This window comes from Porphyromonas somerae (genome assembly GCF_022845615.1).
Lineage (GTDB): Bacteria > Bacteroidota > Bacteroidia > Bacteroidales > Porphyromonadaceae > Porphyromonas_A > Porphyromonas_A somerae.
On the sequence record NZ_AP025559.1, the window covers coordinates 864,205 to 1,094,890 of the forward strand.

At 42.3% G+C, this 230,686-nt stretch carries 228 protein-coding genes and 5 tRNA genes (2 of these 233 running past the window's edge); 85 read left to right on the top strand and 148 right to left on the bottom strand.

The features are described from left to right. On the bottom strand, positions 1 to 1,044 hold the 5' portion of the coding sequence (locus MWL85_RS03600; protein ID WP_244401451.1) for a pseudouridine synthase. 258 nt of this gene lie to the left of the window's left edge; the window shows 1,044 of its 1,302 coding nt (coding positions 1–1,044); its start codon is at positions 1,042 to 1,044; the stop codon falls past the left edge of the window. 256 nt (positions 1,045 to 1,300) lie between these two features. Between MWL85_RS03600 and MWL85_RS03605 the strand changes: the two genes are divergently transcribed. The 19 genes from MWL85_RS03605 to MWL85_RS03695 all read left to right on the top strand — a co-directional run bounded on the left by MWL85_RS03605 (position 1,301) and on the right by MWL85_RS03695 (position 21,201). Continuing rightward, entirely contained in the window at positions 1,301 to 1,867 is a 567-nt protein-coding gene (locus MWL85_RS03605; protein ID WP_018028062.1) for a type IV toxin-antitoxin system AbiEi family antitoxin domain-containing protein, read from the top strand. After that, on the top strand, positions 1,864 to 2,607 hold the full coding sequence (locus MWL85_RS03610) for a nucleotidyl transferase AbiEii/AbiGii toxin family protein (protein WP_021903325.1): 744 nt from the start codon (positions 1,864 to 1,866) through the stop codon (positions 2,605 to 2,607). The genes MWL85_RS03605 and MWL85_RS03610 overlap by 4 nt, the downstream gene beginning before the upstream one ends. 389 nt (positions 2,608 to 2,996) lie before the next feature. Then, on the top strand, positions 2,997 to 3,614 hold the full coding sequence (locus MWL85_RS03615; protein WP_244401452.1) for a type IV toxin-antitoxin system AbiEi family antitoxin domain-containing protein: 618 nt from the start codon (positions 2,997 to 2,999) through the stop codon (positions 3,612 to 3,614). 38 nt (positions 3,615 to 3,652) lie between these two features. After that, positions 3,653 to 4,441 carry a nucleotidyl transferase AbiEii/AbiGii toxin family protein gene (locus tag MWL85_RS03620; RefSeq protein ID WP_244401453.1) on the top strand — a complete coding sequence of 263 codons (789 nt, stop codon included), beginning with the start codon at positions 3,653 to 3,655 and terminating at the stop codon, positions 4,439 to 4,441. A 74-nt stretch (positions 4,442 to 4,515) separates the two neighbouring features. Further along, entirely contained in the window at positions 4,516 to 4,716 is a 201-nt protein-coding gene (locus MWL85_RS03625) for a hypothetical protein (protein WP_244401454.1), read from the top strand. A 293-nt stretch (positions 4,717 to 5,009) separates the two neighbouring features. Continuing rightward, the gene (locus MWL85_RS03630) at positions 5,010 to 6,041 is read left to right on the top strand and encodes a nucleotide-binding protein (RefSeq protein WP_244401455.1); all 1,032 of its coding nucleotides are present in this window, start codon (positions 5,010 to 5,012) and stop codon (positions 6,039 to 6,041) included. Between the two features lie 251 nt (positions 6,042 to 6,292). Then, positions 6,293 to 8,266: a threonine--tRNA ligase gene (thrS, locus tag MWL85_RS03635; RefSeq protein WP_244401456.1), complete on the top strand. Its 1,974-nt coding sequence runs from the start codon at positions 6,293 to 6,295 to the stop codon at positions 8,264 to 8,266. A 54-nt stretch (positions 8,267 to 8,320) separates the two neighbouring features. Beyond that, complete coding sequence (gene infC / locus MWL85_RS03640) at positions 8,321 to 8,893, top strand: translation initiation factor IF-3 (RefSeq protein WP_018028055.1); 573 nt, start codon at positions 8,321 to 8,323, stop codon at positions 8,891 to 8,893. A gap of 90 nt (positions 8,894 to 8,983) precedes the next feature. Then, the gene (gene rpmI / locus MWL85_RS03645) at positions 8,984 to 9,181 is read left to right on the top strand and encodes a 50S ribosomal protein L35 (protein ID WP_070707230.1); all 198 of its coding nucleotides are present in this window, start codon (positions 8,984 to 8,986) and stop codon (positions 9,179 to 9,181) included. A 109-nt stretch (positions 9,182 to 9,290) separates the two neighbouring features. Further along, entirely contained in the window at positions 9,291 to 9,638 is a 348-nt protein-coding gene (rplT, locus tag MWL85_RS03650; protein ID WP_018028053.1) for a 50S ribosomal protein L20, read from the top strand. 119 nt (positions 9,639 to 9,757) lie between these two features. After that, complete coding sequence (locus MWL85_RS03655; RefSeq protein ID WP_244401457.1) at positions 9,758 to 10,993, top strand: S-adenosylmethionine:tRNA ribosyltransferase-isomerase; 1,236 nt, start codon at positions 9,758 to 9,760, stop codon at positions 10,991 to 10,993. Continuing rightward, positions 10,986 to 12,689, top strand: a complete 1,704-nt coding sequence (locus MWL85_RS03660; RefSeq protein ID WP_244401458.1) for an MATE family efflux transporter — start codon at positions 10,986 to 10,988, stop codon at positions 12,687 to 12,689. Before MWL85_RS03655 ends, MWL85_RS03660 begins: the two co-directional genes overlap by 8 nt. Next, positions 12,670 to 12,936 (top strand): hypothetical protein, encoded by a 267-nt coding sequence (locus MWL85_RS03665; RefSeq protein ID WP_244401459.1) that lies wholly within the window; start codon positions 12,670 to 12,672, stop codon positions 12,934 to 12,936. Before MWL85_RS03660 ends, MWL85_RS03665 begins: the two co-directional genes overlap by 20 nt. Positions 12,937 to 12,979: 43 nt before the next feature. Continuing rightward, a complete protein-coding gene (gene mtaB, locus MWL85_RS03670; protein ID WP_244401460.1) occupies positions 12,980 to 14,341 on the top strand; it encodes a tRNA (N(6)-L-threonylcarbamoyladenosine(37)-C(2))-methylthiotransferase MtaB in 1,362 nt (453 codons plus the stop codon). After that, complete coding sequence (locus MWL85_RS03675) at positions 14,325 to 15,257, top strand: lysophospholipid acyltransferase family protein (protein ID WP_244401461.1); 933 nt, start codon at positions 14,325 to 14,327, stop codon at positions 15,255 to 15,257. The genes mtaB and MWL85_RS03675 overlap by 17 nt, the downstream gene beginning before the upstream one ends. Next, on the top strand, positions 15,254 to 16,258 hold the full coding sequence (locus MWL85_RS03680) for a glycosyltransferase family 2 protein (protein WP_244401462.1): 1,005 nt from the start codon (positions 15,254 to 15,256) through the stop codon (positions 16,256 to 16,258). Before MWL85_RS03675 ends, MWL85_RS03680 begins: the two co-directional genes overlap by 4 nt. After that, positions 16,255 to 17,121, top strand: a complete 867-nt coding sequence (locus tag MWL85_RS03685; RefSeq protein WP_244401463.1) for a hypothetical protein — start codon at positions 16,255 to 16,257, stop codon at positions 17,119 to 17,121. The genes MWL85_RS03680 and MWL85_RS03685 overlap by 4 nt, the downstream gene beginning before the upstream one ends. Positions 17,122 to 17,156: 35 nt before the next feature. Further along, positions 17,157 to 19,787 carry a valine--tRNA ligase gene (locus MWL85_RS03690; protein WP_244401464.1) on the top strand — a complete coding sequence of 877 codons (2,631 nt, stop codon included), beginning with the start codon at positions 17,157 to 17,159 and terminating at the stop codon, positions 19,785 to 19,787. Between the two features lie 79 nt (positions 19,788 to 19,866). Continuing rightward, positions 19,867 to 21,201, top strand: coding sequence for an MATE family efflux transporter (locus MWL85_RS03695; RefSeq protein WP_244401465.1), 1,335 nt, complete (start codon positions 19,867 to 19,869; stop codon positions 21,199 to 21,201). 710 nt (positions 21,202 to 21,911) lie between these two features. Here the strand turns inward: MWL85_RS03695 and MWL85_RS03700 are convergent. Then, positions 21,912 to 22,430 (bottom strand): helix-turn-helix domain-containing protein, encoded by a 519-nt coding sequence (locus MWL85_RS03700; protein ID WP_244401466.1) that lies wholly within the window; start codon positions 22,428 to 22,430, stop codon positions 21,912 to 21,914. 621 nt (positions 22,431 to 23,051) lie between these two features. Here MWL85_RS03700 and pepE point away from each other — a divergent pair. From pepE to tpiA, 4 genes are read left to right on the top strand one after another with little or no spacing between them, the layout of a single operon-like run. Beyond that, a complete protein-coding gene (gene pepE, locus MWL85_RS03705) occupies positions 23,052 to 23,762 on the top strand; it encodes a dipeptidase PepE (RefSeq protein WP_018028042.1) in 711 nt (236 codons plus the stop codon). A gap of 1 nt (position 23,763) precedes the next feature. Continuing rightward, entirely contained in the window at positions 23,764 to 24,327 is a 564-nt protein-coding gene (locus tag MWL85_RS03710) for a DUF1599 domain-containing protein (protein ID WP_018028041.1), read from the top strand. Further along, a complete protein-coding gene (locus tag MWL85_RS03715; protein WP_244401852.1) occupies positions 24,314 to 25,573 on the top strand; it encodes a BT_3928 family protein in 1,260 nt (419 codons plus the stop codon). The genes MWL85_RS03710 and MWL85_RS03715 overlap by 14 nt, the downstream gene beginning before the upstream one ends. Positions 25,574 to 25,575: 2 nt before the next feature. Continuing rightward, the gene (gene tpiA, locus MWL85_RS03720) at positions 25,576 to 26,331 is read left to right on the top strand and encodes a triose-phosphate isomerase (protein WP_244401467.1); all 756 of its coding nucleotides are present in this window, start codon (positions 25,576 to 25,578) and stop codon (positions 26,329 to 26,331) included. Between the two features lie 704 nt (positions 26,332 to 27,035). Here tpiA and purB read toward each other — a convergent pair. The 3 genes from purB to MWL85_RS03735 form a co-directional block, all read right to left on the bottom strand. Then, positions 27,036 to 28,382, bottom strand: a complete 1,347-nt coding sequence (purB, locus tag MWL85_RS03725; RefSeq protein ID WP_244401468.1) for an adenylosuccinate lyase — start codon at positions 28,380 to 28,382, stop codon at positions 27,036 to 27,038. Positions 28,383 to 28,409: 27 nt separating this feature from the next. After that, positions 28,410 to 29,582: a MalY/PatB family protein gene (locus MWL85_RS03730; protein ID WP_244401469.1), complete on the bottom strand. Its 1,173-nt coding sequence runs from the start codon at positions 29,580 to 29,582 to the stop codon at positions 28,410 to 28,412. A gap of 371 nt (positions 29,583 to 29,953) precedes the next feature. Further along, positions 29,954 to 30,136, bottom strand: coding sequence for a hypothetical protein (locus MWL85_RS03735; protein ID WP_244401470.1), 183 nt, complete (start codon positions 30,134 to 30,136; stop codon positions 29,954 to 29,956). 299 nt (positions 30,137 to 30,435) lie between these two features. Between MWL85_RS03735 and MWL85_RS03740 the strand changes: the two genes are divergently transcribed. Genes MWL85_RS03740 through MWL85_RS03760 form a run of 5 tightly spaced genes read left to right on the top strand, consistent with a single transcriptional unit; the run spans position 30,436 to position 35,939 of the window. Beyond that, positions 30,436 to 31,437, top strand: coding sequence for a glycosyltransferase family 2 protein (locus tag MWL85_RS03740; protein ID WP_244401471.1), 1,002 nt, complete (start codon positions 30,436 to 30,438; stop codon positions 31,435 to 31,437). A 14-nt stretch (positions 31,438 to 31,451) separates the two neighbouring features. Beyond that, positions 31,452 to 32,726 (top strand): hypothetical protein, encoded by a 1,275-nt coding sequence (locus MWL85_RS03745; RefSeq protein ID WP_244401472.1) that lies wholly within the window; start codon positions 31,452 to 31,454, stop codon positions 32,724 to 32,726. 6 nt (positions 32,727 to 32,732) lie between these two features. Beyond that, positions 32,733 to 33,881: a glycosyltransferase family 4 protein gene (locus MWL85_RS03750; RefSeq protein WP_244401473.1), complete on the top strand. Its 1,149-nt coding sequence runs from the start codon at positions 32,733 to 32,735 to the stop codon at positions 33,879 to 33,881. Beyond that, positions 33,874 to 34,980, top strand: a complete 1,107-nt coding sequence (locus tag MWL85_RS03755) for a glycosyltransferase family 4 protein (protein WP_244401474.1) — start codon at positions 33,874 to 33,876, stop codon at positions 34,978 to 34,980. The genes MWL85_RS03750 and MWL85_RS03755 overlap by 8 nt, the downstream gene beginning before the upstream one ends. Then, positions 34,977 to 35,939, top strand: a complete 963-nt coding sequence (locus tag MWL85_RS03760) for a glycosyltransferase family 8 protein (protein ID WP_244401475.1) — start codon at positions 34,977 to 34,979, stop codon at positions 35,937 to 35,939. The genes MWL85_RS03755 and MWL85_RS03760 overlap by 4 nt, the downstream gene beginning before the upstream one ends. Positions 35,940 to 35,969: 30 nt before the next feature. Here the strand turns inward: MWL85_RS03760 and MWL85_RS03765 are convergent, their stop codons facing one another. From MWL85_RS03765 to MWL85_RS03825, 13 genes are all read right to left on the bottom strand, one after another. Further along, positions 35,970 to 36,986, bottom strand: a complete 1,017-nt coding sequence (locus MWL85_RS03765; RefSeq protein WP_244401476.1) for a glycosyltransferase family 2 protein — start codon at positions 36,984 to 36,986, stop codon at positions 35,970 to 35,972. Beyond that, positions 36,973 to 38,640 (bottom strand): ABC transporter ATP-binding protein, encoded by a 1,668-nt coding sequence (locus tag MWL85_RS03770; RefSeq protein WP_244401477.1) that lies wholly within the window; start codon positions 38,638 to 38,640, stop codon positions 36,973 to 36,975. The genes MWL85_RS03765 and MWL85_RS03770 overlap by 14 nt, the downstream gene beginning before the upstream one ends. Next, positions 38,637 to 39,761, bottom strand: coding sequence for a nucleotidyltransferase domain-containing protein (locus MWL85_RS03775; protein ID WP_244401478.1), 1,125 nt, complete (start codon positions 39,759 to 39,761; stop codon positions 38,637 to 38,639). The genes MWL85_RS03770 and MWL85_RS03775 overlap by 4 nt, the downstream gene beginning before the upstream one ends. A gap of 3 nt (positions 39,762 to 39,764) precedes the next feature. Further along, positions 39,765 to 40,193 (bottom strand): S24/S26 family peptidase, encoded by a 429-nt coding sequence (locus MWL85_RS03780; protein ID WP_244401479.1) that lies wholly within the window; start codon positions 40,191 to 40,193, stop codon positions 39,765 to 39,767. 22 nt (positions 40,194 to 40,215) lie between these two features. Further along, complete coding sequence (locus tag MWL85_RS03785; protein WP_244401480.1) at positions 40,216 to 40,494, bottom strand: PqqD family protein; 279 nt, start codon at positions 40,492 to 40,494, stop codon at positions 40,216 to 40,218. Positions 40,495 to 40,501: 7 nt separating this feature from the next. Next, positions 40,502 to 41,389, bottom strand: coding sequence for a hypothetical protein (locus MWL85_RS03790; protein WP_244401481.1), 888 nt, complete (start codon positions 41,387 to 41,389; stop codon positions 40,502 to 40,504). 43 nt (positions 41,390 to 41,432) lie between these two features. Beyond that, entirely contained in the window at positions 41,433 to 42,383 is a 951-nt protein-coding gene (locus MWL85_RS03795) for a glycosyltransferase family 2 protein (protein WP_244401482.1), read from the bottom strand. Positions 42,384 to 42,387: 4 nt separating this feature from the next. Beyond that, complete coding sequence (locus tag MWL85_RS03800) at positions 42,388 to 44,049, bottom strand: glycosyltransferase (RefSeq protein WP_244401483.1); 1,662 nt, start codon at positions 44,047 to 44,049, stop codon at positions 42,388 to 42,390. An 82-nt stretch (positions 44,050 to 44,131) separates the two neighbouring features. Continuing rightward, positions 44,132 to 44,202 (bottom strand) — tRNA-Gln (locus MWL85_RS03805). Positions 44,203 to 44,394: 192 nt separating this feature from the next. Beyond that, entirely contained in the window at positions 44,395 to 45,951 is a 1,557-nt protein-coding gene (locus MWL85_RS03810; RefSeq protein WP_244401484.1) for an L-lactate permease, read from the bottom strand. A 34-nt stretch (positions 45,952 to 45,985) separates the two neighbouring features. Further along, a complete protein-coding gene (locus MWL85_RS03815; protein WP_244401485.1) occupies positions 45,986 to 46,570 on the bottom strand; it encodes a LutC/YkgG family protein in 585 nt (194 codons plus the stop codon). A gap of 9 nt (positions 46,571 to 46,579) precedes the next feature. Then, positions 46,580 to 47,947 (bottom strand): lactate utilization protein B, encoded by a 1,368-nt coding sequence (locus MWL85_RS03820; protein WP_244401486.1) that lies wholly within the window; start codon positions 47,945 to 47,947, stop codon positions 46,580 to 46,582. A 14-nt stretch (positions 47,948 to 47,961) separates the two neighbouring features. Beyond that, positions 47,962 to 48,723 carry a (Fe-S)-binding protein gene (locus MWL85_RS03825; protein ID WP_018028570.1) on the bottom strand — a complete coding sequence of 254 codons (762 nt, stop codon included), beginning with the start codon at positions 48,721 to 48,723 and terminating at the stop codon, positions 47,962 to 47,964. A gap of 574 nt (positions 48,724 to 49,297) precedes the next feature. On the opposite strand from MWL85_RS03825, the gene MWL85_RS03830 reads away from it, so the two are divergent. The 4 genes from MWL85_RS03830 (at position 49,298) to MWL85_RS03845 (ending at position 53,754) form a co-directional block, all read left to right on the top strand. Next, on the top strand, positions 49,298 to 49,654 hold the full coding sequence (locus tag MWL85_RS03830) for a hypothetical protein (protein ID WP_244401487.1): 357 nt from the start codon (positions 49,298 to 49,300) through the stop codon (positions 49,652 to 49,654). A gap of 109 nt (positions 49,655 to 49,763) precedes the next feature. Beyond that, on the top strand, positions 49,764 to 52,100 hold the full coding sequence (locus MWL85_RS03835; RefSeq protein WP_244401488.1) for a TonB-dependent receptor: 2,337 nt from the start codon (positions 49,764 to 49,766) through the stop codon (positions 52,098 to 52,100). Positions 52,101 to 52,113: 13 nt separating this feature from the next. Next, entirely contained in the window at positions 52,114 to 52,788 is a 675-nt protein-coding gene (locus MWL85_RS03840; RefSeq protein ID WP_244401489.1) for a hypothetical protein, read from the top strand. Positions 52,789 to 52,797: 9 nt separating this feature from the next. After that, the gene (locus MWL85_RS03845; RefSeq protein ID WP_244401490.1) at positions 52,798 to 53,754 is read left to right on the top strand and encodes a hypothetical protein; all 957 of its coding nucleotides are present in this window, start codon (positions 52,798 to 52,800) and stop codon (positions 53,752 to 53,754) included. Positions 53,755 to 53,881: 127 nt separating this feature from the next. Here the strand turns inward: MWL85_RS03845 and MWL85_RS11590 are convergent, their stop codons facing one another. The 10 genes from MWL85_RS11590 to serB form a co-directional block, all read right to left on the bottom strand. Continuing rightward, positions 53,882 to 54,730, bottom strand: a complete 849-nt coding sequence (locus MWL85_RS11590) for an FKBP-type peptidyl-prolyl cis-trans isomerase (RefSeq protein WP_288764385.1) — start codon at positions 54,728 to 54,730, stop codon at positions 53,882 to 53,884. 29 nt (positions 54,731 to 54,759) lie between these two features. Further along, complete coding sequence (locus MWL85_RS03860; protein WP_021903368.1) at positions 54,760 to 55,350, bottom strand: BamJ family beta-barrel-assembly machinery protein; 591 nt, start codon at positions 55,348 to 55,350, stop codon at positions 54,760 to 54,762. A gap of 128 nt (positions 55,351 to 55,478) precedes the next feature. Further along, positions 55,479 to 56,957 carry an NADPH-dependent glutamate synthase gene (gene gltA / locus MWL85_RS03865; RefSeq protein WP_244401491.1) on the bottom strand — a complete coding sequence of 493 codons (1,479 nt, stop codon included), beginning with the start codon at positions 56,955 to 56,957 and terminating at the stop codon, positions 55,479 to 55,481. A gap of 6 nt (positions 56,958 to 56,963) precedes the next feature. After that, the gene (locus MWL85_RS03870; protein WP_018028561.1) at positions 56,964 to 57,767 is read right to left on the bottom strand and encodes a sulfide/dihydroorotate dehydrogenase-like FAD/NAD-binding protein; all 804 of its coding nucleotides are present in this window, start codon (positions 57,765 to 57,767) and stop codon (positions 56,964 to 56,966) included. A gap of 54 nt (positions 57,768 to 57,821) precedes the next feature. Next, a complete protein-coding gene (locus MWL85_RS03875) occupies positions 57,822 to 59,552 on the bottom strand; it encodes a membrane dipeptidase (protein WP_244401492.1) in 1,731 nt (576 codons plus the stop codon). A 92-nt stretch (positions 59,553 to 59,644) separates the two neighbouring features. After that, the gene (gyrB, locus tag MWL85_RS03880; protein ID WP_394802110.1) at positions 59,645 to 61,621 is read right to left on the bottom strand and encodes a DNA topoisomerase (ATP-hydrolyzing) subunit B; all 1,977 of its coding nucleotides are present in this window, start codon (positions 61,619 to 61,621) and stop codon (positions 59,645 to 59,647) included. Between the two features lie 181 nt (positions 61,622 to 61,802). Continuing rightward, the gene (locus MWL85_RS03885) at positions 61,803 to 62,192 is read right to left on the bottom strand and encodes a YraN family protein (protein ID WP_244401493.1); all 390 of its coding nucleotides are present in this window, start codon (positions 62,190 to 62,192) and stop codon (positions 61,803 to 61,805) included. Further along, positions 62,167 to 62,640 carry a methylated-DNA--[protein]-cysteine S-methyltransferase gene (locus MWL85_RS11625; RefSeq protein WP_394802111.1) on the bottom strand — a complete coding sequence of 158 codons (474 nt, stop codon included), beginning with the start codon at positions 62,638 to 62,640 and terminating at the stop codon, positions 62,167 to 62,169. The genes MWL85_RS03885 and MWL85_RS11625 overlap by 26 nt, the downstream gene beginning before the upstream one ends. Continuing rightward, positions 62,640 to 62,942 (bottom strand): Dabb family protein, encoded by a 303-nt coding sequence (locus MWL85_RS03890; protein WP_018028557.1) that lies wholly within the window; start codon positions 62,940 to 62,942, stop codon positions 62,640 to 62,642. The genes MWL85_RS11625 and MWL85_RS03890 overlap by 1 nt, the downstream gene beginning before the upstream one ends. 21 nt (positions 62,943 to 62,963) lie before the next feature. Then, complete coding sequence (gene serB / locus MWL85_RS03895) at positions 62,964 to 64,214, bottom strand: phosphoserine phosphatase SerB (RefSeq protein ID WP_394802112.1); 1,251 nt, start codon at positions 64,212 to 64,214, stop codon at positions 62,964 to 62,966. Positions 64,215 to 64,841: 627 nt separating this feature from the next. Between serB and MWL85_RS03900 the strand changes: the two genes are divergently transcribed. From MWL85_RS03900 to MWL85_RS03920, 5 genes are all read left to right on the top strand, one after another. Beyond that, positions 64,842 to 65,480 (top strand): 50S ribosomal protein L25/general stress protein Ctc, encoded by a 639-nt coding sequence (locus MWL85_RS03900; RefSeq protein ID WP_244401495.1) that lies wholly within the window; start codon positions 64,842 to 64,844, stop codon positions 65,478 to 65,480. Between the two features lie 86 nt (positions 65,481 to 65,566). Then, positions 65,567 to 66,175, top strand: coding sequence for a DUF3109 family protein (locus MWL85_RS03905; protein WP_244401496.1), 609 nt, complete (start codon positions 65,567 to 65,569; stop codon positions 66,173 to 66,175). Continuing rightward, positions 66,162 to 66,773, top strand: a complete 612-nt coding sequence (gene pth / locus MWL85_RS03910) for an aminoacyl-tRNA hydrolase (RefSeq protein WP_021903375.1) — start codon at positions 66,162 to 66,164, stop codon at positions 66,771 to 66,773. Before MWL85_RS03905 ends, pth begins: the two co-directional genes overlap by 14 nt. Continuing rightward, positions 66,751 to 67,206: an RNA-binding S4 domain-containing protein gene (locus tag MWL85_RS03915; protein ID WP_244401497.1), complete on the top strand. Its 456-nt coding sequence runs from the start codon at positions 66,751 to 66,753 to the stop codon at positions 67,204 to 67,206. Before pth ends, MWL85_RS03915 begins: the two co-directional genes overlap by 23 nt. 29 nt (positions 67,207 to 67,235) lie before the next feature. After that, on the top strand, positions 67,236 to 67,925 hold the full coding sequence (locus MWL85_RS03920) for a hypothetical protein (RefSeq protein WP_244401498.1): 690 nt from the start codon (positions 67,236 to 67,238) through the stop codon (positions 67,923 to 67,925). A 69-nt stretch (positions 67,926 to 67,994) separates the two neighbouring features. Here MWL85_RS03920 and MWL85_RS03925 read toward each other — a convergent pair whose 3' ends face one another. The 11 genes from MWL85_RS03925 to recQ all read right to left on the bottom strand — a co-directional run bounded on the left by MWL85_RS03925 (position 67,995) and on the right by recQ (position 83,042). Next, positions 67,995 to 69,506 (bottom strand): GH3 auxin-responsive promoter family protein, encoded by a 1,512-nt coding sequence (locus MWL85_RS03925; protein WP_244401499.1) that lies wholly within the window; start codon positions 69,504 to 69,506, stop codon positions 67,995 to 67,997. A 12-nt stretch (positions 69,507 to 69,518) separates the two neighbouring features. After that, a complete protein-coding gene (gene xseB / locus MWL85_RS03930) occupies positions 69,519 to 69,761 on the bottom strand; it encodes an exodeoxyribonuclease VII small subunit (RefSeq protein ID WP_070707419.1) in 243 nt (80 codons plus the stop codon). Beyond that, the gene (xseA, locus tag MWL85_RS03935; protein WP_244401500.1) at positions 69,754 to 71,187 is read right to left on the bottom strand and encodes an exodeoxyribonuclease VII large subunit; all 1,434 of its coding nucleotides are present in this window, start codon (positions 71,185 to 71,187) and stop codon (positions 69,754 to 69,756) included. Before xseA ends, xseB begins: the two co-directional genes overlap by 8 nt. A gap of 6 nt (positions 71,188 to 71,193) precedes the next feature. Next, entirely contained in the window at positions 71,194 to 71,784 is a 591-nt protein-coding gene (rdgB, locus tag MWL85_RS03940; RefSeq protein ID WP_244401501.1) for an RdgB/HAM1 family non-canonical purine NTP pyrophosphatase, read from the bottom strand. Continuing rightward, complete coding sequence (locus tag MWL85_RS03945) at positions 71,781 to 72,755, bottom strand: YitT family protein (RefSeq protein WP_244401502.1); 975 nt, start codon at positions 72,753 to 72,755, stop codon at positions 71,781 to 71,783. Before MWL85_RS03945 ends, rdgB begins: the two co-directional genes overlap by 4 nt. Before the next feature lie 26 nt (positions 72,756 to 72,781). Further along, positions 72,782 to 75,574 (bottom strand): leucine--tRNA ligase, encoded by a 2,793-nt coding sequence (gene leuS / locus MWL85_RS03950; RefSeq protein ID WP_244401503.1) that lies wholly within the window; start codon positions 75,572 to 75,574, stop codon positions 72,782 to 72,784. 182 nt (positions 75,575 to 75,756) lie between these two features. Beyond that, on the bottom strand, positions 75,757 to 78,606 hold the full coding sequence (gcvP, locus tag MWL85_RS03955; protein WP_244401504.1) for an aminomethyl-transferring glycine dehydrogenase: 2,850 nt from the start codon (positions 78,604 to 78,606) through the stop codon (positions 75,757 to 75,759). 75 nt (positions 78,607 to 78,681) lie between these two features. Continuing rightward, positions 78,682 to 79,305 carry an MBL fold metallo-hydrolase gene (locus tag MWL85_RS03960; RefSeq protein ID WP_244401505.1) on the bottom strand — a complete coding sequence of 208 codons (624 nt, stop codon included), beginning with the start codon at positions 79,303 to 79,305 and terminating at the stop codon, positions 78,682 to 78,684. An 8-nt stretch (positions 79,306 to 79,313) separates the two neighbouring features. Then, positions 79,314 to 79,985, bottom strand: a complete 672-nt coding sequence (gene rsmG, locus MWL85_RS03965; protein ID WP_244401506.1) for a 16S rRNA (guanine(527)-N(7))-methyltransferase RsmG — start codon at positions 79,983 to 79,985, stop codon at positions 79,314 to 79,316. After that, positions 79,951 to 80,829, bottom strand: a complete 879-nt coding sequence (locus MWL85_RS03970; protein ID WP_244401507.1) for a DUF3298 and DUF4163 domain-containing protein — start codon at positions 80,827 to 80,829, stop codon at positions 79,951 to 79,953. Before MWL85_RS03970 ends, rsmG begins: the two co-directional genes overlap by 35 nt. Before the next feature lie 5 nt (positions 80,830 to 80,834). Continuing rightward, complete coding sequence (gene recQ, locus MWL85_RS03975) at positions 80,835 to 83,042, bottom strand: DNA helicase RecQ (RefSeq protein ID WP_018028211.1); 2,208 nt, start codon at positions 83,040 to 83,042, stop codon at positions 80,835 to 80,837. A 519-nt stretch (positions 83,043 to 83,561) separates the two neighbouring features. Here recQ and MWL85_RS03980 point away from each other — a divergent pair. Continuing rightward, the gene (locus tag MWL85_RS03980; RefSeq protein ID WP_244400173.1) at positions 83,562 to 84,611 is read left to right on the top strand and encodes an IS110 family RNA-guided transposase; all 1,050 of its coding nucleotides are present in this window, start codon (positions 83,562 to 83,564) and stop codon (positions 84,609 to 84,611) included. 223 nt (positions 84,612 to 84,834) lie between these two features. Here the strand turns inward: MWL85_RS03980 and clpX are convergent, their stop codons facing one another. Both clpX and clpP read right to left on the bottom strand, forming a co-directional pair. Further along, entirely contained in the window at positions 84,835 to 86,130 is a 1,296-nt protein-coding gene (gene clpX, locus MWL85_RS03985; RefSeq protein ID WP_244401508.1) for an ATP-dependent Clp protease ATP-binding subunit ClpX, read from the bottom strand. Positions 86,131 to 86,147: 17 nt separating this feature from the next. Further along, on the bottom strand, positions 86,148 to 86,855 hold the full coding sequence (clpP, locus tag MWL85_RS03990) for an ATP-dependent Clp endopeptidase proteolytic subunit ClpP (protein WP_244401509.1): 708 nt from the start codon (positions 86,853 to 86,855) through the stop codon (positions 86,148 to 86,150). 666 nt (positions 86,856 to 87,521) lie between these two features. On the opposite strand from clpP, the gene MWL85_RS03995 reads away from it, so the two are divergent. Genes MWL85_RS03995 through MWL85_RS04010 form a run of 4 tightly spaced genes read left to right on the top strand, consistent with a single transcriptional unit; the run spans position 87,522 to position 93,553 of the window. Next, positions 87,522 to 88,229, top strand: coding sequence for a Crp/Fnr family transcriptional regulator (locus tag MWL85_RS03995; protein ID WP_244401854.1), 708 nt, complete (start codon positions 87,522 to 87,524; stop codon positions 88,227 to 88,229). A gap of 3 nt (positions 88,230 to 88,232) precedes the next feature. After that, positions 88,233 to 89,600, top strand: coding sequence for an MATE family efflux transporter (locus tag MWL85_RS04000; RefSeq protein ID WP_244401510.1), 1,368 nt, complete (start codon positions 88,233 to 88,235; stop codon positions 89,598 to 89,600). Next, positions 89,597 to 90,733 (top strand): metallophosphoesterase, encoded by a 1,137-nt coding sequence (locus MWL85_RS04005; protein WP_244401511.1) that lies wholly within the window; start codon positions 89,597 to 89,599, stop codon positions 90,731 to 90,733. The genes MWL85_RS04000 and MWL85_RS04005 overlap by 4 nt, the downstream gene beginning before the upstream one ends. A 6-nt stretch (positions 90,734 to 90,739) precedes the next feature. Beyond that, positions 90,740 to 93,553: a M16 family metallopeptidase gene (locus tag MWL85_RS04010; RefSeq protein ID WP_244401512.1), complete on the top strand. Its 2,814-nt coding sequence runs from the start codon at positions 90,740 to 90,742 to the stop codon at positions 93,551 to 93,553. A 111-nt stretch (positions 93,554 to 93,664) separates the two neighbouring features. Here MWL85_RS04010 and MWL85_RS04015 read toward each other — a convergent pair whose 3' ends face one another. From MWL85_RS04015 to xerA, 3 genes are all read right to left on the bottom strand, one after another. Continuing rightward, positions 93,665 to 94,249 carry a superoxide dismutase gene (locus MWL85_RS04015; protein ID WP_244401513.1) on the bottom strand — a complete coding sequence of 195 codons (585 nt, stop codon included), beginning with the start codon at positions 94,247 to 94,249 and terminating at the stop codon, positions 93,665 to 93,667. 248 nt (positions 94,250 to 94,497) lie between these two features. After that, positions 94,498 to 94,791: an HU family DNA-binding protein gene (locus MWL85_RS04020; RefSeq protein ID WP_288171408.1), complete on the bottom strand. Its 294-nt coding sequence runs from the start codon at positions 94,789 to 94,791 to the stop codon at positions 94,498 to 94,500. 224 nt (positions 94,792 to 95,015) lie between these two features. Then, on the bottom strand, positions 95,016 to 95,924 hold the full coding sequence (gene xerA, locus MWL85_RS04025) for a site-specific tyrosine recombinase/integron integrase (RefSeq protein WP_244401514.1): 909 nt from the start codon (positions 95,922 to 95,924) through the stop codon (positions 95,016 to 95,018). 132 nt (positions 95,925 to 96,056) lie between these two features. On the opposite strand from xerA, the gene dxs reads away from it, so the two are divergent. Genes dxs through pdxH form a run of 4 tightly spaced genes read left to right on the top strand, consistent with a single transcriptional unit; the run spans position 96,057 to position 101,495 of the window. Further along, a complete protein-coding gene (gene dxs / locus MWL85_RS04030; protein WP_244401515.1) occupies positions 96,057 to 97,958 on the top strand; it encodes a 1-deoxy-D-xylulose-5-phosphate synthase in 1,902 nt (633 codons plus the stop codon). Between the two features lie 6 nt (positions 97,959 to 97,964). Beyond that, on the top strand, positions 97,965 to 99,308 hold the full coding sequence (gene trkA / locus MWL85_RS04035; protein WP_018028198.1) for a Trk system potassium transporter TrkA: 1,344 nt from the start codon (positions 97,965 to 97,967) through the stop codon (positions 99,306 to 99,308). Positions 99,309 to 99,318: 10 nt separating this feature from the next. Next, complete coding sequence (locus MWL85_RS04040) at positions 99,319 to 100,815, top strand: TrkH family potassium uptake protein (RefSeq protein WP_018028197.1); 1,497 nt, start codon at positions 99,319 to 99,321, stop codon at positions 100,813 to 100,815. A 29-nt stretch (positions 100,816 to 100,844) separates the two neighbouring features. Further along, complete coding sequence (pdxH, locus tag MWL85_RS04045; protein ID WP_018028196.1) at positions 100,845 to 101,495, top strand: pyridoxamine 5'-phosphate oxidase; 651 nt, start codon at positions 100,845 to 100,847, stop codon at positions 101,493 to 101,495. A gap of 337 nt (positions 101,496 to 101,832) precedes the next feature. Here the strand turns inward: pdxH and MWL85_RS04050 are convergent, their stop codons facing one another. The 6 genes from MWL85_RS04050 to MWL85_RS04075 form a co-directional block, all read right to left on the bottom strand. Then, on the bottom strand, positions 101,833 to 102,453 hold the full coding sequence (locus MWL85_RS04050) for a metallophosphoesterase family protein (protein ID WP_244401516.1): 621 nt from the start codon (positions 102,451 to 102,453) through the stop codon (positions 101,833 to 101,835). Positions 102,454 to 102,774: 321 nt separating this feature from the next. After that, positions 102,775 to 104,508 carry an alpha-1,3-galactosidase-related protein gene (locus MWL85_RS04055; RefSeq protein WP_244401517.1) on the bottom strand — a complete coding sequence of 578 codons (1,734 nt, stop codon included), beginning with the start codon at positions 104,506 to 104,508 and terminating at the stop codon, positions 102,775 to 102,777. Continuing rightward, complete coding sequence (queG, locus tag MWL85_RS04060) at positions 104,505 to 105,425, bottom strand: tRNA epoxyqueuosine(34) reductase QueG (RefSeq protein WP_244401518.1); 921 nt, start codon at positions 105,423 to 105,425, stop codon at positions 104,505 to 104,507. The genes MWL85_RS04055 and queG overlap by 4 nt, the downstream gene beginning before the upstream one ends. A 6-nt stretch (positions 105,426 to 105,431) precedes the next feature. After that, entirely contained in the window at positions 105,432 to 106,202 is a 771-nt protein-coding gene (locus MWL85_RS04065; protein ID WP_244401519.1) for an MBL fold metallo-hydrolase, read from the bottom strand. Between the two features lies 1 nt (position 106,203). After that, positions 106,204 to 107,250, bottom strand: a complete 1,047-nt coding sequence (gene murB, locus MWL85_RS04070; protein WP_244401520.1) for a UDP-N-acetylmuramate dehydrogenase — start codon at positions 107,248 to 107,250, stop codon at positions 106,204 to 106,206. Between the two features lie 10 nt (positions 107,251 to 107,260). Further along, a complete protein-coding gene (locus tag MWL85_RS04075; RefSeq protein ID WP_244401521.1) occupies positions 107,261 to 108,550 on the bottom strand; it encodes a replication-associated recombination protein A in 1,290 nt (429 codons plus the stop codon). 319 nt (positions 108,551 to 108,869) lie between these two features. Here MWL85_RS04075 and MWL85_RS04080 point away from each other — a divergent pair. Beyond that, positions 108,870 to 108,942: transfer RNA gene (locus MWL85_RS04080), tRNA-Lys, on the top strand. A 143-nt stretch (positions 108,943 to 109,085) separates the two neighbouring features. Here the strand turns inward: MWL85_RS04080 and MWL85_RS04085 are convergent. From MWL85_RS04085 to MWL85_RS04160, 16 genes are all read right to left on the bottom strand, one after another. Continuing rightward, positions 109,086 to 109,526: a hypothetical protein gene (locus MWL85_RS04085; RefSeq protein ID WP_244401522.1), complete on the bottom strand. Its 441-nt coding sequence runs from the start codon at positions 109,524 to 109,526 to the stop codon at positions 109,086 to 109,088. Further along, the gene (locus MWL85_RS04090) at positions 109,456 to 109,887 is read right to left on the bottom strand and encodes a structural protein P5 (protein ID WP_244401888.1); all 432 of its coding nucleotides are present in this window, start codon (positions 109,885 to 109,887) and stop codon (positions 109,456 to 109,458) included. The genes MWL85_RS04085 and MWL85_RS04090 overlap by 71 nt, the downstream gene beginning before the upstream one ends. Continuing rightward, entirely contained in the window at positions 109,847 to 110,404 is a 558-nt protein-coding gene (locus tag MWL85_RS04095; RefSeq protein ID WP_244401523.1) for a phage holin family protein, read from the bottom strand. Before MWL85_RS04095 ends, MWL85_RS04090 begins: the two co-directional genes overlap by 41 nt. Positions 110,405 to 110,406: 2 nt before the next feature. Further along, the gene (locus MWL85_RS04100; RefSeq protein ID WP_244401524.1) at positions 110,407 to 113,994 is read right to left on the bottom strand and encodes a hypothetical protein; all 3,588 of its coding nucleotides are present in this window, start codon (positions 113,992 to 113,994) and stop codon (positions 110,407 to 110,409) included. Between the two features lie 6 nt (positions 113,995 to 114,000). Next, on the bottom strand, positions 114,001 to 115,737 hold the full coding sequence (locus tag MWL85_RS04105; RefSeq protein ID WP_244401525.1) for a terminase TerL endonuclease subunit: 1,737 nt from the start codon (positions 115,735 to 115,737) through the stop codon (positions 114,001 to 114,003). A 16-nt stretch (positions 115,738 to 115,753) separates the two neighbouring features. Further along, the gene (locus tag MWL85_RS04110) at positions 115,754 to 116,299 is read right to left on the bottom strand and encodes a phage tail tube protein (RefSeq protein WP_244401526.1); all 546 of its coding nucleotides are present in this window, start codon (positions 116,297 to 116,299) and stop codon (positions 115,754 to 115,756) included. A 19-nt stretch (positions 116,300 to 116,318) separates the two neighbouring features. Beyond that, positions 116,319 to 116,684: a hypothetical protein gene (locus MWL85_RS04115; RefSeq protein ID WP_244401527.1), complete on the bottom strand. Its 366-nt coding sequence runs from the start codon at positions 116,682 to 116,684 to the stop codon at positions 116,319 to 116,321. Continuing rightward, entirely contained in the window at positions 116,681 to 117,274 is a 594-nt protein-coding gene (locus MWL85_RS04120; protein WP_244401528.1) for an HK97 family phage prohead protease, read from the bottom strand. The genes MWL85_RS04115 and MWL85_RS04120 overlap by 4 nt, the downstream gene beginning before the upstream one ends. After that, on the bottom strand, positions 117,249 to 117,860 hold the full coding sequence (locus tag MWL85_RS04125; protein WP_244401529.1) for a hypothetical protein: 612 nt from the start codon (positions 117,858 to 117,860) through the stop codon (positions 117,249 to 117,251). Before MWL85_RS04125 ends, MWL85_RS04120 begins: the two co-directional genes overlap by 26 nt. After that, entirely contained in the window at positions 117,857 to 118,312 is a 456-nt protein-coding gene (locus MWL85_RS04130) for a hypothetical protein (protein ID WP_244401530.1), read from the bottom strand. The genes MWL85_RS04125 and MWL85_RS04130 overlap by 4 nt, the downstream gene beginning before the upstream one ends. Position 118,313: 1 nt before the next feature. Beyond that, positions 118,314 to 119,504, bottom strand: a complete 1,191-nt coding sequence (locus tag MWL85_RS04135) for a phage portal protein (protein ID WP_244401531.1) — start codon at positions 119,502 to 119,504, stop codon at positions 118,314 to 118,316. Positions 119,505 to 119,618: 114 nt separating this feature from the next. Beyond that, positions 119,619 to 120,737 carry a phage major capsid protein gene (locus MWL85_RS04140; protein WP_244401532.1) on the bottom strand — a complete coding sequence of 373 codons (1,119 nt, stop codon included), beginning with the start codon at positions 120,735 to 120,737 and terminating at the stop codon, positions 119,619 to 119,621. Between the two features lie 100 nt (positions 120,738 to 120,837). Beyond that, on the bottom strand, positions 120,838 to 121,182 hold the full coding sequence (locus MWL85_RS04145) for a P27 family phage terminase small subunit (protein ID WP_244401533.1): 345 nt from the start codon (positions 121,180 to 121,182) through the stop codon (positions 120,838 to 120,840). Continuing rightward, positions 121,179 to 125,135, bottom strand: a complete 3,957-nt coding sequence (locus tag MWL85_RS04150; protein WP_244401534.1) for a tape measure protein — start codon at positions 125,133 to 125,135, stop codon at positions 121,179 to 121,181. Before MWL85_RS04150 ends, MWL85_RS04145 begins: the two co-directional genes overlap by 4 nt. Positions 125,136 to 125,138: 3 nt before the next feature. Next, the gene (locus MWL85_RS04155; protein WP_244401535.1) at positions 125,139 to 125,471 is read right to left on the bottom strand and encodes a hypothetical protein; all 333 of its coding nucleotides are present in this window, start codon (positions 125,469 to 125,471) and stop codon (positions 125,139 to 125,141) included. Positions 125,472 to 125,487: 16 nt separating this feature from the next. Next, positions 125,488 to 126,552: a head-tail connector protein gene (locus MWL85_RS04160; RefSeq protein ID WP_244401536.1), complete on the bottom strand. Its 1,065-nt coding sequence runs from the start codon at positions 126,550 to 126,552 to the stop codon at positions 125,488 to 125,490. A gap of 976 nt (positions 126,553 to 127,528) precedes the next feature. On the opposite strand from MWL85_RS04160, the gene MWL85_RS04165 reads away from it, so the two are divergent. Beyond that, the gene (locus tag MWL85_RS04165; RefSeq protein WP_244401537.1) at positions 127,529 to 128,311 is read left to right on the top strand and encodes a hypothetical protein; all 783 of its coding nucleotides are present in this window, start codon (positions 127,529 to 127,531) and stop codon (positions 128,309 to 128,311) included. A gap of 420 nt (positions 128,312 to 128,731) precedes the next feature. On the opposite strand, the gene MWL85_RS11630 is transcribed toward MWL85_RS04165, so the two are convergent. From MWL85_RS11630 to MWL85_RS04290, 26 genes are all read right to left on the bottom strand, one after another. After that, positions 128,732 to 129,067, bottom strand: coding sequence for an HNH endonuclease signature motif containing protein (locus MWL85_RS11630; RefSeq protein ID WP_394802113.1), 336 nt, complete (start codon positions 129,065 to 129,067; stop codon positions 128,732 to 128,734). 575 nt (positions 129,068 to 129,642) lie between these two features. Then, a complete protein-coding gene (locus MWL85_RS04170) occupies positions 129,643 to 131,109 on the bottom strand; it encodes a DEAD/DEAH box helicase (protein ID WP_244401538.1) in 1,467 nt (488 codons plus the stop codon). A 7-nt stretch (positions 131,110 to 131,116) separates the two neighbouring features. Then, the gene (locus MWL85_RS04175) at positions 131,117 to 131,416 is read right to left on the bottom strand and encodes a VRR-NUC domain-containing protein (RefSeq protein ID WP_244401539.1); all 300 of its coding nucleotides are present in this window, start codon (positions 131,414 to 131,416) and stop codon (positions 131,117 to 131,119) included. 345 nt (positions 131,417 to 131,761) lie between these two features. Continuing rightward, on the bottom strand, positions 131,762 to 134,386 hold the full coding sequence (locus tag MWL85_RS04180; RefSeq protein ID WP_244401540.1) for a virulence-associated E family protein: 2,625 nt from the start codon (positions 134,384 to 134,386) through the stop codon (positions 131,762 to 131,764). Then, the gene (locus MWL85_RS04185; protein WP_244401541.1) at positions 134,379 to 134,765 is read right to left on the bottom strand and encodes an HU family DNA-binding protein; all 387 of its coding nucleotides are present in this window, start codon (positions 134,763 to 134,765) and stop codon (positions 134,379 to 134,381) included. The genes MWL85_RS04180 and MWL85_RS04185 overlap by 8 nt, the downstream gene beginning before the upstream one ends. A gap of 58 nt (positions 134,766 to 134,823) precedes the next feature. Further along, complete coding sequence (locus MWL85_RS04190) at positions 134,824 to 135,423, bottom strand: ssDNA-binding protein (protein ID WP_244401542.1); 600 nt, start codon at positions 135,421 to 135,423, stop codon at positions 134,824 to 134,826. Positions 135,424 to 135,437: 14 nt separating this feature from the next. Continuing rightward, entirely contained in the window at positions 135,438 to 136,565 is a 1,128-nt protein-coding gene (locus MWL85_RS04195) for a DUF2800 domain-containing protein (protein ID WP_244401543.1), read from the bottom strand. Continuing rightward, complete coding sequence (locus MWL85_RS04200; RefSeq protein WP_244401544.1) at positions 136,558 to 136,887, bottom strand: hypothetical protein; 330 nt, start codon at positions 136,885 to 136,887, stop codon at positions 136,558 to 136,560. Before MWL85_RS04200 ends, MWL85_RS04195 begins: the two co-directional genes overlap by 8 nt. Then, a complete protein-coding gene (locus tag MWL85_RS04205; RefSeq protein ID WP_244401545.1) occupies positions 136,884 to 137,108 on the bottom strand; it encodes a DUF3310 domain-containing protein in 225 nt (74 codons plus the stop codon). Before MWL85_RS04205 ends, MWL85_RS04200 begins: the two co-directional genes overlap by 4 nt. Continuing rightward, positions 137,105 to 137,590, bottom strand: a complete 486-nt coding sequence (locus MWL85_RS04210) for a hypothetical protein (RefSeq protein ID WP_244401546.1) — start codon at positions 137,588 to 137,590, stop codon at positions 137,105 to 137,107. The genes MWL85_RS04205 and MWL85_RS04210 overlap by 4 nt, the downstream gene beginning before the upstream one ends. A gap of 12 nt (positions 137,591 to 137,602) precedes the next feature. Then, complete coding sequence (locus MWL85_RS04215; protein ID WP_244401547.1) at positions 137,603 to 137,887, bottom strand: hypothetical protein; 285 nt, start codon at positions 137,885 to 137,887, stop codon at positions 137,603 to 137,605. Between the two features lie 45 nt (positions 137,888 to 137,932). Next, positions 137,933 to 138,865 (bottom strand): DNA adenine methylase, encoded by a 933-nt coding sequence (locus MWL85_RS04220; protein WP_244401548.1) that lies wholly within the window; start codon positions 138,863 to 138,865, stop codon positions 137,933 to 137,935. After that, positions 138,849 to 139,058 carry a hypothetical protein gene (locus tag MWL85_RS04225; RefSeq protein ID WP_244401549.1) on the bottom strand — a complete coding sequence of 70 codons (210 nt, stop codon included), beginning with the start codon at positions 139,056 to 139,058 and terminating at the stop codon, positions 138,849 to 138,851. The genes MWL85_RS04220 and MWL85_RS04225 overlap by 17 nt, the downstream gene beginning before the upstream one ends. Beyond that, entirely contained in the window at positions 139,055 to 139,384 is a 330-nt protein-coding gene (locus MWL85_RS04230) for a DUF4406 domain-containing protein (RefSeq protein WP_244401550.1), read from the bottom strand. The genes MWL85_RS04225 and MWL85_RS04230 overlap by 4 nt, the downstream gene beginning before the upstream one ends. Further along, complete coding sequence (locus tag MWL85_RS04235) at positions 139,381 to 140,139, bottom strand: LbetaH domain-containing protein (protein ID WP_244401551.1); 759 nt, start codon at positions 140,137 to 140,139, stop codon at positions 139,381 to 139,383. Before MWL85_RS04235 ends, MWL85_RS04230 begins: the two co-directional genes overlap by 4 nt. Before the next feature lie 33 nt (positions 140,140 to 140,172). Further along, on the bottom strand, positions 140,173 to 140,448 hold the full coding sequence (locus tag MWL85_RS04240) for a hypothetical protein (protein WP_244401552.1): 276 nt from the start codon (positions 140,446 to 140,448) through the stop codon (positions 140,173 to 140,175). Positions 140,449 to 140,475: 27 nt separating this feature from the next. Continuing rightward, positions 140,476 to 140,760 (bottom strand): hypothetical protein, encoded by a 285-nt coding sequence (locus tag MWL85_RS04245; RefSeq protein ID WP_244401553.1) that lies wholly within the window; start codon positions 140,758 to 140,760, stop codon positions 140,476 to 140,478. Beyond that, complete coding sequence (locus MWL85_RS04250) at positions 140,757 to 140,972, bottom strand: hypothetical protein (protein WP_244401554.1); 216 nt, start codon at positions 140,970 to 140,972, stop codon at positions 140,757 to 140,759. Before MWL85_RS04250 ends, MWL85_RS04245 begins: the two co-directional genes overlap by 4 nt. Then, positions 140,959 to 141,711 carry an LbetaH domain-containing protein gene (locus MWL85_RS04255; protein WP_244401555.1) on the bottom strand — a complete coding sequence of 251 codons (753 nt, stop codon included), beginning with the start codon at positions 141,709 to 141,711 and terminating at the stop codon, positions 140,959 to 140,961. Before MWL85_RS04255 ends, MWL85_RS04250 begins: the two co-directional genes overlap by 14 nt. Before the next feature lie 13 nt (positions 141,712 to 141,724). Further along, complete coding sequence (locus MWL85_RS04260) at positions 141,725 to 142,027, bottom strand: hypothetical protein (protein ID WP_244401556.1); 303 nt, start codon at positions 142,025 to 142,027, stop codon at positions 141,725 to 141,727. A gap of 16 nt (positions 142,028 to 142,043) precedes the next feature. Then, positions 142,044 to 142,364: a hypothetical protein gene (locus MWL85_RS04265; protein ID WP_244401557.1), complete on the bottom strand. Its 321-nt coding sequence runs from the start codon at positions 142,362 to 142,364 to the stop codon at positions 142,044 to 142,046. 18 nt (positions 142,365 to 142,382) lie between these two features. Further along, positions 142,383 to 142,658, bottom strand: coding sequence for a hypothetical protein (locus tag MWL85_RS04270; RefSeq protein ID WP_244401558.1), 276 nt, complete (start codon positions 142,656 to 142,658; stop codon positions 142,383 to 142,385). 118 nt (positions 142,659 to 142,776) lie between these two features. Continuing rightward, a complete protein-coding gene (locus MWL85_RS04275) occupies positions 142,777 to 142,995 on the bottom strand; it encodes a hypothetical protein (RefSeq protein WP_244401559.1) in 219 nt (72 codons plus the stop codon). A 10-nt stretch (positions 142,996 to 143,005) separates the two neighbouring features. After that, positions 143,006 to 143,320: a hypothetical protein gene (locus MWL85_RS04280; RefSeq protein ID WP_244401560.1), complete on the bottom strand. Its 315-nt coding sequence runs from the start codon at positions 143,318 to 143,320 to the stop codon at positions 143,006 to 143,008. Then, positions 143,313 to 143,603, bottom strand: coding sequence for a hypothetical protein (locus tag MWL85_RS04285; RefSeq protein ID WP_244401561.1), 291 nt, complete (start codon positions 143,601 to 143,603; stop codon positions 143,313 to 143,315). Before MWL85_RS04285 ends, MWL85_RS04280 begins: the two co-directional genes overlap by 8 nt. Positions 143,604 to 143,616: 13 nt before the next feature. Beyond that, on the bottom strand, positions 143,617 to 144,237 hold the full coding sequence (locus MWL85_RS04290; protein WP_244401562.1) for a hypothetical protein: 621 nt from the start codon (positions 144,235 to 144,237) through the stop codon (positions 143,617 to 143,619). 165 nt (positions 144,238 to 144,402) lie between these two features. Here MWL85_RS04290 and MWL85_RS04295 point away from each other — a divergent pair, with 165 nt between their 5' ends. The 9 genes from MWL85_RS04295 (at position 144,403) to MWL85_RS04335 (ending at position 154,069) form a co-directional block, all read left to right on the top strand. Next, on the top strand, positions 144,403 to 144,792 hold the full coding sequence (locus MWL85_RS04295) for a hypothetical protein (RefSeq protein ID WP_244401563.1): 390 nt from the start codon (positions 144,403 to 144,405) through the stop codon (positions 144,790 to 144,792). Between the two features lie 4 nt (positions 144,793 to 144,796). Next, on the top strand, positions 144,797 to 145,186 hold the full coding sequence (locus MWL85_RS04300; RefSeq protein WP_244401564.1) for a hypothetical protein: 390 nt from the start codon (positions 144,797 to 144,799) through the stop codon (positions 145,184 to 145,186). After that, positions 145,183 to 145,596 carry a hypothetical protein gene (locus MWL85_RS04305; protein ID WP_244401565.1) on the top strand — a complete coding sequence of 138 codons (414 nt, stop codon included), beginning with the start codon at positions 145,183 to 145,185 and terminating at the stop codon, positions 145,594 to 145,596. The genes MWL85_RS04300 and MWL85_RS04305 overlap by 4 nt, the downstream gene beginning before the upstream one ends. Then, positions 145,556 to 146,818 (top strand): site-specific integrase, encoded by a 1,263-nt coding sequence (locus MWL85_RS04310; protein ID WP_244401566.1) that lies wholly within the window; start codon positions 145,556 to 145,558, stop codon positions 146,816 to 146,818. The genes MWL85_RS04305 and MWL85_RS04310 overlap by 41 nt, the downstream gene beginning before the upstream one ends. A 1,314-nt stretch (positions 146,819 to 148,132) precedes the next feature. Further along, positions 148,133 to 149,434, top strand: coding sequence for an AAA family ATPase (locus MWL85_RS04315; RefSeq protein WP_244401567.1), 1,302 nt, complete (start codon positions 148,133 to 148,135; stop codon positions 149,432 to 149,434). A gap of 40 nt (positions 149,435 to 149,474) precedes the next feature. Then, a complete protein-coding gene (locus MWL85_RS04320) occupies positions 149,475 to 150,242 on the top strand; it encodes an RloB family protein (protein WP_244401568.1) in 768 nt (255 codons plus the stop codon). A gap of 989 nt (positions 150,243 to 151,231) precedes the next feature. After that, positions 151,232 to 151,702 carry a hypothetical protein gene (locus MWL85_RS04325; RefSeq protein WP_244401569.1) on the top strand — a complete coding sequence of 157 codons (471 nt, stop codon included), beginning with the start codon at positions 151,232 to 151,234 and terminating at the stop codon, positions 151,700 to 151,702. Continuing rightward, a complete protein-coding gene (locus MWL85_RS04330; protein ID WP_244401570.1) occupies positions 151,695 to 151,898 on the top strand; it encodes a helix-turn-helix domain-containing protein in 204 nt (67 codons plus the stop codon). The genes MWL85_RS04325 and MWL85_RS04330 overlap by 8 nt, the downstream gene beginning before the upstream one ends. Before the next feature lie 80 nt (positions 151,899 to 151,978). Continuing rightward, the gene (locus MWL85_RS04335) at positions 151,979 to 154,069 is read left to right on the top strand and encodes a hypothetical protein (RefSeq protein ID WP_244401571.1); all 2,091 of its coding nucleotides are present in this window, start codon (positions 151,979 to 151,981) and stop codon (positions 154,067 to 154,069) included. 8 nt (positions 154,070 to 154,077) lie between these two features. On the opposite strand, the gene MWL85_RS04340 is transcribed toward MWL85_RS04335, so the two are convergent. After that, complete coding sequence (locus tag MWL85_RS04340) at positions 154,078 to 154,722, bottom strand: hypothetical protein (protein WP_244401572.1); 645 nt, start codon at positions 154,720 to 154,722, stop codon at positions 154,078 to 154,080. A gap of 175 nt (positions 154,723 to 154,897) precedes the next feature. Between MWL85_RS04340 and MWL85_RS04345 the strand changes: the two genes are divergently transcribed. After that, positions 154,898 to 155,569 (top strand): hypothetical protein, encoded by a 672-nt coding sequence (locus MWL85_RS04345; RefSeq protein ID WP_244401573.1) that lies wholly within the window; start codon positions 154,898 to 154,900, stop codon positions 155,567 to 155,569. A gap of 106 nt (positions 155,570 to 155,675) precedes the next feature. Here the strand turns inward: MWL85_RS04345 and MWL85_RS04350 are convergent, their stop codons facing one another. The 22 genes from MWL85_RS04350 to MWL85_RS04455 form a co-directional block, all read right to left on the bottom strand. After that, positions 155,676 to 156,893: a hypothetical protein gene (locus tag MWL85_RS04350; protein ID WP_244401574.1), complete on the bottom strand. Its 1,218-nt coding sequence runs from the start codon at positions 156,891 to 156,893 to the stop codon at positions 155,676 to 155,678. 135 nt (positions 156,894 to 157,028) lie between these two features. Further along, complete coding sequence (locus tag MWL85_RS04355; protein WP_244401575.1) at positions 157,029 to 158,558, bottom strand: fimbrillin family protein; 1,530 nt, start codon at positions 158,556 to 158,558, stop codon at positions 157,029 to 157,031. A 284-nt stretch (positions 158,559 to 158,842) separates the two neighbouring features. Continuing rightward, entirely contained in the window at positions 158,843 to 160,048 is a 1,206-nt protein-coding gene (locus MWL85_RS04360) for a hypothetical protein (RefSeq protein ID WP_244401576.1), read from the bottom strand. Between the two features lie 69 nt (positions 160,049 to 160,117). Then, positions 160,118 to 160,597, bottom strand: coding sequence for a hypothetical protein (locus tag MWL85_RS04365; protein WP_244401577.1), 480 nt, complete (start codon positions 160,595 to 160,597; stop codon positions 160,118 to 160,120). Positions 160,598 to 160,832: 235 nt separating this feature from the next. Continuing rightward, the gene (locus tag MWL85_RS04370; protein ID WP_244401578.1) at positions 160,833 to 161,291 is read right to left on the bottom strand and encodes a hypothetical protein; all 459 of its coding nucleotides are present in this window, start codon (positions 161,289 to 161,291) and stop codon (positions 160,833 to 160,835) included. Positions 161,292 to 161,309: 18 nt separating this feature from the next. Next, on the bottom strand, positions 161,310 to 163,433 hold the full coding sequence (locus MWL85_RS04375) for an OmpA family protein (RefSeq protein WP_244401579.1): 2,124 nt from the start codon (positions 163,431 to 163,433) through the stop codon (positions 161,310 to 161,312). A 9-nt stretch (positions 163,434 to 163,442) separates the two neighbouring features. Continuing rightward, positions 163,443 to 163,985, bottom strand: a complete 543-nt coding sequence (locus MWL85_RS04380; protein ID WP_244401580.1) for a DUF3575 domain-containing protein — start codon at positions 163,983 to 163,985, stop codon at positions 163,443 to 163,445. A 13-nt stretch (positions 163,986 to 163,998) separates the two neighbouring features. Beyond that, positions 163,999 to 164,433, bottom strand: coding sequence for a single-stranded DNA-binding protein (locus MWL85_RS04385; protein ID WP_244401581.1), 435 nt, complete (start codon positions 164,431 to 164,433; stop codon positions 163,999 to 164,001). A 27-nt stretch (positions 164,434 to 164,460) separates the two neighbouring features. After that, positions 164,461 to 166,110 carry a TraQ conjugal transfer family protein gene (locus MWL85_RS04390; RefSeq protein WP_244401582.1) on the bottom strand — a complete coding sequence of 550 codons (1,650 nt, stop codon included), beginning with the start codon at positions 166,108 to 166,110 and terminating at the stop codon, positions 164,461 to 164,463. Between the two features lie 4 nt (positions 166,111 to 166,114). Further along, a complete protein-coding gene (locus MWL85_RS04395) occupies positions 166,115 to 166,711 on the bottom strand; it encodes a conjugal transfer protein TraO (RefSeq protein WP_244401583.1) in 597 nt (198 codons plus the stop codon). Between the two features lie 12 nt (positions 166,712 to 166,723). Beyond that, entirely contained in the window at positions 166,724 to 167,644 is a 921-nt protein-coding gene (gene traN / locus MWL85_RS04400; RefSeq protein ID WP_244401584.1) for a conjugative transposon protein TraN, read from the bottom strand. A 24-nt stretch (positions 167,645 to 167,668) separates the two neighbouring features. Next, on the bottom strand, positions 167,669 to 168,943 hold the full coding sequence (gene traM / locus MWL85_RS04405) for a conjugative transposon protein TraM (RefSeq protein ID WP_244401585.1): 1,275 nt from the start codon (positions 168,941 to 168,943) through the stop codon (positions 167,669 to 167,671). A 15-nt stretch (positions 168,944 to 168,958) separates the two neighbouring features. Next, positions 168,959 to 169,177: a hypothetical protein gene (locus MWL85_RS04410; RefSeq protein WP_244401586.1), complete on the bottom strand. Its 219-nt coding sequence runs from the start codon at positions 169,175 to 169,177 to the stop codon at positions 168,959 to 168,961. Next, on the bottom strand, positions 169,164 to 169,790 hold the full coding sequence (gene traK, locus MWL85_RS04415) for a conjugative transposon protein TraK (protein ID WP_244401587.1): 627 nt from the start codon (positions 169,788 to 169,790) through the stop codon (positions 169,164 to 169,166). Before traK ends, MWL85_RS04410 begins: the two co-directional genes overlap by 14 nt. A 13-nt stretch (positions 169,791 to 169,803) precedes the next feature. Continuing rightward, positions 169,804 to 170,919 carry a TraJ family protein gene (locus MWL85_RS04420; RefSeq protein WP_244401588.1) on the bottom strand — a complete coding sequence of 372 codons (1,116 nt, stop codon included), beginning with the start codon at positions 170,917 to 170,919 and terminating at the stop codon, positions 169,804 to 169,806. A 16-nt stretch (positions 170,920 to 170,935) separates the two neighbouring features. Further along, positions 170,936 to 171,520 carry a DUF4141 domain-containing protein gene (locus tag MWL85_RS04425; RefSeq protein ID WP_244401589.1) on the bottom strand — a complete coding sequence of 195 codons (585 nt, stop codon included), beginning with the start codon at positions 171,518 to 171,520 and terminating at the stop codon, positions 170,936 to 170,938. Between the two features lie 29 nt (positions 171,521 to 171,549). Then, complete coding sequence (locus MWL85_RS04430; protein WP_244401590.1) at positions 171,550 to 174,057, bottom strand: TraG family conjugative transposon ATPase; 2,508 nt, start codon at positions 174,055 to 174,057, stop codon at positions 171,550 to 171,552. After that, on the bottom strand, positions 174,054 to 174,374 hold the full coding sequence (locus MWL85_RS04435; protein WP_244401591.1) for a DUF4133 domain-containing protein: 321 nt from the start codon (positions 174,372 to 174,374) through the stop codon (positions 174,054 to 174,056). Before MWL85_RS04435 ends, MWL85_RS04430 begins: the two co-directional genes overlap by 4 nt. Further along, positions 174,375 to 174,710 (bottom strand): DUF4134 domain-containing protein, encoded by a 336-nt coding sequence (locus MWL85_RS04440; RefSeq protein ID WP_244401592.1) that lies wholly within the window; start codon positions 174,708 to 174,710, stop codon positions 174,375 to 174,377. Between the two features lie 2 nt (positions 174,711 to 174,712). Further along, positions 174,713 to 175,357 (bottom strand): hypothetical protein, encoded by a 645-nt coding sequence (locus MWL85_RS04445; protein WP_244401593.1) that lies wholly within the window; start codon positions 175,355 to 175,357, stop codon positions 174,713 to 174,715. Between the two features lie 14 nt (positions 175,358 to 175,371). Further along, positions 175,372 to 175,767 (bottom strand): DUF3408 domain-containing protein, encoded by a 396-nt coding sequence (locus tag MWL85_RS04450; RefSeq protein WP_244401594.1) that lies wholly within the window; start codon positions 175,765 to 175,767, stop codon positions 175,372 to 175,374. Between the two features lie 4 nt (positions 175,768 to 175,771). After that, positions 175,772 to 176,551: an AAA family ATPase gene (locus MWL85_RS04455; RefSeq protein ID WP_244401595.1), complete on the bottom strand. Its 780-nt coding sequence runs from the start codon at positions 176,549 to 176,551 to the stop codon at positions 175,772 to 175,774. Between the two features lie 700 nt (positions 176,552 to 177,251). On the opposite strand from MWL85_RS04455, the gene MWL85_RS04460 reads away from it, so the two are divergent. From MWL85_RS04460 to MWL85_RS04475, 4 genes are read left to right on the top strand one after another with little or no spacing between them, the layout of a single operon-like run. Continuing rightward, a complete protein-coding gene (locus MWL85_RS04460; RefSeq protein WP_244401596.1) occupies positions 177,252 to 177,677 on the top strand; it encodes a plasmid mobilization protein in 426 nt (141 codons plus the stop codon). Further along, on the top strand, positions 177,637 to 178,899 hold the full coding sequence (locus tag MWL85_RS04465) for a relaxase/mobilization nuclease domain-containing protein (protein WP_244401597.1): 1,263 nt from the start codon (positions 177,637 to 177,639) through the stop codon (positions 178,897 to 178,899). The genes MWL85_RS04460 and MWL85_RS04465 overlap by 41 nt, the downstream gene beginning before the upstream one ends. Before the next feature lie 11 nt (positions 178,900 to 178,910). Then, positions 178,911 to 180,998, top strand: a complete 2,088-nt coding sequence (gene mobC, locus MWL85_RS04470; protein WP_244401598.1) for a conjugal transfer protein MobC — start codon at positions 178,911 to 178,913, stop codon at positions 180,996 to 180,998. Positions 180,999 to 181,051: 53 nt separating this feature from the next. Then, positions 181,052 to 181,513 carry a hypothetical protein gene (locus tag MWL85_RS04475; protein ID WP_244401599.1) on the top strand — a complete coding sequence of 154 codons (462 nt, stop codon included), beginning with the start codon at positions 181,052 to 181,054 and terminating at the stop codon, positions 181,511 to 181,513. A 100-nt stretch (positions 181,514 to 181,613) separates the two neighbouring features. Here MWL85_RS04475 and MWL85_RS04480 read toward each other — a convergent pair whose 3' ends face one another. After that, positions 181,614 to 182,549 (bottom strand): DUF1896 domain-containing protein, encoded by a 936-nt coding sequence (locus MWL85_RS04480; protein ID WP_244401600.1) that lies wholly within the window; start codon positions 182,547 to 182,549, stop codon positions 181,614 to 181,616. A 702-nt stretch (positions 182,550 to 183,251) separates the two neighbouring features. Continuing rightward, positions 183,252 to 184,748 carry a helicase-related protein gene (locus tag MWL85_RS04485; protein ID WP_244401601.1) on the bottom strand — a complete coding sequence of 499 codons (1,497 nt, stop codon included), beginning with the start codon at positions 184,746 to 184,748 and terminating at the stop codon, positions 183,252 to 183,254. Positions 184,749 to 185,059: 311 nt separating this feature from the next. Between MWL85_RS04485 and MWL85_RS04490 the strand changes: the two genes are divergently transcribed. From MWL85_RS04490 to MWL85_RS04500, 3 genes are all read left to right on the top strand, one after another. After that, complete coding sequence (locus tag MWL85_RS04490; protein ID WP_244401602.1) at positions 185,060 to 186,280, top strand: site-specific integrase; 1,221 nt, start codon at positions 185,060 to 185,062, stop codon at positions 186,278 to 186,280. 4 nt (positions 186,281 to 186,284) lie between these two features. Then, a complete protein-coding gene (locus MWL85_RS04495) occupies positions 186,285 to 187,544 on the top strand; it encodes a site-specific integrase (RefSeq protein ID WP_244401603.1) in 1,260 nt (419 codons plus the stop codon). 61 nt (positions 187,545 to 187,605) lie between these two features. After that, positions 187,606 to 188,073 carry a DUF1896 domain-containing protein gene (locus MWL85_RS04500; protein ID WP_008450577.1) on the top strand — a complete coding sequence of 156 codons (468 nt, stop codon included), beginning with the start codon at positions 187,606 to 187,608 and terminating at the stop codon, positions 188,071 to 188,073. Positions 188,074 to 188,576: 503 nt separating this feature from the next. Here the strand turns inward: MWL85_RS04500 and MWL85_RS04505 are convergent. Beyond that, a complete protein-coding gene (locus MWL85_RS04505) occupies positions 188,577 to 188,939 on the bottom strand; it encodes a hypothetical protein (RefSeq protein WP_230586384.1) in 363 nt (120 codons plus the stop codon). On the opposite strand from MWL85_RS04505, the gene MWL85_RS04510 reads away from it, so the two are divergent. The 3 genes from MWL85_RS04510 (at position 188,832) to MWL85_RS04520 (ending at position 190,187) form a co-directional block, all read left to right on the top strand. Beyond that, entirely contained in the window at positions 188,832 to 189,083 is a 252-nt protein-coding gene (locus tag MWL85_RS04510; RefSeq protein WP_232724653.1) for a helix-turn-helix domain-containing protein, read from the top strand. The two genes, MWL85_RS04505 and MWL85_RS04510, sit on opposite strands and share 108 nt — an antisense overlap. 23 nt (positions 189,084 to 189,106) lie before the next feature. Further along, positions 189,107 to 189,418: a helix-turn-helix domain-containing protein gene (locus MWL85_RS04515; protein WP_004355529.1), complete on the top strand. Its 312-nt coding sequence runs from the start codon at positions 189,107 to 189,109 to the stop codon at positions 189,416 to 189,418. A gap of 349 nt (positions 189,419 to 189,767) precedes the next feature. Continuing rightward, on the top strand, positions 189,768 to 190,187 hold the full coding sequence (locus tag MWL85_RS04520; RefSeq protein ID WP_219404287.1) for a plasmid mobilization protein: 420 nt from the start codon (positions 189,768 to 189,770) through the stop codon (positions 190,185 to 190,187). 16 nt (positions 190,188 to 190,203) lie between these two features. Here MWL85_RS04520 and MWL85_RS04525 read toward each other — a convergent pair whose 3' ends face one another. The 29 genes from MWL85_RS04525 to MWL85_RS04665 form a co-directional block, all read right to left on the bottom strand. Further along, positions 190,204 to 190,683 carry a hypothetical protein gene (locus MWL85_RS04525; protein WP_004355260.1) on the bottom strand — a complete coding sequence of 160 codons (480 nt, stop codon included), beginning with the start codon at positions 190,681 to 190,683 and terminating at the stop codon, positions 190,204 to 190,206. Position 190,684: 1 nt separating this feature from the next. Next, positions 190,685 to 192,904 (bottom strand): peptidase domain-containing ABC transporter, encoded by a 2,220-nt coding sequence (locus MWL85_RS04530; protein ID WP_219404286.1) that lies wholly within the window; start codon positions 192,902 to 192,904, stop codon positions 190,685 to 190,687. A 32-nt stretch (positions 192,905 to 192,936) separates the two neighbouring features. Beyond that, a complete protein-coding gene (locus tag MWL85_RS04535) occupies positions 192,937 to 195,246 on the bottom strand; it encodes an outer membrane beta-barrel family protein (protein WP_231556693.1) in 2,310 nt (769 codons plus the stop codon). Positions 195,247 to 195,310: 64 nt separating this feature from the next. Continuing rightward, a complete protein-coding gene (locus MWL85_RS04540) occupies positions 195,311 to 196,780 on the bottom strand; it encodes a radical SAM/SPASM domain-containing protein (RefSeq protein WP_244401604.1) in 1,470 nt (489 codons plus the stop codon). A gap of 65 nt (positions 196,781 to 196,845) precedes the next feature. Beyond that, positions 196,846 to 197,037, bottom strand: a complete 192-nt coding sequence (locus MWL85_RS04545) for a hypothetical protein (protein WP_196491330.1) — start codon at positions 197,035 to 197,037, stop codon at positions 196,846 to 196,848. A gap of 239 nt (positions 197,038 to 197,276) precedes the next feature. Beyond that, on the bottom strand, positions 197,277 to 198,413 hold the full coding sequence (locus tag MWL85_RS04550; RefSeq protein ID WP_244401605.1) for a StlD/DarB family beta-ketosynthase: 1,137 nt from the start codon (positions 198,411 to 198,413) through the stop codon (positions 197,277 to 197,279). A gap of 7 nt (positions 198,414 to 198,420) precedes the next feature. After that, positions 198,421 to 199,047 carry a TetR/AcrR family transcriptional regulator gene (locus MWL85_RS04555; RefSeq protein WP_006948478.1) on the bottom strand — a complete coding sequence of 209 codons (627 nt, stop codon included), beginning with the start codon at positions 199,045 to 199,047 and terminating at the stop codon, positions 198,421 to 198,423. Positions 199,048 to 199,459: 412 nt separating this feature from the next. Further along, positions 199,460 to 203,575: a helicase-like domain-containing protein gene (locus tag MWL85_RS04560; protein ID WP_244401606.1), complete on the bottom strand. Its 4,116-nt coding sequence runs from the start codon at positions 203,573 to 203,575 to the stop codon at positions 199,460 to 199,462. 13 nt (positions 203,576 to 203,588) lie between these two features. Further along, positions 203,589 to 204,101 carry a hypothetical protein gene (locus MWL85_RS04565; protein WP_244401607.1) on the bottom strand — a complete coding sequence of 171 codons (513 nt, stop codon included), beginning with the start codon at positions 204,099 to 204,101 and terminating at the stop codon, positions 203,589 to 203,591. A gap of 90 nt (positions 204,102 to 204,191) precedes the next feature. Further along, the gene (locus tag MWL85_RS04570) at positions 204,192 to 205,262 is read right to left on the bottom strand and encodes a toxin-antitoxin system YwqK family antitoxin (protein WP_244401608.1); all 1,071 of its coding nucleotides are present in this window, start codon (positions 205,260 to 205,262) and stop codon (positions 204,192 to 204,194) included. Positions 205,263 to 205,307: 45 nt separating this feature from the next. After that, positions 205,308 to 206,513, bottom strand: a complete 1,206-nt coding sequence (locus MWL85_RS04575) for a toxin-antitoxin system YwqK family antitoxin (RefSeq protein ID WP_244401609.1) — start codon at positions 206,511 to 206,513, stop codon at positions 205,308 to 205,310. A 61-nt stretch (positions 206,514 to 206,574) separates the two neighbouring features. Further along, positions 206,575 to 207,864 (bottom strand): DUF3945 domain-containing protein, encoded by a 1,290-nt coding sequence (locus MWL85_RS04580; RefSeq protein ID WP_244401610.1) that lies wholly within the window; start codon positions 207,862 to 207,864, stop codon positions 206,575 to 206,577. Positions 207,865 to 208,082: 218 nt separating this feature from the next. Then, complete coding sequence (locus tag MWL85_RS04585) at positions 208,083 to 208,487, bottom strand: hypothetical protein (protein ID WP_244401611.1); 405 nt, start codon at positions 208,485 to 208,487, stop codon at positions 208,083 to 208,085. Continuing rightward, a complete protein-coding gene (locus tag MWL85_RS04590) occupies positions 208,474 to 208,797 on the bottom strand; it encodes a DUF4406 domain-containing protein (RefSeq protein WP_244401612.1) in 324 nt (107 codons plus the stop codon). The genes MWL85_RS04585 and MWL85_RS04590 overlap by 14 nt, the downstream gene beginning before the upstream one ends. Positions 208,798 to 208,820: 23 nt before the next feature. After that, positions 208,821 to 209,270 carry a hypothetical protein gene (locus MWL85_RS04595; protein WP_244401613.1) on the bottom strand — a complete coding sequence of 150 codons (450 nt, stop codon included), beginning with the start codon at positions 209,268 to 209,270 and terminating at the stop codon, positions 208,821 to 208,823. A gap of 4 nt (positions 209,271 to 209,274) precedes the next feature. Next, positions 209,275 to 209,736 (bottom strand): hypothetical protein, encoded by a 462-nt coding sequence (locus MWL85_RS04600; protein ID WP_244401614.1) that lies wholly within the window; start codon positions 209,734 to 209,736, stop codon positions 209,275 to 209,277. Between the two features lie 2 nt (positions 209,737 to 209,738). Then, positions 209,739 to 210,005, bottom strand: a complete 267-nt coding sequence (locus MWL85_RS04605; RefSeq protein ID WP_244401615.1) for a hypothetical protein — start codon at positions 210,003 to 210,005, stop codon at positions 209,739 to 209,741. 18 nt (positions 210,006 to 210,023) lie between these two features. Next, a complete protein-coding gene (locus MWL85_RS04610; protein WP_244401616.1) occupies positions 210,024 to 210,449 on the bottom strand; it encodes a hypothetical protein in 426 nt (141 codons plus the stop codon). A 21-nt stretch (positions 210,450 to 210,470) separates the two neighbouring features. Continuing rightward, positions 210,471 to 210,818: a helix-turn-helix domain-containing protein gene (locus MWL85_RS04615; RefSeq protein ID WP_244401617.1), complete on the bottom strand. Its 348-nt coding sequence runs from the start codon at positions 210,816 to 210,818 to the stop codon at positions 210,471 to 210,473. 185 nt (positions 210,819 to 211,003) lie between these two features. Further along, positions 211,004 to 211,246 carry a hypothetical protein gene (locus MWL85_RS04620; protein WP_244401618.1) on the bottom strand — a complete coding sequence of 81 codons (243 nt, stop codon included), beginning with the start codon at positions 211,244 to 211,246 and terminating at the stop codon, positions 211,004 to 211,006. Between the two features lie 34 nt (positions 211,247 to 211,280). After that, entirely contained in the window at positions 211,281 to 211,694 is a 414-nt protein-coding gene (locus tag MWL85_RS04625) for a DUF4494 domain-containing protein (protein ID WP_244401619.1), read from the bottom strand. 6 nt (positions 211,695 to 211,700) lie between these two features. Next, complete coding sequence (locus MWL85_RS04630) at positions 211,701 to 212,066, bottom strand: hypothetical protein (RefSeq protein ID WP_244401620.1); 366 nt, start codon at positions 212,064 to 212,066, stop codon at positions 211,701 to 211,703. A 35-nt stretch (positions 212,067 to 212,101) separates the two neighbouring features. Next, on the bottom strand, positions 212,102 to 212,389 hold the full coding sequence (locus tag MWL85_RS04635) for a hypothetical protein (RefSeq protein WP_244401621.1): 288 nt from the start codon (positions 212,387 to 212,389) through the stop codon (positions 212,102 to 212,104). 17 nt (positions 212,390 to 212,406) lie between these two features. Beyond that, complete coding sequence (locus MWL85_RS04640) at positions 212,407 to 212,844, bottom strand: hypothetical protein (RefSeq protein WP_244401622.1); 438 nt, start codon at positions 212,842 to 212,844, stop codon at positions 212,407 to 212,409. A 16-nt stretch (positions 212,845 to 212,860) separates the two neighbouring features. After that, entirely contained in the window at positions 212,861 to 214,954 is a 2,094-nt protein-coding gene (locus MWL85_RS04645) for a toprim domain-containing protein (protein ID WP_244401623.1), read from the bottom strand. Further along, on the bottom strand, positions 214,938 to 215,303 hold the full coding sequence (locus MWL85_RS04650) for a helix-turn-helix transcriptional regulator (RefSeq protein ID WP_244401624.1): 366 nt from the start codon (positions 215,301 to 215,303) through the stop codon (positions 214,938 to 214,940). The genes MWL85_RS04645 and MWL85_RS04650 overlap by 17 nt, the downstream gene beginning before the upstream one ends. Next, a complete protein-coding gene (locus tag MWL85_RS04655; RefSeq protein WP_244401625.1) occupies positions 215,278 to 216,513 on the bottom strand; it encodes a site-specific integrase in 1,236 nt (411 codons plus the stop codon). The genes MWL85_RS04650 and MWL85_RS04655 overlap by 26 nt, the downstream gene beginning before the upstream one ends. 350 nt (positions 216,514 to 216,863) lie before the next feature. Beyond that, positions 216,864 to 216,936 (bottom strand) — tRNA-Thr (locus MWL85_RS04660). Between the two features lie 159 nt (positions 216,937 to 217,095). Then, a tRNA-Ile gene (locus MWL85_RS04665) sits at positions 217,096 to 217,169 on the bottom strand. Positions 217,170 to 217,462: 293 nt separating this feature from the next. Between MWL85_RS04665 and dapB the strand changes: the two genes are divergently transcribed. From dapB to MWL85_RS04685, 4 genes are read left to right on the top strand one after another with little or no spacing between them, the layout of a single operon-like run. Next, positions 217,463 to 218,182, top strand: a complete 720-nt coding sequence (gene dapB / locus MWL85_RS04670) for a 4-hydroxy-tetrahydrodipicolinate reductase (RefSeq protein ID WP_244401626.1) — start codon at positions 217,463 to 217,465, stop codon at positions 218,180 to 218,182. A 6-nt stretch (positions 218,183 to 218,188) separates the two neighbouring features. Further along, positions 218,189 to 219,574 carry a S26 family signal peptidase gene (locus MWL85_RS04675; protein ID WP_244401627.1) on the top strand — a complete coding sequence of 462 codons (1,386 nt, stop codon included), beginning with the start codon at positions 218,189 to 218,191 and terminating at the stop codon, positions 219,572 to 219,574. Continuing rightward, positions 219,574 to 219,915, top strand: coding sequence for a hypothetical protein (locus tag MWL85_RS04680; RefSeq protein ID WP_021903670.1), 342 nt, complete (start codon positions 219,574 to 219,576; stop codon positions 219,913 to 219,915). The genes MWL85_RS04675 and MWL85_RS04680 overlap by 1 nt, the downstream gene beginning before the upstream one ends. Then, positions 219,915 to 220,511, top strand: coding sequence for a WbqC family protein (locus tag MWL85_RS04685; RefSeq protein ID WP_244401855.1), 597 nt, complete (start codon positions 219,915 to 219,917; stop codon positions 220,509 to 220,511). Before MWL85_RS04680 ends, MWL85_RS04685 begins: the two co-directional genes overlap by 1 nt. Here MWL85_RS04685 and coaA read toward each other — a convergent pair. Further along, positions 220,480 to 221,424, bottom strand: coding sequence for a type I pantothenate kinase (gene coaA, locus MWL85_RS04690; protein ID WP_244401628.1), 945 nt, complete (start codon positions 221,422 to 221,424; stop codon positions 220,480 to 220,482). The genes MWL85_RS04685 and coaA overlap by 32 nt on opposite strands. 301 nt (positions 221,425 to 221,725) lie before the next feature. Between coaA and MWL85_RS04695 the strand changes: the two genes are divergently transcribed. The 13 genes from MWL85_RS04695 to MWL85_RS04750 all read left to right on the top strand — a co-directional run. Then, positions 221,726 to 221,798, top strand: a tRNA-Thr gene (locus tag MWL85_RS04695). Positions 221,799 to 222,090: 292 nt separating this feature from the next. Further along, positions 222,091 to 223,716, top strand: coding sequence for a site-specific integrase (locus MWL85_RS04700; protein WP_262914460.1), 1,626 nt, complete (start codon positions 222,091 to 222,093; stop codon positions 223,714 to 223,716). A gap of 14 nt (positions 223,717 to 223,730) precedes the next feature. Next, complete coding sequence (locus MWL85_RS04705; protein WP_244401630.1) at positions 223,731 to 223,985, top strand: hypothetical protein; 255 nt, start codon at positions 223,731 to 223,733, stop codon at positions 223,983 to 223,985. Positions 223,986 to 224,096: 111 nt separating this feature from the next. Further along, positions 224,097 to 224,222 carry a hypothetical protein gene (locus tag MWL85_RS11570; RefSeq protein ID WP_262914456.1) on the top strand — a complete coding sequence of 42 codons (126 nt, stop codon included), beginning with the start codon at positions 224,097 to 224,099 and terminating at the stop codon, positions 224,220 to 224,222. Positions 224,223 to 224,229: 7 nt separating this feature from the next. Continuing rightward, positions 224,230 to 224,685 (top strand): helix-turn-helix domain-containing protein, encoded by a 456-nt coding sequence (locus MWL85_RS04710; RefSeq protein ID WP_244401631.1) that lies wholly within the window; start codon positions 224,230 to 224,232, stop codon positions 224,683 to 224,685. 14 nt (positions 224,686 to 224,699) lie between these two features. After that, a complete protein-coding gene (locus MWL85_RS04715; protein ID WP_244401632.1) occupies positions 224,700 to 225,578 on the top strand; it encodes a DUF4373 domain-containing protein in 879 nt (292 codons plus the stop codon). Positions 225,579 to 225,587: 9 nt separating this feature from the next. Continuing rightward, a complete protein-coding gene (locus tag MWL85_RS04720; protein ID WP_244401633.1) occupies positions 225,588 to 226,259 on the top strand; it encodes an ATP-binding protein in 672 nt (223 codons plus the stop codon). A 10-nt stretch (positions 226,260 to 226,269) separates the two neighbouring features. After that, a complete protein-coding gene (locus tag MWL85_RS04725) occupies positions 226,270 to 226,725 on the top strand; it encodes a hypothetical protein (protein WP_244401634.1) in 456 nt (151 codons plus the stop codon). A 91-nt stretch (positions 226,726 to 226,816) separates the two neighbouring features. Continuing rightward, positions 226,817 to 227,254: a hypothetical protein gene (locus MWL85_RS04730; protein WP_244401635.1), complete on the top strand. Its 438-nt coding sequence runs from the start codon at positions 226,817 to 226,819 to the stop codon at positions 227,252 to 227,254. Positions 227,255 to 227,408: 154 nt separating this feature from the next. Next, entirely contained in the window at positions 227,409 to 228,218 is an 810-nt protein-coding gene (locus MWL85_RS04735) for a toxin-antitoxin system YwqK family antitoxin (RefSeq protein ID WP_244401636.1), read from the top strand. Positions 228,219 to 228,238: 20 nt separating this feature from the next. Next, a complete protein-coding gene (locus MWL85_RS04740) occupies positions 228,239 to 228,418 on the top strand; it encodes a hypothetical protein (RefSeq protein WP_018029073.1) in 180 nt (59 codons plus the stop codon). Then, a complete protein-coding gene (locus MWL85_RS04745) occupies positions 228,411 to 230,321 on the top strand; it encodes a toxin-antitoxin system YwqK family antitoxin (protein WP_244401637.1) in 1,911 nt (636 codons plus the stop codon). Before MWL85_RS04740 ends, MWL85_RS04745 begins: the two co-directional genes overlap by 8 nt. Positions 230,322 to 230,349: 28 nt before the next feature. After that, positions 230,350 to 230,686 carry the 5' portion of a toxin-antitoxin system YwqK family antitoxin gene (locus MWL85_RS04750; RefSeq protein WP_244401638.1) on the top strand. The gene runs 620 nt beyond the window's last position, so 337 of the gene's 957 nt are visible here — the first part of the coding sequence; its start codon is at positions 230,350 to 230,352; its stop codon lies beyond the right edge, outside the window.

A 230,686-nucleotide genomic window follows, 5' to 3' on the forward strand; every position in this document is an offset into this window, starting at 1 on the left:
ACCATCGGCCAGCTTTTGCATATCCTCAGCGGCCACCTCTCTATCCAGCCACACATGGTAGATTTTCTTCTTTTTATGAGAAGGGTGGACGAGTTGTGCTGCGAGGTCCCCATCATTGGTGAGAAGGAGTACCCCTGTAGTGTTTCTATCCAAACGCCCTACGGGATAAATGCGTTCCTTGCATGCCTTCCTTACTAAGTGAGTCACTGTGAGACGCTCCTGAGGATCATCCGTGGTGGTGACACAATTCCGTGGCTTATTCAGAAGTAGGTAGACTTTTTGCTCCGGCCGTACTTCACGTCCATTCACCTCTACAAGGTCTTTAGCGGTGATTTTGGTGCCTAGCTCTGTCACCGGTGCTCCATTAACCAGAACAGCCCCCACCTTGATCAGCTCGTCGGCCTCCCGCCTAGAGCATACCCCAGCATTGGAGAGAAACTTATTGAGCCTTATCTCCTCAGATATATCAATTGGATCCTGATCGTACACGGGTGGCACCATCTCGCTTTTTCTCTTGGAGCGAGCCCCGCGTGATTGAGTTTGGGGCCTTCCGCTAGCTCCTTGTCGGCTGACCCTTGCCCTGTTTTTGTGGTTGTTATAGTTATTGCCACGAGTGAATCCTTCACCATACTCACTCTTATCATCCCTACCCTCCCCCTCAGCGTAGATTTGTCTCTTGGCTTCTCGCACTTGTGAGTATTGTTCTTTATAAAAGCTCCTTTGGCTCCTATTTTCAGCTAGGTCACTTGCCTGCTCCTCGCCCTGCTGTCGATTGCTAAGTTGGGGTCCACCGTCCGAAAAGCGACCCCTATTACTAGAGATCTTGTCATTATCCATTTCGCTTATACGACGTCGTCTCCGCACCTGTGAGCCACGGAAGGGTCTTGATTCCTCCGATCCTTCCGAGTGGTTATATTGTCTTGAAGTGCCAAGAGGGCTCTTCATGGAGTTATCTCCTGCCTCACGGCGGTACCGATTCCCTTTGCTATCCTCTCCGCTACTTCTCTCAAGTGGCTCTTGGGATAGCTTATCTCTCCATTCCATACAAAGTTGTGTCGTTGTTACTAGTCCTATTAATTTTATCAACCTCGCTCCTGCAAGGTCCACAAAGTTACAGAAAAGATTAGACTATGCCAATCAAATGCTTTTGCATGAATGGAGTAGGGAGTATAATATTTTTGTGAGTTGTGCTCCATTAGGGTTGTAGAGTATGTTACACCAAATAAGGTGATGGGACTAATAGGCTTAAAAAATGAGCTGAAATTTGTATATATGATATTTCTAACTTACCTTTACCCTTATGAAAACACTAATAGGAATTTTATATAGTTCTAGAAAGACTGTATTTACCACTCAGGAAGTAAGGCTTCTCACACAAGGAGTGATCCCCGCTTCATCCTTGCCTGGTCGTTTGTCCCGTCTAGTGCTTAGTGGTGATCTTTTGAGGTTAAGATACGGCATTTATGCACTGCCTAGGTATGAAATATTTGAGTTCGCTAATAAGATCCAAATACCTTCCTACATATCTATGGAGACAGTTCTTAGGATGCATGGAATTATTTTTCAATATGACAACGCTATCACTCTCGCCTCATACCAACCAAAATTGATATTTGCTCCGTCTGAAAATGTTTTTATATTCAGAAAGCTATCTAACTCTATATTAATTAATAAAAAGGGTAAGGTTATCAATCCAAACTATACAATTGCCAGTTTGGAGCGTGCATTTCTAGACTTATGCTATGTGGATAAATGGAGAACTTATGAAAATATTTCTCCCATAGATAAGGATAAGGTGCTTGACTTACTCCCTATTTATGATAATAAAGCATTAACAAAACGAGTTTCAACTATCCTATCGCTATGAGAATGATGGATACCCACTATTCCTATTTATACAATATCCTTAAAGATATAGCTTTAGATAAGGTGTTGTCTCCACTACTGATATTTAAAGGTGGCACCTCGTTGATGTTCTTTTATGATCTACCACGATTCTCATTGAATTTGGAATTTACGCTAGTTGATAGAAAGCAGGAACTACTTGTTTTTAAGCGTTTGCTTAAAATAGTCAGTATGTATGGAACCATCTGTGAGAAGGTCATAGGGCTATTTGGGGCGAAAGTTGTTTTAGAGTATGGTGAAGAGGGTTGGCCCTTAGAGGTTGAGATCTCAAATCAATATTGGAGAGAAGAGACTGATTTGCTCTGCTTAGATGGCTTTTCTCTAAATGTGATGAGCCTATCCGATATTTATACTCACAAGTTAATTGCATTAGGAAAGGGAGATAATGTAGCTGGAAAAGAGATATTTGATATCTGGTTTCTTGGAGAAAAATATATCATGCCCAATGGTGATATCGTAATGAAGTGGGTGGGGCGTAATTTGGTAGAGCAGCTCTCCCTTGATATCTCTATTTTAGAAAAACTCACTAATGACCAATTAATGTCTTCCCTAGAGCCGTTATTGTTGCCAGAAAAAGCGAAGTGGGCGAATACCTCTTTATTACCTGAGGCAATTGCCTCGCTTCAAATGCGGGTTGGCGCTGAAAAGCTAAAGAAGCGGTTTCGTCGCGGCATCTCACTTGGAGTGAAGTACTCGGAATGACGATCATAATCAGAGCATAAAGAGTCAAACTTGCGATTTTTGAAGATGGGTACTTCGCTTTCCAGAAGTTTCAAGCTACGAAATAAGGTGAGCAATCCAGCTAAAAGAGGGTCCTAGAGGCCACTTCACAAACAACTGAAATTCAATACTCTAGTATAAGCTTCAACCGAGATGCAACTAAGCAATCGGCGAGATGCAACTAAGCATTTGCCGAGTTGCATCTCGCCGATTGCTTAGTTGCATCTCAACTTTTACCCTACCAGCATGGGGGGATTTATGGAGGTGCCTAGAGAAGCCCTTTGTCCTAAAATGTGTAACCCCTGGGAATTTTCGCTTTTTACCTTAGTAATTACTAATATTTTGTTTACATTTGCTTCTTTAGCAAGGGTATGAACTATATACAATTTAGAGAGCTCTTTATTGGTGGGGTTGCATTCACTACTAGGCAAGTAATGATGGTGCTTCCTGAATTCAATATGGCCAACATTTACCGTTGGTGTAAGAAAGGTTATATCATCAAGCTTAGAAATGGCTATTATGCATTTAGAGAGTGCTTAGGCGGTGGAAGGAATAACTATTTCTTATCTCAATTTATCTACAGACCGTCCTATATCAGCTTACAGACTGCCCTATCGCTTTATGGTCTTATACCCGAAGCTATATTTAGTACTACCGCTGTCAGTACACTTAAGACCATGACTTTTAGCAATGAAGTCTCTTCCTTCGCTTATCAAACGATTAGCCCAAAGCTATTCTGGGGGTATGAGCGGTTTATGATGAATAATGGTAAACAAGCATATAATTTAGCTTCCCTTGAAAAGGCATTGTTGGACTTCTTGTACTTGAATCCATATTACAATACAGAAGAAGACTTTATCGAATTGAGATTTGATGACTATATCATGAATGATGTGCTGGATCGTGAGACATTACTATCTTACTCTCAGCGTTTTGGCGTCAGTAGTTTAGATCATCGACTTCGATTACTATTACAAGTGTATTGCTAAATAGTATTGAGATGAATTGATCTTAGGTGTGTGCTATTATGCTGAGGATTGATAATATAAGAAGACTATTGGGGAGTTTTATCCCTGTAGCTCCCGTTTTTAACCATCACGTTCATAGGGAGTATTTGGAAATAGAGATATTAGACTTCATATCTCGGCATAAATACAGTGATAGATTGATCCTAGTTGGTGAGACAGCATTACGTCTCGTCTATAATAATAATAGATTTGCTGAGAAACTTGAATTTCATTTCAAATCTCTTACAAAAAAAGAGTTCAATGAATTGGCAGATGATATCCTTAGATATTTAGAGGGTAATGGATTAAATGTGGTTTCAGATAACCTGGATAACTCTTCTCTAAATTTGTATGGACGAGATATCATTTTTCCACAGCTCCGAGATGATGGGGAAGATATCCATATACGGGTAGAAGCTCATAAAAAAGGTGTAGATTATCGAGAAGAGTATCAATTCATCTCTCGAGCGGGCTTTACTTTCCCAGTTTGCTTGCCACCTATAAAGATATTATGTGCAATGAAAGTTGCCGCTTTTATCAATGAGGAAAGAGGAGCAGATCTTTATGATTTGACGTTTCTCTTAGGACTTGCAAGACCTGATAGTAATTATTTAAGGCAAAAGCTTGGTATGACTTCAGAGTTTGAGATGTGGACCGCTATAGAGAAAACGCTATCCAATGTAGACATTGAGCTTAAAATCAAAGATTGCTCTCACACGCTTCTTTATGGGGAGTATGCAGCGAGGTTATTGCAATTCAAAGAGATGGTTTCTCTTGAATTGGAGCGCATAAAGACAAAAGAAGAATAAGTTTTGGTCCAAGGTAGCCTCAACCTCCAGTAATATCACTTTGATAGATAAAATCACTGATATTGAAGAATCGTATGGCAGGATGTGCGCTTTTCTTTGAAAATACGATGCAATTGTCAGAAAATATTCTTAGATTTGCAATGGGTCGACCTGAGGTGTATGGGAGTAAAAGCTCCACCCTCATTAAAAATATTGTGTTTTTTGGCTTTAAGCTTGATGAAGAGACCATTTCTATGGGCTTTCTTATTCAACTTATTTTTGTGCCGTATTTTTGAAGATTGGTTTTAATCGCTTTGAGTAAGTGTGTGCCAGTCGGATAGTTAGATGATTATTGTGCCATTCCTGCTTTTTGAAAGCAATCTATGAATGCACAATCCGTATCACCATCTGGTGATGAGTGGTACGGCTGATGTTTCAAACTGCTTGCGCTTCTGTCAAGTAGTGACCCAAATAGGTAAATACATATTGAGCTTAACGATCTCTGATGGTAAGGCTAAATTCCCTATGCTAACGCTACTTAGATTGTTATGCCTTGAAATGTTATTAGTAATTACAAAAGTGTTTTATTATGGAAAAGAAAAGAATTGCCCTAGCTGGGTCCAGGGGTGGCACTGGTAAAACCACATTATCCGTAGTACTCGGTACTATTCTTCGTGAAACCTACGGCAAGAAGGTGTGTTTTGTTGATTGTGACTTTTATCAACATCCTATCTCAGCCCAAAAGCAGTGGGAAGAGGATTTTATTGAAAAGAATAAAGAGCTAGCAAAAGAAATATTTGGAGCTCACGGATTGGATATTAGCAAGAGAGTTGCACCCCCTATTATCAATATGCAAATAGGATTTGAAAAGGAGATGATGCCTGAAGCTATAGAGAAAGTCTATCCTGAATGTGATGTCTATATCTATGACTTTAAGGACTCTCTAGACAATGAGGAAGCCCTCACTTATCTGACGAAAATGGACTGTGTCATCTTACCCACTATCGCAGACTCGGTTAACATACCGTCGACCTTCCATTGGATTGAGAAAATGAATGCCAAGCTAAACAAGCTAAAGACGAATGAGAAGGGTGGTCTTGAGTTCTCAAGACTTAACTCGCTCTTTTTACTATTCAATCATTTTAATGATCTAACTTGTGACTTTAGCCTTAAATCTTGGCTTGAAGACGAAGCTAAGAAGGCCAATATCGTGACTCTAGAAAACATGGTACGATACTTCTCTGGAGTAGCTCGAGATCTTAGCTGTGTGTCAAAGGGAAATAAGGACTTCTTCCTTTCTGTTTACTTACAACCATCTAATCCATATATGGAAGAGACCAATATTCACCAAGTTGCGGAAGAGATCTTCATTAGTGCTGGTATTGTTGATAGAAAAGTGGTAGAACCACATGTCATTCAAGATGCTACTATTCTACATCAAACCATTGTAGAGGATCTCAAGCAACAACTTGATGAAATAGGTATGAGTGGTAGGCATTTGTCGGTTCCACATCTCTCAGCGAAATACAAAGAGATTTGGGAGACCTACCAACGTCTTTGCTCTATGTCTGCCGATGAGATCGAAAAGCTATTCGGGAGAAAGCCATCTGATGCAGTTTGATATTTAGGGCAAGCGATCTCTTGCTGTCTAGAATCGAGTATGAAGGATCGATGCTTTCATGCTCGATTCTAGTCTTGCGGGTGGTTACCCTCTCCCTCTAATGGCCTTATTTCTTACCTTCAGACATCATGAATTGTCCAATAAGCCAATTTACATTCGCTTATCGATGATGAGATTGCGATATTTATACTATCTTTGTGTGATTAAAGATTAGGAGATACCGTAATACAGATATTATAATGAGTAAGGATATGATTACAATAACTCTGCCAGATGGTTCGAAAAAGGAGTATGAGCGTGGGGTGACTGCACTACAAGTGGCTGAGGATATTAGTCCGAGGTTGGCTCGGGAGGTGCTAGCTGCGACGGTTAACGATAAAATCGTGGATCTCACTCGTCCTATTGAGACAGATGCTTCGCTCCGGCTGCATAAGTGGGAGGATGACGAAGCTAAGCATGCCTTTTGGCATACCAGTGCACACTTGATGGCAGAGGCCCTTCAGGAGCTTTATCCTGGGATTAAGTTTGGTATAGGACCCGCCATTGAAAATGGCTTTTACTATGATGTAGACCCAGGTGAGGGGGTACAGATAAAAGAGTCGGACCTTCCTGCCATTGAGGCGAAGATGCGGGAGCTGGTATCTAGGAAAGAGACGCTTGTGAGGAAGCATATTTCAAAGCAAGAGGCACTTGATTACTGGAATAAGAAAGGCGACCAATACAAGGTGGAGCTGATCACAGACTTGGAGGATGGTACCATTACCACCTACACTCAGGGTGGCTTTACCGACCTTTGTAGAGGCCCTCACCTCCCCAATACCTCTAGTATTAAAGCCATCAAGCTCCTCACCGTAGCTGGTGCTTACTGGAGAGGAGATGTGAAGCGACCACAGCTGACTAGAATCTATGGCATCACCTTCCCTAAGAAGAAGATGCTGGACGAGTATCTAGCTCTTTTGGAGCAGGCTAAGGAGCGTGATCACCGAAAGATAGGTAAAGACCTTGAGCTATTTGCCTTTTCACAAAATGTAGGTGCAGGATTGCCCTTATGGCTACCTCGTGGTACACAGCTAAGGCTTCAGCTAGAGGAGTTTTTAAGAAAAATCCAAAAGCAATATGGTTATGAGCAGGTGATGACACCACATATCGGGAATATCAACCTGTATAAAACCTCTGGGCACTATGCTAAGTACAAGGATGATGCCTTCCGGCCTATTGAGACGCCACAAGAGGGTGAGCTATTTATGCTGAAGCCGATGAACTGCCCTCACCACTGCGAGATATATAAGACCAAACCAAGGTCGTACCGCGATCTCCCTGTACGGTTGGCAGAGTTTGGAACGGTATATAGATATGAGCAGAGTGGGGAGCTCCATGGTCTCACTCGCGTGCGTGGATTTACTCAGGATGATGCCCACCTTTTCTGCCGTCCAGATCAGATTAAGGAGGAGTTTATCAAGGTGATGGATATTATCTTTATCATCTTTAAAGCTCTTGACTTCAATCAGTTTGAAGCTCAAATCTCGCTGAGAGATCCTAATAACAAGGAGAAGTATATTGGTTCGGATGAGAATTGGGATAAGGCTGAGCAAGCGATTATTGAAGCTTGTAATGAGACGGGGCTAAAGACACACATAGAGTATGGAGAAGCGGCCTTTTATGGTCCTAAGCTCGACTTTATGGTAAAGGATGCGCTTGGTCGTCGCTGGCAACTAGGTACCATTCAAGTAGATTACAATCTACCTGAACGCTTTGAGCTAGAGTACACAGGCGAAGACAATCAAAAGCACCGTCCGGTAATGATTCACAGAGCACCATTTGGCTCTATGGAGCGTTTTGTAGCTGTTTTGATTGAGCACACAGGTGGTAAATTCCCATTGTGGTTGGCTCCAGATCAGGTGGCTATTCTTCCTATCTCAGAGCGCTTTAATGATTATGCATTCAAGGTATTGAGAGAGCTAGCACTGCATGATATTCGAGCTTTAGTAGACGATAGAGCCGAGAAAATAGGCAGGAAAATACGCGACAATGAGCTAAAACGTATTCCATACCTCCTAATCGTAGGCGAAAAAGAGGCCGAGGAGGGTACTGTATCTGTGAGAATTCAGGGGCAAGGTGATCAAGGTTCCGAAAAAATTGGTATCTTTGCAGACCGTGTGTTGAAGGAAGTTGACGCACAGATGAATGCTTGGCGCTATGAGCAACAAGCTACAGAGAAAAAATAAGTAATAACAATAAACAAACTAGCATAAATAAACGACTGATTGACTACAAACTGAATGGGGAATATTAATAGACGAAATCCGAGGGGCCCATATAATAAGGCCGATGAGCCACAAGAGAAGATCAATGAGCAGATTAGAGCTCGTGAAGTAAGGCTTGTTGGTGACAATGTTGAGCAGGGAATCTACTCCATACAAGAGGCTCGTCGAATTGCGGATGAGCAAGAGTTGGATTTGGTAGAGATCTCGCCTAATGCTGAACCACCAGTTTGTAAGATACTTGACTACCAAAAGTATCTATATCAGAAGAGGAAGAAAGCTAAGGAGCAGAAAGCTAAGCAGACGAAGATTGTAGTAAAAGAGGTGCGATTTGGTCCTCAGACCGATGATCACGATTACGAATTTAAGCTACGTCATGCAAAGGGATTCCTTGAAGAGGGTAATAAGGTGAAAGCCTATGTATTCTTTAGAGGTCGCTCTATTGTCTTTAAGGATCAAGGAGAATTGCTTCTCCTAAGATTCGCGCAAGACCTTGAAGAGTATGGCAAGGTGGATCAGATGCCTAAACTTGAGGGGAAAAGGATGATTATGATGTTTTCACCTCTAAAGGGAGCTAGCAAGAAAAAGTAACGACTTCTATCAGAGGTGGTGAGAAGGGATGCAACTCTTCTTTACTGCCGAAGGTAGACTTATTTGATAACTAATTAATAATTGACTGGAATGCCTAAGATGAAGACTAATCCCGGTGCTAAGAAGAGATTTACTCTCACCGGATCAGGTAAAATCAAGCGCAAGCATGCTTACAAGAGCCATATTTTGGCTCACAAAACCAAGAAGCAGAAGCGTAACCTCACTAACGCTGGACTTGTACACAAGTCTGATGTGCGTGGTGTGAAGAAGCTTCTCGGTATAGGTTGAGTAAGTTTTTAAGCAGAGAAAAGAGATTTTTTTAACAGAGTGTGATTGCCCTTTACAAGAGCCTTACCAATGTAGGTGATGCCGCTCACGCTCAAAGATTTTTAGAACAATGCCAAGATCAGTAAATCACGTCGCTTCAAGAGCGAAGAGGAAAAAGATTTTAAAGCAAACCCGTGGCTACTATGGTGCACGTAAGAATGTATGGACTGTAGCCAAGAACACATGGGAGAAAGGCCTTCAGTATGCCTATCGTGACCGCAAGACCAAGAAGCGTAATTTCCGCTCACTATGGATCCAGCGTATCAATGCAGCTGCTAGAGAGGAAGGTCTATCTTACTCTAAGTTTATGGGTATGCTTAAGGCTAAGGGTATAGATATCAATCGCAAGGTTCTAGCTGACCTAGCAATGAATCACCCTGAAGCTTTCAAGGCCATCGTAGAGCAAGCTCGCTCATAAGGCTTACTTTTTGTATATTAAAGGCAGAAGAGGTATTGACTAGATCAGTACCTCTTTGCTATTTTGAGGCTTTAATATCCTAAGTAGTCAAAGCTTTTAATTAGCTTTGTAAATAAAATATGGAAATGATGAATCCGCAAGAGATACGAATTGAAGATTATACGTACAACCTCCCACCAGAAAGGATTGCAAAGTATCCTTTGGAGGAGAGAGACCACGCTAAGATGCTCTATTATTCCGAGGGCAATATAGAGAGTTATGACTTTACCGACTTGACTAGTCTATTGCCTAGCAATTCGGTATTGGTGATGAATACCACCAAGGTTATTAGAGCTCGATTGACTTTTTTTCGTCAAACTGGTGCTCGAATAGAGGTCTTTTGCCTTGAGCCGTACTCTCCATCGCTCTATGAGTTGTCACTAAGCACAAAACATGAGGTCATCTGGCATTGCCTGGTGGGGCAGTCACGTAAATGGAAGGAAGAGTACCTGTACCAGCCTCTTGCAGATGGTACCCTATTAAGGGTAAGTAGAGTGGACGGTCATTGCAGCAGTGGCTCTTTAATTCGATTTGAATGGTCCAATGAGATGACCTTTGGAGAACTCCTTGAGCACTTGGGTGAGTTGCCTATTCCCCCGTACCTTAATAGAGATACAGAGGAGAGTGACCTGAGGGATTACCAAACGGTCTATGCTCGTGAAGAGGGTAGTGTGGCCGCACCTACGGCTGGCCTTCATTTTACAGAAGACCTGCTTTCAAGGCTCAAGGAGAAGGGGGTAGACCAGATCCCAATAACTCTGCACGTAGGTGCAGGTACTTTTTTGCCCGTGAAGAGTGCTACAATGGGAGGGCACGAGATGCATACTGAGGTGATTGAAGTACGGCTCTCATCTCTCCAGTCTATTTATAATGCACTCCTCGAAAAAAGGCCTATAGTGTCGGTAGGCACGACCAGCACCCGCACTTTAGAGAGTTTGTACTATATGGGTATTCAGGTTATAGAGTCGGCAAATGACCCCCTCAGTGTACCTCAATGGATACCCTACGAAACAACAACCTCTGCTACAACTGAGGAGGCGATAAAAGCCTTGATAGACTACCTGGAGGACAAGGGTGTTGATCGATTGTTTGGGCAGACCCAATTAATCATTGTTCCTGGATACGCCTATAAGCTGGTTGATTATTTGATTACCAATTTTCACCAGCCCAATAGCACTCTGCTATTATTGGTAGCTGCATTCATAGGGAGCGATTGGCACAAGATATATGACTTTGCTTTGCGTAATGATTATCGCTTTCTAAGCTATGGAGATGGCTCATTGCTCAAGAAAAGACAGGTAAGCTCAAATGTCTGAAACCAGTGCGATAAATAGGCGAATACTTAAACTCGCTCTGCCTAATATACTGAGCAATCTCACAGTACCTCTTCTAGGGATTGTAGACCTCACGCTCTCAGGACACTTGGAAGATGCCTATGCCATAGGTGCCATAGCCATAGCTACCACTATGTTCAATCTCATTTATTGGAATTTTTCGTTCCTTAGAATGGGTACTACAGGCTTGACCGCACAGTCTCATGGAGCTGGCAATCACCTTGCTATGGGTCGGAACCTCACCCAATCGCTGTTGATTGCTTTAATGGGTGGGGTATTTATCTTGCTATTGCAGCAACCGATATTAAATCTCACTTTATTGATTCTTAAGCCAGAGGGTGGGCTTATTTCATACGCCACGATCTATTATGATATAGTTGTATGGGGAGCTCCAGCCGTATTATGCACATTAGCCCTCAATGGTTGGCTTATTGGCATGCAGAACACCTGGTATCCGATGGCGGTTAGTATTATGACCAATGTCACTAATATCGCCATTAGTGCCTGCTTGGTGATATTGGGGGGAAAAGGCATCACCGGTATTGCTACTGGTACCCTTGTGGCACAATGGCTTGGTGCTACATCACTGCTGATCGGAGCCTATCTGCTCTATTTTAAGAAAAATCGTGTCTCGCTACCGAGAAAGCTAGAAGAGCTAAAGGTGGGGCTACGCAGATACTTTGGCACCAATCTCCACATATTTCTGCGTACTATACTCATCTCATTGATTTCGGCCTTTTTCACCTATGCGGGGTCTACCCAAGGGGCTTTGATACTGGCTGCAAATGCGCTTCTATACCAGGCCTTTACCTTCTTCAATAACTTTGTTGATGGCTTTGCATTTGCAGGTGAAGCAATTGTAGGACACTATTATGGGATGAAAAATAGGCACTTGCTTACAAAGTCGGTTAAATTGCTGATAGTATGGGGCGCTACATTTGCATTAATAACTAGCTTGCTGTATTTCATTATTTCGGAGCCTTTTCTTGCCTTTTTAACTGATAAGGAAGAGGTGATCAATATTGCTCACAACTATTTGATTTGGGTCTACCTATTGCCTGTTTTGGGTTTCCTCGCCTTCTTATACGATGGCGTATTTGTAGGGATTACTGCAACTCGCGAAATGCTACTAAGTATGTTGTTTGCTGTTGCGGTATTTTTTGCTCTCTATTTTACGCTACCATTTACAGATGTCAATCATAATCTTTGGGCAGCCTTTGTTATGTACTTATTGGCGAGAGGTGGGTGCCAAATCCTTATGTCTCGGAAGATGGTTGGGCTAGGTAAGCCCTTTGAGTATGTCTACACGCTCTCGGTAGGGACCACCTATTTGGATTCGGAAGAAAAGATAAAGAATTATCTCGCAACTGAATTTCCAAGCAGTCAGTTCTCTAGCTTTTACATCACCGATGATGTATCAGAGTACTCGTCAAGAAAGTACCTAAATAGTGTGCTACGAGTGGAAAGCGCCCTTACACTAGATGAGATGATTGCAAAGACAAAGCAAATTGAATCTCAATTTGGGAGGAAGAAAGAACCCACTGGTGATGTAGCTCTGGATATTGATGTGGTGCTTATGGATAGCCAAATACTTCGAAGCAAAGACTTTAATAGAGATTACTTTCAGATCGGATATAACGAAATTGAATCAACTCATCATGGACAAGAAAACTACTAGACGAGTTTATGGCTACACTTGTAGCTACTTGCTTTTAGCACTTTCACTGCACATTGCCAATCATTTCTTCTTTGAGAGTTATTTCTTGCAGAACATGGCATTATACATACCTTTTATGATGCCTCTACACATGATGGGATTAAGACAGAAAGGCAAAATGGTTTTTGATGACACTACCTATCTACTGATGTTTATATTTATGATGGTTGTCTCCATGGTCCTTTACACTCTTTTCTACTTCCTTTGATCGACCTCATCTATAGCCAAAAAGTGTTATCTTTGCATTACGTATGATGATAGATAATATAGGAGATAAAGGAACCCTCATAGGCAAGCGTTTTGTATTTGAAACGTTGGGGTGTAAACTTAACTTTTCTGAGTCGAGTCACTTGTCTCGTGCTTTGATTGAAAAAGGCATGAAGGTTGCTGACTCAGGAGAGGTGGCAGATATATGCTTGGTAAATACTTGCAGTGTTACAGAGGTTGCTGAAAAGAAAGGGCGTCAACTAGTTAGGCGTCTCCATAGAGAGCATCCGGGTGCACGTATAGTAGTTACTGGTTGCTACGCTCAGCTTAACCCTGAGGCATTTTTAAGTCTGGAGGGAGTCGATTTGATTATAGGTGCTCGAGATAAAGGGCGTTTACTAGAATATATTGAAGGGCTTGAGAGTAGGGGAGTAGATGGTCACTTAGTACATACCCCTATTGAGGAGGTCGATTCATTTGAGGCCTCTATATCAAGTGAAGGCCGCACCCGTCACTTCTTAAAGGTACAGGATGGTTGCGATTATAGATGTAGCTATTGTACTATTCCTAAAGCTCGTGGAAAAAGCCGGAATGGGACGATAGAGGAACTAGTAGAATTGGCTCGAGGAGTAGCACGCAGTGGAGGCCGTGAAATAGTTCTTGTAGGTGTAAATGTCGGGGACTTTGGACGTAGTACAGGGGAGCAGTTTATTGACCTTTTACGTGCTTTAGACGAAGTGGAAGGGATCGATCGCTATAGAATATCCAGCATTGAACCAAACCTTATTACGGATGAAATCATTCGCTTTGTGGCACACTCTAAGAGGTTTGCTCCTCACTTTCACATTCCGCTCCAAAGTGGTAGCGATGAGGTGTTGAAGCTCATGCGTCGCCGGTACAATCGATCGCTTTTCAAGCACAAGGTGATGCTTATTAAGGAGATAATGCCTGATGCTTTCATAGGGGTAGATGTGATTGTAGGAATGCGTGGCGAGTTGGATGAGTATTTTGAGGATGGGCTCAATTTTATCGGCGAATTACCAGTCAGCAAGTTACATGTCTTTTCGTATAGTGAGCGCCCTGATACTGATGCGTTAAAGATCCAGCCGATAGTTCCTCCCGAAGTCAAGCACCAAAGAAGCCAAAGATTGTTGGAGCTGAGCGATAAAAAACATGTTGCCTTCGTTCAATCACAACTTGGTACTCAGGGAAGGGTATTGGTGGAGCATCACGCATCTGGTGCTGATGGTCAGTGGCTCTATGGGTATACTGGTAACTATGTTCGCGTGCGTCTTCCTTTCCGATCAAATATAGAAGGGCGCCTTGTGGAGGTGAAGTTACACGATATAATTGAGGGCGACTGTGTAGTTAGTGGCTCATTTATAGACGATGAAAGAGCTGAGTAAAGGGGAAATTTGGCGAGGGAAGCTATTGTATTCCCTACTACGACTAATCGGATATTTACCTAGTTGGTGGCACTATGGTATGAGTTGGTGCATCTCATATCTACTGCAATACGTGATTGGCTATCGTAGGAAAGTTGTACAAGCCAATTTAGCACATTCTTTTCCCGAAAAGAGTAAATCTGAGCTCCGAAAACTTGAGCGGGCTTTCTATCATCACCTATGCAATGTGGGAGTAGAGACGGTGATGCTAACCGCATTTGGAGAGCGTCGGTTTAGGCGCCACGTGAGTATTGAAAATCCTGAGCTGATTGAAGAACTACACAAAGAAAATAAGCGCATCTTTTTCTTACTCGGCCATTACGGCAATTGGGAGTGGTATACGGGATGTCAGTTGCTGCTACCTGTGACTGAATTCAACGTTGCTTTTGTGCGACAGAAAGGTGCTTGGCACTATGTTCTATCAAAGCTTAGAAGCAAATTTGGCGCTCAATTGATGGATAAGTGGGATGCAGCAAAGATTATTCTGCACCAAAGAAACGATAATAGCAATAAGACCTATATAATGGTGGCTGATCAAGCTCCAGGTATTGAAGGAGCAGAGCTTTTCGTTAACTTTCTAAACCAATACACAGCAGTAGTTACTGGTATGGATCGTCTGGCGAAGATGTTAGGAGCAGCGGTAGTCTATGTAGATGTGGAGCGTCCGAAACTTGGGAAATACCGACTTAAGCTTGTGGAAATGACAAGAGATGCTAGTCAGCTCCATAAACATCAACTATCAAAAGACTTTATGCAGCTACTGGAAAAGACCATCAGAAGAAAGCCTGAGCTATGGCTTTGGTCTCACAAACGGTGGAAGGTGACTCCAGAGCTAGTAAAAGAGCGCTTTCCACATAAAGATATAGAAATGGCATGAAAGAGATAGCCATAGTAGTACTTTCATGGAATGCACAACCATTATTGGAGCGGTATTTGCCTGATTTAGTACAGCATACCCCTCTAGATCTTGCTGATATTATACTAGCAGATAATGGTAGTAGCGACGCCTCTGTAGCTTATGCTAAAAGTCTTGGCGTAAAGGTAATTGAATTAGGAGAAAACTATGGTTTTGCTAGAGGTTACAACGAAGCAATAGCTCGCTTGGAACATAATTATGTACTACTACTCAATAATGATGTGCGAGTATCTCCAGGCTGGCTCGAACCCCTCTACCACTTCATGGAAACCCACAGGGATGTGGTGTCAGTACAGCCAAAGATAAGATGGGATAGAGCTCCTCAAAGCTATGAATATGCTGGGGCTGAAGGTGGATATTTGGACTACCTCGGATATCCTTTTTGTAGAGGACGTATTTTTGAGACACTTGAGAAGGATCACGGGCAATACGGCTTAGAGCCTAAAGAGGTCTTTTGGACGAGTGGGGCAGCAATGTTAGTTCGCAGGAAAGTCTATATTGATGCTGGAGGTTTTGATGCTTCGTTTTTTGCTCATCAAGAGGAAATAGACCTATGTTGGCGATGGCACATTGCAGGGCATCGACTATTTGTAGTACCTGAAAGTACTGTGTATCACTATGGTGGTGCTTCGCTCAGTAGTACTGATCCTCGTAAAACATTTCTCAATTTTCGCAATAACCGAAAAATGCTCTATAAGAACCTCCCAGATAGTAAACGCTTTTGGATACTAACAGTGAGGTGGTTGTTGGATCTAGTTGCCATGGCCACTTTTATGGTACAAGGTAAATGGGGGGATGCTAAAGCAGTAGTCAAAGCACTTCGAGCCTATCGTCGTATGGGAAAAACAGTCTCAGGAGATAGTGAGGCCCGAGAAGTAGCCTTTCAAAAGCTCTATAAAAGATCACTGCTAATACGATATCACATATATCGCGAGAAAACTTTTGACCAACTGAAAGTATGAAAAGAATATCAATACTCATCTGTAGCACCCTACTTTTCTCAATCCTCATAGTGGGCTGCCAAAGTAAGACTAAAAAGGGAGCTGAGCAGATGATTGCTACGGCGGATAGCCTTATTAATATTGATGCACTAGACAGTGCTTTAGAGTGGCTGGATAGTGTGAAAGTGGTATATCCGAATGAGGTTGAGAGCCGACGTAAAGCCCTAGAAAAGTCTAGGAATGTTAGGCTCGAACTGAGTCGCAGAGACTCTCTCGCTTCTGTAGAACGTCTTGGTCTTCTTGAAGCCTATACCGATAGTCTATATCAACAATTTAGACTCATTCCGGCTAAAGATATGCCCGATGAAAACATACTTCGATTTAGAGGGTACGACCCAGCCTCAAAGACACCAGAGTCGCCTTTTATCGACGCTTATGTAGCGAATGATGGCACTCTTGAGCTAATTGCATCAGCTTCAAGTACTACCCAGTTAAATATAGTCTTCATTCGCATCTCTGACCGTGCCAATGACACTTATATACTTAGCGACACGCTGCAGTACGATGGGGGGCTGAATTATAGGTATAGCAACCTAGGTCGCCATTATGAACGACTTACTTTTGCGGGAAAAAGGGGAATGCCTTTAGGGCAATTTGTAGCCCTAGCTCCAGATAACTCTAGGCTAGGTGTAGAGTTTTGCAATGAAAAAGGAAAAGCAAAGGTACGCTTTGATCTAAATCAAGAGGCTAGGGTGGCCATCACCAATAGCTACAAGTATGTAGCTGCATTGGAGGAGATGAAAGAGATTTACATTTCACTGAATAAGCATGAAAAACGGCTCCAAAATAGTCTGAATCTAAATAGTGCGGAAAAAATAAGGTAACTTTGTCCAACTGAACATCAAATAGCTATAAACATATGAATAAGGAATTAAGCGCAAAATATGACCCATCAGAGGTAGAATCGAAGTGGTACGACTATTGGATGAGATACAAGCTGTTCTCCTCTAAGCCAGATAACCGACCACCCTACACAATTGTGATGCCACCACCAAATGTCACAGGTGTGTTGCACATGGGTCATATGCTTAATAATACTATCCAAGATATATTGATTCGCCGGGCAAGAATGACTGGCTACAATGCTTGCTGGGTACCTGGTACTGATCACGCTTCTATTGCGACGGAAGCAAAAGTTGTGGAACGCCTAGCTAGTAAAGGGATCAAAAAGAGTGACCTCTCTCGTGAGGAGTTCTTAAAGCATGTATGGGAGTGGACCCATGAGCATGGCGGAATTATCATTGAGCAGCTCAAAAAAGTCGGTACCTCATGCGATTGGGATCGCTTAGCCTTTACCATGGATGAGACACGTAGCAAAGCGGTAATAAACGTTTTCTGCGACCTTTATCGCAAGGGACTTATCTACCGTGGTGTCCGAATGATTAATTGGGATCCAAAGGCTAAAACAGCTATTTCTGATGAGGAGATTATTTATCACGAGACGGAGAGCAAGCTATACTATATTCGCTACTTTGTTGAGGGTGAGGCAGATAAGTACATTGTAGTAGCCACGACACGGCCCGAGACTATTTTTGGAGATACTGCCGTCTGCGTTCACCCAGAGGACGAGCGTTATAAGTGGCTTGAGGGCAAGAAGGTAATAGTGCCAGGGGTAGGGCGTGCCATCCCCATTATTCACGATGAATATGTAGATAGAGAGTTTGGTACGGGATGTCTTAAAGTGACTCCTAGTCACGATGTCAATGACTATATGCTAGGTCAGAAGTACAACCTTCCTGAGCTAGATATATTTAATGACGATGGTACTCTCAACCACTTAGGTGGCAAGTACGAAGGCGAAGATCGTATGGACGTGCGCAATAGCTTCATAGAGGAGTTGCAGGGACTTGGATTAGTAGAAAAAATAGAGAACTACACCAATAAGGTGGGTCTTTCTGAGCGTACTCATGTGCCTATAGAGCCCAAGCTCTCTATGCAATGGTTCCTCAAGATGAAGGAATTGGCTGCACCTGCATATCGAGCTGTAATGGAGGATGACGTGCAATTGGTACCAGACCGCTTCAAGGGAGTGTATGCCTCTTGGATGGAAAATGTAAGGGACTGGAACATCTCTCGTCAGCTTTATTGGGGGCATAGGATCCCCGCTTACTTCCTTACTGATGGCACTATTGTGGTAGGAGAAACTCCTGAAATAGCACTGAAGGAAGCTAGGAAACAGACTGGAGATCAAAGCCTTGAAATGAAGGATTTGACTCAAGACCCCGATACACTTGACACTTGGTTCTCATCGTGGCTGTGGCCTATTTCTCTCTTTGGTGACCCTTTGGAGAAGCATAATGCTGAGTTGGATTATTACTACCCAACTTCTGACCTAGTAACAGGACCTGATATCCTATTCTTCTGGGTTGCTAGGATGATTATTGCTGGCTATGAGTATAGGGGAGAAAAGCCATTTAAGAATGTCTTCCTTACTGGAATAGTGCGGGATAACTTGAGGCGTAAAATGAGTAAGTCTCTTGGTAATAGTCCTGACCCACTAGAGCTAATTGATAAGTATGGAGCCGATGGAGTACGCATGGGACTTATGACGGCTGCTTCGGCTGGTAACGATATTTTATTTGATGAGGGATTGGTGGAGCAAGGACGTAATTTCAGTAATAAGTTATGGAACTCCTTCCGTCTAATCCAAGGCTGGGAAATAAGTGATACTATCGCTCAAGAGGAGGCTCAGAAAGCTGCGATTGATTGGTTCGAACAACTTCTTAGGAAAGAAGAGACTATTCTTGCCGACCACTTTAAGAAGTATCGTATCAATGACGCTGCTTTATTGATGTATAAGCTAATTCGTGACGACTTCTCTGGAACTTATCTTGAGCTGATTAAGCCCCCTTATGGTGCTCCAATAGATAGAGCTACCATCATGGCAACGAATCGTTTTTTCGAAGAACTTCTGAAGCTGCTACATCCATTCATGCCATTTATCACTGAGGAGCTATGGCAAGCGATAGCTGAGAGACAGGAGGGGGAGAGCATTATGGTAAGCCAAGTAAGAGAGCTACAGTCCTTCGATGAGAAGGTTATAGCACAGATGGAGAGAGATCGCTCTATAATTACACAAATACGTAACTTGAGAGCCAAGAAAAATCTATCTCCAAAGGAAGAGTTGGAGCTGCATACAGAGGCTAATCTTTCCGACGTTTCAAAGGCGGTTATTACCAAACTTGCTAATATCACTAGCTATCAACACCAACAGCCACGTGAAGATGCAGAAATGGTTACATTCCAGATTGAAACATCTCTCTTTGGGATACCTGTGGCAGGACTTGTTGATGTAGCAGCAGAAATCGAAAAGCTGAAGGCAGACCAGGAGCACCTGCAAAAGTTCCTCAAAGGTGTACAGAGCAAGCTCAATAACCCTAAGTTTGTCGATAAGGCTCCAGAGGCTGTTGTTGCCATGGAACGTAAAAAAGAGCAAGATGCAATTACAAAGCTTCAGACTATTCAAACGAGACTTGATAGCTTGGAATAAGTTTGTAGCTTTTTAAATGAGAAGAGTAGGGCAGAATACCATATAATTGGTATTTAGCCCCTCTTTTTGCTAAAGTAATATGATAGAAGGGAAAATAGACCTATCAACGAAGGAGATTCTTAGGCTATCTTGGGCAGTCTTTATTTCACTAATTGCCCAAAATCTGATTGGAGTGATTGACACTGCATTCGTATCTAGGGTTGGTGAAGTAGAGCTTGGTGGAACTGCTATGGGAAGCCTTGTTTACTTTAGCATATATACTGTAGGGTGGGGGCTAGCAAGTGGCACTCAGATAATGATTAGCCACCGATACGGTGCCAAGAAGTTTAACCAGATAGGAAGGGTTTTAGGGCAGGGTATCAGACTATTGTTACTTGCCGCATTACTTGTCATGGCACTAGGCTTCTCACTCGGTCCAAAGCTCTTCAACTCGCTACTAAGTAGCGAGAATGTGGCTAATAGTGCTGTAGACTATTGGACTTATCGTAGCTTTGGCTTTCCATTTGCCTTTCTTGCCTCTACCTTTCGTTCTTTTTTCGTTGGCATATCACGTACTAAGGTATTGACCCTTAATTCAGTGGTAATGTCCATAGTCAATATTACCCTTGATTACGGACTTATTTTTGGCAATTTTGGCCTCCCAGAAATGGGGGTTAAAGGTGCTGCTCTAGCAAGTGTGATAGCGGAATTTTCTTCGCTTGTCTTCTATTTCTTGTATACATTGTGGAGACTAGATGGAAACTTCTTTGGCCTTAATAAGGCAAATCTGATGGTATGGGACAAAGGCCTCTCAAAGCAACTATTTGGGCTTAGCTATTACCTTATGCTACAGGCCTTTGTGAGCCAAGCCGCATGGGCAATATTCTTCTTTATGATTGAAAGTTTGGGAGAGCGTCAGTTGGCAGTGGCATCTATCACAAGACAGCTGTACGTGCTTTTCTTTATACCACTCAATTCGTATGGCACAGCAGTTCGCACTACCGTCGGTCATATTGTTGGTGCTGGTATGATAGATGAGCTATGGAGCTATTTATTGAGAGCTATAAAGCTTTCATTTGGCACCATGTTGATCTTCTTTACATTCGTCCAGCTTTTCCCTGAGATACCATTGCGTATTTTTACAGATAATGCTGACTTAATCCAATCCTCTGTACCAACCCTGAGGGTGCTTGCCACAGCTGCTTTAATAGCATCAGCTGGTAATATGTTTTTCAATGCGGTTAGCTCAAGTGGTAATACGCGTAGGGTATTCCAGATAGAGATGCTCAATGCATCTTTCTATCTGATTTATGGCGCTACAGTTGTCTACTTGCTTAATGGCACAGTGGCAATGTGCTTTACAGTTGAAATCATCTACTTCCTTTCAATCGCACTAATGAGCTATAAGTCTATGAAGCGACTTATAGAGAAATAATCATAACAACACACATCTAAGAGCATGCCTTTTATTTCTCTTGGGTTACTCACTAAGAATGTGTGGTCGTTCATCTCCTTTTAATTGCCTGGAATTGTAGGCTCCACAAATAATTACAATATGCTACTTAACATAACACCTATTATAATAATAGCATAAAGGAGATGGAAAGTTCCATATAATTCCCCCATTTAAGCACTATTGATTTTTTATTAGCAAGTATAACAGACGCATAATATCTTTATCACTACAGAATACTTATTGCTGTAATAGAGTTCTATTTATTAGTATAGTATGCTCAATGGAACGTTAATATGCCTAGCGTTTCTTTATTAGAGATACTACCGATCAAGGCTCCTAATTCTTCGGGAAAACTTCAGTGCCAACAAATCTATTCTCCCAAACAAAGAGCACTGTAACTTTTCTGAACTTCTAACTGAAAATAAGGGGAAAAAGGAGCTAAAAGAGGGCTTTCAAAAATCCTCTTATCAATCACCTGGAATTCAATACTTTATATGATCGTCATCCGAGCTGCAACTAAGCAATCGGCGAGATGCAACTCGGCAAATGCTTAGTTGCAACTCGCCGATTACTTAGTTGCATCTCAACTTTTACACTACTTGCATAAGTAATTATATACCCCCAAATAATTTCAATTCCTAATTGCATATTAATATAGCAAGAAGAAATATGATTAGTAGGATAATAGCTTACTCAGCGGAATGAGTAAAGGTTTCAAATGTATTATCATCATAATAAACGATTATTTTGGTGATACTTCTTTTCACCTCAGACATTACTGTCTGTTTATCAATAGTAGTAGAAGTTGAATTATCCTGATTAGGCTCCGCAGTATTATTTCTTAATGGCTCAGAATTAGCACTAAATAGAGTTCGCTGAGAATTCGAACCGACGAAAGAGGGCTGGGAAAGGTTATCATGCGAAAGAGCTTCTCCTGAAGCAACATTAGTATTACTCGTTGAATTAATATCTTTAGTTCGTTCTCCTTGACCACTACGAATCCACTCCTCATTATAAATGGGAAATGCAGAGAGAATTTGATACATCACCATTGGACTAATATTATTTCGCCCCTTAATGACGTGATTTAACGTAGAAGTTTTTATCCCAGTTAATTCTGAAAATTCAGCTTGAGTAAGTCCTTCATCATTGATAATGGACTCTACTCTTCTCCCCTGCTCTACTAATTTTTCCTCTCTCTCATCCATAGAGTATTGTGAATTGAGATTTACAATATAAATATACTTGAAATGTATACAATGTGAATGTGAATTCACTGCAAAGTTAAACTAAATATATCAAATAAACAACCCAGATAAATATGAAATCGACCACTTCAGCTTAATGCAACTGCTAAAGCCTATAATGAATATATGTTATATTTATAATAGATTAGCAATTAAGTGCTTGTGGGATTTAGGCGGTCCCGTCATTGATGCGTTCGCATTACATTGGTTTTTGTATTCATGTACGTCTTAGAATAGTTGTATATAATATTGGAAATAGGTTGGAAATCATATAGTTATACATTTGTTATTAATCGAGTAGAAGTGAAATAACGCGTGTTTTCGCATTGGCTTAAATTGTTTAATTTCTAGCTCGGTTAAAGAAATGGTTGTCTATACGATAAATTAACAATGGGGCTTTTATTCATAATTATATACTCAATAGATTTCAAATGTGAATGCAAACGGATTTATTCACACATGTAGTTATTTACAATGTGAATTTATCTTGTTTATTTGAGGCAAGTGACTTGGGCATTTGAAGAGGGCAAAGAAATTGTTATCTTTGTAGAAGAATGTTTAATCCATAAATATGCTTTAATTATGAGACTCTTATTAATCAGCAATTCTGCTTCCCCTGGTGAACAGTATCTAGAGAAGCCAGCACAAGATATCGCAACATTTCTTGGCAATCAGAAGAAGAATGTGGTTTTCATCCCTTTCGCAGGAGTGACCTTTAGCTTTGATGCCTATGTTGATAAGGTCAATAAAGCTTTGTCGGGCGTAGGTGTTGAGGTCAAAGGCGTTCATACCTTTGATGACCCTATTAAAGCTGTAGAAGAAGCTGGTGCCATAATGGTAGGCGGAGGTAATACTTTTCAGCTTGCAAAGATGATGCAAGAGCAAGGTCTTATAGAAGCGATTAGAAAAAAGGTAATAGATGGTGGTGCTCCCTATGTAGGTTGGAGTGCTGGTAGCAATGTCGCATGCCCTACTATCTGTACTACGAATGATATGCCGATTGTAGAGCCATTGAGCTTTAATGTCCTCAATTTAGTTCCATTCCAGATTAATCCTCACTACCTTGATACCCACCCTTCTGATCACGGAGGTGAGACACGAGAGGTCCGTATTCTTGAATATATTGAAGCCAATCCCACAATGTATGTAGCAGGGTTGAGGGAAGGCTGTCGTTTTTTAGTGGAAAATGGCAAGATAAAGCTTATTGGCGTTAGGACACTTCGTGTATTCAAAAAGGGCAAACAGATTACTGAGTATAGCACAGCGGATGACATTCAATTTTTAATGGAATAAAATGGCAGATTACAAAAAGACGGAGGAACAATTTGAAGGGGTGCTTTCAAATTGCAAGACGCTTTTTATCCATAAATTCAAGGATTATGGTGCTTCTTGGCGTGTAATGCGCCCTACTGCTATCACAGATCAAATCTATATTAAAGCTCAAAGGATAAGATCTGTGCAGGAAAAGAGGGAAAACAAGGTCGGAGAGGCTCTTAAATATGAGTTTATAGGGATCGTTAACTATGCGATTATGGGATTGGTTCAGCTAGAAAAGGGATATACTGACCAACCTACTGAAGATAAGGATCTACTCCTTCAGTGGTATGGTGAGTATGCTGCTAAGGCTAAAGAACTGATGTTTTCCAAAAACCATGACTATGGTGAGGCGTGGCGTAGTATGCGTATCTCCAGCATTACCGATATCATCCTTCAAAAGATATTTAGGACTAAGCAGATAGAAAATAATCAAGGAGCTACAAAAGTGAGCGAAGGTATTGATGCCAACTACCTTGACATGATCAATTATGCCATTTTCGCTCTAATAAAAATTAGTGAAGGATGTGATGCAATGGATTAAGTCAAAAAAAATATTGACTACCACTCTTCAGATTATAGTGGGCTTGGTCTTTGTCTTTTCTGGACTTATGAAAGGTATAGACCCAGTGGGTACCGCAATAAAAATTGGAGAGTACTTTAGCAGCTTCGGCATCCATTCCAATCCTAGTGTAGACCTTGTCTTTTCTGTAGCGCTTAATCTTTTTGAGAGTGCACTTGGCATTGCTCTTCTCTTAGGATTTAGACCTACAAAGACGAAGTTTGTAGCACTCGCATTAATGGGTGCTATGACTCTGCTCACCCTCTATATCTATATTTTCAATCCTGTCACAGACTGTGGTTGTTTTGGCGATGCCATCATCATTAGTAACAAAGCTACATTCTGGAAAAATGTTGTACTCCTTTCATTCGTTATCTACCTCTATTTTAATGGAGACCATTGGTATCATTGGTTAAATGTGAAAGGCAATAATTATGCTCTACTTGCGGGAGTGATCGTTTTTCTAGGCTTTAACCTTGCAAACATCAAACACCTACCCATTATAGACTTCCGTCCATATAAGGTTGGAAGCGACCTTATGGAACTGACCACTACTGGTGGATCGGAAGGAGAATACATCTACAACTTTGTCTACCAAAAAGATGGCGTTGAAAAGGTATTCGGAATTGATGAGCTCAATGACTTAGACTCCACTTGGATATTTGTGAGGGACGAGATTGAAGTTATCAAAGAGGCAACTAGGCCTCCAGGTGCTGACTTTGTACTCACTAGAGAAGATGGCAGTAATGCGATGGAGGACTTGGCTTATCAAGAGAGCGAAGCTATTTTAGTTATTTCCCCTGATATAACAGCGGTTCAACTCAAAATGCTTGAAGAGATGGTTGAAAAGTCTCCATACCCCCTACTCCTTGCTATGGGCAATACAGCTGATATCTGGAGCGATCCAAGGTATACAAAGCTTGAGAAGAGGTTTGCTGAAATCTTTTTTCTGGATAAAACCACTGCAATTACTATTGTGCGTAGCAATCCAGGGGTTTTGCTGATTAAAGCAGGAAAAATTGTAGACAAACTATCTGGAAGTGACTTTGAATCTGCATTAAATAAAGAAGATATTAGAAGTAATTTACCTAGCCTGGACCATCCGATATATAGCAAATTTGACAAGTTTGGTTTTATTGGGGTACTATCAGCTTTATATATACTTATCACCCTCTGTGGTGGAATTATTAGAAGGATAAATATTGTAAAACGTAAGAAAGAGAAATGATTATGAGAAAAAACATTGTTGCCGGCAACTGGAAAATGAACACCTCACTCCCTGAGGGCATTCAGCTAGCCAAAGATGTACGTAGCTCTATTGAAGGTAAAAACCTTAACTGCGAGGTGATTCTAGGCGTACCATTTACCCACCTTAGCGAGGTAGCAAAGGCTGTAGCAGGTAGCCCTATCAAGGTAGCTGCTGAGAACTGTGCTAGCGAGTCAAAAGGCGCATTTACTGGTGAGGTATCTGCTGAAATGGTTGCCTCTACTGGTGCCACTTATGTAATCCTTGGGCATAGCGAGCGCAGGCAATACTACCATGAGACTTCTGCTATTCTTAAGAAGAAGGTAGAGCTTGCTCTAGCTAATCAGCTAAAGCCAATATTTTGTATTGGAGAGGTACTCGAAGAGCGTGAGGTGGGTAAACACTTTGAGGTGGTAGAGCGTCAGGTAAAAGAGGCTTTATTTGATCTATCTGAAAGTGATTTCAAGAATATTGTATTGGCATACGAACCTGTTTGGGCCATTGGCACTGGCAAAACTGCCACGAGTGATCAAGCCCAAGAGATCCATGCACATATTCGTAAGGTAATAGCAGATAAGTATGGCAAGTCTATTGCTGATAATACTACCATTCTGTATGGCGGAAGTGCCAATGGTGGCAATGCTAAGGAGTTATTTAGCAAACCTGATGTAGATGGTGGACTTATTGGTGGAGCCTCACTCTCAGCAGAGAAGTTCCTACCAGTAATTGAAGGGTTTTAATAACCCCATCTTATAAATTGAGTAGGTCGGGAAACGAAAGTTTTCTGACCTACTTTCGTTTCCTTCCCTCTCACACCACCGTACGTGCCGTTCGGCATACGGCGGTTTAATTCGTTTTCAAAGAGAGACTAATCATATTCGATTAGTTTCATCTTCCGTCTTTCTTAATTTCCGCTTCCAATGCATACGTGCTTAGCTCTATGTGGGCGCTCGCATTGACGTTTTGAACGTTGCCACTCGTCAGCAAAGACATCGGAACATACATTCTTGATTAACGTTACAAATTATTCGGTCCTTCGCCTTGTCCTGCACGAGAACGGCTACTTCGACCTCTGCTGACTCCTCGACATTCGTTGTTACTATCCTATAGGACTGCCGAGGCCTCACGGGATAAGTCATACATCTTTCATCGTTTACCTGCCTAATTTACGCATCAAGGTTACGGTTGCCTTTTGGAACTTCACTGTCTTAGGCCAGCTTGTCCGCTTGATACGCCTTGGTATTAGGTTTCTGTTCGTCAGGCCACGAATTCGCTATTGCTTCTTCTCTCCCAAGGGTCGCCCCTTGAAACTTGCAAGTCGCTATGGGGTTCGTTGGCAACTACGCCCCGAGTGGACTTCCACCACAGATGTATGACATGTCCGTCATACCTAACAAAAGAGGGTTTGGAGAGACATCTCCAAACCCTCTTTTAATATGATTAATTAGCAATATACTCCAGTATAACTTCGTGGAGTAATTTGCTTCATTTCCTTCTTGAGCTCGTCAGAGATATCAAGATTATCTATGAAACGATCCAGCTTTTCACGTGTCAGCACCTCATTATTCCTTGTAAGCCCCTTAAGAGCTTCGTAAGGATTAGGATACCCCTCTCTACGCAAAATGGTCTGAAGCGCTTCTGCCACTACAGGGAGTGCATTATCTAGATCCTCAAGTATAGACTCCTCGTGCAATAATAGCTTATTTATTCCTTTCTTAAGACTATTAAAAGCGATCAAACTGTGAGCAATAGGCATTCCGATATTTCGCATCACGGTGCTATCTGTGAGGTCTCTCTGAAGGCGTGATATTGGTAGCTTATGAGCCAAATGCTCACAATAGGCAATGGCTATTCCTAGATTACCCTCAGCATTCTCAAAGTCTATAGGGTTCACCTTGTGAGGCATTGCAGAAGAGCCTACTTCACCCTCTTTTATCTTTTGCTTGAAATACTCTTCAGAGATATAGGTCCACATATCCCTTGCAAAATCAATAAGTATCACACAAATCCTCTTGATGCTATCCAGCAATGCTGCGAGATTGTCGTAATTTGAGATTTGTGTGGTATACTCCTCTAGATCCATCCCAAGGTACTCTTCTGCAAATGTATGTGCGAACTGTCGCCAATCAATCTCAGGATAAGCAATGTGATGGGCATTCATATTTCCTGTAGCTCCACCAAACTTGACACTTTGTGGTACAGACTGAAGTAGTTTTAATTGCTCAGAAAGACGATAAACATACACGTAAATCTCTTTGCCAAGTGTTGTGGGAGAAGCAGGTTGCCCATGAGTACGAGCCAGCATTGGTATCTCTCTCCATTCATTTGCCTTCTCAGTAAGTTCGGCAATAATCTCCTCCAACATTGGACACCAAACATCTTCAAGAGCATCTCGAAGCATCATTGGCTGTGAAGTATTATTGATATCTTGTGAGGTAAGACCAAAGTGTACAAACTCTAGTACTGGAGCATACTTTTCATCACTAAGTCGTTCCTTAATGAAATACTCAATTGCTTTTACGTCGTGGTTTGTGACAGACTCAATTTCCTTTACACGCTGACCATCTTCAGTAGAAAAGTCTTCATACAGCTTCCGCAATTCATCTCTGATCTCATCCTGTTGTAGCAAAGATAGCCTTTCAGGTAGCTCATTTGATAAAGCTATTAAGTACTCTACCTCCACCTTAACACGATACTTTATTAAGGCATACTCTGAGAAGTAATTCTCTAGCTCATTAACCTGCTTTCTATATCGTCCATCAATTGGCGATATTGCTTTTAGTGAATTCATAATTCCCTTATATTATTATATATTTAATTACTTCACCGCACCTTTAAGTCGTTCCATCACTTGCGTAAGCAATTGGCGAGGACAACCAATATTCAATCTCATAAAATAGTCTCCTCCTGTACCAAACATAGCTCCATCATTTAGGAAAAGCCCAGCCCGCTTAATAAAAAACTCATTGAGTTCTTCAGTGCTAGATAAACCTAATCCCCTACAGTCCAAGAAAATAAGGAAAGAGGCCTCAGGTACTATCATTTTAATCTTCGGTATATGCCTGGCTAAGTAGTCTTGTACATATGCTACGTTACCTTGAATATACTCAGTACATTCATCAAGCCACTCAGCTCCTTGCTTATAAGCCGCAGCTATTGCATCATAAGTAAAGCAATCACCAATACCAAGTCCATTATTATCAATATATGAATAGACCCTATCTCTTAATATTTCATCCATAATATATAGATGAGACCCAACAACCCCAGGCATATTAAAAGCTTTAGAAGGAGCCATAAGCGAAATGCCTACTTTGCTAGCAGCTTCAGAGACAGATGGAAAAGGAATATGCACAAATTCTTTATACGTAAGATCTGCATGAATCTCATCACTTAGGACTATCGTATTGTATTTAATAGCCAAACCTGCAATCCGTTCCAGCTCTTCGCGACGCCAGACCCTACCACCAGGGTTATGGGGATGACAGAGCAGGAATACTTTTGCCTCTTGCATGCCCCACTCCAGCTTACCCCAATCCAATTCATATCTCTCATTATGTAGTTGCAATGGCGCTTCTACCACTTTCCGTCCACTATTGATGATTACCTGTGAAAAAGGATAGTAAACTGGTGGGGTAATGAGTATTTGATCACCTTTATCTGTTAAGCATTCAAGCAACTTGTAAATTCCAGAGACAATGCCTGGGATATACTTAATCTCATTGGCAGTGGGTTTGAATCCATATTTTAGTTGAAACCAATTGCATATAGATTCATAATAGTAGTTGGGAATAGTGCCATAGCCAAGAATCGGATGCTCCAGACGCTCCCTGATCGCCTCGGCAACAAAAGGTGGTGTTGCAAAATCCATATCTGCGATCCATAGCGGAATGACTGAATCATAGTCGCTTTGAAAGGTACCAAAGCCGTCATACTTTACGCTATTGGTACCCTTTCGCTCAATCGGTTGATCAAAACTAAACTGTGGCATCTCTAATATCTATAAGTCATAACTAGTTGCTTCAAAATTACCAATAATTATTGACCCACAATAGATTTAAGGTTGCATAAGCTGCTAGACGGCCAATTATTTTCAGATAACACCTATTCATCCACCTTTTTTGGTTCAAATCTCTATTTTTCTCACACATCAGCTCGCCAGTCTCTTTATCTCTAAATTCTACTTCTACATCTCCTACATTATCACTACCTTTGCTTTCAGAAGAACTGATTTGTGGAGCATTCCCTTTAATGGCATTACTACCCTTTGATTGTGTGTCAGACTCAGCAGTGTCGGTAGTTACACTGTTACCAGTGGCGGGTTCGGTTCAAATCAGTTCTTTGTTTTTTGCGTATTCTGGTCTAAATACACCCGCACTGTTTGTTAACCTCATAATATCCACCATAGTCAGATAACTCAACAAACAAGGTCTTGCTTTTACCATCTGACATCTCTAAAAGATATGTAGGCTTGCCATTTGCTCTAATCTTGCCCCTTCTTATAGCAGTAAACCCTTTTGCTACTGCTTCAAAATAATCAATCACACTTTTAAATCAGCAAGATGCAATGTGTTTTAGACTACAGCCCCAATTGTTGAATAATCGTCATTCTTTCTTTCTCTTAATCTAATAGAACCAACTTTAAGCCCCATATCACTGCAAATCTCCCCAAGCTCACATCTCCACGACTGTTCGATTACACATTAATACTCGACTTCACCTCACCAATATCCACACCATCCGATCTTTCAACTATCCATTAGTGATTGTGCCTAAGATGACTTTCACCACCCACCTCAAAATTATTCCTTATCTTTGCAAGTAGATGATAAAAGCTGCGTCTTATGCAAAATTGTGACAATATACAAAAAGTGACTGCTCACCCATTGATTTCTGTGCTGATGCCAGTTTATAATGGTGAAAATACGATTCAAAGAAGTTTGGACTCGCTCCTAGATCAGGGGGCAATTCCTTTTGAACTCGTCGTGGTTAACGACTGCTCTACTGATAAGACGTCAGAAGTGCTTGAGCAATTTTCGATTAATGCCCCTAAACATATTAGCGTAAAGATTATACAGCATGAAGAGAATGGAGGAGTGGCCAAGGCTAGAAATACTGCTCTATCCCATGCAATTGGGGAGTATGTTTTATGGCTAGATGCAGATGATTATTATGCTCCGAATTCCTTTGTGCAGCTACTTTCTATCCCGCAAACCGATGTCGTCGGATATAACTATTATCTGCAGAATGAGGCGAAATCAAGACTTATTGACTGTCCCAAACCTAATACACCCGAAGCAGCTCTGAAATTGATCTGTGAAGGGAAAATGAAATGGAACTTATGGGCCTTTATGATAAGGCGGAAGTTGATCGTGAGAGAGGATATACACTTCCTTTCAGGGTATAATATGGGTGAAGACCTCTACTTTATGGGGCAGGTATTGCTCTATGCTAAAGACTTTCAAATGCTAAACGCCCCCCTTTATCACTATATGACATCTAACGAAGCCTCTCTCACTAAAAACTATAATAATAAGCACTACGATGATATCGCCACAAATATTAAAGCTCTAGAGGAAATAATGGCAAAAGTCAGTAGTCACGATTACACTGATGATATCAACTTTTTGAAGCTCACCCTTAAGCTTCCCTTTCTATATTCTAGAGACGCGAACCAATATAAGAAATGGCAGGAATTGTTCCCAGAGGCTAATCTCTTTATAGATGAATACCCGTCAGATCATAAATATAATCAATGGCTTCAGAAGTGTGCCATGAAGGGACAATTTTGGTTGGTAGATCTATTTAATTATGTTTATAAGATAGCTTATAGATTGAGATATTAAGAGAGATAGAGATCATGAATAACATCCTTTCGCTTAATAACATTGTTAAAGCTATGGGCATTATTATATGTGCTCTAGCAGTTGATTTTTACCTTTTTCCAACAAGCTTCCTAGGTGCATACGGTGGACCTAATACTAAAGTGGTGCTAGCAATAGTTGGTACAGTCCTATTCCTGATTGGCATTTTTAATGAAAAGAATAATACCGTTCCACTGCAACTCATATTCGCAACTCTTATAGCTTTTTTATTTTCGACTATTAATTATCTCTCTACTGAGATTAATGCCACTTCAGACTATGGCTATAGCAATTATTTTGTCTCATTTTTTACTTGGACTTTTTCGGCCTATACTGTAGCTGAATTAATTCGTGTAGTGCATAGAGAGGTAAATCTTAGGCTAATTACTAGCTATTTTCTTGCAGTCTGTCTCTTTCAGTGTGTGATTGCCTTGTTAATTGATAATATTCCAATGGTGGCATATATCGTTGATAACTATCTTACCACTGGCAACCAATTTGTGAAGGAAGGGGGGAGGCTATATGGGATAGGTGCATCACTAGACCCGGCTGGAGTTCGTTTTGCAGTAACACTTACGATGGCCGCATTTGTAATGACACAGGATGAGCTAGTATATGGCTCTTCTAGTAGTATGAGGTGGTTTATCTGCTCCTTCTTAATCATATCAATCATTGGTAATATGATTTCACGTACTACACTTATAGGAGTAGTGATTGGTCTGATTGTTATAATCGGTTCTTATTTCGCGAATGATAGAAATGGCAAGATATCTCTCCAGCCTATGATTAATAGCTTCCTTGCTATTTTAGCCATTTCAATTTTGGCAAGTATGCTGATCTATAATGTGAGTGCAGAGGCTAGAAGCCTATTCCGCTTTGGGTTTGAGGGATTTTTCAGTTTCTTTGAAACTGGAGTGTGGCAAACAGGGAGTACAGATGTGCTCCAAACGATGTGGATATGGCCTACAGATTTACAGGGGTGGATCATTGGTTATGGGATATTTGAAGATTGGTATTTTGGTACAGATATCGGATATTGCCGATTTGTATTGTATTCTGGATTATGTGGTCTGACTATCTTTGCGATATTCTTTATCTATCAGCTTCTCTCTTTTTGCAAAGCCATTCCAAACTATAGGTTGCTTTTTATTTTACTATTAATTATTGCCTTTGTAGTTTGGATAAAAGTATCGACCGACATTTATTATGTTGTTGCCCTATTCTACTGGCTAGATGAATTTCAGTCTAAATATAAAATTGCAGCTGTTTAACAAAGTATGGAAAAACGTAATATCAAGCTTGTCTACTGCATAGGAGGGACCTATAACTCTGGAGGTATGGAACGCGTGCTTTCGAACAAGGCAAACTGGCTGTCGTCTCACGGATATGAAATTACGATTATCACCACAGAGCAGAGAGGACGCAATGCTTTTTTTCCTCTCAATCCAAATATTCAGCAAATTGACTTGGGCATTAATTACGAAGAAAGCAAGGGGATAGCAGCTAAGCTTTTTTCATACCCATTTAAACTCTTAAAGCATAAAAGCATTCTCTCCAAACATCTGCGATCAATTAGGCCCGACATAGTTGTCTCACTCTTTGACAATGGGTCATCTATCATTCCAAAAATTAATGATGGAAGCAAGAAAATCCTTGAAGTCCATTTTTCAAGATTCAAAAGGAAGCAATATGAAAGGAAAGGATTATTGGGCATCATTGATCGCATATTAAGCAAACAAGATCTTAAAACAGCTAAGTCATACGACCATTTTGTAGTTCTTACAAACGAGGACAAAGGCTACTGGGGTATGGATAAAAATATAAGTGTTATACCTAATGCTCTAAACAATACATTCAGGAATGTTGATTTAAAGGAAACAGAAAGAACCAATAAGATTATAGCTGTTGGACGACTGGCACACCAAAAACACTTTTCTGAACTAATACATATTTTCAATGCTATACACGATAAGGCACCTGATTGGGGCCTTGAAATCATAGGTAATGGTCCAGATAAAGATAGGCTCCAGAAATTAATTGATGGTCTTGGTCTCAAGAGTAAAGTGACGCTATCACCTGCTACTTCCACTATTCAGGAGAAGTATCTCACAGGGAGCATATACGCAATGACTTCTCGCTACGAAGGACTTCCGATGGTGCTTTTAGAAGCCCAAGCTTGTGGGTTGCCAATAATCTCTTACGATTGTAAGTGTGGGCCAAAAGACATTATCAATGACGGAATTGATGGCTATATCATTCCAATGGGCGACCGGCAGTTATTTGCTGATAAACTACTTGAGCTTATTAAAGATCAAGAGTTAAGACTACGCATGGGAAATGCAGCAGTAGTTTCTTCAAAGAGATTTGATGAAGAAAGAATAATGAGGCTGTGGACATCACTTTTTAATAAGGTTCTATATGAATAAGCAGTTAATCGTAATTTCAGCTGTAAATATTAATACAGGGGGTACGCTTGAGATATTAAATAATTGTCTCGAGTACCTATCCACTCAGGTTGATCACCTCAGAGTCATCGCTATTGTACACGATAAAAAACTAGCTCTATATGAAGGGATTGAATACATAGAAATTCCATGGGCCAAGAAGACTTGGATGCACCGTCTTTGGTGTGAACATATTACCCTAAAAAAACTCTCTAAAAGGCTCTCTTCAATCGATCTTTGGCTTTCTCTACATGATACAACACCAAATATTGTTGCTAATAAAAGGGCCGTATATTGCCATAATCCATTCCCCTTTTATAAGGGAAGTATTAGAGACCTTTGCCTTAATTACAAGATATTCTTCTTTGCATGGCTATCAAAGAATTTTATCTATCGACCCAATATAAAGAAGAACGACTTTGTGGTTGTACAAACTCAGTGGTTTAAGGATGCATTTGAGAAGTTATTCGGTTTGTCATCTGAGAGAATTATCGTATTCCCTCCAATGATGCCAATAAGAAATGACGAAATTAGGCCAGCAAACAATTCCAGGACTACTACATTCTTCTACCCTGCGGCTCCAAATGTACACAAGAATTTTGAACTACTCTGTCAAGCTTCAAAACTGCTAGAAGAGCAGATAGGCAAAGGAAGGTTTCAAACCATTTTGACCCTCAAAGGAGATGAAAACAGGTATGCAAAGTATCTATACAGCCGATGGGGCGAAGTCAGCTCTATCTCTTTTGCTGGCTATCAAAATCAGACTCAGATGAGGGAGTTATATGACAAGGCTGATGCACTTGTCTTTCCCTCTAAAGTGGAGACTTGGGGGCTTCCTATTACAGAATTTGGAAGATATGGTCGCCCAATTTTACTAGCAGATTTACCCTATGCTCACGAAACTGCTGGTGGACTTTTACAGACAGCCTATTTTTCTCCTCATGATGCTAACGAGCTAGCTAACTTAATGAAGAAGGTTATTGAAGAAGCATATGGAAGTTTTATGCCCACACCTATAACCAACCCTACCCCACCCATTGCAAATACTTGGGCAAAACTATTTGATGAATTGCTTCAATGATGAATACGACTATGCCACTTTCTATTGTTGTTTGCTACACGACCAATTTCGTAGTCCCTGCAGCTACTACTCTACTATCAATCATTGAGAGTGCAAGCCCTAATACAAGGTACCATATCATTTCACTTGTTGAGGCTCCGCTATCCTCTTCTATTGAGCAGAGGATAAAAGGATTGGACAAGAGAGGTATCGTGTCTGAGTGGACCTTTATAGATATGTCGGGTCGCGTGCCAAGTGCCTATTTTGGATCGTTCTCCATAGGGTCACTGTATAGGATTCTGATTCCTGAGCTTCTTCCAGAGTATAATACTGCTCTTTACCTAGACTGTGATATTATTGTGCAAAACGACCTCTCCAAGCTCTTCTCTATAGACCTGGATGAAAACTTATTAGGAGGAGTACGGGAGACACTAATAGGCGCTAATATAGATCACTTTAAGTCTCTTGAACTTAATGACCCCACATGGTACATCAATAGCGGGTTCCTTTTGATGAACCTCAAGGAGATGAGGAGAGTGAATTTCAGCAAGCAGATGATGGATCTGCTACAGACGGAGAGGGCAAAGAGCTTTGTTTTTCCAGATCAAGATGCCTACAACATCTTAGCACACGGCAAAATCATATCCCTACCCCCCTACTACAATAGTATACGGACCTTCTATCCAAGTATATACAAAGATGCTTTTTTGAAGGTCTATACAAATGATGACTGGAAAGCAGTACACCGTCATGGCAATGTGCATTACACCTCTGCTAAACCTTGGAAAGGATATGCCATCCAATTTGATAAGTGGTGGGACTACTACATCCACCTTCCAGAGTCGCTAAAACAACAAATGGAGGTGTCAAAAAAAGCACATAAGTTGTACAACATTTGGAAAACTCCAATAGTTGGGCAAATATTCCAAGGACTACTCAAAGCTAAAGACACTCTGACCACACTACTGAAAAAGAAGTAATAGCTGTTTAGATTATGATTTAATCATGTCCTAAAATCTAGTGTGGTTTATTAAGGCTCTAAAGGATTGGAATGTGCGTTGTAGTCTTGTTGTGAGAGCTAGAGAGTAGCGAAAAGGAGACATAATATCCACCTTTGAAAGCCTTTTTTTCGGTTTCAGATATTCAAATTGATACTCCTTGGCATACTCGCGATATAACTGATCCTTATTTGGCAAATCGCAGGTCTCAAAAATAGGAATAAGAGCGGTGAGAAACAGACTATTATGTGTAATGGCTAATAACGATTTGTAGGCACCTTGTGCTTGAGTATAAGTATTACGCATTGATTTTAAGACAATAAATAGACTTAAAATGTGTTTTCGCAAGGATGGCTCAGATCGATTATTCATTGTAGAACCTTCACGAGTATATCTGTAGTAATACAGTCCTTCACTACTTTTATAATGCCCGATACAAGTTGCTTCCATGATAAGCCGGGTATTAAACTCTATATCCTCATGATATATTCCCGACAAAAAACAGATGTTATTTGAGCTACTAAGCGCGTGTAAAAACAAATAGTTGCAAGGAGAATAGGTCATCTTTCCCATTTCAGCAAACTCATCTAAAGAGTATGCAATTTCATTAAAATGAGCGAAATCATCCTTTATGTTTTTCCTTTCTCCATCTACCTTGGCCACAGGGAACAAGCAGATATCTAGCTGGAGTTTTCTTACATAATCAAGCAATGAATTGATACAATTTTCTTTTATCCAGTCGTCTGAGTCGACAAACCATATATATTCACCTGTCGCATAGCTAAGGCCAACATTTCTAGCAACGCCTTGCCCCGCATTCTCTTGATAGTGATACGAGATATTAGGGTATTCATTACAATATTGCTTTACAACTAGTGCTGTGTCATCTTTCGACCCATCATCCACCACTATAATTTCATAATGCTCGTGTGGAATGTCTTGGTTTAAGCAACTATCTAAGCACTTGCCTATATATGGGGCCACATTGTAGGCTGGAATAATGATTGATAGGAGTTTAGTTGTATTCATACGATTCGTTGATTTTACCATGTGCTAAGTTGAGGGTGCGGTTACAATGATCTGCCACCTTCGGATTGTGAGTAATAAATAGTGTCGTTAGACCTCTTTCAATAGTCAATCGTTGGAGATTGGCCAGTAATTGAGACTCCGTTTCAGGATCCAAGGCAGAAGTTGCTTCATCAAGTAGCAATATGGGTCTATTTGATAATAAGGCTCTAGCGATAGAGATGCGTTGTGCCTGCCCTTCCGATAGCCCTACTCCGCCCTCTGTAAGGACGGTGTCCAAGCCGTCACTAAGTTCTAATACATAACCTGCAACAGCCAAGTGCAGTGCATCTATCATTTGCTCCTCAGAAGCCTCAGGAGCACCGAGTAATAAATTATCTCTGATCGTTCCAGAGAAAAGTGCTGTCTCTTGTGGCACATATGCAAATGCATCACGAGTTTGTTCGTCTATCTCCACCTTTTTTCCTCCCAAGAGAGCTAAATGCAGTGAGCCATTCATAGGAGTCTCTAGTCCCATCAAGAGCTTGAAAATCGTAGTTTTTCCCGTACCAGTAACTCCAGTTAATGCCACCAATTCACCACGATTGATTTCAAAGTCAACCTGATTCAATACCTCTTTTCTTCCTTTATAGCTAAAGCTTACCTTCTTTGCCTGGATACCTTCAATGGAATTGAAGTCCATAATTCTAGATGCTCTTAGTTCCGATGGAAGCAAAAGCAATTCCTCTAATCTGTCAATAGCAGTCAGTGAAGATGCAATACCAGGCAATAACTTTACGGTATTGTAGGTGGGTGATTGAATGTAAGAGACCAATTGCAAAAAAGCTACTACCGATCCAAAAGTAATCAACCCTAAGTGCAGGCGGTAGATGGCCCATACCATAGCTATTCCATACCCCCCAGTGAATACTATTTTCAAAGCTAAACCACTATATACACTGAAGCGTAGTTGCTCTTTAATCATGTCCACCAAATGTTTCTCCCCCTTACCTAGTTTAGAGAGCGTCTTAGGTTGTTGACCAAAAATTCGTATGATTAGTTGATGCTGAACTACCTCATTAAAGTAGGAAAAAAGATCGCTCTCCCGTCCTTTCACTCTGTGAGTGATCACTCGCATCTTCCTAAAGTATATTCGACTAAAGAAAAAGACGAAGGGGATAAAAAAGACGACACACCACGTCACTCGAGGATCAATGAAGGACATGAATACTAATGCTCCAATCAACTGAATCACCCCAATTGCCAAGGAAGGTAACTGCCAAACCAGTAATCCAGTTACCTCCTTTGCATCCTGAAGTAACCTTGAAGTAAGATCCCCACTTCTAAGGTGTGATAGCTCATTCCACTTAGTATACAGTAGCTCGTCATAGAGCCTAGTACGAAGCGTTTTAGTGATTTTTGCCGACGTGGTAGTTGAAAACCATCTATTCCAAGTGGTCAGTAGTATTCGTCCAAAGATAAGTGATAAATACCATATCACTACAAACCAAAAGTCATACTTCAATGAATCCCCTGTAGCCACATCAATTAATAGCTTACTAAGCCAGACAAAGAGGAAGCTAAGACCCACTGATACCAATCCTAGAAGAAAGATTAAGAGCAGTCTTACCCAATAATCCTTTAACAATAAGGAAATTATCTTTGTTCTCTTTTTCATCTCCTTATCACAGTTTCTTTGGCCCTAAAAAGAAGCATATCCATCGGAGCTTTATAGGTATAATGACCTATTACGTGCCTATAATGGAAGTTATGATCCACTACACTCCACCACTTCCAAAAGCGTTGTTGCCAGACACTTCCTTGAGAGGATCTACTCTTTAACTGCTCCACCCTATTTTCAAAATAGCAGTGCTTTAGTGATTTTAAATCGCGATGAAATTTAGGTGTTTGCTTTGGTCTTTTCCATGGAATTGACTCTGCTGGAAGCTCAAACCATCTATTCAAGAGCTCCCCAAAGAGACCTACTTGATACTCTAGCTTCATTTCTTTAAGCAAGCGTGACAATCGGTCTTGATCAATAACTTGACCATACTTACTCACCACAAAGTACCAATCCAATAGTCGCTTAAAATTAGCACCACCATATAAAAAGTCTCCAAAAAAGTGCAGGAAAGTATGAATTAGCTGTAGTTCAGCGGGTAACACTTGTACAGGAACATCATCAATCAAGATAGTCTTTTTCTCAGTGTGATTGAGTAATTGATTGTAGTACTCTTCAAATACCTTATTCTTAGTAGTCAAAGGTAAGTAGAGTAATTGACCATGGCACTCTAGTAAGAAGGTATCCATTTGCACCGCCTTATGGAGTAACTTATTATTTTTAGTCTCACTATGAATTTTGTATCCCCTCCTACTCATCAACTCTATAACTTTTTCAAAATCAGACTTATCTTGAAAGTATAGGTCAATATCTCCAATGGTTCTCAGTAATGGATTGGGATAAAGAGCAGCATTAGCATGGCCTTTGACAAGGATGGGGTGAATGTTAAGTGCCTTCAACTCTTTATAGAGCTTTGCTAAGACAGACGACATATCATTAGATAGCCTCTCCAAACTCTGCAAATAGCTCATCAGTTGGACCGAAATATTCATAGGCAAGTCGGGGAGTGTCAGCAATTGGTCGGCAATCATTCCCTCTACCTGATGCTGCTTAGCAAGTCTCCATATCTGTGGTACTTGCTGTATTGTGAACTCTGAATCGGAGCCATTATTTTCAAATAGAATGCCCCTAATAGAAGCTCTCAATAGTTCAATAAAAAGTAGCGATGCTCTATCCATAATCTAAATCAAATCTAGTCGTCGTAAGACCCCCAAAGACTTTTTCCTAAACCAGCCACCTTTTGGCCATAGATATTGAAAGCCTCGCCATAGTAGTGAACCTTTCTGAATCACTCTATTATTACTCCGTACTATCGCTATTGCTTCTCCTAATATTGAGTCAATCTTAATATGCTCTATGCCAGCAGGATTGCCATCACCGCGTAATAATACACTGTCAGAGTATATTTTCACAATTCGATGTAAAATGAAGCCGCCATCATTAATAGCCAACACTATCTCTCCCACCTTAAGACGGGCACAAATAGGTGCTAGAACTATTTTATCAGTCTTATCATGAATCAAAGGATACATACTATTACCTCTGGCTCTTACTATCACTCGGTATCCTTGTGATAAATCTTTCGCTGCCAAACCGAGCAGATCTTCCATTTCCCTCCCTACTAGAAAAAAATTAATGATTTTCTAAGCTTATCAAGCCTGAACTTTCTATAAGCTTCACAAGAGCAACTGCATCTTCGTGGGCTTTCTCAGTATCAACATCATAATTATTCAGCAAAAAAGTGGCTACTAAATCTGCACTAAATTCAAGTCCAGTAAAAGTCTTGACAACCTCAGCAGCACTCTCATTAAGCGTTACTACAGAGCTATATCCTACGCCCTGAGGGCTAGGTACAACTGTAATGTACTCGCCGCCTACTTTACGAATTACGATATCGTCTCTAAGTTTCATAAGATTACTATTTATCATTAGACAATAATGGGTACGTTAGCTCCACAGCCCCTCTATCAGGTCTACACTCCAACGTATAAAATGGGATCTGCTGGGCAATATCTGTCAATAGCTCAAACGACTGATTGCGATGGTCATTGTCTGTTCTAAGCACACTTGTAGACATCACCAATGCACTTAAAGCTTCACTAAACTTCCCTCTATAGATCTTGTTTTCAGGAGCTTGCTTCAAAAGCACCATTCCTGCCACCTTTGCCGATTCATTAATATAGCAAGGGGTCTTTCCACTCCACGGAGCGCCATACACTCTTACTTCTCCATTTGGAAAAAGACGAATGATAGGTTCATCATCATTCAGTAAGCAAGCACCAGGGACATACCTCCTCCATAACATTGAATGAGTACTCTTTCCTGTGCCACTAGTTCCCATAAAGAGCAAAGCTTTTCCATCAACCATCGTTACAGAAGCATGCATCTTTAAGCCCTTCAACTTGATGAGTTGCATCCCATAAGCTGGTATCAAAAAAGAGTTCAATACATAAATAGCATCCTTCTGCAATAGATCCACATCGCTTTCGACTTTAGACCAATCCTTTGTAGCACGCATATAGTAGAGATGGTCAAAGAGCTCCATCTCTGTATAGTAGTATTGGTCATCACAATATATTTTGGACCATCCTCCCTCAAACTCACCAGTATCGATTGGAGTTAAATCACTAGGAATGGAGATCCCTACCCCTGCCGTAAAGCAGACCTTTGCCTCAACACCTTTACTACATTTCAAAAGGAAAGGAGCATAGGGGATCAATAGCTGCGATACACGATCGGCATTCGGTGTCTCCAGAACTACTGGCATTCCAGCAATCTCATAATATAGATGTCCAATATCACTCATACTCTGCAAAGATACTATTTTGTCTCCATCTAAAAATAGGAGGCTAATTTGTCTTGGGGAATAGCCACTCTTCAAGGAACCCTAACCCATAGGCAAAGTGCTGCACATAGGCAGCAGCTACCGCGTAGCCAGCGAGCTCTAAACTCCCCCCCTTGGTGTATATATCTACCACGATAGCAAGCGGGTAAAGAAGCAAAATGGAATAAAGCACAGGCGAGAGGGTCAGTAATACAGCCACATTAAATATCACAAATAGACTAGGCAATGTATGTACCAACTTGAGCGTGCCAGGGTGGTACCGATTTAGGACAATTCTTGCCTTACCACTTTGACGAATCTGTCGAAAAAAAGCTTTGAAATCAACTCTACGCTTATGGTATACCCATGCCTCTTCAAATAAAGCAGAAACTCCACCATTCTCCAAAGCTCGCATACTTAGGTCTAAGTCCTCTCCGTACCGCATACCATCCCTAAAGCCACCCAACTGATTAAATAACTCCCGACGTATCCCCATATTAAAGGTGCGTGGATAGAAATGGTCAACACTCTTTTTCTTGCCACGAATTCCACCTGTAGTGAGCAACGAGGTCATAGAGTAGTCAATCGCCTTCTGTATTATTGTAAAGTCTTCTCTAGACCTATCTGGACCTCCCCACAAGTCACAAGCTGTATTATCTACGTATTCATTTACCCTATGAATGTAGTTATTGGGAAGTACCGCATCACTATCCAAAAAGACTACCCACTCACCATTTGCCTCTTTTACACCTCTATTTCTAGCACCACTAGGGCCGGTATTTTCCTGCACAATATACTTCACAGGCAATCCCGAGACACTTACAACATCTTCAGAGTCGTTGGTAGAGCCATCTTCTACCACGATCACCTCATAGTCAATACCTTCTACCTGCTCTTGTGAAACAAAAGAAGCTAATAACTCCCGTAGCTCATCTGGTCTATTATATATCGGGATAATGAATGAAAACTTACACATCTGCTCAATTCTCTTTAGATGGGTTCCGATTAATTGCCTCACTATAGGCCTCTAAATATTGGGTATAGAAGCAGTGCCAACTCGCTTTCTGAGCTAATTTCTTAGCACGTTGCTTGCTTTGTGTGACCATCTCTTTAGGAAAAGAAGAGAATCGTGCAATCTTTTGAGCAATGCTCTCCGCCAAGCTCTCAAAGCCATCGTCCTCTCTTTCTAGAGCCTTTGCACCATACCTCAGGCAGTTCTTGGTATTGGTCTCCATGGCCCACATACCAAAGCCAGCTTTGTTCGTTGTAAGTGTAGGCACCCCAAAAGCGATGCTTTCTAATGGTGTATACCCCCATGGCTCATAGTAGCTAGCAAATACCGTTAAGTCCACAGCCGGCAAAAGGTCATAATAGGTAATATTAAGCACCTCATCAGCACCATCCAAGTAATCTGGAATAAATATTGGATAGATATTTTGCCCCCAATTCTCAGCTAAAGAATGGAGATGTGCGAAAATTTGATTGCCCAATCCATCATTAAGCTCATGAGTAACGTACGGCATCTGCATTGCAAGCGTAGTAGCTTTGTCACTAGCTAAAGCTGCTTGGAGCTCAGGCCTAGGAGCTTTAACCCAACTAGGCACCAATATTAATGCCACAATATCGCGAGTTAAGTCCATATTATGTAGTCGCCTCAAAGCATCAATAAACACATCCAGCCCTTTATTACGATATTCACAACGACCAGAAGTGGCTACTATAAATGGATCGTCGCTTAGCTTAGTTCCATAAAGCGTCTCTGCGAGATGACAAATAGCTTTTCTTCCTCCCTCGCGTAGTTTGCGCAATTGGTATCCAGAAGGTATCACCCCCTCCTCCCAACCATTTGGAAGCACCATTGGCTCACGACCTATTAACTGTGCAGCTTCAAGTGCTGTTACCTCACTGACCGTAGCAAAGACATCTGCCACATGAGCAGCTGAACGCTCCACCTGATGCTTGCACAACACGCCAAGTTCTTCGGCCATTTGATTACCGTTATAATTAGGCAGCTGGCTATATAATGACTTCCCATTACTAGCTATAGAACGTCCTACAGAGGTAGCATGAGTAATAAATAGTGTGTAAATCTGAGGAGCCCACTTCCGAAGTGCTAGGAGCCCCATACCAGTTGTCCACTCATTGAATATGGCCAAAGGATACTCAGAAGGAAAAAGCATAATATATGCTTTCATCACTTTTGCAACGGCAAGGCTAAAGAGGCAAGAATCATCATAATCGCCATATCCTATCTCTCCACGAATACCATACTCCTGCCACATCTCATAATATAGCCCATCTTTCTGACTAGCTAGCGATTGATAAGCCACAAGTGCCACACGAGGCTTGCCGACAACATCCCAACTCCCCAAATGTACCTTAATCCCTGTTTCAGCGAAGAGCTTATCAGCCAGCTCATGATCACTCTTTATTCTAGAAGGGATAAAGTCCTGCTGTGGAGTCTCAAGTTTTGGCCCTATAAATAACAGGGATTCTCTCCCATGCTTCTCTATCATTGTTGCCACACGGGTGCTAAGTACAGTATAGATGCCCCCCACCTTATTGCAGACCTCCCACGAAGTCTCCATGATAAGAGTGGGGAGGGTTGGGGTAGCAGAAAGTTTATGCTCGTTGGTACTCATATAATCTTAACCTTTGAAATAAAACAAACGCCTTCTAGGGAATTACCGAGAAGGCGTTTTAATATATAGGCTATCTAAAAAGTTGACCTACGAGGATTCGAACCTCGACAAACAGAACCAAAACCTGTTGTGCTACCATTACACCATAGGTCACTCACGCCCTAAGCAACTTCCCTAAGGCTCCGCAAAGATAACTACAAAAATCTATATGACAAAATACTAAAGCTATGATTTCTGCTTTAAGAGAGCTATTTTAGCATAAACTCCTTGATGATATCACATTAAACCATTTGTTTTCAAGTAATTAATCTATTGCAAAGTACCTTTCAAAAGTCAGAGAAAGATCTAGATAACTCCGACTGAGAAGTACACCATAAGGCCAGCCAATACAATATAGCCCACGGCATAGGGAAGTGCAGAGGCAAGAATCTTACCATCCTCACCCTCCATACCACACGATGCAGTTGCTATAGCAATACTCTGTGGGGAAATGATCTTACCTCCAGTAGCTCCTGCAGTATTCGCTGCTGCCAACCAATTAGGGTCAGGATAACCAATCTGAGTGGCCACATTTGCCTGAAGCTTACCAAATAGGATATTAGAGGAGGTATCACTACCTGTCACAAAGGTACCGATAGCACCTATCAGTGGTGCAAATAGAGGGTAGTAGGCACCTGTAGCTGCCGCAAGCGCTGACGCAATCACCAATATCATACCCGAGTATCCCATCACAGAAGCAATAGCCACTAGGCTTAGAATGGTCACCACTGTTTTTCGGAGATTGACCACCGTTTCAGCTAATACAGTGAGCAAGGTCTTTACACTCAGCCCTTGAATAAGTCCACCAATTACACTACCCAAAAAGAGCATAAGCCCAGCATTGGAGATCCATCCAAAGGTAAAGAACTTCCCTTCAGGATATATGGGCAAGTGAACTTTACTTACAAGGGTACTCTTAAGGAATCCATTGATACTAGGAACTAGTGGACCGCTGAGCACAATAAATAGGAGGATGAAAAAGTACACACTCCAAGCCCTAAGGTTTGCCTTGGTGGATACCTTTTCTTCCTCTACCTTCTTGCCACTCTTAGTAAATAGCTTAGCATATAGTATGATTACAAAGATAGAAGCAATACTTCCAAAGATAGCTGGAGTTTCAGCTCCTAAATATCTAGCTGATGTAAATTGCACAACGAGTGATACAATACCTACAAGTAGTGCCAGTACAATGTTCTTACCTAGTGCCTTCTTACTACTATCGGTTAAAAACAGAATAATAAAGGGCAGAATAATCATCAGTGGGGAGAGTTGTACAACCACCTTAGAAGAGATATCCAAGATCTCCTCTTGTGTTGCAACGCCACTTGCAGAGACTTCATTCGCAAGAGTTGTCACAGGCACGCCCACAGCACCAAATCCTGTGGGTACACTATTAGCTATCAATGAAACCAAAGCACTAAAGCCAGGCTTAAATCCCAAAGAGATTAGGATAGCAGCTGGAATCGCAACGGCAGTTCCAAATCCTGCCATACCCTCTAGCAACCCACCAAATCCCCATACTAGGAGAAGCACGGTGACCCCTTTATCATCAGAAAGTGATGTGAACTGACGCTTAATAATCTCTATATCACCACTCTTAAGCAGTACATTATAGCTATAAATAGCCATCAGTATGATAATCAAGATCGGGAAGGTTGCTTTAAGGAATCCCTCTAGCACAGCCCACCATACCCCACTCTGCTCATACCCTTCTGGTGCAAAATCAAATTGATTCGGAAGGAAAAGGGCTATAAGAATGGTAACGATCAAGGTGATAAGGGCACTTTTGTGTCCTGCCATCTTAAAGCCGAGCATCAAGACGAAAAGGAGGACAATCGGAAGAATAGAAAATAACACGCTCATATTTATCTATTGTTGGATGATGATAGATACTCAATCACACGAGTAACACCACGGTCTCTCTAGCACCGTGTGCTCCTTTCACTAGGGCTTGCTCAATATCAGCCGTCTTTGAAGGCCCAGAGATAAACCCACGGAACTCATTGGAGAGTTCTTTTGGCACCTTTTGATAGGCCTCATGCATCGTATCCACGAGTGCATTACGATCTAGTATGATCACCATTGCCTCTGCGATGAAGTAGATAGCACGATGCTTATATGATTGCTCTATATAAACAGCTCCATTCTCACACACTCCGAACTCACCGCGAATAACTACGAGATCCGTTCCATTAAGCTCTCGTGGGGTTTCAATCTCATCAGGATTATAAGTAGCTACATGAACCTCTGGAAGATTGGAAGCCACTCTTTTGGCATCTGGATAAAGTCGTTGAATAGCTTGGTCTACAGTCTCACCTTCACCCAGCAATTCAGCACGCCCACCTACTCCAGCCGAAATATTCAGGAAGGTTTGTAGCCTATCATCGTAGGTGATATGTTGAAAGCTAAGGTCTGGCATCTCATACTTTTCATGGGTGTGACGCCTTATATTGTCTAATATCTTTTGTTTGCTTTGATCCATAATAGTGCTTTATTTTTTATGATGCTCCTTCCACCAGCTATTGAATGACTGCTTAGTAAACTTTGGCAACTCACGACCCTCACCCCAAGCATTCAAGCCATTATAGATAAGAGGCCGAGGGAGATGATTGACAACTGGCGCCATCTTGATGGCAGTATTAAACATAAATGGGCTATTGAATACAGGGGTCATTGCGTTAACCATCAGTTTCTTTTCCTTATTGGCTTGGCCCAACTTATCCAGCTTTTGTCGCCACACATATATCTGCTCTCCTAGATCAATCATCACTGGGCATACATTGGAGCAAGAAAGGCAGAGCGAACATGCCGACACATTGCCTGAGTGCTTATCGGGATCCTTTAGCATACCAAGATTGATACCAATAGGTCCTGGGATAAAGTAACTATATGAGTAACCGCCACTTCTACGATATACAGGGCAAGTATTCATACAAGCACCACAACGTATACAATTGAGTACTTTACGGTGCTCCTTTTGCTCCAGGATGTCCGTACGCCCATTATCTACTAGTATAAAGTGCTGCTCTCCACCCTTATGTGGCTTTCCGAAGTGCGAGGTATAGGTAGTGCTTGGCTGGCCGGTAGCAGATCGAGCTAAGAGCCTTGTAAATACTGCAAGGCTATCTAAGTTGGGAATTAACTTATCAATGCCAAACGCGGTAATATTAAGGTTTTGGCATGACATGCCCATATCAGCATTTCCCTCATTGGTGCAGACCACCACCTCACCAGTTTCAGCCACAGCAAAGTTGCCTCCCGTCATAGCTGCATCGGCACTGAGGAAGTCCTCACGAAGTGATTTCCTAGCTTGGTGGGTCAGATAGGTAGGGTCAAAGTTACCCTTCTCACTCCCTAGCTTCTCCTCAAATAGTTTGCCTACAGCTTCACGCTTAATGTGTATTGCAGGGAGTACAATATGGCTAGGATGGGCATGCATCAATTGTAGGATACGCTCCCCTAGATCACTCTCTACCACATCTATGCCTTTGGAAAATAGATAGTTATTCAGCTCACACTCCTCGGAGAGCATCGACTTACTCTTTACCATCTTCTTCACCCCATGACTTGAGAGAATATCATAGATCACCTTACGATACTCCTCGGCATCCTTTGCGTAGTGGACGATACACCCATTGGCGGTGGCATTTTTCTCAAACTCCTCAATTAGCTCCTCCATGTGAGAGGTGCTATACATCTTTATATCACGGGCTGTCTCTCTTAGCTTCTCCCACTCAGGAATATGCTTGCTCAGATTATCACGCTTCTGACGAACGAGCCAAAGGGTCTCATCGTGCCACTTGGCATTTTTCTTATCGGCTAAAAAGGTTTTAGCAGCTTTGGCATGCTGTGTACTCATAACTCAGTAGATCTTTATAGATTAGCGGTTAGGATTTCTAGAAAATGTATCGTGCGAATTGGAAGCTTTTCTCGATCGATCACGCCCTGCATATGCATCAGACATGAGCTATCAGCCCCAGTAATGTATTCAGCACCAGTAGCAATATGGTCATTAACTTTGTCACGTCCCATACAAGCTGAGACTTCGGGTTCTTCTACAGAAAATAGCCCTCCAAAACCACAGCACTCATCAAGCCGACTTGGCTCCTTTACAGTTATCCCCTCCACCTTTTCAAGTAGTGCCCTGATTTTATTGAAGTAGGGCACAGTACGTTCCGATGGAGCTGATAGTCCCAATTCTCTTACACCGTGACAGCTATTGTGTATGCTGACAACGTGTGGAAACTTTGAAGCAAATTTTTCTGGCTTCACCACATCGTGTAAAAACTCAGTAATGTCGTAGATATGCTCTGAGGAATGGCACTCGTGAACTGGTCGACCTAGAATCTGAGGGTGAAACTCTTTCACAAACGCAACGCAACTAGCAGAAGGCCCTACAATATAATCGTACTCCTTAAATAGTTTGTCAAATCTCTCAGCTAAGTGCTTGGACTTGGATTGGTAGCCACCATTGGCCATAGGTTGTCCACAACAAGTTTGGTCAATTGGATAGTCTACATCAAGCCCTAAAGAGCATAGTAGCTTATAACAAGCTATCCCCACATCGGGGTAGACCGCATTAATATAACAAGGGATAAAAAGCCCTATTTTCTTTTCTTTTAATACTTCATCCATACAACTTCCGTCACATCAAGTAGGTTATGTCGTTAATAAAATCAATGAAGAGGAGGTTACATCCTTCTCCTTCGTAATGACTGCGAACGAAGAAAATGGCTGTAGAGGGTGTACAGCAAAAAGTAAGTCCGCAATCACTTAAGTTCTCCAAATGTAGCTATATTTTTAGAAACTCAAAAATATATTAACTATAAATTGTTCGAAACAATCCTTAAGAATAAATGTCCGGGGTTACGTATTACAAAGGTCTTTCCAAGTGGTATCCACCGGAGTGTCAACACTATCAGGAACGCGATAATATACCGACCACAAATTTCGCATACTTGCGGAACGTATTCCGTATGCGTGCGGAATCTATTCCGTAGCCCTGCGGAATTCATTCCGCACGCATACGGAATAAGAGGTTGATGCAGTATCCTTGAAAAGAGCATGTGGTATTCCTGAAAATAGTACACACCAGTCACCCGTTATTCCTGAAAGTGTTGACACTTCTTGTATTCTATTCCTGAATAGGCACACAAATGATAGCGATAAAAGACTTCAAAATTAGAAGATATATTCTTATCTTTGTGGCGTGAAAAGGAGAGATAGTATATTCGGATATTTAGGTCATCAGAGAGAATGGATCGCTGCCGCTCTCTTTGTAGTGCTACTCTGGCTCGGAGGAGCTATGGGTATGCATACTCTTTCCCCAGAGCACCTATTACATCATGCCACCTCTACCGACAACACAAATACAGGAGGTGAGGAGGAGTGTATCCTGCTAGTCTTTGGCAACTCCCCTTTTGATTGTTGCGATCAATCCGAAGCACAAATAGTACATTTCGGTAGCACTGAGTATCAGTACCCCGATGATATTTCACTAATCACCTCCTATCCATTTTCGCACCCCTTACTTCGTGCACCTCCTTTTCTTGCTATTGATTGCTAGAGATTAGTAGTTAGTAGTTGTAGCAAGTAAGATAAGTCCCTGTACCTCATCAATTATTGTGGTGCAAAGACTTGGCCTACTGCTACGGAATTAGGAAATCACATACTTTATGAACTTAATATTTAGGAGGATTATCCCTTTCCTCCTCATTGCTCTTGCCATGGTGAATGGTGGAGCTAATATCTCTGCACAAGAGAGATCAAAAGGGCTACTCATTAGGGTAATTGATGATGAGACGCTACAGCCTCTTCCAGGAGTGCTAGTCCATTACGGTAGGGAAGGAAATGTCACAAATGAAGAGGGCAATATTGATTTGCCTCAAGGATTGGCAGCAAATACGACGGTGAGTTTTAGCTACATCGGATATCAAAAGATAAGCCTATCAATAGACAAATTGAGGAGAAGCAAAGGTGGAGTAATCCACATGACACCTATTACTGAAGCCTTGGGAGAAGTGGTGGTAACTACTGAAGGAAATACCACAAGACGGACGGCAGTGGGTCAGAGCATTGGGGCCCTCACTCTAGGCATGCAAATGGGCAAAAACCTAGGGGAGGCAGTACAAGGGGTGAGAGGGGTGAGCCTTATCTCCAATGGTGTTTCATCATCTCAACCAGTAATCCATGGAATGTATGGGGAGCGTATTCTCATCCTCAACAATGGAGTGAGGCACAAAAGCCAGCAGTGGGGGCAGGGGCACGCACCAGAAATAGCCCTTGCCCAAGCTGGCCGTGTGACCGTATTAAAAGGTGCTGAGAGTGTCCGTTATGGCGCAGATGCCCTTGGAGGTGTTATCATTGTAGAGCAAGCATCTCTCCCTTATACTCAAGAGGGTATTAAAGGGTCAACGACTCTGTATGGAGCCACTAATGGACTGGCCTATGGAGCGTCTGGAAAGGTAGAAAAAGGGATGGGACATCACCTTGCGTGGAGAGTTCTCGGTGACTACAGCAATAGCGGTGACAAGAGAACAGCCAAATATCTGCTCAATAATACAGGACAACGTCAGTGGAGTATGCTGGGGCAACTAGGTTGGCGAAGCACTGCATTAGAAGCTGAGCTACTTATCAGCTCTCTACAAGAGAAAGAGGGCACCTACTTTGGTGCACAGATGGGGAATGTAGACTTATTAAAGGAACGTATTGAAATGGGAAGGCCTCCCCAAGATGTCATTACCCCATTTACCCGTAAAATAGATTATGGGTACCATACGACTTCCCATAGTCTTGCAAAGCTAAAAATGGGTTATACCCCTAATAATCGCCATCGTTTTGAGGGAATGATCGCCTATCAACTCAACCTTCGAAACGAATATCATCTGAGAAGGAATAAACTGAGTCACGTACCAGAATCTGCACTTGTATTACAAAATGTGGAAGGTGAATTTCTTTGGCACTATACTGCTAATAAGCACCTTGAGGTAGAGAGTGGAATACTAGGCACTTTCACGGATAATTACAACAAACCAGGGACTGGCGTGGTCCCCATGATCCCCAACTATGTACAAGGAGGATGGGGAGTCTATACAATTACAAAGTACCACACAGATATGTGGGGTGTAGAGATCGGGATTAGAGGGGATGGACAACGCACTGAGGCAGTAGGAATAGACTATGATGGACAAAACTATGGAGGCATTGAGCACCAAAATAACCTCACCTACTCTATCGGAGGATATGCCGAAATTGCCAACGGCCTAACGCTTAGAAGTCAGATTGGAAGTGCTTGGAGAGCCCCTCATGTTTCGGAGTTGTATAGCAATGGTCTAGATATGGAGCGGGGTATTTATATGATCGGCAACAAGGACCTAAAGAGCGAAAGAGTATTGAAGTGGGTAGCCTCATTGAGTTACCTCAATAGTTGGTTGCACGCTGATATAGAGGGGTACCTACAGTGGGTCAATAATTATATTTACCAAGAGCCTACGAAAGCTTATCGCACTCTAGTATCGGGCACCTATCCACTATTCGCTATCAAACAAACATCAGCGGCACTTCATGGGGTAGATGCAGAAGTTACAGTATACCCCTTTTCATGGCTAAGCTACACTATTTCGAGTGGCATGATATGGGCTAATGAGCAATCTACAGGGCGCTATCTACCCTATATGCCTCCGCTACACATTCGTGAGGAGATCAAGGGAGAGTGGGCAGTTTTGGGAGGAAAACATAAAGCCTCTATCTCACTCCAGCACAAATTCGTTGCTAAGCAAAAGCGATTTGACCCTGATACCGACCTTATTAAGTTTGCCCCACCTGCCTACCATTTGGTAGGTCTCAATGTGGGTTTTACTCAAGGGGGAATAGCAATGAATAGCGAAATCACCTACCAACTTAGCATCGAGAACCTATTCAATAAGGAGTACAAGGAGTACACCAACTTGGCACGATACTATGCTCATGACTTAGGAAGGAACATACAATTTTCAATATCATACAACTTTTAACTGAATAAAGATTATGCAAACAAGACAATTACTTTTCGCAGCCCTATCCGCTATTCTAATAATGGCAACAAGCTGCAAACCAAAAGAGGCGGTGGATGAAACAAAGCAAAAGAATCATCAGGATACACATAAAATAGAGATAACTTTCACCCCTGGAGCTATGAAAGGGGATAAATTCATCCCTTCGGGTGAGCCATCGGCCTCTATCATAGCCTCGCAAGCGAGCGAATGGCGACAGAGCAAAGTGATCACTCTCCAGACTGATACCCCCTATTTCGTCCAAGTCACCCACTATAGCAAGTCGGGGCAATCAATCAACCGTGAGTATGTAACTAATGGGGAAGATCGGATACATCAACACTTTTTCATGCCAAAGATTGAAGAAAGCAATCTAAGTGCAACGTCAATAATTGACTATAGGTACTTGGATACAGACCCTTGGGATGCCCCTATCTCAACTGATGCCAAGGTGATCGGCAAAGAGAATCCGATTGGTCTCAAGGGCGTAATGACTTTTAAGGTGCCTACGGAACAATTAAAAATACGGCTTAGGTTACTTCACGCAAGAGGTAGTAAGTGGAGCAGTGAGGGAAAGGTGTCGCCATTCTACCAACCAAGTGTTTGGACAGCGAATGGGCAGTATGACCTAGACTTTACCTTTGAACTCAATGTAAAACCTAAGAAATAACCACAAAATATGAAGCTTAATATATTACTATTTATTGCTACAGCTCTTATGGCTGTAGCTTGCAAATATGTGGAGTGTCCCAATAATCAAACTCCAATAGAGCTACCAGAAGTAGCCAAGGTGGAGGTGGTGGTCATTGAGGGACATTTACACGGCACCTATGGTTTTCACCAAACTGCAGACGCAAAGGGACAAAAACATATGCGACGTTTTCATAGGTTTATATTTGAAAAAGGGCCGGATGGCTCAATGATCTTATCTTCCACCTCTGAGCAACATCTTTTTGCAGTAGGCGGCATCGGAGAGCACGATCCAAAAATCAATAATGATAGCGAGCTAAGCAAAAAGATAGCGATTGCTTACGGTTTCTGGGTAGAGTACTATGATGCTCAAGGTAATCAGATAACTGATAAAGTTCTCGGTGGAGATCATTCAAAACGACTTCAGCACTTTTTTACTGTTTCAGATACCCACCCTACTTTTGATGGAGATAAAAATGAAGTGGACAAATATAAAGAGTCTGCTGACTTCATTACCTATATATACTGCGACACCGATCCATTATCGGCACGGATCAAAGATGGAGCTAAGGTAGTAGGTTCAACCAACCCTATCGGATACAAAGGCTACCTAGGCTTCTCTGTACCCCGCTCTGAATGCTCTCTACATATCACCCTCTGCGACCTCACTTCTATAGGGAAGTTATCAAGCGGTAGCCCATACCGCTACTACCAAATACCCACACAAGGTGAAAAGCTTGTAGAACTAACAATACCAGTGACCATTTTTGCTCATGGATACGAGGCGGTAGAGCACTACGAACTAGAGAATATGACTGAAAGCGATATGAAATACCTTAATTCAATTGCTCATGCGTATGGAATTACCCAGAAAGAGGCATTGGATGAGATCCTCATTCGCCTTCATGACGATTCCGAACACACCGACTCAGGATACTGGTTCTAGTATCCAGTTTGTGTGATAGTGACTCTTTACTACGAGAGTTGATCCGGCCAATTGGATAACCTATATACATTAAAAGCGGTCTATCTAGCCAGATAGACCGCTTTTAATGTAGTGCAATATGACTTCCTTACTTCTTGGCAGGAGTCACCTTGATCAATTCGCACTCAAACTTTAGAAGTCCTGTAGGACCATAAGTTTGTTCACCAATCTCACCGTAAGCTAGGTTACCTGGAATCCAAAGAGTAAACTTTGAGCCCTCTGGCATAAGTTGGAAGCCCTCAGTCCAGCCTTTGATCACACCATTAAGTGGGAATTCTGCTGGCTCTTTACGATCGTAAGAAGAGTCAAATACCTCACCAAGTACATCAGTACCCTTGTAGTGAACAGTAACAGTATCATCAGCACTTGGCTTAATACCAGTACCCATAGTTTCAACCTTATACATCAGACCACTCTCAGTCTTTTGAACATCAGCATCAGCTGCGAGTTCTTCGAGTATTTTCTTCTCAGCATTTACCTTCTTTTCGTTAGCAAGACGTGCTTCCTCAGCTTGCTTCTGCTGCATCTTCACTTGGAAGTCCTGAAGAATTTTATTGGCTGCATCTTGGTCAATAACGCTTTTATCGCGAAGCTCAGCTACAACACCTGCAATGAAATTGTCAAGGTTAATAGTGGTATCTTGCTCAATTCCTTGACGGAAGTTATCACCCATTCCGTAGCCCTGCATGTAAGAAGATGACTTTCCACCTTTTTCGTAAGCTCCATCAATGATTCCCTGAATCAAATCATCAAGCTTTATAGTAGAATCTTGCTGGAAGTAATTTTTCATCTGTGAAGCATTAAGCACTCCAATAGCATAAGATACGCTATCAGTGTCATTGGTAAACTTTGCAGGCTTCACCTTACCACCACAAGAAGAAAGAAGCATTCCTACTGAAAATAGGATAGTTGCTCCACCTAATAAAATCTTTTTCATCGCTTAAAATATTAATTTGTTTGTATTTATTATTTTACTATATCAAGTAACTCAATATCAAAGATAAGAGTACTATATGGCTCAATCATCTGGCCTGCACCATGCTCGCCGTATGCGTGCTGGTATGGGATGGTCACCCTCCACTTCGAGCCCACAGGCATCAATTGAAGAATCTCTTGCCACCCTTGTATCACTCCATTCACTGGGAATGTAGCTGGCTCGCCACGTTGAACCGAGCTATCGAATACCACGCCATTAATAAGGGTACCATGGTAGTGGCACTTCACGCTATCTGTAAGCTTAGGCTTTTCGCCATCGCCCTTCACTAGGATCTCATATTGTACCCCAGATGGCAATGTTGTTACCCCCGCCTTGTGGCTATTTACGAGCTGATACTCAGCTCCGGCACTCTTATTTAGCTCTATACGCTCCTCATGGACTTTAGTTAGATAGGCATTTAACACCTCTCTAGCTTCATCCATCGTCATTGCCTTTTCCTTCTCCTCTAAAACGTCTAGTAGGCCCTTGGTAAAGTCCTCAGCACTCTTAACCTCAAAGCCCTCTGCCTTGAAATTGTGCCCCATACTTAAGCCTAGGGCATAACTAACTTTATCTTTCATTATAATCTCTATTCAATTAAACTTTGTAATAACTCGGTTGCAAAGATAGCAAAAAATGAGGGGATATTAAAACGTGTGAGTTTCAATACCCCCTCTATCATAATAGTTCTTAGTGAATGGCGACGGTACTACTGAAGGCTTTGTAGGTATTTGTGCATTCCTGCAGCCGCCTTACGACCATCACCCATAGCAAGAATCACAGTTGCTCCTCCTCGTACAATGTCACCACCAGCGAAAACATCACTCAAGTCACTCTGACTACTCTCTTCGTTTACGATAATAGTGCCCCGCTTAGAGATATTAAGTCCTTCAAAGTTATTTGGGATGATAGGGTTTGGAGATACCCCCACACTAACTACTACTTGGTCCACTGGAATCTCTTCAATAGCCCCTTCAATTGGAATAGGACTGCGACGACCAGAGGCATCCGGCTCGCCAAGCTCCATCTTCTGTACCTTCATCGCACAAACCTTACCAGTACCATCATCTACGTACTCTACAGGATTGTGGAGCGTCATAAATTCCACCCCTTCCTCCTTAGCGTGATGTACCTCCTCCAGACGAGCTGGCATCTCCTCTTCGCTACGACGATAGACAATCATGGCACGCTCAGCGCCAAGACGGAGAGCGGTACGAACAGAGTCCATAGCGGTATTACCACCACCTATTACCGCCACTCTCTTGCCGTGAGATACAGGGGTATCAGCACCAGGCTGCCCTGCATGCATTAGATTGACACGCGTCAGGTACTCATTACTCGACATCACACCCACCAGGTTCTCTCCAGGAATATGCATAAACCTTGGCAGGCCAGCTCCACTACCCACGAATATCGCTTTGAACCCCTCGTCATGTAAGTCTTGATAAGAAACCGTCTTGCCAACAATCACATTGGTTTCAAACTTGATGCCAAGGGCTTTGAGCTTATCAATCTCAAAGTCTACAATATCATTAGGGAGCCTAAACTCTGGAATACCATATCTAAGTACACCCCCCAATTCATGAAGGGCTTCAAAGACTGTGACATCATATCCCCACTTTGCCAAGTCACCAGCGCAAGATAGACCAGCAGGACCAGACCCCGCTACAGCCACCTTAATGCCATTGGGGACAATATTCCCGTGCTCTTCACCAGCTTTACCAGATTGAATCGCCACTCTTTCGTAATCAGAAACATAGCGCTCCAAGAAGCCAATGGCCACTGCTGGCTTCTTCAGTTTCTGAGTATAAATACACTTACTCTCACATTGTCTCTCTTGCGGACATACTCGACCACAGACACCAGGAAGAGAGCTCGTTTCTCGAATAATCTTAGCTGCCTCAAGAGGCTTTCCGGCTTCTACATACTTCAAAAAGCTTGGAATATGAATGCTTACAGGACATCCCTCCATACAGGTAGGACTGGCACAGTCAAGGCATCGCTTAGACTCTTGAAGGGCCATCTCATCAGTAAGTCCGAGGCTCACCTCCTCATGATTAGTCGCTCTATATTTTCCATCGAGTGAAGGCATCTCCACCCTCTTAAGGGCCATTCTATCCTTGGCACTCATGCTTTTTCTAAGTTGCTCACGCCACTCCTGTGCCCTTCTTTCTTTTACAAGTTCCATATACGATTATCTATTGATCAATTCCTGGTCTCTAAATGCATTCATACGCTTTAGCATCTCATCAAAGTCCACCTTGTGTGCATCAAATTCCGGACCATCCACACATACAAACTTTGTCTGCCCGTCCACGGTAATTCGGCACGCACCACACATGCCAGTCCCATCCACCATAATTGTATTGAGGCTAGCAAATGTTGGCACCTCATACTTCTTAGTTAGCTCCGCCACAAACTTCATCATTATGGCAGGGCCAATCGTGACGCACAGATCCACGTGCTCACGCTGAAGCACCTCCTCAATTCCGGCAGTGACGAGTCCCTTCTTTCCCGAGGAACCATCATCAGTCATAATCACCACTTCGTCCGAATTAGCCCTCATCTCCTTCTCCAGTATGATCAGGTCTTTATTCCTCGCAGCGAGAACTACAATCACCCGATTACCGGCCTTGTGCATTGCTTGTACAATAGGGAATAATGGAGCTACCCCCACGCCTCCACCTGCACAAATCACCGTGCCATACTTCTTGATCTTTGTAGCTTGTCCAAGTGGCCCTACCACATCGGTAACATAGTCACCCTCGTGTAGCTCACAGAGTTTGCTGGAGCTCCGTCCTACATTCTGTACCACCAATGTGATCGTGCCGGCATCAACATCTGAATCAGCAATAGTAAGTGGGATCCTCTCCCCCTTTTCACCAACGCGAACAATTACAAAGTGCCCTGCTTTACGAGACTTTGCAATTCGAGGGGCTTCAATGACGAACTTTACCACTCTTTCGGATAGGTTTTCCCTAGATACGATTTTATTCATAATGAGTTATGTGTATTGGATAAATCAATAAACTTGTGTGCAAAGGTAATAAAATTAGAGTATAACTTTTAGTAAATTCTTTCCCCATATGCCTTCTAGTTGCTTTATAGCAAGTCCTCGAGACATCATCTCCATAGTAACCCTCAGTAATTGGGAGGTACTTCTGCATCCTATCACCTCACCACCGCCATCAAAGTCGGTACCAATCCCTACATGATCCGCTCCCAAAATGTTGATGGCATGCTCAATGTGATCAACAAAGTCTGCTACAGTAGCTCCTTGCTTCTTGAGGAAGCCATGGTACATACATATCTGCACCACACCACCCTTTTCTGCAATAGCCTTGAGTAACTCATCTGGTAGATTCCTTGGGTGGTTATAGAGGGCTCTACAGGAACTATGGCTAGCTATAATTGGTCGATTGCTTATCTCCAGTACCTGAGCCACCGTACTATCCGAGGCGTGAGAGACATCAACAGCAATACCTAGGCGATTCATCTCACGCACTACCTCCACCCCAAAGTCACTAAGACCTCCATGGGTTTGGCTACTCTTTATAGCCGAGTCACAAATCAAGTTATCTCCATTGTGGCAAAGCGTCATATACTTCACCCCTCTTCGAGCCAACTCTTCTAGTTTGTGCAAGTCATTACCGATTGCGTACCCATTTTCCACCGCCTTACAGACCATCACTAGACCCATCCTCTTTGCATCAGGCACAGTAGTTGTGTCATAAATGAGCTTCATATCCTCCCGATGTGCAGCAACATAAGCATCCGTTGCCTCCAGCATCTCGAGGACTTGCTCAAAAGGCTTCTCCGAACCCTGAGGTACATAGGCAGCCATAAAGACGAGGTCCAGTCCACCAGTAATCATTCCACTATAATCCACTTTAGGCTGTAAGTTTTCGGCACAAGGATTTCCCACCAAAATAGAAGGGGTATCCACGTGCGAATCAAGCGTCAAATGGTGCTTATGGAAAGCGCGAGCGTGGTGATAAAGCTTCGCTTCATCAATTATGTGGGTAAAAAGATGGTGATGTGCCGTCTTTCCTTCCCAAGCCAACGCTTCAGGATGCCATTGTACTCCTAGAGCATTGTATTCAGGATAATAATCTACCGCCTCAATAACTCCATCGCGAGAGGTAGCACATACTGTACCACCTGGTGCCACAACACCTACCGCTTGGTGGTGAAAAGAGTTGACCAACAACTCCTCCTCCCTCAAAATTCTCTGGAGCCGACTATTCGGCGAAATATATACCTTATGCCAAACCTCATACCTCGAGGCGGTTTGATTATGGTTAATGAGGTTATCCTTACTGGCTAGGTCTTGAATTAAGGTACCTCCTAGTGCTACATTTAGGATCTGTAAGCCCCGACATATGCCTAGGATAGGTATATTCCACTTGAGCGCACACTTCACAAGAGCCAAGTCGTAATAGTCCTTGAGATGATCAATGGTATTTACACCAGGAGCAGGCTCCTCACCCCACCACAAAGAGTGGATATCACAACCCCCCGATAACACCAATCCATCACATCGACCTAGCGTACCCAATAGAAGCTCTAAATCAGTGGTCTGCGGGATCATCAAAGGGATTCCACCGGCATGACGAATACAATCACTATATGTATGAGTGAGCCTATTTTCATCCAGATGATTATGGTTAGCAGAAATGCCAATAACAGGCTTCTTCCCTGAGTTTGGATTGACCTTATCAATATCTCGCTGTAAGGTCTCTAAAGAGAAATCTATACTACTCAGCAATTGATCGTCTTTCATAGCCTAGTTCATTTATGAATTAGGGGGCACAAGAGAGATGCATCCCTTGTACCCCCTATGAAAAATTAATACTTTATAAAGATGCCGAGCAATTAGGCGTCGACATTAGCATACGTAGCATTTTGCTCTATAAACTCTCTTCTGGGTACCACATCCTCACCCATAAGGGTAGAGAATACCACATCGGCTTCAGCGGCACTTTCCATGGTTACCAGCTTCAAGTAGCGCTGTTCAGGATCCATCGTTGTATCCCAAAGTTGGTCGTGATTCATCTCTCCCAGACCTTTGTATCGCTGCACAATTACCTTGCTCTCCTCACCATCGGCAAAGTCATCGACAAAGTTTTTTCTGTCTTCGTCTGTCCAGCAGTATCTTACGATATCCCCTTTCTTGCATTGATATAGTGGAGGATTAGCAATATAGACGTACCCTCTTTCAATTAATACACGCATATGGCGGAAGAAGAAGGTCAATAGGAGCGTAGCGATATGGCTACCATCGACATCGGCATCGGTCATGATGATGATCTTGTGATACCTTAGTTTATCTATATTGAGAGCCTTTGGATCCTCCTCCGTACCGATAGATACTCCCAAAGCAGTATACATCGCTTGGATCTCCTGATTCTCAAGCACACGGTGCATCATTGCCTTTTCCACATTGAGGATCTTACCTCTCAGTGGCAAAATAGCCTGAAACATAGAGTCCCTACCCTGCTTGGCTGTACCACCTGCCGAGTCACCCTCCACTAGGAAAAGCTCACATATCTCAGGGTCACGGCTTCGGCAATCGGCCAATTTCCCTGGCAGACCACCCGAAAACATTGGCCCCTTACGCTGTACCATCTCTCTGGCTCTCTTAGCAGCCATACGAGCTTTAGCAGCCAAAATCACCTTGTCCACGATCATCCGAGCCTCCTTAGGGTTCTCCTCCAGGAAGTTGGTTAGAGCCTCCGAGACAGCTGTATCTACCGCACTTACCGCCTCGCTATTACCTAGCTTGGTCTTCGTCTGTCCCTCAAACTGTGGCTCCTGTACTTTGATAGAAATCACTGCTGTAAGACCCTCACGGAAGTCATCGCCCAATACCTCCACCTTCTCCTTCTCCAGAAGACCAGAGTCATCGGCATACTTCTTCAGCGTGCGCGTCAATGCTCGCCTAAATCCTGTGAGGTGAGTACCGCCCTCAATGGTATTGATATTATTGACATATGAGTAGACATTCTCATTGAACGTGGTATTATAGGTCATTGCCACCTCCACTGGGATCTCCCCTTTGTCGTTGACAATATGAATCACCTCATCCATCAGATGCTCCTTATTGCCATCAAGATAGCGGACAAACTCCTTCAATCCCTCCTCCGAATAAAAGCTCTGGCTCTTTGGATTTCCATCCTCGTCTCTATCCCTAAAGTCAGTAATGGAAAGCCGTACTCCGGCGTTAAGGTATGCCAACTCTCTAAGTCTATCGGCAAGTATCTTGAATTCATACTTAGTCACCACAAAGATAGAGTGATCAGGATGGAATGTGACAGAGGTTCCTGTCCTATCTGTTTCCCCAATCACCTCTACTGCGGTTTGTGGAATACCCCTAGAATACTCTTGCCTATATATCTTGCCATCTCTGTAGACCTCTGCAACTAGCTTATCCGAAAGTGCATTAACACAAGAGACGCCCACTCCGTGGAGGCCTCCAGAAACTTTATATGAGCCTTTATCAAACTTACCACCGGCGTGAAGTACCGTCATTACCACCTCCAAAGCCGACTTTCCGAGCTTCTCGTGCCGATCCACTGGGATTCCACGCCCATCATCATGCACCGATATAGAGTCATCCTCATTGATCTCCACTTCAATATGGCTAGCATAGCCAGCCATCGCTTCATCAATTGAGTTATCCACCACCTCGTTGACCAAGTGGTGCAGTCCCTTAGAACTGATATCCCCTATATACATCGCGGGACGCTTACGTACCGCCTCAAGCCCCTCCAGAACTTGGATGTTAGATGAGTCGTAATGACCCTTCTCATTCGGCACACCACTCACCCCTGCCATTAATTCTTCACTCATAATATACTATGTACTTATTCACTCAGACTCCCCCATATAGCCCACCCCTATTACATACAAAGGTACCAAAAAAATATTAGTTATTCTAGGCTTCAAAGGTCTTTTATTCCCTCCAACCTACTATTCCCTACTGCGCTCAATGACACCACTTCCATAACGCTTGTTCACTATGACAATTACCTCATACAGTTGGGACAAAAGCATTCCTTATATGCTTGACACTCTTTGGATGAACCTTATCTGGAGCATAGACTAGAATATAATCAAAGCGGACTGTCTTATACTTCACCCTTCTGAGATTTTGGCAATACCTATTGGAAGCCCAGATGAGATGATTCTGCTGTTCAGGTGTGACTAGTCGATCCAATTCCGACATAATGATAGGATTGGATCGGCTTTTTACTTCAATAAAACAAAGGACATCTCCCTCCAGTGCTATGATATCTATCTCTAGTCGCCCCACCCTGTAGTTCCGTTCCAAAATCACAAAGCCTCTCTTGCTAAGCTCTTCACAAATGATCAGCTCCATGAAATGTCCATCTACCCTATTCGTATCTATTAGCTTGGCCATTTTGTTCGTAGTCTAAGATCTTTCTCTTTAGTTGAGTACCCCATTTATACCCTCCCAGTGTATGGTCAGATTTTATCACCCTATGGCAAGGTAGTAGCAGAAAATGCTTGTTCCTTCCCAACTGAGAACCTATAACCCGTGCAAAACCGCTACTAAGTCCTAAACGAGATGCCAACTCCGAATATGAGAGAGTGGCACCATATGGTATTTGGCTCAAAGTCAACCAAAAGTGAGGTGCCCATCTTGGTGCTAAAAGGTCTAAAGTATACTGAGGTGGCGCTGGCGAGATACATCTAAATGCATCGGCTAGCTTTGGGTGGCTTTCTATGGCATACTTAATAAGTGAATTGTCGGCAGTTTTGCAAGGATTACAAGATAGTATCTTCCCGCTCTCCTCTAGTAGGCACTCCACTATGCCTACAGGCGAACGAAAATAATACCGATCCACTACTCTTCTATATCCACGCAAGCTCGTTTTGACACAAAAGGCTTAATATACTGCTTCACTCTAGCCACATGCTCCGGATGCTTTGCATAAATCTCTATTTCATCTGCACTACTCAATACCCCTTCCAGCATTAGGTCGTACGACTCATTAGGATTGATATTGAAGCTCACTTTAAGACTTTTCAAGCAATCAATATGCTGTGGCAACTCCTCAAAAGCTGCCTTCGCCTCCTTCAAAAACTGTTCCTTACTCTGTCCACTAGGATAGGACTCGAAGCCAAAAAGCACTATATGGCGTATCATACAATATTATTCAATTCCTTATCAATACATTGAAAACTCTATCTCATCCAAGTGAGAGTCTTTATATCCCAAGAAGTAAAGGATTCCATCCAACCCCATTGTGGTAATCGATTGCTGTGCACTCTCCTTCACCTTTGGCTTTGCATGGAAAGCAATACCTAGCCCTGCGATACTGATCATAGGCAAGTCATTAGCTCCATCACCCACCGCTACCGTCTGGCGGATATCTACCTTCTCCACCTGAGCGATCAGCTTCAGCAACTCCGCCTTGCGCTTACCATCGATAATATCTCCTAGGTGACGGCCAGTCAGCTTACCATCCACCACTTCCAGCTCATTAGCATAGACATAATCGATGCCGAATTTACTTTGGAGATACTTACCAAAGTAGGTAAATCCACCACTCAGTATGGCAATCTTAAAGCCCACCCTCTTAAGGATCTTCATGGTTCGCTCCATGCCCTCCATAAGCGGCAAGTTCTCTGCGATATCTCGCATCACCGATACATCTAGTCCTTTGAGTAAAGCTACACGCTCCACAAAGCTCTCGTTGAAGTCTATCTCACCTCTCATTGATCGCTCAGTAATATGAGCAACTTCGTCATAAACTCCAGCACGCTTGGCAAGTTCATCAATCACCTCCGTCTTGATCAGCGTAGAGTCCATATCAAAGCAGATCAATCGACGCATACGCCTAAACATACTATCCTGCTGGAAAGAGATATCCACCTGATATTTATTCGCCACCTCCATAAACTTCCGCTGCAGCTCTTCCCTATCCCGAGGGGTACCTCTCAACGAAATCTCGATACTTGCTTTGGGAACACGCTCCGTCTCAATCAGTGGAATACGCCCTGTAAGACGGTCCAGAGCATCAATGTTCATTCCCTGCAGAGCCACTTCACGAGTAATTGCAGAGACCATCTTGGCTGTAAATTGCTTCGCCAGGAGGGTCACGATATACTTATTTTTACCTTGAGCCTGCACCCACTGCGTATACTCCTCAGGAGTAATTGGTTGAAATGAAACATGGACGTTTAGTTCATTAGCTTTGAATAGTAGCTCCTTAAGGATATTCCCATTCTCACTACTGAGAGCAGAAAAAAGGATTCCAAGCGTTAGATTATTATGAGTATCACTCTGGCCAATATCAAGGATAGTCACTTTATGCTTAGCAAGCGTCTCTGTGATCGCAGCAGAAATGCCAGGCCTATCCTGACCGCTAAATATAGCTAATATCAATTCATTGTCTTTATTAAACATACTATTCATCCTTTTTCATTTCTTATGATGTCCAAACTAAAGCAAAAGTACCCATTTATTGCCACATATCGTAATTTGTGACCGACACATTAGGAGGTGACGCATGGTTAGAAGCATAATGAAATAATATGCTTAGCTCGTATTGGACACACGAGCAAGGTTCTCCGAGGAAGTTCTGACGTACCCCATTGCATAAACCCCATGCTAGCAGGGTGAAAAATGAGTTGCATCTAAGCATTTGCCGAGTTGCAACTCGCCGATTGCTTAGTTGCAACTCGCCGATTGCTTAGTTGCAACTCGGTCAACGCTAATATATAGGACTGAATTCCAGTCGGTTGAAAAATCACTCTCGGTGGATCCACTTTAGTCAGATTCTTCACCTCATTTCACAGCCTAAATCTTTGGGTGGTGGAGTATCTCATGGGGGTAAATGGGATCAATTGGGATAGGCCCCGATAAATAGGAGACCCCGCAGTTGACTCTCCTAATGCGTAACCACTGATGTGTCACAGCAGATCTATGGCAGATATGCGAGATTATTAGTACCTTTGCAGTGCTTTTTCAGGAAAGCTCCCAGTGTGATGGGAAATTAGTGAAGAGGCTAATTTTGAGTAACACATTAATTTATCATTAGAAATGAAAACATTTCAACTAGCCGCCGAAGTTCGCGAGAGCAAAGGCAAGAAAGAGGCGAAGGCACTTCGCAAGCAGGGTTTAGTTCCTGCAGTGATTTACGGAGATGGCAAAGAGGCTACAATGCTTACCGTCAAGGAGAAGGATTTGAGAAATCTTGTATACACTCCTGATATTTTTGTCATTGAGCTCAATACAAGTGCAGGGGTACGCACATGTATCCTTCAGGATATTCAGTTCCACCCTGTTACTGATCATATTCTTCATATTGACCTTCTAGAGGTTTCAAAGGAGAAGCCAATCACTATGGAAGTACCTGTGGTGCTTGATGGCCACGCTGTCGGTGTACGTGCCGGTGGTAACCTCACTCTTGATATGCGTAAACTACGTGTGAAAGCGCTTTATGAGAATATCCCTGAGCGTCTACACATCGACGTGTCTAAACTTCAGATTGGCAAGACCATTCAGGTTGGGGATCTATCTTTCGACAATCTTGAATTGCTCAACTCTAAGAATGCTGTAGTTTGTGCCGTACGTGTCACTCGTACTTCTCGCTCTGCTGCTAGCAGCACCGAGGAGGAAGATGAGGAGACAGCTGAGGAGTCTGCAGAGTCTGGTGACGCAGCACAGTCAGCGGAGTAATCGCATCTCAAGAAAACATTTACAGATAAGCGAAAAGACGGGTGCGAGTATATGCTACTTGCCCCGTCTTTTTTTATGATAAATAGATGATCATTGTTGGAGATATCATAGTTAGCTCTGAAGTGTTAGAGACCTACTTCTGCTGCGACCTTGAGGCTTGCCACGGAGCATGTTGCATCGAGGGAGAGTCTGGTGCACCCATTGAGCGAGAGGAGGTAGAGATGATCTGCAATGCTTTCCCCAACGTCCAGAGGCTTTTACCTGAAAAGCACTTAAAGTATATTGAAGAGCATGGGCTAATGTACGAAGATGCCGATGGCGACTTGGTCACACAAATCATCGACGGAGAGCAGTGTGTATTTACATGCCTTGAGAGGGACCACTCCGTGCGGTGTGCTTTTGAGAAGTGCTATACAGAGGGGATTGATCGGTCTTTCTACAAGCCAATATCGTGTCATCTCTATCCAATCAGGGTATCGCAATTAAGGGATGGCAAGAAAGCACTCAACTACTCAAGGTGGGTGCCCATATGCGAACCAGCACGCGAGTTGGGTCGCAAGCTAAACCTCAGGGTGTATCAATTTTTGAAAGAACCTCTTATTAGAGCTTATGGAAAAGAATGGTATGAGCAACTTGTGGAGCAAGCTGAGCTCTATTTTCAAAACAAAGAAAAAAAGAGAGATGAATCCCAATAAGTTTTTAATCGTTGGGCTAGGAAATATTGGCTCGGAGTACGAAGGGACAAGGCACAATGCCGGCTTTATGATTGCTGATGCACTCGTTGGTGATCCCTTAAAATTTCAATCGCTGCGATATGGAAGTGTTGCTCGAGTGAAGATAAAGAATAAAGAGCTAGTCATCGTCAAGCCTTCTACCTTTATGAATCTAAGTGGCAATGCGGTTCGCTATTGGATGAAAGAGGAGGAGGTGCCACTCGAGCGTCTGCTGGTAATTGTCGATGAAATAGCACTGCCCTTTGGCACGCTTCGTCTCAAAGGGAAAGGAAGTGCAGGTGGGCACAACGGTCTTAAACATATTGAAGCCACGCTAGGCACCTCGGCCTATGCCCGACTAAGATTTGGAATAGGAAGCGATTATCCCAAGGGATCTCAAATTGACTATGTGCTCGGGACGTTTGATGATGATGAGCAGCAGCTCTTACCCGAGATCTGCAAGAATGGAGCAGAGATAGTTCGTTCATTTTGCCTGGCAGGGCTAGAGCGGACAATGAATCAATTCAATACCCACTCAAAGAAGAAGAGGAGAGAGGATGAGCGAACTACAGAGAATTGATAAGTGGCTATGGGCTACTAGAGTATTCAAGACACGCTCTATCGCGGCTGATGCTTGCAAAAAAGGGCGGGTATCTATCTCTGGACGTACTCTCAAACCCTCATCTATGATCAAGGTGGGTGACAGAATAGAGGTGAGGAAACCGCCCATGACCCTTTCGCTTGAGGTGCTTCAGCTTTTGAATAATAGGGTCGGACCAAAGCTAGTGCATATCTACCAAAGGAACCTGACCCCACAGAGCGAATATGACCTATGGGAGCTACATAGAATGACTAGCCAAGCAGGCAGACGAAAAGGTACCGGCAGACCAACTAAAAAAGAGCGCCGAGACCTTGAGGAGTTTATACAGAGCGAAACAAATCCCAATTGGTTTATTGATTCGTTTGATGACGTGGATAAAGATGACGACTGGACTGACTTTTGGGACGAATAAGCAAGGATTGATAGGAAAGATATAAGCATATGAAGAAAGAGAATAGACCATTCAAAAGAGTACCACTCACCATTCAGGAGATGATCGATGAAGCAAATCATCATCTAAAGATCAATGAGTGGGATGGCAAAAGGTTCAAAGGCCCATTGATGAATCACCCCCTAGTCACCAAAGAATTGACCTCTAGCCCCAACTACTTTAAGTTTGTCGCCCCTCAGAAATCCAAGTCCAGCATCAATACACTGCAAGTGGAGGTGAGGGAAAAGCTCTACCACCAGATTAAAGAGGGAGAGGTGACCATCATCTACAAGTTGGTAGACGAAAAGTCTATGCCCACCTACGTTGATGTACGAGAGTCCAAAGAAGAACTTATCCTGAACAACCCCAACCTTTTGGCTGAAGATGAGATCCGATTAGATGCTTACGCCCACGGCATCTTTGGCTTTGTACCAAGATACTACGATCAAATAGAGATAACTTGTAGCAAGGAGGAGCAAAGCCTCACCTCACCAATACTTGGCGTTTGTTTTCTTCCAGAAGCCTACTACAAGGGTGGCGACTTCAGATGCGACTACTCTGAGCCTATCCCCGAACTAGCATGGGAAAAAGCCAAGGAGAAAGGCAAGCAAGCGATACAAGACCTACTCTACGACCCCAATGGCCCAGACACCAAGTGGTATATCGCCATCCAATTGGGTGAAATAAAAGAAGAGCAGTAGAGTTGGACATAGCAATTAAAAAAAGAGACTTCATAGGGAAATACCCTAGAAGTCTCTTTATATATTTGTCTATTTATTCAGTTCTATTAGCTGGTCAAGAAACGTTGCATCGTTTTTGAGTCGGGGAATCTTATGCTGTCCGCCTAGCTTTCCCTCTTTGATTAACCACTCTCTAAAGAGGTTCTTCTTGGCAATAACTAGCTTTGGCATTAGCAGTGCCATATCGGCGTACCTTTTGGCATCGTAATCACTATTGACCTTGCGGAGCTCTTTATCTAGCTGGTCCATAAAGAGAGTGGGATCGGATGGGGCTTTGTCAAACTCAATGACCCACTCGTGATAACCATTGGCTTTGTCCAGGTTAAATCGCGGACCTGCAGTATACTCTAGCACCATAAGCCCCATATCGCTGGCAACTGTGGTGATAGCATCATTGGCATTGTGCACCATAAGCTCTTCTCCAAAAGCATTGATGTAGCTGGCGGTGCGACCTGTGATGACGAACTTGTATGGGCTGAGCTCGGTAAACTGAATGGTATCCCCTATCACATACCTATAAAGCCCGCCCAATGTGGAGATCACCATCGCATAATTGACGCCTTTCTGTACATCGCAAAGTGGTATGGCCGATCTCTCTGGGTCATCAAAGTGCGACATCGGGATGAATTCATAAAATATACCGTAGTCTTGCATCAGTAGCATAGACTTATCCGAAGGGTCGTTTTGGATGCCAAAGAAGCCTTCACTTGCATTGTAAGTCTCTCGATATTGCATCCTACTACTTGGGATAATGGATTGGTACTTATCTCTGTAGGGCTCAAAGCTGATGCCTCCATGAAAGAACACTTCAAGATTAGGCCAAACTTCAGAAAGGTTTTGCTTATTGGTCTTCTCTAAAATAGCCATAATGGTCTCAAGCATCCAACTCGGTACACCTGATAAGCTACCAACGTCCTCGCTGTGTACCTCCTCCACTATTTTCTGCATCTTGGATACCCACTCGCCCATTAACAGTGTGCTTTTGGAGGGAACTCTATAAAGCTGGCCTAGCAATGGCATATTTTGGACTAGGATAGCTGATAGGTCGCCCGTATGAGTTCCTCGACCATACTGACTGGGACTATGACTTCCGCCAATAACTAAACTTTTATGTTTGAAAAACTGGCTATCGGGCCGTGTATCCAAATAGAGCCAAAGGGTATCGGAGGCGCCTCTATAGTGGCACTTTCGAAGATGAGAATTGGGAACAGGTAGGTATTTGCTCCGTCCACCTGATGTGCCACTTGATGTGGCAAACCACTGGCACTTTTCAGAAAAAAGCTGCCCTCTCTCTCCCTTAAGCATCTCCTCTACAAAGGTGCGAATATTTTCGTACTCCACAATTGGAATGCTCTTGCTAAACTCTTCGTATGATTGAATGGACTTCTTGCTATACTTTGTGCTATAAGCTGTATTATTCAACCGCTTCAGCACCTGTGCTAGCTGAGCCATTTGTATGGAGTCGCTTTCTGTAGTGTATCGCTCTATCTTACGAAGGCGAAAAGACATTGCTTTATAGATGAGGGAGGTAATCAGATCCATAGTAATTGGGTATTACTGCTCTTGTGAATTGGTTTTTGATTCGTTTTGTTTCAATTCACTGAGGATATTATCCACCTCATCGCTTACCTTTGAGATCTCCTTTCGGCAATGGGCAATTAAAGCTACCACCCTTTTGCTCTTGGCTAGGATTTGGTCAATAGGTAACTGCTGACTTTCCAACTCGTTTAGGATCGCTTCTGTCTCTGCAACCGCCTCATCGTACGTTAGCTCTATATCTGTATCTTGGTTATTCATCTTCTTTTTTCTCTATAGATTGAATGTTTGTGGTAATCTCCCCATCAAGTAATAACACCTTTAGGCTATCTGATAATTGTAATGAATGGACACTTTGGATAGGCTCACCATTTTTCAATACTGGCAGAAAGCCGCGCTTCATGATGTTTTGAGGACTATGTAGCTCAGCTATCCGCTCATACTGCACCTGAGTTTCGAGCATTTTCCGAGGCAAGTTTTTCAGCCAAGAAGTTAGCCTCTGGGAAAGGTAAGTAATCATCTGCGCTCCTTGGTGGTTCTTTGAATTGTGGAGCTGTAGCAGATGCTCCAAGTGTAATTGATTAGAATGAACTCTATCTGTCTCAAGTCTTAGACGCACGCTTAGATTTCTCTCAAGAGAGTGGCTAAAGTCGCTGAGTTGGAGTAGTGATTTCCGTTCGATTTGGCCTAAAATAAGTTGGCTTCTCTGCGATAGGTAGTCTAGCTTTTGACTTGACTTCTCCATTGACTCAGTGAGGATAGCCTCAAGTCTGCTCTCAGCATTAAATAGCTGAGTAACGACTAGCTCCATTCGCCTTAGGAGAAAGTCGGCAACTGCGGTCGGCGTTTTTTGGGGTGTATGAGCAACCATATCGGCTACAGAGAGGTCTTTTTCATGACCTATACCGGTAATAATCGGTAGCGGAAAATTGGCAACAAGACTACAGAGTAAATAATCATCAAAGGCAGATAGATCCATCTTGCTTCCCCCACCGCGGATCATTACTACGGCATCAAAATCCTCAAGGTTTTCTGCGATCTTGGTAAGTGAGTTGGCAATAGAGGCGGTGGTTCCCTCACCCTGCATCATTGATGAAAACAGCGTAATCTTAAGAAGTCGGCCGACTGGATTTTGGGAGATTTGCTTTTGAAAGTCGCCCCACCCTGCAGCTGTAGCTGATGTAATCACCGCCACTCTCTGGATAAGACTTGGAAGATACTGCTGGCGATTTAGATCCCATATACCATCAGCCTTGAGTTTGTTGATGGTCTCCTGGCGTAATCGCTCCAGATGCCCTAAAGTGTACTCAGGATTAATATCATAAATAGTCAGGGAAAGCCCATATTGAAGATGCATATCAACCTTCACTAGCATCATCAACTCCATTCCGAAAGTGATGGGTCCACCAGTCACTTGGTAGAAACGAGGCAATACTTGCGAAGCACGACCCGACCATAGATTACCCCTTACGAATGCTTTCTTAATGCCATTCTGCGTCTCGACAAGATCAAAGTAGACATGCCCATTATGTGCAGACTGGCTGATATTAGAGACTTCGGCAGTGATCCAGTAGTACCCTCCAAGAGCATTATTAAGCACCCCCTTGACATAGCCCAATAGTTCGCTAAGCTTCATTGCTTGGAAGCTTTGTTGCTGTGGCTTTGAAAGTGGTGCATCGTATCCCATAATGAATTAACCCTCTTGATTTTTAAGAAAAGCTATCAGCTTCTGGATGGCCATTCCCCTATGGCTGATCTTGTTTTTCTCGGACTCGCTCATCTCTCCAAAGGTAATTGAATAGCCATTTGGCTGGAAAATAGGATCATATCCGAACCCCTCTGCACCTGTTTTATGATCAATAATTTGACCATTGACAACTCCTTCAAAGAGGTGCTCTTTGCCATCCAAGATAAGGGCGACCACCGTGCGAAAGCGAGCACTACGATTTTGAATACCTTGCAGTTCGCCTAGCAACTTTTGGATGTTATCCTCCGCTCTGCACTCTAGACCAGCATACCTTGCTGAGTAAACTCCAGGTCGGCCATTTAAGGCCTCTACCTCTAGCCCTGTATCATCGGCAAAGCAGTCTAAGCCGTGACGTGCATAGCCTTCTCGTGCTTTGATTAAAGCATTTTCAACCAAAGTATCACCCGACTCGACTATCTCCTCCATATCCCCCAACTCTACGAGCGAGGTAATTTCTAAAGCAGAGCCAGAAGATAAGAATATATCTCTTATCTCCTGGGCTTTATGTGGGTTATGAGTAGCAAATAACAGCTTCATCCTTTGAGCTCACTTGGATGATTAACAGTCTCCATTTCAGACTCTTTTAATGCCACTCCATCTGGAGCCTGTGTCTGAATCTTCTTCTTATTATTCACTTTGATCACATCAAATCCTTGACCATACACACCTCTAACGAGTGTCTGAGTGATGAAGGCATTGGGGTCTACATCCTTTACGATTCTAAAAATATTGATGCTCTCAGTCTTTTTAGCAATCACCATCAATACTTTAACTTCCTGGTGTGAGTAGGCTCCTTCACCATTTAAGAAGGTTACCCCTCTATTAACACCCTTGAGAATAGCATTGGCCATCTCTTGATGTTTCCTCGTAATAATGAAGAACTGCATACTCTGTCGTGACCCATTAAGGTAATAATCAACGGAGGAATTGGTGATCAATACTTGTAGCATACTGAAGACCAATTTATCAGGGCTCTTGAAGATAAACCAGCTGGCAGTGATGGTAATCACATCAATGTAAATCAGTGCTCTACCGATAGAGACCTGTCTATACTTATTGATAATGGCCGCCACAATATCTGTACCTCCAGTAGATCCGTTCATGGAGAAGACAATTCCTAAGCTAATACCGATCATTATTGAACCAATAATCATCGCCAAAGCAGGATTATCTTGCAATGGGATCATATCATGATATGCAGGTAGGATATACTGCTCAATAGATGTGGTAGAAAGGCCTAGGAAAGCGACGCTGTAAACAGTTTTAAGGCTAAAGCGCCATCCAAGTACCTTGATAGCCACTAATAGTAGTGTAAAGTTAATGGCGTTGTAAGGGACAGAGAAGGGAATGTCAAAACCCCAGCTAATCACTGATGCGATACCAGCAAGACCTCCACTTGTAATCTTGTGGTAATAGATAAAGCAAAAATAGGAAACTAGATAGATCAGTAATCCTAATGTGATGAATACATAATCTTTGATTAAGGACCAAGCTTTTTTCGACTGCATGTTCTTATTATGATATGAAAGTTAATTTATTTACTGGTAACAATATTGACTATTCGGCCAGGCACCACAATGATGCGCGCGATCGCCTTGCCGTCTAAGTATTTTTCTAGCTCAGGAGACTGGCGTACCTCCTCCTCAATTTGTTCTTTGCTCATCTCTGCTGAAAGAGTGAGCTGAAAACGCACCTTGCCGTTGAAAGAGATCGGGTACTGTATCTCACTCTCCTTAAGATAAGCATCGTTGTGTACTGGATATGGAGCATCTACAATACTCTCATTATGGCCTAGCAGATGCCACATCTCCTCCGCTAAGTGCGGAGCAAATGGTGCTAATAGCACAGTGAACTCCTCCAATATCTTACGGTTATTGCATTTAAGAGCAGTGAGGTCATTGATGCATATCATAAAGGCACTTACGCAGGTGTTGAAAGAGTAGCTTTGAAGCCCTTGATTTACCTTCATAATACAAGTATGTAGCACCTTCAACTCCTTTGAAGTTGGCTTATCATCAGAAATTGAGAGCTGGTCACTGGAATCAAAGAGTAGTGCATAGGTACGACGTAGAAATCTGAAGACGCCGTCAATACCATTGGTATCCCAAGGCTTGGATTGGTCCAAAGGCCCCAAAAACATTTCGTATACCCTTAGTGTATCCGCCCCATATTCTCTAATAATATCATCGGGGTTGACCACATTGAGGTACGACTTACTCATCTTCTCCACGGCAAATCCGCAAATGTAAGTGCCATCATCCTCAAGGATAAACTCTGCATCTGCAAATTCAGGCTTTGACTTTCTGAACGCTTCGATATCAAGGCGGTCATTGTGCACAATATGGATATCCACATGAATAGGCTGTACATCGTACTGCCCCTTTTTATTCAAGCTCACATATTGATTGCTTCCTTTAATACGGTAAACGTAATTAGAGCGTCCTTGGATCATTCCCTGATTTACCAACTTCTTAAAGGGCTCTTCCTCGCAGACATAGCCTAAGTCGTAAAGGAACATATTCCAAAAGCGGCTGTAGATCAAGTGACCTGTAGCGTGTTCGGAACCACCAAAATAGATATCTACCTCCCTCCAATATTCATTTTTATCCTTAGAAACAAGAGCAGTATCATTGTGCGGGTCCATATATCGGAGGTAGTATGCCGAGCTTCCTGCAAAGCCAGGCATAGTGCTTAGCTCAAGCGGATACCCCTCTTCTGTAGTCCAATTCTTGGCTCTACCGAGTGGTGGCTCACCACTATCTGTAGGTAAAAACTTATCAACCTCAGGCAAGATTAAAGGTAGCTTGCTCTTGTCCAAAGCATAGGGCATCCCCTCTTTATAGTAGATAGGGAAAGGCTCGCCCCAATATCTCTGACGTGAAAATATAGCATCACGTAATCGATAGTTAACCTTACGGCATCCTATCTTCTGTGCCTGTAAGAAGTCGATCATCTTATAGATCGCTTCTTTCACCTTTAAGCCATTAAGAAAGTCGGAGTTAATCATCACCCCTTCTTGACTATCTACAGCCTCCTCCCACTCATTAGGATCCTCGGCAATTTCAACCCCTTTAGGCTTCACTACAGGGATAATTGGTAGCTCAAAGTGCTTAGCAAAAGCAAAGTCTCTTGTATCGTGGCCTGGCACCGCCATCACCGCACCAGTACCATAACCCGCCAGTACATAGTCGCTTATCCAAATTGGGATAGGAGACTTAGTGACTGGGTGAATCGCATACCCTCCACTGAAGACACCGCTCACAGAGTGGTCAATCATTCTTTCTCTCTCAGTACGCTTCTTGGTCCTATCCAGGTATTCCTGTACCTGCTCAGCCTGTTCAGGAGTGGTCACCTTACTTACCAATTCACTCTCAGGAGCCAATACCATAAAGGTCACACCAAAAAGTGTATCAGGTCGTGTGGTGAATACTGTGATAGCCTCCGAGCAATCTTGGAGCTGGAATTGCACCAACGCTCCTGAAGACTTGCCAATCCAATTCCTTTGAGTCTCCTTCAGAGAGTTGCTCCATTCCAGTTTGTTCAGCCCCTCAAGTAATCTATTGGCATAAGCCGATACGCGCAATTGCCATTGCTTCATCAGCTTTTGCTCTACGGGAAAGCCACCACGTACCGAAAGGCCTTCGCTTACCTCGTCATTGGCAAGTACCGTTCCAAGACCAGCACACCAATTCACCATCGTTTCACCTTGATAGGCGATACGATAGTTCATCAGCACCTCTTGCTGTTCGATTTCACTCTTAGAACGCCATTCATCTGAAGTAAAACTCAGCTCTTCGCTACATGCCACATCAAGCCCCTCCGTACCACATTGCTCAAAGTGCTTGATCAGCTCTGTGATTGGTTGGGCTTTTTCAGCGACATTATCATAGTAGCTTTCAAACATTTCAATGAATGCCCATTGAGTCCACTTATAAAACTTTGGATCGCAAGTCATCACCTCCCTACTCCAATCATAGCTAAAGCCGATGCTATCAAGTTGCTCACGATACCTCTTGCTATTAATTTGAGTCGTCTTTTCTGGGTGTTGCCCTGTCTGAATAGCATACTGCTCAGCTGGCAAGCCAAAGGCGTCGTAACCCATAGGGTGGAGTACATTATATCCCTTATGTCGCATATATCGACTTAGGATGTCACTGGCAATATACCCGAGTGGATGTCCCACATGTAATCCAGCTCCAGAGGGATAAGGAAACATATCCAAGATATAAAACTTAGGTTTAGAGGCCTCCTCAGTCACCTTGTATATCTCGTGCTCCTTCCAATACTGTTGCCACTTATTTTCTATCTCTGTAAACTTGTACTCCATATCATTTATTAGATCCGAAAAAACAAAATCACACTCCCCTACAATTATTGTGCAAAGTTACTCAATTCAGCTTGTATTGCCTAATGTTTGGGGCTCAATAAAATGCATAAACAAATTTAGGGGCAAAGCATTTCTGCCTTGCCCCTAAATATCAGTATAGTTATTACGTCCAAAGATACGGACTAAAACTCACAGCATGAATAGGTAGCAACAAGGTTGCGGTCACCAAATCCATTATCTGCTCTTCCCACATTAGTCCAATACTTATCCTCCTTTAGATATGGTAGTGCAAAGGCAGCTTTTTCACGTGAATATGGATGGGTCCAATTATCACCAGCCACCTCGTATAGTGGGTGAGGAGCATTCTTCAGAACGTTATCCTCCTTATCGGCAGTACCATTAGCCACTTCTTGGATTTCATCCCAAATCGTTTCAAGTACACTGATAAAGCGATCTAGCTCAGCAAGCGACTCACTCTCGGTAGGCTCAATCATCAGTGTACCGTGAACTGGGAATGATAGCGTAGGTGCATGGTAGTTAAAGTCCATCAGACGCTTAGCGATGTCATTTTCGTCAATACCGCTCATCTCCTTCACCTTGCGGCACTCTAGAATCAGCTCGTGACCTACATATCCAGTATGTCCACTATAGGTAATACCATAAGTATCCTTCAGCCTAGACGCCATATAGTTGGCATTGAGGATTGCTGTGCTAGTTGCACGCTTTAGACCCTCACGACCTAGCATACGGATGTAGGCATAGGTAATTCCTACAATTGCAGCACTACCAAATGGAGCAGCAGCTACAGGGATAAAGTCGTGCCCATAAGCTACAGCGTGGCTTGGCAAATAAGGCTTTAGCTTCTCAGTAACGCATATTGGGCCCTCGCCTGGGCCGCCACCTCCGTGAGGTATAGCAAAGGTTTTATGCAGATTGAGGTGGCATACATCAGCTCCCATAAATCCAGGATTGGTATAACCGACCTGTGCATTCATATTGGCACCGTCCATATATACCAGAGCACCACACTCATGTACCGTATCTATCAGCTTGCGTATCTCTGCCTCAAAGATACCGTGGGTACTAGGATAGGTAATCATAGTTGCAGCCAAGCGGTCTTTATTATCCGTAGCCTTCTTCACGAAGTCATCTACATCAATATTACCATCGGCATCCGTATCGGCAATGATAATCTCATAACCTGCCAATGATGCTGTTGCAGGGTTGGTACCGTGTGCTGAGGCTGGCAGTATGATAAGGTCACGCTGAGTCTCTCCCTGAGCCTTGAGATACTCAGTGATGACACGAATACCTGAGTACTCACCAGCCGCACCAGAATTTGGCATAAACGACACCCCTGGTAGACCAGTAATGGTTCCTAGTAGACTTGCTGTATTATCTAGCATCTCAATATATCCTTCCGTCTGATCTGCAGGAGCATAAGGGTGGATAAAGGCAAATTGAGGATTAGAGAGGATAAAGAGCTCTGCAGCAGCATTGAGCTTCATAGTACAAGAGCCCAAAGAGATCATACTCTGTGCTAGAGAAATATCCCTCTTCTCTAGCCGCTTAATGTAGCGCATCAGCTCCGTCTCAGTATGGTACTTTTGGAATACCTCAAACTGTAGGAAGTCGCTTGCTCTACGGAACTGATCCTCCACTTGAATGTACTCATTTGGTAACTCAGGTGTAGGCACCTCAATACCCTTAGCAGTAGCAAAAATATAGTATAGAGTACCAAGGTCGGATAGCAGTGTTGTCTCATCTACACTAATACCAATCGCCCCATCCTCATAGTACCTGAAGTTCACTTGGCAATCAAGAGCGATCTCCCTAATCTTGCTTTGCTCATCTTTGCTCAACCCAGTGATATAAAGGGTATCAAAGAATTGCTTGTTGGACTGAGTATAGCCCATTTTAGTTAGCGTTTTACTGAGTACTACAGCATAAGTATGGATTCGGCCAGCTATATCCTTAAGGCCTTCAGGGCCATGATACACAGCATAGAAAGAACTCATCGTGGCGAGCAAAGCCTGTGCTGTACAGATATTTGAGGTGGCTCTTTCACGCTTGATATGCTGCTCACGCGTCTGTAGTGCTAGGCGGAAAACATTCTTTCCATTAGGATCCTTAGAGATACCTACAATACGCCCTGGAATTACGCGCTTGTACTCATCGGTAGAAGCCAAATACCCAGCAGAAGGACCTCCGAAGTACATAGGCACTCCAAACCTCTGAGCTGAGCCAAAGACAATGTCCGCGCCAATCTCACCTGGAGGAGTGAGCAGCACGAGCGACATAAGGTCTGCAGCCACAGCCACCTTAATCTCCTTCTCCTTAGCTTTTGCGATAAACTCCTTATAGTCCTTTATCTCACCGTGGTCATTAGTATATTGTACGATAGCACCAAAGTAGTCCTCTGCGAAGTCAAAGTCAGAAGCCTTACCCTCTACTACCTCAACATTCCAGCGGGCTGCACGAGTACGGATCACACCCTTTGTAGAAAGGAATAGATCATCGGCAATAAATAGCTTATTAGCATTTTTACGCTTTCTACTTCTAATATTCAACAACATAGAGGCTGCCTCCGCACCAGAAGTAGCTTCATCTAGTAGCGAGCAATTGGTTAGAGGAAGGCCTGTAAGCTCCGTAATCACGGTCTGGAAGTTAAATAGAGCCTCAAGGCGACCTTGAGAAACCTCTGCCTGATAAGGAGTATAAGAGGTGTAATACCCTGGATTCTCAAGCACATTACGCTGGATAACAGCTGGTGTATAGGTATCATACCATCCCATACCGATATACGAGGTAAATACCTTATTTTTCTGTCCGAGTTCATTGATATGCTCTATCAGTTCCCGCTCCGTCATAGGCTCAGGTAGGTCCAGCTCCTCTTTGAGCCTAATATTTGCAGGATAAACTTTGTCTAAGAGCTTATCAATGCTCTCTACCCCGATGCTCTTCAGCATCTTCTGCTCATCATCGTGGTTGGTTACCCCCACGTGACGAATTGTAAAATCATTGGTGTTCATACGCATTTGTTTTTATCTTGTAAAGTGTTGTTTGTCATCAGTTATATAACAGATTTAGGCCTCTTATTGTTGTGTTCAATAATTAGCTCTTTCTGCCTTAATCGTTGTCTCCGGACCATGCCCCGATAGCACCACCGTCTCCTCTGGTAATTGCAGTAATTGGTCTATTGAGTTCATCAACGTGCCATAATCTCCACCCCATAAGTCATAGCGCCCCATTCCATTCTTAAATAGCACATCACCGCAGAGCATTACCCCACTAGTGGAGTCGTAAAAAGTCACATGCCCTGGCGAGTGTCCAGGGGTCTTCAGCACCTCCAGCGTCGTATTACCGAAGTGCACAGAGCCCTTCAACGGCTTTGGAGTAAAAGAAAAACTACCTTCCTCGGCAGGAATACCAAAGGCCACTAATTGCTGCTCAATAGAAGGGAGACGCGAAATCTCGAGCGAAGTCGCTTCCGTTTCAATCCCGAAGTGCTCCTCTATAAACCTTGCCCCTAGCACATGGTCGAAGTGCAAGTGCGTCGCCAACGACCGCTCCAGTTGCAACTGGTGTTGTTCCATAAAGTTGGAGAGCATTTGGCACTCCGCTTCATTCGAAAAGCCAGGGTCAATGATACAAGCAATATTGGTCTCATCCCATAGAAGGTAGGAATTGACCTGTACCATATTCACCGTAAACCGCTTATATTGTAGCATAATAGAGATTATCTAACAGGGTAATAAACTATCTTCTTCGTCTCAAAAAAAGGCAAATCTGGCAAATAAGTACTCAGTTCCACCTCCTTAATCGACTTGCGAAATGGCTTTAGCTCCTCCGTAAGATCACCGCCTTTGAGCGCAATCACCCCATTTCTCAAGGTATTAGATTGGTCACTCGTATCAATGATATCCTCTCCAATACGAACTAGATTCTTCATAGGCATCGTTGCACGACTGACGATAAAATCAAAGAACCCAGCTCCTATATCTTCAGCCCTCGATTGTAGCACCAAAGCATTCCCTAGCCCTATCGCCTCTTTGATACTTGTTGCCACTTTCACTTTCTTGCCGATGCTATCAATAAGCGTAAATTGGCATTCGGGGAACAGGATAGCCAAAGGAATTCCAGGCAAACCGCCCCCCGTACCTACGTCTAGAATAGCGGTCATCGGCTTGAAATCGGTATACAAACCGATACTCATAGAGTGCAGAATATGATTAACCACTAGATTATCAATATCCTTCCGTGAGATCACATTGATCTTTTCGTTCCATTCCTTATAAAGTGCTGGAAGCGCCTCCAGCTGCTCCCACTGCTTCTCCGAAAGATTGGGGAAATACCTTCCAATTACCTCCCTTATTTCACTCGCCATGCTTTCCAAGTCTCTTGTATTCATTAGTAAAGTAAGGGGCCAATTCGTCGTAAGATAGATGCAACTCTATCGGACCAGTTGAGTAAGTAGCCAATTCGTATGGATTGTAGTAAAACGTAATGCCATCCTTATCAAAATAGAGATTATTGGTCACTTCTAAGGCATGATAATTGAAGACTCCCTTATACTCAAGTTCTTCACGTGTTTCCACCTCAAAAGAGTGCATCAAAGCATTAAATAACAAGTCGAGCAAATCCTCATCATTAGGCTCCTTGAATAGCGACGAAACAGTAATTAACGCCTTATCATTTAGATTATAATTAAGGGTAGAAGCGAACTGATTGGCATGTGCGCCACCTGAGTATTCAATTGTCTTCGAAATCAAAGACAAAATACCATGCTCCGAATAAGTAATACTATCGCTATACTCATACTCTCGGCTGAAAACGCTGTAGGAGCCGACATCAAAGTTGAGCTTTTTAGCCTGCTCTAAGTCGAGCTTATAATCTCCCACCTGCTCTTCCACATACTTTTCGAGATGAGCCTTTACTCCCTCTTTTGAAAAGTCTTCCAAAGGAGCCGGATAAATTCGCTGCGCTATAGACTTCACCAAGCTGTCTCGTATCTCGGTATAGTTATTATCCGAAAAAGTCGGATACGACATTTTTATATCTACTTTACACGATGGCATGGCATCATCGCCTTCCCACTCTTCAAGCACGTAAGGGTCAATATACTCAGTCGATGCCTCTACAGCCTCCCAAGTAACCAAGCCGTCAAGCGAATCAATCTGCTTACTTTTCGTACAAGAGACTTGGGCTAGCAATAAAGTCCCCACCAGCGCCCCAATTACCCTATTTCCTTTCATATAACTTAGTTCGCCATCTCCGAAATAAACTTCACTCTAATCAGCCTTATCTCCTCCTCTTCATATACTCCCAATTCACTCATAGCCGTCTCAATATCATCCGTCACTGAGTGCTTGAAATAGTCAAAGATCTCATCAATAGCCTCCTCCTCCATTACATCACTAATAAAGTAGTTGATATTGATTTTCGTGCCGCTATATACGATTGCCTCCAGCTCACTGAGCAATTCGGGAAAGTCGAGATTGTAAGTATTGGCAATATCCTCTAGGGATACCTTTCGGTCGATCATCTGCACGATAGAGACCTTTAGCTTCGACTTATTAGGCACCGTACGAATACGGATATCTTCAGGGCGGTCTATTTCATTATCATGTACATACTCACTAATGACCTCCAAAAATGGCTTGCCATACTTCTTTGCCTTACTCAGTCCTACCCCCGAAATATTCTGGAGCTCCATTTCATTGATAGGATAAAAGGTAGCCATATCCTGTAGGCTCGATTCCTGAAAAATCACATAGGGAGGCAGGTCCAACTGCTTCGCCATTTTCTTTCTCAGGTCTTTTAGAATTGAGAATAACTGTGGATCAGCCACTCCTGCGCCTCCAGTAGCACTCTCCTCTGTGGGGATCTCTAAGTCATCATCATCCTCTATATGTATCTGGAAAGATTTTGGGCTCTTGATAAAGGTTTTCCCCTTTTTGGTGAGCTCCACCACGCCAAAACGCTCTACATCCTTCTCAATATAACCATCAATCAGAGCTTGCTGTAGGATCGTTTCAACCACCTCCACCTCCATATCACTACAGCAGCCAAACTCTTCTAATTCGGTGTGGCAAAAGTTCTCAATATCGGCACTATCCACACCCATTACAAAGTTGATAATATACTCTGTCTTAAATTCCTCCTTCAAGCTCTTAATTGCCTGAAGAATAGATCGTAATTCATTTTTTGCTTCCACAGATTTTCTATGACTCAAACAATTATCGCAGTTATGACAATTATCAAAATGATACTTTTCACCGAAATAATGTAGTATATACTTTCTTCGACATATCGGAGAGGTCGCATAGCCAGTGATCTCATCAAGTAGCTGGCGACCCACCTCACGCTCATTATTACTTTTGTTTTTGCTCTGTAAGAGCTTTCGGAGCTTCTGAATATCCTCATCGCAGTAGTATGCAATGCAAATTCCTTCGCCTCCATCTCTCCCCGCCCTTCCCGTCTCCTGATAGTAGCTCTCCAAGCTTTTCGGGATATCATAGTGGATCACATATCGCACATCTGGCTTGTCAATCCCCATGCCAAATGCGATGGTAGCTACAATCACATCAATATCCTCACTGATAAAGGAGTCTTGTGCCTCTGCACGCACCCCACTCTCCATACCCGCATGGTAAGCCATCGCCTTGATGCCATTCGTTTTCAGCACCTCTGCAAATAGCTCTACCTTACGCCGGCTCATACAGTAAACGATGCCGGTCTTACCCTCATGTGCTTTAATAAACTTAATGATATCCTTATCAATATCCTCATCCTTTTTCCGTACCTCATAGTACAGATTGGGACGGTTAAAAGAGCTCATAAAGATATTGGGCTGCTTCATCTCCAAGCACTTAATGATATCCTCCTGCACCACAGGCGTGGCAGTAGCGGTAAGAGCGATAATCGGACGCACCATAATCTCTTCCACCACCTCTCGTATCCTTCGATACTCTGGGCGGAAGTCATGCCCCCACTCCGAAATACAGTGTGCCTCATCTACGGCATAAAATGAGACGTTAATCTCATGCAGCAGATCTACATTTTCTTTCTTTGTCAGGCTCTCAGGTGCCACATAAAGCATCTTCGTCACCCCACTTCTCAGGTCATCATGCACCTGCTCTAACTGAGCTTTAGAGAGAGAGGAATTCATAAAATGCACAATCCTCTCATCACTTGCATTGGCACGCAATGCATCTACCTGATTTTTCATCAAGGCAATCAATGGAGAGATGATAATAGCCGTCCCCTCTAATACTAGAGCAGGCAATTGATAGCAGAGCGACTTTCCACCACCAGTGGGCATCAAGACAAAGGTGTCTTGCCCCCCCAATACACTGCTGATGATTTCAAATTGCAAGTCCTTAAAGGCATCAAAGCCAAAAAACTGCTTCAACACCTTAAACAATTTAGCTTTCAATTGGCTATCAATAGTATCTAGAGCATTCATAGAGAGTTCTCCTAAAAAACACTTAATTTCATAAGTCCTAAAAACTTCCAATGCTTAAAGGTACCAAAAAAAGTTGATACCACCTACAAATACCACACCACTCAAAAAAAATAAACTCCACCACCCTCCCCACTACAAGGGTCTCCGAGGAGATCCGATTTGTCGTAGCTGTAAGTTTGCAGGTAGCCCGGGCGAGTTTATCGAGCCCGCCAAAATCAAACAAAAAAAGTTAAATTCAAATACGTAGATAAAGGGTATATCAAAGATGAAATAGCCAGTAAAAATAGTCTAATAGCGAGACTAATGTCGTATCTTTGTTGTAGAAAGATAGCCATTAGTCGATTAGGTGAGAAACCTTAATACCGTAGCGAGGTCATAGAACCTATTGGGGGCAGTAAGGACACCTAATCACGCTGTTGGATACTATATAGATTGTTAGGATTTCACTCCTATTTACAGCTTGAGTACAAACAGCTATCGTTCGACTAATGGCTATCTAATCACTACATGTACAAAGTTATGAATAAAAAATTATTTGTGGGAATTGATTTCTCAAAAGAAACATTTGACGCAGCTATCCTCAAGGTATCTGAAGAGAGCTCTATTGATCCAAAGATCATTGGTAATGAGCAGTTCAAAAACGATGTGCCAGGTTGTAAGCGATTTGTAAAATGGCTGAATAAGACTTGTGCATTGTCTGGCGACTATTCCTCTGTTCTCGTAGGTGGAGAAGATACAGGTAACTATAGCATCACGCTGCCTAAACAGCTTTATGTGCTGGGGATTGATTGCTCCTTACAAAATGCTTATTCGATCAAATGTGGTAGTGGCAAGATTGTTCGCGACAAGACCGATAAGATAGACGCAGAAAAGATCGCTTACTACTTCTATCGCTTTCGCGATCAGATTAGGCTCTATAAGCCCCTATCTAAGGATATGGAGAGCTTAGAGAGACTTTATTCATACCGATATGGACAGGTGAGAGAAAGAGCGCGATTGAAGTGTCAGATAAAAGAGTATAAGCATATTCTTAAGTCAGAACCCAATGATGAGACGCTAAAGTTCATGATCCAACGCTTAGAGAAGCAGGAGAGGTTTCTGAAGAAAGAAATCAAAGCTATTGAGGCTAAAATGGTGGAAATCATCAAAGCCAATGAGGAGCTTAATGAGATCCATAAATGCCTACTGAGCATACCAGGTATCGGGAAGATCACAAGCCTTCTTTTGATCGTTGTTACTCGAGGGTTTACAAGGTTCGATAACCCCAAGCAACTTGCCTGCTTTTTAGGGGTCTCTCCACACCCGAATCAGTCAGGTACATCCGTCCAAAATGGCAATCATAGGAGTTGGTTTGCCGACCCTTATTTTGCAAGTCTTTTACATATGGCGGCACTCTCTGCGAGCAGATTCAACTCGAAGTTCATAGACTACAAGAAAAAGCTGAAGAGCAAAGGCAAGCCACATTTGCTCATTATGAACAACATCAAAAACAAGCTACTTACGGTTGCCTTTACAATCGCCACGAGAAGGACCAAATTCTATTCTGATTATGACGCAAAACGAGCATAGGTCGAAATAACACTTTTTAACCATATAAATTTGGTGGTGATCATAGATTGCCCCCATGTCGGAGGGGCGATAGCTCCGACCGACTGGGAAGAACCCCATACCCCATCTTCCACGACGCCTTGTGAGTTGGGCACCCCACCAGGCTCAAAATTAAAAAGCCTTGCGTCACCTTCTATCGGTCGTCAGACCTGTCCGATCAGGCACCGCCCAAAAAGGGCATACCCTATTCACCCAAGATCTCCTCCGCCATCTTAGCCGTCACTCGCACCTTCTTTTTAGAAGATGATGGAGCTTCATACATTACATCTCGCATCAGCTCCTCAAATATCGAGCGCAGCCCTCTAGCCCCTGTCTTTAGAGCAATAGCTCTATCCACAATCAGCTCATACACTGCATCATCTATCTCCAGAGTGATACCCTCTAGCGACATCAACTTTTGATATTGCTTCGCGATCGCATTCTTTGGCTCCGTCAGTATCGACTTCAGTGCCTCCCGACCGAGTGGGGTCAGATAAGTGAGCACCGGTACCCTACCGATCAGCTCGGGAATCAATCCGAATGACCTCAAGTCGGCAGGCTCAACATACTTCAGTAGGCTCTCGTCATCACTATCGAGGTGTCGGTGGCTCAATTTATTGGCATAGCCCACCACACGGGTATTTTTGCGCTTAGCGATTTTCCGCTCAATGCCTTCAAACGCACCTCCGCAGATAAAGAGGATATTCTCCGTATTCACCAGCACCATCTTCTGCTCCGGATGCTTGCGACCTCCCTCGGGTGGTACATTCACATCGGCACCCTCAAGCAGTTTCAGGAGCCCTTGTTGCACCCCTTCACCTCCTACATCACGGGTGATGCTTGGATTATCTGCCTTACGGGCAATCTTGTCCATCTCATCTATAAAGACGATTCCACGCTCAGCTGCCTGCACATCATAGTCTGCCACTTGCAGCAAACGCGAGAGAATGCTCTCCACATCCTCCCCCACATAGCCAGCCTGGGTAAAAACAGTAGCATCTACGATGGTAAATGGTACCTTGAGCATCCTTGCAATCGTCTTAGCAATTAAAGTCTTACCCGTGCCGGTAGGCCCTACCATCATGATATTGCTCTTTTGGAGCTCTACATCATTAGCATCTCCGCCCCCAGTTGCTGCACTCTTTGTGGCACTGAGTTTGGCTTTCGAAGTATTTTGCTCGTTGTAGATGAGTCGCTTGTAATGATTGTAGACAGCTACAGCAAGGGTCTTCTTCGCCTCCACCTGCCCGATCACATACTGGTCTAGAAAAGCAACAATTTCACGAGGTTTCGGAAGCTCATCCATACTTGGCAGAGCAAACCTCCCCCTATGAGCTTGCTGATGCCGAACCTCTTCTACCGCATTGTGGACTGTTGTAGCACACTCATCACAGAGATTACCCACTGGTCCCGGCACCAAGAAGTCCACCATACTAGCTGGCCGACCACAGATATCGCACCGCTCCTCCTGATTGTGATCCGAATGATTTCGTTTTGCCATTGATACAATATAGACTATTACTTAGTTTCTTTCCGAAGCACCTTATCCACCGCACCATAAGCAAGCGCCTCATCAGCCGTCATCCAGTAGTCGCGATCACTATCATTGGCGATCTCCTCTACCGTCTTGCCCGTGTGTCGGCTTAGGATCTCAAAGAGCTCCTGCTTTACCTTTATGATTTCACGTACCGTGATCTCCATATCCGATGCTTGTCCCTGAGCACCACCCAGCGGTTGGTGTATCATCACCCTTGAGTGAGGAAGTGCATACCGCTTCCCCTCCGTACCAGCCACTAATAATACGGCACCCATACTTGCCGCCATGCCAGTGCAAATAGTGCTTACATCACAATTAATGTACTGCATCGTATCATAGATACCATAGCCAGCATAAACCGAACCACCAGGACTATTAATATAGAGCGAAATATCCTTGCCAGGGTCACTCGTCTCTAAGAAGAGTAGCTGTGCCTGCACCACATTCGCCACATAGTCATTGATACCGGAACCAAGGAAAATAATCCTATCCATCATCAATCGACTGAATACATCCATCTGTGCCACATTCATCTGGCGCTCCTCTATAATGGTGGGAGAGATATACCCCTCCGCTACTGCACTGCTGCTCACCATCTTGGTATAGTCACTCACCAATTGAGAATTAATCCCAAGATGCTTATGTGCATACAACTCAAACTCCCTTCCCATCTCTTGATTACTCATCATATTCATATACTCATATATATATATGTATTATTTACACAACACCTCAAAGGGAGACCAACAAGTAGAGAAAGTTACCTGCCCTCACCTTGCCCCTACCCTTTTGATGAGCAAACTTATATATAAATAGTGAGATCAACACCCCTTTCAGTATTAAAGCTTCAAAAAAATGAGCTTCTGGCCAAAGTATTGTTGGAGTTCGTCCAGCACCGAATCCGTTGTTAACCCCACTCGACATTCATCTTGCAGTACGTCAATCTCCAAGATGAAATACAGAGCTAAATTTGAGTCACTGAGCCCCCATTTACAACCAACTAGAAACCAATATCTTACATAATCATTCACTGAGATGCAACTCGCCGATTGATTAGTTGCATCTCGCCGATCGCTTAGTTGCAACTCGACAAATGCTTAGTTGCATCTCGCCGATTGATTAGTTGCATCTCAACTTTTGCTTTACTAGCATAGAGGTTTTGTGAAGGGCTTAGAGTCATCTATCTGACTTGATGGATACGGCAATTCAGACTCACTCGAGGAGGCACTTACTCATTATCACTGAGATGAATGCCCTGCGGTAGACCTACGTACTACATAAGCTCTGCAACCATTGTGCTATTAAAGTATAATGAGGTAAAAAATTGGTACCTTTGTAGGAGGTTTAGAGATGTGATGAAAGAAAGAAGTGAAGTAAGGAAGGAGCATAGCCCGCACCTATCAAATATTATGCCACAGCTTTGGGGGCTTCTCTCGGACCGAGAGCGGGAAGAGCTCTTGATCTGGAGCAGTTACTATATCTATAAGCGTGGTGAGGTGATCTATGATGCTACGGTGATTCCACAAAATGCATTTATCTTAGTGGATGGGCAGGTGAAGGTGACGCAAGAGGCGGACCGCACTCAGATACTCAGCCTCATCAGGGCACGTGAGTTTTTTGGTTATGAAGCCTACTTCGCACGGGAGAACCCTCTGACGAGTGCTACGGCGGTGGAGACGAGCCTTATTTGTCTGGTACCGATCCGTAGTTTGGAGGCAATTATCCGTAGCAATGCGAGTGTAGGGCTCTACTTTATGAATGATCTCGCATTGCGACTAAGGGAGCGCAATCAATTGACGATTACACTGACGCAAAAGCACACCCGAGGGCGACTGGCGGAGTCGCTACTCCTCTTGCGGAGAAAGTATGGCACTGAGGCGGACGGGCGGACTATTAGGGCGTATCTGACGCGTAATGAGTTGGCGGACCTAAGTAATATGACTACGAGCAATGCGGTGCGGACACTTCGCTCCTTTCAGGAGGAGGGGGTAGTGGCACTGAATGGGCGGCGTATTAAGGTGCTTGATGAGGAGAAGCTACAGCGAATTAGTAAACTAGGATAAAATATGGGCAGAGATAAAGGCAACACGATCACGACTCATGACTTGGGCACGCTCCCAATTGGGCGGCTACTCAGACACTATGCTGTGCCATCAATAGTGGGCACAATGGTCAACTCGCTCTACAATCTGGTGGATAGGATCTTTATTGGACAAGGGGTGGGAGGATTGGCGATTTCTGGGCTAGCACTCACCTTTCCAATCCTTATCTTTTTACAAGCCTTTGGGCTCCTGGTGGGTGTGGGGACCTCCTCTAGGATCTCTATCTTGCTTGGGCAGAAGAAGCGAGGAGAAGCGGAAAATCTATTGGGTAATGCCTTTGTGCTCTCTGTAGTATTGAGTCTCTCTACCATCACTCTCTGCTACCTACTGATGGAGCCGATGCTCTATGCCTTTGGCGCTTCGGCTGATACGATTCCCTATGCCATGGACTACTTAGGGATAGTGATCCCGGGGAATATCTTTGCGAACCTCACTTTTTCGTACAATTCGGTGATGAGGGCGACTGGGTATCCTCGCAAAGCGATGGTGACGATGATTATTGGGGCGGTGCTGAACGTGGCTTTTGATGCCCTATTTATTTTCGGACTAGGATGGGGAATCAAGGGAGCAGCATGGGCTACGGTACTGAGCATGTTTGTGGGTATGCTCTTTGTGATGCATCACTTTACAGATACTGGTGCCTTTCTCCGCATTCGCGCTAAGAACTTCAAGCTCCAGTGGGGCTATGTATGGGGGATTCTGAGTATTGGGGTGGCACCTTTTGTGATGCAATTGGCAGCAAGTATGGTGCACCTATTTAAGAATAGTAGCCTAGTAGCTTATGGAGGCGACTATGCGGTGGGTGCCCATGGGATCTCTAATAGTATTAGCACCACTATCTTTTTATTTATCCTCGGTTTGGCTATTGGAATGCAACCGGTAGTGGGCTATAACTTTGGGGCAGGAAATATCCATAGGGTGAAGGAAGCTTTTATCAAAACGGTGAGGCTCAACGTAATAATAGGAGTGGTGGGCATCGTGATTACTCAGCTTTTCACAGAGGGGCTGGTGCGGTGCTTCACTACTGATGATGAGCTCATCCGTGTCTCTAAGGAGGCTGTGAGGATTGAGAATATGGCGTTTTGGGCTGTTGGTTTTCAGGTAGCTTGTGTCCACTTCTTCCAAAGTATTGGTTCGGCGAAGCAGGCAATGATCCTTAGTATCTCTAGGCAGGTAGCCTTTTTGATCCCTCTGATCTACTTCCTTCCAATGATATGGGAGCTGAAAGGGGTTTGGCTGGCAACTCCGGTGGCTGATGTGCTCTCCTTTACCATATCTTTAACGTTAATCGTGCTATTTTTTAGGAAACATAAAGAAGAAAAGAAGGTATGAGGATGCTATTGATATCACTGGCGGGACAGGTGCTACTGAATGCTCTGTTTCTACTATGCGTATGGTGGGCCACTAAAAAAGGCTCTCAGTGGCGTAGGATAGCGATTGGTTGGGTTGTTTTCGAACTACTATACTTCCTGGTGATCGTGATATCTAAGGTGCTTTACCACTCTAGGGGTGAGTACCTAAGAGTGGGCACCTCTCTATTTACCAATTACTATGTATTTATAGTGATCCTAATGATGCCCCTACTCTGTGGCTACTTCATCATTTGGCTTTTGGGGAAACTTAATGTGGTGAAGCAGGCAGAACTAAGGCTAAAATTACGCAGTTGTCTTCTCATCGTGTTGCTTCCTATTACTGGAGCGCTCTGTATTAAAGGCTATTACAACTCCATAAATCCAGTGGCAACGCACTACCACATCACACTTCCCTACAATGGAGCTCCTAAGGAACTAAAGATAGCCTTTATAACCGACCTACACATAGGAGAACTGGTGAAAAAGGAGGTGCTGCAGAAGATGGTGAAGATGGTGCAAGATGAGCAGCCAGACTATGTATTGGTAGGCGGGGATCAGGTGGATTACTACTTTGATTACGTGGAGCGGGACCCTGAGATATCTGAGCTGATCCTTAGTTTGCACTCTGATAAGTCGCGCATCTTTCATGTGCTCGGTAATCATGAGTATTATATAGATCATGAGCCTAAGCGGAAGTGGTTAGATGAGGTGGGCACGCTCCTTGTGGATAGTGTGGTGCAGCTATCGGACTCTCTATATCTGATCGGCCGTGATGATGCCTATAATGAGAGTAATCGACTTCCATTGAAATCACTTGTGGAGCAGGTACCAGAGGGAGCCACTACCATTTTGCTTGATCACCAACCCATTGAACCAGATGTGGAGAGGGCATTAGGAATCGACTTAGCTCTGCATGGACACACGCACGATGGCCAGTTTATCCCTTTTAAGTGGTTAGTATGGCTCAATTTTGAAAACTCTTATGGATATCTACACAGAGGAGTAACGCATTATATTACGAGCTCTGGACTAGGCTTTTCGTCTTCACCTATATTGCTTGGCACCTTCAGCGAAGTGGTGATTATTCACCTAAAGCTACAAGGGGAAAAATAATCATTTATGAATGAATCAGTTAAGGAGTTTATTCTCCATAATGGTCTGACTGTATGGATCTCTACTGACTCATCTGATTCTAAAGTATATGGACAGGTGGTGGTAAGGGCTGGTGCTAAGGAGACCCCGAATAGTGGCGTAGCACACTATTTTGAGCATATTATGTTTAAGGGAACTCAACGCATTGGTACGGTGGATTATGAGCAGGAAGCACCTATTCTGAAGGAGATAACCAAACAATACTCAAAGCTACAAACAGCTAAAAACAGTGCAGAACGGGAGGAGATACAGAGCAAAATTAATGAGCTTAATATTGAAGCTACAAAGTATGCCATCCCTAATGACTTCAATCACCTGATCTCGAAGTATGGAGGGAGTGGGCTGAATGCTGGCACATCGTACGACTATACTCTATTTTACAACTCGTTCTCGCCTCAGTATCTGGAGCATTGGTGCGAGCTGAATAGTGAACGGATGATTGCTCCTGTATTTAGGCTCTTTCAAAATGAGTTGGAGACGGTCTATGAGGAGAAGAATATGTACTCCAATAATATCAGCACCGAGCCAACACAGAGAATTATGGAGCGTTTGGCAGCCCCCCACCCTTATAGATATCCAATTATCGGTAGCACAGAAGCTCTGAAATCGCCCGATATTCGTGCGATGGAAGATTTTTTCAGAGAGTACTACTATGCCGAGAATATGGCTTTGATCTTGACCGGAGATATCAAGGAGGAGGGGTTGCTACCTCTGCTTGAGCGGACTTTCGGAAGAATCAAATCGGGTGGTCGGAAACCTCTGCAACTCCCTCAGCCCATGCCTTTTGATGGACACGAGAAAATGACCATAAAGGTACCTATCCCATTTGTGAAGGGGCTGGGGTTCATTTGGCACACGGTACCCAATAATCATCCGGACCAGGTAGCATTGTCCTTGGTACAGTCTCTTTTGAATAACGATGGCAAAACGGGGCTACTGGATAGGCTTACGATTGATGGAAAGGTGATGGAGGCAGCGGCTATCAACTTTGCACTCAATGATATGGGGCTGTTTGGGGTCTACATCATGCCAAAGTTGCTCCAAAGCTCTTATCTAGTTAAAAGAAGGGTCCAAAAGGCAATCGATAAAATTAAAAGAGGAGATTTTAGTACTCAAGCTCTGGAAGAGGTGAAACAATCGGTGTACAAGGCCAACCTCCTACAATTAGAGTCGAGCGAACAGAAAGCTAAGCTTCTTTCGTCACTTTTTGCACAGAATGAAACGTGGAGTGACCTGATGAGGGAATTGGATTTGCTTAGCTCAATAAGCAAGGAAGAGGTGGTGGAGGTGGCACAAAGATATTTGGACGGCAACTATCTGGAGGTTAAGAAGCAAACTGGAAGATATGCCGTTGAAAAGCTACCAAAGCCTCCCTACCAGCCCGTGAAAGCACCGAATCAAGGTGCGAAGTCTGAATTTTCACGATACCTAGAGACGCTAGAAATCCCGAAGCTACCTATGAAGTATTTGGACTTCAAAAAGGATGCGGAGCAGAGGGATTTGTCGGCAAATGATCTGGTTCGATTATATAAGGTGGGTAATGAGATTAATGATCTTTTTTCTCTCGATTTGCTCTTCTTCCGTCAATCCTATTATCACCCACTCCAAACTTATTTAGAGCAATATTTGGATTTAGTTGGTGGAGCCGAAATGAGTGCACACGAGCTAAATCAAAGGTTACAAAGTTTGGGGGCGACTATCACCTATGAGTCCAAACCTAGTTTCTTCTGTATTCGGATTTCTGGATTTGACCACTACCTTAGTGAGACAATAGCACTTGTTGGCTCCATTTTGAACGATATAAAGGTAGAAAAGCCTCAGATTAAGAAGATAATTGAGGCAAGGAAGATTTCAGATAGAGCGATAAAGGCTGATATCACGGAGCTCTCTAAGCGACTATTGGACTTGGCAAGATATGGAGAAAAGGCACCTTACAAGGCAGACCTTTCTCTTCCGCAATTGAGGCGGATAACAGCCCAAGAGTTGGTGACAGACTTTCATCAACTACTGCAATCAGAGCTGGATATCCACTATACTGGAAAGCTAGATATCGAGAAGGTCGCCTCTTGCATCAAGAGCAGCTTCAACCTAGATGCCATATCAGAATGTGGAGAGGGCTACTTTTATGTGCCCTCTATCCTCCCATCTGGCAATCGCATTCTACTCCACAATGAGCCTAGTGCTACTCAAGTAGTCATAAAAGGGTATCTACCTATGGGAGTACTATCGGACTATGAAAAGAGTATTCTCAGAGTTTATTCGACCTATCTAGGCAGTGGAATGAGCTCACTCCTATTCCAAGAAATCCGTGAGTATCGTTCTTTAGCATACAGTGTAAGTAGCTTTGCAAGTTTTGCACCCCACTCTATCCATGACGGGCAAACAGATTTACTAGTATACCTAAGCACGCAAACTGATAAGTTGCTAGAGGTCATTGAGCTTCTCAATAAACTGATACATAGAAGTCCTGATGACCCTAATAGACTTGAAATAGCTATAAATACCCTGCGGAGCGATGTCCGAAGCACTTACCCAGCAATGAGGATGAAGAGCCGAACAATTGCTTCTCATATACGTCAAGGCTACAATAAGGATATTGCTTTGATTATTGAGGATAACCTGAAATCAATAACCCTACAGGAGGTTCTTGACTTTCATATAGACAAGGTTATAAAGTCTCCTATCACACTGTCGATGATAGGAAATATTGACGATAAGATGGTTGCTCAACTTTCTGAGAGCTTTCAAATCACTAGAGTTTCCAAAAAACAGCTATTGTAGAACACTGTCTTTTGAGGGGCATCTTTGCAGAGACGCCAGTTCTAAACAAATAAGATGGGCATATCTGGCTTTTCGCTAGATATGCCCATTATTCACTTAGTGATCAGCTATTTATCTATCAGTGTAGCGCTTGTTGATCTCATCCCAATTGATGATCTCCCAAATCTTAGATAGATGCTCTGGCCTACGATTCTCGTAATCTACATAGTAGGCATGCTCCCATACATCAGCACACAAGAGTGGAGTTAGGCCATCCACTACAGGGTTACCTGCATTGGTGTACTTCCCAATAGAGAGCTTACCGCTCTTGTCAGCAGAAAGCCAAGCCCAACCAGCTCCAAAGAGAGAAGCTGCATCAGCCTCAAATGCCTTCTTAAACTCCTCTAGTGAACCCCACTTCTCCTCTATTGCCTTAAGAAGCTCTGCCGATGGCTTACCACTTCCCTTAGGGGCAAACTGTAGGAAGTAAAGATTGTGATTAAGGGTTTGACCAGCATTATTGAATATACCGCCCTCAGACTTCTTCACGATATCTACGAGCTCCATATTAGCAAACTCAGTACCTTCAATCTGCTTATTTAGATTGTTTACATAGGTCTGTAGGTGCTTACCATGGTGAAGACCTATAGTCTTCTCACTAATCACTGGCTCTAAAGCATTAGGCGCATAAGGTAGTTTTACAAGTTCAAACTTCATAATTTTCTCATTTATGTTATTATTAAGTGATAGCATCAACGATTACTGTTTCGGTTAGCGTCCCTAACCAGCACAGAAAAAGTCATAGCTTATTATATCTGTCTCTAATGGTATAACAAATGACTACAGAAAAGGTTTGCCAAAACAATGCGAACCCTCAAAGCTAGATCAATATGCTGTGAGAGTTCGCATAAACCATCAGTCACTTATATCAGAAGTAACTGAATGTGGTTGATTCTAAAACCACATTACTTCTTTTTGTTGAGGTCAAGAGCAGCACCTGGCTTGAAGCGCACTACCTTACGAGCAGCAATCTTCATCTTCTTACCCGTGCGAGGATTCACACCCTCACGAGCTGCACGCTCAGTAACAGAGAATGTACCAAAACCAAGGATAGCTACTTTTTCACCCTTCTTCATCTCTTTGGTAATTACCTCGATACCTGCATCTACAGCCTTTTTGGCATCAACTTTAGTAAGCTCTGCTTTTTCAGCAACAGCTGCAATAAATTCAGTCTTATTCATAATTTCAACTATTAAAATGTAAGTGTATAATAACTTCTATTAATTTCTAACTCTTAAGAAATAGATACCAAATAATCCCTCTAGACCTACTACTGCATAAGCAACACCACGGCATCTAATCTTTCGCTTTCAAATATAGAGCAAATATTTGATATATTGATTAGTTCGGTATAATTTTAGATTATTTAATCATTGAGGTTATTTTTGATAGATATCATTAGTCTGAAATATATAACAGGACATCAATGATTGCGTGGATGATACTGTAATATCTCATTTCTAAGAGTAGACCTATCCAAATGGGTATAAATCTCTGTAGTGGATATATCTGCATGACCAAGCATATCCCTTATGGCTTGCAAGTTGGCACCACCCTCTAAAAGATGGGTTGCAAATGAATGTCGCAAAGTATGTGGGGATATTTTCTTTTTCAAGCCAACTTGTTTAGCCAGGTCTTTGATAATCATAAATATCATCTGTCTACTGATTCCTGTCCTTACTCTATTCAGAAAAAGGTGATGCTGATAGGGCGGCTTTGGAATAATGGCTTGCCGTATTGGTAGATATTCATTAATTCGCTCCACAGCACTCTCCGACATAGGCACTAATCGCTCCTTAGTTCCTTTTCCTACCACTCTAATGTACCGCTCCTCCAAGAAGAGACATGAAAAAGTTATATCACACACTTCAGAGACGCGAAGCCCACAACTATATAATAGCTCCAAAATGGCAGCATTTCTAACGCCATGCGGTGTGCTAAGGTCAATAGCAGATAACAAGCTATCAATCTCCTCTACAGTTAAAACCTCCGGAAGCTCTCTTGATACCATAGGCCCTTCAAGTGTCTCTGTAGGATTATCCGTAACAATCTCCTCTAACTCCAAGAAGCGATAAAAGCTCTTGATACCACTAACTATGCGTCTAAGACTCTTTTTGCCAAGCCCTAGATCTACGAGATAGGAAAGGAATTGCTCCAAATCATCATAGGATAGGTCCAAATACCTCTTGCCTATCATTTCACTAAACTCAAGGAGGTGCTTGACATCATTTTCATAGCTTTGGATGCTATTGTTCGCCAAGTTTCTCTCTAATAGGAGGTACTCATAGTAGTCCTCCAATATTTCGTCCTTTAGTATCATTTCTTTATCCATAATTCAAAGATAATAAATAATCAATACACTCTCAATACCGATTCCCGAATTATCGAGTGTGCTAGATTGAGTGGAATTGACTAACTTTGCATATATGATAAGAACGCAATCTATTATTGACACACATAAAAGATGGAGCAAAGTAATTACCCATTATTAGATACAATAGACTCACCAGACGATCTAAAGAAACTGCCCCTCACAGACTTACCCAAACTCTGTGAGGATATTCGGTGCTTTCTCTTAGAGACGTTGAGCAAGGTTCCTGGCCATCTAGGAGCTAATTTCGGTGTGGTTGAATTGACTGTAGCGCTTCATTATGTGTTTGATATTCCCCATGATGAGATAGTATGGGATGTAGGGCACCAGTCATACGTACACAAGATACTAACGGGTCGAAAAAAGGATTTCTCTACGCTTCGCCAATGGGGAGGTATAAGTGGCTTTACCCACCCTAATGAAAGTCGGTACGACTCATTTATATCCGGTCACGCTTCCAACTCCATTTCAGCCGCCTTAGGAATTGCTATTGGAGCATCACTGCAAAATCAAGAGAAGAATGTAGTCGCTGTTATTGGAGATGGTGCCATGACCGGTGGCCTAGCATTTGAGGGACTTAATAATGCCTCCAACCACCCCAATAACTTACTCATTATACTCAACGACAACCATATAGGTATTGACCCCATCACTGGTGGACTCAGTAAGTATTTGGTTCGAATCAATACGAGCAAAGTATACAATAGCCTCAGACATAAGGGGTATCAAGGATTGAAGAAGCTTCGGCTTATCGATGACTCTAAGAAGAGAAATTTACTCCGCTTCAATAATAGCCTGAAGGCACTCATCAATAATGATAAGAATCTCTTTGAAAGCTTCAGTATACGGTACTTTGGACCTACTGATGGGCACGACGTGGTTGAACTAGTTAATACCCTCAGAAGCATTAAAGACTTCAAGGGTCCAAAGTTACTTCACCTCAAGACCATCAAAGGCAAGGGCTACAAACCTGCTGAAGAGAGTGCTGTGGTATGGCATGCTCCAGGTCCCTTTGACCCAAATACAGGTAAGAGGAATGTGGCACCTGAGCTTCCCGACACCCCACTTAAATACCAAGAGATTTTTGGGCAAACCCTCCATGAGCTCGCAGAGATGGATGAGCGAGTAGTAGGTATCACCCCTGCCATGATTTCGGGTAGTTCCTTTAATTTTATGCAACACGAGTACCCCAATCGTGTCTTTGATGTGGGTATTGCAGAAGGCCACGCCGTAACATTTGCTGCTGGCCTTGCACTCAAAGGGGAGATACCATTCTGCAATATTTACTCTAGCTTTCTACAGCGTGGATATGACGAGGTAATCCACGATGTAGCGATGCAGTCAGCCCCAATCATTCTGTGCATAGATAGAGCTGGGCTCGTGGGCGAGGATGGGATGACACACCAGGGAGCTTATGATATTGCCTATCTCCGCACCATTCCTGGTCTCACCATCATGTCGCCTATAGATGAAAAAGAGCTCCGCCAGATGATGTTCACAGCCTACAAGCATCATAAGGAAGGACCATTTGTGATACGTTTTCCAAGAGGAAAGGGTGCTTGCAAAGATTGGAAAGTGCCATTTTCGGAACTACCTCTTGGCAAGTCCATAGAGCTCATAACTGGAGAAAAGGTAGCATTTGTATCCTATGGGCCAGTAGGCAATGAAGCCAAACACGCTGTAAAAGAGCTAAATTCTCTCGGATATCACCCAGGACATGTCAATCTCCGTTTTGTAAAACCTCTAGATACAGAGATGCTTGACTACTTAGCCGAGAAATACGACACCATTATCACGGTCGAAGATGGCTCATTGGCAGGTGGCGTAGGTAGTGCCCTACTAGAATATTATGCAGATAAGGGAACTCCTATCCGTATTAAAAGAATAGGCATACCAGATCAGTTTATTAAGCAAGGAGCTGTGGCTCTTCAGTATCAATATGTAGGCTTGGATGCTTCATCACTTATTGATACAGCTATCCAGATGTTTAAGTAATAACTTATGAAAATATTAATTGTTGGAGCCGGAGAAGTAGGCACTCACCTAGCTGAGATGCTATCACACGAGGATCATGATATTGTGCTCCTCGATTCAGAGCCTACCAATCTAGACTTTGTCTACAATAACAGGTTGGAGATTATGCCATTCGTAGGGTCTCCGATTTCCTTCAAGGATCTAAAGTCAGCAGGTGCCGAAAGGACCGACCTATTCATAGCTGTAACCCCAGAGGAGTGCGACAACTTAGTTGCTTGCCACATGGCTAAAACTATGGGCGCCAAAAAGACCTTAGCCAGAATTAATAATAGCGAATACCTGCTCCCTAATTATAAAGAGCACTTTACCAACCTTGGGGTGGATGATATGATCTATCCCGAACAGCTAGCCGCCCAAGAGATTGTTAGTAGTCTTAGTCTACCGTGGGCCAAGCAATATTGGACCATCTTTGATAAGAAACTAGACCTCGTTGCAGCTCGAGTGACTCCCTCCTCCCCTCTCGTTGGGAAAAAGCTGATCAATCTCTCAGACTTTGAGGATAAGGTGATGCATATTTTGGCCATTGTACGGAATGGCCATACCATCATACCACGTGGTCAGGATGGCATTGAGGTCAATGATGTCCTTTACATCACTTCTATGCCCAAGTACCTCGATCAGGTGAGGAACTTCTGCGGGCAGGATAAGCTAGAAGTGCATAGAGTCATCATCATGGGCGGTAGTAGAATCGCCCTCAAAACGGCTCAGCTACTCCCTGATGATCTGAACATCAAGATTATAGAGCGAGACTATGATAAGTGTATGAAAATCTCCGAAGTGGTCGCCGATCATACCCTCGTCATTCATGGAGATGGCAGGGACCCCGACCTATTGGTCAATGAAGGGATCAAGAAAACCGATGCCTTCTTGTCCCTCACCAGTTCATCGGAGAGCAATATGCTCGCCACCCTCAATGCCAAAAGGCTTGGGGTGCCCATCTCTGTTTGCCAAATAGAGAATCTCGACTACCTCGACATAGCCAATGAGATGAAGATAGGCAACCTCATCAATAAAAAGCTGATTGCCGCTTCCGTCATATTCAGATACCTACTCAATATTGATATCTCCAATGCCAAAACCCTATCCATAGGGCAAGGTGAGGTGCTCGAAATAAACGTACGTGAAAAGTCATTAGTCACCACCAAGCCGGTGATGGAACTTAATTTACCACAAGAAATTACCATAGGCGGCTTGGTGAGGGATGATCAAGTAATACTCGTAGAAGGTAAAACTCAGATTCTAGCTGGCGATATGGTGATGGTTTTCTCCCAAAACGCCTCTCCAAAGGATCTGAATAAGCTTTTTGGATAGTTCATACGATATGCCATTCATAGATCACAACGAATACGAAACCAAGCGAGGCTTCAACTACAAGTTTGTCGCCCTCGTGCTAGGGCTACTCAGCCTATTCCAAACCATCTTCTTACTGATATGCCTGGGCGTCTCCTTGCACTATCATGATGATGGATTCAAAGCACTCCTCACCACCATTGGCCTTAATTTCGTGGTCGGATTGCCTCTAGCACTCTATGGAAAAGGACAGAATAGCTATGATACAGGGCGAAGAGAGGGTATGGTCACCGTAACCCTTAGCTGGGTATTGACATCTCTATTGGGTATGATGCCCTACCTATTAGGCGGCTTTATCCCCAACGTTTCAGAAGCCTTCTTTGAGTCCATGTCGGGCTTCTCGACCACTGGAGCCAGCATCCTCACCGATATCGAAGCACTCCCACGTAGCATCTTGCTTTGGAGAAGTATCACACAGTGGATCGGGGGCATCGGGATTATCGTATTTATTGTAGCCCTAGTCCCCTTCGCAGGAGAAAGTGCCTCCGTAGTTTACGACCACGAGACCACCGGCATTACCCACGACCGTTTTGTGCCCCGCATCGGCGTCATGGCGAAGTGGATCATGTTTATCTACATCATTCTATCCATCCTTTGTGTACTCCTATTGTGGGCTGGTCCCTTTACATTGTACGAAGCAGTTTGTCACGCTGCCACTTGCATCAGCACCGGAGGATTCTCGATTTACAATCAATCTATTGCCGAGGTTAATTCCGACTATATCATTATCGTCCTTACTATCTTTATGCTCTTTGGTGCCACCAGCTTCACCCTGATCTACTTCGCTACCGTTCGCAAAGAGCCCAAGAAGCTGTTCCGAGATTCAGAGTTCCGCTGGTTCATTTCCATCATCGTAGTCATCTCTATTGCCTCAGCCCTTTGGCTCTACTTCGGTGAATACTACACCTCTTTTCCTCAAGCATTGGAGCACGCTACATTTCAAGTAGTCAGCTTGTTCTCCACCACGGGATATGTGATTCAAGACTACAACTTTTGGGGGGCACCATTTTGGATCATTGCTCTATTCCTCATGTTTGTGGCAGGGTGTTCAGGCTCCACTAGTGGAGGGCTCAAGACCATCAGGTTCAGCATCCTCACCCGCAATCTCCTCAATGAATTTACCCGACGCACCCACCCCCAAGCCATTGTACCATTAAGGTATAACGGCACAGTGGTCAAGGATAAAGTGATCACACAGGTGTACAACTTCTTCTACGCCTACCTCACCCTATCCATTATCGCCACCTTTTCCATTTCACTAGAGGGCTACTCCTTTACCGATGCCGTATCCGCCTCCATCGCCTGCATATCCAGTTCAGGCCCAGGGCTCAGTGCCTTCGGACCTTTCTCCAATTATGCTAGCTTAGGCGACTTCAATACGTTTTTACTTTCATTCCTAATGCTGGTCGGACGCTTGGAGATATTCACCGTAATCACGCTACTACACCGTAGCTTTTGGAGAAACTAAATAGAGATCTTTTAAAGAAATACTTTACTATGGACTTACATGTAGAAGACATTAGAAGGGATTATAAAGTAGGGAGCTTATCCAAAAAAGATATGCCCGCCGACCCTATTAAGAAAATGGAGGAATGGCTGGAAGAGGCGATCCATCAAAAAGTAATTGAGCCTACAGCTATCATTGTAGCTACTTCTACCCCCGATGGGCACCCCTCCACCCGAACCGTATTGCTCAAAGAGCTAAAGGATGGGAAGGTTATTTTCTACAGCAACTACGAGAGCCGTAAAGGCCAACAGATCCTCGACAACCCACACGTATCGGTCACCTTCCTCTGGCACCAGCTTGAGCGACAGATTCACGTAGAAGGGATCTGCCAACATGTTGCCCCAGAGGTGAGTGATGCCTACTTCAGCAAGCGACCTTATATGAGCCGAGTAGGAGCCCGGATCTCCCCTCAGAGCCACCCGATCCCCAGCCGTGCCTATATCGTAGCAGAGTTTGCCAAGGAGAGCCTAAAGTACACGGGTACTCTAAGAAGAGTCCCCAGACCAGATACGTGGGGAGGTTTTGAAGTCACGCCTAACAGAATCGAGTTTTGGCAAGGGAGAGAGAGCCGACTTCACGATAGGTTCCTATACGAACTCCAACAAGATGGCACCTGGTCCCTCGTAAGACTAGCACCATAATAGGAGTTGCATTATCGGACCAAAGTAGAAAGCCAATAAAAAGGTCTCAAACGCTAATGTTTGAGACCTTTTTATTATGTGAATGAAATTGTCCTAGGGGGTGTCTTTCAAAGGTGTAATAGAGTGAATAAAAACTCTTGCACGAAGGCTCATAAAATTGAGTTGCATCAAAGCAAAAGTTTAGTTGCAACTAAGCAAATGCCGAGATGCAACAAAGCAATCACTTAGTTGCAACAAAGCAATCACCGAGATGCAACTAATCCTAACACTTGTATATATACCAGAAAATCAGAAGGTTAAAAATAAAGACACAGCACTGCAATTTCCGTTAGTTTTTTTATAGTAGTCTCAATTTACCTATTTCAAATTGAATTGGGGATTTGGTCCATCTCTCATAGCTCTCCCCCATCAAAGCACAATTAATAAAGGTAGTACCATCCTCCTCTTTCACACCATAATCTTCGTGCATATGCCCAAAGATGTGGAATTTCGGTTTTACCTTCTTTACTATATTTAATAAGGTATGGCTTCCATAATGACCATATAACTCTGAGACATCTTGCATTCCATAAGGTGGTTGATGCGAGACCAATATATCAATATCATTCTCACAAATAGCTTTTAGCCTAGGAGGGAGCTCTTTACTACCATAGGGCTCCACATAAAATGGAATGCCACAGATCTTTATTCCCTCGATAATCACACTTGAATAGTTGAGAAAATGGCAATTTGAAGGCAACCCACTTATATTACCTCGCAGCAGTGCTTCATCATGATTTCCACAAATGAATACTTTGTGCTTATGAGGAAGGTTGGTAAACCACTCTAAGAAGTCCAGTGCTTCCTCCTTTGCTCCAATCATAGAAAAATCACCTGCGTGAATAAGTAAATCAGCATCTGGAGGTGCTTCACTTCTCCAATGCATCCCATGCGTGTCGCTTATCGCTAGTACTCTCATCTCAATCAAGAATCTGACTTTCAAGGCTTACACTATGTGGGAGCCTCATTCCACGTCTATCTTTTTGCAAAGATAATACTCTCTTAAGCCAAATTTGGGCACAGGATTAGTTAGCTGATCATCTCCCATCTCGTCTAATAAACTAAATTTTGGTGGCAATTTGATATATAATATGAGGAGACAGAATGGTCGTTAGTGATATAACCCTGTAGAACTATTTTCATAAAGCCTAGTATTTATTAATTGAGGAAATGAGTTGGTTAGTTAGTGGCGAAGTATTGAGTAGAGTGTAGCCTTTATTTATTCTCTAATACTGGTAAATCACTGTGGATCTGAAGTAATGATGGTGCCTACATTAATGAACTTAGAGGTAGTATCCTGAAATAGCGAAATATAGTCGTTATTCATTATTACTTGATTATTTTCAAAGAGTAGTTTTCTAAGCGATTGCGCATAAACTAGTGGCGAGGGGAACATATCAAAACGATTATTCCTGACGAATACTTCTCCGTGATAGTACGCTCCTTCGATCATTCTCTGCACTTGTGGTACTATAGAGATAATTCCATCTGTAAATTGGTAGCGAGCGGTAAGGGCATTGATAAAGTGGTTGTCTTCAATAATCACCTTCTCACACGGGCCACTCTCAAACCACCCATTGGCGTCACCTGTGAGCAATATGGCACTCCCATGAGTATGATCGAATAGATTACCTCGGCATTCTACTCTACGAGGAGTAGAAAACAGTGCCCCACGAGCTCTATTATTCCTTACGATATTATTGGCAAAGGATACGATTGGATAGGCGGAGATGTTTTCGATGGCTATCGGCTCAGTAGTTTCTGGCAGGGCTTCACTCATTGTTATCTTGAGCTGCTTTGGGGATAGCACCTCCACTTGGCTAGGCAATAGCTCTATGATGGGCAGTAAAGTAGCTCTTGAGATAATCCGAAGGGTGTCGCCAGTGTGGTACCAATTATATCCAAAGGACTGCGGATGCGCGAAAGTAGCTATCATCTCAGTGGCTGAAAGCATACTATCCACCCTTAGGTAGGTGCCGTGGACATTAATGGCATCATCAGCCATATTTTCGTAAAGACCATGATTGGAGATAATCTGCCCTCTACATCCAGAAAAGTGGGTAGCATCGGCCACAGTAGTAAAAACTCGAGGGCTATGCTCTTCAAGCGACACACTAAAATGGTCCAAAGTGATATCGCTACTATTCTGAGCCAAAAGCCCCATTCCATTAGCGAAATGCACCTGCACATTTCTCACCTTAACCCTCTTTGAATCTGTAATTACAATACCAGGGAAAGGACGAGCATACGAGCGTAAAGCATAACGGTCACCTAGTTCTAGATAGGGCACTTCTCCCCACCCCTTTAGAAGTAGAGTATAAGCTTTTATCTCTGTGATACTCTTAGGATCAAAGCTAGGGTCAGTTCTTCCCCACTTCATATGCCCATCTGCACTGAAAGGAAGTGCAGAATATACCTGAATGGTATCAGAGTCAGCAAGCACAGAAAGCTGATTGTCCTTGATGAGGTAGCTGGTTTCTGGCAAGAGTTGCACCACTACCTCGTCACTCAAGCGATTAATATCCACCACCTCAATCTGAGTCATTGCGGGCTGTGGATAGTCTATAGAAAAGCCTTCTATGGTTACCTTTTCACTATCCTTGACCATCAGAGGAATCACCCCACCATGAAACTGCAAGTGAGTATTGTCGCCTTTAATAGTTAAGTCCTTAAATCCCTCCACCATAAGAGCAACGGAGCGCTGCTCTCTATGGTCGTGATTAGAGATAAATAGCTGGCAGCTAGGTAGGGTTTCGCTATAAATATGGAGGTGACCCTTTGGCAAATGGATCGTTACCGACTTTCCAGCTTTGGATGCCACCTTGGCATCTGCTAGTAACTTTTGCAGGGCGGGGCCATTAGTTTTGGTGGTTTTATTGACTACCGCTCCATAGTTCGACAAATAGAAATGGGCTTCCTGTCCTTCACAAAGGAGGAAGAAGAGGCTCAGTAGTAGGAATAGAATTTTCTTCATTCTGGGTTATTGGATAAGTATACTTCGGTATTTCGTTGCATCTCAGGGAGCTTTGCCCTCGTCATTGCGGTACCATAGAAGAGGGTAGCGTAATGCTTTTCATCGAGCTCCTCAAGGTCCTTCCGATCGAGGTGGAGGAGCTGTGGGAAGGGGGTGAATAGCGAGGCGGGCCTAGGAGATTGGTTGTAGGGGCAGACATCTTGACAGGTATCACAACCGTAAAATCGACGTCCAAACCGCTGTGCCAGATCTGGTGGAATAGCACCTCGATGCTCTATGGTAAGATAGTTGATGCATCGGTGGGCATTCAGCCCCTCCACGGTGAGGGCCCCTGTGGGGCATGCCTTGAGGCACCTTTGGCAATCGTGACAGGAGTGGGAACACCTTTGGTCGCTTTCCAACCTAAGGGAGGTCAGCAACTCTCCAAGGAATAGGAAGCTTCCCACCGCAGGGACAATAAGGTTGCGATGGTGGCCGATAAAGCCGATCCCCGACTGTACCGCCCAGTAACGCTCCAGGAAGGGAGCGGTGTCTACCATTGCCCGATAGGTATGGGGTGCAACCTCAGTATGGATTCGCTCGGCAAGCCCCAAGAGCAATCGTTTCATCACCTTATGATAGTCTCGACCGAGGGCATATTTAGCCACTTTTGGTGCCGTTGCATCTTGCCTCTGTGGGGGGTAATAACTAACTGCCAAGATGATGACCGAGGAGGCTTGGGGTAAAAGCAACTGAGGGTGCTGTCGTTGCTCCATATATCGCTCTAGGTAGGACATACCAGCGTGGTTGCCGTGCGATAGCCAATTTTTGTACCTTGCTATTTCGCTATCCGCCACCTGGGCAATAGGGGCAAACCCGACCGCATCGGCCCCCATCTCCATAGCAATACTGCGTATTTGGCTATTGAGCGACTTCATATTGCTTTAGAAGGTCAACTCCAAGCGGTCGTAGGCTGGGAAGACCCCCTCGGGGCACATCTTCTCAATCTCTTGGTGCGTGCCGAAGGTATGAGCAAAGTGAGTAAGATAGGCTCTTTGGGGCTTTATCTCCTCAATGAAATGGAGCGCTTCTTGGAGGGTGATGTGTGCAGGGTGTTCATAGAGCCGTAGGGCATTGATCACGAGGGTAGGAATTCCTTTGAGTTGGTTCATCGTCTCCTCTGGTAGCGTTTTGCAATCAGTGATATAAGCCAATTTATCAAATAGGTAACCTACTATTGGGAGCTTACCATGCATCACTCGGATGGGCTCCACACGACTCCCATCCTTAAGTACCATAGGAGTGCCTACACAAACCTCGTGCATTACGATATGGGGCACACCAGGGTAGCGGTGGTCTACAAAAGCGTAGGGAAGTCGGCACATGACCGCCTGAATAACATTGGTCTCCGCATAGACAGGCACTTCAGGCTTGTTCCTAAAGAGCGGACGCATATCGTCGATACCACCGGTATGATCGTAGTGCTCGTGGGTGAGGAGGATACGATCAAGATTGTGGCACTGTACGCTGAGTAACTGGCTACGAACATCTGGACCGCAATCGATCAGGATATCCTCGCCCCCATACTGAATCAGTGCCGAGGCTCTATATCGCTGATCCCGTGGGTCTTGTGAGGTACAGGTGGGGCAATCGCAGCCGATTTCTGGTATCCCTGTACTAGTTCCGGTTCCTAAAAAGGTGAGCTTTCCCATCATTTTATCTTCCTATATTTCCAATGCTCTCCTGTGCACCGCTCCGCACCATTCGTACCTCGGGGTGTAGCTCTATATCAAATTGCTTACGTACTGCCTCAATGATCCGCTGGGCAAAGTCTACTACCTCGTAGCTATAGGCATCGCCATAATTGACAATCACGAGGGGTTGCTGTGGGTAGGTACCTACGTTGCCATCCCTTACCCCTTTGAGCCCAACCTGCTCAATCAACCATGCGGCTGGGATTTTGAACTTCTCCTCGGGCAAAGCGTAGTGTGGCATCTCTGGGTACTGAAGCAGTAGGTGGATGAAGTGAGGTTTATCAATAATTGGATTCATGAAGAAACTACCTCCATTGGGGAGTACCTCGGGGTCGGGTAACTTGCTTTGGCGGATACGAATCACCTCCTCCACAATCCTTTGGGGGGTAATGGCGGGTAGCTGACGCAATGCCTGCAGCCCTGCATAATGAAGGTTGGGCTTCGGTAGCTTGGAAAGCCGATAGTCGACCGCATAAATCAGCTCGAACTGCTGTGCCTTCTCCTTGAAAACAGAGTAGCGATAACCATATTGGCACTCCTCGGCAGTCCACGTACGCTCTTCTCCTGTCTCTAGATTGATACTATGAACCGCCTCTATCACATGAGAGGCTTCTGTCCCATAAGCTCCAATATTTTGGACTGCCGAAGCCCCTACTTCGCCAGGGATCATGGCTAGATTTTCCAAGCCCCATAGCCCTTTTCCGGTGGTTTCGATGACCAACTGGTGCCAGTTTTTACCCGCCTCTACCCTTAGAAGGAGGATCTCTTCATTTTCCTCCAAAAGCTCCACCTTTTGCCCCGAGTAGTGCAGCACCGCTCCCCTAAAGTCGCCAATAAAGAGCAAATTGCTTCCCCCACCCTTAATCATCATGGGCAAGGTACGGAAATACTCGTCGCGATATAGCTTCTGGATATCTTCTTTTGATTCGAGCTCAATGTAAAAACTCGCTTTGCAAGCCATTGCAAAGGTGTTGAGTCCCTTTAGTTCAAAGCCTTTGTGTATCTGCATGATATTTATTCTAATGATTTTTATTCTTATTTCTTACCTCCGCAAGTCTCGCTTCGTGTGGGTTATCGGCAGGTTGCCAAAAACTACTTCCTAGCAGAGCATCAGGTAGGTATTGCTGGGCCACGAAATGACCAGGGTAATCGTGTGGGTAGATATAATCCTTGCCATACCCTAGCTCCTGCATCAGCTCTGTAGGTGCATTACGTAGGTGCATAGGTACCGGGTGGGCAGTATGATTCCGCACATAGGCCAGTGCTTGGTCTATAGCTAGGTAAGCACTATTGCTCTTTGGGCTACAAGCGAGGTAAATGGTCGCTTCGGCCAAAGGGATACGCCCCTCGGGCCACCCAATCTTGTCCACAGCATCAAAAGCACTCTGGGCAATCAGGAGGGCATTGGGGTTGGCCAAGCCTATATCCTCAGCCGCCAATATCACCAACCGTCGGGCAATAAAGCGGGGTTCCTCCCCACCCTCAATCATCCTTGCCAACCAGTAGAGTGCTGCATCTGGATCACTCCCTCTGACACTCTTAATGAATGCGGAGATAATATCGTAGTGCATCTCCCCACCCTTATCATAGACGGCTGGATTTTGCTGTAGATAATGGGCAACTAACTGGTTATTGATCAATACCCGCTTATTTTGGGATGCATCGGGCATAGTGGTTAGTAGCTCCAGGATATTCAGGAGCTTCCGTGCGTCCCCACCCGAAGCGGCAAAGAGGGCATCTGTCTCCTGAATATCAAACTGGTACTCCTTCAGCACTACATCCTCCTTCGTCACCCGCTCCAAAAGCTGTTGCAACGCATGGGCGTCAAGCGACTTCAGCACAAAGACCCGACAGCGGGAGAGCAGCGGCCTAATCACCTCAAAGGAGGGGTTTTCCGTTGTGGCACCAATAAGAGTGATGCTTCCCCGCTCCACAGCGTGAAGCAGAGAATCTTGCTGCGACTTACTAAACCGATGTATCTCATCAATAAATAGGATCGGTGTCTTACCACCACCAAAGAGGCCACTCCGCCGTTCGTCCGCTTTCTGGATCACCTCACGAACCTCCTTCACCCCTGCCGAGACAGCACTAAGCGTGAAGAAGGGAAGCCCCATCTGCTCACTGATAATATGGGCCAAGGTCGTTTTCCCTACTCCAGGAGGACCCCAAAGGATAAAACTCCTCAACAGGCCACTCTCCAGCATCTCGTACAGGGGAGCACCTTTCGCCACAAGATGCTCCTGCCCTACATACGCCGACAGCTGTGTAGGGCGCATTCTCTCAGCCAATGGTGCCAATTGCTCGCTCATAAGCCACTTTCAAAAAATGATCCTTCTATCCCTATTCACTACCCTCCTTAATTTCATTTTGTAAATATACCCATTTTTTCAGCCAATAGAGAGAGGTTCACCAAGAACGTCACTCCTATCCCCTCTATTGATTGTTGTCACTTCGTCGAGATAGGGTCTCCGTTTTCATCTGGGTAGCGTCTGTTATTTATAGAATAGTCTTATAAGCATATCATTTTAATGGCAAAATGGTTATGAAATAGGTTGGATTAGGAGAAACCAATGTAATTTCTTTGTATACTTGAAATATTTATGTACCTTTGCAAAGCTTTGAAAGCGGGATCTGCTAGCTCAGTAGGTAGAGCACAACACTTTTAATGTTGGGGTCTTGGGTTCGAGCCCCAAGCAGATCACATACTTACGCTCGCAAATGCGTCAAAAGTCGCTCCACGTGCTGTAATTGATTAAAACAAAACAGCCCCATATATGCACATAGAAGCATACATGGGGCTATTATTTTCCCCTAAAAACAGACGGTGGTGCGGTTTTCCCCACCTCATAAGTATTTACTAACAAAAAGCAACACCACCCCTACCACTATGAGTGCACCCGCAACCCACAACCAAATTGAGGTGCTACTCCTCGGATCCGCGGCGATGGTACCTTCGTTATTCTTTTCAAGGTAAATAGTATCTCGCACAACGCTTTTTATATACCTATCATTGATAACCTGTCGTTCAATGCCACTTAATCGTATTGTCTCCGTCTTTAGAATAGAGACTGTATCCACTATCGCATAAGTGCGTGCCACCAGCACGTCGTACTTGCGTGTCGCACTGTCCGTCTTAAACGCAGAGTCAATACGCTCTACAGTAGTGCGGTGCGACTTGGTCGTTCTCGTCCAAGCCGAGCATCCAACAAACAAGCTAACGATTAATACTACGCAGATATAACCTCCAGCCCTCATCAATGTCCGTGTCAAACCAAGATCGCCCATTCTCAACTCGTGTTATTGCTTTTGCTAATGCTTTCATCTGCTTTTCGTCTGTAGCCACTATCACCGTCGCCTCCGTTCCTCCGATTTCGTTCAGCACAGAGCGAATGTACGCATTCGTATTATTCTCATTATTTGGAGCGTACCGATGAAATATAGCGGGCACAGTGTTAAGTCTGTACTTTGTGATATAGGTGTGCAGCACCTTAAATAAAGCTCGGTAACCGTACGCCATCGTCTTAAAGTGGACAAAGCGTGGGTCAGGCTGTTGCTCCGACATTCCCAGCCATCTATCTGCAGTGCGTTCAATATTTCCGGGATTGTTATTCCTCAACCCCCTCGGCATTGTCTGTTTTCCTCTCATACTCCTTTATTATCTTTTTTATTTTAATGATATCACGATTTGAAAGCTCGGTAAGATGCTCCTCTTCCTTATCATCACACTCCTCGGTGAGAAATTTCAGCAGTGCTTCTGCATCCTTTTTTGTCAGGCTCCTATACAGCGACTCACTCGCTTTTTTGATGAGTTTTCGCTTCTTTGGGTCACGGTGTTCGAATACACTCTTAACCTCTATCGCACACAGCAGTATTGCGAAAAACGCTGTTGCATACGGTGCTGTAAATAGCCCTAGCTGACCATACACATCACAGAGATATAATATTATATCAATTGTGGTCCCCATCATCACCACACCATAGTAACGCACCAGCTTGTCTACAGTCTTACGAAGCCCCCAGCTGGCTATCGGTATGCCACTACGCTTTGCGTAATGTATAGCAGTGACTAGGTCTATTAGAATAGCAATCACCACTGCTACATATATCCAAACGAATAGTGGTGCCTTGTCCACTAACAACTCAAAATCAAAAAACTTATTCATAATTACCTACGCCTGCCAGTTGTACTCCTGCCAACTCTCCTCCCATCTATGCCAGTGTTCGTTGGTACGAGCCGGTTTAGTCTAAAATAGTCTTTCACAGTGTCCTCCACCATATCCTTATACTTCCCATTTGATAATGCAGGATAATACCCAGTGTTTTTGAGTATATCATACGCTCCACTATCAACATAAGTATATTCATCGGTAGGGCTTCGCCAGTCTAATGGGGCGAGTGCCTTTGGGTACAAGACCCCATTCTTGGCTTGCTCTAGGATATACATTGGTGTTAATACTACTCCATGCGTAATATCCAACTGCAAGCTATACTCGCATTGGCTCAAAAAGCGAAGTATGCACTGACGACCGTCCGAGCTAAAGTTAAATCTCTTCTCATAGTTGCTATAGTAATACGCATGTGGTAACCCATTAGTCCCGATGAGCGTCACAGTTTGAGCAAACACTGCTCCCCCTAGAAGTGCGTACTTGCTCTCTATGTTGTCTTTAATCTCATCAAGGCTAATACCATAAAGGTTCTGCGTTGGCATAAGTGCCTCAGTTATCGGCATTGCTAACAGCTGTGCCTCCTCCGTGTCACCGTTGTCGTTCTTGCTGAGCCACGCACCACCGTAATCTGAGCCACGTGGCTCTGCTGTTCCCTCTTTGTCACCACCCTCTAGATAAGGTCTTCCGAAGTAATTACGATCCCACCTAGAGACGCCTGCCGGATTAAAAAACTGCATCCCCCTACTGCGATTAGGAGTGCTTGCTTTTAATGTTACTCCTTTTAACTTCACAAACAGTGTAAAGCATTCATATAACATCGCCTGTAAGAGTTCTATCTGTATGCGTTCATTCGGCATTAGATACTTAGACTTATACAATCCAGCAATGTACTCGTCTATACGACTGTCGCCAAAACTCCTGCCGAAGCCACTCGTGTCTAGCTCCTTTAACCTTATATCGCACAATTTCCGAATTTCCTCGTCACGGGACTGTACCTTTCTTATTCCACGTAGCTCTATAGACACTTGATCCACAATCTCACTTTGGGATATAATACACCGCACCGTCGCACCCGCCTTTGCGTCTTTGCCGAGTTGCACCGTCCCATAGCATGTCTCTCGTCCATTTACGAGAAACTCCAATTCAAACTCAAGTAGCAACGTCCTCATCACTGCACTGTACGTATCCTGCAACTTCGTTATTATACTACCACCCAAGTACGCAGGTGAGACGAGCTCCTCTATTGGTACAAGCTCGCAGTCAAAAGATAGCTCATACCGCATTTCAGTTTGATATGACGTGCGAGGTTTTAGGTGCCTTGTGTTAATAAATAGTACACGCTTGCTATTGTCTGTCAGCTTCTCTTTGTCTTTACTTGGTGAGTCCCCCGACAGCTGGAATGCAGCCTCGCCATCAATGACGTATGTATGTCCAAGACCGTACATAGATGACGACTCCACGCCCTCTAGTGCGTTCCCTAATAAGTAACGGTCAAGCCTCGGTGGTAATTGCTTATTACGCAAAAGACGCATGTGTGGCACCTTGTTGTAAGATGCGTAATTGCGATCCTCCTTCTGCTTCTCTACAATTTTGTCGTATGTATCACTTCCTCGCTTCGCCACCCGCCTTTGCACTGCGACCTCACTCCCCATATACCTCTCGTTACGCATCGTTAATGGTGCGTAAGAAAACGATGACTCATTTGAATTAAATGCAAAAGACCACCCAAACGATGATAGCGGAGGACGCACCTCAAGCTGTGTGGTGTGTACCTTTTTAGTTATTGGCTGGTAGAGAGAGTCAATCCAAATAGGGTCAAGAGGATGCTGGACTGTGAATTTGAATTGCCTAGGGACGAGACGCACCTTATCCCCGTCTATAACCACAGATCGGCCGAGTGTCTCCAAAGTAGCACTCAGGAGGTCGTACAGCGTAAACGTGTCCTCCATACCGCCAAGCTCAAACACAGCCTGCAAGTCCTTATCCTCTATCACGCCATTGTTGCACCTTGTCTCCAAGTATGGAATGTGTAGTGTCCTCAGTGACTCGTCAATAATAGCCATTATGTGCATTGGCTCCATTACGTCACGTGTGTATGTCTTGCTTTTCAAGAAAGCCGTATCACTGCCTCGAAGAGTGAGCGTCTGCACTGGGTGCGACCATAGCTTGTCAAGGAGCTTTTTGTAGGCGACAGAGCCGTCATCACCACTCTTTCCACGCTCGTCCTCCAGCTTTTCAAGCAACTCCGCATCCTCCACGGTTGCACCGTTACCACCGCCAGTGCATAAATATGGGTCTATCTTAAACTCATACCCACCGTCAAGGACGTAACGTGACGCACGTCTATATACCCACCAGCTATTATCATAACGTTCTATTTCCTTATTGCTCCGCACAGGAATAATACGCAAAGACAAAGCACCACCACGCTTCTCAAAGTAGGTCAAAATGGATATCCAAGCCTGCGGAGCTCGTGTTAATAGTTTAACCTCAACGTCACTGCCGTTTATAGGATTGAATGCGTAGTCGTAGTCCTGCCTAGTTATCGTAATTGGGTCGTGCTCTAGCATTAATGGGAAAAAGCTAGCAATAAGCTCGTGGCTCTTTAAGAATATAGGGTCTTTACTACTACCCCTCATCGGTATGCGAGCCTGTAGGAGTATATAATAGCTGTCTGCCCGATACCTATTAAAAAACGCTAGTGGTATATTGGTGGTGTCCACGCTTTTAAGGTCAGGCAGTTTGCCATACCGCTCTTGTTTTATTGTGAATGTAGCCAAAGTCACCGTCTCCTCATCTTGTGTCTTTGCATACATCTCCTCCTCGCCCTCAGTTACTCCAGCTGGGTCAACGCAGTAGAAAAAGTTATTATCCTTTACGTGCATATATGCTAATGGGCTCCACTGCATATCGTTCAGCTCCTCCACAATGTGCTTTAGCTCTTTAGGTATCTCGCCATTGTCAGGTGTTGGATCAGGCTCGGGATCGGGCTCAGGCTCAGGCTCAGGCTCAGGCTCGGGATCAGGATTAGGATCGGGCTCGGGATTAGGAATTGGACCCACTCCATTCCACCAAACGTTGGTAACCCCAGTGTATTCAGAGTACGGTGTTGCGTGAGGATCCTCCTTACCGACTATCCTCTCCATCTTTATGTTTTTTATTGCGATGTGGAAAATAACATTCTCCGTCTCTTTCGTTTTAGCTGGCAAACCACTAACTGCAAAGCGGATGCCGACTGGATTACCTCGGGTAAATCTGTAGCACGCCTCGTACTTATCGGTGATGTGCTGATTTCGATTAGATACACCGAAGTAGTCATCAGCCATATATGATAATACCAGACCATTTGGCACATCTACAATGTCAAAAGATATGGTATATATGCCATCGTCCGCCAACACCTTATCGCTAGCAAGCATAATGAATGCCACACCATTGGCGTTGGGTACATCTCCATTTACAAAGTAAATAACACCCTCATTCTCGTATGGTACTTCGTACACAGCCTTTGTGAGAAAGTGCTTGTCTGTCTCCACTTCTTTGTACACAAAGTTATCCTCCTGCCAATTCCAAAGGTTCTCTCTCATATCTTTTTACTCCAAATTATTAACCAGCCAAAGGTTCATTAAGTTAGTTATCACTCCGTCTATCTTACCGCTCCGCCCGTTACCTTTCATCGGCTTCTTATTCATCATCCTGTCCTCGTCAAGCACTGCGTTACCAAAGCAGTAAGGTGTGATCGGGTTATTGTCAAATGTAATCTGTGCGTGCCTCACTGCTATCTCCAAGCTCTCTACTGGGCTAGTGAATGCACCATAAGTCTGCGGTACAGCGATGAGCCGTTTCTTGTCTACCACACCACGCATAATATTTACAAACTCACGGCTCTTGTAGCTATCATACCCGACAGCCCGAATGTCGTATGGCACTTTCATCATATCCTCGGCTATGCGTGAGTAGTCTATCGTCTCTCCATTAATGATGTTCAAATAGCCCTCATCTGCCCATCGCATATATATCTCTCGGTTGGTATGTGTCTCTATCGTTGCACTAGGTATGTAGTACTTACTCACCGAGTGCCACGGTATTACATTGCCAGTCACTTGGTCTACTCTGTTAGGCGTGTAAAGCAGGTAAGTAACCGCACTGAAGTCGTCACGCACCGATAAGTCTACGCTAGCAAATCCACGCACCGCAAATAGGTTGCCTACGTCCTTACGCATTAACGGCTCAATCAAAGTCGGCTCCAGCCATATATCTTGGCTACCACTAGTAAAGATATTAAGCATCTTATTTCGGAATGCCTGCATATCCTCGCTACTCCTCAGTGCTTTTTTATACTCTTGTTGGTAGAAGTCACTCTTGACGGTAATGCCAAAGTGTGGCTGTACCTTTTGCCATACCGCTGGGTCGGACTCATCATCGTCCTCATCAGGTTCAAAGATGTGACTAAAAACGCTGTCGTCTGTAGCATCGCCACGCAGTATCGCTTTGAAGTGGTCGAGCATTTGTGTAAACGGAGTCTCGTTCTTACCACTAGCCGTTGTAATATAGTACGTGATCGGGTTCTCCCTTGTACCCATTGATGTGGTTAGTACGTTTTTAAGTTCCGCACTATCCGCCTGCGAGTACTCGTCAAGGATGACGACGCTCGCATTCAGTCCGTCCAATCTAGCCGGAGCGTTGCTCAGACACTCAGCGAAGCTGGTCTTGTTCGGGCTGTTGTTATATACCTTTTCTCTGTTAACCTTAAATCTCGTATTCTTTGGGTCTAGTGCTTTTAATATAGCTCGTATCTCATTGAAGCAGATAGTCGCTTGTGTGTAAGAATTAGCCCCAACATACGCCTGTGCATTCGCATCGCCAAAGAGCAGGTCGTAACATGCGAAGCCAGCCATCACAGTAGTTTTTCCAAATTTACGTGGCACGAATAGAAGCACCTCGCGAGTAACCCTCCGATCTGTTACCTCCTCTCCGCTAAAGCTGTCTATAAATGGGTGATGGTAGAAGCCCATTATATTAGCCACTTGGAATGTCTGCACATCACTCATCTTGATGAATGTGCGACCTTTTTGCCCACTGAATGGTATATTCTCAAAGTAGAAAATAAACTTCCGCACCTCTGCTGTACGGAAGTCATACTTGCTCAAGAAATGATAAAAGCGGACAATTGCAAGAAGCTCGTACGCATTGTGCTTGTCTACATTTTCAACTACTCTGTCAATGTAGGCAAGCACACGCTCATCCGCATCGCGTATCGTTTTATCGTACTTTTTGCGATATGCCGACAGCGTATTTACTTCTGCAATTGCTCGCTCCTTTAGTGTCATAAGCTATTGGGGATTATTAATACCCAGTGTCACCTTCCGTACTCGGGCCTGATGGCGTGTTTTTACCACCAGTCTGTGCTCCACTATTCTTAGGCGTGCCCCCTCCCACGGTGCCATCATACTTCCATTTAACTGGACCACATCCCTGCAGTGAGACGTCCAATGTGAGAATACCCTTGGTGTCACCCTTAACGTCTAGTGAAGTGATGATAGCCTCACCCTCCGCCAGCACGTTCTTTGGGTCGGTGATAGTGTAGTTCCCATCCTTGCTTGGCTCTAGGAATTTCACATTCACACGCTGGTCGGAGTTAAATGCGTCCATTAGTTTTGGCAAGCTAAGCTTGTCCTTATCTAGTGTCACGTATGCCGAGCCGCTCAAGTCCCAGCTCTTAATACCTCCAAGCTCATCACGCCAGCCACCACTCATGTAGTTTGTAGTGTCAATTGTTTCTCTGCCGAAACGGACACCAGCACTAGTACCGTAGGCAAGGAGTTCATCATTGATGACGAGCATAAAGTTCTTGCCCAAGCTGTTAATCAGATCTCTACTGTTGTAAGCCATATTAAATGTGTTTAGTTAGTTAGTAAAAATTTATCTCAAACGCTATTGCCTGATAATACTTGTTGTCTTTGTATATCTCCATCAGGTCTACCATTTCACACACAAAGGAGTCCTGCCCGAGTAGTGCGTTCACCACCACACTAGCAACGTCCACGCCCTCGTCGTACTCCTCGCTCACCACGTTTACCTGCAAAGTACAGCCACGGCTGTTAAATACCGTCTGTGGCTCTATTGCACCATCACGTGCGTACACAACGATTGTCCCTTTACTGTTTTTTGGGGCTATCACTGGAAATGCCTGCACCCCTTTACAGTGCTCATCAAGAGCCTGCTGTATGATAGGGAATACAGTCTTACCCAGTTTTACAACGCTCGTCTCGTTCATAGTGAAGCCTCTAGGTTGTTATAATAGGAGGTTGGCACCAAGTCGGGCTTCTCCTCTTTAATCTCATCCAGCCCACGCACGCTCACCTCCGTGCAGGTGTACGCTGGAGTAACAACAATGGACACATCATCAAGGTGAGGAAGCGAGGTTATCGTTCTTAGGTAGGTGCCGTCTGCTCTCTCCTCCCACGTACTGAGTGCGTCCCAAAACGCAAAACTGCAACCACGGATGTCTCCTCTCCGAATAAGCTCCAATGCCTCATCACCTGACGTGGTATGGGGGGCTTCAAACTCAAAGTAGAGCCCATCCTCTCTCAGCTCCAGCTTTAGTGTTCCACTGCCCATATTAGACCTTGCCAACAGCTTGTCAGTGTTATGACCCATATAGGCTTTGATGTCACTATTTGCCAGCGTTTCAGGTGTGATTGCACCACTCGAGATAACCTCTCTAAACCTTAAATCACCGAAGCCAAGCTCCACGCTCTCCTCATTAAAGCGAATAGCAACCCCACGGATCGTCCGTGAGTCCTTTTCAACGGTCGGCTCTATAGCAAACGACCTCACCTCATTTCTTTGCGTACGCTGTTCCATTTAGTATCTTATGTAATTCGTTATAATTTTGCTCTACAAACGCCTGTGCATCGTTATTGGTATCATCGTCCCACGGAAACTTGATAACGTCTTGTGGCGTTAAATTCTTGCTACTATTGCCAAGCAAAGGGCTCATCCCTAGGAATGTGAATATCCGCTTCTCCTCTAGGTGCTTTTTCTGCTTTTCGTTAAGCCCACCGACATATACAGCAATCTCCCATAGCTCCATCTCGTCCATTACGTATTTGGGTGAGATACCACACTCTGCAACCAGCATCCCGATTACACTCGTAACCGTCATATCAGATGTGCTCACATCTGATTTACTTGCGTCTTTAGTGATGAGCTCCCCCCATACACTTTGCTCCGCTAGGAAACCATCTATCTCGTCCATCAACTCACCCCCTTTCTTTGTGTCGCTCATAATCTCATTGAGCACACTTACGGATACCGCCTTCTCCCCTTTCACACAAACGTATGCGTGCAGTAGGTGCGTAATATCCGAGTGAGTTAGCTCCTTACCGCTAAGAATGGACGTGCCACCCATAGCCTCATAAAGTGCTAATATTCTAATGGACTGCTTCATAACCTCTCTAAAAAACGTACGACGCCATCACGGAAGCCTTGCTCCGCAAGACCGATGTTCGCACTTCTGTATATACTTATGAATTTATCACCAATTATGCGACCTCGATCTGGACGCTCCTTGGTGCCATCATTTATCCAGCTTGGGTTTGGCACTATTGCTTTTGGATAGTGATTGTCAGCTATCTGCTTTGCCTTTTTGGCTCTGTTATTAAGTCCAATAACCACTGCTGCATTACCGTTCTTGTTGAATACCCTGCGATTAACGGTGTGCGGCAGTGTCCCTCTGCGGTTATGGGATGAGTTCCTGATGTGAGCCACAAGACCTGCCCGATACCTATTCACAGACCTATATACTACGTTCTTAAACTCCTTTGATTTTGGGTCAAAGTTCAAACGCTTCATGTAGTCTTGGAAATTCTCAATGCCTATTATCCTAGATACAGTAGCCATATCACTCCTCCACCTTTCTCTGTTGTCCTTGAATTAGTCCAATGTTGTCAGTATCAAATAAAGTCTTATCACCATCGGTGAGACGCTCTAACCTCATAACGTCTCGCACCTCATTCACGGTTACGCTCCCAAGATTAAATAGCTTTGTGTAAAGGTTCGCTTGCCCATCAGGGTCGCCAAGTAGTGCCTCCTTGTAGTCAAAGTCTATGAAAAACTTTCCCCACAGCGACTCATCTATTAGCTTCTGCGTAAACGCTTGGGATATCCTCCGACACCACGGAAATACGGAGTCCTTTAGAAAATTAGCCTGTGCCTCTGCACTCGCTTTGTAGTTGCTCGCCTGATTAGCATATAGCTTGTCGGGATGCACACTAAAGAAACGGCAGATGTCTAGTACATTCATCCTCCGCACCTCTTGCAGTTGCGTGTCCGCTGGGTTCATCGCAAACTGAATGAATTTAAGATTGCCGGGAATAAAAGCTATTGTCCGACCACTTGCCAGCTCATCCTCTATCTGTTGCACCTCGTTTTTCTTATTCGCTGTAGCACCAGCTCCTACTCCGAGCCCACTGTCGTCTGTGGTGAATACACCTCTTGCACGCCCACCGCCTGAGATTATCTCCGATGTCTCATTGTCAGACGTCTTGGATAGCTTTAACGTGTCGTAAGCGTGCATCAGCGTACTGATGCCCATACCTGTCGCTCTGTCAATGTAGCAGTTCCGAATATGGATGCAGTCCTTATTTCTGTAGGTACGACCTGCAACTACATACCCGCTGGGCGTTACCGTTACTACCATTGGGTCGGCTATCTCTAGGCTTTTAACCTCATCGCCAGTACGCCTTATAAGAATTAACGCATTGCCAAACACAAACACGTCGTTCATTATCTGAGATAGAAACTCGGTCATCGTTTGGCTCTCGTTTGGGGCGACTAGGAGTAGCTTCTGTAGGGACGTAGTCGTGTCCTCAACCGTACCCAACGCACCTCTCCTGTAACACCGAAGAGTCATACCGCCAACCGCATTACCAATGGCGGAGATGCACCTATATACACTTGAAATGCTAAGTGCATCCTCGTTGGTATAGGCGAGTCCGTTCGTTACACTTATATTGAAGCCACCAGCCTTGCCATTAGACTTGCTGTTGCTAGCAATACCAAAAAAACGCTTTAGACCTTGAATGAAGCTCATACTCCTTAAAAATAAAGGAGCCCACCCGACTCGGGTTAGCGATTACGGGCAGGCTCCAGCGACAAGTAAACAACCAATAAATACTCTAATAAGAAAACCGACTATGAAAAAAAATCAAATGTTACTACCTGCCCCAGCTCCAATTGTCATCTGTGCAAACGCCTCCTTGCGAAAACGTACAACGTCAGCGTCCATGTTCAATGTGAATAGGACGATATTCTTGCGTGCCATTGTGTATGGGTCAATCACCATGTTTGCTCCACCATAGTAGCACACACCGCTCTGACCGAAGTCAGCAAAGAGTGCTTTCTTTTCATTTACATAGTTAGACACGAGTAGCTTGTACCCATTCAACACAGATTGGTCAATATCCAATATCATCTTGGAGTCGCCCTTCTCAACCACTGTCTTTTTCAATGTTGAGTAAGCCTTGGTACCAAGTACATAAGCAGTTGTACGCTTGTCTGTGTTTACATTTTGATTTAAGACAGCACCCTCAAGGTCAATAACACCTGCCCAATCGAGCGACCCAGTCACTTTGTTCTTTTCAGCTAGGTCTTGGAATAGGCCATTGTACGCTCCAACTGCATTATCGGATAGCACAATCTCGTTTAGCTTTCTAGCACACGCCTCGCCCATTGCCGACGTTACGATGCTATAGAGGTCGTAATTGTTCCTAGTGATAGCTCTATTAGACACTGGCACACTAACACTTATCCTCTTAGGACTAGCAGTTAGTGCCTCGAAGTCTAGCTGGCTCAAACCTACCTCCTCGTTCTCACCAAGCACGGAGGCGGTGATTGTGCCTTGCTTGCTCCAAACTGGGTCACCGTGGGTCGCATTCACTAGTTCCAGCCCAAGCTCGTTAAGAATGAAATTCTCCTGCAGTGGCTTGATGATGGACTGTAGCTGTACCCCAACTTGACTGTCGTTAAGACCTGCCTCGGTAGTCACTGTCTCTCTCATCTCTACCCTAGTCCGCCCACCACGTGTAATGGCGTCACTAGCAATCTCGGCAAAACGCTTCTCAAGTGTACTCTGTGGCACCTCTTGATCGCGGATCTCACGCTCCGCCTCAACCTCCATATCAATCATCGCACGCTCGGCACGAAGCTCATCAAAGCGTTTCTGCTCCTCTTCGGTGAGATGACGCTTTTCTTTCTTAGCAACGGAGATTAAGTCCTGCATCTCTGCACGCAACTCTCTGTCCTTTGATATCAATTTATTACCCATATACCTACTATAATGTATTAACACTTATATCCATTGGCAAGATAACATCTATTGCCGTAAGTGCCACATACTCTGCAGAATATAGCACTGCTACTACGGACTAATTTATATCATTTAGCCTTTGTGTTAGTAAATCTACGACATCCCCCTCCAACGCACTCACACTCTTGCTATCCATACCTAGTGTCATCAGTGCCTGCCTAGCCTCTTTTGATGCGTTATTAAAGCCAGTAATCGCTGGGTTAGCTTTGTAGGTCGTATTCTCACCACGCTTCTCCTCTAACACTGCCCCATACTTCTCTATATCCTCGCCAAGGCGGTCACGTACCGCACACGTGCGGACGTAACCATCAATCATCGGATCTAATATCTCCGAGTACTTGTTGCTAGACTTCAAAAGCTCCACAACCAACGCCCTTAACTGCTCTCCTTTTTCATCTTTCATAACCTGCTCTTCCTAATTGCTTCTTTTCTTAATACCATACTGAGTTTATCTGCTTTTGCAGTGAGCGTTCCACCCACCACAACTGTCTGCTGTACGCTCCTGCCAATCTCACCCGAGTTGGCCATCTTAAACAGCCTAGCCTGCTGACTTTGGTTGAGTATCATCTCGCCACTATTTACCATCGCCATTACCTTGTCTCCGCTGTAGCTGTTACCGCCTACGATACCACCTGTAGCAAACTTGCCTGCGTTACTTACTATTAATGCTAACATTGCACCGATTGCGGCTCCAGCCAATGCCACACCTATAAAAGGTATGGACGCATACGCACTAGTGGTCTTGGCTACTGTCTCAGTCACTTTTGCTCCAGTAACCGCCTCACTCGTTGCGACCTCTGTAGCCCCTGCGGCCGCACTAATGGCACTGGCTGTCTCGGTGGACTTTGAAAGCGTGTCTATACAACTCGCAACTGCCTTGATGCCCTTACCAATAGTAATAAACGTATCAATCGCCTGCGTCAGCGTATTGAATAAGGTGACCATCTTCTCCCACCCCGAGGTGTCGGGAGACTCAAACGCCTCATTTAAGCTCTTAAAGCTCCGCACGAGACGTGACGAGCTAGACGCTAATCCTTTAATTTCCTTATAAGCACCCGATGTTGCCTTCTCCCGCTCGTTTTTGAATGTGTAATTAGCCTCACCAACCGCCACAGCTTTCTTTACAGTGTCAGCGCCTTGTGCGTATTTCTGTAAATCCTTTACAATGCGTTCGCCAAATATCTCAAAAAGCTTTTTAACCTCCTCCTCGGTCAGTTCCCCATCCTCCAATGCTTTATCAATGATTGCTAGGTCTGATTGCTTCCACCCATCATCTCTGAGTTCACCCATTATCTTACGAATGACCCCCTCAATCTCCGACTGCCTTTCCTTTAGCACATCTAAGTTTCCCTTTATATCCTTTGCACTAGATGATGTGTCACCAACTCCTGCTATAGCATTCTTGTCTGCATCGGTTATGTCGGCTTTGTCAATGTTAAATGGGCTGTCGTATGCATTCTCTCGTAGTAGCTTTGTCCGCATACGGAGCAGATCTTTGTAGTCACGTTCCGCATCACCCACATCTAGGCTTGTGTACATACGCTCCACATACTCCTCAACGAGCTGTGTTAGTGCTGACGCATATTCGTCCTCAGTAAGCTCACCATCGGCTAGCTTTGCGTTTAGCACTTCTGCATCCTTGCTGAAGCTCTCCTTTAGCTTCTTAAATTCATCGGACGCCTCTATGATAACCTCACTTGCCTTATTATAGCTATCCACCTGCTTCGCCCCAGCACCCAAAAGCCCACCCAGCGTGTCTGCGTGTTTTTGACTGAGCCTTAGCACCTCCTCATCGTACTGCTTCTTGGTTTTAACTCCTGCGTCCAGCTGGTTTTTAGCAGTACGCAACCCCTCTGCATACTGCTTCTCCGCTTCAACCACCTGCTCCGCTGTGGTCTTTTCCATTTTGGTCGCCCCAGCTCCTTTTGTTTTGTCTGGGATTACCCTAGACAGTGCTTCCTGATACAAAGGATTGTCTTTAGCCTTTTCCGCTTGTGCTAGGACGATCTCCTCTAAAAAGTCCTTTGATGCGTCACTTCTGTCCTTTTTGTACTTTTCGTCACTATATACTTTCTCTTCTAAAACAGATCGCTTTTTTTCAAATCGCTCAAGCTTCTCTAGGTACGCTTTTTCAGCTCCCTCTACCGTCCCACCATAATCACCGATGGTGCCTTGTCCACCCTCGCCATCAACTATAGCCTTGAGTTCCGCCTCCTTGCGTTTTGCCTCATTATACTTCGCCTCTAACTTCTTGCGATCTTCAATAGCAAGGTACGCCTCCTCCGCTTGCCCCTCTTTTTTTGATATTTGCCCCTGCCCTGAAGCCCACTCTTTGCCTCTTACGTTTTTATCATAATAATTGCTGACGTATGTCTCAATATCAACACCAGCCTCACGTGCTTCGCGACGGAGCCATTTTTTATCCAACTTGCTGTTTGCATTGTCTTGTGCCGTTAACACGTCCTCCTCAAGCTCTTGTACAATCCGCTGTTGCTGTAGCAGGTCTCTGTGTTTCTTCGCTTTCTCCAAGACGCCATCGAATGTGTACTTGCCATTAGCAAGGTACTCATCGGTAATACCGTAGGTTTGTTTGATAGACTCTGCGGCTAGTTGCTTGTCAATCGTTTTTGACTTTGGGTCCTCTAATATCCTAATATTATCGTCTAGCAGATTAGCGTTCAAGTCCTTGTTCTCATCCGCACGAGCCGCACGCTCCTCATCCGACAGTGCTATTGCTTCTTTTACCTCTTTGGCGACGCGTGTCGCCTCACGTGCCTTTGAGATAACGTCCGTTATCCACCCTATTAACGACCCAATGGCTGTCGCAATGGCACCGAAAATGCTCATAGAGATGAGCGACTGTATGCTCACCCACATAGACTTCATCGCCCTACCAAGCGTTGCCCACGTGGCTTTCATCAATTGCGACGACCGACTCGTGGATAGCACTGCTGCCGCATTCGCTTTCTCGGTCTCCAGCACCTTTTGGCGTTCTACCAACTTACGCTGAGTGAGCTCCTCAGTCGCTATCGCCTCAAGCCCCCTTGTCTTTGCCTGCTCAGCCTTTAGGACTGCCGCACTGCTACGCCCGGTGACACGAACCTTATCCTCTGCTACTATTTTATTTATTTGTGCCTCACGTCTTGCTAGTTGCTCTTTGTTCCTAGCAATGGTGGCGTCCAGCTGTGCCACCTTTTGTGCGTTATTTGCTTTTAACGCAATCTCTTTCTGTGCTGTTGCAGTTACGATCCTTTGCTTGTTCGCCTCAGCAGATGCTTTTAACGTCTCCAGCTTCTTATCCAAAAGCATCAGCCGAGTTGCCTTGTCCCGCTCTATTTTCTCGATCGTCTTTGCGTACTTGCTGTGTATAGCAGTACTCCTCTCCTGCATTGTGATCTTAGATGCGGCAAGTTGCTCATCAATCGCTTTTATCTCTTGTGCGGCATGCATATACTGCGTCTTAACACCTTTGGCTGTTGCTATAGACGCAGTCCTCAAACGCTTTAATGGCTTGGATATGATGAATGCTATCAATCCACCGATTAAAGCTCGCATATTGTTAACGGCTCCCCTTACTAGTGCCACCAGCCCATCAATCATCGGCTTTATCCTGCCGGGGAGATCTAGGCTCTTAATTCCGATGGCAAATTCGTTCTTTAGCTTCGTCCAGCTCGTTACAAAGTTGTCAAAATCGGCACTTGCTGTCGCTTTGTTTAGCTCATCGGCAAACTTGGGGAGGATATCCTTACTCAATATCGCTCCCTTTGCCATCATCTTCTCAAATTGTGCCGTAGTAAGACCGCTCGCCCTCGCCATTGCCATATATGCAATTGGCAGGTGCTCTCCCATCTGCCTGCGAAGCTCCTCGGAGCTGATCTTGCCCTTAGACATCATCTGTGACAGTGCCAGCGTTACCAGCCCTGTCCGCTCCGCACTCAATCCGTATGTCGCACACGCCTTAGAAACTGACTCAAATATCTTCTCCTGATCCTCTATCGGCACATTCGCTTGCCGAGCGGCCGCAGAGAATCCAACATACCCCTGAGTTAATGCCAGCAAGTCCTGACCATAAGTCCGTGCCGTCTTACTGAGAAATTTCTGTGCTCTATTAAAGTCAACGACTCCGTCCGTTACGTTTTTAAGTGCAATTCTGTTCCGCTCTACAGCCAACGCTGTTTGCTTTAGACTCCGCACCAGTGTGGTAAGTGCTAAAGCTCCTCCCGAGATGACGGCAAACCAACGCACAAATGACGCTTTTAGCCGATTTACACTGCTCTCTACTGCCTTAGCACTCTTGTCAAATCCACTTTTTATCAGCTCTAGTACGACTGATATTGTTAGCCCCGATTTAGCCATATATTACTCGTTATCCATACGAAGCAGTACCTTGGTCTGCCCCATTGATACATTATACCACATCAATCTGTATAGGTCGCCATTGTACCTTATACGGATATTCCGTCCATTCCACTTGTGGTGTGGCTGGTGCCTGAATATCAATTGCACCTGCCAGTCCACAAATCGCTCATTCGCTCTGTTCTCCTGCCAATACGTGTAAGGTCTGCTCTGCACCTCGTAACACCTCACCTTGCCGAGACTGACTAGCTCTGTCTTTGTTGCCCCCGTGTCCGTCCTTACAGTACGCTCTTCAAAGAGCTCGCACCAGTTTCTCGCTATTATACCTGCTCTCATAGACTATATGCACCCATTAATTGTCACCAGTCCATTTATAGTGTTGATAAAAAATAAGTTGGTGTATAATTGATCCTCTATAGTACCAACCACTCCATCCTAACGTCTCATTAATACTTTGATCGTCGGGCTGTCCTTGTGCATCATACGCTTTTAACTCATACTTACACAACGCCTCAAAATACCGCTTTAGTGGCAACACAAAGCCTCTCACAAACAGATTCAGTTTTGCAAGCTCTTTCTCATTCTCTTTAAGTGCATCTCGGAGCCTAGTAATAAACCCATCAACATGCTTTTCGTATGTGGCACCGAATGTCGTATAAACGTCAATATAGTGGCTGTAAGATTCCTTAGCCAAACTGCTGTGTTCCTTAAAACAATAATCCATAAACATGGTCACACCATCAATGAGTGGGACCACCTCAAGTCTCTTTTTTAGAGTATCAATTAGCTCATCTGCTTTCTCTTCAAAATTATATTGTATTATGTCAGTGTAAATACTCATTTGCTGTTCGAAATCCTCGCGCGTTCTATCTTCTTGTAAATAGGCGTACTCTGTAGAGGCAAGCCACTTTCTCTCTGCGTCTGTTAAGTCGCAAATCCGTACACCCAAAAACTGAGCCACCGCACTGTACTTTGCGATCTCCTCCTCCGTGTACTCGGGTTCGGGTTGTGGTTCAGGCTGTGGAGCTGGCTCAGGCACGTCCTCTACAGTAGGCTTCACTCTAGGTATGCCTTTATACGGCATTAGGAGTGCAGATATGCTAAAGCTCATATCTCGTCTATTCGTAAACGACTCACCCTCACGCTCAGCGTAGTACCGACCAACCAAAAGTCGCACAGCGTGAATAAGTGTAGGTGGCATAATACCATCGTACTGCTCAAAAAGCTCCTTTAGTGACCGCTCAATCGTCACCTCAACGAGGTTCCAAGACGCAACGGCATATTCTTGTATCAACTCATCATCAACATCGTGCTCAACTATGAGATGCCGTTTTAAGCTATCAAGACTGCACCACGGACTCACCTCATCCCACGTCAAGTGACCAAGCCCGAGCTCTGTAATTGTCAAGTATTCCATATTTCCTCCAATTTTTGCGTTTTAGACGCTTTTATTCGTCCGAGTATAGTTTGCTAATTGTGTAAATATAAAACGAAGTGCGGACAAAATAGGGCTATTTTTAGCCGTGCTTTTGCTACTCTAGTATAAACCGCAAAAAATTTGCCCTCGCGTGTGAAAAGCAGGCGGCGGGTGGATTTCCGCAACCCGGGGGTGGGGTATAAAAAATAGGGGGGGTACTCGGTCAGTATGTTTGTTAATTATTTTAGGATATTAATTTTTGCAATCGTTTGGGAGAGTTTGCCGGTTGCCGGTGCCGGTGCCGGTTGCCGGTTGGTCTTTGCTATCATCAAGGTAACCAAAGCTATCTATTTAGGTCAGGTTGTCTTTGGTCTTGCAATCATCAAGATAACCAAAGCTATCTATTTGGGTGAGTTTGTCTTTGCTCTTGCTATTATCAAGGTAATCAAAGCTTTCTATTTAGGTCAGGTTGTCTTTGGTCTTGCAATCATCAAGATACCAAAGCTATCTATTTGTGTGAGGTTGTCTTTGCTCTTTGCTATCATCAAGATACTAAAGCTATCTATTTGGGTCAGGTTGTCTTTGCTCTTTGCCGTTTGTTTGCGGTCGCTTGCATACTTTGCGAGTTGGTGCGAGTGTGTGCGTACTGTACTATATGTATTTAATATTTTTTGATACGAAAAAGATAGCTATTTATTTGGTATATTCGTTTATTATGTGTATCTTTGAGGTACAAAAGGGGAGGAAATAGGTACTACAGTGGTAGCACAATTTTAACTCAATCAAACGCAAAGATACTAATATTTAACAATATTTAACCGCTAAAAATTTGGTAGGCTGCTAAGTATTTGGTATCTTTGATATAGAAAAGGAAAAGGTAATAGCTAAAGATTAGCAAGCACAAAAAGGGGCACCCCCTTGCTATCTTTGGCAAATAAAAAAGAATAACAAAAAAGGGTGCCCCGTACAAAAGAATATGGCAAATATCGTAAAAAATTCGGAAACTACAAAGGAAACCGCAAAGAATGCAAGCAAAGACGCAAAGCAGGTTACCCTCAAGGAAAAGGTAACCACCCCCGCCCCCGCTTTTGAGGATAAGACCCCGCAAATGTTTGCGGATCCTCAATACTGCTGGGACCTAATTTGCAAGGTCCTAGGAGCTGACGGTACAACTCCTAGGGATAAAAGAGATGCCAACACAATAGACCGCCAATTCTATGGAATTGCAAGGGCTACCACTTTAGCACTACTTTGCGGGGGTCAGGACACGTTTGTAAAACGTGTTGAAAACCTCGATACATTTGGGGGTAATAAGCTAACTTCCGAATATGTTAGCGACCTTTTAGAAAAGGGATACCCCCGCCAAGCCGTTACGTGTGTAGTTGAGCTTTGTATCCTAACGGGGGTAAAATTCCACCCCGATTTGCTTGAAAAATTTTACCTTTGCACCGAAGAGGTAAAAAATCGTGGGGAGCTTTTAGGGGCTAAGATTTTGGAAAAACACGATACTTTAGGAGTATCGGAAGAGGATGCCAATGCGTTTGTACGTCGTTTTTCTTCCTCCAAAGTATCCGACAAAAAACTCCTTGAGTATATAAAAGAGAAAGGGGTAACATACGATGAAGCGGTTACCGCTTTATCTGAAGGAGGGCAAAAAATGCGTTTGGACTTTGAGGATTTGAAAAAGCTAGGTATATATGAAATAAATTATACTAGCAACTCCGCCGTAAAAGATTACGTTTATTTCGTAATCAAGTAACCGCCCCCCCCTTTATAGGTTGCAATACCTTACCACTCTAATAAAGTGGTAAGGTATTTTTTTTGTGGTTATATCTCTAGGAAGTTCATCAATCTCTAGGAAGTTCATCAATCTCTAGGTAGTTCATCAATCTCTAGGAAGTTCATCAATCTCTAGCAAGTTCATCAATCTCTAGGAAGTTCATCAATCTCTAGCAAGTTCATCAATCTCTAGCAAGTTCATCAATCTCTAGCAAGTTCATCAATCTCTAGGAAGTTCATCAATCTCTAGCAAGTTCATCAATCTCTAGCAAGTTCATCAATCTCTAGCAAGTTCATCAATCTATAGCAAGTTCATCAATCTCTAGGAAGTTCATCAATCTCTAGCAAGTTCATCAATCGCAACTCAGCGACAAGTAAATAAAACAAAGAGACTGAGCGACTACTTATTAAGCGACAACGACTCAAGAAAGTGATTTTTGCGTTCGTCTTTGCGAGAGCGATTATGAATATCGTGGTGACACTTGCGACAAACGCTCATGAGGTTGTCAAAATCGTAAGCACGAGAGCGAGCGTCAGCAACTGTCGGAGCGAGCTCAATAGATGCTATGTGATGAACTTCTTGTGCTGCAGTCGTCCGACCTTGGCTGAGGCAAACCTCGCAGAGAGGCTGGTATGCAAGTTTTCGGAGACGTATTTTCCGCCACCTCCTCGTGTTAATCAAAGAAACATAAAGCTCGCTCCTCCGCATTGGAGTATATGATTTATTCTCACCCATCTGAATAGACTATAAATATTATCCGTTACGATACAACCTCCACTTCCTTACGATACAACCTCCGATTCCCTGTGATGCAACCTCCTCCGTCTTATGATGCAACCTCCGTACCGTTATGATATAAGCTGTACCTCTGTAAAGATACAAACAAACGTCACGCAGAAATAATCGTGAGGTATCTTTTCAAGCCTTTGTGATATGTAAATATGATATTGTTACTGAGCGAGTCTGCTCGCTGAATGTGAATCCAAAAGATTTCATCGGTTTTTTTCTTAGAAACTTCTCCTGCGGTAGAAACTTTTCTCGTACAAAATTTTTCCACAGTAGAAACTTTTCCTGCAGAAACTTTTTCCGCAGTAGAAACTTTTCATGCAGTAGAGACTTTTATCGGAGAAACTTTTCCTGCAGTAGAAACTTTTCCTGCAGAAACTTTTTCCGCAGTAGAAACTTTTCCTATAAACAAAAGAAGTGGTGGAGCTATTAAAACTCCACCACGACATGACAAATGCTAAAAATTCAACGAATGCAAAAACGCAACGTCTTTTCTTTAGACACGACAAAGATAACAAAATAAATCAATCCGCCATAACACTTTCGCAGGTGCTTTTCACTGCATCCATCAGAGCCTGCTGAGTAGACTTCTTATCCGTCAGGGACTTTATTATCCGCTCCTCAATAGTGCCAACGCAATAAAACCTGTAAACAAATACTGGCTTCTTTTGCCCTTGCCTATATAAGCGAGCGTTAGCTTGTTGCCACTCCTCCAGCGACCACGTAAGACCGTACCACGCAACTATACGACCGCCACTCTGCATGTTCAGTCCGTGCCCCATAGACTTCGGGTGGCCGAGTAGGCGAGAGACCTCACCTTTATTCCACTTCTCAAACACACCATCCGTGTGCAGTGACTTCGCACCAGTGATCTGCTTTAGGCGGTCATACTCGTGTCTAAAGCTATAAAGGATTAAAACATTCTCGGACGTCTCGTCTAGGAAATCGAGGAAGCGTTCATACTTTGAGTCTATCCCACTTTTAACATAAGACGCATCGTCGGAGCGTGCTCCAAACTTTTCCAATTCATCAATATCCTCGGACGCTTCTTTTTTGCCGTCTAATTTTACGCACACGGGCTCTTCTGTGCCTGTTGCGTCCAAAGTATCATCCTCTTCAAAATAAACGGCTCCTGAGCAAAATTGTAGTAACTTACCACAAAGCACTGCTGCATTGGTAGCTAGGATCGCGCCTCCGTCTGTTAGCTCCAATACCCGATCACGCTCAAAACGTTTATAGAGCTTCATCTCAGCGTCCGTTAGATAGATAGGCACATCCACATAATTAACGGCTGGCAGAGTGAGGTAGTCATTTGCCTGCATACTCATCGCAATAGTAGAGACACGCTCCTCAATAGCCTGCCTAGCCCCATCACGATAGCCCCACTTGTAAACAATATGCCCCTGCCCATACAGAGGGACAAAGTACTTCATTCGGTATTGCGTCATTGTCTTTTCAAGTGCCACGCCATTATCTATCAACGCACACTGGCTCCACAAGTCCATATAACCATTCGGGGATGGGGTACCAGTCAGCCCAACGAAGTACGAGTAGCATCCAAACTTTTTGCGAAGTGCCTTCCACCGCTTCGCCTTCGGTGACTTAAAACTGCTGAGCTCATCTACCACGACCATGTCGTAATCAAACGGAAGCCCACTATCGTTTAGTAGCCATTGCACGTTCTCTCTGTTAATCGTATACACTTCTGCCTCCGACTGTAAAGCGTCCATTCTTTGCTTTTTTGTTCCTACCGCAACGGCTACTCTGAGCTTCTGTAGGTGGTTCCACTCACCTACCTCGTCAGACCACGTGTGGAGGGCTACCTGCTTCGGAGCAATTACCAAAACTTTCCTCACCTCAAAGTCGGAAAAGATTAGCTCCTCTATTGCGGTAAGGGTGATCACCGTCTTACCGAGTCCCATCTCTAGAAATAAACCACACCGCTTCATTCGTTTTATGTAAGCGACCGCCTCGGTTTGGTAGTTATGCATCTGCGACTTATCTAACATTGCAGATCCTCCTCTCTTTTTCAATTACGGCTTCCAAGCTCTCCGTACTATCCACCACGTACACTCGCTGACCCATTCTGCGTAGTTGGCTGTGGCGGTATTCTTGTATTGCTGTTGGTCGCTCACCAGTTGATTTGAGTTCTACCCAAAAGCATCTGTCTTTCACAAGACACAGTCGGTCGGGGTAACCGACCTCTGTCTGACTAGTGTATTTCACTGCTACTCCACGCAGTTTTTCACGCACCATCTGCTGGAGTTTCCGTTCTAAAACCTTTTCGCTCTCTATCATTATGAATATTTAATAAATTATATACAATGGACTGCGTGGTATATACAATGTGGACTGCAGGGTTCTCTCCGCAGTCCACTGCGACTTCACGCACCGCATGCGGTGTGTCGCTTGGTCGGTGCACCGCAGGTCCGCATTTGGACAGTTTCCCATACACTGTGTGTAGGATTGTGTGTGTATATATACCACCACACTACTACTCTATATCTATTCCCACACATACTACTATAAATACTGCAGTCCAGCAGACCATTATTATTGTTTTACACGCTCTACAATTACAAACTCACGACGGACGGCACAGCAGGTCTGCACTAATTACTGCAGACCTGCAGTCCGTCCGCACTATAATTCAAAAGCTCCCTGCGTCCAAATTTTGCCGTTTTCGTAATCAACTACAGCACCAACACTCAGTTGCGGTTGCTTTATAAAGTCCCCTTTTATCCTCGTGTAGCAGATTTGTCTACCGTAGCCACTGACACGCCTCCTCACTGGATCACGCTTCCACCCATCCAGCTGATCTAGCATTAGAGCTATCGTTTTGCACTGGGCTGTCTTAAACTTAATATTCGTATCACCATAGAACTCGTTGTACACTTCTAAAGGTGAGACGCTGTCACGTGGTGCGACTGGGTCGCCCAATGCGATGAGGTCAAGCATCCTCGGAGCGGTGAAATACAACCTCCGCTCCTCCTTGGTGAGCTTCTCCCAATTAGACTTAGCAGGCAAAGGTGTGTCCAGCCACTCCTCCAGCTCGGCAAGCTCGCTTTGGTTTGCGTCAAATTCCTTCTGCTGTGTCACCAGCGTAGCACTCATATCATCATCAAGCATTAACTTCTCACCCATACGCCATAGCACGTACGCCTCAGCCCATACCTGCATCACCTCGTCTTGAGATAAGCTCCAAACGTCCTCAACTGCTTTCGTCTTATCGCAAGGGAGGATCCAATACCTGCGGTTGCCCGTAAGGTCACGAAGTATCTCACGCTCGTTTGTAGTGCCGAAAAAGACGCACGACCTTTTATGTATCACAGTAAACTCCTTATAAGCTCCTCTAAACTTGTCCTGCCGTTTTGAGATAAAAGACTTCATACTCTCCACGTCTTTTTTGTTATGCCCTTGCATCTCTGCTAGCTCAATTATCCAGCTACCAACGACCGCCTCCTCTAGTTTGTTATTCTGTGCACTCAGATCCATACTCTCATTAAACCATTCACCGTCCCCAGAGAGTTTGTATAGCAGTGTAGACTTACCAGCCCCCTGCGATCCACTGAGTATCGTTATTTGGTCAAACTTGCACCCAGGATCAAACACTCGTGCAACGCAAGCGACCAGAGCCTTGCGACTGATTTCTCTGTAGAGCTTCTCATCAGGTACCCCGAGGTACTTTATGAATAGCTCCTCAACACGTGGTACGCCATCCCACTTTTGCGACTGTATATAGTCCGTGACTGGGTTGTATCGGAATGTCTTATCCCCAAACGTGGAAAAGAATGCCGTCCTCAGCAGGCGACCTTTATTCTCCAGCCCCCACAGCTTCTGCACCTCTAGCTCCAAGCACGCCATATCAACATCCGTCCACTGGTGATCATCGGTAGCCCTCCAAACAATATCACCAACTACAGTTATCATATCACTAAACTCATCGTACATCACGTTCCCTTTAATGAGTCGGATATCATTCTTTAGTATCAAACTAAAGGCAAGCACGCTCGGCTTCAGCTCACCACTTTTTACGTCACGGAGGGAGTCAAGCTCACTCATCCACTCTGCAGGCGATTTGTTATCCTCTGTTGGTTCCTCCTGCTGGTCTCCGTTATATACAACCTCATAGCCATACGCACGATTAGCCTCTTCGTACTCCATTTGCGTCATCGCCCCACGCACGACAGGATTGTCCATTGCGTATTGGCACATTGCAATGTAGCTCGGTTTGTTGCTCTCTATCTGTACACGACTGCTGGCGTCTTGACTTCCAAACAAAATCAGCCTGACTAGGTCAAAACTATTTAGCAGTTTGCCAGCGTTTGGATCCTTATTGCTATGATTTGAATATATCCACTTACCATCATAAACTACCACCCCAGCGTCACTCTCGGCTCCTCTAAACGTGTACCGATCTCTGTTATTAGTAGGCTCGTAAACGTGGGAGCAAATAGCTAACGCCTCGTAAATTGATACAGCCCTGCACCACGCACCAACGACCCCAGCCTTAGTTGTCGGGTCCTCCACAGCAAGGCGAGACTCGCCTACGTCAATCGTTCGGATCCGATTCGTATTACTCTGGTCGGACGTGCCTGCCACATCGCTTCTCGTCACCGTCACAAGCGGTACAGCGTATCGCCTCAGTTCCCCATCAGATGCTCCAGCCCATTCGGCTGGGTTTTTCCAATTACTGTACTGGGATAATATCCAATCTGCATCAACGCAGTCACCCTCGTTTACACTAGTAAACGGCACTACGTCTCTCGGCACAGATGGGTAAAACATTAGCCGCTCAGGCTCGCAACAGCTGATGTCTATCCCGTCAAGACCGACAACGCCACAAAGGTAATGGCAGATGGCTCTATACTCAAGTGGCTCCACATCTCTATTCAAAGGTAAGACGATGCGGACGCACGGAGCCGACTCAGTGTATGAGTGTGTAGAGTAAATTATATATCGGTAGTCCTTTAGCCCATCAAAACACGGCATCTCGTGTGCCTTATCAATATCAATTGTAATAAGACTGCGGCATATTACATTCTCTTTCTTCCGCTCCCCATTGCCACCTAGGTGTCCACCGACAAAGCCTCCCACGTCTTTTGTGTCGCCTCTTTGTTTGTTCGTCAATAGTTTGTACTCCTCGGCAGTCTCAGGCGTAAATACGTAAGATGTGAGCCGTTTTTTAAGCTCCCCCCACGACACCTCCTCGTTAGCCCAAAACTTTGCGGTGCGACTATTTGCTACAGCAATTTTATACTCATTCATTGATAAACTCCTTGCCCGTTTCTTTTATAATTTTCATAACATCTGCGTTTGGTGAAAAGCGGATTGTATACTTCAGCACCTCTTCGCTAGGAGGCTGGCTTTCATCAACGCAAAGACCACTACTTCGGATATTGTTTGAAAACTCACCAACGCAGTGGACTTCCACTTTGCACCCACGAGACAGATACTCGCCAATCACCTCAGCCAGTGCACGAAGCACACGATTTACAGTCAGCGTCTGCTCGTCCGATTTTTCACTAATTAACGAGGTAACCTCTTGCCTGCTCAGCTTAGCCTCAGTGATACTTCTGTAGTACATAGTTGGGTGCCGTGACAGCACATTGCCCGATCGTCTAGATGGTTTTAACTTTATGCTCATACAGTGAAAATAAAAGGTCTGCCCACCACCATAGCGTGATGGGCAGACTCATTGCTAATTACATAAACTCATCGCCAGTGTTATCAGCAACCACCTCGGCACCAAAGGCGTCAGAGTCGCTCATTCCAGCCTCGCCAAGTACCTCACCATCACGCACTTTGCAAACGCTCCTCAGCCCAGCTCCAATACCAGCCGATTTGTTATTGTAAGCGTAGAAGTTTAGATACACTCGTGCGTAGCAACCAGAGTAAATCTCACCGACGTTGGCGAGACGCATCTTGCCATCACCATTTGGTACATAGAGCCTCGGTGGGTTAGTAGTGTTCGCTGAGACGTTCATAATGTAATGCCCTTTAATCTCAGGAGCCTTCTCGCAAAGAAGCTCACCCTTCATATTTGTGTGTGTGTCACCATCCCTTAGCGGGTTGCGACCTTTAGATACATCACCTTTGCCACGTTGCTTCCCGAGCTCCACTGCATTGCTCATCGCCTGTTTGATGCTAGCAACGAGCCCAGCATCGCTCTTTGGTATCATTAGCATACAAGTGTACTTCTCATCATTGGTATCGTCGCTCTTGCGAGCATTGTCAAGATACACATACGACAGTCTCACCTCACTAGTAACGATGGATGCACCATCAACTTTAATCTGTTCCATTTCTCTTTTTGTTATTATGAAAAAATCTGTTCATCAGTTATCATCTCCTCTCTCTTATCTGTAGCAACGACCAGCTCAGGGGCACCATCGGGTTTGTAAATAAACGCATTGAGATTTACACCACTACCCTCCAGCCGCCTTTCGAGCTCCCCTATGCCACGGAGCTTTTTGTTTAGATAGGTATCCTCTTTGTACCCGAGTAGCCTCAGACGCTTCATCAGCCCCTCCTCGTCACGCCACCTACGCATCGTCCGTTTTTGTACGACTTTGTAGCCGGGTATGCTTCCACGATCAGCCATCGCCATAGCAAGAGCATGGTCTTGTACCGACTTCATCAAGTCGGTGATGCGTGCTCCTGCGTCCAGCCACTTTGCCAGCAACTTGCCGTCAGCGATGTTGTTGGAGAAGTTATCATCGAAGTTGTCATCCACCTCTTTGAATGCGTCCATCTCCTTTTCAAGGCGAGCCTTACAAGCACCACCACCTCTACAGAAACGGCACCACTCACCGACGTCCCAAACGCCATCGCCATTGTATGCTCTCTTAGCTAGTGGCTTCAACACCATCTCACCCCAAGCACGGAGGCGGTCAACGGTCATGGACGTCTCGCAGATGTTAGCCATCCTCGGCTGGTAGATGTGCATGTGGACCGTCTGAATATTGTCGTACAGCCATCCATACTCCTCTAAAGCCCCGAGGGCATAAATCATCATCTGCGGGTTATCAAGTACACTGACCATCACTCCCATACCATATTTGAAGTCCACAACGTGGAGGTCGTTATCGGATATGATTATGCAGTCTGTAGTACCGAAGCTGTGAGGCACGTACTTATCTAAACTGAGCCGTGTCTCCACAAACCTGCTCGGCTCTTTGTAGTTAGCCTCAATGGCGTAAATGTACTCAGCGTACTGCTTGGCGTGCCGTAGCATTGTTGGATCCACGTCGTCGCCAATCTCAATACCATTCAAAACCTTTTCACAAAGCTCGTGAGCCATCGTACCCTCACGTGCAGCCTCCGACTCGCTGTCGGGGAATTGTTCCTCAAACCGTGGTGCGTTAGTACATTGTAACCAGCGGTGAGCGGAGGATGGCGACAGCATTGCGTGCTGTCGCTCCTCGTGCTTTACTTCTTTACTCATCGTCATCTGCGTCATCCTTATAGATGTACATTTTCATTTTAGACATCAGCACCTGTATGTTGCGGATAAGGTCTGCTGGAAATACCGAGGTAGCACCATCCGATGCTATTACTACCGCCTGATCCGTATCAACAAGCAAGTCAGCAGCGTGGAAAAAATTGGCAACAATAAATGCGATAGTCTCGCTCATACTCTCCATATTGAATCGGTGTACCAACTCTGGTTCGTTGTCGCCCTCTTGTGTAAGCATATACACCATCTTGGCAGACTTAACTGCGTTAATCATCTCTTCCTTGTCCTTAAAATAGGTCTCCTTACTCATAGTCCTGTCTGTTCAAATTCTGTTATATCAATTAAATACTTAATCAGTGACTCTGCCTTACGCAGGTCTTGTAGTCCATTCTTTTTCCTCCACCGAGTTACGTACTTTATTATAGAGCCCTCCACGAAGCCAAGTCCGTTTCTGTGGATATAATCAATCGGCTGGATGGGTAGGTCTTTATAGTGTTCGCCACCTACCTGCTCACATACTGGTTCGTTCATTGTGCTGGTTTTGTAGTGTCCTCTCCGTATGCCCAACGTGTGAGGGCGATTCGGTTTTTCAATAGATAGTCAGCAGAGTTGCATATAGCTCCGTACTTTTTCGGATCCACCTTTGATAAACCAGCTCCAGCTCCAGCGTAGTACTCTATCAGTCTAAAGCAGGCGTTTTTCAGACCACCCTCCTGAGCCAGCTCTGCTAACTTCAACTTGGTATCCTCAAGTGTTACGTCAGTGCTATCCACGTCAAACTCGGACGGATTAAACACGTCAGACCCATTCAATAACAATGGTGGCTTTTTCGCTACTGGAGCGGTATTGCCATTCTCCTTTGGCACACCAACATTGGAGATCTGCTGTGCCGCCTCAAGGGCTTCCTTGCCCTCCTCAGCGTGGCGTTGCCTGATCTCGGGTGTCGCAGTCTCGTCCACCCATCGCAGGTAAGCGTCCAGCTCTTCCCTGCTCATTAGTACATTAAATTCCATAGTCAATCTGTTTTATAATTCATCAAATGCAGCATTTACGTCACATAGGTAGACATTACCGTTTTTGCGTATGCTCTTGGTGAGCGTACCAGTGCGGATCATATCTAGCAACTTCCTCTCGGAGATCTGTAGCTCCTTGGAGATATTCTTTAGTCCCGAGACGATCTTACGCTCCTTTGGCACGTCCAATCGTGCGCCCAGCTCCACCTTCACAGCATCGCGGATCATTGTCGCAAGCTGGTCGGGGGTTGCTACCACCACCTCGGCAGGTTTTTGCGTGTTTGTGTTTACGTTCATTTTCTTTGCTTTTAGGGGTTTTTGCCGTCTTTGCGTTAATTGCTACTATCTTGAAAATAAGCCCCGCACAAACGCAAAAAGCCCGCCTTTTTTGGCGTCTGTAACCTTTGGTTTGTCTTTGATATTTAGTATCATAATATCATCAACCATAATCATATCTCTGTCAGTAGTGCCTTTTAAGCTCTTAGTACCGACTCCGTATGTGCGAGTGCGGATTTCAACCCCATCTAGCATCGTGCCATTGTGGACCGACTTCATCAAGTCAAGTATTTCCGACTTCTCACTGGTGAATAGTATGTACTTGTGGTGCCTGATATTATCCAGTAGTTGGATATTCCACGACAGCCCATAGCTATCTACACTTCCGTACGATGCGTTGTCTGTACTCAGATAAGGTGGGTCAATTAAGAATATAACGTTGGGCATATTTTTATACTTATCCAGTATCACAGTATAGTCGTCACGTACTACCTCAACGCCATCTAGGTAGCCATGCACTGTATATGGGTTGCGGACGACCCTGTTGTAATAACCGCTCCTCAGCACCTCCTCAAACGATGATACTGCTCGAGAGCTAAATACGATGCTTCTGCTAATTGTGTAGAAATCTACGTATCTATAATTTTCATACGCCTCCTTGAGTATATCTCTAATCTGCTCCTCCGCATCCTTTGGCAACCGATCCGTCCGAGGTAGGTGCTTGCACACCGCTCTAATCTTGGCGAGTATCTCGTTCGTCTCATCTATATGTGCGAGTCGGTTAGAGTAGTCGTCGTAGTCGTTGTATATTACCCTCAGGTTTTTATTCGTCTCTTTTGCGAAGTGGGCGAGCAGTCCCGACCCACCGAAAAGGTCAACAATAACTGTGTCGTCTGGTAGCTCGCTGATTACCTCCTTAAACTCGCTTTTCCACATACGCTTCTGCCCCTGAAAAGGTAGAGGAGCCATACCGTACACTTTCTTACGCTTCCTTGCCATAGTTCATCCTCTTAACAATGTTCCTGATTTGGTTAGAGGACATCTCCTCCTCCTTCGCTATCTCAATGAATATCCGATTGTCGGATACTGTCGCAGGCTGGCTACCTCGTAGCCGTGTGTACGAGTCTACAATACGCTCGTACTTCTTCTTCTGTAAAATCTCACGTTCAGTGAGCAATACTTCTGTACTCATTGTTTGTTTTTGTTTAGATATATTATTTCAATTCCTAGTTCCTTTGCGAGTCGGTGCTCTATCTTTGCACCTCGGCTGGTCTCCCAGCCTTCCAGCATAAACACATAATCAGCTCGGGTGAGCAGGCGAATATCCTCCTTCATGTGGTCTTCCCAGCTAGCAGAGAGTGGCAATCCATTACTCAGTGGGTTTAGCACCTCTCTCACACCGCGCTTCTTTAGCAAGTCCTCCACGATGATGAAGTCCATCACCACCTCTTTAATATTTCTGTTTGACACCGCACCAGCGATATATACCACCTTGCCCTCAAGAAATTTCACTCTCATGCTCTCTTTGATTTCTTTTTTGCGTATTCCACCATTTTCTCATACTGCGTCTTTGAAAAGTAATCGCATCCACCGCACTTTATTATCATCGTATCGGCATCGTATATCTTTCCATTGCAGTACCACTTGTTATTGCTCATCGTGTATGTTATATAGCGTGGCTCTAACCAGCTCCAATAGTCGGTAAATACGAGATAGCCATCAGGTGACCCGAGCATCGCGTTCCCAGCTATAACCGCATTATCCTTTACGACGGCAAGCCCATCAACAATTGCGCGCCCAGTTACAAAAGCCATATCAAACACACTCGCACAACCGCTGACTCTAGCATTACCACCAACTTGTGCAAGACCTGATATTGTCGCACCTTCGTAGACTTGTGCTTTCTCACCTACTATAGCGGAGTCAAATAGTTTTGCACGGTCACCGACCATTGCATAGCCTCGGACTTTGGCGTTCTCAAATACTCTGGCATTTCCGTACACGTGTGCATGTTCAAACACAAGAGCGGAGCCATACACCTGTGCCTCGTAAGACACAACTGCGTCACCACAAACATACGCCTCGCCATACACCTTTGCGTCACCCTCTATCCAGCAGTCTCCATCGTGGGAGAGGTTTCTTTTGCTCTCTATGTATCCGCCAAGCTCTCCAGCATATACAGTGCTAAAGTCCCGCAACGCACGGATCCTATATAATCTGCGACCGTCCACAGTGATGTAGTCATTCTTTAGTATTTCGTACTTCTTTTCCATAGTCTTATTTTTTTTAGTCTACTACCTCTAACATCACTCCTCTCTCATACGCTTCACGTGTCTGTAACACGTTGCGAACAAATCGTAAGTACTGCAATCGGTCCTGAGTGCTAAGTTCTCCACCAGTACGCCATTTGCGTTATATCTCCTAAGCCTAAGCTCGGGGTTCTGACTTCCATTGAAGAAGCGGATCCTTATCTTGATCCTCTCCACTCCCTCATCTGTGTGCCTTGTACCGTCTGCTTGCATCTGCACTTCTACCCCCGAGATAATCACATCCCAATCGCTAAAAACAAAATTAGCTTCCATGTCTTTTGCTTGTTTTAAGTTGTTAAATCATTTTTTTTGAAACTCCTCCCACTGCTCATCTACATACTTCTCGCAGTCCACATTGGATAGATAATCAACGGCTTCTTTAAGACTTTCGAACCTCTTAGGGGCTATGACATCTCGACCTTCCCAATCAGTCACGTTTACGCAAAAGCGGTCGCCAACTTCTAGCCCTATGAATAGTTTGAACTTCACCCAAAATGGTGGAAATTCTTTCCAATCCATATACACCTCATACTCCGCCGTAACATCCCCCTTTTCTGCCCACCAGTTATACCACTTAGTCTTCATCTCTCACCTCCTTTCTCAATCAGCTCCACCTCGTCCAGCTCCTTATACACAAACTCGCCCCCATTTTCGTCTAGGTATAGTTCTGCTTTCGTTGGCTCATCTAACAAATCCCAAAGAATACCCGTCACTATAAATTCAAAGCCCGTCTTCTTCTCCCGCACCTTGTCGCCTATCCGTAGGTCGGTCACCTTTAGTTGCTCACTCTCTTCCATCTCTCAAAATCTCCTCTACATAGTTTACAACCCGCTCGTATTCACGACCGCTGATGTCGCTGTCTTTGTATGCTTTTTCAATAAGCTCCTCGCCCGTGCCATAGAAGCATCCTACGGCCCACATGTTATTTAGCCTAGTCCACGTGAAGTAACGCCCGCTACTCCACCAATTCTTAAATACTATGTAGTCTGAATCGTCGTCTATGATTGCATTTCCACATATAAGTGCTTTTCCGTGAATAGAGCATATACCATCCACCTGAGCATTTTCAATAACAGCCGAATTGTCCCTTACTCGTGCCATACCACCGACAATAGCTATATCACGAACTTTGGCATTACCTACTATCTTAGCGTACCCCCTTATTGTAGCAGAGTCACTCACGATCGCATTGTCACCAATATGAGCGTCATCACAAACTAAAGCGCCACCTGTTACTCTTGCGTCGTCTGTCACAAAAGCGTTATCACGTATGGTTGCACTTGCCATTATGAGTGCATTGCCCGAAACGGCTGCATCGCCTAATACACGGGCGTTATCGAATACACGGGCATCACAATAAACCCAGCAGATTCCACTGTGCGAGAGGTTGTCCTCTTTTTCAATGTAACCACCGACGTCTCCTTTACTTACGTCACCAAACTCTCGCAGTGCTTTAATTCTGTAGAGCTTGTGCCATGCTCCTCTATACTCAAAAGAGACACAGTCGTCCATTAGCATTTCATATTTCTTCTCCATAGTCGCTTTGTTTTTATTGTTTGTTTGTATATGTGTGTATCTTTCGGAAAGCACGCAGTGGCGGTATTCCAGCGTCAAGACGAGCCATAAGCTCCTCAAACTCCATCACATCAAGGTCTGAGTTTTCTGACGCCCATCCTATTGTATTGCCACTCCACCCAATGTCAACGTAAGAGTAGCCACGCTCAGCGAAATCTTGTTTCGCTCGTTTGTCGCTAGAGGCAAGAGAGCTCATAGTTAGCCCTCTGTTACGCATCTCACGCAGTACAACTTCAAACTGCTCCTCTGTTACTTTTACTTTACAATACATGCTCATAGTCTTTTTGTCTTTTCTATTTTTCAATTGTTTGATAATAAGGCATCTTGTAGGTTGCTACCTTACGAAAGGCTCTCCGAGGTGGTAAGTTCATATCAAGCCGTCGCATAAATAACTGAAAATCGATCGTCTCCATCGGATCATCTTTATCCACCCAACCAAATGCTTTCCCGTCATTATAGAGTGCGATGTGAGTGACTGTGTCGTTTATGAAGTCCTCTCGCATTTTGTCCTCTGTGTATTCAGTATCTATGTACCTCATCCCCCTAGTTACGAGCTCCACTCGTATCACCTCAAGTTCCTCGAGTGTGCATTCAACTTTGCAGTATAAACTCATAGTCTTTTCTTTTATATCTTAGTTTTCAAAAGCACGCATTGGAGACATACCTTCAGCCATCCGATTCATATACTCCTCAAACGGTAAGACTGTCATCTGCGTGTCGTTCGTCGCCCAGCGGATCTGATACCCGCAACCGTCAGGACGGATATAAGTATAGCCGACCTCGTCAAACGCCCGCATGGCACGTAGTATCTCGTAGGCATACGCTCGCATCTCAATACCCTTGCTATTTAGCAATGGGAGCACCTTGTTGTACTGCTCCTCCGTCACTCTTACTTTGTTGTAACTCATAGTCTTTTCTTATTCAAAAATATGATGGAGCTCCTGCGGTAACGACCCGCTGTGCTTGTAAGTTAGCTCGCAACCGCACCCTCACCGCTGTGACTGGCTGGAGCTCCATCATTGTTAGTTATTCATTGTCGTCGTATCTCATTCGGTATGCAACGTATACTGCTCCAATACCGATCAGCAGTAAGGTAGATGCAACTATCTTATTACTGCAGTCGTTCTCCAACACGTCTAGTACAGTATCTCCGCTGGGGGTTACTAAAAAGGCAATCCCCATCGCAACTAGTACTAGCACCAGCCCACTGTATGCGATTACCGTTGTAAGTTTAGTCTTGTCCATAGTTTTTGTATTATTGAAATTCACTGATCCAGTCTGCCACATCACTTGGTAGCAACGACTCCTCCTCTATCCACGCATCAAGCTCCTCCTCAGAGAGGTTTTTGCAATAAGCAACTGCGTCCCAGCAGCTATAAAAAACCGCTATCTGTATTGGAAGTATGCAGTCCTCCTTGATTATCTCAATAAGCACTGGGAATGCGTATTTGCCCCTTTTGTCCACGAGTATGGACATCCTTAGTTTATGCTCTTTGTATTGTAGTAGGCAAAACTGCCACACGTTGTTGTCGTTAGTATCTAGCCACTCAAGCTTTAGTCGTTTATCCATAGTATTCCTCCATCATTTCTTTAATCATTCTAGCTATATCAGCCTGCGTTATCCAACCTATCACATTTAACGCCACAGCCATGTTTGGGACTGTCGCCTCAATCAGCTCCAACTCGCAGGGTTTGCCACTATGTAAAAACATAGCCGCCTCTCGTGGGTTGTTGCTATTTTTGCGAGTCTCGTATATCCCTATATATAGTTCATACTCGCCAAACTTTACATGCCCGTTAAGTAAGTAGGTCTCACCAATGTGCCATACAACTGGCAGTTTCTTGTCGTCCATAATCTTTTTGGTCTTATCTGTTGCAGTATTCTTTCTCTTTTTCTATCATCTCAATAACCTCGGACTCCTTTAGCTCTTGTAGCCAATTAAGAGCATCAGCGAGGCTATTGTGTACGTCCTCGTAGATCTCGTAGTAGGCTGGCTCCACGCAGTGTAGAAAAAGCACCACCTTGCGTTTCTCAGCATCACTCATCCATACTTCATCCACCCCGTAAGTTAGGAGCCCAACTAGTACCTTATAGCCCTCCACGAGCAACGACCCATCTAGGTCGTTACCGCCACCATTGTCCCATTGTACCTTTACATTCTTGTCGTCCATAGTCTTTTCTTCTTTGCAGTTTTCTATTGCCTTATTTGTTAGTCTTACAATCTCATCCTCCGTCATCTCTTGTAGCCAATTAAGAGCAGTAGCTAGACTGTCAAACGCACCCTCATACACCTCCTCGTATGTTGGGTCTGCACAGTGGATGAATACCAGCACACTCCTGTCCTCCATGTCGTTAAAACCTAGGTAGCTCGGCTCATCAAGTAGGTTTAGACCTACATTGAAAAAGTACTTATCAAATTTGATGATGCCCTGTAGCTCGTTGCCTCCTCCATTGTCCCATTGTACCTTTACTGTCTTGTCGTTCATTTTCTTAGTCGCTTTTTGGTTGTAAATACATTTATTTGTACATTGCAAAACTTATATACATATATATGTACATTCGCTTTATTAACTACATTGCAAAGGTAGAGAATTTTCCTTGCACCCGCAAGCAAATATCTACATTTAACCAATTTTAATATATATGCCAATATGAATACAGACGGGATAAAAGATAGACTAAAGCAAGTAATTGATTTTCAAGGTATTAGCATCCGTCAATTTGAGAAGTCTATTGGGGCATCAAATGCGTACTTTAGCTCAATAAAGGATGACATAAGCACAAAATACATTCGGAATATAATGCGAGTATATCCGAATATATCAATAGAGTGGATCATAGCTGGAGAAGGTAGTATGCTAAGAAGCGGATCGGCAAGTAACACGCAAATCAGTCAAGTTGCAAATGGCGACAGCAACAGGCAATTGCAACATATTAGCAACGCTGACGCAGATGATGTGCTTCGTTTAACCAAGAGGATACAAGAGCTACAACAACAAAATGCCAAGCTCATAGACATAATATCAAGCTTATCTAAGTAATGGTATGAATACTAGTACAATCAAGCAAAGACTCAGGCAACTGGCTAAATATCAAGAAGTTAGCATCTACCAATTTGAGAAATCAATTGGGGCATCAAATGGCTATATTAGCTCCATTAAAGATGAAATCAGTACAAAATATGTTCGTAATATACTCAGAGCATATCCGAATATATCACTTGAGTGGCTTGTCACTGGTGAGGGCAGTATGCTTAAAAGTGGAGCAGTCAATAGCACGCAAATCACGCAGACAGCGAATGGCAATAATAACAGCCAAACGCAACATGTTAACAGCACTCTCGCAGGTGAAGTGCAAGAGCTAACACGGCAAATACAAGAGCTCCAGCAACAGAATGCTAAGCTCATCGACATAATATCACAGCTAACAAAATGAATGATACTAGGAAAATAAAGTCACGATTTAAGGCGGTAGCAAAGGCAAAGGGAGTGCATATTAATAGATTAGAGGTCGCACTTGGCAGGAACATCAACTTCCTATCAAACGCCACACGAGTTTATACGGACGATCTAATAAAGCTCAATGAGCTGTACCCTGACGTATCGCTTGAATGGGTACTCACTGGGGAGGGAAATCTGATTAAAGGAGAGCCAACACCACAGCCTATAAAGAAGGTGCCTGCGGATCGGCAACCGATACACGACCCGAAGCTCGTGCGACAGCTGACGGACGCCACCGAGGAGTTAATAACGTTAAGGAAAAAGAATGACAGACTGCTCTCAATCATTACCAGCTTTATAAAGAATGAGACACTTAAAATATACGTACACAATCAACTTGGATAAAGTAGACGATACTACCGCACGACTGCGGTTCATCATCTACTACAATAATAGGCGGATCGCCTTTTCACTGGGATATAGAGTGGAGGTGGACAAGTGGGACGTTGAAATGCAAAAGGCGATGCCACGCTCAACACACACTGATAAGAAGACGCCAGCATATGAAATCAATAACCTCATCCAGCGCTACAAAGACGAAACGGATCGGATATTTGCAAACTACCAAGCACTAGACAAAGAGCCATCGGTAGAGCAAATACGAAAAGACCTGCTGCACGCAGTCGGGCGAGGAAGCTCCTCGTCAGGCGTTACAACACTGATCCAACTTGTAGACGCATACATAGCAGAAAAGTCGGTGCTCAATCAATGGACTATGGGTACATTAAAACGCCACCGAGTGCTTCGTAATAAGCTACTCGCCTACTCACCACGAGCCGAGGTTACCGACCTAGACACAAAATGGTCGCAGGGTTACTTTCGCAAACTCATTTACACAGATAAGCTCTCCAACAATACCGCTGTAGACCAATACAAACGGCTCACCCACGTATTGAAATGGGGCGTGGATAAGGGCTACGCTCTACCAAAAGACTGCCTATCATTCAAGCCAAATATTACAGAGACGAAAAAGGAAATCATCTTTTTAGAGTGGGACGAGCTGATGCGTCTTTACTACTTTGATTTTCCACTGGAGTACCAGCGTAATGTGCGAGACTGCTTCTGCTTCCAATGCTTTACGTCACTGCGGTATAGTGACTTAAAAGGATTAAAGCGTGAGTTCATAACTGATACTCATATAGTGGTCACCACACAGAAAACCACCGACCTCCTCCACATAGACTTAAACGACTACTCACGTGAGATACTAGCTCGCCACAAAGACGATGGCGGAGCGTATGCACTGCCTGTCTACTCTAATCAAGTATATAACCGTTACCTCAAAGAAATCTGTGCCTTGGCAGGTATTGATAAGAAAATAACCGTCACAGATATAAAAGCTGGTGAGCGTGTCACGAGCATATACCCGAAGTATGCACTCATCACTTCGCACGCTGGACGCAGGACTTTTATCTGTAACGCTCTCCGCCTCGGTATCGCCCCAGCAATCGTGATGCAGTGGACTGGTCACTCGGATTACAACTCAATGCGACCATACATTGGTATTATGGAGTCCGCCAAAAGTGATGCAATGAAGTTAATGTCAAAAGACAACCTCGAGGAGTGACCCCTAGCTGATTGGGGTTCACAGCCAGTCCGAATATCCGCACCACTTCTTTGTATCTTATTGATTTTCAAGGTAGAGAATAACCCCAAGCAGATCACAGTTTGTTTTCAGTCCTCCTTCAGAAGGAGACATTATTAAAGCTCTTTAATCTACCTCTTTCATCGGTAAATTAAAGAGCTTTTTGTTTTTGGCAGTCTCTGCATCTTTTCCAAGACTCTCTACAAAGACCACATATATCTCTCCTCCAAAATAGGCTTCATTTCACAATAGAAAAAGGGTGCTAAAGTGCTGAAATCCACACTTTAACACCCTTTGAGCCTCTTGCCGGACTCGAACGTATCTTTGTATCTTATTTATTTCCAATCACTTACTGAAATTCAAAAAAGGTCTGTGACCATTTTGTGACCAATAAGCGATATATCTAAGAACTCAATGACTGTGTTTCATCATCACGCCTCAAAGGTAGTAAAAAAAATTAATACCACCAAACATCGCTATAAATCAATTGATTAGACAAAATAACTACTGGGGCACTACCTGCAACAACACGCTATATATACATATGCGTGTTTGTTGCAGGTGACGCACCTTAGAAAAACCTTGAAAAGAAAAATAAGGAACCACACAAATATAAGGGCGGATGGCAACTGCAAGCAGTGCCACTCCGTCCAAAATAAAGCTGATTGCTCTCGCCAAAAGGCTATGCAAACGACTATTTTCTTTTCAAGGGAAAAGAAGATGCACTAGAGGTCGGCCACATACGAGAGTGTGTGGCTGACAAGGTGAATGAACAAGGCGAATGGCAAGGCAATCGCTTTGCGATACCACACCATTCTTTTCATTGATATAGGCTAAGAGCTTGTAGCCCCTACAGGGGTCTATGCTCACAGCTTTTTTATTTCAAGGAAAAGCAAATACAATAGAAGTCGGCCACATATAAATGTGTGGCTGACTTAATGAGACAAAGACGAATGGTAAGACTCGCTACTCGTTGTCGTATCTTTCGCTCGCGAACTTCGAGTGACCCTTCCACTCTCGTTTTCGCTATGCTTCAAGTACGATCCCTCCTAACGCTTCGCCACACCATTCTAGACATAGGCTGAGTACTTGCCCCAAGGGGCTACGCACACAGCCGTTTGCTCATTAAGGCCCCAAAGATGTGCAAGCGAGCTGTAACAGTTCATTAGTTTGATAAAAATAGCTATCTTTGTTGCAAACAAATATTATTTAGAGTAAAATAGAGACATTAAATATATGCTACTGAGAGTTCGGATTGGAAATTTCACCTCCTACAGAAAGGTGCAAGAGTTTACTATGTTCCCAAATAAGGATATAGCGAACTTAGCAGACCATATATTTGACAGCAATACCATCCCTATTCTAAAGATGGGAGTCCTTTATGGGAATAATGCATCAGGAAAGTCTAACTTTGTAAAAGCTCTAAGATTTATAAGGAGTTTTGCTATCTCACTTGAAGACTTTAAAAGTAGTGATGTATGGAATCAACTACATAGGCTTGCTCCTAGCAAGGAAGTGAAGAGTAGTTCACTTAGTATTTTAGTCGAGTTTAAGGTCAGCTCTCATTATTATACTTATGAGATAGAATTGGATATGGATGGTGTTAGATTGGAGCAACTGTCCAAAACATCGCTATCTGACTTTAGTCGAGAACCAATTTTTACTCGTAGATATTCTAAAGTTGAACTGTCGAATAGTTTGTCATCGAAGTCTTTATCTCAGTGGTCAGCTACAAAGGATGTTGTCAAACGCGGTTTGACGGGGGAAAGTAATAAATATCGCTCATTGCTTGGTCTTCTTAATGAGTTTCCTATATTAGATGAAAAAGATGTTTTAGAAGCTTTTCAATGGTTTAGAGAACAACTAGTAGTCGTCTCCAAAGGTAGGGTTTATAATGAAATAAACGCTCTTTTGCATATTAGTCCTTCTTTGATGAATTTTTCCTCAAGGTTTATAAAAGGCGTTGACATGGGAATTGATGCTCTCCGTCTTGATGTGTCGAATCTCGACACTTGGCTCAGAAAGCACTCTGATATTGCAAGTAATATATCTTTAAGGGAGCTAAATAACCCGAGAGAGGTTCATTCTCTCGTTTATGACAACGAACGCCCCGTGTTCAACAGAGTAAAAGAAGATGGAGTTGAGAAAATCTTAGAGTTGGTTTTTTCTCATATTGGAGAAGATGGAAAAGTCTATGATTTAGGAGTTCAAGATGAATCTGATGGAACTATAAGGACTTTGCATTTAATCCCTACTATTCATTACGCACTTGCAAATTCAGGTATTGTTATCATCGATGAGATTGACACAAGCCTTCATTCCAATCTGCTTCTTGATATTGTCGCATTCTTCTCGCATTCCAAGTCAGAGGGTCAACTTTTATTTACATCTCACGATACCAGTCTTCTAGACTCTATCGGTGTATTAAGAGCAGATGAGGTATGGTTCGTAGAAAAGAAGCACGGAGCTAGTTATTTATATTCTTTAGACTCATATATAAGTGATATGAATGGAAGGGTATCACAACAATATAGAGAAGGAAGATTTGGTGCCAATTATAGCGGTAATCTTGGAGAACTTAATAATGAAACCAGATAAACTATCGTACACACGTACAATTAGTAGGAAGGCAAAGAGGGTGGCAACATCTAGGTTTCTTGAACTCACAAGCTTTACTACGTCAAACCGACCTATATTTGAATTAAACGACCTTCCAAAAAACTATTCACGAGAAGTAAAAACAAAGAGAGGTACACGGCTCTATATCATTATTTCAGGAGCTGAAAAGAAAGAGTATAAGTACTTCTCCAACCTTGGACAGATAGTGCCTGTGGGTATGGCAGTACCACTTGTTTTTGCTTGTCCTATTGGTTTTAAGTCTGGTGCTAATACAATGTCTCATTATGGTTCAGCTCCAAATGATATTGTCTCTTATTGGGAGGAGCGATTTGACGAAGAAACTTCTGTGTTGTGTATTGATGACAGAGTTTATGAGTTATCAAATGAAGATAGAGTCTTCTTTGTCTCGGATGTAGATGAATATCACAAGCAACTCAGCCTATATCTTAGCAAATCCAACGACAGAAGTTATAAATGGATTATCAGCAATCCTTGCTTTGAAACTTGGCTCTACTACAGTTATGTTGGAAATCCTGCAAAAGAACATATTGAGGCACTTCAAAATGAAAGCATAAGCCAACGATCTAAGCTTCTTAAAAAGATAGGTAATGATGTGCACAAAGGTGGTTTAGACCCTAGAATTGCTCCAAAGTATATTCACAAAGCCATTGAGCATTGTGACGAGTATGGGTACAAAGTAGATGAAAACAATGTGCCTCTGCTTTTTTGTACAGATATGCTCTTTTTTGCCAAAGATTTTGTGGAATACATTTCTAAATTTAAATGAAAAGCAATTGCCTTTCGGTACCACAATATTCTTGACATAGGCTGAGTACTTGCCCCAAGGGGCTACGCACACAGCCGTTTTTTCTTTTCAACTAGGAACAAAAATAAAGTGGTATTTCGTCTTGCGACTTGTAATGGACTTTATGTTTTCGCTTCTCTCGAATATGCAGTCCATACAAGCCTCTAAGACTACTACAATAGGTCGGCCACATACAAGTGTGTGGCTCACCTATTGATTGACCAAAACGAATGAAAAGGCTATACTATCGTATACGCCACTTCATTCTAAGTAAAGCTGAAAGCTACGCAAAACAACACTTACAGCATTTGAGGATTAATTGAATGACGAACTCACAGGCAATTACATTACAGCGGAAAAGAAAATTAATCAATCATACAACAGAGACGAATGGCAAGGCAATCGCTTTGCGATACCACACCATTCTTTTATTTAGGCTAAGAGCCTGTAGCCCCTAAAGTGGACTACGCTCACAGCCCCTCCTTTTTTCTTTTGTAGGGATATCGTGACTATATGTTTTTAGGCATTTGAAATGTGAAGTAGTGTTTACCGCAGGTGCAGATACTTCTACTTATGGATAAATACCCGCCACTTGTGGCGGGGCTGTTGGTGTTTACCGTGATAAAATTGCAATAAGCGTGCCAGTAAACCGTATGGGAGAGATAGAATGATTGAGGGGTAGCAGTCACCTGCCACCCCTCTTTGTGAATTGGTTTGCAACTCACAACAATCAAAACAGTTGCTGTCTCCAGCAACCTGACGCAAATATAACCAAGAATTTTTAAGCACCTTTTATTTTAACATTGTTTATGTTTTCAAAACTCAAAAAAGCCCTCTTTTTCGTACGATATATTTTACTAGTTCGGAATTTTTGCGTATATTTGTAATAGATAAAAGGAGGAGGGAGCAACAAACACAACAATCAAAAAAAAGCGAAGGGTGCAATGCTTAAAAACCGCACAACACTAGAGATGACACAATTTATTGTACGTATTTGCAGAAGAGGCGAGGTCGTAGCTTATGATGATGAGTACCTAGTTGATGGGAGTATTGACCTAAAGGCTATGATTGACGCAGGAGAGTTCGGAGATAACTTCCGCTACTACAGAATAGGTGATGAAAAGTTCTTGCCTGACACATTGGGCTATACAGATAAGTTCAAAGCACTAGCAGATGATGAGTTTATAACCTCCGACGGTATAGTTTACAGAGAGGGGGAGCCAATCACTAGCTTTGGCGAGGATATGACAACCTACGAGGTGATAGAGATAAATAGTGCGAAGAGCTTGGTAGATGAGCTTAACAGCCACTATGTAAAGGAGAAGGTGGGTGACAATATCGTTATGTGGCTAGGCTACAAAGGTGATATACTTTTTGGTCGTCACAAGGGGAGCGCGTATATGGAGTGGTATCTCTACGATGAGGAGGTAGGCGATGACTGATATTATTAAATCTATCAAGGATGAGATGAGAGAGCAGGCGGTTACAGCTTACCGCCTTGCTCAACTCTCAGGAGTTAGCAGAGTGACCATAAAGGGAGTGCTAGACGGCAAAAATAGCCCGACTCTCGACACTCTTCAAAAGATTTTGAAGCCACTAGGACTACAGTTAATCACCATAAAAGTAAATGAAAAATAACCCGTAATTATTTGGCTATCTTGTTGATTATCTGTATATTTGAGTATATGATAGAGGTATAATTTTAAGGTGCTTTTGTTATGAGAACTGTTAAATATTTCGCTTCAATGGTGATGCTACTTGCTCTTATAAGTGGCTGTAAAAAGGATAGAGATAATACTCCTGACCCGACACCTACCCCTGACCCCAATCCTACAATAACCGAAGTTAGTGTATCACTAACGAATGGTGGTATTATTCGTGACGGAAAATTAGTTTCTGAGTGGACGTTTGGGGATAAGGTTAGCATGTGGGGGTATACGTCAGAGACCAACATTCCAATTAAGCTGATTGCTTCATTCAAGAATAACAGGCAGTGGAGCTTGAATAATAACACTCCTAAAGATTGGAATAAAACGGGAAAACTATTCATCGGCTATTTGCCCGCTGGCTTATACAACGCAGAGACGAAGGTTTTTACACCTAAGATGAAAACAAAAAAAGTGATTGCCTCATTTGAGGTATCACCCTATTATGAAGATGTGCTGCTTACTTCTATGGAGCGACCAACAGAGAGGGTATATACGACTCTTAATAGTCCGTTCAAACAACTACAAGTAATCCTACAAAACAGCAAGTATTCAAAGCAGATTAATAATATAAGTCTTGAGATAGAAGGCGTGTTGATGAAGGCGGAATACAAAGATAATATGTGGAATGGCTCACCAGTTACTATGTCGGTGTCCTACAGAGACAAAGATAGAGAGTGGCAGGGTGAAGAAGCTGATGAAATATACTTGGCAGTTCCTACAGCTCAAGAAAAGGTAAAAGCAATCTTGACGTACAAAGATAATAACGGAAAAGACTATTCTATAGAGCGAGAGGTTTCGATCGAAGGCAATGGTGTAACTACATTGCAGTTTATTTTCCCTGAGGAAGCCATAAATAACCCGCCATTGGAGTTTAACCCTCCCATTGATGTTGCCTATTGGAAAAACGCTAATCAAGATGCTTATAATCTCGTAATGTCTAATTACAAAGGTGAGCTAGATGAGGAGACTATGCGACTATTGGATTTTGTGGTCAGTAGACCTCTTGTTGATGAATCTATGCACTCAAAACAACTCTACAAAGATGATATGAACCTTATTAGGTGGATTACATTAATGAAGGAACACCTTAAGTCAGACAAGGCAGATTGGGGGTTTGCGTATGGGCTAGAAGATATCAATAGTGGAAAAATAGTTGAGATTTATCCTCCAAACTATCAAGATAAAATAGGCGGTTTTGCTGGAGGGATGTTCTATGTTACAGAAGCATCGGCTAGCTTTTACTACTATGTTACAGCACCAGCTGGAAAATATAGATTGGTTTTGTTTATGTCTTTTCCTGAAAACATACTAGGTGAGAAAGATACTTGGTATAGAATTCCGATAATGGACTCATTAACTCTTGAAGCATTAAATGGCAAAAAACCATACGACAAAAGAGTCAACGAACCTATTCCTTTGGCAAAAAGCATCTATAAAGATATAGATATCATTGAGGTTGTAGATAGGAAGGCTACAACAAATGTTGCCCCACGGTGGTATTTGGGCTATCTTTATGCCAATAAAAATGACTGCAAAAACCACAAACCACTAAATGATGGTAAAAATTGGAGGTGGAACTACTACAAAACAGGTCAAGTTTTGGGAATTACAACTGTCAACAACTCCAATCAGACACTCAGAGGGACAATAGTAGCTAAAGCGGAATATTTACCAATGTTTAATCCAATTGGCTATTGGAGATTAGAGCAGACAGCAAAGTATCATAATACGTACGGCAAGGGGGGTAGTTTTTACTATACTTCCTGGTCAAAAGAGGTCGGACGAGCTGATGTCCTACTTCACTCAAATAAAGAAGAAAAAGTCACAATTGAGATAACACTGTATGATGAGAAATGGAAAGAAATTGCTGGAAGGGGGTATGCTAATATTGGTCCTTATAACTACATACACTTCTATTGGATTGATGAGACAGGCAAGGAGACTATGATGATGAGAATAGATTATCCTATGATCAACAAATTGCAACAACAAGGCTGGGCATACTATAAAGGATATTTTATAGGAGCCGAGTCATCACAGACTAGTGCAGAAAGTCCAGAAAATAATGGGGCAATCTTTGCCAATGGTTTTAAGATGTAGACCTACTATTACTTTTCTTTATAACGGATATATGTTATGCTGTCTTTATCAATTAGTGGCACACCCCACAATCCTAACTGTTTAATACCAAATTCGTATTTCGTCTTTCTTCTTCCAGAAAATAGTTCGTAATATAATTTTGTTGCGGGGATACAAAACGCAGAAATTGGTTCATCGCCACCCTCCTTCCAATCAAATCCAAAAACATAAAATAGATGCTCAAGAGGATTATTACTTTTCTCTGAAAAATGCCGTTTTAGAGCATATTCGTAGTTTTTGATTTGTCTTTCTTCTAGTTCAAAACTACCAGATGAACGCCATTTACACTCAATAAATATTTCATCACCCTTTTTCCAGCCTTCTTCGCCATATAAGTCATCGGTCGCTTCTAACATTAGGTCTGGTGCTAAAGAGGATATTGGCATTGCAATTGTCTTGTCATTATCTGAATAAGGAACTGACTTATCGCTACGCCATTCCCTAAGTATCCAATCGCCACCCAATTTAACGGTACACTTCTCTCCATAGTACAAAGCGATTCGTATGCTAGTGTTCTTCACCACCCACTTTTCAAATCGGTATCCCTTCATTGAGTTTTGCTCCTCTGTAAGAATATCACGAATATCACCGACTAATTCTCCAAAACTTCTCATATGGATCTTATGCTTATGAATTTTCAAACTTCTGACAAGATACAAATTTTATTTAATCTAATAATGAGCTTGCGATAATAAGGTTTATGTTAAGGTCAAGTACAAGCATTTGAAGTCAGAGGATATAGTTAGAACAAAAGTAAACCTTAGCCCTATTTTTATTCCAAGAGCGAATATGAATAAAGACCTTATTGGTTGCACTTGGGATCGTTATCCCGGAGATAAAAATATTGACTATAATAAAATAGAGTTGCCATTACTATCCACTACGACTATTCGTGAATACGACTATGTTTCTCCGACTCAGAGTTTTATTGGTAAGCAAGAGAATACTTATTCAGAGTTCGTCATTGATTGTGCAATGGACAAACCTAGCATACTAGATGGTGTACCTTCTGAGCTAAGGAAGTTTAAGGTGAAAATGAAAATATCAGGAGTGGTAACTCCTATTGCTAGGTTTGTCTACAAATACGAAGATGGCAGTGTAAGGGATAGATTTGTTTGTTACCGAAAATTTCTCTCTAAAAGGCACAAGTTTGATAACCTTGCTATTGATCTAACTATGCCCGCAGAACATCATGGAACCTATATTTCTTCTTGGACAAAGTATGATGGTAGAACTTTAATACTATCACTTATTACGCCTTCGCTCTATGATTCAGAGGTAAACAAAGAAGAGTTAAAAATAAGAGAGTCTTATGCTCCTAGATATGGAATTAAAGGTTCCCCAATGGACTACAAGTGTTGGTATCTTGCCAATAAGGGAGATTGGAAAATAACAGAAGCAGCGATTGAACCTATCATTTACGGTGACAAAGTTTATATGTTTGATTGTACTACCTATTAGAAATTACTTATCCAATTTTTGAAAGATAATATCTATAAGCGTTAATGTAAATATAGCCACATAGAATTCCTATGTGGCTATATTGTTAGCACTGTGATTGGGTCTATTAGGGCGTTACAACGTCATAATCAAAATCATCATTCCTTCCAATGCCATTACCCTTGAGTATATTAGTCAAACGGCTCTCCATATCAATAATTTCATTCATATAAACTGCAACCAACTGAGCAAATTTGGCACGGTCTACTCTATGAGTCCCAACATTAAAGGATCCTCTTGAACCACTTTTACTCAGACTGTTTTGAACACGAGTTAGGAATTCAACTGTTTCGTGTCTAAAGTTTGATTCTGTTCTCAAGTAAGGAGATAAGAATTGTAACTCTTCAATCTTAGCAAAAGCCATTTTATCATACCCGACATAGGGACTACGAGGCCTATATGTCAGCAATTGGCGATAGTAGCCATCTCTTATCTCCAATAGATCTTGATCAATAGTAGGTACATTCCTTTGAAACTCGCTTAAGAAATCATAAGTAGATTGAGGAGCAGACGCTAAAGATCCTCTATATTCATTAGTTAAGTATTCTTCGCAAGCATTTAGCAGATCTAGAAATAGATTGGATGCTTGCATTTGCCCATTTACTGCATTTTTATCTCCTACGCCTATTCCCAATGTCCCTAACGTCTTGTCCACATCAAAAAGATATAACGCAGGACAATAAGGCTTTCTTGGAAAATCACTTGGAACATTTACATATCTGACCTTAACATAAACCTTATTATCTGTATTGGGGTCATACTTACAGGTGAAACTAGTTTTATCAGCTGAAAGAGCAAGCTTATGTTGCCCTGCATCAGGTTGAAGAGCAGGGGTGGCAATATAGTCGTTTATAATGTTACCCTTGCTATCCCTTTGCGTACCTGGTTTATCAGTTCCATAACGCCAAGACCAGCCTTGAAATACTACATTCTCTTTAGCATAGAATGTGAGCTCTGGACTTATGGGCAATGGATTATCTGACTTGTCATACGTTATCCCATAAAGCCTCAGACCATCAGCCTCCACATCAAATCCTTCACCAAGACGACCAAGAGAGCGACCATTAGACAAAGACCTAGTCGTTTCTCCTGTCGCTACGTCCTCATAATCAATGAGAACTTCAATACCTTTGGGCTCCTCAACTGTTTTCTTTGGACAGTTAGGCTCTTCTCGATCGCAGGATGACAAAGCTACTGCCATCGGTATTGCGAGAGATAGTGCAATTAAGGCAGAAGCTCTCGCTCCCACCTTAACTACAACATTTGAAAATCCTTTTCTTTTCATAAACATATTATTAAAACAATATTTGAGTTGTATTATCTAGAACAAATAAAATGAGATTATTTTACGCAATCAAAAAATGAGTAACTATCGGTAAAAATCGGTAAGAATAAGTAAAATTCCTAGTACTCAAATGCCCTAATCTATCACATCTATATATGCTTTGTTATTAATGAAGCTGCTAGATATAAGTTGGTTCGGATTGTATACTCCTGACGTCATCTTATATATCATATCACCATCAAGTAATAATGGGTATTCCTCAGAGTCATCGTCATACGTTATGGTGGCACAGATATAAGGTGCAAACCGCTTTACACTTGGTCGCCTAACCGTTATGGTGTAAGGAATGTAAACCTCATTGCTAGAAAAGGCATCTAGCAGCACCTTTTTTGTACCTATAAGGTCATTCCAAGTTGTTTCATCGTCTAATATGATATTACCATGAGTGGACTTGGGATCTCTACGGCTATAAAGCTTTATCGTTGCTCCCAGAGTGGCTTTGGCATAATTGCTGATAGTGAGATGTGCAGTGTAATTCTTATTGTATTCTCGAGCTGTAATCTCCCCTATAGAGTTTTTTCTACCTCCTTTATCTAATCTGAATGCGGATATAAAGGCAGAATGTTCTCTCCAAATTCTTATCTGTTTATTCTCCAGTGTATCATCAGACTTTTGGTCAGGTTCATACCAATTCGTTTTACCTTTTTCTCGAAGTAATAGCTGATGAGTGTATACCCCTACTTTGTCAACATTGATATAGATTGGTACAGAGAAGCCATCATAGTGATATGGTTTGATTGTTAGACCGCCATAAATTGGACTGCGAGCAACAATTTCACCAGTAGCATCTCTCAGAACTAGCTTGTATTCTAGCTCCTTAGATTCATCTACACGACTATCCAACCAAAACGAAAACAATGCAGCGTGATTATTACTAACTTCGTTTATATATTCACTTGTCATCGTATATTCATAATCGGTGAATAATATGTTTTCGATATTTTCATTCGTACCTTGAGAACCTCGATTCTTCTCTTCCTCGGAGAGATCGGATAAAGCATATCGATTGAATAGGTGGATGTCATATTGGTATTTGTAGTTGCTCTTAAGCTCATCAGCCTTTAATGTGGCGACATAGTCTTTCCCATTAATCATTATCCAAACATAGATATGGCACTTACCTTGTGGTAAAACAAGGTGTTCGTAAGTGTAGAACTGATTAGACGTGAGTGTTTGGATAGGCTTCTCTATAGACTTTGTAAAAACGACCGTCTCGTCATACGGCACCTCCATTGTAATGAAGTTACCACTATTCAAGTGTATCCAACCATAAGTGTGTTCTGTACGAATGCGAACCTCGTTAATCACATCATTAGGGGCAAACTCTCTAAGGTCAAATCTGAGAGATATAGTAGCTTGGACCTGTTTGAGCTCAAGTTGAAGTGGCTCTGAAGGCACAGACAATTCTTTTGAAGCGTAATAGATTGGGGTTTGGTCTTGCTCCATCACAAGCAGCGCCTCCTTATGTCTTTTCAAGGGAAAGGGGGAAACGATGGATAGGAGGGCTTTATTTTTGAGTTGATAATCATCTGCTATTTTCCATTTTTCATCTATTTGTTCGACCGTAGTGATGAGCAAACTATCTGCAGGTTGCTCTCCCCACACAGAAAGAAACAAAGGCGATTTATTAATTGCAGACGTTGCTCTTAACTCCGTTACACTTGTAGGAGAGATAGAAGGTCGGTCGTGAGAAATAGTATTTGAACAACCAGTAAGGAATAGCAATAGGACTGCAATAAAGCAACAATTTATCAATTTAGGAGTGTACATAAACAGGTATGGTCTTTTATGAGTTATTTTAGTGAGTAGTATGGGTGTCACCCCATACTACTCTGTCGGAGTAATACAGCTCGCTAGCTATATTACTCACAAGAGAAAGCAATTATTGATTACTGAATTTCTCCACCTACATTGTACTTGCGTGGCTGTTGAGTTGCTGTAATTGTGGTGGTCTTTAGCACCACATTTTCAACCTTAAACTCAACCTTTACAGTAGCACTATTAGCAACCTTGTTGTTATTAACGCCAGCTTTATAAGTTGAACCAGAAGCCTTAGTCAACCAATTAGCTGAAGGAGCTCCAAACACTACTTCTACTGGCTTCTTAACTACTTCTGAAGTCTTTACACCATTCTCATACACAGGAATATTTGCAAATACATCGCTGTTAAGTGACTTGTCTAGTGTGGACAAATCCTTAGCTTCGCCTGTTGGGCGGTAGGTAGTAGACAAAGTAGCAGGTATATTTGCTACACTACCATCTCCATAAGTAAACTCAACATCAGGATCCTCTGGATCAATTGATTCATAATAAGAATTTTGGGTTACAGTAATAGTTCTCCAAACCTTAGGAGCAGAAGTGATAGTACCATTCTTACCAACCTTAAATGTAGCAGTTCGAGCCTTAGCAGATTTACCAATATGTGGCTTAGCAACAATCTTTAGCTCACCATTTACTACTGTAGCTGTAAGCCAAGTAGGCAATGATCCATCTATCTTCCATAGCTTGTAAGAGCTGTTAGTTACAGTCCAACCAGTAATCTCACCAGTGGCAGTCTTAAGAGGGCTAACTTCCTCACCAATAGTCGCCAGATTCTTGGTTACTTCAGTCTTACCCTTAAGAGCAGGTAATTTGTAATCTCCATTCGTGCCAGCAATCTTTAGATTTTGGTATCCACGTTCACTACCAGCTTGTGAAGAGAATACAGCGATAAAGTGCATATCGTCAGTAATCTTAAAGTTAATAGTCTTAGAATCCTTATTGACGATTCCCTTGGCTTCTGTAAAACCACCTTTGGCGTTTTTCTCATAAAGCTTATAGAGAACATAGCCAGTTTTTGCTTTGGCAGTTACAGCCACATTCTCATTGTGAAAGTAAGAACCATCACCAGTGATAGTACCTTTAGGATCATTAATAGAACGAAGCGATGAAGTTAGATTACCAGCCTCATCAAGAAAATACATCTCGGTGGTAACTGTGTGCTTACTCGCATCAGTAGGGTTTTGTGGCGATATGCCACGATCGTTTTGACAGCTTGTGAAGCTGAACAGGGCACCGACAGTCGCAGTCAGTGCAATCAACCATTTCATTTTCATTGTTTGATAAATATTTATAAAGTGTAAAAAATGAATTGTCAGAGCGTCTCTCTGACCTTTTTTCTCAAATTATTCTGGATCGACTTCAATACCTCCTGGGACATCTTTTGTTTTAACAATGAATGTTACATCTCCAATAACAGGAAACTTGAAGTAGATATCATCAGGGTCAGCATTCGGAATAGTAGGACTAGTACGTCTTTTGTAATCCAAGAATGTCTTAGGTAACGAAAGTGGACTGTAATTAGCTGTGTAGTTAAAAATAACGTACTCAACTTGCTTCTTCTTTGTAGTCCTGAATATCCTTAACAAGCACTCTTGATTAAAGAAATAAGCACCATCTCCAGTAACGTTAATCCCATCTTGATCAATTGCTCGGAGAGTCCCAATTTCAACCAGTCTGCCACTTCCGTTGTCGATAAATCCACGGACTATGCAACCTTCCTTTTGAGGACTAGGCTCTAGATTCACTCGTTCCTGATTGCAAGCTGTCGTGATGAACAGCAATGCAAACAGGGAACATATTATTCGTAATGATTTCATAAACATATTTCTTATTGTGATTTATTCCTCATATGTAGTGATGGTCTCGACAGGTGCAGAGCTATTGATATTAATTACCGTAATACGCTCAATAGTCAAGTATTCGTTATTTTCCGATTCATTCTCTTTCGGTGTAGGTGTTGGAGTTGGAACTGGCTCGGGCGGACACGCTGGAGTATTCCTTCCATTACAACTTGAAAGAGATAGCAAACTAAGCGCTAAAATGACAAGCCATTTTGACCTATATGATTGTTCCACCGAGATCATACATCTTTGGTTTTTGAGTTAAAACAAAGTTCTTAGTAACACCTCCTGCTGTAATGCTTATTTCAACAGGGATAGTCTCTTTTGTATAATTACCTGGTGCAGTAATGACCAAATCACGGTTGATCACCTCCAACTCATATCCAACGGGGGCTTTCACCAGCTGAACAGTGAAATCTAGTGGTACATATTCTTTGCCGAGTTCTTGCCCCATCTTATAACTGACAATCTCCATATAGATATTAGTCTCTAGTTTGATCTTTCCACCCGAAGGGTTGATGTCAGTTATTGGCAGCTCAATACGAACAAAGTTTTCTTTTACCACACAGTCTAGGTCGTCAAATAGTCGAAACCTGTCCTTGGTGCAGGAGGCAATACTCAATAAAAATATTATTGATATGCCTACAAGACCGACCTTTGCTAATTTCTTCATCATATTAGTAGTCATCTATCATTAGTTAAAATTCAAATGTTCAGCGAAGAGATTGTATTTCTCAATCAATCGATTGAGTTCTGGGTCAAGCTGTGCTCTAAACACCTTGCGGTGGTCTAGTTCAGCAGACCTTAATAGTGCGTTTACAGCCTTCTCAACCTCATTATCTCTAGAGTAAATGATGGCAAGCAGATAAAGTATATCTGCATTAGGCTCCTTGGTCTCTAGAATTGATTTAGCCTGCAAGTTATACCCTAGACTCATCTGTGCAACAGCAAGGTTGAAGTCATTAGGATACTCGGATAGAATGCTTAGAGATTCTTTGTACTTACGATCTCTTAGAAGCTCTCGCCCCTTATTGTACTCTTCATCAACAACAGTTGTATGAATGGTATCTTGCACCATATTGGCTCGGTGAGTGTAAAATCTGAACTCGGTAACTCGAAGACTTGGATAGACATTCTCCTTTATCTTGGTATACTCCGCAGGGTGCAGCGTCCGAATCTTTTGCTCACGATCATCTTCCGATATAGAGCTATTTGCAATGCCCATAATATTGGACTTTACTTTCTCATCCTGAATAAGCTCTTCAGAAGACTTCAATATCTCATACAGACCAGACCAATTCTCACCACCGGCAACCGCACGGATAGGAGGTGTCTTAGTGAAGAAGCGTTGCTTTTGCACATACGCTTTGAGATTGTTGGTTCGTCTTTCAGACAGCGATTTATTTAGCCTACTATTGCCCTCTGGGCTAGCATAGCCTATCATCGTTAAACTATCAAGGACAAATTCCTCGGCAAGCTCAATGTCTGAAATCATCGACCGAACTTTCTCAAACTCCTCTTGGTTGTTGGAAAAGTCTTCCTTAACTTCTGCACTGGCGACTGGGTACTCAATATTAGCCTTCATAGACTTCTCGACCTGACGGTAGACAATCTCTTTCTTATACCTAGGTGCTTCGTCAATGAAGTCTACCATAGCAGACACATTGTAGGTCAAAGTATCTGATGAAGGTACTTTGTATGTACTTAGGTCGATTGCTAGCACATCACCATCGAGAACCAATTTCACCTTCTTCATCGCACCGTCAACATCCATTTCTTGTATGTAGTAGTACTTAAAGGCATCTTTATTCTCCACAATAGTGTCTAGGCGTGCAGCAATCTTTGGAAATTTCACAAGCTTATTGTACTTGGACTCTTGCTCCTGCTTCTTACGTTCGTTTTCCGCAATCTTCTTAAGGTCGGTATACTTACGCTCTATCTCTAGAGAGTCCTGGGCCGTTACCGTCTGCTTAACAATCGATTTATTACCCCATGCATATTCAGCAAAGGTGGTTGGGACAGTACGCTTATCAAGTTTCCTTTCAAGCCAGTAGGCAGGTAGCATAGCAAGCAATGACTGCTCGTCAATAGATTGGCGATTTCGTCTCATCTTGCTATTGAAAAGATTGTATCTTTTATTGATTTTGTTTTTCCAATCAATCCACTGGTCTTTGGTCAGCAAGTCTTTTGCCCAAGCTTTGTAATAATCTTGTTCGAGGTCAGCAAGAGCTCTATTATAGCCTTTCTGATTAATCATCTCCTTCCAATAGAGAGAGTCAGGCACAATACTTGCAACAAATCGTTTGTACTGCTCGTAACCGTCTTTTTGCATTTTAAGGAAGTCTGCACCAGACAATAGAAGTGGTTCCAACTCGATACGCTCGTTACTAGTTTTGAATGCTCTAGGATAAATTCTCAGTTGCCAACGGCTATTAATCAGGCTCTTTGGAACAGTGACAATAAAATCCATATTGATTTTACCATTACGCTCTGGGAGACTACGCATCTTTGTTTCCACAATGATACCTTGCAGTTGAAAGTCTGCCATTCGTTCTCCTGTTTCTTCGTCCTTGTATGCATTCATCACCGTTACCTCCTTACCATCAATATTCATCTTAATGGTATCAATAAGAACCATCTTATAGGTGGAGTCTATTTGCTGTCGAGTCCTATCTTCTTTGGCGAAGTTAAGACCTAGCTTTGTAGCCTCTTCCGTTTTAGTCTCTAGGTTTCTTGTGATGGAACCACAAGAAGTAGTAAAAAGGGCAAGGCTAGCAAAGACGCAAGCAAGCTGTTTAATACTCTTATCTACTTTCATTTTCTTACTCTAGAATAGGTAAACAAATGACAATGCAGCTTTCGTAGGCAAGAAGTAATGGTGACTTTCACTATCTTGAATCTCTCCACAATTACGACATTCAAGAATATCGTAATCGGCATAGACCCATCCTCCTCCAAGCTGAAATTCCATATTCCATTGTGTTGATATCGGCCAAGAGTAGCCAATATCAAGACCGGCACCCCAAGCAACCCCTTTGTACTTCTTTGTCATATACTTTGGAATACCAAAGTGATAACCGGCAAAGAGGGTATGAGCACCCAAGAAAAAGCCCCTATAGCTCTCTGTAGCCCACCATCGCACTTGTGGGCGTACCATTAAGTGCTGAATGCGAAAACGCTCTATACGCCAAGGATTGAGCGAAATATCGGCATGTAAGCTCCAATTGCGATTGAGTGTCATAGAAGCTTCTGTATTAATAGTGCCACTCATTAATGCTAATGTATTGGCAGATACACTATAGAATTGTGCTTTTGCTAAGCCCATACTTGCAATAGCAATGAGGGCAATAAGTATTAATTTTCGTCTCATATCTACTTACACTTTAGAATGGAAGGTCCTCATCAGAATTGCCACCTTGATTGATTATGTCGGTCGCAATCTGTGCTTGCGACTCGTACATTCTCTGCTTCTCCTGTTCGCTCAAAGGTGTTTCTGGTTTGCTTCCACCGCACAATTGTATCTCACGGCTAAAGAGGGTAAGGCCAATAGCAGGCAAACCTGCTGAATTGGTGTAAATGCGTGGACTCATCAAATCACCGCGAACAAAGACTTGTTGTCCTTGCTTTAGATATTGTAGTAGATTGCCTCCATCTCCTCTCATAAGAACGGAGACCCAAACAACCTTTGTTTGCTTCTCATCGGTGTTTGACTTCACCGACTCATTATGTGCCACACTGAAGGCTACATATTGATTGTTGTTAATCGTTTTCACTTCGGCATCTTTGCCAATGTGTCCTATAATTTCTGCTCTCAACATATTTCTATTAACTCTTAATGGTGAAACTTAAAATGGTAGTATATCAATCAGACCTACAGTCGGAGACAAGGGGTTTTCCTTACTAAACCCAAGGAAAATGGAACTCTCTACAATAGCACCATAAGGACCTTTGCAGTAGAAGGTGGCGTAATACGCAACCTTACGAGAGCCACCAGGGGTTTCTCTAAACTCATCTATAAATAGTATTTTCAAGGACTGTGGGGTAACTGCGATCGCAGATTGAGGTACACCTTTGTAGATTCTACGAGTGCCAAATGCACCAGTCTTATAACCTTTGAGATGGATATTGTAATTTCCTCTTCTGAAGAAATATTTCATATCATCAACCTCTATTGGAAGCTCAACAATGCCGGTCTCTTTGTCCCCTTGCTTTTGGGTGAAACCAAAGTAATAACTATGGTCTACATTATAAATTAGCTCCATACCAACTCGAATACGATTCGGTACAATCGTAGTTGGGGCTGATTGATACTGCTTGCCGTTGATGCTAACGCTAACAGACTCGGGGGTCATATCCCCTTTATACGCAAGATCTTTATTGGGAACAATAAAGTAACCCGCATCGTCGGCTTGGTACTTTTTACCAGTCAGTTTGGGCATATTACGTACAATCGCATTAGGAACAGGCTTCTGATCTCGGAACACTCGATAAATCGCATTCCCATCTTTTTGGACTAAACCAGTGTACTCCACATTACTATCTGAACCCTCTACTTCTACTTTTGAAGTTCCTTGTTTACTAACAAGTCTTACTTCAACTTGGCCAGCCTCTAAAGTTGATAGATCCAAATCGATAGTGTTGTTTTTGATGTATTCATCCATCGATACTATCTCCTCTTCTGGAGGAGCTAATACACCTGTTGCCTGCCCATCAAGAGTGTAGTATCCATTGGAATTAACACCAACAGTAGGTTTATTCATCTTAGGGGCTTTAATCCAGCTGTCTTGTCCGTTGATATACCAGTTGCCATTCTCGCCAATGGTGAGGATAGCTGTGTCACCTTCTTTTGCAGGTACCTTGCTTTTCTCCCCATTGATGTACCAAAAGCCATCCTTAATCTCTAGCACAGGATCAAAAAGACTTGGGTCAATATTTGATTTTACACCCGTGTTCTCGCCATTGATGTACCAATTGCCATCAGTGCCTAGATAGGGAACTCCATTTGCCATTGAGTCACCATCACTTTGGTGCTGATTAGGAGAAGTAGTTCCTCCTTCTCCTGGTTTATTGCCTTTGGCTTCAACGTTAAAGGACAGTGTGACAGTATAGCTTTGCTTGTGGTTATTTTCAAAAACCAACTCTAGCTCGTGACTACCACTGACAATAGGTGTATAGTACATTCTGAAATTACCCTGCTTAATCGGGTAAGTGTCATTGGGGCGAAGTGCCTCTCCATCTCCGCCAATCCGTAGATATCCTTTCCCTTGATATGGAAAGTACCGAACGGTATACTTAGTGCCAGAGAACGTGTCCTCTGTACTTAAATTCATTCGTATCTCGGCACTTTGTCGGAGTCCTATTTCGCTGTAATAGGGTAGATGAGTCACTTCAAATGGAGCACCCTCCTGAACCTCTAGCCGATGGGTACAAGATGAAGAACCAATCCCTATCAGTAAAAGAATAGATAGACAATATAGTATTTGATATTTCTTCATAGCTTCAAAAGTTTATTTTTACTCCAGCATTTAAGGATGGATAAAACAATTGTAGGTCACTACCCCACAAAAACATTCCTTTGGCACGAAGTGTCAAAATGAAGTTGTCTGTGAGTAAAGCTTCTAATGCACACTGTGGTGTAGCACCATAGACAAATCGTGAGCGGTCAATAAGGGTTGCTCCATTGGGCAATAGCCTATCTCCCCTATTCAACTCTTGATAGCCTGCAGTCGCAGATACTCCTGCATACACTAATACGGTTTTGCGAGGGTCAACTAATACAGGGTGCATATAACCACCATTCACTAGGTACTCTTGAATAGGAACTTTGTAATGGGTGTAGTTGGTATCTCTTTGGCGATACTCAACTCCAGCAAACCAATAACTCGCTCTTTTGATGTATTGGGAGAGTTCTAGAGTTATGCTATAGGCATTACGCTCTACAAGTCCTGACTGGCTAATACCAGTAGTCCCAACGAGGGCGGTAACACCCGATTGTTTCGGAATTAATCGCTGTGCTTCTGCACTATAGCTACAAATGAGTAGTAGCAATACAGTCGCACTAGTGATTAATCTGTTCTTTGATATTAGACTTTTCATAACTCTAGCTACTTAGAACTTAAGACGCAAGTCATTAATGTTTTCTGCACGAACGATGTCATCGTTTTCAACCATATAAGTCAGTGTACGACCACCATTGTACTCGTGAAGGGTTACTTCTAGAATCTTTCCTTGTGGAAGGGTAAAGGCTTCTAGTGCGTAAATCATACGCTCCTCTTTATTGCCTCTCACTTGAGTTAGGTCGTTATAGGTTCGTAGAGGCTTCAACTCCAGCTCCTGTGTCGCTGTACGCTTGGTGGTATCCTTATCTACAACTCGGAAGCTAATATGGTCTATCTGATAGGCTAGATTATTACTATTCTTAATAGCTGAATGGAAATAGATTAGTCCATTATGTGTATAAAGACCTTTAAGAGTGAATTGGACTCCGAATTGCTTGGCTCCAATATGACGAATCAATCTCTTGTTATTTGAGTAGATAGTCTGCATGATGAGCTTTACAAGAACAGGACTCTCACTTCCTAGTTCTTTGAAGTATATATCTGCTCGATTTGTGGGAACATTGTTAGGACCACCATAAAGGAAATCTCGCATTTCTAGGTTGAGCTTCTCTGGCTCATCAGCATACTTAACATTGAAAGCATAAAAACTGCCATCATCACAGATGACTGATAGGTTGGTTTCTGTTTCAAAGTCTTTAATCGATGACTTTACTCGAAGTACATTTTCAGCATCTTCTGCCTTAGCGGCTATAAGGTTATTACTCCCCAAATCTACATATCTGATAGGTGATGGGAAAATCAAGTGGGTCGTTTTATCAAACGTCACCTCTAGACCGTAAGGGATGATGGTTCTACCTTCTGGTATACTTTTGGTCATACCTTGAAAAAGGTCACCTGATGAAGGGTGTTGTGCAAATGAAAAGCTTGATATGGCAAATAAAGCCAATAGCGAAAATAGAATCTTCTTCATATTACTTCTGTATTTATTCGTTTGTTATTTATTTTCCTTTCTAGTTGTGTCATATAAATAGAGGCGATAACCACTATTGATCTTTACTTTATAAGTCTTAACCTTGCCATTGACAAGATTAGCAGCACCTCTTACAGCACCTCTTATCAAATCTCCTTTTACTTGCTCTACAGCAGTCGTATTATTGATATTTACACTAGTAGATGTGGTAAGGCTATTAGCCATACCATCAGTAAACTCTGCAATAGCATCGGTAATAGGAGCGTCAGGAATATAGATGCCTTCTTGCCCAGATATATCGTAGGCACTAAGTTGCACACCTGCTAAAGCACCATCGACTTCAACCGATTGGACGACAAGATTCATTCTGTTACCATTTAAATTAGCTCGTGCTATCAGATAACGATTCCTAGGAACGATTAATCCATTAGCAAGCCGGATATCCTCTAGCAACTGGAGCTTTACATTGTCGCCACTTTTCACGACTTGAGTTTCACTCACAACGGCTTTAATCGTATTCTTGTAAAAGTCATTTGGACGTTGCTTACCTACGGCTGTGTTAAAGCTGTTGTTGCTAGGTTCAGAGATCAAGCGACCTAACAAGATGGTATCTTGCTCTTGCTGATGAAGTGTAGTCACAGTATGTCTTTCAGTTTTAACAACTGAAATGTTCTCTAGATTTCGATCCCCTTTCTTGGGCTCAACAGGAGCGACAGGTTGAGGATTCTGTGGAGCACTATATTTGCTTGCCAACTCATAGCTTTTTTCAAGCATAGCCATTTGGCGTTCCTCCTGCGCCTCAATATTCTTATAAGCTTCTAGCTCTCGCTCTAGCTTCATACGCTTCTGCTCTTCTTCATCAAGCTGCAGTTTAAGCTGATAGTTCTCTTCATCATCTACGACATAGTCGTTGTAATAACTATTAGTCGCTTTGTCCACCTCTTCATAAGCTTTCATCGCTTCGTAGATAGCCCTTTCGTCTTTTGTAACTGGCTCAACAGTATTTACAAGGGTACTGTCTTGGGTGTCCAGATACTCTGAAAAAGTTTCCATTGCTTGCTCTTTTTTCAAAGCGTCATCTTCAAGGGTAACATTACCTCGCTGATAACTATCTAGCTTATTATTGGGCAATTCCTCAATGGTAGCAGACGGCATATTACTATTAATGCCCGATTGATTTTCAGAGTCTGACTCTTGTGATTTTGGCTTTAGTATCATATATACTATTCCGCCAAAAAGGAGAACTAGCACTCCAATAACAATCATCTTTTTAAGTTTCTCTTTATTATCCTTTTCCATAATTTCTCTAGTCTGTTATAGCAACAAGATATAGTTGATGATTAGGGCAACCGCAAGAATGATAATGATCAAAAGCCGTTGGTTCTTGCTACGCTTGCCCCAATTGTTACCAATCACATTGTGAAGGAACTCTTTAATCGTTATCCGGTCCTTCGACTTTGGCGGTGTCGTATCACTAGCTACCTCATCAGTAGTAGTGACAGTATCTTTGTTCTTTACTTCATCTGACTTCATAGGTTGTAATATCTCTGTTTTCAATTACTCTAAAATCTTTAATCATAAAACCCTGGGGGTTATTATCACTCCGAACTGTGTTGACCAGCTGACAACCAGTGATGAGAGATCGCTCAGTAACATTGCTTCTGCGAAGAATCTTTTGTTTCCCATAGGTTAAAACATCATACGGGTATACATCAAAGTCAACAACAATGCTATCTAGTTCAAAGACTTGATTGGAGGAAGTGTTTATCAAACGAGTGTAGTACCTATTCTCACTTAAGTCCTCGTAGTACTTATATGCAGAATCATCAGCCATATTAAGAGCTCTATTTATGTTGTTTTCAATAGCAAGCCCATCGGGGGCAAGGGTGAAAAACAACTCGTGAAATCTCCTAATATGCTCTCGAGCTTCTACAGGTCTATTCGTTTTCACATCCTGTGCTAACGCAAGCATTAAACTCTTTCCGCCATCAAGCACATATATCTTTTGTCGCTGTTGCTCTGCAAAGCGATAAGACATGAATATCGTTATCGCAATACTAGCAAAGCAAAGGACGCCAAATACAATGGCTGTAATCCGGATAAACCGAAAATCGGTCTCAAGGTTTTTAAGCTTCTTAAATTCCATACACTAATCCGTCTTAACCTTGGGGAGCTTCATCACCTTCAGTGATCTTTGAAACACCCTCTTTAGCCACTTTTGAAGTAAACATCGCACCAGCAGGTCCTGCTATAGCTGTACCTAAAGCGGCACCTCCAACAGCGGCTGCAGTAGTTAGTGGCACAGTTGCTACACCTACAATCTTGGACACAAGGGCACCGCCACCACTACCAGCATCAACGACCCATCCTGCAATCGTAGGAATTGTAGTATAGGCGATAATTCCCATAATATAAAAGCAAACATAAACCCAACCATCCACCAACGCGGACGCATTGCCACTAGTATATAATGCGGTTTCATTGACAATCATAGTAAGTTCCACATGATTGAGAATGATGGTTAGTATCTTAGCAATAGGCACCCAAAGTGCAATTGAAAAATAGCGACTCAACCAGTTCGTAATCATGTGACCAAAACCATCAAAACAAGAAATACCAAAGACGATGGGGCCTAATAACCCTAGAATAACCAAGAAGAAAGTCGCAACAGTATCAATGGAAACGGTGGCAAATCCCATGACTATCTTCAAGATTTTTTGCACCGCCACTTGGAAAAAAGTTACTTGTCCAGATTGAATTATCCAGAAAAAACTAGCTATGTCTGCAACAGCTTTTTTTACGGTCTTAAAGAAACCGGTCCTTTCTTTGTCTTCACTTTCCTCCTTACCACTAGTTTCTCCTGTGTCCTCATCAACATTTAGATATTTATCACCAGCTTTTTTTACAACAAGTGCTCTTGCGACAGCAAGTTTCTTTGTTGCATCATCAAGGTTAGTCTGTGATTTGCTAGCCATTGTCTCTGTTTTTGACTCTATCCCATGAACAATAGAGTCAACAAAACCTGTGACAATACTGAAGTTAATAATCAAGAAGCAAAGACAGAATGGTCTTAGCAAGGGAAAGACATCAATAGGCTCGGCTCGAGCCATAGACCCCCAAACCCTATAAGCAATATACAGTAGTGCTCCAATAGCACCAATTCCACGACCAATGTTGGAAAATTCCGATATATTTCCATTAACAATGGAATTACGAACAGTTTCCAAAGTCTGTCCAATGGTGGAAGGATTAAATACAGATGATAATAGTGTCATAACTTCTCAATACAAATTAGTAACCACAAGTTATCTTCATATACTCATTGGTCGCTTCTTTCTGCCTTCTTTCATAGCTAATCATGGCAACACGACGCATCTCCTCATCAAGTTGTGCTCTGAGTTCTTCCATTAATTCAGTTTTTCTATCGATCCTTTCCACTCGTTCGTGTTCGGTTCCTCCCAAATCTTTAATTGAAGCTGCTAGCTCTTTCAATTCTCTTGTCGCATACTTAACGTACATAGTATTTAAGCGGACAATTCTAACGACTTCGTCTGGTTTTAGGTAAGGATCTCTAGCCAATTTATTTACAGAGTTAACAGAATAGTTTTTAAGATCTAAAACCATTCTATAAGCATTCTCCAACTGATAGTAAGTCTTTACGTATGGAGACACTTTCTCATACGTCTTTTGTAAAAACTCAAATTGCTTGGTGGATAAGCCAAACTCTTTCCATGCTTGTGTCAACTCCGAAGTTGTATTAGTTAAATTGCCAAAAAAGTTAGTAGGGTCGGAGACCACCCATTGTGCCTTGCCAATACCCATACTACTAAGGGCTAAAGTAATACAGAGCAGAGCTCTTTTCATCATACGTTTCATAATACCACTGTCTTAGTCTGTTTATATATCTAACTTCTCTCTCTATTCTCTCTTACCAACATCTTGATAGCTCGTTCAACATCGCCATCGCACTGAGCCATCATCTCTTTAACCTTAACTTTCTCTTTCTCCTCGGTGGTATAGGTATAGTATTCTTCCTCACTCACCTCACAAGCATAGACTGCTGACACCTTACCACCATAGCCTATCCATAGCTCTTTATAATTGCGATTAGGAGCTTTATTTAAGTTGATAGAAAGTATCTGCTCCCTCTCTTTATCAGTAAGACCTAATGCCTTTTGAATCAACTCAAACTTATTCATGTACTTCCTTTGGTCAAGAAGAATCTTGATCTCGGAATTATTGATGATACTCTCTCTTACAATCTCACTACTCAAAATATCATCAAGGTCTTGTGTCACCACAACAGCTTCACCAAAGTGCTTACGCACGGTCTTATATAGGTATTTGATGAAGTCTGCCATATTTGGTGTAGAGATGGCTTTCCAAGCCTCCTCAATGATGATCATTTTGCGAATCCCTTTGAGACGTCTCATCTTATTGATAAAAGCTTCCATTATGACCAAAGTCACAATTGGGAATAAGATCTTATTATCTTTAATCGCATCTATCTCAAAGACGATAAAACGCTTATTCAGCAGGTCTACATTCTCAGTGGAGTTGAGCAAGAAATCATACTCCCCACCACGATAGTATGGTTTCAGCGTTGTCAGTAGATTGTTTATGTTGAAGTCTTCCAACTCTACAGGTATCTCTCTTTTTTGAAGATCAACTCTGTAGACATCTCGCATAAACTCATAGTAGGTGTTAAATGAAGGAACAATGCTCCTATCATTTTGTATCATCTCAATGTAAGCACTGATGGAGCTATTCAGCTCACCCAGTTCGGTCTTGGTTGTCTTTTCATCACCAAACCGCCATAGAGCTAAAATCAAGTTGGTTAAACTCTCTTTCTTCTCCACTTCAAAGACATAGTCGTCTGTGAAAAATGGATTGAATGAGATTGGATTCTCTTCTGTATAGGTGTAGTAAATTCCATCTTCTCCATGTGTCTTGTGACGGATAAGACCGCACAAGCCTTCATAAGAGTTACCTGTGTCAATCAGTAGCACGTGAGTCCCTTGCTCGTAATAATTTCGAACAAGGTGGTTTGTGAAGAAAGATTTACCACTACCTGAAGGTCCCAATATAAACTTATTACGATTCGTAGTAAGTCCCTTTTTCATCGGCAAGTCTGATATATCTACATGAACTGGCTTGCCACTTAGCCTGTCTGACAACTTAATGCCAAAAGGACTTAAGGAACTCTTATAGTTGGTTTCATTCAACCATAAACACAAGGCAGGATTTGGAAAGGTCCAAAAGCTTTCTTCCGAAGGGAAGTCTGCAGCATTACCCGGAATGCCTGCCCAATAAAGATTTGGTGCGTCTATACTATTATGACGAGCTGGGCAACCAATACTTGAAAGTGCACTTCCAACTTCATTTTTCAAACTACCTAACTCTTCTTCATCTTCGCTCCAAACAACCACATTGTAATGAGCCTTTACTGGAGTTAATTCTGAAGTGCGGGCATGACTTACGTATTCATCAATCCAAGTCTTATTGATAATATTCTTGGTGCTAAACCGAGCCATGGAGGTCATCCTCCTTGCTTGTGCCTCAAACTTTTCAAGCTCACTCTTATCTGCAATAAAGAGGTATTGATTATAGATGTGATTACAGCTTAGCATTAATCCAACTGGGGAGGCTAAAGAAAGTTGTGTAGTACTCTTATCTGTACTTAATTTCTCAAACCTCTTGCAAACTGAAACCTCCTTAGGCAAGCTCTCGGTATCTGAAATGGTGTAAAAAGCAAGCTTCTTACTACCAATTGAGACACCATCATTGTTTAGAGTGATGTCTTCCAACACTCCTGTACTATTCTGGTCTAGTGAAAAATAAAAGTCTAGAAGTCCTCTTTCATTGTCATTGCCAACAATCTCATCGTCTGTCAATCTGGTAAGTCTAATGTACCCCGAATCATTAATGATTTGTTCAAACTGACTCACCGAATCAACAAACTTCATCAATCCTTCTTTATCAGTAATCGTATGTGGCATTAAGGAGCTACGAGCGAGGACAGTCGTGTCACTCTTGCCTCTCATCTTCTTCTCTGTAGTCAAGGTGATATAGAGATAGCAAGTATGATTTAAGAAGGGACGCTCATTAAAATGAGCTTGGTAGGAATGATCCAAAAAGCTTAGATGTCCATCCTCATCTTTTTCACTTTCATACTGCTCCTTTATGAACCAATCTTGCTTATGAAGAATCGAAAAGGAAGGAAGTACTCGAATGGCTTTGCCCCAAGTGTCGTGTATCGCCTCATATTCACTCTCAGATACGGTGAAAAGCTCGGGCAACTCTACTCTAAAGACAGCTGTAACATCAGCGTCTTTAGAGAGAATAAAGCCATTCTCCACGCCCATCAGTGGGAACAATCGCTCAAGTGTAGATACACGTCCTTTTACTCTCATCGCTTTTGATCCATCAAAATCCGACTCGCAGATTTACGATTAATAATATACTTTGGATAGTTTCTCTTGCCTATTAATTTGGCGATTCCATGCTCGCCATATTTAGCACTTACTCTAAAGGTTAAGGTGATTCCAGCAGCTCCTAGCACAATGCCTATTGAAGTCATTATACCACTGCTAACTCCTATTACAGTCCCAACGATAACTATGAAAAAGGACGAGAGTACAATCCCAACTAATACGTACAGATAAAGCTGGGTAATACCCTGAAATTCCAGCGAAGCACCAACACCTTTATTTACTTTGTACTTTTTCATTTAATTGATAAACATTGCCTTCAAGGCATACACGGCAACAACAATAAAAATCGCAGCACCAAACCAGCTAGCAGCTGTCTTACCTGTGTCTGGGTCACCACTGGAGAATTTCGAATAAACTTTGATAGCTCCAATCAACCCGACAATGGCGGCAACGATATAGATGATGTCTGCTAATGGGTCAAAGTAGCTTTGAACTTTCAATTTTGTGTCCGTAAGAGCTTTAGAACCTTGGGCAATTCTATCCTTACCAGCTTGGGCAAACATAGTTTCCAAGCCCATATACATTGACGCAAGCGTCAGAAAAACCTTATTACCAATTCGTTTTAGTTTCATACTTAGTTACTTGATATGTTATTCTGTAATTCTATCATTTTCGAAAACAATCGTTGATTAACCTCTTCCTCCTGTGCTTTTTTATTTTGCACTAAAACATTAATGTTTGCGAGGAAATCTGTTCCTGCAAGCTTTTCTATAGCTGACTGAGCTACTTCCATCTCATCTTCTGTTAATGAATTGTTGAACATACTATTGACAATAGCATTGTAATCTCGCAATGTTACTGTTTGCTCACTATCTAATACCTGGGCAGAATCCCACAATTCCTCGGTATCCTCATTCAATTCATCAGAAGAGATGCCTTTTTGAGCCAATTCTTCTGGAGTAACATTGATACCTTTGAAGTCGTCGTCGTCATCATTTTCAATACCTTCTCCAAGTGTATAAACGTAGTCGGCAATATTGGTTTTCGATTTTCCGATGATATCCCAATGAGCCTTCTCTTTTGGTATGGACTGTTGAAGCTTTTCTTTTTTATCTCCAGCAACAGATGACTTCTTATTAGATGTCTCTGTGACCTCATTCACCAACTTCTTTTTGGTGAAGATCTTCTTCAAGGTCTTTTTTGGAACGACCATATAAATGGCTACGACTAATCCAATGAGTAAGAAGAAAGCAACCGGAAAGAAAACGCTCTGGTCCATAGAGAACTGCTTATTTATATCACCTTGGAATTGAACCTATTCGCAACAGTAGTATTTATCAACTCTTTATTCCTTTCGAGATGATCAAGCAATATATTTTCAATATAGTTGCTCAATGCACACTTAGGATCTAAATAAAAAAGGACGGTTTTTAGCTTATCCATTAAATCACTATTAAGAGCCGTATTGTTGCGCTTAACATCACTATTTCCATTGCTCTTAAAATAGCGAGAACAGAATGCCTCTAATGAGCCATTATCTGTCTCATCTATTTTCTGACTCTTGTCTTCCTCTAACAATTCATCAGCTAGTGACAATGGCTCTATATTGGGGATATTTACACCACCTAAAGCATCCTCTAGAATATTAGAGGCCATGTCCTTTTTTGTGTTTTTATCACCATTACCCATACGCTTATTTTATGTTTGGTTTGATTATCTTTTCTTCAATTTCATCAATAACTTCTCGAAGCCCTGTACCCTCCATCTGGACTAAAGAGGGGGCTAGATAAGAACATCGAAAAACCTCTTTTATATCTCTTGCCTCTCCAAGCTCTAGTGAGAATTTTTTAGACGCATACAGCATTGAATCCAATAGGTTGAGCTTCAAATCTCTAATCATCGGAGAGAATGTATCAATGGTGTCTTTGCGAACACTCCTATTCACTTTGTTCCAAACGACTAGAATGTCTTTGATTTTCACGTATGCTGGATTGAGCTTGCTCCTAGATTCCTGAAGGGTGCTTGCATAGATGAGACTAGACGACATACTTTGAATGTCTGGCTCTATAGGGGTAATGATATAGTCTAGTGACAAACTAAACATAAGAAGCTCTGCTGTATTCATTCGCCCAGGCAGGTCGAAGAATACAATATCAATATCCCCTAATTCCTTACAGAGTTTGTCCGAAAGCTTCTTTGCTTGTGAAACATTTGCTGATACCACAGAGTATGCTTTTCTCCCATACGAGGTAAATACCTCTTTTAATGATTGACCCATTTTATTTTCACTAGTCAAAATAAAATGATCTCTCTTACGTAAGGCGGAAAAGCTATTTTGGGTCTCATCGCAATCAATCACAAGCAAATTGTAATGCTTATGATAATGCAAGACACTTGCCATAATTTCTGCGATGGTGCTTTTTCCAACACCACCTTTCTGACTGCCGAAACCTATGTATAAAGGTTGTTTCATCAATTAATACCTTCAAAAACTCAAACTAGTATCTACCATTCACTAGCAAATCTCTAGGTATTATATCAGCCATCAAAGAAACGAGTAACTATCGGTAAAAATCGGTAAGAATAAGTAACAATCAGTAAATTTAATTGCCGTTACTTACTTTGATAGCCAAAGCGATCATTTTTCTTTTCAAGGGAAAAAGGGGGGAAGATAGTAGCAAGCAAGATTATAATCATCCATTCGCACATTATTGTGTTATCACATTAATGTGACATCACAATAATATATGTTTTCATCATCATAATACTATGATGATGAAAACATACTATTGAGATAAAGCACCAATTCAATATCTACTATCTAACCCTCTATAATGTTAAACTATTATAATAAAATTCAAGCGGTAAGTATAAGTAACAATCGGTAAATCAATTATTCAATACTTATAATGAGCTTTGCAAATAGTGAAGTCTCATCAATAATGATATGATGATATTGAAACAAACAAATAAAGGTAATCGTAGCCTATTTAAAGGCACTAGAAACTAGCTACAGCAGCGTGTCAGTATCCGAATGGGCAAGTAGTGTTTTTGTATTACAAAACTGCGTTTGTATTACGAAAAACCTCCCTGCTTCCGTGGGAAGTTTGACCGCTCCAAAGTCGCTAGGGGAAAAGAAAAATCAAGTAATTACTTACACATACATATTCATTATGACTGATAAAGATAAAATTCAACCACCAAAATGGGATACTTGGATTTGCCGAATGCCGTCTGTGAAAGATCAACAGAAGGCAATTACTCTTTTCAAGAAGTCAAAGGCGGCAACCAAATCCGATTTTATGAGAGCACAAATACTTCGTGAAGACTTTAGAGTCCTTCACGCTGACTTGGGCTCAATGAAATTTTATCAAGAATTGACACAGTTGGTAGCAGCCGTTAATAAAACTGGCGTGCTTTACAACCAAACAGTCAAGTCAATTAATATGTATCATACTGAAGCAAGAGCAAAAATTCTACTCGCAAGGGTGAGTAAAAGCCAAGAGGAAATTTTATCCACCCTGGAAAAGGTAGTAAAACTAGCAGAAGAAATGAAAAATGATGGTAAGTATCACCACTCCGAGAAGTCTACTGAATAAACTGGAGTACGATTTCAAGCAAGAGAATAGAGAAAAGTCTACAGTCGTTTACTCGCAAGGGGTTTCTGTAGGGAAGGATGGATACCCAGATGTGGTAAAAGCATATCAAGAAATGATGGATGCTATGCCACATAAGAAGCGAACAAAGAATGTTGTCTTCGCTTCTTCCATAAATCCTGACCCGAGAGAGCATCTTTCTGATGAACAGTATATGCTTATTGGCAAAGAATTTATGGAGAGGATGGGATACAAGGACCAACCTTTTATCATTACACGACATCACGATATTGAAAGAGATCATATTCACATCGTCTCTACTCGAGTGAGACCGGATGGATCTAAAATATCAGATAAGTTTGAAGGAAGAAAAGCGAGACGAATCATTGATGATTTAGAGGTAAAATATAACCTGATTATCTCTCCTACCAATAGAAAGAAACAAAATCTGAAGGAGCAGCAACGACTATCGTATGGTATGGAAGCCCGACCAATTGAAGTTGGTACTGAAAATATGTACGAGCAGATTCAAGCTGTCATCAGAAGAATACTACCAAACGCATCATTTCAATCAATTGGTGAGTTTAATGCTATATTGAAGAAGTACAATCTTAAAGCAGAAATCACGAAGAATGAATATCAAGGAAAGCTCTATGATGGAATAGCATACGTTCCAATAGATAGCAATGGGAAAAAAGCTGGTAACCCAATAACTGGGTCCGAACTCGGACATGGCTATGGGTTATCTGCCGTCAAAGGAAGAATGAAGCGATCAAAACAAGAAGTGGAGACTAGATTGCCATTCATTAGAAACACCATTAAAGCAATTCTTAAGCAGCAACCTAAAACAATCCAAGAGATGAAAGACTCTCTTGAAAGGTTTGGAATTAGAACGGAAGTATTCCAAAATGAAAAGGGAAGAATATATGGCATTACATTCGTGCAAGATAGCACCAACACAGCGGTTAATGGCTCTAGAATTGGAAAGGAGTTTTCTGCCAATGTGTTTAATGACTACTTCGCACCTGAAATACACAATATCCCTGACTATAAGGAGTATCTAAATAATTCAGAAGAGATAACAAATGACCAATCATTCAATATCTCTGGGGACTTTGGCTTGTCAACTGATGATGGTAGAGATTATCAAGAAGAAGCTTTTGGAAAGCGAATGAAAAGACTATATAACAAGAAGAAGAATAAAGGTCGTAGACCAAAACTATAAACAATTTCAATATGGGACAAGAAGACGATTTAAGAGCGTTAGGTAAGATTATGGACCTAATGAGGGGACTATCAATAGTCATCCTCATAATACATATATACTGGTTCTTTTATCAGGGGATAAAAGGAATCGGTCTTAATCTTCAATTTGTAGACGCTTTTCTACTGAAGATAGCTAAGACAACTCCATTCTTTAGCACTTTCAATTTTACCAAAATACTAGCACTCATATTTCTAGCATTGAGTTGCTTGGGAACAAAAGGTGTGAAAACGGAGAAAATCAATTGGTCAATGATTCTAGTCTGCTTGGTAACTGGACTACTCCTATATTTTGGAAGTTTTTGGATAACTAAAATCCAACTACCAATTGATACATTGATGGCTCTATATACTTTTGTATTATCTATCGGATATATTTTACTACTTATGACAGGAGTATGGATGAGTCGTCTGCTCAAAAATAATCTGATGAATGATGTCTTTAATGTGGAGAATGAAAGTTTTATGCAAGAGACAAGACTCATCGAAAATGATAGCTCGGTGAACTTGCCAACTAAATTCTACTATAAGAAAAAATGGAATGATGGTTGGATCAACATTGTAAATCCCTATCGAGCAACTATGGTTCTAGGTACACCAGGGTCTGGTAAATCTTATGCGGTGATTAATAATTACATCAAGCAACAGATTGAGAAAGGGTTTACAATGTATCTCTATGACTTTAAGTTCCCTGACTTATCTGTAATAGCTTACAATCACCTCGCAAAGCACGCAGAAGCATACGGAGAAGTGGAACCTAAATTCTATATCATCAATTTAGATGACCCTAGGAGAAGCCACAGGTGCAATCCACTTTCACCAAAGTATATGACAGATATTGCAGATGCATACGAGTCTGCATCTACAATTATGCTTAATCTGAATAAAACGTGGATTAAAAAGCAAGGTGAGTTCTTTGTGGAATCTCCTATAAACCTTTTTACAGCTATAATTTGGTTCCTTAGAATCTATGATAATGGTAGGTTCTGTACTCTCCCTCACGCAATTGAATTGCTTAATAGTGACTATCAGAATCTATTCAAGATACTGATGGACTATTCAGAGCTTGATAATTATATGGTGCCATTTATGAATGCTTATGAGGGTGGTGCACAAGAGCAGTTGCAAGGACAATTGGCATCTGCTCAAATCCCAACCGGACGAATGATTTCACCATCTTTGTACTGGGTTATGACTGGTGATGATTTCACCTTAGACCTCAATAACCCAAAGGAGCCAAAGATTCTTGTGGTAGGAAACAACCCAGACAGACAAAGTATATATTCAGCTGCTCTAGGACTTTACAATGCACGCATTGTAAAGCTCATCAATAAGAAATATATGTACTTCACTAAAGAGGACGGGACTAAAGAGAAGCTTAGGACTTTCAAGTCTTCTGTTATTATGGATGAGTTTCCTACTATATACTTTAGAGGGATCGATAATCTAATCGCAACTGCGAGGTCTAATAGAGTAGCTGTTTGTCTTGGTTTTCAAGACTTCTCACAGCTGAAAAGAGATTATGGCGATGATGAAGCTAAAGCAATTCAAAATCTAATGGCAAATCTTTTTAGCGGGCAGGTCACAGGAGAAACGGCAGATACCATCTCTAAGAGATTTGGAAAGGTTCTTCAAAAAAGAGCCTCACAAAACATTAGTAGAAATGACACTTCCACTACTGTTTCTACACAGATGGAGTCGTTAATACCTGCCTCTAAGATTTCAACATTGACACAAGGAACTTTTGTCGGTGTCGTTGCTGATGATATAGGGCAACCAATAGAACAAAAGTTTTTCCACTGTAAAATCATCGTGGACGCTGATAAGGTGAAGCGAGAGGAAGCTGACTATATTAAAGAAATGCCAAATATTCTTGATTTTGAAGGTCTGCCCCTATCTGATGAAGAGGCTGAAATAGCTATTAAAGCAAACTATAACAAAATAAAAGAAGACGTTAGAAATATTGTGGCATTAGAACTCTATCGAATTGCAGAGAAGGAAAAGGAAGAGTCTAGTGATGAAGGTGAAAACCAAAATCAAGAAGAAGAATCTAATTCTTAATTCAAGCTCCACCCAAATGCAAATTGGTACATTATTAGATACAACTTCAAAATATGAAAATAGTAATTAGAACTACTATGCAAGTTGGTTTTGCATTGATAACAAGCTCTTTCTTTCCTAAGCTGTCGATACCATACAATGGTAACACTGCTTTATTTGTTGTTGTCGCAATAATGTTTTCAATTGGGATGTCACTCCTTATTAGTATAAATACAGAAGAAGTACGCAACCCAGTCTACTTAAAGAATATTGAAGGGGCATTTACCATTGTTAGAAAAAGCTTTATAGAGGCTTTCTCAATAGCCTTGACCCTACATTTAATCAATTCAATTATTCCGAATTTCACCTTTACATTCTATCGGCTTCATTTTGACCTATCGGTCCTTGTAATGACCGTACAAACATTTATCATTATCTACTTTATTTATAACCTATCTGATATAGCCGACTTCAAGAAAAGGCTATCTGATAGGATCAGAGAGGAAAAAGATCGCAGAAGTACAGATAAACCTTGATCGAGTCATTTCTCACAATGCTCTTACAGCCTAATGAAAGATTTAAGGCGATGTACTGCACGCAGCACATCGCCTTAAGGTGAAATTCAAACCGAAACAATCAATCTTCACTTTGCACTCTAACAAAAAAGCCTTTGTCTATAATAATCAAATCTTGCCTATCCGTCTCTTCAAAAGACTTCTTAAGATTCTCAACGAAGTCTATATTTCTCTGTTTATAATACTCTTCAAAAACCTTGCTATACTTTTCAAATTCACTCTTCATCATCTCATCGTCTGGGAAATAGCGCTCTACTGCCCAAGTAGGTAGATATGGAACTTGCTCTAATTCGCCATTCTGGACTTTTTCTCTAAAATAGTGCTTAACAGGAGCTCCACCATTTTCTTGGATATACTTATCAATTACAGATAAGTACTTTGGAGTAGGATAGACCCTATACATTTTCCCTGCTTCACCCCAATTATTAAAAGCTTTGATGTAATCGGTTTTCCTTAAGTCTTCAAAGGTATTATAGTTTACAATAAGATTTTGAGGGGTCTCCGGGAAAAGGGTGTCAATGCCACCCCAATCATCTATAATCGGTTTGATTATTTTCGGGAGAGTTACATCAATCAATTCATCGGCTACTACGTAATCTCTGTCTATCTCTTCAAGACCTCCAGCTTCATCAATAGCTTCAGTAATGGCAGGTTCTTCACACAATCTTAGGCAAAGCAATTTGAAAAAATATGGATGAAGATCATAAATATAATCGGTTAAATTTTCAGATACGCTTTCATAGATTGTTTCATATAGTGACCGACTAACATTCGCCATCAAACTATCGTTGGCATCATCTTGCATCAGAGGATGCTTAGAGTACGATGCAACTCTTCTAGCTGAAGAAGCAGCTAGAATAATAAACTCTTTATCTATTGATTTTATCGGGTCGTTGTCATAAAGATAGTTCTCCAAACGACACTCCCACTGATCATAAAGACCAAATTCTCTCGCAAGAACAATTTGATCCTCTGGTAAAATTCGATCATCTTCCATACTATCTTTCTTCTATAATTTATGATTATTCCTACTCTACAAAGCTAACAAAATAATCTACATAAAAACACTTTTCTTTCATTAAAAGCGCCCAATTTCAGCCTTGCGACTTGTAATGGACTGTATGTTCTCGCTTCTCTCGAATATGCAGTCCATACAAGTCGCTAAGACTTCTATAACAAGTCGGCCACATATAAATGTGTGGCTGACTTAATGAGACAAAAACGAATGGTAAGACTCGCTACTCGTTGTCGTAACTTTCGCTCGCGAACATCGAGTGACCCTTCCACTCTCGTTTTCGCTACCCTTCAAGCACGACTCCTCCTAACGCTTCGTCACACCATTCTAGACATAGGCTGAGTACTTGCCCCAAGGGGCTACGCACACAGCCATTTTTCTTTTCAGATACGAACAAAACTAGAGAGGTTTTTCGTCTTGCGACTTGTAATGGACTTTATGTTCTCGCTTCTCTCGAATATGCAGTCCATACAAGTCGCTAAGACTTCTATAATAGGTCGGCCACATATAAATGTGTGGATGTGTTTACCGCAGGTGCAGACACTTCTACTTATGGACAAGTACCCGCCACTTGTGGCGGGGGTGTGGGTGTTTACCGTGATAAAAATGCAAGAAGCGTGCCAGAAAACAAAAATAAAGCTACCGATAGATAGCTTTATTCTTGCACCTTCTGTTCTTAGGTTGTTATCGGAATTTCGGACCGCCCCAACCAACAACCACTTTAGACATTATATCGTCAGGGATATTTTTTCCCTTTGCCTCATTTTTCACCTCTTGACCAAACTCTTGAGTAGTTGTCTTTCCTTGGGCAGTAGTACTATCCACAGATTTTGACTGATGCAGAGACTTGTCTATTTCTTCATTTATTTCTTTAAGTTCTGCTTTTAAGTTTTGGAGCTCCTCCTCTTTATCAAACTTATTCACAGATAAGATTTGCTCATAGTTAGCTAACTCACGATTGTATGTATCAATTTGCTTCTCTAGCCCCTCAATCACCGATGGTATACGCTTTAGAGCATTGACGAAGTTGAGACTCGCAAGCTTATCATCGTCTGCGAGATGTCCGTTGTTATATGTGTAGAGGACACCTCCTTCTCCCTTGACGAAAAAGCGGTTATCGGTGAAATCGAACATACCTTCTTTACTAGAACTTTCGGACTTTACAAGAATGGGGAAACCATATACCTCACCAATACGTTTATAGGCATTGTTTGTCCTCATCGTCTTCTCTAGCTCGTGAAGATAATTACCAATTTCATTGACCTCTTTTACCTCTGGAATATCGTACAGCACAAGATTATTGATGACTTCGTTTTTATCATCAAGTTGAATTTTTCCGTTAAATGTCCTTTCATCGTTTTTGGCTGACTCTAATCGTTGAGTGGACAGCTCAATCTTGGTCTTTACGGCTTCGTACTTCTCTTGGGCTTGGTAATGCTCTTTCCTATACTCGGTTTTAAGTGACTCGAGGTGTGAAATCTTACGCTCTACTTTGACTTTGTCTAGCAATGCGGTATTACCTGATACTACAGCTACAAATTCTGCGTAATTCATTCCATTTACAGCGTCCATATTACCCTCATCAATGGTTCTATCGCTAGTATTCTTTTTCAGCTGTGTAATGAATTGTTGCTTGTTTTGTAGCAGATTGAATTTGTAGGCATCTAGAGTTCTTTCAACAGCATAAAGGTAGATGTCTACTTTATTGTTGTTGAACTCTTTCGCAACCCAGTTGCCAGTGCGAACGGCACGGCCATTGCGTTGCTCAATTGCGGATGGCACCCAAGGCGTATCAAGGTGGTGAACTGCTACGGCTCGCTCCTGTGCATTCACTCCTGTACCTAAGGTAGAGGTGGAGCCTATCAAAACACGAATATTACCTTTATTCATCGCTTTACACATCTCTTCTTTTTTCTTATCTGTATTAAATTCTTGTGCAAAGCGAATTTCATCTTCTGGTATCTCGTAATCTTCTACTAGCTTCCTTTTGATTTCGGTGTAAATATCAAAGTTGGGATTGTTATTTCCTTGCCAAGTGGCGAGGTCACTGAAAATAAATTGGGTCCCTTTTTGCTCGTTAAATTTGTAGTAGTAATCTGCTACCTTTTTAGCACAGTGCGAAGCCTTACTATCAATATCATCGGGCAGATTTGGGTCAATCAATCGCATATCAAGTGACATCTTTGCGGCATAATCAGTCATTAAGAATTAAGGGAAATAGGGGGAAACGCAAGGAATGTAACTATTTGAAATATCATCATTTAGCATTTTTATGCTATTATCGAGTTAGGCGAAAGGAAGCATCAAACGGCAGGAGTTCCGTTACCAAATCGTAACCCACCCGTGAAAAAGCAAAAAGGGGTTACGAATTGAAGGTAAACAACTGTGTCATAGGTTTTTATTCTTCATCTTTCATTTTTCTGCATCGCTCAGGAATACTTGTTCATCTGTACCTTTGCAAGCAAAGGAAATTTAGGAAAAACGACAGAAAAATGAAGGAAAACAAACTGAAAGTATCGTTCTTCGTTCAGGCGAAACGAACCGACAAGAAAGGACTTGTGCCTGTCATCGGGCGAATCTCCGTTGGCAGAACCCATTCGGGCTTCTCCACCAAATGCAAAACTCCGCTTACTCTTTGGGACGGTCGTAAGCAAAGGCTTATCGGCAAGAGCAGCATGGCTGTGTCCGTCAATCAGAAACTTGGTGAATGCACCGCACTTATCCACGCACGCTTTCACGAGCTCAGTGAAAGAGAAGAAGCCTTTACCGCCACCGATGTGAGGGATGCCTATCAGGGGCAAATCCACCGTCAAGCCTTGCTCTTGGAGAGTTTCGGGGAGTATCTCACACAGACAAAGGAGCGCATAGGCATCGACCGAGCCTTGAAGACGTTCAAACTCCGTACCTATCAGCTATCCTTGCTCCGTGAGTATGTGCAGAAGAAGCACAAGGTAAGCGACATCCCACTCTCACAGCTGGACAAAGCATTTATCGAGGGCTTCGAGTATTATCTCACTATTGACCGCAAACTGAAGCGCAGCAGCATATCGAGTGCCTTGTCCACCTTGCAGACCATTGTCCGCATAGCGGTAAAGAAAGGTGTGCTGGACTTCTATCCGTTCTTGGGCTACAGTTACGAGCGACCAAAAGGCGAACCGAGAAGTATCACGAAGGAAGAACTTGAGCACATCATCGACTTGGAGATTGAGTGGGAGAACTACCGCATTGTCCGTGATCTCTTTGTCTTTTCCTGCTTCACAGGTCTGGCAATCTCAGATGTCCGCAATCTTCGGGAGGAGAATATCGTCACTGAAGAAGGCAAACTCTGCATCAAGGGCAGACGCATGAAGACCAAGACCCCGTATCGTGTACAAGTACTTCCCCCTGCTTGGGCGATAATGGAGCGGTACAGGGGAAAGCGTGCAGGCTTTGTCTTTGACGTGCCGACCACCGACATTATCCTCAATGGTATGCACTACATACAGAGAAACATCGGCATGGAAACTCCACTAACCTTTCATATGGCTCGCCATACCTTTGCGTCGCTTATCACGCTCTCGGCAGGTGTACCTATTGAAACGGTAAGCCGTATGCTCGGACACACCAACCTGAGAACAACACAGGTATATGCAGCGGTTTCCTCCGAAAGAATCCATCGGGATATGCAGAAAGTGCAGCAGCGAATACAAGATACATTCACCTTAAAACTTTGACATTATGGCACGAAGCACATTCAAGACACTATTCTATATCAATCGGTCCAAAGAAAAGAAGAACGGCAGCTGCCCAATTATGGGGCGTATCACCATAGATGGAGGACAAGTACAATACAGCACGGGAAAGGAAATCGCTCCCGAACTTTGGGACAGTCGTAAGGGACGGTGCAAGGGTATAGGCGAAGAAACAAAGGAAATCAACCGCTACTTGCAAACCAAAGAGGAACAAGCCAAAGCGAAGTATCAAGAATTAGTTTGGCAACGTGGCTATATCACTGCCGAGTTGTTGAAACGTGAACTCATGGAAGAGGACAATCCCAAAGGCTTTCTTTTGGAGGAAGCCCGACTATTTATTGAGGAAAAGCGTCCATGCGTAGGACTGACGATTGCCAAGCCTACCTTTGCTAATTACATCTATGCAGCGCAGCTCATAAAGTCCTATCTGCGTGAACGCTTAGGGCTGGAGGATATTCGCTACTCCCTGTTGGACTATGGCTTTATCGAGGGGCTGGACTTCTACCTTAAATCAGAGCGCAACCTCTCTCTTGCCACTATTCAGGTAGTGGTCATCTTCCTTAGAAAACTCATCGGCATAGGTCAGCAGAAGAAGTATATCCGCATTGATCCGTTTGCAGACTACAAAGCAGAACTGCCACATCGCACAAGGCGTTATCTCACTACGGAAGAACTACAGCGGATACTGCAAACACCCATCATTGACAAACAGTTCGAGCGAGCAAGGCAACTCTTCATTTTCTGCGCCTTCACCGGTTTGGCTCGTGTGGATATGCAACGGCTCAAACCGAAGCATATCACCCATAATGCTGACGGCACGGAGGAAATACGCATCAAAAGGCAGAAAACGGATGTAGAGGCGATTATTCCGCTCCTGCCTATTGCCAAACAAATCCTTTCGCTCTATATCAAGGACAAGAAAGCGGACGACTTGATATTTCCCAATCTCACAATAAGGAAAGCATCCTTTGCGTGTGTGAACATCGGGCAGATATGCCAGATAGAGAAGGGCTTGACCTTTCACATGGCTCGCCACACATTCTCAACCACGATTTGCCTTTCCAATGGTATTTCGATGGAAACGCTCAGCAAGATGCTCGGGCACAGCAATATCGGTACGACACAAATCTACGGAAAGATAACCGACCACAAGATACAAGAGGATATGACTGCACTCACAGACAGGGAGCATTCTATGTTTGAGGGTTATTGTGAGTCTATAGCACGGCAGAACGTTCCATTGTAACAAGCATAAAAAGGAAGTAATTACCAAACATTTATTATTCACGATTGAACCTCAAATGATTATGAAAAAGAACAACAAACAGGAACTTTCTTACTTTCGATTGAAATTAAGAAGTTACATGAGTGAGCATCACCCTGAGAGATTGAAAGATAAGGAGTTTATCACTGCACGGGCAGATATGGCTCTCACAGCTTACTGCGATGCCGTGACACAAGGTTTCACGCACCCCGAAGCGGAAAGCATGGCAAGCGAGGTTTTGTATCAAGGCTTGCACTTTTCCAAGTATGATACGCTTGTATCCGTGTTTGAGAATGAGTTTGAAAGGGAACTGCCTGCACCTCTCCCAGAGAAACTCGTACCTATATTGTTGTCGAATAAGGCTATTCAAGCCACATTCGACAAGTTCGGTTTGACGGACACATTTGCTTCTGACGAGCAATACGACCGTCTTTACACCGAACTCACAGGCACGATAGTGCTGCTTACCAAGAGCAATCATTTGCCAATAATCGGTCAGACGGAGAGGTAAGCCCAAAGGCGTTGTAAGCAAAGGCACACGCAAAGTCCCTGATGCCGTTTCTTATCGTGCAAAGGTACAACGGCAGCCAATCTGCCCTGACAAGGTCAAGTCCTGCGGATGGAGAGAAGAATCTCCACCGCAGGATTTTTCTTTTCAAGTTTGTATTGCCATTTTCAATATTCGTGCGGTCGTATTCATCTCTCCCAACCTTGCAGAGCAGGGCTGCCGTAAGAGAGTATAGGCACGACAAGAATACGGCATACTCAGGCTCTTTGGACGCAAGGCGTAACAGCCAACAATAGATAGGACTGACGATAATACGGACTATCTGTTGTTTGTACAATTTATTGTCATGACTATCTGTTGTCATGACTATCTGTTGTCAAAACTATATATCGTCAAAACTATATATCGGCAAAACTATATATCGTCAAAACTATATATCGTCAAAATAATCTATCGATAAAACTATCTATCGACACTTCGACATCTCGATTTGTCGAACTATCGAATTATCGATAAAACAACAAAATAATAAAAGGAAAGAGCCGGCACCTCATCTCATTACCGCAATAACACAGACGGATTTCCTTTGGTATTTTCTCTTGTTTTCTCTCTATTTCCCTGCTTATCCTCATTTCTTGCAGCGGTGCTTCCGAGGGTTTACTTTTGCACTCGATAAGTACGGCAATGGACTGCATAACAGTTTGTTTGCCGAGTAACAATAAAGTAATCAAAACAAAATCAAGGCAATGAAACTCATTATCATCGACCGCAAAGCGTGGGAGCGGCACTGCTCCGAATTTGCAGACTTTATCCACAGTATTGAACAGCTTATCGGCAATCCGCCCGAAACGGACGAATGGCTCGACAATGAAGCCGTATGCCGCAGGCTCGGCATCAGCAAACGCACCCTGCAATCCTATCGCGATACGGGTAAAATCCCTTTCTCCATCATTGGGCATAAATGCTATTATAAGGAGAGCGACATCGCAGAGTTACTGAATGCAAACAATTAATGAAATCAAACACAGAATGAACTATGGAAGAGAAAGAAATCATTACACAGCAAGACCCTCAAATGCAGATGTTTGCACAGTTGATGGAGGGAATATTGAAGAAACTGAAGCGTTATTGTTCTACAGCCCGTCCAATGTTAGGCGGAGAGGTTTACCTAACAGGCGAGGAGGTTTGCAGCCAATTACGGCTCAGCACACGCACGCTCCAAGAGTACAGAAACTTAGGAACGCTTCCTTTCTACAAAATCGGAGGGAAGATACTATACAAGCAGAGCGACATACAGACAATGCTTGAAAGGCATTATAATCCAATACCGCAAACAGGTAAGTTATGAGTTAAGTTAAGACATCAGTCGCGACTTAAGTCAAATGGTCAATTGTGACTTTGGTCAAGAAATTAGTTTCGACCTAAGTTAAAATTAACTTTAGTCAAAAATATGTCAGCTCATAAAGTCAGTAAGTCAAGAGATTAGTCTAAACTTATCTCTTGACTTACTTCTTGAACTTTGAACTCTCGCACCCCAGAAAGGTTACTTTATGGAACATAACAAACTATCTCTTTCTTTATACTGGCAAGGTGTGTCTTTGTGACACAAACTGCCGTTTGTCCCACAAAGACCCTTGCCCCAAATAGGGAATAAAATCACTCCGAAGTCGTGATTAGAGAAATAAAAACAAGAGAATATGGCAAGCGATAAATCAAGGAAAAGAGTAGCGAAAAAGTATGGTGATATGCCCGACAAGTGGGACGATTGGCACGTCCGTTTACCAGACCCGAAAGACCAAATACGAGTGATAGACCTCTATCACAAATCAGGCTCAATGTCCAAGTCAGAGTTCGTGCGCGCAAGATTATTAGGGGAGCAGTTCAAGGTGATAACGGTGGACAAGTCCGCCGTGGAGTATTATCGCAAGCTCTCTGAACTCACAGCCCAAGTATATAAAATTGGAGTGAACTACAATCAGGTGGTACGACTGATGCGCCTTTATACGGCAGAGAAAAGCATACAGGCATTGTTGTGGGAGCTTATCGGTTTGACAAAAGAACTCACTGCCTTGCAAGAAAAAGCAGTGAGTTTAACCATTGACTATCGAGAGAGATAAGGAATGTTCGATGGAATTAGATGTCCCCAAGCATTTTTTGCAGCAGATTGCCCGATGTTCGAGTTATCTCGAAATCCACCGTTTGGTTTTCTACAGTTTTTATGTCGGCTGACTTGAAACGGCATAGTGCTTCCTGGCGCTCCAATGTGTCACGGACGGGAGACAGGTCTCGTATCTGTCCTGCAAACGTTCTATATGGAGATTGCAGACAAATTATTTGTCCCTTCATCTTGTCAGGACGCTTGTTTTCAAACTTAAGCAAGATGGTTATATTTGTGCTGTCTACTGGTGTGGTAGCCGTTTTGTGTATGGTAGCCGTACCCGAATATACTTGTTTATAGGGCAGGAAATAGGCTACAGCAAAAAGGCAGAGCAACACCATTCCGATGGCGGTAATGCCATAACGGATAAGCGAGGAGGGTATCTGTCCCACGATACTACGAACTTTTTCGCTACGCAGTTCAAAGTTCCGTTCTGGTTTCTTTTCTTCTTTCATATTAGTTGCCAAGTTCTAATTGATTCTTTACTAAGGCAAAATATTTACCACGTTTAGTAGTCAGTTCCTCGTGTGTACCTACCTCTACAATTTTACCTTCATCCAAAACTACAATTTGGTCGGCATCGCGAACAGTGGAAAGGCGGTGTGCCACTACTACAACTGTTTTTCCCTTGTAGAACTCCGAGAGGTTTTCTGTAATGGCTCGTTCATTGTTGGCATCGAGGGCATTGGTCGCTTCATCCAAGAAGACGAACATTGGATTCTTATAAACTACCCTTGCTATCAAAATGCGTTGTCGTTGTCCCTGACTAATGCCCTGTCCGTCCTGTCCTATCATCGTGTTGTAAGCTAAAGGCAGGGCTTCGATGTAGTCAGCGATGTTTGCCACACGGGCAGCATGACGGATACGTTCGATGTCGGGCTCATCGTCTGATATGGCAATGTTCCTCGCAATAGTATCGGAAAAGAGATACCCCTCCTGCATCACCGCACCGCATTGGCTTCGCCACCAGCCGAGGTTGTATTCACTCAAATTGGCATTGCCTATCTCAATGCATCCATTTAGAGGCTCGTAAAATCCCAAAAGAAGTTTTACGAGCGTGGTCTTTCCACTTCCGCTTGACCCCACGATTGCCGTTACTTTGCCATTGGGAATGGAGAGATTGATATCGGAGAGAATATCTTTCGGACTGTAGATGTCGTATTTAAAGGAAAGATCTTTTATCGTGAGTGAATGTCCCTCGGCAGTTTCGTCCGTATAGGCATTTTGTGTTCTTTCAGCATTTTCTTCATTGCTCTCGGTATGTATTTCGTTCATGCGGTCAAGGCTGATGCTCACGTCCTGCCAAGAGTAGATAAATTGGATGAGTTGTTCTACGGGGCTGTTGAGTTGCCCGATGATGTACTGTACTGCCAGCATCATACCAAGTGTCATACTGCCATGTATTACGGCAGTGGCAGCAAGTACCGTGATAAGTATGTTTTTTACCTCGTTGATGGTAATACTTCCTGTCTGCTGTACTTGTTGTAGATTGAGCGATTGCAGATTGACCTTGAACAAGTCGGCTTGCACGTCCTCCCATTCCCACCGTTTGCGCTGTTCGCACCCCTGCAGTTTGATTTCCTGCATACCGCCTATGAGTTGGTAGGTGACGTTGCGGTTACGACCAGCCTGCTCGAAATACTTATAGTCCAGCTGTCTGCGTTTTTTTAGAAAGAGGATAATCCAGCCTGCGTAAAGCGATGTCCCCAGGAGGAAGACAAAAAAGATGCCGAGATTATAGACTGCAAGGACGACACCGAAGACAAGGAATGTGAAGAAAGAGAAGAGCAGGCTCAGACTGCTTGAAGTAAGGAACTGCTCCACACGTCGATGATCTTCAATGCGTTGCAAGAGGTCGCCCATCAGTTTGGTGTCGAAGAACTTCATCGGTAGTTTCATCAATTTGATGAAGAAATCCGATATGAGCGAGATATTAATACGTGTGGAGATGTGCAGGAGTATTTTGGAGCGGATAAAGTCGATGGCAGTACGGCTGAAGAGGAGCATCGTCTCCGCCAACAGCACTAACCACACAAAGCCGATGTCCTTTCCTCCGATACCCGTATCTACTATAGCTTGTGTCAAGAAAGGAAAGATAAGCTGCAGGAGCGAGCCGAGCAGCAAGCCAAGTATCAATTGAATGAAGAAGCGTCTGTACTTCCTGAGGTATTTCCAAAGAAATTTTACGCGGTTCTGAGTCGGAATAGTTTCAGTATCATTTTGTACATAGAACTTTTCTGTCGGTTCGAGAAGAAGGGCAATACCTTTCTCCTCGCCGTTGGTCTTAGTACTCACCCAATGCTCGCAGAACTCCTCTTTGGTATAGGTTATAAGTCCTTTTCCAGGATCTGCCACATAAACTTCATATTGATTACCTCTGCGTTTCTTTATCTTATAAACAACCACAAAGTGGTTCTGGTTCCAATGAATGATGCAAGGTAAGGGTACTTCTGACGTAAGCGTGTCAAAACTCAATCGACCACCGATAGTTTTAAAGCCAATCTCCTCTGCCGCCTTACTAATCCCGAGGAGAGAAACACCTCCCTTACCGAGATCGCAAGTCTTTCGTATAGCTTCAATATTGGGGTGTGTTCCATAGTGCTTGGCAATCATTACCAAACAAGAGGGACCACAATCCATTGCATCACATTGTTTTGCAAAACTATAAAAAATCATACAATAGAGTTAAAAACAAAGTTAATGTTGCACTACAGCCTATTCAGTATATTATCCAAACTCTTTACTTTATTCTTGCGAGAAGTCTTGTTGACATTGTATTTAAGGTAAATAGAAAAATATCGCGAGTCTGCGTTGTTTCTTTGTAAGTTGTTAATGTTTAAATACTTGACTTCCCAATCGGAGTTTTCGGTACGAAAAAGGTCGTTGCAAGCAATATTCAGTTGCATTCTCTTATCAAAGAAACTGAAAGTAATGCCAGTGCTGGTGCTGAATGCCGGATATTGTTTAAAGACGGTATCTTCTGTCTTTCCGGTATAATTCATTCTCACGTAATAGTTTATATTATCCCGTAAGCGATAGTTATAATTAACCGACACATAGACAAAGGTAAAAAAACGATGTTTTTCAACCTGTAAATTGTCTAATTGATTTTTTTGCGCTAACAGTGCACTGTGGAAACCTATCTGATGCTTTCCAAATCGTTTCGTCAGGTTTGCTCCGATGCTTATTTGATGGTTCTTCGCTATATTGACAGGAATTACTTTAATCACTTGTCGGTTGGCAGCATCAGTCATCGGTACTTCCTGTATTTGGTTCCTTATGAATGAGTATTCCGCATAAAGGTTCAAGATATTGTCGTACAATGCACTTAATGAGAAATTGTTAAAGTAAACCGGTTCCAAATTCGGATTTCCTATTCTATAACTATACTTGTCGTAATAGGTTATGATGGGATTTAATTGTTGATAAGAAGGAAGGTTCATCTTTCTGTCGTACGTCAGGGAGAGGTTCCATTTGGAAGACAAATTTACCTCCAAAGACATAAACGGGAACAGACTGTTAATCCGTTTTGTTTGTCCGGCATATTCTTTCGTATCTTTATATTTCAGCCTAACCGTTTCGTATCTGATACCTGCTTGAAGACCAAATTTATTTAACTGCTTTTTCAGGTTGATGTAATATGCAATCTGTTGTTCTTTATGTTCTCCCTCGTTATTTATCGCATTCGCCTTTTCCGCGTTATTATAGGAAAAGGTATTGTTCGTCAAGTTCATATAGTCCAAGCCCAGATTTCCGTCGAATGAACGCCAAAATGTGCCCACATAGTTTAGCTGAGCCAGATAAACGTTATAACGTCCTTTATAAGTTATGCAAAACTCATTTGTCTTTTGTTTGTTGGAGTTCTTGATTGCTTGGTTGTCATCAGAAGATTGATATATGTAGTCAAGATTTAATTCTAAATGACTATCTTTCAATATCGGCAGATTATAGAAGAGGTTCAACCGATTATTCTTTTCATTGTAATTTGGTGCAATCTCTGTGAATATCTGTTCGTGCAAACCGGGTTCAATATACTCTGTGGTACTTTTGTTAATTGGCTTGTTTCCCGTGTAATAGAAATCATCATATAGCTGTAAGTAGTGATTGTTGCTGAACTCATATTTAAGTCCGAGCGAAGCATCGAAGCCTTTTCGTTTGTTTTGTATCGACTGCCGACTAATGTAGTGGACATTATTCTCTACATTTTGTGTTTCCACAGTGTAGTAATTCAAATCGTTACGGAAATTCGTGATAACTCCGCCATTAAGTGTTATTTTATTTGATGCGAGATAAAAGTTGGCGTTTTCTGTATTGGAAATTTTCCTACCTACTTTCGTCCTCTGACTTATTTCCACAGAATTACCACTGCGCTCCTTTGTGGTAATTCGCAAGACTGATTTATACTTGCTGTTATACCGCACGCCTGTATTTTTCTCGAGAGCGACTGTTTTAATAGAGTTTACACTTAGGTTTTCTACCTCTGAAAATGAAGATACTACACGATTATCTATCAAAATAAGCAGATTGTCTTTGCCAATTAGTTTTATGCCGGAATTATCAGCCATAACTCCCGGCATATATGCTAAAACATCAATAGCGGAAATCATATCGGCAAGCGGAGTCCCCTCGACTTTCATCGCTAATGAATTATTCGTTCTCTTCCAAATTTTATGAGAAGCCGTAACTGTAACTTCGTCCAAGAAAGTTTCATTGCGTAGAAGCTCTACTCGCAAGTGGATATTCTGATTGGAAGTAACTGTAAAGGGGATTCTCTGTTTTTCATAGCCTATACATGAAACTTCCAAGAAGTAGTTTCCAACACCTATCTTGTCAATCACGAAGGTTCCCAATTGGTCTGTTACTGTTCCGGAAACAAATGCAGAATCTTCCACATTTTTAACCATCACATTACAATACTCTATCGCATTGTTGTCATGCTGTACTACTCCCGAAACCTGCTGTCCATAAGAACTCTGTATAGACAACAAAACAAGAACTAATAAGCTTACAAGCTTCATCTCCCTACTTAATATAGAGAAGATGTTTTTGAAAACACGAGAACTTCTCATTCGAAACATAAAATTACAAATAAATATCATTGTAGATATTTGGAGCATGAGGACAACTAGGGTCTGGATAGTCCCATTTGTCTGTTCCATATGCCGCAATTACTTCTTTCCAACATACTCCACCTGACTGTTGCCGACAAATTGTGTATACTTTACAAGTCTTACAAGAGCTTTCATCACTTATATCTTTTTGAGGTAGGTTGTATAAATACTTAGCTTTATCTGAAGTCCAAATCTCAGCAAGAGAAGATTCTAATATATCTCCAACAATAAATTTAGAGTTCCAATAAAGTTGCTCACATATAGTAACTTTCCCATCAGGCAAAATAAATAAGTGAGAATAATTTGCAGTACAAAGAACCCTATTTTCTATAAAATCATTATTCTTTTTCTTCTGACTTTTATTTACGTTATTATACAAGCTATTTGCAAGAACTCTTATAGGATATGATTGAGATTTTATATAATCATACATCTCTAATAAATTGTGTTTAGTGACCTTATAATTTTCAAAAGACTTTACTCCTTTTGGCATAGAATATGTAGCAGGATCTATACGCCATAAATTGATATTCGGATGCTTGAACAATTCTTTTTCCAAGCTTTTAATATCTTCTATGGAGTTATTATCTCTACAAATAATGGTATGTATGACTGTCTTGATATTGTATTTATCTAAATAGTCTAAGGTCTTTATTATATTTTCATGGTATTTACTCGTAGAGTGTACAATTTTGTCTAGATTTGACGGGACTAATGTATCTAAAGATATTTGTATATCTCTGACTCCTATCGAAGCTAAAAAAATCACATCTTCTTCATTCAAAGGTACTTTTGTTGAGACGAAGGGGTTGAATTTTTTTGAATATAGTTTAGCAAGGATTTCCTTCCAATGTGAATGGGCAAACACATCTCCTCCAATGATATCAAAACCTCTCATTTTTAAGTTATATGCTTCATCTATAAGTGACATTATTCTAGAAAGAGGGAGTTCTTTATTACAATGTTGTTTTGTTGCATAGCAATACACACAATCTGTTTTGCATCGAGTTGTAAGCATAAGGGTAACATCAGTTATCATAGAATGCCTTCCCATTTTCAAGTCTAAAAAATCATACTTGAAATTATTTGGATTATACAACCGAATATTCTCAGAAGTAGTATTTTCAACCTCAACAAGAGTGTATTGAGGGAAATATATATACTTCTTTCCAAGAGAAACAATTACAGGTTGCTCATTATTTATTAACTTTGATACAAAGTTGGAAATCTTACCCTTATCAACATTTAAATATTGAGCGGCATTATCTATGCATAAGTCTATCTCCTTTCCGTCAAAGAATGACAATATCATCGCATGGATAGGATGTATTACCGATTCTAATTTCTCATTATTTTTTGCCCGAAAAGGATCTGTAGTTAAAAGTAAAGCTTTACCCTTTTCGGGTTTCAACATATATTCTGGGTTCAAAATTAGTTTCATACTTATTCTAAGTTTTAGTGCCACTGCACCAAAAGTGAAATTCGATGCAGTGACATATGTTATAATTAAGTGTGTGTTTGGCAACTTTGAGTTTTGTTGCATGAACTACAACCACCCCATGGGGCTTGTATTGTAGAATTCTCACTGTGGTCTGCAGCACAACTTTCAGAGGCGACTCCGCCCTCAAGTATTTGCATTTCTGCATCTAATAACAAATCTGCATCTAACGTTATTTTTCTACTATTAATTGTATCCATATTTATATAATTTATGGTTTTTCTACTCATGTCGCTTTTCGAATCCGCGTCCTTTATTTCATACAGTTTCCCGAGTTATTCGGCAGGAATTACTGCATTGCAGATAACTGCAACTTCCAAGCTAATAGCTTGTGTTTTTTATTTTTTCTAAATGCAAGTTATTCTTTAATTCTTATTCCGTTCTCTTTTGTTTTTTACAAACTCCTTGCAAGGGACTTCATAAATACAGAAGCTAACTATCATGCAGATAGAAGCACTGTTCCATACGAGAATCTTCCACTCTCCGGCACAAGGAGAAGAATTTTATCTCCTTGCTTTATACCCTTTGTCCTTATGAGTTCTTCCAATCCTACATAAATGGCTGCTGAACCGATGTTGCCGACAGAAGTCAGATTTGTAAACCATTTCTCTTTTGTCAGAGCAATATTACGAGCAGCTATTTCATCATTTAATTTCTCATAGAAAAACATTGATGATACATGAGGTATGACATAGTCTATCTCTTCTGCTTTTACATGATGTTTGGCAAGTACGGTTTCGATATGGTCTACCCAATACTTAATAATGTGCTTCTTTAATTGCCGTATGTCCTGTTTACCCACAAGTACGGCACGCTCCTTAATCTCATCAAGAGAGAACTCTTTCCAACTTTTGAGTCGTCCGTTTTCTTGTAACTCTGATGCCATAAACATACAGGTCGGTAGTTCGTTGGCATAAGAAGTCATATCAACCCATTCGATTTTGAGAGGACATATTCCTTCGGGATGATCTTGCACCAATACCGCTCCTGCACCATCAGAAAGCATAAATCGCATAAAATCCTTCTCAAAAGCCATATAAGGGTCTTTGTCAGGATTGTCATGTGTAGCTTCATACTCAGGGTCATAAAATTTGGATACCAATGCAGGTGAAGTTAATTCTGATGCCACGCATACAGCTTTTTGATGCAGTCCTGCAAGAATATTGCTATAGCATATTTTCAATGCCTGCAATGAGGTAAGGCATACACCTGCAGAGGAAAATATTTCCATAGGATAGTTGGCTAATTCTCCATGAACCATAGATGCATGGGAAGGAAGCAATTGATCGGGTGTGCTTGTCCCACAAGCCAAAAGGGTCAAGTCGTCAGGAATACTTCCATTTTCAAACAGCCTACATACGGCTTCTTTTGCCAATTCTGCATTCGAGTGTGTTAGGTTTTGGTTTTTGTCCAACCCGTAATATCTCGTTTTGATGCCATTTTGTCTAAGGACAATGGAGCGAACCCTTGACGGATTTCCACCAATTTTTCCGATATAGTCTTCCATATCCTCATTGGCGATGGGAGAATTAGGAAGATATTCCGATACGCTATTGATATATGCTGCTTTTTCCATAGGAATATTATTTGGTTATTAAATAGTATATTGTGTATATTTGCTCTTTCAATTCGGAAATAGAAAGTTGGCTGCTCAATGCACTTCTGTATGACAATCCAAGATATATATTTCTAATGGAAGATATAATCTTTTCTGTTTCCACAGTTTGAGTAATCTCTCCTTTCTGTTTGGCAAGCTCTATCACCTCTTTCCACTCAAGGCTCTTTCTTTTCTCGTATTCTTGAAACTTCTCTTTCCAATCCGGATAGTTGTCTTTCAGATACAAGATAAATGACATGAAATTGGCAGGAGTGACTGTGCCTTTTGTCATTATAAAAAATGATTTCATACGGCGACCGATGTTTTCTACACGATTATCAATGAAGTCCTTTAATGGTGTCGAGCTTGTAAGTTCAAGAAAGTCTGTAGCATCATTTGTCAAGAATTCAAATACAAACCTATCAACGGCATGATTGAATATATCCTCCTTATTCTTGAAGTGATGAAACATATTGCCACGAGAAATGCCGGTAGCTTCCACTAAATCCGAAAATGATACTGCTGCATAACCTTTTTTCAGAAACAGCCTGAACGATTCATTAAGGATAATGTCCCTTTTGCTTATGCTTTCTTTATCTATTTGTTTTTCCATTATTTCATACTTGCTAAATTAAAAACAGAACGTTTGTTTCATATTTATAAGTGCAATGTTATGCAAATTATTTCAATCCGCCAATTTTTTCTGATGATTTTTCCCGAAAAAGTTTCATTTTTCTCTCTTTATCTCACTTTACAGTGTAAAATAATTGATTATGAGCCTTTTTGATAGCATAATAACAACACTAAAACTTGAATAAATAAGTGCCAATAGAATTAGATGTGAATATTTTAAGGTGTATCTACAATTTATTTCTCTAAAAATACACTGTTTTCATCAGAAAATATTATCTTTGCATTATCAATTTAAGTGCTCTTTGAAGTAATGCAGAATAAAGAAAGGGTAAGAAACTCGCTCGTTTCCAAGTCGTAACCCATTTATCCTTTATTCGTTCTTAGTTTGTTGATTATCTGAAAGATACAAAATTCTTGAATCTTTTGCGGGCATAGCCAGTGACCAAAAGCATCCTTGCTTGGTCTTCATCATCTGTCAGTTGGGCTCGGCCAATGATACTTCCATCGCCAGTCTCGGCAAACTTGATTAATCTCTGAAGGTACTCGGCTTGTGAAGCTGTTTGTGGAATGTTGTATAATTCAACTTGGCTTTCTGGCCGATCGAGTTGAATGTCGTTTGCCGTTTTGAAGTCTGTTATTTCCGCATAAAAGGCTCCTAGCTCTGGAGCATTCTTAAAGGTGCGAAAACGCTCTTTGAGCTTAATTTGGTTAGTTACAGAGAACTCATACTCGGCACTCTTCTTGGCAAAGACTGCAGCCCAGGCATCAAAACTCTTTATACCTTGTTCCAATAGTGCTTTTGGACGAAGGTACTTAAATAATAGATACAACTCGGTTAGTGAGTTGCTAACGGTCGTACCACTCACAAATGTAGCACCTAGGTCTTTGCCTGTACGAGCTTGAATTGTACGTATCGCTGTGAGTAGGTTCAATGACCTTTCGGAACCTGCCTGATTGCTTAATCCAGCAACTCTATTGTGACGAGTATTATATGCTAGATTTTTGAATATATGTGACTCATCAACAAATATGTGGTCAATACCCATACGTTTGAAGTCGACTGCGTCATCGGCACGATATCTTATAAGGTCTTGCTTCTTTTGAAGTAGATTAGTCAAGCTTTTCTTCTTTCTTTCAAGACCACTTAAAGCTCTTTTGTCGACCAAGTTATCTTGACCTTTTAAGGCAATAAGGTTTTGCTCGGCATCATCTAACTCTTCAGCGATGATTTGCCGTTCCACTTCCAATGATTGTGGAATGGTCTTGAAATTGTCGTGGGTCATTAAGATCATATCCCAATCGTTATTGACGATATCATTAAAGACTTCACCTCTTTCTTTGGAGCTCATCTCTTTGTTCGATGGAGCTAATATGCGGGCATTGGGGTATGCTTTTTTAGCGGTTTTGGCGATAGCATCGTAGTTCGATTTTTGACAGATGATGAGTGGTTTGTTGATTATCCCTAGTCGCTTCATCTCATAAGCAGCGGTTATCATAATCATCGTTTTACCTCCACCAACTTCGTGGTCTACAATACCGCCACCATTCACTTTTAGCATCCAAATGGCATCTTTTTGACTCTGATATAGTGAGTCATAATCAAACTGCGAGAAGTCTAGATTTGGAAAGCTTTGGTGGCTTCCATCGTATTTGGGTATTGCACGCCCATTGAATAGACGGTTGTAAGTACCTGCCAAACTCTGCTTAAACTCCAATGGTTGCCTATCAAGCCAGCGAGGAAATTCGTTTCTGATCTTCTCTTTGATGTCCTGAGCTTTTCTTAACCCATCGGCATCTGGCATAGTTGCCTCTTTAAGTTCTCCTGTAAGGGAGTCTTTGACCCTTACCTTTTTAGTCATATTAGGAAGAGTGTCGGTCAGAGCATACTTAAACATAGTAATACCATCGTATCGCCTATTAAAGCTTCTTACGCAATAGGTATCAGTAACCCTTTGGTTGTAAATGTTTCTGCGGTATGGGTCTACTGCAAGGTCATAGTCATCTAATGCGGTATTGTAGATGACTTGTATCGAGTCGGCAAGCAATTCAGAAGCGAATCGAGAGTATATATTTGGGGAAATCCAGCGCTCACCAAGGCTGAAATCAATTTCAGAAAAAGGTATCGGAGAAGGGGTAGCTTCTTTTAAAGCCAAAAGCCCATCTTCACAGAGGTGTGCTTCATTGGGATGTGCTTTCATCCACATCTCAATTTTTTCGGCTTTAGCTATAACCTGCCCTGATACGAATTCTTCACTTATCTCATATTTAGATGAGAGTGGATTGTAATATACTCGACCTTGAAGCCCCTTAATAATTTCGTCTTGCTCCATTGCAGGAAGCAGCTCTTTCATATAGCCAAGATTAACCTCGCCAAATTTATTGAGAGAGTTGGCAAGGGCTTCAATAGGATTGGTGATTTCACCATCTTTGACGCCTTGACTGAAGCTAACTGGGTGAGCAAAGATATCGCTCTTAATGTATTCTGTGTTCTTTTTATCCTCGGACAGAGGACGCTCAATTGAAAAGACCTGCTTAGAAATACTATCGTTTTTGCTAACCAGTTGCTCGTTTTCTTTGAGATTTAAGAACCCGAATTTATCAACAAATTCATCATAGTGCCTATTTAATGCTTGACGAAGCTCTTTTTGCTCCTCGTGTGTATCTTCTTCTTTGGTAAAAAGAAGTTGATAGTCATCACGAATCTTAATGTATAGGTCGAGAACTTCTGCATCCTGTTTTGAAAAATCAAAGGGCTTAAATAGTAATAGTCCACCATAAGGGTCTGGAATGATTTTTCCCAGTTGCATACCCTCCTTTACGAGGACTCCCTCTTTGATATGGATATTGTCTTTCTCCTTATAGTGATTGTAGACTTGTCCTGTAAAGGGTTTTATCTTGTCATCAAAAGGTTCATTAGTCACTTCTTGTGAAGCCACAACCTCTTTGTTTGTATTTTCATCTCCCTCTGTAGTGTCAAAAAGGGTCTTAAATATGATTTGCTTACCATTGTATTCAATAATGTTTGAATTAGTAGAACCTTTCTTTTTTCTAGACTTTCTCCTAGAAGGGTTTTGCGTTGATATAATGGTGGAGGAGGGGGTAGCCTGTCCAAATGATGGTTGAGACTGCTTTTCCTGTGAAGTCTCTGGATTGTTTCCCGTAGGTGTTTTTGGTCGCTCTATCTCTTCTTTTTGAGGAGATAAGCTAGCTGATTGCGACTGCGTTTGTGATTTCTCCTGCTCATTTTCCAAAGATTGTGTCTGTATGAATGATACAGCCTTATCCATTGAATGTTTTCTGTAGAGAGACTTATCGAATCTCCACAATAAATCTTCCTGAAGCTTAAGCTGAATAATTTTCCCTTGCCTCTCTATGTCTCCATCAAAATTGTATATATATGCCGGCTTCCCATAAGGGTCAGTCCCTAATGTCTTGCGGGGATAACCTGTTAATCGCTTCAACCCTTCGTATGGATCGTTTAGCTCAATCGTTTGAAATAGCTGATTATGAGGAATCTTATTCAGGTCTCCTTCTTCTGGAGTAGAGAATAGGAAGAAACTCTCTTCTCCTGTTGGGTCTATTTCTAGAAGGCTCCTAGGAGATTCTCTTTTTTGCAATACAATAAGGTCTGTTCCAACATCTGTACCGGCCTCTCGAAATAAGCCGTTAGGCAGACGGAGTGCAGAAACTAGATTGCTATTCTCCATAAGATACTCTCTAGTCTTTTGATTGCTAGGTGAATCTAAAACACCTCGAGAAGTGATGAAGGCAACAAGACCACCAGGACGACAGACATCTAGAGCTTTAATGAAGAAGTAATTATGAATCTTATGGTTGTTGGAACGCTTAAATTTATTGGGGTCATTGATGAAGGTGGGGTCATAAATAGTTTGAGAGTCGAACGGAATGTTACTTGTAACGATATCCATTTTGTGCTCGTCAGCTAATTGCCCTATGCTTTCAAATGGAGCAACCCTAACAATTGTATCAGGCTGGCTAATATGTTTTAATATTAGCCCGGTTAGTTTATCACTTTCAAAGCAAATCTTCTCATCAGTAATGTTATTAAAGGCATCAGCAAATACTCCTGAACCAGAGGATGGGTCTAACATCCTAACGTTCCCTTCTCTATTCAGTCCAAGAGACGCTATGCTATCTGCGATAGCTTCAACCACAGGTTTTGGTGTGTAAAATGCAGTTAGAGTACTACTCCTCAAACTTGAAAACAATTCATCATAAGATGTATTGGGGAGTTGTGCCTCTTTTAATATCTGATGTAATTCTTGAACTTTGGGAAAGAATACTTTTTCGCTCTCATTGGTCCACTTGACGATGTCTTGTGGTTTGTCTGCAGGGAACAGGATAAAATTCAAGCCACCAAAACCACTGTATTTCTTTAGTTTTTCAAGCTGCTCTACTGTAGGTTTCTGATGCGACTTCTCTAGCTCTATTGCTATGCGAATTGCCTCTATGTTATTATTCAGAGCTTCATACTTGTTATATGCCATAATATATTTGCTTTTATAGTTTCAAACTATTCTCTTTCCTCAACTTGATTTGGGCTCTAGGTCTTGATATTGAAGCACGGCTCTTTTCTGTGTATTTAGGGGCAAGAAAGCGTTGTGTACTTTTATTTGCAGAATGATTCTTAGCTACTGATTCTCGCACTTTTGTGCTTTTGTCTAACGATAGTATGAATAATGTATCCTCAGGAGTGGATGGGTTTTCCGCCAATTTGTAACGTACAATTTCAGATGGGTCGTCTGAAAGCTTACTTAATACAGATTTGGGAGTATTGGTACACTCTGCAACAGCACTCCTGACTCGAGGGTCATCGCTCGATGCCCAGCGTGAGAATAGAGCCAAATTAGCTTTGGAGTGACTTAGAATATCACCCCAAAGTGGATACCACTTCAAATCTTTAACAACTTCACCAAGTACTAGCAATGCTTTGCTATCTGGCACTTTTCGTACTACAGCCTTTAGCTTTTTAACTTGATATTCATCAAGGATATTATCATTATCATCATACATATTTCGTATCTCTTTAATTCTAGTTTTTACTTCTATATCTAACCGACACTGCTAATAATGAGTTAGCAGTGTCGGTATTGGTAAGGCTATTTACAGCTTGTTGAGCTTATTACTATTCCTGATGCTTTTTGATTGAGCTGATGACTTTTTGAGTAGCTTAGACACGTCAATCCCGAGCTCTTTAACCTTACTAGCAAGAGCAGATGGCTTAAACTTATCTTGAAAGCGACAAGTTGTCTTTTTCTCTGCCTCGCGTTCTATATTAACTCGTTTGCCATTCTTATAAAGTTCAGGCTCCTGCTCCTCTCCGAAAAGATAGCTCGTTTTGTAACCATCAAGTTTTCCATTCTTACAGTTCGTGCAACGAAAAGCCAAGTTACCATAATCATCTAAAACCTCTAGCGGACCGTTAAGTGGCTTACCATTCTTATAATAAACTTCACTGACTAAATTGTCGTCCTTATAGACTACACGACTAGCTAATTGACCATTCTCATCAAAAGATTCTACAGGTCCGTCAACTCGTATACCATCCTTAAAGTATTCTTCCCTCTTTAACTGACCGTTCTCATGGTATAACTTACTAACTCCGTCAAGAACTTGGTCGTTATATGAGTTAAGAGGGTGGTAATCCCCATATGCAAGTACATCTATGAAACCATGATAAACGTCACCTTTGAGATTATCAATACGCCTCAACTGTCCATTCGCATACCAAAATTTATCTTGAAGATGATTGTCTTTCCAATCAAATTGCCGACCTAACACACCATTATCCAAATATCCAAAAGCAGTACCTTTATTGGCACTCTCAATTTTCCATAGTGCTGTCAACTTGCCATCCTCATTCCATAGCTTACAAATTCCTACCAACTGTCCATTTTGGTAAGTAGAATCCTCATGCAATTGTCCGTTAGCGTGCCAACGCTTACAATGGGTAAGTGTGTAACGTCCAAAACGATCGTGGGTGTAATTTAAAACTTTTGAAGGTTGCCCATTGGAATGCCATTCCTCATATATTCTTCCATCTGCTTTTGTACTATTCCGAGAAAAATAGAGATATACTCCTGGGCTATATTTCACTTCTATTTCACCTCGCTCGGGGTGAGGGTCATTTGCTACAATGTGCTCTAGAACTTGTTCTTTATTATATTCCATCATAGTTTATCTAGCTATAGACTTTAATAATACTGGTGCTAGCAACAATTATAGTTTGTTGAGCTTATTACTATTCTTGATGGTTTTAGATTGAGCTGATGACTTTTTGAGTAGCTTAGACACGTCAATTCCGAGCTCTTTAACCTTACTAGCAAGAGCAGATGGCTTAAACTTATCTTGAAAGCGACAAGTCGTCTTGTTCTCTTCCCTGCTTTCTAAATTAACACGTTTGCCATTCTTATAAAGTTCATATTCTGTCTCCGCTCCTTGAAAATAGTGCGTTATGTAACCATCAAGCTTTCCATCACTACAGTTCGTACAACGAAAAAGCAAGTTGCCATTATCATCTAAAACCTCTAGAGGACCATTAAGTGGTTTACCATTCTTATAGTAAACCGCATCAACTTTATTATTATTTTTATAGACCATACGACTGGCTAATTGACCATTCTCATCAAAAGTTTCTACAGGTCCATCAACTCGCCTATTATCCTTAAAAAGTTCTTCCCTCTTTAACTGACCGTTCTTATGGTATAACTTACTAACTCCGTCATATACGTCGTAGGCGTCTGAGTAATGAGTAGTATGGTAATTCCCATATACAAATACATCTATGAAATCACGAAGAACTTCACCTTTGTAATTATCAATACTCATCAATTGCCCATTCGCATACCAAATTTTCTCTTGAAAATGATCATCTTTCCAATCAAGTTGCTGAGCTACCATTCCATTATCCCAATATCCAAAAGCAGTGCCTTTATTGGCACTCTCAATCTCCCATAGTGTTGTCAACTTGCCATCTTCTTCCCTCCACAGCTTACAAGTCCCAACCAACTGCCCATTTTGGTAAGTAGAATCCTCACACAACAGCCCATTTTCATGCCAAATTTTACACTCCCCATTACGTCGACCAGCCACGTAATTTATCCTAGACCCTAATTGTCCATTGCGGTGCCAAAACTCACATAATCCGTCTTTTTTCCCTTTTCTGTAGTTCCGACGAGACATCAATGAATTGTTATCACTTAAATCCCGCGTCTCAGATAAACCATCTAGCTTTCCCCTCCTGTAGTTATCAGTATCATAGATAAAACGACCACCAAGTCGGGACCACGTCTCATACACCCCATTCCTTTTACTACCTCGGTAAAACTCATCCTTTTTTTTGTTGAAGGTTATCTTACCCCTTTCAGGATGCTTATCATTCTCTACGATAAACGCGTATAATTCCTGATCAAATTCTTTCTTCATATCTTAATAAATATATCGCTTCCCTACGTTATTTAACATAGGGAAGCCATTAAACTTATCCTTATTGTCCTACTTTCATGGACGATTTTACCGTATTAGATACGGTCTTGGTAGTTGTAGTTGTCTTGAGACCACCCTTTTGCTCAACCTGCTTGTTTAGCTCACTACCCTTACTCTTTTCAGGGTTGAACCTAGAAAATGAGAGCTTACCAGTCTCTTTATTAAAAGACACATAGCTATTATACACTTGGTTGGTCTTGCGGTTGGTCAAGTTCTCAAGGTATAGGGTCTTGCCACTAGCAAGAGCATTTTGTTGCTTAGTGGTCAACTCCTTACCACCAATCTCAAAAGGTATTCCATCTTGTCGTTTTGTGAGTCGCTTGTCGGTCTGAGGGAAGATAAAATCAAGACCTCGCTTCTCCGCATTAAACTGCACAATAGCCTCATACTCTTTTCCACTCTTGGAGGTCAATCCCTTCAATGGACATAATCGACCATTGCTAATCAACTCAAACTCCTCTTGTGTAAGCTTGCGACCACCAACAGATTGTTGTATACGAACATCTTTCACAGGAACATACACAAGTGTATTTGTCTGTGGATCTACAGAAACAAATGCTCGGAATGATTCTCCATTGTTCGGTTTAAGCTCTACTATCTTTCCTAGGTTGCCTGTATTGGAAAGAGATCTCTTATCAGCATCGCTAAACTCATAACCGACAAAAGGTTTGTCTAATTCAAGACTATTCCGAACAGGCCTTAGCTCCAAAGTAGGCGCATTCGTCTTAGGATCAGTCCTCAGAGCAACTCGAGCCTGATAGGTAACGACCTCTCCATTTTCACCAACTGGGGAAGTAATATACATCACGTCTGTGTGCTGATACTTCAGGAACTTATCTAACTGACCTTCTTTTTGGAGAATCTCACTACTAAGGCCAACATTCCCCAAGACTGCTTCAATCTCTGGAGTTATGGTCACCTTCTCTTTGAAATCATAGGGGTTGATACGCATCTCTTTGAGCTCTGCTTTATGCTCTGATGGATTGTTTAGCATTTTCTGTAGAGCGTCAACAGACTTTTTCACATCTCCATTTTCAACCTTTACTTTGTAAAGATTGTAATTCCTAGCATTCTGGAAGGACTTAAAAAAGTTCTTCATAAAGTTGACTAGAGGGTTGCTATGTGTATCCACATTAGTCTTAAGTAAATTCTCCATAACCATACTATGTTTTGGAGCCTCCGTCTTAATCTCACCCTTTTCATCAGCTGAAACAACCGCCTCGAGCTTACCAACTTCATTGGGCTCCTGAACATTCCTACGGTCTTCCGCAATCAAAATTTCTTCTTGCATACTTCTAAGTTTTTAATCGTTATATCTATTAACTTGTTGTTTACAACAAATTAAATGACTAAATCAGAGAGGAGCAAAAAGTGAGTAACTATCAAGAAGTATCAGTAAATATCGGTAGGAATAAGTAAAAGCCAACTATATATAAAATCGAACTCCACGAGTATCACTACTGGTGGAGTTCTAGAGTTCATTCTTTTATAAAGACAAAAAGTTCAATTCTATATGTAATCCATTAAATCAGTTTTGCGAGATTGCTGTGCCATTGCCTCCATCGCATCTTCACTAAAGAGTGAGATAGTGCGAGGTTTGTGATATGACGCCTTTAATTTATTGATAATATCAAGTAGATGTTTGCTTTTACAACACCTGTAATTGTTGTTGTGAAAGTATTGCTCTAGCTGTTCCAATGAGGCAGTAATAGCCTCTGAACTAGTCGCAAACGAATTGCAACACTTGCTCGGTAATAAGCGGGTAATAAACCCATTTAAGCATAAGGTGCTACTGGTTTCCCATTTATTCTGAGCATTTAAAGATGTGGTAATCTCAAAGCCATCACAGCTCTCTCCAAATACACACTTACCTACAGAGATGCGAATCTCTTTATCCGATTTATTTATTGTCATATTCATATAAATTCTTGATCAACTTAACCCCAATGTGCCGAGCCCATCTGTATTCAATCCTTGCTCCATCACTTTTTTGCCAACCCTGCAACTGATACAAGTGAGAACACCTTGAAAGGCGGGTGAGGTCCCACAACATGTGCCATTGCCATTTCATCTTCATCGGAAGACTAAACCTCATGGGGTTGGCTATCGTTGCAGAAGGAAACTCAACTTTCAATGCTAACTCGGCACGCTTAAATCGTGCCTTGGCTTCTTTGTGACAGAGTCCCGATATTTGCCCACTAATGTATATGCGTTGCTTACTCATAATATAGCCTTAGTGCGACCTCATTAAAGATAGTTAGATATATTTAAGATTGAATCTGCCTCACGAATTATACTCTCAATTCGCTCATTATAGTCACTATATACTAAGTCATGCAACTCTTTGACATCTGATAGCAAACTCTTAAAGCTACTGTTTATGGACTCTAACTTGTTATGAATACTATCATATTTCTCCATGAAATCAACTTCAAGACTTCTGCAACTAAAAGAGTTTAGACCGATTGACCTATCACAAACTTTTGACATTAAATCACTAGATACATCTTGAGCCATATACACCCCTTCAAGTAATTGACCGATTGCTTCAATCATACTAAAGTTTAATGTCTTATAGAGATCGTGATCCTTTCTCATCAAAGGCACACCATCAAAAATAAAAGCTTTCTGAACGTCATCGGAGTTGTCATTATCATCAATGTTTGACAAACGCTCATATTCAACTTGTTCTTCCATACATCTATTCCTCCTTATCACTTTTGTTGATACCTATTTTTACATCTCGGACAAGCTTTACAGCAAGAGCAACTAAGACTCCAAAAAAAATAGCTGTTAAGCCGATAAAAACAGCTTGTAAAAAGCTATTTTTATGCACGTATTCAACACATATTGCACTACCAATAACCCCCAGGATGACTCCAATTAAAACCAAGGTGTTTTTATCTAAGCTAACTGATAATCTTTTTCTCTTATTTCCAATACGTATCCTTCTTGGAGATTTGATATCTATCTTTACATTAGCACCATATGTTTCTTTGACTGTTCTCATCTCTGAGGTAGTAGAATCTTTGGATGCCTGATTGGAGTGTATATTCCTTTTTTTATTCATCCTTTCTGAACCTTCCTCTATTAAAAATTCATCATCACCGAAAAAAGATTTTTGGCGATAACGTCTTTCTTTAATATAATCATTCGATTGCACAGCTAATTTGTTTTATTCGTACTTTTAATACTATTGTTTGAGTAGAATTCCATCGTCTCAACAATAGATTTTAAGATTTCAACAGCGTATTCAAATGGTTCTAGACCGCCATCAACGACTAATGGCTTGAAGAGGATATGACCAATATCCTTTTTATCGACATTCGTCTCAAAAAGGATAGTATCGGTCTCAATGCCTCTTCTAATCACGAAAAATAGCTCCTCTTCTTCATTAAGAGCTTCCCTAATAGAATCTTTAATAGTTAGCATATAATCATCTTTTATTTGTTAATATTCAGTAGTAAGAGCAGCGAGCAAAAGGTCTTTTTCCTTTTTAAGGTTGTGAGGAAGAAATGTACCTCTTGTGATGGTGGAGAGTCTCACGTTATCTCCGTCCAAGTCGGCATATATTAGTCCGTATCCACTAGGTAGGTCAACAGACCTCACTAGATATGAAGGACAAACAATGTACTTCCTCTCCCCTGCAAGCCAAGACTTTTTTATCTCTAGCTCTTCACGTTTTAATGAAAATGATTCGTAGTTATCTACTACTACATAAAGTATCGTCACTCCATACTGCCAAGCAAAAACATCAATGTGATCTTGACCATAGGTAGTAAAGTTCTTTACACATGCACCACTATGTAATTCAGAGAGTGCGTCACAGACTCTCATCTTGTACGTGGTTGGAACATCAGCTTTATCTTTCATCATACTCTTAATCTGTTATATCAGTTATTTACACTTGCCTTTCTTGAACTCCCTCCTTCTGATGAAGGAGTGCACTCGTTCCTTTGAAAAAAGAACTCGCCCATTAATTTTGATGTATGGAATCTTACCCTGATAGATCCAATTATAGACGGTCTGCGGAGCGACCTTACAGAGCTTAGCTAAATCGTATACATCAATATATGCATCAATATCAAAGTCATCTGAGACCTCACCAAGAACCACAGAGGACTCGGTGTTATTGGAGGCATCATCTCCTATGCTCTTTACGACAAGGTCAATCTTGTCTTCAAGCCTTTTTAATTTAGCCTCCAATTTGCTTAATCTCTCTCTTTCCGAAATACTATTCAACATACATCATCATTTCTTTTGCTAGCTAGCTATTTTTTTGTATCTTTGCTTTAGTAGCTCAGAGGTAAATAACACCTCAGAATAAGAGAGAGGTTCGTTGTACATCGTCAAGTATTGAGGCTTGAAAGTATGGACTTTGAACCTCTTCTTTTGTCTCCTATTCTGAAACCCTAAAGCTTCCATTATCATCAGCACGAAAGTATGCTCTCTAATATAGAGACAGGAATTACCTCTGTACTAATCTTATCGCCATTGGGTGCGACCAAGTTCGTCTTAACCAATTTACTCTTTACCTTAGCCATTACTGATGTGCTTAGACCTAGTTCTTTCAGGTCATTGCCCTCGATAATCTCCAAATACTCCCATTCGTACGTATCGCAATCATAGCGAGAAACCAGCTTTGCTAGTTCTTTTATTTTGTCCATTTTCATAATATCAGCTGTTTTTTAGGTTATCAATTAATAGTTATTTGATAACATCCATACAGTCAGTTTCCACAACAGAAGCTACCTCATAATCTCCAAGAGTGTCCTTCATCCCTTTATGCAGAGACTTCAATGCCAAGTCAATATCATCAGCCTGCACAATGATTTGAACATACTTCCTCTTCTCAACACCAGCGTTTTCATCAAGCGTGATGAAACCCACCTTGCACTTGTAATAGCGTTCGCTCTTATCGTCAAGGAATAGCTCGTAAATACGAATCTTACGGACACTCTCAACAACATGAGGACCTCTTCCACTTAAGAATGTTCCCATAAGGGTTTCTACCTCCGTGAAGTCGTCAGCGTCTACAAGATAAGACTCTGTAACCTTACGTATTTTACCACTCTCTCCAAAGACCTTCTCATAACTCACTTTACAATTAAACCAACTCATAATAATCTATTGTATTTCGACTAATTTCACTCCACCTAATTTGCCACTCACTCGCTCTTCTTCTTTTGTGGTCATGCTAAGACATTGCACTACTTGCCAATCTTTTGCATAATCATCCTCAGGAGTGTTTTTGTATCTAATAGTACCTATTGCATACCAAAACTGAGGAACTAGTACAGGATTTTCCTTTAGTAACGACTCTATGTTGTCATATTCGCTAAAAACAGCTTCCGAAAACATCGTACGCCTATAGTCAACCTTTGTGAAAATAACTCCGTGGGTCCAGCCTGAACGTCTAATGAAATACCCTTCATACAAATACTTCATTGCACCAGAAAGGCTCAATCTCTCTCTTTTAAGTACATACTTCATATCTTGATCTCTATTTTATAATTACAAACTACTATCTAAACCATCTTTTGAAACTCCCTACACCTAGCATCTACATATTCTTCGCAGTCTACATTGGATAGATAATCAACGGATTCTTTAAGACTTTCGAACCTCTTAGGGGCTATGACATCTCGACCTTCCCAATCAGTCACGTTTACGCAAAAGCGGTCGCCAACTTCTAGCCCTATGAATAGTTTGAACTTCACCCAAAATGGTGGAAATTCTTTCCAATCCATATACACCTCATACTCCGCCGTAACATCCCCCTTTTCTGCCCTCCAGTTATACCACTTAGTCTTCATCTCTCACCTCCTTTCTTTTATTCATTCATGTTGTTCATGTTATTCATATATTGTCGGAGAGTCAGTACTGGACTAATCAACACACAGTATAATACCAATTCGAGGGCGATTACCCACTCCAGAATAAGATAATTGGATAGCTCAATTGCCACTGTTATACATATAACTAATGCTAGGCATATCAAGGCACACATTCGAAATGAAATGCCAAGACTGATTTCCTTGTCCATGTATTTTTTGTTACGTAAATAGTAGTCATCTACGATAGTGGAGTTTGGTATCAACTCTACATCTTCACAGTCACAGCTTATGTAAGTAGACATGTACTTCAAACCTATCTTGTAAGATGCAAAGTCAACATCTACCACATTCATCACTAATTCAATACCTTGCATTCTCGTAACGGCCCTCATTCTTTTGTGCCATTGCACTTGATTAAACTCCTCTTTTGTCATAGCTTTTGTTGTATTTCTATAGTGTCCTTATTGTAACGGTATCATCTTCCAATCGCTCAATAATTTCTTTTTCAAGCATATAGTCAACCCTAGAAATTGCAGTTCTACGATCTTTTAAGTCGTATTGAGCCTGCAGCCAATTAGAGATTTCAGTCACAAAATCATTGTAAGGCATCGTTCCTGATGGAGAGAGAGTAGCTTCCGCAATTTGCTTTAGCTCATTGTACTTTCTTTCGGCAGATTCCTTTTCAGACTTATTACCTCGGTAGACGTGCATATCCAATTCTTTATCCCAAGAATAAGTCATCATCGGTACATCTAATGGATCCCCATCTCTTACTTTCATAGCCTTTACAACAGATAGTGAGCTATTGGTCTTATCTTTATCAATAGAGATAATACCTGCTGCTTTCCTTTGGAGCTCGCTACCTAGGTGTCCTCTTAACTTTAATCCACCAGGGGTGAGGTGCAACACACAAGCTATACAAGTATTGTAGATACCAGCTAGTCTATAAAGCTCTTCAACTATTTGAACACTTTCTATCTCATTATTGGCACTATTGATGAGATCCGCAACTCCATCAAGCACAACAAAATGAATCCCATCGTGTTTATGATAGTACATATCCATACTATCTTTTATAAGATTTAATCGCTCACTACGGCTGAAGGAAACAAGACAGAATGGATGATAATATGATGGCATATCAGTAAGCTTAGCCCGCTTCAAGCTTCGCTTTACATTCTTGAAAAGTTGAGCGTCACTTTGCTCCGTATCATAGTGCAATACTGCTTTCCCTTCTGGGTTAGGGATAACTGTCATACCCAAAGTATCTTCAGGCGGCAAGCTTAATTGACTAATAGCTCCGGAAATTAGGGCAGAGATGTAATTACTTTTACCTGTTCCTTCCCCGCCAGTGATACAGAGAAGATTGTCAAAGCTACCAAGTGTTGTTTCTTCAAGCATAAGAAGTGCTTTTGAAGCCTCTGGTGGGTTATTTAGATTGATTTCACAAGAGCTGATTAACACCATCGTCTGCTGATATAAATTCTTTACTAGGGTATTTGTGATGATCTCTTGCAAGTCATCACGAGTATGACCGAGGGCAAAATAGTCAGAAATGTCTTTTTCTGATTTATCTCCTTTTAGTGGTAATTCTATTCTTAGCACTCTATATTCTTGTAATCGAATACACTGCTGTGTAGAAGCTTTGACACCTGTATCGTCCATATCGTAGCAGATGAAGATATGTTTGAATCGTCTTTTGAGCATCTCAACAATACACATATCAATCTGCGAGGTTTCCGAATTAAATGATATTGCATTAAATCCGCGTACAGATAGACTCAATACATCTTTCTCGCCACCAGTAATGAAAACGATATCACCCTTTAGTGAGAGTTGCTCTAACCCAAAAGCCAATGTTTCATATCTTTCACCTGCATTCAAGAATCGTAGCTTGCTGAATGGACGATAGATTTTTACCGCTGTGCCAAGGTCATACATAAACATTGGCTCCGAATCTGATGAATTGATGGTATAAGGTTTCCCATCACTAGTCCGGATAGAACTAAAGCTCTTTAATGAGTAGACCTTAAACTGCTTTAGCATTGCTTTTGTTATACCGTAATGCTCCCAAAAATTGAGTTCCCAATCACTATACTCTTTCTTGACGTAGCTGAATTCAGTAGTGACGGAAGGTTGTATAGGTTTAGGAGCCGGGCTGATAGATGTATCTAGGGTTTGTTTTTTCTTCTTATAACTTGAAAAGCTATAAGCGCTACCACTATTAGTTGAAGTACCACCTACTGACAATTGTAGGTCGCTAGCAATCGTTTCCAAAACCCTAGGGAAATTTTGTCTTAAATCCATTGATTTTAGAGTGGCTACAAACCAAAAACAATCACCACCATCTCCACCATCTCCGAAATCCTTAAACCTCCATATACCATCTTTCCCTTCAAACACGTTGCAAGAGGCTTTGCTATCTTCATAGAATGGACTTTTGAAGTTCTTATTCATTGGAAGATCGTACGGCAAATAGTAATTAAAGACATCTAAGCCATTACGAGTTGCATTAAGTATTTGCTCTTTAGAAATTCTCTCCATAGCTCAAGCTCTTTAAGTTGCGGTATTCCTCTAATTTATTAATTGCCTCAATCTTACTCATATTAGGCACCCTAAAACGATTGGTTTTTAGTGCCAATACTAAAGCTGAATAGTTATATTCAACACCTCCATTGGATGTGTACACAAATGGCAAATCACCACTTTTTCTAGCTCTATAGAGTGTCGTCCTAGATATGCCAAACACTTCGATGAGTTCACTTTCGGTTAAATTGACAAACTCGGCATCTGATAAGGTGACACCATACTCAACCTCTTTCTCTTTTAAGAAATTGTATATGCTCGTAAAAAGCCCTTTTATAGCCTCAGTTTCTTGCATTGTTCTCTCCATAATGTTCTTGTGATAACCTTTCTTCTAAAATGCCCATCTCCTCCAATATCTTATTCGGAGTAACACGAGCATATATCTCTGTAGTTTGTATTTTAGTGTGACCTAATACCTTTGATATGGTCTCTATGCTAACACCTTTAGAAAGCGCCATAGTAGCAAATGTGTGGCGAGCTAGGTGGAAAGTCAAGTGTTTCTTTATACCACACTTAACACCTATCTCTTTAAGGTATTGATTGGTCTTTTGATTGCTTAGCATTGGAAGTAACCTGCCACCCTCACACCTCTTTTCTTCATACTTATCTATGATTTGTTCAGCCTGTCTAAAAAGTGGAATATTACATTTGGTGGCTGTCTTTTGCCTATCAATAACAATGACTTTACAGCCATTGATTTCGTGAACATCATCTTGGGTTAAGTTACGGACATCAACGTAAGAGAGACCAGTAAAACAAGAAAAAAGAAATGAATCTCTTACAATTTCCAACCGACTTAAAACCAATTTTGCTCTTGCTATCAAATTGACTTCATCATCGGTTAGAAAGCCTCTATCGGTCTTCTTTTGAGTATAATTTATACCTTCAAAAGGATTTCGATCTATCCATTCTTGGTGGTAGGCATACTTAATAGGCTTGCCTAGTAAAAAAAGATACTTGACAACAGTGTTACGATGATAATCGAGATAGCTAGTCAGATAGTCTTCATAGTCGTGGATTACAGACTTCGTAATCTCATTAACTCTGATATCTTTTTTACGATACTTGAAAGATAAAAAGTCCTCAAAGTTACGCCTGGCACATTTGTGTCTTTTATAGGTGGTTTTAGTGGTTGCACCAGTAGCGAACTTCTCCTCCATTTCCGCTTCCTCCATGTCAAAGAGTTCGGACATCATTAGAACCTTTCTTGGTTTATTACCATTCAAGGCATCTCTTAAGCTATACAAATCAAGCTGATCTTTGTGGTACAACTCTTCAGCTAGAAAGTATATTTTTTGCTCCAGCTTCTGTAGCTCATCATTGATATGGTAAGAATTTGGATAGCTATTGAGGACTCTATCCTTCTTCATCATATCTGATGCTACTTCAAAACCTGTCTGTCCTAATGAGATACGTGATCCATTTAATGAGACACGTAACATTATCGGACAAATCTCACTCTTGCTTTTTTTACTCCTCGGGTAAAAGCTAACCTTCATTTTTAGCTCAGTTTTCATAACTACTCTCATAAGTATTATTTTTTAAGTGATGAAAAAACATTAAGAGCTAAAGGTAAATCACTTTTTGGTCACAAATAGATGTGTTTTTCAGTTGTGACCATTTTGTGACCAATCAAAAATCGGTCAAACGGTAACCAATTGAAACATAATGTTTCACAGAAGTGGGTGAATGAAACAAAAATTGCAACAGAGTTTTTACAACTGTTGCAATCACGTTTCACTTCATGTATTTCTTGAAACAAAAATAAGTGTCGTAAATCATTGATTCACAACACTTATTGAAGACATTGTTTCAATCATACTAACCCTTTTCAAAGTGAGTTGGAACAAATATTGAAACATATTTGAGCCTCTTGCCGGACTCGAACCAGCGACCGTCTGATTACAAATCAGGAGCTCTACCAACTGAGCTAAAGAGGCGGGTGGGTAAGCTATCTACATCGCGCCGCTACAACCAGCTACCCTTGCTGCGATCAAGCCCTGGGGGAGTTCACCAGGAGCTGGCCGTGCAGGACTTACCCGTAACGATTGCAAAGGTACCATTATTTTTTGTCGCTACCAAATGAATACCTTTAAAAGTGGTCCAGCTTGGACTTGAACCAAGGACGCCCTGATTATGAGTCAGGTGCTCTAACCAACTGAGCTACAGGACCAATCAAATAGATGCTTTGCGTGCATTACACGAAATCTTCGCAGCCTCTCGTTTTTCGTGTTTGCAAAGATAGCAATAATAGTTTTCTCAGGCAAGTGTTTACGAAAATATTTTGCTTTTGGATCTATATAAATGATGCGCCTTGGTAGGTTATGCATCTTCTATTCAAATGCGTTTTTATAGCAAGCCTAAGCATTAAAGGGCGTTCCCGACTGATTTATAGATTGTGAAGTGAATAGAAGTATAGTAAAAGTTGTATCTTTGCCTATATGTAAACTAGATTAGTGCCGATATATGAGAATTTGTTTATTAGGATATGGAAGAATGGGGCACGAGGTGGAACAAGTTGCTCTATCTCGTGGTCATAAGATTGTAGCTACAGTGGACTCCGATTGTGATACTCTCCCTAGTTGCGATATTGTGATTGAATTTAGCCGTCCTGAAGCTGCATTTTATAATATAACTAAGTGTATCCAGCAAGGGCTTCCTATCGTGTCGGGAACCACTGGATGGCTAGAACAGTGGGACAAAGCAGTTGAATGCGTGAAGCAGAATAACGGCACACTTTTTTACGCATCTAACTTTAGTGTTGGGGTTTATCTTTTCCGACTGATTAATACCTATATGGCAAGGCTGATGAACCATTATCCCAACTACCTACCAACTGTTGAAGAGACACATCATATCCATAAGCTAGATTATCCGAGCGGTACTGCACTCACCATTGCCAATGAGATGATTGAGTATCTAGATTCAAAGTCGGAGACTTTAGCGTATCTAGAACCTAATGAAGTCCCTACTCATAGAGATGACGAACTTTTGATCACCTCGATACGTAAAGATAGTGTCCCTGGTACCCATGTAGTTAAGTATGAGAGCGAAGAGGATGTTTTAACCCTTTCTCACGAAGCAAAGGGGAGAAAAGGACTAGCACTTGGTGCCGTATTAGCTGCCGAATTTGTAGTGGATAAAAAGGGTATTTATGGAATGGAGGATTTAATTCAATTAGACTAAGTTATTATGGAAGAGAAGAAAAGAATAGATTGGAAGGGAGTTTCCAAAAAACAATGGATTAAAGCTGCAATTTGGGGCGTCATTATCATTTTGTTTTCAATCTGGGTGAGTAGTGCTTGGTTTTTCCTAATTGTTTATCCTTTCATCTTTGATATTTACGTTACTCGCTTTATTCCGTGGCGGTGGTGGGAGAAGTCTTCAAGTTCTGTAGTGAGGGGAATTATGGGACTTGTTGAGGATTTAATCGTTGTATTAATCATTGTGCACTTTCTAAACCTCTTTGTGTTTCAGCAGTTTAAGATACCTTCAGGCTCCCTTGAGAAAACAGCTTTAATCGGTGATCATCTTTTTGTAAGCAAGTTAAGTTATGGTCCTAGGGTTCCGATGACTCCCTTGGCATTTCCTCTATTTCACAATCAATTTCCTGGGGGTGGTAAAGCATATTTGGATAAACCACAATGGAAATATCATAGAGTCAAAGGCTTTGGAAAGGTAAAGATGAATGATATCGTTGTGTTCAATTTCCCGGTAGGAGATACTGTAGCTCTAAATGTCACGAACCCCGACTACTATACCCTTAAAAAGCAGTATGGGAGAGACCGAATATGGAGCGATAAACAAACGTTTGGAGAGGTGGTGTATAGGCCTGTGGACATGCGCGACCACTATGTCAAAAGAGCTGTAGGAATGCCTGGCGACTCGCTTCAGATCATAAATAATTCGCTATACATCAATGGGCAATTGATGAAAGAGCCTGAAAAACTCCAGTATAATTATTTCGTTGAGACTAATGGTAATCACTTCTCAGCAAAAGAACTTCAAGACTTGGGTATTAATGAAGATGATATTGTATTATTAGCAAATCAAACCTTTGTGTTCGATAATGATACTCTAGGCACTTCTGGGGCATTGTATCATTTCCCTTTAACTAAGGAAATGAAAGAAAAGCTAGAGCGACACTCTATAGTTACCAAGATTATTGTAGAACCTTCTCCATCAGCGGATCAATTTTACACTTTCCCAATAGATATGGAAACCGGTTGGACCAGAGACAATTATGGACCCCTTTGGATTCCGAAGAAGGGTGCTACCATATACCTCACTCCCAACAACCTAGAGCTGTATAAGCGATGCATCACAAATTATGAAGGTCATGATTTAGTCGTAAAAGATAGCATTATCTATATTGATGGCATTGCGTCGGACACTTATACTTTTGAGATGGATTATTACTGGATGATGGGCGATAATAGGCACAATTCACTAGACTCTCGTAGTTGGGGTTTTGTTCCTGAGGATCACATCGTCGGGAAACCGATGTTTGTATGGCTCTCTTGGGATAAGGATAAAGGTGGTGTGAGGTGGAATAGATTTTTTACCACTCTACATTGATGGGGAGAGAAAAAAATAAGAGCTATAGGTCATCAGGCATAGTTTGGTTATGGTTGATTTTCCTTGCGTTCCTACTTATCCTGATAAAGTTTTTCTTCATTGGCACCTATTACATTGAAGGTGATAGCACGACACAAAAGAGTTTGATAATCGTCTCTATCCAGTCAAAACCAAAGGTTGAGGGAGATATTATTCTCATTGAGCTCACAAATGGGGAGCTAGCACCAGCCGAATACATCACTCACACAAAGGAGAAGTGCAAAGTCCGTATAGGAGGTGAAGAGAAATGGATCAAGACAAAGATGATTAAGGGCAAGATGATAAAATCATTTAGACTATGATGACTTTGCCAACTGCCTTTTTGCCCAACATACCCTATTTATATCTTCTCGCTCACAATAAGGTCAGTGGAATATATGTGGGTGAACAGTATGAGAAACAAACCTTTCGAAATAGGACTAACCTTATGGGCCCCAACGGAAAGGTAACCTTCACTATACCAGTAGAGAAGATTGGATACCCATCACCATCTACATACGAAGTTTGTATTTCCGAGCATGGTCAATGGAGGAATAAATTGTGGCAAATGCTTAGAAGCAACTATTGCTCCACACCATATTGGGAGCATTATTGTGAATCAATCGGGAAGCACGTCTTCAACCCAGCTCATCGCTTAGTGGATTACAATCACGATTGGTTGGCTTTACTTTGTAAGTTAATTGGTATTGACACCCCTCCTTTGGTACATGCCCAAGATGATTCACCAATTATTTTGACCGAGTTTTACACCCCCAAACATCATCTTTTTTCAAGAAGATACTGGCAGGTATTTGAATACAAGTTCGGATTCCAACCAAATTTATCAGCCCTAGATATGCTACTATGTATAGGTCCAGAGAGTAGGCTTATACTTTTCGAAGACGAACCGATCGCATAGCATGGTCCGTTCCTTTTTCAAGGATTAAGCTTGATCTGAACTTAGTCGGTAGGATATTTTCATATAGGTTTTTAAGGTTAATCTCTTCCCAGATCTGGTTAGCTATTGCTTTTGCCTCCTCTAATGGCAAGTCAGCAAATCTTGTGAAAAATGAATCAGGATTATTGAAGGCTGTTTGCTGAAGCTTGATAAATCGATCCACATACCACCTTCTAATATTTTCCACATCTGCATCCACATAGATAGAAAAGTCAAAAAAGTCCGAAACAAATACTTGCTGCGTGGCTTCCATTCTATCCGGATCTACCTGCAATACATTAATTCCCTCCACGATCAATATATCTGGTTGGTCAATGACCTGTACTTCATCTGGGATAATATCGTAGAATAGATGTGAGTACACTGGCACTTCCAAGTATCTTTTACCACTTTTTACTGAAAAAAGGAAGTTGATCAATCGCTTTGCATCATAGCTTTCAGGGAAACCTTTACGATCCAAGATTCCTCTTTTCTCCAGCTCAGCATTGGGCAAGAGAAAGCCATCGGTAGTCAGGAGGTCCACCTTAGGGCACGACTGATCCATTGAGAGTAGTTTTTGAAGCACTCGTGCCGTAGTACTCTTCCCCACAGCAACACTTCCAGCAATCCCAATTACGAAAGGGACATTATGAGACGGCTTATGGAAAAACTCATCATATTCATTGTGTAGCCTCTTAAAGTGAGTGATATGAATTTGAAGCAACCTGCAAAGTGGCAGATATATATCACTAATTTCAGACTCAGTTAGTGGTTCATTGAGAGCTCTTAATTTACTCAAGTCAATCTGTGAAAAAGGAAAGTCGGGATGGCTATCAAGCCGGCTCCATTCATTACGAGTAAAAGTGCGAAAAGGCGAAAAAGTTGAGTTTTGCATTGTTTTGCGACTTTAATCTACCGTGCTAAACAATAAGACTCTGTGGAGTGCTGTTCAACCAAAATAGTGTTTTTTTTGAACTGCAACAAACCACTTATCCCATTGGATGAAAAGGTCAGACAGATATAGTGATTACGCTTAGATTTCATACATGTTACAAATTGTGACGCAAATGTACCTATTTTCACCAACATATACCCCTACAATCAAATCTATTCACCCAGGAATAATCACCAATTATTATTATGAATTCTAATTAATTTATTATCTTTGCGACGTCAAAGACAAACCATAACAGTTTGCCGAAGTGGCTCAGTTGGTAGAGCAACGCATTCGTAATGCGTAGGTCACGGGTTCGAGTCCCGTCTTCGGCTCTCTCTTAAAAGTTTCATTCTACAGAAAAGTGTTATAGACCAAGGTTTATAGCACTTTTTCTTGTTTTTCGGCACTACAATCATCTTTAGTTCCCATCTCAGTAGTCATTTGCACTAGACTGACAATCAGTTTGTTATCGTTCTTATTAGGACATAACAAAATAGGTTGTCAACGAATTGGCAGCATAATGGCAACTTTTTCTTTCTGACGTGGAGTTGTGAAATTGCTTGCGAAGTGTACCCGTTAATTCTTTTAGATAACAACAACATGAGCATTAAAACAACTTACGTGATGAAAGAGAGTGTAAAAGTAACCTTCTATGTAAGGAAACAACCTTTGAAGAATGGTTTATATCCGCTTCTAATGCGAATATCATTTGGAGGGGAAAGGATTACAGTTGGGCAAATTGGAATTTACCTGACCGATCCAACTTACTTGAAATCAAATCAAGTAACGAGCGAGTGCCCAAACTGCAATGAGTATAACCTACAACTCATGCAAGAAAGAGTTGAGGTGGAACGCATTGCATTTGAAGAGGGACCGATCTTTTGCCTTGATGACATCAAAAAAAGGTACTTGTTATCCAAAAACAAGACCAAGACACTATCAATTCTTGATGTCTACAGGGAATACCTCGAGGTTAGGAAGAAAGAGCAAGAGAAGACAAATGTATGCAAGAAGACACGAAACAAATGGGTCAACTCACTAAAGCTCTTTGAAGCCTTTACACAACAATCCAAAAAGCTATCCAGCTTAAATATTAGGAACTTAACTGAGAACGTTTTCTATGACTATGAGTCGTATCTGCTTAATACGTGTGGTTACGAAGAGAATACCGCTAGCAAATACTTGGTCTACCTAAAATCTGTAGCCAATTATGCGACAGATTGCTCGTACATAGCCTACTCTAAGATAGCTAAATGTCAGCTTCCCAAGAAAGAAAGCAGAGTCGTTCCACTTAATGGAGAAGAACTAAAGGCTTTGTATAACGCACGATTTGAGAAAAAGCATTTGAGCAAAGCACAAGAAATGTTTCTATTTGCTTGCTTTACAGGGCTTTCTTATTGCGATGTTAAAAGCCTCACAAAGGGGCATATCAAAACAATTGGCGACACTGTGTTCATTATCAAAGATCGTCTGAAAACAAAGGTAGAAGCTGACATTCCCCTCATCGCCCCTGCTCAGTTTATAATAAACAAATACAAAGAGGGACATACAGATGATGAGCCATTCATGCCAATCATCTCCAATCAAAAGATCAATCAATACCTAAAGGAGATAGCAGCTGAACTAAACATAAAAACTAAGCTGACTTATCACGTGGCGAGGCATACTTTTGCGACCCTCTCCCTTGATGCTGGTGTCTCCCTTGAGACAATCGCCAAGATGCTTGGGCACAGCGATACAAGAACAACTAAGATATACGCCAAAATAACAAGGCAAAAGATAAGAAAGGAGATTAAATTCTTTAGTAAAGAGATAGATAGTATAACTAGTAACGAACAAGAGAACACAAGCAGAATGAAGAAAAAAAACAAACCGATTATTGCCATTGATTTTGATGGTGTGATAGTTAAAGACAACTACCCACTTATTGGAGAGATTCAAGAGGGAGCGAAGGAAGCACTTGAATATCTCAACCAGTATTGTACAGTGATTATTTGGACCTGTCGAGATGGATTGAGCAAAGTAGAAGCAACTGAGTGGATGAAAGACAACAACATTAAGTTTGATCACATCAACCAAAACTCCCCAGAGAATATTAATCGCTTCAACAACGATTGTCGCAAAGTCTATGCCGACATATACGTCGATGACAGACAAGTAGGAGGGTTCAGAGGATGGGAAGAGACTCTAAGGCTGATCAAGACACAGCTTAGAGAATACTATAAAATGGAAATTCACGAATGGATTTAAGAAGAACAAAGATTATGGAAAACAAAATAGAAACGACATTGGACATCCTTGCAAAAGGAATAGATAAACATGCAAGCAATTATCTGCTTTTAGCTAACGATCCAGAGGTCGACGATGCGACCTTGCTATCATGCACAGCGAGTGATGTTACCCTTATTAGCTTGCTCGCAGACTTTCTCAATGCCGATAAGAGGTTTATGGAAGCCACTCAGATTGCAATCGAGGTTGCAAAGGAGAGAGAGAAGGAGGGCTTTATGAGGTGCCTATAAATAACAACAGAAAGTATTAACAATCAAAAAAACAAGGAGGTGACTATGTACAGCATTGAAAGAACACACAATGATGGATGCGTAATCGGTCTTGAGAAGGAAAGAGAGATAATGAAAGACAGACTAATGCTAGAAGCCGAGATGTATAGCCTGAGAGCAGTGCTAGAGGTCTCTATGAGCTTAAAAGATAAGGCTCTAAGCTGTTTGGAGAGAGTTGAAAAGATATATCAAAGCTGATATGGGTATGATACTAGTTGAGGGAATACAGTATTACACGAGCAAAGAGGTGTGTGAACTCATTGGTTACTCACGCTCTACTCTTATGGATCGTGTAAGAGATGGGAAAATCAAGCAAGTAATTCATAATGGCACAGCCATTTTCAATAAGGATGAGATTGATGCTTTGAAAAATAGCCAAGACTACTTCCTATATGGAGATGCGACAGAGGTCTTAGTTACAGTTAAGGAGTTGGCTGGGTGGATGGGAAAAAGTCCTGACACCATCTATACATGGCTAAAACAAGGAAGGATCAAGGGGACAAGAGTTGGCAGGTTTGTTTTCTTCACTAAAGCAGACATAAAAGAAATTCTTGATCAAATGAGACAAAAGATAAATGAAAGGCCACAAGCAGTGAGAGAACAGTTTCAACTAGATAATGATAGTATAAGTTCACTCCTAGACAGCAAAGACAAATTATAAACAAAGGAGGGAATATGGCAAGATTACCGAAAATAGGTGTGGACTACTTTCCACATTATGTGGGGTCAAGAGATGCAAAAATGCTCTACATATTAAAGAGTAAGTTTGGAAATGATGGGTATGCTTTCTGGTACCAACTACTAGAAATGCTAGGAGCAGAGAAGGGGTTATACTATGCGTGCGATAAACCGGCCAATTGGCTTTACCTGACCGCAAGCACTGGCGTCAGTGAAGAGTTGGCAGAAGACATACTAAATATGTTAGTGGAACTAGACGCTATAGACCCAGATTTATGGCTATCGCACCGAATAATATGGTGCCAAGAATTTGTAGATCAACTAGACCCAATATATAGGAAAAGGAGGCAAGACACCCCCTCAAAGCCTATGTTTAACCAACAAGTAGATAAGGTTCAGGAGGTCGAGGTGCCAACACAAGAACCTTCTAACGAAGAACCAAGTCCAAATGTAGAGGTGGAGAAGGAGATAGAAAATCCGAAAAACACTGATGACAAAAAAGTGGTTGCTCAAGGTGGAGATAATAAGGGTGAGACACAAGGCAAAAAGGAAAAGACTAAGGAGGAGATACCCAAATCGTACTCGTATGTAGCGGAGGAGTTAAAGGTTCCTTTCTTTGATTGGCTGAAATATAAGAAGCTAAATGGGCAACCGTATAAGTCAGATATGGCAACTAAGATGTGCTATGACCAATTGGTGGAATATAGTAAAGGTGACTCACAAACAGCAACCGAAATAATCAGAACAAGCATTGCAAATAACTATTCTGGCTTTTTCCAACCAAGAAGGAAAGAAGGAGGTGGAAGAGAGACAGTGCCTAGCTGCCTCGTCAATGCGAATGCCAGCAAGGTGGGAGTTAATAAATCAACGATATAAGAGGGCATAATGAATAAGATAGGAAACATAAATATAGATGCGATCCTAGATTACAACACGCTACAAAGCTCTCAAGCAAAACAAACGTTTAAGAGCGAAGCACTTTCGCAGCTAGGAACAGCCAAAGAGGTGGCTACAGCATTAATGTATTGCTACAGAAGCGAGGTAGCTGTGCGAAACTATGAATATAGAGAAAGCGAGGAGTTGAACTCAATCTTCTATCGGGTTGCCAACTGGCTAATAACCCCAGATACTAAGCCGTGGCTCTTAATCTACGGTCCTGTTGGAAATGGCAAAACAACGATGCTGAAAGCGATCCAACGGCTGATTAATAGTCAAAAGATAAAATATGGTTGCTATACAACTTCTATGAGGCTATTCAATTCTATACGAATAGCAGATTGCTCAGTTGAGAATAGAATGTTTTTTAATGAGATAAAATCATACGAGGCATTAGGGGTTGATGATCTAGGTATTGAGCCACTAGGAGTCTACAACTATGGAACCCTTTCTTCTCCTATGGTGGAGCTAATGCTACAAAGATACGAAACAAGAAAGCTAACCATTTTTACCTCTAACCTAGACCTTAATACGCTCTCAGATAGATATAAAGAAAGGATTGCGGACCGACTAAGAGAGGTTTGTGACCTATTACATATTTCAAGTGAAAGCTATAGATAGATAATTAGAGATGAAAATAAGCAAGACCTCAGACAAGGTGAGGATAGTAGAAGGCAAATGCGAGTTGGGAGGAGACGAGGAAGGATTTGAGCTAACAATTCTTAGAGTAAACAACAGAATGTGGGCATACGAGCTAAACGCTACTGCAAATGGCAACGTTTATCACGCCACATCGTTAAGCCAGACTCCTTTTGAGACGCAAAGGGAAGCTGTTGAAGCAGGCATATATCTATTGGAACATCAAGTCTATGGAAAAGGGAAAAGGAGCAAAGCCATCAATGGTGCTATTACAAAGCTAAAGGCACTTCAACAAAATAAGTGCACTTCCCTATTCCGAGAAGAGAAAGCGTTTAATACTAGCATAGAGGAGAAAGATGACATGTGGAAGGATCTTACAAATAAATCTCAGCCCATCCTATGTCGCAATTCAGCGACAAGGACTCTTGCTAAAGGAAAAGCGAAATAGAGGATAATGCCCAAAATATACAGACGAGAAACAGTAAGAATAAAGTAATGTAAATCATTGAGACACAAAATAATATTACTATAAAATGGATATGTGGAACTTAAAGAAGACTTGGAGAAAAGCCAAAGAAGAATGGTCGCACAAGATAGAAAAAATACGAAACAAGATGAATAGCCTAGAAGAGAGAACCCATGGAATATATTCCAGTGCTTATTATCAAAGTCTTTCGAGAAGGGAGCGGATTGGAGATGTAAGGGTCGTTGTGACTCAAGTCGCCGATGAACTTGACTGTATTGACGAACTTGTCTTAGCGAACGAACTAATGAGATACCGCTTAAGAGGATTCCCAATAGAAGAAGCACCCCAAGATAAAGAAAAAGAATTTGTTCGTCCTCTTTGGGTGATAGAAGTTTTTCAAAATGGGCGATTAGCAAGGCAAATAACGTACTATTTGCAACCAAGGTACCCTGATAAAAGTTCTTCCGATGCTGGAGATATTGAAGCTCAAGATCCATCGAAAACCGAATAAGAAGCAGTCCAGCTTCGAGGGTATCTTTTTCAGGTAATGTTTTATTGTCAGTGTTCATATAAATGTGTCAAATACCAATGATGAGCAAAGATAGAGAAAAAGGACAATCTAAACAGAGTGGAATAATAACATAAATACATAGTTAAATAATATTATGGAAACATTGATTGAAAGAATAGAACGAGCACAAGCCATTACTACTACTGATGACACAAGGGTAGAAAGGGAATGGCATGAAAATGGTCGTCTCAAGTGTATTAAAACCTATAAAGGAGGGCTCAAGGATGGAATATGGAGAGGGTGGAACAAAGATGGTAAACTTTCTTTTAGCTACAACTTCAAGGATGGCAAGGAGGAGGGCATTCAAGAGGAGTGGTACAAAAATGGGAAACTAGCTTATAGAGCAGAGTTCAAAGATGGTAAAAGAGAAGGACTAACTGTATGTTGGCATGAAAATGGACAGCTAGAGAACCGTTGTAATTATAAAGATGGAAAGTTTGATGGAACCCTAGAAGTATGGTATGAGAGTGGACAACTTTGGACTCGTGGAAACTACAAGGAGGGAAAAGGGGAAGGACCGTTTCAGAGATGGTGGGAGAATGGTCAACTCAAAGCTCGGGAAAACTACAAAGATGGAAAACTAGATGGACCCGTTGAACGGTGGTACCCTAATGGTCAAATGAAGTCTCGTGGAAGCTACAAAGATGGGAAGGCAGACGGAACCCATGAATATTGGTGGGAGAATGGACAGCTCATGTCTCGTGGAGATTGGAAAGATGAAAAAGCAGAAGGGTTATTTGAACGATGGGATAAGAGTGGAAAGCTCATCTCAAGGACAATCTACAAAAATGGCAAAGAGGAAAAGCCAACCCCAAAAAACACTAACAACCCAACAACAGTGGTGCAAGAGACCAAGAAGAAGATAACCCTAAAACCTAAAAAGACGAATAGAATAAAAATATAATACACTAAATATATAATATTATGGAAACACAAGATTATGAAAAAATTGAATCAACAGTGAGTGACAACGCAATAGACTTTGACCTACTAAATGAAAACCAGACGAAAAGGGGTCGTGAAGTGGTGACGGATGAGGATGTAGCAGAAGTGAAAGACATCGTTGACGAGTGGCTAGCTGGGGAGGGCAAAGAAAATGATTAGTAAGAGAGTACTTAAAACAGCAGAAGGATGGTTGGGGAAGAGAAGCGACCTCTCAGAAGAGAAGAAGGTAGCTTTCTTGAATTATATTCAACCGATGGATAATCTAACGGCACTAGCGACAGCAAAATGGTATGCTAACGACATGATTCGTGTCCCAGAGGACCAAACTAGTATAGATGAGTCTATTTTGGTTGCAAAAAGAGCTAAGGTAGACCCCCTCACCTACTCTAACCCATTAAAGATCCTAAACTCCTTTAAGCAATACAAGATAAAGGAAAAGGCAATTGACCCTGACACAGTACCTGAGCTCTCAAATGGACGAACAGTTGGTCCTTCTTCTTTTTCCATACGCATCTATGACGTAGAGGACACCAAGGAGGGGCAACTCGCAATGAGAAAGATTATCAACACTCATTGGGGAGAAGATGCTAACCCTTGGTGTGTACTACAAGGAGATGGAGAGGGGAATTTATCAGAACACGCATGGAAGTATTGGAACAAATATAATGGAGTGCCCAAAAAAGTGGCCTTCAAAAATGGAAAGCTACTCTCTTTTTGTGCGAATGACTACGCCTTTAACCAATGGTGGGATCGTCAGGACATACCATATAATGGGATTCGGTTTGTGGAGAAATTAAAAGACGACAAATTGAGAAGAAGTGCCTTTTATGAGTTAAAAGAAAATGGTGACATAGCCTCAAGATCTCTACCATTTCTTGGGAATATGCAGAATGGAGAATATAGAGAGTGGCATGAAAATGAACAGCTCAAACTTCGGGAAAACTATAAGAATGGGAATCTTGATGGACCTAGCGAGGAGTGGTATGAAAATGGACAGCTCAAGACTTGTGGAGATTGGAAAAAGGGAAATAGGGAGGGGATTAAAGAGAGCTTCTACGAGAATGGTCAATTAGAGTCTAAGATTAACTATAGTGGTGGTTATCGTGATTGCGTTATTGAAGAGTGGTACCCCAATGGTCAATTAAAACAAAAGCCCAAATACAAGGATGGAAAGGTGGAGGGGGTACAAGAACGTTGGTACGAAAATGGACAACTTGAAATCCGTGGTCAGTTCCATGGTGGTAGATATGAAGGGCTATTTGAAGTGTGGCATGAGAATGGGCAACTTAAAGCTCGGGTAACATATAAAGACGGAAATAGAAATGGTCTGAGAGAGGAGTGGAACGAGAAAGGAACCCTTGTGGTTCGGGAAAACTATAAGGATGGAAAATTAGAGGGACTTCGGGAAGAGTGGTATAAAAACGGTCAGATCAAGGAACGCACTAACTACAAAGAAGGGGAAAAAGATGGATTGCATGAGAGGTTTTATGATAGTGGAAGCCTCTTATCAAGAGAGAGCTATAAAGAAGGTCTGAAAGACGGACTATGCGAGAGCTGGTGGGAGAATGAAAAGCTCAAAACACAGATTAGTTACAAAGGAGGAAGAGAGGAAGGCGAGTGTAAGACTTGGTTGAAAAATGGACTGCTCAAGAGCAAATGGAACTCAAAAAATGGTAGACTTGATGGTTCTATTGAATATTGGTGGAATAATGGGCAATTGGCAACTCGGTGCAACTATAAAGATGGGCAACTAGAGGGTCTTAGAGAGAGTTGGCACGAGAATGGAAATTTAGAATCTAGAAAGAGCTTTATCCAAGGCAAATTGGATGGCCTTTATGAAAAGTGGGATCGTGATGGGCAACTAGAGAGTCGTGGAAACTACATGAACGGTCAACGACATGGGCTCGTGGAGACCCGAAATGAAGATGGAAGTGTTACGAGGAGTGTCTATAACAATGGCGAGCTTCAACAAGAAAAAAGAGCCAAAAGCTTCATAAAGATGGGCAATGAACAAAGAACAATAATTGCCCCTAGAGAGAGTACAATAGGCATGAAAGCATAAATAAATAAACACACAAATAAATAATGTTATGGAAACTATAAATAATAATAGTATTCAACACGTCAACGAGTCCCTCACCCCAAACGACATTAGGGTGGAGAAGGAGTGGTACGAGAATGGTTGCCTTAAATGTGCTACCACCTATAAAGGAGGAGAAAAAGATGGGGAGCAAAAAGAGTGGTACCCCAATGGGCAGCTCAAGTCACGATGTAATTACAATAATGGATTGTTAGATGGCATCTCTAAAAAGTGGCACTCTAATGGGCAACCCTACTCTGAAATAAACCACAAAGAAGGATGGCAGGAGGGACTAGCTCGGTGGTGGCACAAAAATGGTCAGCTTAGTTACAGAGAAAACTACAAAA

What these genes read in the sequence shown, in the direction of transcription:
- MWL85_RS04710 (WP_244401631.1), top strand. Translation starts at nt 224,230, where the DNA reads ATGATACTAGTTGAGGGAATACAGTATTACACGAGCAAAGAGGTGTGT.
- MWL85_RS04110 (WP_244401526.1), bottom strand. Translation starts at nt 116,299, where the DNA reads ATGGCTTACAACAGTAGAGATCTGATTAACAGCTTGGGCAAGAACTTT.
- dxs (WP_244401515.1), top strand. Translation starts at nt 96,057, where the DNA reads ATGGAGCAAAGTAATTACCCATTATTAGATACAATAGACTCACCAGAC.
- MWL85_RS04075 (WP_244401521.1), bottom strand. Translation starts at nt 108,550, where the DNA reads ATGAGCGAGCAATTGGCACCATTGGCTGAGAGAATGCGCCCTACACAG.
- MWL85_RS04235 (WP_244401551.1), bottom strand. Translation starts at nt 140,139, where the DNA reads ATGGAAAAGAAGTACGAAATACTAAAGAATGACTACATCACTGTGGAC.
- MWL85_RS04325 (WP_244401569.1), top strand. Translation starts at nt 151,232, where the DNA reads ATGACACAATTTATTGTACGTATTTGCAGAAGAGGCGAGGTCGTAGCT.
- MWL85_RS03700 (WP_244401466.1), bottom strand. Translation starts at nt 22,430, where the DNA reads ATGGATGAGAGAGAGGAAAAATTAGTAGAGCAGGGGAGAAGAGTAGAG.
- MWL85_RS03890 (WP_018028557.1), bottom strand. Translation starts at nt 62,942, where the DNA reads ATGATACGCCATATAGTGCTTTTTGGCTTCGAGTCCTATCCTAGTGGA.
- MWL85_RS04220 (WP_244401548.1), bottom strand. Translation starts at nt 138,865, where the DNA reads ATGGCAAGGAAGCGTAAGAAAGTGTACGGTATGGCTCCTCTACCTTTT.
- MWL85_RS04590 (WP_244401612.1), bottom strand. Translation starts at nt 208,797, where the DNA reads ATGAGTAAGCAACGCATATACATTAGTGGGCAAATATCGGGACTCTGT.
- MWL85_RS03780 (WP_244401479.1), bottom strand. Translation starts at nt 40,193, where the DNA reads ATGGAAGATCTGCTCGGTTTGGCAGCGAAAGATTTATCACAAGGATAC.
- MWL85_RS04310 (WP_244401566.1), top strand. Translation starts at nt 145,556, where the DNA reads ATGAGACACTTAAAATATACGTACACAATCAACTTGGATAAAGTAGAC.
- MWL85_RS04125 (WP_244401529.1), bottom strand. Translation starts at nt 117,860, where the DNA reads ATGAAGCAGTCCATTAGAATATTAGCACTTTATGAGGCTATGGGTGGC.
- MWL85_RS04605 (WP_244401615.1), bottom strand. Translation starts at nt 210,005, where the DNA reads ATGCTAACTATTAAAGATTCTATTAGGGAAGCTCTTAATGAAGAAGAG.
- MWL85_RS03915 (WP_244401497.1), top strand. Translation starts at nt 66,751, where the DNA reads ATGAGCGAACTACAGAGAATTGATAAGTGGCTATGGGCTACTAGAGTA.
- MWL85_RS04700 (WP_262914460.1), top strand. Translation starts at nt 222,091, where the DNA reads ATGAAAGAGAGTGTAAAAGTAACCTTCTATGTAAGGAAACAACCTTTG.
- MWL85_RS03755 (WP_244401474.1), top strand. Translation starts at nt 33,874, where the DNA reads ATGAATAAGCAGTTAATCGTAATTTCAGCTGTAAATATTAATACAGGG.
- MWL85_RS04145 (WP_244401533.1), bottom strand. Translation starts at nt 121,182, where the DNA reads ATGAAAGATGAAAAAGGAGAGCAGTTAAGGGCGTTGGTTGTGGAGCTT.
- MWL85_RS04645 (WP_244401623.1), bottom strand. Translation starts at nt 214,954, where the DNA reads ATGGAGAGAATTTCTAAAGAGCAAATACTTAATGCAACTCGTAATGGC.
- MWL85_RS04210 (WP_244401546.1), bottom strand. Translation starts at nt 137,590, where the DNA reads ATGGAATTTAATGTACTAATGAGCAGGGAAGAGCTGGACGCTTACCTG.
- pepE (WP_018028042.1), top strand. Translation starts at nt 23,052, where the DNA reads ATGAGACTCTTATTAATCAGCAATTCTGCTTCCCCTGGTGAACAGTAT.
- MWL85_RS04650 (WP_244401624.1), bottom strand. Translation starts at nt 215,303, where the DNA reads ATGGAGAGAACAATGCAAGAAACTGAGGCTATAAAAGGGCTTTTTACG.
- MWL85_RS03860 (WP_021903368.1), bottom strand. Translation starts at nt 55,350, where the DNA reads ATGAAAGATAAAGTTAGTTATGCCCTAGGCTTAAGTATGGGGCACAAT.
- MWL85_RS11570 (WP_262914456.1), top strand. Translation starts at nt 224,097, where the DNA reads ATGAAAGACAGACTAATGCTAGAAGCCGAGATGTATAGCCTGAGAGCA.
- MWL85_RS04055 (WP_244401517.1), bottom strand. Translation starts at nt 104,508, where the DNA reads ATGAAGAAAATTCTATTCCTACTACTGAGCCTCTTCTTCCTCCTTTGT.
- clpX (WP_244401508.1), bottom strand. Translation starts at nt 86,130, where the DNA reads ATGGCAAAACGAAATCATTCGGATCACAATCAGGAGGAGCGGTGCGAT.
- MWL85_RS04485 (WP_244401601.1), bottom strand. Translation starts at nt 184,748, where the DNA reads ATGTCACTTGATATGCGATTGATTGACCCAAATCTGCCCGATGATATT.
- MWL85_RS04165 (WP_244401537.1), top strand. Translation starts at nt 127,529, where the DNA reads ATGGCAAATATCGTAAAAAATTCGGAAACTACAAAGGAAACCGCAAAG.
- MWL85_RS11590 (WP_288764385.1), bottom strand. Translation starts at nt 54,730, where the DNA reads ATGAAAAAGATTTTATTAGGTGGAGCAACTATCCTATTTTCAGTAGGA.
- xseB (WP_070707419.1), bottom strand. Translation starts at nt 69,761, where the DNA reads ATGAATAACCAAGATACAGATATAGAGCTAACGTACGATGAGGCGGTT.
- MWL85_RS04705 (WP_244401630.1), top strand. Translation starts at nt 223,731, where the DNA reads ATGGAAAACAAAATAGAAACGACATTGGACATCCTTGCAAAAGGAATA.
- MWL85_RS04465 (WP_244401597.1), top strand. Translation starts at nt 177,637, where the DNA reads ATGATGGTAAGTATCACCACTCCGAGAAGTCTACTGAATAAACTGGAG.
- MWL85_RS04720 (WP_244401633.1), top strand. Translation starts at nt 225,588, where the DNA reads ATGAATAAGATAGGAAACATAAATATAGATGCGATCCTAGATTACAAC.
- MWL85_RS04050 (WP_244401516.1), bottom strand. Translation starts at nt 102,453, where the DNA reads ATGAGAGTACTAGCGATAAGCGACACGCATGGGATGCATTGGAGAAGT.
- MWL85_RS04360 (WP_244401576.1), bottom strand. Translation starts at nt 160,048, where the DNA reads ATGAAAATGAAATGGTTGATTGCACTGACTGCGACTGTCGGTGCCCTG.
- MWL85_RS04130 (WP_244401530.1), bottom strand. Translation starts at nt 118,312, where the DNA reads ATGGCTACTGTATCTAGGATAATAGGCATTGAGAATTTCCAAGACTAC.
- MWL85_RS04475 (WP_244401599.1), top strand. Translation starts at nt 181,052, where the DNA reads ATGAAAATAGTAATTAGAACTACTATGCAAGTTGGTTTTGCATTGATA.
- MWL85_RS04565 (WP_244401607.1), bottom strand. Translation starts at nt 204,101, where the DNA reads ATGTATGATGATAATGATAATATCCTTGATGAATATCAAGTTAAAAAG.
- MWL85_RS04555 (WP_006948478.1), bottom strand. Translation starts at nt 199,047, where the DNA reads ATGGAAAAACAAATAGATAAAGAAAGCATAAGCAAAAGGGACATTATC.
- MWL85_RS03900 (WP_244401495.1), top strand. Translation starts at nt 64,842, where the DNA reads ATGAAAACATTTCAACTAGCCGCCGAAGTTCGCGAGAGCAAAGGCAAG.
- trkA (WP_018028198.1), top strand. Translation starts at nt 97,965, where the DNA reads ATGAAAATATTAATTGTTGGAGCCGGAGAAGTAGGCACTCACCTAGCT.
- MWL85_RS04715 (WP_244401632.1), top strand. Translation starts at nt 224,700, where the DNA reads ATGGCAAGATTACCGAAAATAGGTGTGGACTACTTTCCACATTATGTG.
- MWL85_RS04730 (WP_244401635.1), top strand. Translation starts at nt 226,817, where the DNA reads ATGTGGAACTTAAAGAAGACTTGGAGAAAAGCCAAAGAAGAATGGTCG.
- MWL85_RS03710 (WP_018028041.1), top strand. Translation starts at nt 23,764, where the DNA reads ATGGCAGATTACAAAAAGACGGAGGAACAATTTGAAGGGGTGCTTTCA.
- MWL85_RS04570 (WP_244401608.1), bottom strand. Translation starts at nt 205,262, where the DNA reads ATGATGGAATATAATAAAGAACAAGTTCTAGAGCACATTGTAGCAAAT.
- rsmG (WP_244401506.1), bottom strand. Translation starts at nt 79,985, where the DNA reads ATGAATACAAGAGACTTGGAAAGCATGGCGAGTGAAATAAGGGAGGTA.
- traN (WP_244401584.1), bottom strand. Translation starts at nt 167,644, where the DNA reads ATGAAGAAGATTCTATTTTCGCTATTGGCTTTATTTGCCATATCAAGC.
- MWL85_RS03660 (WP_244401458.1), top strand. Translation starts at nt 10,986, where the DNA reads ATGTCTGAAACCAGTGCGATAAATAGGCGAATACTTAAACTCGCTCTG.
- MWL85_RS03960 (WP_244401505.1), bottom strand. Translation starts at nt 79,305, where the DNA reads ATGCTACAATATAAGCGGTTTACGGTGAATATGGTACAGGTCAATTCC.
- coaA (WP_244401628.1), bottom strand. Translation starts at nt 221,424, where the DNA reads ATGCAAAACTCAACTTTTTCGCCTTTTCGCACTTTTACTCGTAATGAA.
- MWL85_RS04640 (WP_244401622.1), bottom strand. Translation starts at nt 212,844, where the DNA reads ATGACAAAAGAGGAGTTTAATCAAGTGCAATGGCACAAAAGAATGAGG.
- MWL85_RS04190 (WP_244401542.1), bottom strand. Translation starts at nt 135,423, where the DNA reads ATGGAACAGATTAAAGTTGATGGTGCATCCATCGTTACTAGTGAGGTG.
- MWL85_RS04495 (WP_244401603.1), top strand. Translation starts at nt 186,285, where the DNA reads ATGGCACGAAGCACATTCAAGACACTATTCTATATCAATCGGTCCAAA.
- dapB (WP_244401626.1), top strand. Translation starts at nt 217,463, where the DNA reads ATGAGAATTTGTTTATTAGGATATGGAAGAATGGGGCACGAGGTGGAA.
- MWL85_RS04455 (WP_244401595.1), bottom strand. Translation starts at nt 176,551, where the DNA reads ATGAAACAACCTTTATACATAGGTTTCGGCAGTCAGAAAGGTGGTGTT.
- traM (WP_244401585.1), bottom strand. Translation starts at nt 168,943, where the DNA reads ATGGAAAAGGATAATAAAGAGAAACTTAAAAAGATGATTGTTATTGGA.
- MWL85_RS03675 (WP_244401461.1), top strand. Translation starts at nt 14,325, where the DNA reads ATGAAAGAGCTGAGTAAAGGGGAAATTTGGCGAGGGAAGCTATTGTAT.
- xerA (WP_244401514.1), bottom strand. Translation starts at nt 95,924, where the DNA reads ATGGATAAAGAAATGATACTAAAGGACGAAATATTGGAGGACTACTAT.
- MWL85_RS04275 (WP_244401559.1), bottom strand. Translation starts at nt 142,995, where the DNA reads ATGGACAAGACTAAACTTACAACGGTAATCGCATACAGTGGGCTGGTG.
- MWL85_RS03980 (WP_244400173.1), top strand. Translation starts at nt 83,562, where the DNA reads ATGAATAAAAAATTATTTGTGGGAATTGATTTCTCAAAAGAAACATTT.
- MWL85_RS03820 (WP_244401486.1), bottom strand. Translation starts at nt 47,947, where the DNA reads ATGAGTACACAGCATGCCAAAGCTGCTAAAACCTTTTTAGCCGATAAG.
- MWL85_RS04655 (WP_244401625.1), bottom strand. Translation starts at nt 216,513, where the DNA reads ATGAAAACTGAGCTAAAAATGAAGGTTAGCTTTTACCCGAGGAGTAAA.
- MWL85_RS04440 (WP_244401592.1), bottom strand. Translation starts at nt 174,710, where the DNA reads ATGAAACTAAAACGAATTGGTAATAAGGTTTTTCTGACGCTTGCGTCA.
- MWL85_RS04525 (WP_004355260.1), bottom strand. Translation starts at nt 190,683, where the DNA reads ATGAAAGAAGAAAAGAAACCAGAACGGAACTTTGAACTGCGTAGCGAA.
- MWL85_RS04385 (WP_244401581.1), bottom strand. Translation starts at nt 164,433, where the DNA reads ATGTTGAGAGCAGAAATTATAGGACACATTGGCAAAGATGCCGAAGTG.
- MWL85_RS04135 (WP_244401531.1), bottom strand. Translation starts at nt 119,504, where the DNA reads ATGAGCTTCATTCAAGGTCTAAAGCGTTTTTTTGGTATTGCTAGCAAC.
- MWL85_RS04370 (WP_244401578.1), bottom strand. Translation starts at nt 161,291, where the DNA reads ATGATGAAGAAATTAGCAAAGGTCGGTCTTGTAGGCATATCAATAATA.
- MWL85_RS04100 (WP_244401524.1), bottom strand. Translation starts at nt 113,994, where the DNA reads ATGAGAGAGAACCTTTGGAATTGGCAGGAGGATAACTTTGTGTACAAA.
- MWL85_RS03790 (WP_244401481.1), bottom strand. Translation starts at nt 41,389, where the DNA reads ATGAGTGATATTGGACATCTATATTATGAGATTGCTGGAATGCCAGTA.
- MWL85_RS04005 (WP_244401511.1), top strand. Translation starts at nt 89,597, where the DNA reads ATGAGGATGCTATTGATATCACTGGCGGGACAGGTGCTACTGAATGCT.
- traK (WP_244401587.1), bottom strand. Translation starts at nt 169,790, where the DNA reads ATGGAATTTAAGAAGCTTAAAAACCTTGAGACCGATTTTCGGTTTATC.
- MWL85_RS04000 (WP_244401510.1), top strand. Translation starts at nt 88,233, where the DNA reads ATGGGCAGAGATAAAGGCAACACGATCACGACTCATGACTTGGGCACG.
- MWL85_RS04255 (WP_244401555.1), bottom strand. Translation starts at nt 141,711, where the DNA reads ATGGAGAAGAAATATGAAATGCTAATGGACGACTGTGTCTCTTTTGAG.
- MWL85_RS04335 (WP_244401571.1), top strand. Translation starts at nt 151,979, where the DNA reads ATGAGAACTGTTAAATATTTCGCTTCAATGGTGATGCTACTTGCTCTT.
- MWL85_RS04620 (WP_244401618.1), bottom strand. Translation starts at nt 211,246, where the DNA reads ATGAAAATGGACAAAATAAAAGAACTAGCAAAGCTGGTTTCTCGCTAT.
- leuS (WP_244401503.1), bottom strand. Translation starts at nt 75,574, where the DNA reads ATGGAGTACAAGTTTACAGAGATAGAAAATAAGTGGCAACAGTATTGG.
- MWL85_RS04515 (WP_004355529.1), top strand. Translation starts at nt 189,107, where the DNA reads ATGGAAGAGAAAGAAATCATTACACAGCAAGACCCTCAAATGCAGATG.
- MWL85_RS04490 (WP_244401602.1), top strand. Translation starts at nt 185,060, where the DNA reads ATGAAGGAAAACAAACTGAAAGTATCGTTCTTCGTTCAGGCGAAACGA.
- MWL85_RS04095 (WP_244401523.1), bottom strand. Translation starts at nt 110,404, where the DNA reads ATGAATAAGTTTTTTGATTTTGAGTTGTTAGTGGACAAGGCACCACTA.
- MWL85_RS04185 (WP_244401541.1), bottom strand. Translation starts at nt 134,765, where the DNA reads ATGAGCATAAAGTTAAAACCATCTAGACGATCGGGCAATGTGCTGTCA.
- clpP (WP_244401509.1), bottom strand. Translation starts at nt 86,855, where the DNA reads ATGATGAGTAATCAAGAGATGGGAAGGGAGTTTGAGTTGTATGCACAT.
- mobC (WP_244401598.1), top strand. Translation starts at nt 178,911, where the DNA reads ATGGGACAAGAAGACGATTTAAGAGCGTTAGGTAAGATTATGGACCTA.
- MWL85_RS04725 (WP_244401634.1), top strand. Translation starts at nt 226,270, where the DNA reads ATGAAAATAAGCAAGACCTCAGACAAGGTGAGGATAGTAGAAGGCAAA.
- murB (WP_244401520.1), bottom strand. Translation starts at nt 107,250, where the DNA reads ATGCAGATACACAAAGGCTTTGAACTAAAGGGACTCAACACCTTTGCA.
- MWL85_RS04550 (WP_244401605.1), bottom strand. Translation starts at nt 198,413, where the DNA reads ATGGAAAAAGCAGCATATATCAATAGCGTATCGGAATATCTTCCTAAT.
- MWL85_RS03750 (WP_244401473.1), top strand. Translation starts at nt 32,733, where the DNA reads ATGGAAAAACGTAATATCAAGCTTGTCTACTGCATAGGAGGGACCTAT.
- MWL85_RS04435 (WP_244401591.1), bottom strand. Translation starts at nt 174,374, where the DNA reads ATGAAAAAGTACAAAGTAAATAAAGGTGTTGGTGCTTCGCTGGAATTT.
- gcvP (WP_244401504.1), bottom strand. Translation starts at nt 78,606, where the DNA reads ATGAACACCAATGATTTTACAATTCGTCACGTGGGGGTAACCAACCAC.
- MWL85_RS04105 (WP_244401525.1), bottom strand. Translation starts at nt 115,737, where the DNA reads ATGACACTAAAGGAGCGAGCAATTGCAGAAGTAAATACGCTGTCGGCA.
- MWL85_RS04425 (WP_244401589.1), bottom strand. Translation starts at nt 171,520, where the DNA reads ATGAAACGTATGATGAAAAGAGCTCTGCTCTGTATTACTTTAGCCCTT.
- recQ (WP_018028211.1), bottom strand. Translation starts at nt 83,042, where the DNA reads ATGAATGCTCTAGATACTATTGATAGCCAATTGAAAGCTAAATTGTTT.
- MWL85_RS03920 (WP_244401498.1), top strand. Translation starts at nt 67,236, where the DNA reads ATGAAGAAAGAGAATAGACCATTCAAAAGAGTACCACTCACCATTCAG.
- MWL85_RS03810 (WP_244401484.1), bottom strand. Translation starts at nt 45,951, where the DNA reads ATGAGCGTGTTATTTTCTATTCTTCCGATTGTCCTCCTTTTCGTCTTG.
- MWL85_RS04500 (WP_008450577.1), top strand. Translation starts at nt 187,606, where the DNA reads ATGAAAAAGAACAACAAACAGGAACTTTCTTACTTTCGATTGAAATTA.
- MWL85_RS03825 (WP_018028570.1), bottom strand. Translation starts at nt 48,723, where the DNA reads ATGGATGAAGTATTAAAAGAAAAGAAAATAGGGCTTTTTATCCCTTGT.
- MWL85_RS03945 (WP_244401502.1), bottom strand. Translation starts at nt 72,755, where the DNA reads ATGCAGTCGAAAAAAGCTTGGTCCTTAATCAAAGATTATGTATTCATC.
- MWL85_RS03610 (WP_021903325.1), top strand. Translation starts at nt 1,864, where the DNA reads ATGAGAATGATGGATACCCACTATTCCTATTTATACAATATCCTTAAA.
- MWL85_RS04395 (WP_244401583.1), bottom strand. Translation starts at nt 166,711, where the DNA reads ATGAAAAGTCTAATATCAAAGAACAGATTAATCACTAGTGCGACTGTA.
- xseA (WP_244401500.1), bottom strand. Translation starts at nt 71,187, where the DNA reads ATGGGATACGATGCACCACTTTCAAAGCCACAGCAACAAAGCTTCCAA.
- MWL85_RS04540 (WP_244401604.1), bottom strand. Translation starts at nt 196,780, where the DNA reads ATGAAACTAATTTTGAACCCAGAATATATGTTGAAACCCGAAAAGGGT.
- MWL85_RS03785 (WP_244401480.1), bottom strand. Translation starts at nt 40,494, where the DNA reads ATGAAACTTAGAGACGATATCGTAATTCGTAAAGTAGGCGGCGAGTAC.
- MWL85_RS04680 (WP_021903670.1), top strand. Translation starts at nt 219,574, where the DNA reads ATGGGGAGAGAAAAAAATAAGAGCTATAGGTCATCAGGCATAGTTTGG.
- thrS (WP_244401456.1), top strand. Translation starts at nt 6,293, where the DNA reads ATGATTACAATAACTCTGCCAGATGGTTCGAAAAAGGAGTATGAGCGT.
- MWL85_RS03795 (WP_244401482.1), bottom strand. Translation starts at nt 42,383, where the DNA reads ATGTGTAAGTTTTCATTCATTATCCCGATATATAATAGACCAGATGAG.
- MWL85_RS04285 (WP_244401561.1), bottom strand. Translation starts at nt 143,603, where the DNA reads ATGGACGACAAGAAACTGCCAGTTGTATGGCACATTGGTGAGACCTAC.
- MWL85_RS04170 (WP_244401538.1), bottom strand. Translation starts at nt 131,109, where the DNA reads ATGCATAACTACCAAACCGAGGCGGTCGCTTACATAAAACGAATGAAG.
- MWL85_RS04480 (WP_244401600.1), bottom strand. Translation starts at nt 182,549, where the DNA reads ATGGAAGATGATCGAATTTTACCAGAGGATCAAATTGTTCTTGCGAGA.
- MWL85_RS04630 (WP_244401620.1), bottom strand. Translation starts at nt 212,066, where the DNA reads ATGAAGTATGTACTTAAAAGAGAGAGATTGAGCCTTTCTGGTGCAATG.
- pdxH (WP_018028196.1), top strand. Translation starts at nt 100,845, where the DNA reads ATGGACTTACATGTAGAAGACATTAGAAGGGATTATAAAGTAGGGAGC.
- purB (WP_244401468.1), bottom strand. Translation starts at nt 28,382, where the DNA reads ATGAATTCACTAAAAGCAATATCGCCAATTGATGGACGATATAGAAAG.
- MWL85_RS04305 (WP_244401565.1), top strand. Translation starts at nt 145,183, where the DNA reads ATGAATGATACTAGGAAAATAAAGTCACGATTTAAGGCGGTAGCAAAG.
- MWL85_RS04140 (WP_244401532.1), bottom strand. Translation starts at nt 120,737, where the DNA reads ATGGGTAATAAATTGATATCAAAGGACAGAGAGTTGCGTGCAGAGATG.
- MWL85_RS03745 (WP_244401472.1), top strand. Translation starts at nt 31,452, where the DNA reads ATGAATAACATCCTTTCGCTTAATAACATTGTTAAAGCTATGGGCATT.
- MWL85_RS04265 (WP_244401557.1), bottom strand. Translation starts at nt 142,364, where the DNA reads ATGAGTTTATACTGCAAAGTTGAATGCACACTCGAGGAACTTGAGGTG.
- MWL85_RS04175 (WP_244401539.1), bottom strand. Translation starts at nt 131,416, where the DNA reads ATGATAGAGAGCGAAAAGGTTTTAGAACGGAAACTCCAGCAGATGGTG.
- MWL85_RS04115 (WP_244401527.1), bottom strand. Translation starts at nt 116,684, where the DNA reads ATGAACGAGACGAGCGTTGTAAAACTGGGTAAGACTGTATTCCCTATC.
- infC (WP_018028055.1), top strand. Translation starts at nt 8,321, where the DNA reads ATGGGGAATATTAATAGACGAAATCCGAGGGGCCCATATAATAAGGCC.
- MWL85_RS04375 (WP_244401579.1), bottom strand. Translation starts at nt 163,433, where the DNA reads ATGAAAGTAGATAAGAGTATTAAACAGCTTGCTTGCGTCTTTGCTAGC.
- MWL85_RS03875 (WP_244401492.1), bottom strand. Translation starts at nt 59,552, where the DNA reads ATGAAAGACGATCAATTGCTGAGTAGTATAGATTTCTCTTTAGAGACC.
- MWL85_RS04625 (WP_244401619.1), bottom strand. Translation starts at nt 211,694, where the DNA reads ATGAGTTGGTTTAATTGTAAAGTGAGTTATGAGAAGGTCTTTGGAGAG.
- MWL85_RS03835 (WP_244401488.1), top strand. Translation starts at nt 49,764, where the DNA reads ATGAACTTAATATTTAGGAGGATTATCCCTTTCCTCCTCATTGCTCTT.
- MWL85_RS04595 (WP_244401613.1), bottom strand. Translation starts at nt 209,270, where the DNA reads ATGGAAGAACAAGTTGAATATGAGCGTTTGTCAAACATTGATGATAAT.
- MWL85_RS04180 (WP_244401540.1), bottom strand. Translation starts at nt 134,386, where the DNA reads ATGAATGAGTATAAAATTGCTGTAGCAAATAGTCGCACCGCAAAGTTT.
- MWL85_RS03730 (WP_244401469.1), bottom strand. Translation starts at nt 29,582, where the DNA reads ATGCCACAGTTTAGTTTTGATCAACCGATTGAGCGAAAGGGTACCAAT.
- MWL85_RS04685 (WP_244401855.1), top strand. Translation starts at nt 219,915, where the DNA reads ATGACTTTGCCAACTGCCTTTTTGCCCAACATACCCTATTTATATCTT.
- MWL85_RS04280 (WP_244401560.1), bottom strand. Translation starts at nt 143,320, where the DNA reads ATGGATAAACGACTAAAGCTTGAGTGGCTAGATACTAACGACAACAAC.
- MWL85_RS04735 (WP_244401636.1), top strand. Translation starts at nt 227,409, where the DNA reads ATGGAAACATTGATTGAAAGAATAGAACGAGCACAAGCCATTACTACT.
- gltA (WP_244401491.1), bottom strand. Translation starts at nt 56,957, where the DNA reads ATGGAACTTGTAAAAGAAAGAAGGGCACAGGAGTGGCGTGAGCAACTT.
- MWL85_RS03845 (WP_244401490.1), top strand. Translation starts at nt 52,798, where the DNA reads ATGAAGCTTAATATATTACTATTTATTGCTACAGCTCTTATGGCTGTA.
- MWL85_RS04120 (WP_244401528.1), bottom strand. Translation starts at nt 117,274, where the DNA reads ATGGAACAGCGTACGCAAAGAAATGAGGTGAGGTCGTTTGCTATAGAG.
- MWL85_RS04345 (WP_244401573.1), top strand. Translation starts at nt 154,898, where the DNA reads ATGAATAAAGACCTTATTGGTTGCACTTGGGATCGTTATCCCGGAGAT.
- MWL85_RS04240 (WP_244401552.1), bottom strand. Translation starts at nt 140,448, where the DNA reads ATGGAAGCTAATTTTGTTTTTAGCGATTGGGATGTGATTATCTCGGGG.
- MWL85_RS03605 (WP_018028062.1), top strand. Translation starts at nt 1,301, where the DNA reads ATGAAAACACTAATAGGAATTTTATATAGTTCTAGAAAGACTGTATTT.
- rplT (WP_018028053.1), top strand. Translation starts at nt 9,291, where the DNA reads ATGCCAAGATCAGTAAATCACGTCGCTTCAAGAGCGAAGAGGAAAAAG.
- MWL85_RS03655 (WP_244401457.1), top strand. Translation starts at nt 9,758, where the DNA reads ATGGAAATGATGAATCCGCAAGAGATACGAATTGAAGATTATACGTAC.
- MWL85_RS04545 (WP_196491330.1), bottom strand. Translation starts at nt 197,037, where the DNA reads ATGGATACAATTAATAGTAGAAAAATAACGTTAGATGCAGATTTGTTA.
- MWL85_RS03925 (WP_244401499.1), bottom strand. Translation starts at nt 69,506, where the DNA reads ATGGATCTGATTACCTCCCTCATCTATAAAGCAATGTCTTTTCGCCTT.
- MWL85_RS04160 (WP_244401536.1), bottom strand. Translation starts at nt 126,552, where the DNA reads ATGGAATACTTGACAATTACAGAGCTCGGGCTTGGTCACTTGACGTGG.
- MWL85_RS03765 (WP_244401476.1), bottom strand. Translation starts at nt 36,986, where the DNA reads ATGAATACAACTAAACTCCTATCAATCATTATTCCAGCCTACAATGTG.
- MWL85_RS03615 (WP_244401452.1), top strand. Translation starts at nt 2,997, where the DNA reads ATGAACTATATACAATTTAGAGAGCTCTTTATTGGTGGGGTTGCATTC.
- MWL85_RS04200 (WP_244401544.1), bottom strand. Translation starts at nt 136,887, where the DNA reads ATGAGTAAGGAGACCTATTTTAAGGACAAGGAAGAGATGATTAACGCA.
- MWL85_RS03680 (WP_244401462.1), top strand. Translation starts at nt 15,254, where the DNA reads ATGAAAGAGATAGCCATAGTAGTACTTTCATGGAATGCACAACCATTA.
- MWL85_RS04610 (WP_244401616.1), bottom strand. Translation starts at nt 210,449, where the DNA reads ATGATGAAAGATAAAGCTGATGTTCCAACCACGTACAAGATGAGAGTC.
- MWL85_RS04085 (WP_244401522.1), bottom strand. Translation starts at nt 109,526, where the DNA reads ATGGGCGATCTTGGTTTGACACGGACATTGATGAGGGCTGGAGGTTAT.
- MWL85_RS04530 (WP_219404286.1), bottom strand. Translation starts at nt 192,904, where the DNA reads ATGATTTTTTATAGTTTTGCAAAACAATGTGATGCAATGGATTGTGGT.
- MWL85_RS03760 (WP_244401475.1), top strand. Translation starts at nt 34,977, where the DNA reads ATGATGAATACGACTATGCCACTTTCTATTGTTGTTTGCTACACGACC.
- MWL85_RS04230 (WP_244401550.1), bottom strand. Translation starts at nt 139,384, where the DNA reads ATGAGAGTGAAATTTCTTGAGGGCAAGGTGGTATATATCGCTGGTGCG.
- MWL85_RS11630 (WP_394802113.1), bottom strand. Translation starts at nt 129,067, where the DNA reads ATGGGTGAGAATAAATCATATACTCCAATGCGGAGGAGCGAGCTTTAT.
- MWL85_RS04585 (WP_244401611.1), bottom strand. Translation starts at nt 208,487, where the DNA reads ATGACAATAAATAAATCGGATAAAGAGATTCGCATCTCTGTAGGTAAG.
- MWL85_RS04420 (WP_244401588.1), bottom strand. Translation starts at nt 170,919, where the DNA reads ATGACACTATTATCATCTGTATTTAATCCTTCCACCATTGGACAGACT.
- MWL85_RS04615 (WP_244401617.1), bottom strand. Translation starts at nt 210,818, where the DNA reads ATGTTGAATAGTATTTCGGAAAGAGAGAGATTAAGCAAATTGGAGGCT.
- mtaB (WP_244401460.1), top strand. Translation starts at nt 12,980, where the DNA reads ATGATGATAGATAATATAGGAGATAAAGGAACCCTCATAGGCAAGCGT.
- MWL85_RS03800 (WP_244401483.1), bottom strand. Translation starts at nt 44,049, where the DNA reads ATGAGTACCAACGAGCATAAACTTTCTGCTACCCCAACCCTCCCCACT.
- MWL85_RS03715 (WP_244401852.1), top strand. Translation starts at nt 24,314, where the DNA reads ATGCAATGGATTAAGTCAAAAAAAATATTGACTACCACTCTTCAGATT.
- MWL85_RS04445 (WP_244401593.1), bottom strand. Translation starts at nt 175,357, where the DNA reads ATGGACCAGAGCGTTTTCTTTCCGGTTGCTTTCTTCTTACTCATTGGA.
- MWL85_RS04195 (WP_244401543.1), bottom strand. Translation starts at nt 136,565, where the DNA reads ATGAGTAAAGAAGTAAAGCACGAGGAGCGACAGCACGCAATGCTGTCG.
- MWL85_RS03885 (WP_244401493.1), bottom strand. Translation starts at nt 62,192, where the DNA reads ATGGCCAAGCTAATAGATACGAATAGGGTAGATGGACATTTCATGGAG.
- MWL85_RS04205 (WP_244401545.1), bottom strand. Translation starts at nt 137,108, where the DNA reads ATGAACGAACCAGTATGTGAGCAGGTAGGTGGCGAACACTATAAAGAC.
- MWL85_RS04225 (WP_244401549.1), bottom strand. Translation starts at nt 139,058, where the DNA reads ATGAGTACAGAAGTATTGCTCACTGAACGTGAGATTTTACAGAAGAAG.
- MWL85_RS04010 (WP_244401512.1), top strand. Translation starts at nt 90,740, where the DNA reads ATGAATGAATCAGTTAAGGAGTTTATTCTCCATAATGGTCTGACTGTA.
- MWL85_RS04575 (WP_244401609.1), bottom strand. Translation starts at nt 206,513, where the DNA reads ATGAAGAAAGAATTTGATCAGGAATTATACGCGTTTATCGTAGAGAAT.
- MWL85_RS04300 (WP_244401564.1), top strand. Translation starts at nt 144,797, where the DNA reads ATGAATACTAGTACAATCAAGCAAAGACTCAGGCAACTGGCTAAATAT.
- MWL85_RS04315 (WP_244401567.1), top strand. Translation starts at nt 148,133, where the DNA reads ATGTTCCCAAATAAGGATATAGCGAACTTAGCAGACCATATATTTGAC.
- MWL85_RS03685 (WP_244401463.1), top strand. Translation starts at nt 16,255, where the DNA reads ATGAAAAGAATATCAATACTCATCTGTAGCACCCTACTTTTCTCAATC.
- MWL85_RS04560 (WP_244401606.1), bottom strand. Translation starts at nt 203,575, where the DNA reads ATGGCATATAACAAGTATGAAGCTCTGAATAATAACATAGAGGCAATT.
- MWL85_RS03630 (WP_244401455.1), top strand. Translation starts at nt 5,010, where the DNA reads ATGGAAAAGAAAAGAATTGCCCTAGCTGGGTCCAGGGGTGGCACTGGT.
- MWL85_RS04340 (WP_244401572.1), bottom strand. Translation starts at nt 154,722, where the DNA reads ATGAGAAGTTTTGGAGAATTAGTCGGTGATATTCGTGATATTCTTACA.
- MWL85_RS03905 (WP_244401496.1), top strand. Translation starts at nt 65,567, where the DNA reads ATGATCATTGTTGGAGATATCATAGTTAGCTCTGAAGTGTTAGAGACC.
- MWL85_RS04450 (WP_244401594.1), bottom strand. Translation starts at nt 175,767, where the DNA reads ATGGGTAATGGTGATAAAAACACAAAAAAGGACATGGCCTCTAATATT.
- MWL85_RS04635 (WP_244401621.1), bottom strand. Translation starts at nt 212,389, where the DNA reads ATGAAGACTAAGTGGTATAACTGGAGGGCAGAAAAGGGGGATGTTACG.
- MWL85_RS04745 (WP_244401637.1), top strand. Translation starts at nt 228,411, where the DNA reads ATGATTAGTAAGAGAGTACTTAAAACAGCAGAAGGATGGTTGGGGAAG.
- MWL85_RS04245 (WP_244401553.1), bottom strand. Translation starts at nt 140,760, where the DNA reads ATGAAGACTAAGTGGTATAACTGGTGGGCAGAAAAGGGGGATGTTACG.
- MWL85_RS04090 (WP_244401888.1), bottom strand. Translation starts at nt 109,887, where the DNA reads ATGAGAGGAAAACAGACAATGCCGAGGGGGTTGAGGAATAACAATCCC.
- MWL85_RS03815 (WP_244401485.1), bottom strand. Translation starts at nt 46,570, where the DNA reads ATGGATCAAAGCAAACAAAAGATATTAGACAATATAAGGCGTCACACC.
- MWL85_RS04040 (WP_018028197.1), top strand. Translation starts at nt 99,319, where the DNA reads ATGCCATTCATAGATCACAACGAATACGAAACCAAGCGAGGCTTCAAC.
- MWL85_RS04380 (WP_244401580.1), bottom strand. Translation starts at nt 163,985, where the DNA reads ATGAGACGAAAATTAATACTTATTGCCCTCATTGCTATTGCAAGTATG.
- MWL85_RS04250 (WP_244401554.1), bottom strand. Translation starts at nt 140,972, where the DNA reads ATGGAAGAGAGTGAGCAACTAAAGGTGACCGACCTACGGATAGGCGAC.
- MWL85_RS03840 (WP_244401489.1), top strand. Translation starts at nt 52,114, where the DNA reads ATGCAAACAAGACAATTACTTTTCGCAGCCCTATCCGCTATTCTAATA.
- MWL85_RS03620 (WP_244401453.1), top strand. Translation starts at nt 3,653, where the DNA reads ATGCTGAGGATTGATAATATAAGAAGACTATTGGGGAGTTTTATCCCT.
- MWL85_RS03665 (WP_244401459.1), top strand. Translation starts at nt 12,670, where the DNA reads ATGGACAAGAAAACTACTAGACGAGTTTATGGCTACACTTGTAGCTAC.
- MWL85_RS04215 (WP_244401547.1), bottom strand. Translation starts at nt 137,887, where the DNA reads ATGAACGTAAACACAAACACGCAAAAACCTGCCGAGGTGGTGGTAGCA.
- MWL85_RS04675 (WP_244401627.1), top strand. Translation starts at nt 218,189, where the DNA reads ATGGAAGAGAAGAAAAGAATAGATTGGAAGGGAGTTTCCAAAAAACAA.
- MWL85_RS04330 (WP_244401570.1), top strand. Translation starts at nt 151,695, where the DNA reads ATGACTGATATTATTAAATCTATCAAGGATGAGATGAGAGAGCAGGCG.
- MWL85_RS04740 (WP_018029073.1), top strand. Translation starts at nt 228,239, where the DNA reads ATGGAAACACAAGATTATGAAAAAATTGAATCAACAGTGAGTGACAAC.
- MWL85_RS03690 (WP_244401464.1), top strand. Translation starts at nt 17,157, where the DNA reads ATGAATAAGGAATTAAGCGCAAAATATGACCCATCAGAGGTAGAATCG.
- MWL85_RS04290 (WP_244401562.1), bottom strand. Translation starts at nt 144,237, where the DNA reads ATGAACGACAAGACAGTAAAGGTACAATGGGACAATGGAGGAGGCAAC.
- MWL85_RS03695 (WP_244401465.1), top strand. Translation starts at nt 19,867, where the DNA reads ATGATAGAAGGGAAAATAGACCTATCAACGAAGGAGATTCTTAGGCTA.
- MWL85_RS03970 (WP_244401507.1), bottom strand. Translation starts at nt 80,829, where the DNA reads ATGAAAGGAAATAGGGTAATTGGGGCGCTGGTGGGGACTTTATTGCTA.
- MWL85_RS04520 (WP_219404287.1), top strand. Translation starts at nt 189,768, where the DNA reads ATGGCAAGCGATAAATCAAGGAAAAGAGTAGCGAAAAAGTATGGTGAT.
- MWL85_RS04390 (WP_244401582.1), bottom strand. Translation starts at nt 166,110, where the DNA reads ATGAAGAAATATCAAATACTATATTGTCTATCTATTCTTTTACTGATA.
- MWL85_RS04260 (WP_244401556.1), bottom strand. Translation starts at nt 142,027, where the DNA reads ATGAGCATGTATTGTAAAGTAAAAGTAACAGAGGAGCAGTTTGAAGTT.
- MWL85_RS04155 (WP_244401535.1), bottom strand. Translation starts at nt 125,471, where the DNA reads ATGAGAGCAGGTATAATAGCGAGAAACTGGTGCGAGCTCTTTGAAGAG.
- MWL85_RS03770 (WP_244401477.1), bottom strand. Translation starts at nt 38,640, where the DNA reads ATGAAAAAGAGAACAAAGATAATTTCCTTATTGTTAAAGGATTATTGG.
- MWL85_RS04580 (WP_244401610.1), bottom strand. Translation starts at nt 207,864, where the DNA reads ATGCAAGAAGAAATTTTGATTGCGGAAGACCGTAGGAATGTTCAGGAG.
- rdgB (WP_244401501.1), bottom strand. Translation starts at nt 71,784, where the DNA reads ATGAAGCTGTTATTTGCTACTCATAACCCACATAAAGCCCAGGAGATA.
- queG (WP_244401518.1), bottom strand. Translation starts at nt 105,425, where the DNA reads ATGAAGTCGCTCAATAGCCAAATACGCAGTATTGCTATGGAGATGGGG.
- MWL85_RS03995 (WP_244401854.1), top strand. Translation starts at nt 87,522, where the DNA reads ATGAAAGAAAGAAGTGAAGTAAGGAAGGAGCATAGCCCGCACCTATCA.
- MWL85_RS04365 (WP_244401577.1), bottom strand. Translation starts at nt 160,597, where the DNA reads ATGTTTATGAAATCATTACGAATAATATGTTCCCTGTTTGCATTGCTG.
- MWL85_RS03870 (WP_018028561.1), bottom strand. Translation starts at nt 57,767, where the DNA reads ATGAATAAAATCGTATCTAGGGAAAACCTATCCGAAAGAGTGGTAAAG.
- serB (WP_394802112.1), bottom strand. Translation starts at nt 64,214, where the DNA reads ATGAATAGTATGTTTAATAAAGACAATGAATTGATATTAGCTATATTT.
- MWL85_RS04350 (WP_244401574.1), bottom strand. Translation starts at nt 156,893, where the DNA reads ATGAAAAGAAAAGGATTTTCAAATGTTGTAGTTAAGGTGGGAGCGAGA.
- MWL85_RS03625 (WP_244401454.1), top strand. Translation starts at nt 4,516, where the DNA reads ATGGCAGGATGTGCGCTTTTCTTTGAAAATACGATGCAATTGTCAGAA.
- MWL85_RS04270 (WP_244401558.1), bottom strand. Translation starts at nt 142,658, where the DNA reads ATGAGTTACAACAAAGTAAGAGTGACGGAGGAGCAGTACAACAAGGTG.
- MWL85_RS04065 (WP_244401519.1), bottom strand. Translation starts at nt 106,202, where the DNA reads ATGATGGGAAAGCTCACCTTTTTAGGAACCGGAACTAGTACAGGGATA.
- tpiA (WP_244401467.1), top strand. Translation starts at nt 25,576, where the DNA reads ATGAGAAAAAACATTGTTGCCGGCAACTGGAAAATGAACACCTCACTC.
- MWL85_RS04460 (WP_244401596.1), top strand. Translation starts at nt 177,252, where the DNA reads ATGACTGATAAAGATAAAATTCAACCACCAAAATGGGATACTTGGATT.
- rpmI (WP_070707230.1), top strand. Translation starts at nt 8,984, where the DNA reads ATGCCTAAGATGAAGACTAATCCCGGTGCTAAGAAGAGATTTACTCTC.
- MWL85_RS03775 (WP_244401478.1), bottom strand. Translation starts at nt 39,761, where the DNA reads ATGGATAGAGCATCGCTACTTTTTATTGAACTATTGAGAGCTTCTATT.
- pth (WP_021903375.1), top strand. Translation starts at nt 66,162, where the DNA reads ATGAATCCCAATAAGTTTTTAATCGTTGGGCTAGGAAATATTGGCTCG.
- MWL85_RS04295 (WP_244401563.1), top strand. Translation starts at nt 144,403, where the DNA reads ATGAATACAGACGGGATAAAAGATAGACTAAAGCAAGTAATTGATTTT.
- MWL85_RS04015 (WP_244401513.1), bottom strand. Translation starts at nt 94,249, where the DNA reads ATGAAGTTTGAACTTGTAAAACTACCTTATGCGCCTAATGCTTTAGAG.
- MWL85_RS04410 (WP_244401586.1), bottom strand. Translation starts at nt 169,177, where the DNA reads ATGAAGTCAGATGAAGTAAAGAACAAAGATACTGTCACTACTACTGAT.
- MWL85_RS03740 (WP_244401471.1), top strand. Translation starts at nt 30,436, where the DNA reads ATGCAAAATTGTGACAATATACAAAAAGTGACTGCTCACCCATTGATT.
- MWL85_RS04430 (WP_244401590.1), bottom strand. Translation starts at nt 174,057, where the DNA reads ATGAGAGTAAAAGGACGTGTATCTACACTTGAGCGATTGTTCCCACTG.
- MWL85_RS04150 (WP_244401534.1), bottom strand. Translation starts at nt 125,135, where the DNA reads ATGGCTAAATCGGGGCTAACAATATCAGTCGTACTAGAGCTGATAAAA.
- gyrB (WP_394802110.1), bottom strand. Translation starts at nt 61,621, where the DNA reads ATGAGTGAAGAATTAATGGCAGGGGTGAGTGGTGTGCCGAATGAGAAG.
- MWL85_RS04535 (WP_231556693.1), bottom strand. Translation starts at nt 195,246, where the DNA reads ATGAAGCTTGTAAGCTTATTAGTTCTTGTTTTGTTGTCTATACAGAGT.